Consider the following 227,381-nt stretch of genomic DNA (forward strand, 5'->3'; position numbering starts at 1 on the left):
TGCATTGCGGGACCGAAATGTGTTGGCGCGTTACAGGCGGTGTCTTGTTCTGTTTTTGAGCGTTGGGGCTGCAACGCAGCCCCAGAACCCTGCAACCACGGTTTATCTGACCTTCACCACCAGCTTCCCAACCGCCTTGCGCCCCGCCAATTGTTCGATCGCCAACCCGGCCTCGGCCAATGGATAGGTCTTCGACACCAACGGCTTCAACTTGCCCTCGGCAAACCACGCAAACAGTTGCTGGAAGTTCGCTGCGTTGTCCGCCGGCTGGCGCTGGGCGAACGAGCCCCAGAACACGCCGAGCACCGCCGCGCCCTTGAGCAGCACCAGATTGACCGGTAACTCAGGAATTCGCCCGCTGGCAAAGCCCACCACCAGCAACCGGCCGTTCCAGGCCAGGCCGCGCACGGCCTGGTCGAACAGGTCGCCGCCTACCGGGTCGTAGATCACGTCGACGCCCTTGCCGCCGGTCAGGCGTTTGATCTCGTCTTTCAGGCTGCTCTGGCTGTAATCGATCAGCTCGTCCGCGCCCGCCGCCTTGGCGATTTCCAGTTTCTCCGCGCTACTGGCCGCAGCGATCACCCGCGCGCCCATGGCCTTGCCGATTTCCACGGCCGCCAGGCCAACGCCGCCAGATGCACCCAGCACCAGCAAGGTTTCGCCGGCCTGCAATTGGCCGCGCTGGCGCAGCGCGTGCATCGAGGTGCCGTAGGTCATGCCGAAGGCCGAGGCAGTGGCGAAGTCCATGCCTTCCGGGATGGGCATCACGTTGTAGGCCGGCACCGCGACCTGTTCGGCGAAGCTGCCCCAGCCCGTCAGGGCCATGACCCGGTCGCCGACCTTGAACGCGCCGGCATTCTCGCCCGCCGCGGCAACCACCCCGGCGGCCTCGCCACCCGGCGAGAACGGCAGCGGCGGCTGGAACTGGTATTTGCCCTCGATGATCAGGGTGTCCGGGAAGTTGACGCTCGCGGCGTGTACGTCCAGGAGGATTTCATTCTTCTTCGGCGTCGGGCTGGCGACGTCTTCCAGCACCAGATCACGGGCCGGACCATGGGCTTTGCACAACACGGCTTTCATCAGGGCTATTCCTTTGCGGGTGGTGGCCGATAAGTGTAGGTATGCAAGGTGCCGGGTCAACGAGCATGGCCTGGCCTGAATAGGCTGGCATAAGCCCGGGCTTGGGTTTGGCCGGCGCGCTGGGTATGCTGGCGCCAACTGTTTGAGGAGCGAATTCGTGAAAGCGTGGATCTTGATGGTACTGGCGCTGACGCTGCCAGTGGCGGCCATGGCCGAAGAGAAGGAAGCAGCAGCGCCGAAGGTTGCCTATATCAGCCTGTCGCCGCCCCTGGTCGGCAACTACGCCCTCGATGGCGGCCCGCGTCTGCGGGTGTACAAGGCCGATGTTGCGCTGAAGGTCGAAGGCGATGCCGACGCAGCCGCGGTCAAGCACCACGAGCCGCTGATCCGTAACCAGTTGGTGGCGCTGTTCACCCAGCAGAGCCTGGACGGCATGAGCAACGTCGACGCCAAGGAAAAACTGCGTCAGGAAGCCCTCAAGCAGGTCCAGCAGGTGCTGTCCAACGAAGAGGGTCGGCCGGTCGTCGAAGACCTGCTGTTCAACAACCTGATCGTTCAGTAATCACGAGGCCAGGCTGCGGCGGAAACGTGCCAGGGCGATCGCGAAGAACGCCAGGCCGATCGCCGCCAGGGCCAGCAGGTCGGGCCACACCACCGTGATCCCGGCGTCGCGAAACAGAATCGCGGCGCCCAGGCTGACGAAGTGGGTGGACGGCGACAACTGCATCACCCACTGCAACCATTGCGGCATGCTGTCCAGCGGCGTGCTGCCGCCCGAGAGCAACAGCATCGGGATGATCACCGGGATCGCCAGCAAGCCGAACTGCGGCGTCGAGCGCGCCAGCGTAGCGAGAAAAATCCCCAGCGCCGTGCTGGCGAACAGGTACAGCGCCGTCACCCCCAGAAACAGCGGCAGCGAGCCGGCCAACGGCACGCCCAGCGCCCACTTCACCACCACCTCCAGCGACACCCAGGTGCACAGCACCACCACCAGCGCGTTGCTGCCGATCTTGGCGAGCATGATTTCCAGTGCGGTCAGCGGCAGCACCAGCAGGTGATCGAGGGTGCCATGCTCGCGCTCGCGCAGCAGGGCGGTGCCGGTGAGGATGATCGCGAGGATGGTGATGTTGTTGACGATCTGGATCACCGCCAGGAACCAGCCGCCTTCCAGGTTCGGGTTGAACAGCGCGCGGGGCTCCAGCAGCGCCGGGCTGCGACTGCTGCTGCCGGCGGGGCTGGCGTAATCCAGCAACTCGCGTTCGAAAATCCGCCCGATATAGCCGGCGCCCATGAACGCCTGGCTCATGGCCGTGGCATCGACGTTGATCTGCAGTTCCGGCGAGCGCCCGGCCAGCAGGTCGCGCTGGAAATTCACCGGAATATTGATGACGAAGGTGTACAGGCCGCTGTCCAGGCTGCGGTCGAGCTGGTCGTAGGCCAGCGGCACGGCGGGCTGGAACTCCGGGGGCTGCAGCGCTTCGGTCAGCTTGCGCGAGACCAGGCTCTGGTCCTCATCGACCACCGCGACGCTGGCGTTGTGCACGCCGATCACCGAGCCCGCCGCCGGCATGTAGATCGCCACGCTGAAGGCATAGAGCAGAAACAGCAGCAGAACGCTGTCGTGGCGCAGGCTGGTCAGCTCTTTCAGGCCGAGGCGCAGAATGTGGGCAAGACGCTGCATCAGGCCTCCTGTTTCTTCAGCATCATCAGGCTCAGCCCGGTGAACCCGACGAAGAAGCCGAGCAGCGCCAGGCACTGCGGCCACAGTTCGCGCAGGTCCAGGGCCTTGGTGAAGGTGCCGACGGCGATATCGAGGAAGTAGCCCGCCGGGAACAACTGGCCCATCAGCGCCGCGGAGCCATCGAGGGATGAGCGCGGCACGATCAGCCCGGAGAACTGGATGGTCGGCAGGCTGGTGAGGATCATGGTGCCGAGGATCGCGGCGATCTGGGTGCGGGTGAAGGCCGAGATCAGCAGGCCGAGGCTGGTGGTCGCCAGCAGGTACAGCACCCCGCCGCACGCCAGCGCCAGGGCGCTGCCCTTGAACGGCACGCCGAACAGCCAGCGGTTCATCGCCACCAGCAGCGCCAGGTTCACCAGGCTCACCGCCAGGTACGGCGCCTGTTTGCCGAGCAGGAACTCAAGGCGGGTCAGCGGCGTGGCGTAGAAGTTGGTGATCGAGCCCAGCTCCTTTTCGCGGACGATGCCGAGGGCGGTGAGCATGGCCGGGATGAACGCCAGGATCAGCGCCATGACGCCGGGCCCGATGGCGTTCACGCTGACCACATCCTGGTTGTAGCGAAAGCGCGTCTCCAGCTTCACCGCCGCCTGGCGCGGCTGCGCCGGGCTGCTCAGCGCCGCCAGTTGTTCGAGGTTGGCCTGGTGCACCGCTTCGACATAGTTGCGGCTGGTCTCGGCGCGGAACGGCATGCCGCCGTCGAGCCAGGCTGCGACCACCGGCTGGCGCCCGGCAAGCAGGTCGCGGCCGAAGCCGGGGGGAATCTCGAGGGCCAGCTTGATCTCCGAGCGCTGCAGGCGCTGGTGCAGTTGTCGCGGATCGCGGATTGGCGGCTGCTCGGCAAAGTAGCGCGAGCCACGGAAGGCTTCGAGGTAGGCCCGGCTTTGCGGGCTCTGGTCCTGGTCGTAGACGGCGAAGGCGAGGTTTTCGACATCCAGCGAAATGCCGAAGCCGAAGATCACCATCATGAACAGCGCACCCAGCAGGGCGAACGCCAGGCGCACCTTGTCGCGCAGCAGTTCCTTGCCCTCGCGGCTGGCCACGGCGACCAGCCGGGTCAGGCTGAAACCCCGGCGAGGTGGCGGACTGGCGGGTGCGGCCGGCGTGTCGAGATTGGCTGCTGGCGTCTCGGGCGCGCCGCCCTGGGCTTGTTCCAGGCACGTGACGAAGGCGTCTTCCAAGGTCGCGCCGCCGTACTGCACCTGCAAGGCGGCCGGGGTGTCGCAGGCCAGCACCGAGCCTGCGTGCATCAGCGAGATGCGGTCGCAGCGCAGCGCCTCGTTCATGAAGTGGGTCGAGAGAAAGATGGTCACGCCCTGTTCCCGCGACAGCTCGATCAGCAACCGCCAGAAGTCGTCGCGGGCGGCCGGGTCGACGCCGGAGGTGGGCTCGTCGAGGATCAGCACTTCCGGGCGGTGCAGCACCGCCACGGCCAGCGACAGGCGCTGGCGCAAGCCCAGCGGCAGGGCGCCGGACGGCTGGTCGGCGACCTCGCCGAGGTCGAAGCGCTGGATCAGTTCGGCGATGCGTGGTGTGCTGTCGGCGGGTTTCAGGTCGAACAGCCGCGCGTGCAGTTCCAGGTTCTGGCGCACGCTGAGTTCGCCGTACAGCGAGAAACTCTGCGACATGAAACCGACCCGCTTGCGCGTGGCCAGGTCCTTGGCGTCCACCGGCCGACCGAGCAGGGTGGCGCTGCCTTCGCTGGCCGGCATCAGGCCGGTGAGGACTTTCATGGTGGTGGTCTTGCCGCAGCCGTTGGAGCCGAGGAAGCCGAAAATCTCGCCGCGACCGATGGCGAAGCTGACCTTGTTCACGGCGGTGAAGTCGCCGAAGCGCAGGGTCAGTTCATGCGCTTCGATGGCGATGCTGGCGTCGCCGGCGTCCCGTGGCGGGATGTGCAGCGGCTCGGCGTTGTGGTGGCTGTCGCCCTGGAAGTAGGTGAAGGCTTCGTCCAGCTTGCCGCTGGGCGTGACGCTGGCCAGTTCATGGCTGGCGCCGGCGCCGATCAGCCGGCCGCGGTCGAGCATCAGGCAGTGTTCGAACTGTTCGGCCTCTTCCATGTAGGCCGTTGCTACCAGCAGCGTCAGTTGCGGACGTTGCTGACGCACATGCTCGACCAGCTCCCAGAAGCGCCGCCGCGACAGCGGGTCGACGCCGGTGGTGGGCTCATCGAGGATCAGCAGATCGGGTTCGTGGATCAGCGCGCAGCACAGGCCGAGTTTCTGTTTCATGCCGCCAGACAGCTTGCCCGCCGGGCGCTCGGCGAAGCGGGCGAGGTCGGTGGCCTCCAGCAGCGTGTGCATGCGGGCGTCGCACTCGGCGCGGGACAGGCCGAACAAGGTGGCGAAGAACCGGATGTTTTCGCTGATCGACAGGTCCGGGTACAGGTTGCCGCCCAGGCCCTGGGGCATGAAGGCGATGCGCGGGTACAGGCTGCTGCGGTGCGAGCGCTTGGCGATCGGGCCGCCGAGCACGTCCAGCTCACCCTGTTGCAGCCGTTTGACCCCGGCGATCAGCCCGAGCAGGCTGGATTTGCCGGCGCCGTCCGGGCCGATCAAGCCGCAGCGGGTGCCGGCGGGCAGGTCGAAGGTGATGTCATGCAGGGCTTCCAGCGCGCCATAGCGGTGACGGATGCCTCGGGCCTGCAGGGCCAGCCCGTTCATTGCAGGTTGGCCGGCCAGTCCACGGTGGCGGTGCGCACATAGCCGGCGCCGGGCATACCGGGCTTGGCCTGGGGCACGGCGTCGGGGGCGGTCAGGCGCAGCTTGACCCGGAATACCAGCTTCTGCCGCTCGTCGCGGGTTTCCACCTGCTTGGGCGTGAACTGGGCCTTGGCCGCGACGAAGCTGATTTTCGCCGGCAGCGCCTGGTCGGGCAGGGCGTCGAGGACGATCCGCGCCTCGTCGCCGATGGTCAGCCGGCCAGCGGTGGAGGCGGGCAGGTAGAGGTTCATGTATTGGTCGCTGGGGTCGATCAGCAGCAGCACTCGGCCACCGGCACCGAGCACTTCGCCCGGTTCGGCCAGGCGCAACTGAATCACGCCGTTGATTGGCGCGCGCAGGCTGCTGTCGTCGATTTCGCTGGTCAGTTGCGCGACCTGGGCTTCGGCGGCGCCAATCGCTGCCTTGATCGCCGCGAGCTGTGCCCGTGCGGCGACCACCGCCGAGTTGCTGGTGTCGAAGCGCGCCTGTTGCTGGTCGAGCAACTGCTGGCTGGCGTATTTGCGCTGGAACATCTCGCGGATGCGCTTCAGCTCCTGGCTGGCGAGCAGTTGTTCGCTCTGGCGCAACTGCACGTTGGCCTGGGCGGCGGCGTAGTTCTCCCGGGCGCGGGCCACTTCGGCCTCGGCCTGAGCGCGTTGGGCTTCGAGGGTGCGGGTATCGATGCGGGCGAGCAACTGCCCGCGGCTGACTTTGTCGCCTTCGTCCACCAGCACTTCGGCGAGGCGCCCGGGCACCTTGCTGGCGATCTGGACTTCGGTGGCTTCGAGCCGCCCGTTGCCCATGGCCAGGCCTTCGGGCAGGCGGTCATGCAAGGATTTCCAGTAGCCCAGGCCACCGGCCGCCAGCAGCAGCGCAATCAGCGCGCCGGCGAAAATCTTGGGGGTGTGTTGACTCATCGACATGGTCCTGCATCCTGCTACATACGCGTCAGATTGTGACGTCCCACCAGCCTTGGCGGTTTGATTCGCGTCAAATGAGCCCCGATCCTACGCCGATCAGCGAAGATTGAGTATTGCCGCCCACTGTTCGGCTGTGACCGGCATCACAGACAGGCGACTGCCTTTCTGCACCAGCGGCAGTTCGGCGAGGGCGGTTTGCAGCTTCAGGTAGCCCAGGCCCAGCACCTTCGGGAAGGTTTCCACATGGGCCACGTCCACCGCGCTCCACGGGTTCTTGTCGGCGTTGGCCTTGGGGTCGTGGTAATGGCTTTGCGGGTCGAGGGCGGTCGGGTCGGGATAGGCCGCGGTGCTGATTCGGGCAATACCGGCGATGCCCGGCTCGGGGCAACTGGAGTGGTAGAAGAAAAACTCGTCGCCCACCGCCATCGCGCGGATGAAATTGCGCGCCTGGTAATTGCGAACCCCGTCCCAGCGCGCCTCGCCGAGGCGGGCGAGGTCCTCGATCGAGAGTTCGTCGGGTTCGGATTTCATCAGCCAGTAGGCCATGGGCTCAGCTCCAGTCAGTCTCTGAAACAACCTGTTGCATCAAACCGACAGCCGGTTGGCGTCAAGGTTTGCTTGTGGACGAGTGTTGTCGGAAAATGCGCCAAATTTTAAGCTTGACGCTGCTGCACGGCCTATAAAAAGAACCGTCGCGGACATCGTGATCAGTTTGCCTTCGGGGGGCAATCGATGAATCGCAAAAAACCGGACCTGCTCTGGATTCTAGTTTTCGTGTTTGGTCTGGGCGTTGTCACGACCGGTTATGCGCAAAGTTTCTGGGAACGCAAAGTTGAAACCGCTTATCAGCAGATGCCGGTGAATCCCGCTCAGCGTTGATGCCGCGGCGCCGTTCAGTGCGCCAGATACCAGCGTTTATCCGATACAGTGCCTTGTAGCGGCACGTCCCAACTGGCTTGCGCCAGGCGTTCCACCTTCTGGCATTCATGGGCCAGCCCCAGCAGCAGGGGTTTTTTCCAGGCCTTGCGCCGGCCTTGATACGCCAGGCTGCGATCATAGAAACCGCCGCCCATTCCGAGGCGACCCCCCAGCTCATCGAAACCCACCAGCGGCAGCAGGATCAGGTCCAGCGCCCAGACCGGGCGTTGCCGCGCCAGGCGGATGCTCGGCTCGGGGATGCGAAAGCGGTTGGGCCGCAGTTTTTCGCCCTGTTCGAAGCGTTGGAACGCCATCTTGGTTTTCGGCCAGGCATGCAGCACCGGCAGGTAGGTGCGCTTGCCACGGCGTTGGGCCTCGCGCAGCAGCAGGCGCGGGTCGATTTCGCTGTCGTTGGGCAGGTACAGGGCGATGTGGCGGGCGCGACGGAACAGCGGATGCTGCGCCAGTTGCCGATACAGGCCACGGGCGGCCTGACGTTGCTCGGCAGGGCTGAGTGCACGGCGGGCATCGCGAAGCAGGCGGCGGAGTTGGGGGCGGGTAAGCGGCGCGGTGTCGGTCATGGCACGGGCGATCCCTGGGGGCGATCATCACGCGGTGATGTCGCAGGTGCAGGCGCGCAAGGAAGATAAAGGCGCATGCAGGTAGAAACAGGCTCCCCGACGAACCGCTGTCGGTGTAGCCCTTGAACCCGAAAGTTCAAGGTGGAGATTGCAGGGGGCGTTAAGGCTTTCCGTCAAGCGGACATGCACACCGGCCCCAACGTGCAACCCCCGTGGTTGTGCGTATCGGCTCAGGGACATGACCGACTGGCAAGCACTCCAGGGAGTGGGCGGGAGTATACAGAAACTCAGTTGGCTTTTGTATCCGCGTCGTCGATCAGGGCCTGGTCGACGCGGTCGAGCAGCTCGCGTACCTGCTCACGGGTGGCGCCGCCGCTCTGGGCTTCCGGGCGCTCTTGATTGTGCAAAAGGTCGTGGGTGATGTTCAGCGCGGCCATCACGGCGATGCGGTCGGCGCCGATCACTTTGCCGCTGCTGCGGATCTCGCGCATCTTGCCGTCGAGGTAGCGTGCGGCGCTGACCAGATTGCTGCGTTCTTCCTGCGGGCAGATGATCGAATACTCTTTGTCGAGGATCTGCACGGTGACGCTATTGGTAGAACTCATGAGTCTTGCTCCAGGGACTTGAGCCGCGAAATCATCGATTCGACCTTATGTCGCGCGATTTCGTTTTTTTCAATGAGGTGGGCGCGCTCCTCGCGCCAGGATTTCTCCTGCTCGGATAGGAGTGTGTTTTGCCGTTTTAGTTGCTCGACCCGCTCAATCAGCAGTTCGAGTCGGCTCTTCAGCGTTTGCAGCTCATTATCTTGCATTGCTCGCCACTCGATTCGGTCTGACTGTGACTGTCTGGCTACTGCGCCTCATGCGCCGGAATTGCCGCGTCGATGGTCTTGGCGCGCCTGCCGGTGCTAGGATACAAGGCCTTCATTCTAGTCATTGCGCCGTCTGGCGCCTAGTTGCCCATGCCCACTACCAATTCGCCGTACACCGCCTTCGCCAACCTGCTCAACAGCAACGGTCATCCTGTTTCCCCCGCCGAACTGCACGGCCTGTTGCTCGGTCGTAGCTGCGCCGGCGCAGGCTTCGATGTTGACGGCTGGCTGGCCGACGCTGCTCATCTGCTGGAGACCGAACCAGTAGACAACGTCCGCAACGCTTTGATCGGCCTCCAGGAAATGGTCAAGTCCGAACTGACCGGCGAAGACATCGCCATCGTCCTGCTGCTGCCGGGCGATGACCTGCCGCTCACCGAGCGCGCGGCTGCACTGGGCCAATGGTGCCAGGGCTTCCTCAGCGGCTTCGGCTTGAACTCCGGCGGCAAGGACCTCAGCGACGAGGTCAATGAAGTACTGCAGGACCTGAGCGCGATTTCGCAAGTTCAGGACGCACTGGAAGAATCCGAAGACGGCGAAAGCGACTATATGGAAGTGATGGAGTACCTGCGCGTCGCACCGCTGCTGCTCTTCACGGAATTGGCCAAGCCGGTCGCGCCTGCCGCCAAACCTTCCTTGCACTGAGGCCAAACAGGGGTTCCCCGTGGCAACAAACCATATCCCGAAAGCGGAATACGCCCGGCGCCGCAAGGCGCTGATGGCGCAGATGGAACCCAACAGCATCGCCATCCTGCCGGCTGCCGCGGTTGCCATTCGCAACCGTGACGTCGAGCACGTCTATCGCCAGGACAGCGACTTCCAGTACCTCAGCGGTTTTCCCGAGCCCGAGGCGGTGATCGCCCTGATCCCCGGCCGCGAGCACGGCGAGTACGTGCTGTTCTGCCGTGAGCGTAATCCCGAGCGCGAGCAGTGGGACGGCCTGCGCGCCGGCCAGGAAGGTGCGATCCGCGACTTTGCGGCCGACGACGCCTTCCCCATCGCTGATATCGACGACATTCTTCCCGGCTTGATCGAAGGGCGCGATCGCGTCTATTCGGCCATGGGCAGCAATGCCGAGTTCGACCGCCGCCTGATGGAGTGGATCAACGTGATCCGTTCCAAGGCGCGCCTGGGGGCTTCGCCGCCGAACGAATTCGTTGCCCTGGATCATCTGCTGCACGACATGCGCCTGTATAAATCGGCGGCGGAAGTGAAGGTCATGCGCGAAGCCGCGGCGATCTCCTCGCGGGCCCATGTGCGGGCCATGCAGGCCAGCCGTGCCGGCCTTCACGAGTACAGCCTGGAAGCCGAGCTGGACTACGAGTTCCGCAAGGGCGGGGCGAAGATGCCGGCCTATGGATCGATCGTCGCCGCCGGACGCAACAGTTGCATCCTGCATTACCAGCAGAACGACGCGCCGCTCAAGGATGGCGACCTGGTGCTGATCGACGCCGGTTGCGAGATCGACTGCTACGCCAGCGACATCACCCGCACCTTCCCGGTCAGCGGGCGTTTCTCGGCGGAACAGAAGGCGATCTACGAACTGGTGCTCAAGGCTCAGGAAGCGGCCTTCGCGGTCATCGCCCCCGGCAAGCACTGGAACCACGCCCACGAGGCGACGGTTCAAGTGATCACCGAAGGGCTGGTGGAACTGGGCCTGCTCAAGGGCGATGTGGCCGAACTGATCGAAACCGAGGCCTACCGGGCCTTCTACATGCACCGGGCCGGACACTGGCTGGGCATGGATGTACATGATGTCGGCGAGTACAAGGTCGGCGGTCAATGGCGCGTGCTCGAACCGGGCATGGCCCTGACGGTCGAACCGGGTATCTACATTGCCGCGGACAACCAGAGCGTCGCCAAGAAGTGGCGCGGTATTGGTGTACGGATCGAGGACGACGTAGTGGTAACCAAGCACGGCTGTGAAATCCTGACCTCCGGTGTGCCGAAAACGGTCGCGGAAATCGAAGCCCTGATGGCCGCCGCCAGAAGCCAGGCCGCATGAGCCGGGTCAATCTGGCGATCATCGGCGGCGGCCTGGTCGGTGCCAGCCTCGCGCTGGCCCTGCAGGCCGGCGCCAAGGCCCGAGGCTGGAAGATCCTGCTGATCGAACCGTTCGCCCCGGGCGACAGCTACCAACCCAGTTATGACGCGCGTTCTTCTGCGCTGTCGTTCGGCACCCGGCAGATCTACGAGCGCCTTGACCTGTGGCAAGTCATCAGCCGCCGCGCCGAGCCAATCCGGCAGATCCAGGTGTCCGACCGCGGGCGCTTCGGCGCCACCCGTCTCGACGCGCTGGAAGAAGGCGTTCCGGCGCTGGGCTACGTGGTGGAAAACGCCTGGCTCGGCCAATGCCTGTGGCAGGGCCTCGACCCCGAAGTGGTGAGCTGGCGCTGCCCGGCGGAAGTCACCGCGATGCAGCCATTGGGCGATGGCTATCGGTTGTCGCTCAATGACGACATCGTCCTGGAATGCGACCTGGCCGTGCTCGCCGATGGCGGGCGTTCAGGCCTGCGCGAACAACTGGGCATTCACGTCAGCCAGCGCCCGTACAACCAGAGCGCGCTGATCGCCAACATCACCCCGAGCGAAGCCCACTGCGGCCAGGCCTTCGAGCGCTTCACCGACGAAGGCCCGATGGCCCTGCTGCCGCTGCCGGAAAACCGCTGCGCGCTGGTCTGGACCCGCGCCGGGATGGACGCCAAGCGCCTGGCGGAGCTGGACGAACGGCGCTTCCTCGACGAACTGCAGAGCATCTTCGGTTACCGCCTCGGCGCTCTGCGCCAGGTTGGCGCGCGGCACCTTTATCCGTTGACGCTGGTGGAAGCGCAGGAGCAGGTGCGTCCGCATCTGGTGGTGCTCGGCAACGCCGCCCACAGCCTGCACCCGATCGCCGGGCAAGGTTTCAACCTGTCGCTGCGCGACGTGCAGTCGCTGGCCGATGGCCTGCTTGCCGGCCCCGAAAAACCCGGCGACCTCGGCACGCTGTTGGCCTACCGCGAGCGCCAGCGTCTGGACCAGGACCTGACCGTGGGCTTCTCCGACAAGATCACCCGCCTGTTTGGCACGGCCCAGCCGTTGATCGCCACCGGCCGCAACCTCGGCCTGCTTGGCCTCGATCTGCTGCCCCCGGCCAAGCGCTGGTTCGCCCGCCAGGCCATGGGCCTCGGCACTCGCCCTGACCTTCAAGGCAAGGCATGACCCCTTTTTTCTATTACCCGGAACAGGCTTGAAGCATGGACATGCGCGCGGATCTGTTGATTGTCGGTGCCGGTATGGTCGGCAGCGCTCTGGCCCTGGCCTTGCAGCACAGCGGCCTGGAAATCCTCTTGCTGGACGGCAGCTCCCTGTCCGTCCCGCGCTTCGATGATGCCGCGCCGTTCGAGCCCAGGGTCAGCGCCCTGTCGGCGGCCAGCCAGCGCATTCTCGATCGTCTCGGCGCCTGGCAGGGCATTTCCGAACGGCGTGCCAGCCCTTACTCGGACATGCAGGTCTGGGACGGCAGCGGCACCGGGCAGATCCACTTTTCCGCGGCCAGCGTTCACGCCGATGTGCTGGGCCATATCGTCGAGAACCGGGTGGTTCAGGACGGCCTGCTGGAACGCCTGCACGACAGCGAAATCGGCCTGCTGGCCAATGCCCGCCTGGAACGCATGCGCCGTTCCGGTGATGAGTGGCTGCTGACCCTCGCCGACGGCCGCAACCTGCGGGCACCGCTGGTGATCGCCGCCGACGGCGCCAACTCGGCGGTGCGCCGCCTGACCGGCTGCGAAACCCGCGAATGGGATTACCTGCACCACGCCATCGTCACCAGCGTGCGCTGCGCCGAGCCGCACCAGAACACGGCCTGGCAACGCTTCACCGATGAAGGTCCGCTGGCCTTCCTGCCGCTGCAGCGCGACGGCAAACAGGATTGGTGCTCGATCGTCTGGTCGACCACGCCCGAGCGGGCGGAAAAACTCATGGCGCTGCCGGACGACGCGTTCTGCGCCGAACTTGAGCGTGCGTTTGAAGGCCGCCTCGGCGCGGTACTGCAAGCCGACCCGCGCGTCTGCGTGCCGCTGCGCCAGCGTCATGCCAAGCGCTATGTCGCCGAGGGCCTCGCGCTGATCGGCGATGCTGCGCACACCATTCACCCGCTGGCCGGCCAGGGTGTGAACCTGGGCTTTCTCGATGCCGCGGTGCTGGCCGAAGAACTGCTGAAGGCCTACGAGCGCGGCGAGCGACTGGCCGACGTGAAGGTGCTGAGCCGCTTCGAGCGTCGGCGCATGCCGCACAACCTGGCGCTGATGGCCGCGATGGAGGGCTTCGAGCGCTTGTTCCAGGCCGACCCGCTGCCGCTGCGCTGGCTGCGTAACAGTGGCCTGAAATGGGTCGAACAGATGCCCGAGGCCAAGGCATTGTTCGTGCGTCAGGCACTGGGTTTGAGTGGCGATCTGCCGGAACTGGCGAAGGCCTGAAAGGCCCGCAACATCTGGTAACTCCTCGGTGAAGCGTTCGGTTTGTGATGCCAAATGACATTAACTACCATTTTCGCCTCATTTGAATTTCCGAGGAGCGCTACCGATGTCGCCACGCAAGCATTTACTGGCCGCCCTGACCCTCACGCTGTTCGGCGGGGCTGCCCAGGCGGCGGACGAGGTGGTGGTGTACTCCTCGCGCATCGATGAGCTGATCAAGCCGGTATTCGACGCCTACACCGCCAAGACCGGGGTGAAGATCAAGTTCATCACCGACAAGGAAGCCCCGCTGATGCAGCGGATCAAGGCCGAGGGCGAGAACGGCGTGGCCGACCTGCTGCTCACCGTCGACGCCGGCAACCTCTGGCAGGCCGAGCAGATGGGCATCCTCCAGCCGATCAAGTCCGCCGTGATCGACGCCAACATCCCTGCGCAATACCGCGCGTCTTCCCATGACTGGACCGGCCTCAGCCTGCGTGCGCGGACCATCGTCTACTCCACCGACCGGGTCAAACCCGAAGAGCTGAGCACCTACGAGGCGCTGGCCGACAAGCAATGGGAAGGCCGCCTGTGCCTGCGCACGGCGAAGAAGGTCTACAACCAGTCGCTGACCGCCACCATGATCGAAACCCATGGTGCCGAGAAAACCGAAGAGCTGGTCAAGGGCTGGGTCAACAACCTGTCCACCGACGTGTTCTCCGATGACAACGCCGTGATCCATGCGATCGCCGCCGGCCAGTGCGACGTGGGCATCGTCAACACTTACTACTACGGTCGCCTGCATCAGGAAAACCCGAAACTGCCGGTCAAGCTGTTCTGGCCCAACCAGGCTGATCGCGGCGTCCACGTGAACCTGTCGGGCATCGGCCTGACCAAACACGCACCGCACCCGGAAGCCGCCAAGGCGCTGGTCGAGTGGATGACCGGTGAGGAAGCACAGAAGATGTTCGCGGGCATCAACCAGGAATTCCCGGCCAACCCGAAAGTCGCGCCGTCCGATGAAGTCGCCGCCTGGGGCAGCTTCAAGGCCGACAGCCTGCCGGTGGAAGTCGCCGGCAAGCGCCAGGCCGAAGCGATTCGCTTGATGGATCGGGCTGGCTGGAACTGAGTTTCAAGCCTTATTCTTGCTGCGCCCTCAAGCCCGCCCTGGCATCGCGCCGGGCGGGCTTTTTCATTGACTGCCGCCCGTAGAGACTTTCTCCTTGCCGCACCCCGTCCAACGCCGCTGGTATCCCCTGGTCTACGCCATCGCCGCGCTGGTGATGCTGCCGCTCAGTGTCTTGTTGTTGTCCTGGCAAAGCGTGGACATGCAGATCTGGTCGCACCTGCTCGATACCCAGATGAGCCGCCTGTTGAGCAACACCCTGACGCTGGTGGTTGGCGTTGGTGTGGGCGTCACTCTGCTGGGCGTCAGCCTGGCGTGGCTCACCAGCCTCTGCGAGTTTCCCGGACGGCGCTGGCTGGACTGGGCGCTGATGCTGCCGTTCGCGATTCCCGCCTATGTGCTGGCTTTCGTTTTCGTTGGCTTGCTGGATTTCTCCGGGCCGGTGCAGACGCTGCTGCGCGAGTGGTTCGGGCCGATGCGTCTGCCGCGGGTGCGTTCCACCGGCGGGGTGATCATCGTTCTGGTGCTGGTGTTCTATCCCTACGTCTACCTGCTGGCGCGCACCGCCTTCCTCGCCCAGGGCAAGGGCCTGATGGAAGCGGCGCGGGTCCTCGGGTATTCCCCGCTAAAGGCGTTCTGGCGGGTCGCGTTGCCGATGGCGCGTCCGGCCATCGGTGCGGGCGTGGCACTGGCGCTGATGGAGACGCTGGCTGACTTCGGCGCCGTCTCGGTGTTCAACTTCGACACCTTCACCACGGCGATCTACAAGACCTGGTACGGCTTCTTCAGCCTGTCCAGCGCGGCGCAACTGGCTAGCCTGTTGCTGCTGGCGGTGATCCTGGTGCTCTATGGCGAACACCGCGCCCGTGGTGCGGTGCGCGGCAGCAACGAGCGCCCGCGCGGCAAGGCGCTGTATCACCTGCGTGGGGTCAAGGCGCTGTTAGCCAGTGGCTGGTGCCTGTTGGTGTTCGCCTGCGCCTTCGTCATTCCGGTGCTGCAATTGCTGGCCTGGTTCTGGCAGCGCGGGCGCTTCGACCTCGATGAGCGTTACACCGGACTGATCCTGCACACCCTGTACCTCGGCGCCATAGCCGCGCTGATCACCGTCAGCGCGGCGCTGCTACTGGCTTTCGCCCGCCGCCAGTCCTCGGCACGGGGGATTCGCGTCGGCGTCAGCCTGGCCAACCTCGGCTATGCGTTGCCCGGCTCGGTGCTGGCGGTGGCGATCATGCTGGCGTTCAGTTATCTCGATCGCGAACTGGTGATTCCGCTCTCCGGCTGGCTCGGCGGGGCGGGCAAGCCGTTGTTGCTGGGCAGCCTGTCGGCGTTGTTGCTGGCGTATCTGGTGCGCTTCATTGCCGTGGCCTACGGCCCGCTGGAAAACAGCCTCGGGCGTATCCGTCCATCGTTGCCGGAAGCGGCGCGCAGCCTTGGGGTCAGCGGCCCGGGATTGTTTTTCAAGGTGTATCTCCCGTTGCTGGTGCCAGGCGCGTTGAGCGCGGCGCTGCTGGTGTTCGTCGATGTGCTCAAGGAGATGCCGGCAACCCTGCTGATGCGCCCGTTCGGCTGGGACACGCTGGCGGTGCGGGTTTTCGAGATGACCAGCGAAGGCGAATGGGCGCGGGCGTCGCTACCGGCGCTGACACTGGTTCTGGTGGGGCTGCTGCCGGTCATCGGACTGATTCGGCGTTCCGCCCGCCACCCCGGTCAAAGTCGCTGAGGATGTAACCCGGCCGCCTTGCGGATACAATGCGCGGCATTCGCTGCGGCCGGCCACTGGCCGGGTAGCAGGAACGCTGCCGTCTGCCGCAGCTTCGCCACGCCCGGAAGGAGAAACCCATGGGACAGCGTACGCCTCTGTATGACCTGCACTTGGCGCTTGGCGCCAAGATGGTCGATTTTGGCGGTTGGGATATGCCCCTGCATTACGGTTCGCAGGTCGAGGAGCACCATCAAGTGCGTCGCGACTGCGGAGTTTTCGACGTTTCGCATATGACGGTAATCGACATCAGCGGTGTCGATGCCACCGAATGGCTGCGTCATCTGCTGACCAACGATGTCGCCCGCCTCGGCGAGATCGGCAAGGCCCTCTACAGCACCCTGCTCAACGACGAAGGCGGTGTGATCGACGACCTGATCGTCTATCGCCTGGCCGACGGCTATCGCCTGGTGGTCAACGCCGCGACCCGCGACAAGGACCTGGCCTGGCTCGAAGCGCACAAGAGCGGCTTCGAAGTGCAGTTCCGCGAGCGCCCTGAGCTGGCGATCCTCGCGATCCAGGGCCCGCAGGCGCGGGAGAAGGTTGCCGAACTGCTGAGCGCCGCGCGCGCCGAGCTGATCCGCAACCTCAAGCCTTTCGAAGGGCAATTCGAAGGTGACTGGTTCATCGCCCGCACCGGCTACACCGGTGAAGACGGTCTGGAAATCATCCTGCCGGCCTTGCAGGCGCCCGCGTTCTTCAACGATCTGGTCGGTGCCGGTATCGCCCCGAGCGGCCTCGGCGCCCGCGACACGCTGCGCCTGGAAGCCGGGATGAACCTGTACGGCAACGATATCGACGAGGCGCATTCACCGCTGACCTCCAACCTCGCCTGGAGCATCGCCTGGGATCCTGCGGGGCGTGATTTCATCGGCCGCCAGGCGCTGGAAGCCGAAAAGGCCCGTGGTATTTCGCAGAAACTCGTCGGCCTGGTGCTGGAAGAGCGGGGTGTATTGCGGGCCCATCAGGTAGTTCGTGTCGCTGAAATTGGCGAAGGTGAGATCACCAGTGGTAGTTTCTCTCCTACGCTGAGCAAGGCAATTGCTCTGGCGCGCCTTCCAATGGCAACCGCCGACCGTGCCGAAGTGGAAATCCGCGGCAAGTGGTACCCGGTGCGGGTGGTCAAGCCGACGTTCGTGCGTCATGGCAGGATCCTGATCTGAATTCATTCCGGCGGGCCGACCGCTGACCTGTTGAGGAAAAACAACTATGAGCAATGTTCCCGCCGACCTGCGTTTTGCCGAAAGCCATGAATGGGCGCGGCTGGAGGCCGATGGCACCGTGACCGTCGGTATCAGTGATCACGCCCAGGAAGCCCTGGGTGACGTGGTATTCGTCGAGCTGGCGGAAGTGGGCAAGGTGTTCGCCCAGGCCGAAGCGGCTGGTGTGGTCGAGTCGGTCAAGGCCGCCTCGGACATCTACGCCCCGGTTGGCGGCGAAGTCATCGCCGTGAACGAAGACCTGGCCGACAGCCCGGAGCAACTGAACGAAAACCCCTACGGCGCGTGGATCTTCAAGCTGAAGCCGTCCAACCCGGCGGAGCTGGACAAGCTGCTGGACGCGGCGGGCTACAAGGCTGCTATCGGCGAGTGATGTTTTTGGGGAGCTGATTGCGCCGAACCGTCGCGACGCGCTCCCCAAAATTCCCACGCAATCGGCAATCCCTTCCTAGACTCAATAGGCCCCGGCCTACCTCGGGGCTTGGTCTAGGAAGAGAGAGCCGCTATGTCCTTGTTGCCGTCCCTGAGCCAACTGCAAGACCCCAATGCTTTCCTGCGCCGCCACCTTGGCCCCGATGCCGCCGAGCAGCACGCCATGCTCGAAGTGCTCGGCGTTGCCAGCCGCAGTGAACTGATCGAACAGACGGTGCCGCCCGGCATCCGCTTCAATCGCCCCCTTGACTTGCCTCCGGCCCTGGATGAACAGGCTGCGCTGGCGCGTCTGCGTGGTTACGCCGAACAGAACCAGGTGTGGACCAGCCTGATCGGCATGGGCTACCACGGCACGCGCACGCCCACCGTCATTCTGCGCAACGTGCTGGAAAATCCCGGTTGGTACACCGCCTACACGCCCTATCAGCCGGAAATCGCCCAAGGTCGGCTGGAAGCCTTGCTGAATTTCCAGCAGATGGTCATCGACCTGACCGGCCTGGACCTGGCCAATGCCTCGTTGCTGGACGAAGCCACCGCAGCGGGCGAAGCCATGGCCCTGGCCAAGCGGGTGGCGAAATCGCGCAGCAACCTGTTCTTCGCCGACGAACACTGCCACCCGCAGACCCTCTCGGTGCTGCAGACCCGCGCCGAAGGCTTCGGTTTCGAACTGATCGTCGACTCGCTGGATAATCTGGGCAAGCACCAGGTGTTCGGCGCGCTGCTGCAGTACCCCAACACCCACGGCGGCGTGCACGACCTGCGCCCGGCCATCGAGCATTTGCACGGGCAGCAGGCGATCGCCTGTGTCGCCGCCGACCTGCTCAGCCTGTTGCTGCTGGCGCCGCCGGGCGAGCAGGGCGCTGATGTGGTGCTCGGCTCGACCCAGCGTTTTGGCGTGCCCATGGGCTATGGCGGGCCGCATGCGGCCTATTTCGCTTGCCGTGACGAATTCAAGCGGGCCATGCCCGGGCGCATCATCGGCGTGTCGAAAGACGCTCGCGGCAGCCTGGCGCTGCGCATGGCCCTGCAAACTCGCGAACAACACATCCGCCGCGAGAAGGCCAATTCGAACATCTGCACCGCGCAGGTCCTGCTGGCCAACATCGCTGGCTTCTACGCCGTCTATCACGGCCCCGACGGGCTGCGGCGCATCGCCCAGCGCGTGCACCGGCTGACCACCATTCTTGCCGCTGGCCTGGAGCGCAACGGCGTCAAACGACTGAACACGCACTTCTTCGACACCCTGACCCTGGACGTTGGCGGCAGCCAGACGGCGATCATCCAGAGCGCCGAGGCGGCGCGGATCAACCTGCGGATTCTCGGTCGTGGCCACCTCGGCGTGAGCCTCGACGAGACCTGCGACGAAACCACCGTGCTGCGCCTGTTCGACATCTTCCTCGGCGCCGACCACGGCCTGCAGGTTGATGCACTGGACGGCGAAGACCTGCCCGCCGGCATCCCCGCCGCGCTGCTGCGCCAGTCCGATTACCTGACGCACCCGGTGTTCAACCTGCACCACAGCGAAACCGAGATGCTGCGTTATCTCAAGCAGTTGGAAAACAAGGACTTGGCGCTGAACCAGTCGATGATCCCGCTGGGCTCCTGCACCATGAAGCTCAACGCCAGCAGCGAGATGATCCCCATCACCTGGCCGGGGTTTGCCGACCTGCACCCGTTCGTGCCGCTGATGCAGGCGGCGGGCTACAAGGCGATGATCGATGAACTGGAAAGCTGGTTATGTGCGATCACCGGTTTCGATGCGATCTGCATGCAGCCCAACTCCGGCGCCCAGGGCGAGTACGCCGGCCTGCTGGCGATCAGCAAGTACCACCGCAGTCGCCAGCAGGGCCAGCGCGATATCTGCCTGATCCCGGCCTCGGCCCACGGCACCAACCCGGCGTCGGCGCAGATGGCCGGCATGCAGGTGGTGATCGTCGCCTGCGACACGGCGGGCAACGTCGACCTGGAAGACCTCAAGGCCCGGGCGGCGGAGGCCGGGGAGCGGCTGTCCTGCCTGATGGCGACCTACCCCTCGACCCACGGCGTGTACGAGGAAGGTATCAGCGAGATCTGCGAAGTCATCCACAGCCACGGTGGTCAGGTCTACATGGACGGCGCCAACCTCAACGCCCAGGTCGGCCTGGCGCGGCCGGCGGATATCGGTGCCGATGTCTCGCACATGAACCTGCACAAGACCTTCTGCATTCCCCATGGCGGCGGCGGCCCGGGCATGGGCCCGATTGGCGTGCGGGCGCACCTTGCGCCCTTCGTTGCCAGTCACCCGGTGGTGCCGGTCCCTGGCCCCGATCCGCAGAACAGCGCGGTCAGCGCCGCGCCGTGGGGCAGCGCGAGCATCTTGCCGATCAGTTGGATGTACATCGCCATGATGGGCCCGCAGTTGGCCGACGCCAGCGAGGTGGCGATTCTCTCCGCCAACTACCTGGCCCAACGTCTCGGTGGCGCATTCCCGGTGCTCTATCGCGGGCGCAACGAGCGGGTGGCCCATGAATGCATCCTCGACCTGCGACCGTTGAAGGCCGAGACCGGGATCAGCGAGGAAGATGTCGCCAAACGCCTGATGGACTACGGTTTCCACGCGCCGACCATGTCCTTCCCGGTGCCGGGCACGTTGATGGTGGAGCCCACCGAGAGCGAGCCGAAGGCCGAGCTGGACCGTTTTGTCGAAGCGATGCTGAGCATCCGCGCGGAAATCGCCGAAGTGCAGAACGGCAACTGGCCCGCCGAGGACAATCCGCTCAAGCGCGCGCCGCATACCTTGGCGGATGTGCTGGCGCGGTGGGACCGGCCCTACAGCATCGAGCAGGGCGTGGCGCCCAGTGCCCACGCCCGGGCGCACAAGTATTGGCCCGCGGTGAACCGGGTCGACAATGTCTATGGCGACCGCAACCTGTTCTGTGCCTGTGTGCCGGTGGAGGATTACCGCTGAGGGAGGGCGGGCGACCCGCGTGGATCGCCCGCAAGTGTCACTCGGTGATTGCGCTGTTGCGCGCCAGGATGGCGTTGGCCAGTTCCATGTCGCTGGCGTTCAGGCTCGGGTTTTCCACGCGGGCCTGGCGCAGGGCGGCTTCGAGGAACGGACCGCGGATCGCGCCTTCGCTGGCGACGAAGCTGCCGGCATCATCCTGCGCGGCGGCGACCAGCTTGTGGTCGCGGGAGGTCAGGTAGGTCGAGGCGGTGGTCGCGCCCGAAGAAATCACGTTGCGCCAGAAGGGATCGGCCATGGCCGAGGCCGAGGCGAGGGACAGCAGGGTGAGGGTGGCGATGGCAAAGGGGCGACGCATGATTCCAGGGCTCCGGGGGATTTTGGGTAGGTCATCGCGACGGTTCGGCGCCCCGACAAGCTCGCTCCTACAGGGGTTTGATGTCGGTTTTGTAGGAGCGAGCTTGCTCGCGATGCTTTAGACGCCGAATTTGGACATCGGCCCCGCAACAAGTTCCCGATGGCACTACGCCGAAACCCGATCCACCTCCTCCGCCGTGGTTACCCCCGCCGCCACCTTGCGCAAGCCGTTCTCGCGCAGGTCGAACATGCCCTCGGCCCGTGCCCGCTGGCGCAAACTCGTCAGGTCGCAGTCCCCGTTGATTAGCGCCTTGAGCCCGTTACTCACCGTCAGCACTTCATACAGTCCCGTACGCCCCTGATAGCCGGTCTGCCGGCATTCCTTGCAGCCTACCGCGCTGGCCTCGCCCGGCGCCTTGCACGCGACACACAGCGTGCGCACCAGCCGCTGGGCGACCACGCCCACCAGGGTCGACTTGATCAAATAATGTGCAACGCCCAGCTCCAGTAACCGGCCAATCGCACCGCTGGCATCGTTGGTGTGCAGCGTGGACAACACCAGATGCCCGGTCAGCGCCGCCTGAATCGCCACTTGGGCGGTTTCCAGATCGCGGATCTCGCCCACCATGATGATGTCCGGATCCTGGCGTAGCAGCGCACGCACGCCGTTGGCAAAACCGAGGTCGATGCCGGGCTGCACCTGGGTCTGGTTGAAGGCCGGCTCGACCATTTCGATCGGGTCTTCCAGGGTGCAGACGTTGACCTGCGGCGTAGCCAGTTGCTTGAGGGCGCTGTAGAGCGTGCTGGTCTTGCCCGAGCCGGTGGGGCCGGTCACCAGGATGATGCCGTGGGGCTGGCCCAGCATGGCCTGCCAGCGGCTCAGTTCGTCGCCATCCAGGCCCAGGCCGTTGAAGTCCTGGCGCAGCAACTGTGGGTCGAAGATGCGCATCACCAGCTTTTCGCCGAAGGTGGTCGGCAGGGTCGACAGGCGCAGTTCCACCTCGTCGCCGGCCGGGGTGCGGGTCTTGATCCGGCCGTCCTGCGGCCGGCGTTTTTCCGCGACGTTCATGCGCCCGAGGCTTTTCAGGCGGCTGGTGATCGCCAGGGTCACCGCGGGCGGGAAGGAATAGGTGTCGTGCAGCACGCCGTCGATGCGCAGGCGCAGCCGGCCCTGTTCGCGGCGGGGTTCGAGGTGGATATCGCTGGCGCGTTGCTCGAAGGCGTAGTGCAGCAGCCAGTCGACGATGCTGACGATGTGCGCGTCATCGGCGTCGTGCTGGCCGTCGCCCAGTTCCAGCAACTGCTCCAGATCACCGCTGGCGGGGGCCGGCATGTCCAGGTGGCTGGCGCCGTTGACCGAGTGGGCGAGGCGAAAGAAGTCCTGGCTCAACTGGCGAATCCGTTCGGGGCTGGCGACAACCCGCAACACCCGGCGTTTGAGCACCTGGGCCAGGTCGGTCTCCCAACTGCGCACATACGGCTCGGCGCTGGCGACGGTGACGCTGTCGCGGTCCTGGGCGACGGCAAGAATGCCGTGCCGGCGGGCGAAGGCCGCGGACATCAGCCCGGTCATCCCGGCGAGGTCGATGCTCAGCGGATCGAGGCGCAGAAAGGGTTGCCCGGCCTGCTCGGCGAGCCATTGGCAGAGGCTGTCCAGGTCGAGTGTCTGGCCGGGACGTTGCAGATCATCCAGGCGCTGGCGGGCGATGCATTCGAGGGGATGGTCGGTGCGTGGGGCAACGCTGAAGTGCTGGCGGGCCTGTGGCGCGATACGCCGTTGGGCGATCAGTTCATCGAGCAGGCGGGAAAGGTCCAGCGTGCGGTCGGTGGCGGGGGCGGGCATGCGACGTCCTTGTGTGCGCTTCGAAGCAACCAAGGCTAGCCGTCGTGGCGCGCACCGTCGGGACGCAAGCGTTGCCGGGTTTATCCGTGCCAGCCGGCCCGCTGTGGAGTGGACGGCAGCAGCGCGGTGAGCACGGCCACTTCGCAGACACACACCAGATTGCGCATTTTTTGCGCAATCAACTGGGCGCGGTTCCAGTTCAGGCCGTCGATGGCGATGTCGATGTGCAGCAGGTCGGCTTCCTGGCGCATGTTTACTCCATGCGGCATCAAACATTGCAGGGCAAACAGGTTGAGCACTCGGCACAGGCTGTCCGACTCGGCTTCGGCTTGCAGCTGGTAGTGGTAGCGAACCTTGTTGTTCTCGTTGCAGGCAACAGCGGGTTCGAAAAGCTGCGGGGCGGCGAAGTGGTCAGGCCGTTCGAGTACGGTCATGGGTGTTCTCCAAAAACGATGGAGGAATTTTTACACGGCGTGTCGGAGATTATTTTCCTATCATTGGCCGATACGAGCTTTTTTCGAATTGTTCAATTCGTCCATGTGCACATGAGAGAAATAATCATGCAAGTCGAGCTGGATACTTACGACCGCCGCATCCTCGCCGTGCTGCAAGAGGACGCTTCGTTGTCCAGCGCGCAGGTTGCCGAGCGGGTCGGGCTTTCGCAGTCACCTTGCTGGCGACGCATTCAGCGCTTGAAGGAAGAGGGGGTGATTCGTGCCCAGGTGAGCCTGCTCGATCGCAAGAAGGTGGGCCTGAACACGCAGATTTTTGCCGAGGTGAAACTCAACGCGCACGGGCGCTCCAACTTCGCCGAATTCACCGAGGCGATCCGCGGGTTTCCGGAAGTGCTGGAGTGTTATGTGCTGATGGGGGCGGTGGATTTTCTGCTGCGGATCGTCACCTCGGACATCGAGGCCTACGAGCGCTTCTTCTTTGAAAAGCTGTCGCTGGTGCCGGGGATTCAGGAGGTCAATTCGACGGTGGCACTGTCGGAGATCAAATCCACCACCAGCCTGCCGCTCATGCGGTGAGCGTTGTCGCGGGCAGGTGTTGAAACCTGCCCGCGACCCTGGCTTATTTACGCGCCAGTTGTTTCCAGCCGCGGCACTGGGCAACGGCGAAGGCTTGCTGGACGCGGGCGTCGAGCACTTCGTCGCTGATCGGCAGGCAGGCCAGTTGTTGCAGCTTGCTCAGCTCGCCGTAGAGGCGGTCCAGTTCCGGCACTTCCAGCACGTCGCGGGCGTGGTGCAGCCAGGCCAGCAGGCGCTCGATGCGCGGCAGTTGCTCGGCGAGGTCTTCCGGTTGCTGCTGGTACAGCGGCAGTTGCAGGGCCTTGGCCTCGTCGCCGAATTCCACGGTCAGCCAGCTGGCAAGAGGTGCTGCGCCCTGGCGGTCGCCGCGCTTGTTGCGGTCGACGGTCCAGGCGCGGGCCAGCAGCCAGCGCGAGGTGTCCAGGGAGAACTGGCCCCAGCGGGTGTCGAGCAGTTCGTCGGCGAACTGCTCGGGCGCGGCGCGGCGGACGTCTTCGTCGTCATTGCCGGCCAGGACCACGGTGCGCCAGTCTTCCAGCAGGGCGTCGAGGCTGCCGCGCAGGGCGCGGGTGGTGGCGCGCGGTGCGGCCTGGCCGAGGCTGCTGGCGAGGCCGCGCAGTTCGGCGAGGCACTGCACCCAGTCCTGCAGCAGGCGCCAGTGGCCGTTGTAGCGGTATTGCTCGGCCAGGCGCTGGCTGCTGCCGAGCAACTGCCAGGCGATGGCGGCGAAGGCGTCGTCCAGCGTCATTTCCGGGGTCAGCTCGGCGGCGGGCAGGCTGAGCTGATAGCTGGCCGGATCAAGCAGACGGTAGCCGCGCTCGGCCTTGCTGATATCGCAAGGGAACAGCGGCAGCGTTGCCGCCAGTTCGGCAGCCAGCTCCAGCAGGGCTGCTGGCTCGCCTTCGCGCAGTTCCAGCTCCAGCTCGCAGATTTCTTCCTTCTGCTTGCCGACGATAACGGTGCCGAGGTCCAGGGCGGCTTCGATCACCACTTTGGACTTGCCGCGGCCCCAGGCGATGTCGGCGTATTCGCGGACGAAATCGGTGGTGAACAGCGGCTTGATGGTTTTCTTGTCCAGCTCCGCCAGTTCGGCGGGCCAGCACTGGTCGTCGAGCTTCTTCAGGTCCAGCTTGGCCTTGGGCAGCTCCCACTGGAATTCATTGCGCTCGGACAGGCCGGCAACGCTCTGGCCGCGGGTCTTCAGGGTCTGGATCACCACGTCGCCGTCGCGGCGCAGGCGCAGGGCGACTTTGGCTGCAGCAAGATCGCGCTCCGGGGTGTCGAAGTACTGGTTGAGCAGCTCACGCTGCTGCCAGCCGGACTTGTTGCGCTTCTTCAGCAATGGGTGCTCACGCAGCGCGGCGAGGGTCTCGCGGCTGATCCGCAGTTTGATTTCGGTTTCTTTGTTCATTGCTGGGTAACCAGAAGGGCGGGGACGTCTTGGCCGTGCAGTGTACAGGACTCGACCGCTCGCGGTTTATTCAAGGTGGCCGATGGCCCTATGATGGGCCTCGTTTCCAGGAGAACGCGCATGCCGCTGCCATCGCTCAAGGACCAGTTCGCCGCGTTGATCGCCGCGCCCTCGGTCAGTTGTACCCAACCGGATCTGGACCAGTCCAACCGCGGGGTGATCGATCTGCTTGCCGGCTGGCTCGGCGACCTGGGTTTCACCTGCGAGATCCAGCAGATCACGCCGGGCAAGTTCAACCTGCTCGCCAGTTACGGCAGCGGCCCCGGCGGGCTGGTGTTGGCCGGGCACAGCGACACGGTGCCCTACGATCCGCAATTGTGGAAAAGCGACCCGCTGACCCTGACGGAAGTCGGTGATCGCTGGGTCGGACTCGGCGTGTGCGACATGAAGGGCTTTTTCCCGTTGATCATCGAGGCGGTCCGGCCGCTGCTCGACCAACCGTTCCGGCAGCCGCTGCTGATCCTGGCGACCTGTGACGAAGAAAGCTCAATGTCCGGCGCCCGCGCCTTGGCCGAGGCCGGCCGGCCGCTTGGGCGCGCCGCAGTGATTGGCGAGCCGACCGGGCTGAAGCCGATCCGTCTGCACAAGGGTGTGATGATGGAGCGCATCGATATTCTCGGGCGCAGTGGCCATTCGTCGGATCCGTCTTTGGGCCACAGCGCCCTGGAAGCGATGCACCAGGTCATGGGCGCCCTGATGGAGCTGCGTCAGCAATGGCAGCGCGAGTACAACAACAGCCAGTTCAGCGTGCCCCAGCCGACCCTGAACTTCGGCTGCATCCACGGTGGCGACAACCCTAACCGGATCTGCGGCCAATGCGCCCTGGAGTTCGACCTGCGCCCGCTGCCGGGCATGGACCCGCAGGTGCTGCGCGCGGCGATTCGCGGCAAGCTGGCGCCGCTGGCCGAGCAGCATCAGGTGACGATCGACTATGCGCCGCTGTTCCCGGAGGTGCCGCCATTCGAACAGAGCGCCGATGCGGAACTGGTGCAACTGGCCGAACGTCTTACCGGTCATGTGGCCGAGGCAGTAGCCTTCGGCACCGAAGCGCCTTATCTTCAGCGCCTGGGCTGCGAGACTTTGGTCCTCGGCCCCGGTGATATCGCCTGCGCTCACCAGCCCGGCGAGTACCTTGAACTGTCACGCCTGGACCCTACAGTGCGTGTGTTGCGTGAGTTGATCCAACATTACTGCCTCAGCCCGGCCACCGGCCGCTGAGCCACCTTGCCTTGCAAAGGAGAACGCGTGTGACGCCTTGCCTGCTGCGACGATAACCCTTCGAGCGCTGTTGCTGTTCCGTTCTTGTCTTCATTTCTACAGGCTCAGGTTATGCCCGAATACGTCAATTGGCTGCGTCATGCTTCGCCTTACATCAATGCTCACCGGGACTGCACCTTCGTGGTCATGCTCCCGGGAGACGGGGTCGACCACCCCAACTTCGGCAATATCGTCCACGACCTGGTGCTGTTGCACAGCCTCGGGGTTCGTCTGGTGCTGGTGCACGGCTCCCGCCCGCAAATCGAAAGCCGCCTGAGCGCCCGCGGTCTCAGCGCCCACTACCACCATGGTTTGCGCATCACTGACGCGGCGACGCTAGAGTGCGTGATCGATGCGGTGGGCCAACTGCGCATCGCCATCGAAGCGCGGCTGTCCATGGACATGGCCGCCTCGCCAATGCAGGGCTCGCGGTTGCGGGTGGCCTCGGGCAACCTGGTGACCGCACGGCCGATTGGCGTGCTGGAAGGCGTGGATTATCACCACACCGGTGAGGTGCGTCGGGTCGACCGCAAGGGCATCAGTCGCCTGCTGGACGAGCGCTCCATCGTCCTGCTGTCGCCGCTGGGCTATTCGCCCACGGGCGAAATCTTCAACCTGGCGTGCGAAGACGTCGCGACCCGCGCCGCCATCGAGCTGGAGGCGGACAAGCTGCTGCTGTTCGGCGCCGAGCCGGGTCTGCTGGATGCTACGGGGCGTCTGGTCCGGGAAATCCGTCCGCAGCAGGTGGCGCCTCACCTGGAGCGTCTCGGTTCCGACTACCAGGCCGAGCTGCTGGACGCCGCCGCCGAAGCCTGCCGGGGCGGCGTGGCCCGCAGTCATATCGTCAGCTACGCCGAGAACGGCGCGCTGCTCAACGAGCTGTTCACCCGCGAAGGCGGCGGTACGCTGGTTGCGCAGGAGCAGTTCGAACTGGTGCGGGAGGCGGCGATCGAAGACGTCGGTGGTCTGCTGGAACTGATCAGCCCGCTGGAAGAGCAGGGGATTCTGGTGCGTCGTTCCCGTGAGGTACTGGAGCGCGAGATCGAGCAATTCAGCGTGGTAGAGCGTGAAAGCGTGATCATCGCCTGTGCGGCGCTGTATCCGATTGCCGATTCCGATGCGGGTGAGCTGGCGTGCCTGGCAGTGAACCCGGAGTATCGCCATGGCGGTCGCGGTGATGATCTGCTGGAGCGCATCGAGACGCGGGCGAGGGCGTTGGGGCTGAAAACGCTGTTCGTGCTGACGACCCGGACGGCGCACTGGTTCCGCGAGCGCGGATTTGTGCCGAGCGGGGTCGAGCGGCTGCCGGCGGCGCGGGCGTCGCTGTACAACTATCAGCGCAATTCGAAGATTTTCGAGAAAACTTTGTAGGTATTGCGCCCATAAAAAACGCCGCCTGATCAGGCGGCGTTTTCATTTACACGGTATGCAGGTACCAGTTGTACTCGAGGTCGGAGATGGAGTGTTCGAACTCCTCCAGCTCGCTTTCCTTGCACGCGACAAAGATGTCGATGTACTTCGGATCGATGTACTTGTTGAGGATCTCGCTGTCGTCCAGCTCGCGCAGGGCATCACGCAAGTTGTTCGGCAGGCTCTGCTCAACCTGTTCGTAGGCGTTGCCTTCGACCGGCTTGTTCGGCTCGACCTTGTTGGTCAGGCCGTGATGCACGCCCGCCAGCACGGCAGCCATCAACAGGTACGGGTTGGCGTCGGCACCGGCTACGCGGTGTTCAAGGCGCACAGCGTCCGGCGTGCCCGTCGGAACGCGCAGGGCCACGGTGCGGTTGTCCAGACCCCAGCTTGGTGCGTTCGGCACATAGAACTGGGCACCGAAGCGACGGTACGAGTTGACGTTCGGGCAGAGGAACGCCATTGACGCTGGCAGGGTCTCGAGCACACCGCCGATCGCGTGACGCAGCGCGGCGTTCTGCTCGGGATCCTCGCTGGTGAAGATGTTCTTGCCATCTTTGTCCAGCACCGAGATATGAACATGCAGACCGTTGCCCGCCTGGCCCGGGTAAGGCTTGGCCATGAAGGTGGTGTCCATCTCATGGTCGTAGGCGATGTTCTTGATCAGGCGTTTGAGCAGAACCGCGTAATCGCAGGCCTTCAGCGGGTCGGCGACGTGGTGCAGGTTCACTTCGAACTGCGCCGGGGCGCTTTCCTTGACGATGGCGTCAGCCGGAATGCCTTGTTCCTTCGCACCCTCGAGGATGTCCTGGAGGCAGTCGACGTATTCGTCGAGGTCGTCGATCAGATAAACCTGGGTCGATTGCGGACGTTTGCCGGAAATCGGCGAGCGTGGCGGCTGTGGACGGCCGTTCACGTTTTCCTGGTCGATCAGGTAGAACTCCAGCTCGAACGCGGCGCAGATGGTCAGGCCCATCTCGTCGAACCTGGCCACCACCTGACGCAGGACTTCCCGCGGGTCGGCAAAGAACGGCGCACCTTCGATTTCGTGCATGGTCATCAGCAGCTGCGCGGTAGGGCGCTTCTGCCAAGGTTCGTTGGAGAGTGTGTCGGGGATTGGATAGCAGATGCGGTCGGCGTCGCCGATGTCCAGGCCCAGGCCGGTGCTTTCGACCGTGGAACCGTTGATATCCAATGCGAAGAGGGAGGCCGGCAGGTTGATGCCTTTCTCGTAAACCTTGTGGAGGCTGGTGCGCTCAATGCGCTTGCCGCGCACCACACCATTCATATCTGCAATCAGAAGGTCAACGTAGAGAACCTCAGGATGTTCCTTAAGGAACGCGTTCGCTTCGTTAAGCTGAACGGCACGCGGGGGTACCGACATGATGCAACACCTTTGTTGTTAAAAATATCAATCAATGGGGGCTTGCAGGCCCAGTCAATCGGAAAGCCCGAATGAAGTCAAGCAAGCCCCATGATGCCCTAAAAGGGCGCCATAGCGGCATTTTTGCTGCAATTCAGGGCATCCACAAGCGCTGCTTTCGTCGTGAAAGGGGTGAAACGAGTAAGCCGTATTTTATTTTTTACGGGGTGGTTGTGTAAAAAAATGAACAAGGCTAAGCTCGGTCGCAACCCATAACATCAATAATACCGGGGGTTACATGTCACGCCTGTCGATCATTGGCGACACCGGCTGCCCTGTGCGGGCGGGTCTGGATGCCATTTCCGCGAGCAGCGAACGCTATCTTTCAGTAGCGTTGGCGCCGGCCAAAATAGTTGACGGCCAAGGCGACGTGTTCCCGATCGTTTCACCTACTCATACTGCCTTTCATCACTATAGCGGGCTCCTCTGCATCACGGGCAACGCCGGTGACGCATTCTCCTCGCGCGCCTTTTGCTTTGGGCCGTCGGGGCATCCAGAATGCTGGAGACGGCCTGACATAGGCGTCTTGACTACAGTCCAGGCATTTACCTGCTGAGGTATTTATGAGTAGCAGCAATCTCGACCAGCTCACCGATTGGCTGAAAGAGCACAAGATCACCGAAGTCGAATGTCTGATCAGCGACTTGACCGGTATCACCCGGGGCAAGATCTCGCCAACCAACAAGTTCATCGCCGAAAAGGGCATGCGTCTGCCCGAAAGCGTCCTGCTGCAGACCGTGACCGGCGACTACGTCGATGACGACATCTATTACGAGCTGCTCGACCCGGCCGACATCGACATGATCTGCCGCCCCGACGAGAACGCCGTGTTCCTCGTGCCGTGGGCCATCGAGCCGACTGCCCAGGTAATCCACGACACCTACGACAAGAAGGGCAACCCGGTCGAGCTGTCGCCGCGCAACGTGCTCAAGAAAGTGCTGAAACTCTATGCCGACAAGGGCTGGCAGCCGATCGTCGCGCCGGAAATGGAGTTCTACCTGACCAAGCGCTGCGAAGACCCGGACTTCCCGCTGCAGCCGCCAATCGGCCGCTCCGGCCGCCCGGAAACCGGTCGCCAGTCGTTCTCCATCGAAGCCGCCAACGAATTCGACCCGCTGTTCGAAGACGTCTATGACTGGTGCGAACTGCAGAACCTCGACCTGGACACGCTGATCCACGAAGACGGCACCGCGCAGATGGAAATCAACTTCCGTCACGGCAACGCCCTGTCCCTGGCCGACCAGATCCTGGTGTTCAAGCGGACCATGCGTGAGGCTGCGCTCAAGCACAATGTCGCCGCCACCTTCATGGCCAAGCCGATGACCGGCGAGCCTGGCAGTGCGATGCACCTGCACCAGAGCATCATTGACGTGAAGACCGGCAAGAACATCTTCTCCAATGAAGACGGCAGCATGAGCGAGCTGTTCCTGTACCACGTCGGTGGCCTGCAGAAGTTCATCCCCGAAGTGCTGCCGCTGTTCGCCCCCAACGTCAACTCGTTCCGCCGCTTCCTGCCCGACACCTCGGCGCCGGTGAACGTCGAGTGGGGCGAGGAAAACCGCACCGTCGGCCTGCGCGTCCCGGATGCCGGCCCGCAGAACCGCCGCGTCGAGAACCGCCTGCCTGGCGCCGACGCCAACCCTTACCTGGCCATCGCCGCGAGCCTGCTGTGCGGCTACATCGGCATGGTCGAAGGCATCAATGCCAGTGCCCCGGTCGTGGGCCGTGGTTACGAGCGGCGCAACCTGCGCCTGCCGCTGACCATCGAGGACGCCCTGGAGCGCATGGAAAACTGCCGTGCGCTGGAGAAGTACCTGGGCAAGAAATTCATTGCCGGCTACGTCGCCACCAAACGGGCCGAGCACGAGAACTTCAAGCGCGTGATCAGCTCCTGGGAACGTGAGTTCCTGCTGTTCGCGGTCTGATCAACCCCGGGGCCGCAGGAGCGCGGCCGCCAGAAAACGGAGAAGCACATGAGCGTCAAGAACCCGCAAACCCGCGAGTGGCAGGACCTGAGTCGTGATCATCACCTGGCGCCTTTCAGCGACTATAAACAGTTGCAGGAAAAGGGCCCGCGGATCATTACCAAGGCCCAGGGCGTGCACCTGTGGGACAGCGAGGGTAACAAGATCCTCGACGGCATGGCCGGCCTGTGGTGCGTGGCGGTCGGCTATGGCCGTGAAGAACTGGCCGATGCGGCGAGCAAGCAGATGCGCGAGCTGCCGTATTACAACCTGTTCTTCCAGACTGCTCACCCGCCGGCGCTCGAACTGGCCAAGACGATCTCCGACGTGGCCCCGGAAGGCATGAGCCACGTGTTCTTCACCGGCTCCGGCTCCGAAGGCAATGACACCGTGCTGCGCATGGTCCGTCATTACTGGGCGCTGAAGGGCAAGCCGCAGAAGAAAACCATCATCGGCCGCGTCAACGGCTACCACGGTTCCACCGTGGCCGGTGCCAGCTTGGGCGGCATGTCCGGCATGCACGAGCAGGGCGACCTGCCGATCCCGAACATCGTTCACATCCCGCAGCCATACTGGTTCGGCGAAGGTGGTGACAAGACCCCGGAAGAGTTCGGTATCTGGGCCGCCGAGCAACTGGAGAAGAAGATCCTCGAAGTCGGCGTCGACAACGTCGCCGCCTTTATTGCCGAGCCGATCCAGGGCGCGGGCGGGGTGATCATTCCACCGGAAAGCTACTGGCCGAAGATCAAGGAAATCCTCGCGCGCTACGACATCCTGTTCGTTGCCGACGAAGTGATCTGCGGTTTCGGCCGTACCGGCGAGTGGTTCGGCTCCGACTACTACGACCTCAAGCCTGACCTGATGACCATCGCCAAGGGCCTGACTTCCGGCTACATCCCAATGGGCGGCGTGATCGTCCGTGACGAAGTGGTCAAGGTGCTTAACGAAGGCGGCGACTTCAACCACGGCTTCACCTATTCCGGCCACCCGGTGGCAGCGGCGGTGGGCCTGGAAAACCTGCGGATTCTGCGCGACGAGAAGATTGTCGAGCGCGTTCACGAGGAAACGGCACCCTATTTGCAGAAACGTCTGCGCGAGCTGAACGACCACCCGCTGGTGGGCGAGGTCCGCGGTCTGGGCATGCTCGGCGCGATCGAACTGGTCAAGGACAAGGCCACGCGTACCCGTTACGAGGGCAAGGGCGTCGGCATGATCTGCCGCCAGTTCTGCTTCGACAACGGCCTGATCATGCGCGCCGTGGGCGACACCATGATCATCGCTCCGCCGCTGGTGATCAGCCGCGAAGAGATTGATGAACTGGTTGAAAAGGCTCGTAAATGCCTGGATCTGACCCTCGAAGCACTGGGCTGATCAACTGCTAGGCTGGCATGGTGGCTTTGCGGCATTGCCGAGGCGGCTCTTTCCTTGAAAGAGCGCCTTGGATCTTGCCAGACTAGTGCCTGTTTCAGCCGGGTGCCGACAGGGCCGGCCGCTGAACAGATGGCTTTATAAAAATTCTGGAGCAATAACGCATGAAGAAAATGGGCAAGACGCTGTTGGCCGTTTCCCTCGCGGGGATGATGGCTAGTGCTGTTCAGGCGGACAACAAGGTCCTCCACGTCTACAACTGGTCCGACTACATCGCCCCGGATACCGTCGCCAAGTTCGAGAAGCAGACGGGCATCAAGGTCGTCTACGACGTCTTCGACAGCAACGAGACCCTGGAAGCCAAGCTGCTGGCGGGCAAGTCCGGCTATGACGTAGTGGTTCCGTCCAACAACTTCCTGGCCAAGCAGATCAAGGCCGGCGTTTACCAGGAGCTGGACCGTTCCAAGCTGGCCAACTGGAAAAACCTCGACGAAGACCTGCTCAAGGCCGTCGGCGACGCCAGCGACAAAGGCAACAAATACGCCTTCCCGTACATGTGGGGCAGCATCGGCATCGGCTACAACCCAGAGAAGGTCAAGGCCGCGCTGGGCGTCGACAAGATCGACTCCTGGGACGTGGTGTTCAAGCCCGAGAACATCGCCAAGCTCAAGAGCTGCGGCGTGAGCTTCCTCGATGCACCGACCGAGATGATCCCGGCCGCGCTGCACTACCTGGGCAAGCCGACCGCGAGCAAGGACAAGGCTGACCTGAAGGCCGCCGAAGACCTGTTCATGAGCATCCGTCCTTCGGTCACCTACTTCCACTCCTCCAAGTACATCTCCGACCTCGCCAACGGCAACATCTGCGTCGCCGTCGGTTACTCGGGTGATCTGGAGCAGTCCAAGGCCCGCGCCCACGAAGCTGGCGACAAGGTCAAGCTGGACTACGTGATTCCGAAAGAAGGTGCCGGCACCTTCTACGACATGGTCGCCATTCCGAAGGATGCCGAGAACGTCGACGCCGCCTACCAGTGGATGAACTTCCTGCTGCAGCCGGAAATCATGGCCGAGATCACCAACTCCGTGCGCTTCCCGAACGGCAACAAGGCCGCCACTGCGCTGGTAGACAAAGACATCTCCGGCGATCCGAGCATCTACCCGTCGGATGAAGTGAAGAAACAACTCTATGCGATCAGCGACCAGGACCCGGCCACCCTGCGCCTGGTGACTCGTAGCTGGACCAAGATCAAGTCGGGCAAGTAACCCGGCCTGACTCCCCCAGGCGCGGTGAAAGCCGCGTCCTGTGGGGGCTGCAATGCAAAATTCTTTTGCTGGTCAGGTGTATCGAAGGTAAGTTGCGCGCCGGTTTGCATGGCCGGCAGGTATTTCTGCCGTATGCCACGGGCACTAATGTAGAGGACCTCCCACTTGTCTATTTCCGTATTTCGCAAGGCCGTCATGGCTGGAGCGGGTCTGACGCTGGCTTGCAGCGTCCAAGCGGCGCCCACGGTGCACATCTACAACTGGTCGGACTACATCGGCCAGACCACACTCGCGGACTTCGAAAAGTCGACCGGCATCAAGCCGCTGTATGACGTGTTCGATTCCAATGAAACCCTGGAAGGCAAGCTCCTGGCCGGTCGCACCGGCTATGACGTGGTCGTGCCGTCCAACCATTTCCTCGGCAAGCAGATCAAAGCCGGCGCGTTCCAGAAGCTCGACCGTGCGCAGTTGCCGAACTGGGAGAATCTCGACCCCGCCCTGCTCAAGCGCCTGGAGCGCAACGACCCGGGCAACCAGTACGCCGTGCCGTACCTGTGGGGCACCAACGGCATTGGCTACAACGTCGAGAAGGTCAAAGCGGTGCTCGGCACCGACAAGATCGACTCCTGGGCCATGCTGTTCGAGCCGGAGAACATCAAGAAGCTCTCCAGTTGCGGCGTCGCCTTCCTCGACTCGGCGGATGAAATGCTGCCGGCCGTACTGAATTACATGGGGCTCAACCCCAACAGCGAAAACCCCAAGGATTACGAGGCCGCCGAGAAGAAACTCCTCGCCGTGCGTCCTTACGTGACCTACTTCCATTCTTCCAAGTACATATCCGATCTCGCCAATGGCGATATCTGCGTCGCCGCGGGCTTCTCCGGCGACATCTTCCAGGCCAAGGCCCGTGCTGAAGAAGCCGGCAAGGGCGTGGAAGTGGCGTATGTGATCCCCAAGGAAGGCGGCAACCTCTGGTTCGACATGCTGGCCATCCCCAAGGATGCCGGCAACGTCAAAGAGGCCCACACCTTCATCAACTATCTGCTCAAGCCTGAGGTCATTGCCCAGGTCAGCGATTACGTTGGTTATGCCAACCCTAACCCCAAGGCTGGCGACCTGATGGACCAGGATGTTCGCAAGGACGCGGCGGTTTATCCGCCGCAGGAAGTGCTGGACAAGTTGTACGTCAACTCTGAGCTACCGCCCAAAGTGCAACGTTTGATGACCCGCATCTGGACCAAGGTCAAGTCGGGCAAATAAAAATCCGTACCCGTCACGGCAGGGGCGGGTACAGAACATTCTGTTGGGAGTTTCACACATGGCAGTTGCCTCCGGCGCCTACAAAAAAGCCCTCGAGGGCGATCAGCAACCTAAACAGGTGCTGGTCAAGATCGACCGGGTCACAAAGAAGTTCGACGAAACCATCGCGGTGGACGATGTCTCGCTCGAAATTAAAAAGGGTGAGATCTTCGCGTTGCTCGGCGGCTCCGGTTCGGGTAAATCCACCCTGCTGCGCATGCTGGCCGGTTTCGAGCGTCCGACCGAGGGGCGTATTTTCCTCGATGGCGTCGACATTACCGACATGCCGCCGTACGAGCGGCCCATCAACATGATGTTCCAGTCCTACGCGCTGTTCCCGCACATGACCGTGGCGCAGAACATCGCCTTCGGCCTGCAGCAGGACAAGATGCCCAAGGCCGAGATCGAAGCCCGCGTGGCCGAGATGCTCAAGCTGGTGCACATGACCCAGTACGCCAAGCGCAAGCCGCACCAGCTCTCCGGCGGCCAGCGTCAGCGCGTCGCCCTGGCCCGTTCGCTGGCCAAGAGCCCCAAGCTGCTGCTGCTCGATGAGCCGATGGGTGCACTGGACAAGAAACTGCGTTCGCAGATGCAGCTCGAACTGGTGGAAATCATCGAGCGGGTCGGCGTGACCTGCGTGATGGTGACCCACGACCAGGAAGAGGCCATGACCATGGCCCAGCGCATCGCCATCATGCACCTGGGCTGGATTGCCCAGATCGGCAGCCCGATCGACGTCTACGAGACCCCGACCAGCCGCCTGGTCTGCGAGTTCATCGGCAACGTCAACCTGTTCGACGGTGAAGTGGTCGACGACGCCGAAGGCCACGCGCGCATCGCCAGCCCCGAGCTCGAGCGCCACATCTACGTCGGCCATGGCATCACCACCTCGGTGGAAGACAAGCGCATCACCTACGCCCTGCGCCCGGAAAAACTCCTGGTAACGACCCAGCAGCCTACCTGCGAGTACAACTGGTCGCGCGGCAAGGTCCACGACATCGCCTACCTGGGCGGCCACTCGGTGTTCTACGTCGAGCTGCCGAGCGGCAAGATCGTCCAGTCCTTCGTCGCCAACGCTGAACGTCAGGGCTCGCGCCCAACCTGGGGCGATGAAGTGTACGTGTGGTGGGAAGACGACAGCGGCGTGGTACTGCGGTCATGAACATGCGCAAGCTCAAGCGAGCCCTCAATCGCATAACACCCGAGGGGCGCCACCTGGTCATCGGCGCCCCGTTCCTGTGGCTGTTCCTGTTCTTCATGCTGCCGTTCTTCATCGTTCTGAAGATCAGCTTCGCTGAAGCGGATGTGGCGATCCCGCCGTATACCGAGATCTACAGCTACGTCGAAGACAAGATCCAGGTGGTCCTCAACCTGGCCAACTATGGCCTGCTGACCCAGGACGAGCTGTACATCTCGGCCTACCTGGGCTCGTTGAAAATGGCCTTCTTCAGCACGCTGCTATGCCTGCTGATCGGCTACCCGATGGCCTACGCCATTGCCAATGCGCGCAAGGACATCCAGACCGTCCTGCTGCTGCTGATCATGATGCCGACCTGGACTGCGATCCTGATCCGCGTCTACGCCTGGATGGGCATCCTCAGCAACAACGGCCTGCTCAACGCCTTCCTGATGTGGCTGGGGTTGATCGACGAACCGCTGCAGATCCTCAATACCAACCTCGCGGTGTACATCGGCGTGGTCTATTCGTATCTGCCGTTCATGATCCTGCCGCTGTTCGCCAACCTGGTGAAACACGACCAGAGCCTGCTGGAAGCCGCGTCCGACCTGGGTTCGAGCACCTTCAACAGCTTCTGGAAGATCACCGTGCCGCTGTCGAAAAACGGCATCATCGCCGGCTGCATGCTGGTGTTCATTCCGGTGGTGGGCGAGTTCGTCATCCCCGAGCTGCTCGGCGGCCCGGAAACCCTGATGATCGGTAAGGTGCTCTGGCAAGAGTTCTTCAACAACCGCGACTGGCCGGTGGCGTCCGCCCTGGCGGTGGTCATGCTGGCGATCCTGATCGTGCCAATCCTCCTGTTCAACCGCAGTCAGGCCAAAGAGATGGAGGGCAGGGCATGAAGCGTTTCGGATTCTCCAAGCTGATGCTGGTGCTCGGCCTGCTGTTCATCTACCTGCCGATGCTGATCCTGGTGATCTACTCGTTCAACGCCTCCAAGCTGGTGACGGTCTGGGGCGGCTGGTCGGTGAAGTGGTACGTCGGCCTGCTCGACAACACCCAGCTCATGGGCTCGGTGATGCGCTCGCTGGAAATCGCCTGCTACACCGCGGTTGCCGCAGTGGCGCTCGGCACCCTGGCCGCCTTCGTGCTGACCCGCGTGACCCGCTTCAAGGGCCGCACGCTGTTCGGCGGCCTGGTCACCGCGCCGCTGGTCATGCCTGAAGTGATCACCGGTCTGTCGCTGTTGCTGCTGTTCGTGGCCATGGCACAGATGATTGGCTGGCCGCAGGAGCGTGGCATCGTCACCATCTGGATCGCCCACACCACCTTCTGTGCCGCGTATGTCGCGGTGGTGGTCTCGGCCCGCTTGCGCGAGCTGGACCTGTCCATCGAAGAAGCGGCCATGGACCTGGGTGCACGGCCGTGGAAGGTGTTCTTCCTGATCACCATCCCGATGATCGCGCCGTCGCTGGCGGCGGGCGGCATGATGTCCTTCGCCCTGTCGCTGGATGACCTGGTACTGGCGAGCTTCGTGTCCGGTCCTGGTTCCACCACCTTGCCGATGGAAGTGTTCTCGGCGGTGCGTCTGGGCGTGAAGCCCGAAATCAACGCCGTGGCCAGCCTGATCCTGCTGGTGGTGTCGTTTGCCACCTTCCTGATCTGGTACTTCAGCCGCCGTGCCGAAGAGCGCCGCAAGCGCGCGATTCAGCAGGCGATCGAAGAGAGCGCTGCGGATTCGTGGAAACAGCCGGATGTGCGTCGCCCGGCGGCGGCTCAGGCTTGATCTGCTGAACGTCATCGCGACGGTTCGGCGCCCCGACAAGCTCGCTCCTACAGGTAACGCAATCCTGTAGGAGCGAGCTCGCTCGCGATGCGGCCCCTCGATCTATCTCCCCGGCACCAACCGCAACGTCCCCTCCGTCTCCCCCGCCAGCCCCAACCAGGCCCGCTGGTATTTCCCCTCGATATACGCCTTCGCCTGATCCGCATAATGCCGGTCGAACAGCACCCCACTCTGCCCAACCGGATTGATGCTCAGCGCCGTCCCCGCATCGGCGAAATCGATCAGCCGCCGCGTCGACGGGCCATAAGTCACCGGCCATGGCGCCGGGCCGATCTTCGCCGACAGGTTGTTCGGCACCTCATGCGTCCCCGGCGCGGCGAACGGTCCGACGTTGAACAAACGGTCCAGCGGCTTCTGCATGCCCAGCGGATGGCCGTGGGTCAGGGTGTGCGCCTTGCCCCACTGCCAGCTCGCCGGGTCTGTGCCGAGGGTGTCGCGCAGGTGCGCCAGGGTCTTGTCCCAGGCGCGCTTGACCACCGCCGCACGACTACCGCGCTCGCTGCTGCCCTGGCTGTCCCACCACGGCGAATCGGCGTCGGCGGCGAGGCGCGGCAGGGCGGCATCGATCACCCGGGTCGACAGCAGCGTCTGGAACCAGCTATCGCCCAGCTCGTCGTGCATCGCCGCATACGCCAGCTCATAGAGAAACTGGTTGAACAGCGTGGCGTTGACCGAATCCAGCGGATAGTCGCCGCGCCAGCCGGCCAGTTGTTCCACCAGTTCGCGTCCTTGCTCGTCCTGCACCACCTGGCGCAACACCCCGAGCAGTGGCCCCAGGGTGCGCGGGCCGTAATCGGTGCTGGTCCCCAGTTGCAGCGCCTGACTGTTTTGCAGGTCCCATTTGATCTGCGTGTCGGCCAGTTGCCGGTCGAGCTGCTGACCACGATCCGCGAGGTTGTAGTAACCGGGAACGACCATGCCGCTGGGTGATAGCGGCTGGAAGTTGGCGGAGACGATATAACCGCTGGCCGGGTTCTCCGAATGCGGGTTGGCGCTGAACGGGTAGAAACCGGATTTGTCGGCCTGGGCGGTGCTGCCGTCGAGGATAAAGGCCGGGTTCACGCCGTCCGGGCGCACCGGCAGCGCTGCTGCGGCCCACCAGCCGATATCGCCCTTGGCATTGGCCCAGATGAAGTTCAGGCCCGGCGCCTGGACTTTCTGCACGGCGCTGCGCATGGCGTCCAGGGTGCTGGCGCGGTTGATCGCGTAGAAACCGTCGAGAATCGGGTTCTCGGTTTCCAGAAAGGCCCACCACATGGCGATCGGCGTCGGGCCCGCGTCCTGGCCGATCACTTTGTTGACGATTGGGCCGTGGGGCGAGCGCAGCAGGGTGATGGTCTTGTCCGCCTCGCCTTTGACCTTGATGGTCTGTTCGGTACGGGTCAGTGCCTGCCACTGGCCACCGACCATGACCTGATCAGGGTTGTCCGGGTTGACCCGCTCGGCGATCAGGTCGATGTCGTCGTTCTGGAACATGGTCAGGCTCCAGCCGAATTCGCGGTTGTGCCCGAGGGAAGCAAAGGGGTTGAGCGCCTGGTAGTAGCCGTACAGGTGAAAGCCCGGCGCCGACAGTTCGGCCTCGTACCACACCGCCGGGACCGAGAAGCGAATATGCGGGTCGCCCGCCAGCAACGGCTTGCCGCTCTGGGTGCGACGGCCGCTCACGGCCCAGGCATTGCTGCCCTCGAACTGCGGCAGGCCGGCTTCGCCAAGAGCTTGCTGGCTGACCAGCGCCAGTTGGCTCAGGCTGTTCCAGTCGGCATCGGCCAGTGCCGGCGCCTTTTGCAGTACGCCGTCCGGGTGCCAGTCGAGGTCGAAGACCTTCAGGTAGTCGGTGCCGAGGTGGTCGCGGATGAAGGTCAGCAACGGCTCGGTGCGAAACGCCGCGGCGAAGCTGTAGGCCATGAAACCGGCGATGCTCACTGTGTCCTGGGCCGTGAAGGGGCGCGGCGTGATGCCCAGCGCATCGAACTCCATGGGTTTTGGATGCGTGGCTTGCCACGCATTTACGCCGTCGAGGTAGGCCTGCAGCGCTTTCCAGGCTGGGGAATGCTTGTCCTGTCGATCCACGTAGACCTGCGCCTGCTCGGCAATGCGCAGGCTGCGGAACAGGGTGTCGGTGTCCACCAGCTTTGGCCCCAGCACCTCGGCCAGTTCGCCCCGAGCCAGGCGCCGGGTGATTTCCATCTGGAACAGCCGGTCCTGGGCATGGACATAGCCGAGGGCGCGGTACAGGTCGTTTTCGTTCTGGGCCTGGATATGCGGAACGCCGCGCTCGTCGTAGCGCACGCTCACTGGCGCCTGAAGATTCGCCAGGACCAATTCGCCGTTGCGCAGCGGCTGTTTGCCCTGCACATACCAATAGCCACCACTCGCGGCCACGGCGACGATGGCGACGGCGAGAAGGGAGAGACTGCGTTTCATCGAAGCTCCTTGCAACGGGTCCGGAGGATCTTTCTTCCAGTGAGTCGGTCATCTTTCGGACAGAGGATAGACTTTTGCAACCTAACCCATCAGCCAGGAGTTGCGGCAATGGATCTCAGCGAAAAACAGAAAATGCTCACAGGCCAGCTCTATCGGGCCTCCTGCCCGGAGTTACAGGCCGAGCAGATCGCCAACAAACACTGGATGCAGGGCTACAACAACTCCGCCGACCTGCTCAACGAACAGCGCCATGAACTGCTGGCCGCGCACTTCGCCAGGGTCGGCGCGGAAGCGGTGATCCGCCCACCGTTCTATTGCGACTACGGCTACAACATCGACCTGGGCGCGCGGGTCTTCATGAACTTCAACTGCGTAATTCTCGACGTTTGCCCGGTCAGCATCGGCGACGACTGCCAGATCGGCCCGGCGGTGCAGATCTACACCGCCGACCACCCCCGCGACCCGGAACTGCGCCGCAGCGGCCTGGAAAGCGGCAAGCCGGTGAAGATCGGCCGCAACGTATGGATCGGCGGCGGGGCAATCATCCTGCCGGGGGTGACCGTTGGTGATAACGCCGTCATTGGCGCCGGCAGCGTGGTGACCCGCGATGTGCCGGCGGGCGCGACGGTGGTGGGGAATCCGGCGCGGGTGCGCTAAACGGGAGACGCCGCTATCGCGGGGTGCGATAGCGGCGTTGGGTCAGGCGGGTTTGAAGCCGGGTTTGTTGTTGGCGGTGCGCCATTCCTTTATGCGTTTGACGACGCCTTCGGGGCTGTCGTCCTCGCCAGTAAGTGGGAAGCAGATGAGGTTGAAGCCGTTGGGGTGCTCTGAGATAGATACCAGATGGAGCAGAATTCTGTCTTTCCAGGCACCGTACGCTTCGCCTTGCAGAGGGGAATCATTCCGGAACAGTAAGCTCACGCAGGCCAGAAATTCGGATTCTGTGTAGTTTTCAATATTTGGCTTCAGGTCCATTAGTTTTTCCCCTTGTGAGCATCCTGATGTGCCCTTGGTGTCATGATGGCAAGGTTGTCCAAGTCATAAACTGCACCGCCTTTGGCAATCGGATGAATATGGTGCAGTTCGAACGTCAGGTGTTTTCCAACTTGGCCTGAACTTGCATAGGGTGCTTTACCTTTGCGCATGTTATCGAGGCTGATTTCAGGAAAGTTCTTGCTCAACTCTGGATCGGCAGCCGCTGCTTTCCAGATTGCCTCACGCATCTTCCCCCATCTGCTGAACTGCTTCCCCTGTAACTGAGCCGCAATCTGCGCCGGAATCGGTGCTCCCTCTGGACTGGTCATTGCATCTCGCCAGCCAGGAATCGTCCTCCCGTTTCCAGCGCCGACCCCCGCATAATCCCGCGGGTCCTTGAACATGAGATAAACAGGCTCAAGCCCCGAGTCCGCCGGGAAGGTGATGATGTAGTCGTCGAAATGGATGTCATCCCCTGCAGGAAAAGGCAGGAGCTGGGGCTGGTTCTTGAGCCCGATCTGGCCGGGATAGAGCGACGCCGGGCGTTGCCCCGCCGGCAGGCTGGTGGAGCTGTCCGTAGGAGGCGTTCCAGGTGTCCACAGAATCGTGATCGGACCGGGGCCGTCGGTAATGAAGGTGTAGGCACCCTTTTCGGCATCCCAGGTCGCGGCTCGCACCGGTACGTCGGCGGACGCCTGATCGTTGCCGGTGGGGATAATGCGGATTGTGGAGTCGTCACCGACCAGTCCGGAAATCAGCCGCATCGGTAGTGCAAAGTGCTCGCCGATGCTTTCCAGCAACTGCTGGGTATCGAAATCCAGCTTCATGCTGGTGAGCGGTACGCTGAGCCCGTGACGCCCGCCTTCCTCCAGCTTCATGGAGAACACCACCAGCGCCGCGAAATAGAGGCCCACGCGAGGCAATCCGCCGACACGGCTGCCGACAGAAAGCAGCGCCTTGCCCATCGCTGGACGTACCGACTCGAACACCGCCATTGAAGAGGCTTTCGGCGTCATGACCTGGGGCAGGCCCATGCTGGCGACGGTCAAGCTATAGGTGGCCGGGCGTTGGGGAGTCTCGATGCCGTCAAGCGCCGCCAGGCGCACCAGTTCGCTGCGGGCATCGGCGAGGGCGCGTTCTATTTGCTCCTCGTAGTTGGCCATTCGCTGCAGCTCTGCGGGCCAGCTTTCCTGATGCGCATCAAGGGTGTGCACCACCGTCTGCAGCAGGGCCTCCCGATCTACGCGGTTCTGTTCTGAGGCCGACTCCGTATTGCCCGATGTGAGGCGGTTGTGCAGGAAGCCGCGTTCTACATCGAGCTTTTGAGCCTGGATATTGGCCTCGGCGCGGGACGCGTACGCTGCGTTTCTGGCCATGAGCAGCGCGGTGATTTCTTCGGCGAGGTCTCTGGCATGAAGGGCGGCGGTTTCCTGGGTGACGTTGTCTTGCTGATGGCGCGAGAAGTGTTCAAGGCGCTCCTCCATCTCGCGCAGGTCGACATGGTGCTGAAACCTCGCCTCGTCCAGCCTGACTTGCGCCAGTTCGACCGCCTGCGCCTGTTCGGTGAGACGTTGGTCGGCGCTTTGGTGAAGACGGGTCTGCGCCTTGACCCGTTCCACCGCGAGCTTGTTGGCCCGGGCGGTCAGCACATCGATGGATCTGGTCAGCAGGCGTGCTTCAAACGCGGCTTTGTAGGAGACGAGCCAGGTTTGTTTCGGATCAGGGACGCCGCCTTCGCGCGTGGCAATGCGAAGAAAATCGACGGTGGTTTTGTTGACGGGATCTTCGCCGTAGAACGCCCGGGCGCTTTCCCAGATCGGGGGCAGTGCTGCGCGCTTTTCCTCCAGCAAGCTGTTGATGGCGGCGGTTTTATGGTCGTACGACTGAAACGGGCCACTGGTGCTCGGCGGTGCGGTGCGTGCCTTCAACTCCTCAGTCAGGCGGGTGTTTAGCTGCTTTTCATTGTCGGCGTGTTGTTGCTCGACGCTTCGTTTGTCGTCCTGGAACTCCTTGGCCAGTTCGATAACCAACTTGCCAGGTTCAAGGACGGTCGTGACGTAGTCGGCGGGGTTGAAGCGTTGGGGTGCGAAATGGCGGGGAAAAACGTGGTAGCGGGGGATGAGGTTGTGTTCCAGCCGCCACGGAATTCGGGTGCTGTGAACGGTTTGTGCGGGCAAAACGATAGTTTGTCTCGACATACAGGCGCTCCTTTGCGTGTATGTGCGAAACCTACGGAGCGTTGCCCTCCTGCAAGATGTAGATAGTTATCGACGTGATGCCGGGTATTTCAGCCCTGTTCACTCATTCCACGGGCAATAACACCCCACCGCCATGGTCTGGGTCACCTTCACCGGCCGGCCTTGGGTCAGCGCCTGCAGGATCGGTTCGATAAAGCTGTTGTTGGCATTGCAGGTCGCGCCTTCGCTGTAGGGGCCGAAGTAGGCGAGGTCGCCGTTCTGGTCCCAGATCGCTACGGCGGGACTGGCCGGCAGGTGGTCGGCGCCGGGCAGGCTGGCGATCGGCTGGAGGGCGGCAAGGGTGGTGGGCAACTGGCCGCGGCTGTCGGGCTTTTGCAGGACGTGGAAGGACACGCCCTGCGGCGCGTAGTGTTCGATCAGTTCGGCCAGGTGCTGCTGGTTGCCAACGTTGCACGGGCAGGCCGGGTCCCAGAAGTGCACCAGGCGGATCGGGCCGGGGCCGGCCAGTTCGGCGGGCAGGCGCAGGTGGTCGCCGGCGAACAGCGCGGTCTGGTTGTCGAAGGGGCGCAGATAGCGACTCTGGAAGCTGTCGTACGCCCACCACAGGCCGGCGGCGCAGAGCAGCAGGGTCAGGGCGGCGAGCAAATTTTTCCCAGACATCGAACACACCGGCAATCATGGAGGGCGGCTAGCTTGCCATGCCCCCGCCGACAGATGAATATCGCAGATCAATCCTTTGCACTCTCAACGGAAGCCGTCCATGTCCGCCTCGTTCCAAGCCGATTCCCTGCGTGCCAGCCTGCAACCGCTGGCGGCCCGTCAGCCGCTGTCGAGCGCGGGGCAGGCGTATCAGCGTTTCTACGGCCTGGACCTGCCCGGGCACGAGGGCGTGCAGAGCTGGCTGGGGCGCTTCGACTGCGCAGGGTTCGAGGTGGTGAGCCAGGTCTGGCTGCCCGTCGAGCCGGTGGCGACGCTGGTGTTGCTGCACGGTTTCTACGATCACATGGGGCTGTACCGGCATGTCATCGACTGGGCGCTGGAGCAGCGCTTCGCGGTGATTTCCTGCGACCTGCCGGGGCACGGGCTGTCCAGCGGAGAGCGGGCCAGCATCGATGATTTCGCGGTGTACCAGCAGGTGCTCGACCGGTTGTTCGAACAGGCCGGCGAGTTGAATCTGCCGCAGCCCTGGCACCTGTGCGGACAGAGCACGGGCGGTGCCATTGTCGTCGATCACCTGCTGCATCGCGGGGCGGACAGCCCGGCGCAGGGCCAGGTGATCCTGCTCGCGCCTTTGGTGCGGCCGCGTGCGTGGCTGTGGTCGAGGCTCAGCTACTGGATGCTGCGTCCTTTCGTGAACGGCATCGAACGGCGCTTCAGCGAAAACACCCATGACCCGACCTTCCTGCCGTTTCTCCAGGCCGACCCGCTGCAGCCGCGGCGACTGCCCACCGCCTGGGTTGGCGCGCTGCTGGCGTGGGTCAAGCGTATCGAAGCGGCGCCGGGCAGTTCGCGTCGGCTACTGATCGTGCAGGGCGAGGGCGATATGACGGTGGACTGGCGTTACAACCTGGAAGTGCTCAAGCGCAAGTTCGATGCGCCGCAGATCCTGTTGTTGCCGCAGGCGCGGCATCATCTGGCCAATGAGCTGCCGGAGATCCGGCAGCGCTATTTCGACTTCATCGGCCAGCGGCTGGGCTGATTACTTGAGGTCAGACGTGCTCTGGCCCACGGCCAGGCCGGCACGAATGGCGGACAGGGCGGCCTTGTAATAGGCCTGGCCCTCGTTGGACTCGGCGAAGGTGGCGAACTCTTCCAATTCGGCGTCGGACAGGTCGCGATAGACATACAGCAGGGTGTTGTTGAGGTCTTCGCCGATCTGTTCCATCAAGCGCTGGCGCTGGCCATCGAGCAGGCCCTGGGCCTGGCCGCCGCCAAACAGGCCGGGAATCATCTGGCTGAGGCTGTCGGCGGCGACGCCGGCGATCGCCAGGCTGACTTCGGCACCGGCCTCGCGGGCGGGCAGCGCCTGGGCCAGGTGGCCGATGATCAGCAGGCGAGTATCACTGGCCTCGACTTTCGGCAGGCCCTTGGCGTTCTTCGCCAACTGGTCGCGGCGGGTGGCCATCAGCTCGGCGGCCACGACCTTGCGGCCCAGCGGCGACTGGAAGAAGGTCAGCGCGGGTGCGGGATCTTTCAGATGGGCGCGCAGCTGGGCTTCGGCGCGACGATCGACGGCCTTGGCTTCGAAGCGCTGGTTGCTGTTGTCGACCAGCGCCTGGAATACCGCGGGCGGCAGGCTTTTCTGATAGCGCTGCTGGGCGGCGGCGATGGCATCGGAGAAGTGGGCGCGCTGTTCAGGCCAGCCGGCAACTTTGTAGAGCTGATCGAGGGTGTCTGCCCAGACAGGCGTGGTGCAGATCATCAACAGCAGAAAAAACAAACGGCGCATTCAGGACTCCTGTCGGCAGGCCGCTATTGTCCGTGGCCTTGCGGGGCTTTGTCGAGACGCCTGTGCAGCCATGCGACCAAGTGGCCCTGTCGAATTTTCCGGCAGCCCGATACTATGCGCGCCATGTACACATCCTCCGAACACCCGCAATTGCTCAGCATCGTCGATGACCTGGCCGGCCAGGGCTGGTCGCGGCAGGAGATTTTCCTGCCCGAGGCCCTGACCCGCGCATTGGCGGTCGAGTGCCGCCAGCGTGCGGCCGAAGGCGAGCTGGCGCCGGCGGGGGTGGGGCGCGGTCAGGGTCAGGACGTTCGCGAAGGCATTCGCGGCGACCATATCCTCTGGCTCGAGCCCGGGCAGTCTCAGGCGTGCGACCAGTATCTGGCACTGATGGACAGCCTGCGTGAAGCGCTCAACCGCGACTTCTACCTCGGTCTGGAAGACTTCGAGTGCCATTTCGCGATGTACCCGCCGGGCACCTTCTACCGCAAGCACCTCGACCGCTTCCGCGATGACGACCGCCGTACCGTCTCGGCGATCATCTACCTCAATGAACAGTGGTTGCCGGAAGACGGCGGCCAGTTGCGCATGTTCCTCAAGGACGGCTCGGAGCGGGACGCGTTGCCGGTGGGCGGCAGCCTGATCGTGTTCATGTCCGCCGATCTGCCCCATGAAGTGCTCCCGGCCAGCCGCGAGCGCCTGTCCGTCACTGGTTGGTTCCGCCGTCGTGGCAATGATCCGTTCTGAATTGCCGAAGGTGCTGGTGAGCGCCTGCCTGCTCGGCCAGCCGGTGCGCTACGACGGCCGCGCCAGTGGTCATCCCGATGTGTTGCAAGCCTGGCAGCGCGAAGGTCGCGTGGTGCCGCTGTGCCCGGAAGTGGCCGGCGGGTTGCCAACGCCGCGTCCGCCCGCGGAAATTCCCGGTGGGCAGGGCGGGGCGGTGCTGGACGGGGAGGCGCAGGTGGTGACCATTGTCGGCGAGGATGTCAGCGCGGCGTTTCTGGCGGGGGCGCGGCTGGCGCTGGAGCTGGTACGGCGTCACGGGATTCGGGTGGCGGTGCTCAAGTCCGGGAGCCCGTCGTGTGGTAACCGGCTGGTCTATGACGGGACGTTCAGCGGCAGCAAGATTAGTGGCGAAGGCGTGACCAGTGCCTTGCTGCGGCGTGAAGGGGTGCTGGTGTTCAGTGAGCTGGAGCTGGATGAGGCGGCCAGGGCGCTAGGCCGGTAGGCCTCATCGCTGGCAAGCCAGCGATGAGAGCTACTGCTTTGGCGCCTCGCTCGCATCCACACCGAACCACTTCTTCGACAGCTCGCTCAACCGCCCATCGGCCTTGATCCGTTGCAGGGCGTTGTCCACCGCGCTCTGGAACGCCGGGTTGCCTTTCTGGAACGGAATCGCCAGGTTCACCACCGGGCCAAGGGTGGCGCCTTCGGTCACCGGCAATTTGCTTTCGCGGATCGCATACGGCACCAGCAGGCGGTCGCTGACGACGGCGTCGATCTGGTCGTCGGCCACTTCCTTGATCGGCTGGATAGCGTCCTTGTAGCTGCGCAGATCAACGCCTTCGACGTCTCGCGCCTGCTCGGCGAAGCTGCTGCCCTGGACCACGCCGAGGCTGTGACCCTTGAAGGCCTCAAGGCTGCGCAGCGGGCGCTTTTCTTCCTGGCGCACGATCAATTGGGCGCGGGTGTAGCTGTAGGGCGTGCTGAAGTCCAGGCGCTCTTTCAATTCGGGGGTTGTAGCAATCTGATTCAAGGCGATGTCGTATTTGCCGCTTTCCACGCCGCTGAGCAGGTCGGCGGGTTCAACCACCACGAAGTCGGCATGGACATCCAGTTCCTTGGCCAGTGCCTCGCCAAGTTCCACTTCAAAACCGCTCAACTGGCCGGCGGTATCGCGGAAGTTGAAGGGTGGCGTATTGGCTTCGATGGCAATACGCAGTTCGTTGCGGTCGCTGATGTCATCCATCAATTCCGCATGTGCCCATGGGCTGAGCAGGCTGGCGGCAAATAGTGCCCCGGTAATGAAACGCATCTGAGCCCCTTTTTTATGATTGGCAATTCACACAGTGTTGCCGCGACGTTCTGGAATTGCCACGGTCAAGTTGCCGCTTGTGACCGCATCGAGTGCGGAATGTTTGATTGCACGGCAAATATTTCTGCCGTTTTTCGGCAACTTTCGCAACGCGCGGGCAAACAAAAGGGAGGCCACCAGGGCCTCCCTTTTTCACAGCATGAAGCGCTTAGAACAGCACGCGGGACCGGATGGTGCCCTTGACCTGTTGCAGCTTCTCTTGCGCCAGATCCGAGTACTCGGCGTCGACGTCGATAACCACGTAACCCACTTTCTCGTTGGTCTGCAGGAACTGACCGGAGATGTTGATGCCGTTTTCAGCAAAGACTTTGTTGATCTCGCTGAGCACGCCCGGGATGTTTTCGTGGATGTGCAGCAGGCGGTGCTTGCCAGGGTGAGCCGGCAGGGCAACTTCAGGGAAGTTGACCGACGAAACGGACGTACCGTTGTCGCTGTACTTGACCAGTTTCTCGGCAACTTCCAGGCCGATGTTGGCCTGGGCTTCGGCGGTGGAACCACCGATGTGCGGCGTCAGGATCACGTTGTCCAGGCCGCGCAGCGGGCTTTCGAACTCTTCGTCGTTGGAACGCGGCTCGACCGGGAACACGTCGATGGCGGCGCCGATCAGGTGCTTGTCCTTGATCGCTGCGGCCAGGTGATCCAGTTCGACCACGGTACCGCGGGCGGCGTTGATCAGGATCGAGCCCTTCTTCATCGCGCGGATTTCTTTCTCGCCGATCATCCACTGGGTGGACGGCAGCTCAGGCACGTGCAGCGAGACGATGTCGGCCAGGCCCAGCAGTTCGTTCAGGCTGGTGACCTGGGTCGCGTTGCCCAGCGGCAGCTTGGTCAGCGGGTCGAAGAAGAACACCTGCATGCCCAGGCTCTCGGCCAGGACCGACAGTTGAGTACCGATCGAGCCGTAGCCGACGATGCCCAGCTTCTTGCCGCGGATCTCGAAGGAGTTGGCCGCGCTCTTGATCCAGCCACCGCGGTGACAGGAAGCGTTCTTCTCGGGGATGCCGCGCAGCAGCAGGATGGCCTCGGCCAGCACCAGCTCGGCAACGGAGCGGGTGTTGGAGTACGGGGCGTTGAACACGGCGATCGCGCGATCGCGAGCGGCGCTCAGGTCAACCTGGTTGGTACCGATGCAGAAACAACCAACAGCAACCAGTTTCTTGGCGCAGTCGAAGATCTCTTCGGTCAGTTGAGTGCGGGAGCGGATGCCAATGAAGTGGGCATCGGCGATCTTTTCCTTCAGCTCGGCTTCCGGCAGGGAACCGGTGAGGTACTCGATATTCGTGTACCCGGCGGCCTTCAGGACGTCCACGGCGTTCTGGTGGACGCCTTCAAGAAGAAGGAACTTGATCTTGCTCTTATCGAGAGAAGTCTTGCTCATCTGCGTAAACCTGTGTCCCGGAGAAAAATGGCAGGGAAGTGAAGCTCTCGCGAATCGGCCATCAGCACGATTGGCGGGGGGCGTATGCTAGCATATCGACCCCTCGCTACGCCCATCCCTGCTGCGTGAAGTGTGCTCAGGGTGACTATGAATAGTTCGAGAGTTCTATCGATGACCGATCCTGTTCTGATTGACGAGCTGATGACCCTGGTCGAGCCCGGCAAGGTACTCACTGACGCCGCTTCCCTCGACGCCTATGGCAAGGACTGGACCAAGCACTTCCCGCCAGCACCTAGCGCCATTGTCTTCCCGAAAAACATCGAGCAGGTGCAGGCCATCGTCCGTTGGGCCAACACCCACAAGGTCGCGCTGGTGCCGTCGGGCGGGCGCACCGGGCTGTCTGCTGGCGCGGTAGCGGCCAACGGCGAGGTCGTGGTGTCGTTCGACTACATGAACCGCATCCTCGATTTCAACGAATTCGACCGCACGGTCGTCTGCCAGCCCGGCGTGATCACCGAGCAGTTGCAGAACTTCGCCGAGGACAAGGGCCTGTATTACCCGGTGGACTTCGCTTCCGCCGGCTCCAGTCAGATTGGCGGCAACATCGGCACCAATGCCGGCGGGATCAAGGTCATTCGCTACGGCATGACCCGCAACTGGGTCGCCGGCCTGAAAGTGGTCACCGGCAAGGGCGATCTGCTTGAACTGAACAAAGACCTGATCAAGAACGCCACCGGTTACGACCTGCGCCAGTTGTTCATCGGCGCCGAGGGCACCCTGGGCTTCGTGGTCGAGGCCACCATGCGCCTGGATCGCGCGCCGAAGAACCTTACGGCGATGGTGCTCGGCACACCGGACTTCGACTCGATCATGCCGGTCCTGCATGCCTTCCAGGGCAAGCTGGATCTGACGGCATTCGAGTTTTTCTCCGACAGGGGCCTGGCCAAGATCCTCGATCGTGGCGATGTGCCGGCGCCGTTCGAGACGCCGTGCCCGTTCTATGCCCTGCTGGAGTTCGAAGCCACCACCGAGGAGGTGGCCAACGACGCGCTGGTGCTGTTCGAGCATTGCGTCGAACAGGGTTGGGTGATCGACGGGGTCATGAGCCAGAGCGAGCAGCAGTTGCGCAACCTGTGGAAACTGCGCGAATACCTCTCCGAAACCATCTCGCACTGGACACCGTACAAAAACGACATCTCGGTAACGGTGTCGAAAGTGCCGGCATTCTTGCGGGATATCGACGTCATCGTCAGCGAAAGCTACCCGGACTTCATCGTCGTCTGGTACGGCCATATCGGCGATGGCAACCTGCACCTGAACATTCTCAAGCCGGATGACATGAGCAAGGACGAGTTCTTTGCCACCTGCGCCATCGTCAACAAGCAGGTGTTCGAAACCGTCGAGAAGTACAACGGTTCGATTTCCGCCGAGCACGGCGTGGGCATGACCAAGCGCGATTACCTCGGCTACAGCCGGTCGCCGGCCGAAATTGAATACATGAAGGCAGTCAAGGCGGTGTTCGATCCCAACGGAATCATGAATCCGGGCAAGATCTTCGCTGTCGAGTGATAACACGTCACAGATCCAACCAGCGCTCCAGGAGTCGGCAATGAGCTATCAGCACCAATACGTAGACGGAACCCGCATCCATTTCCCCTTGGGCAAAGTGGTATGCATCGGGCGCAATTACGCCGAACACGCCAAAGAGCTGGATAACCCGATCCCCACCGAGCCCCTGCTGTTCATCAAGCCGGGCAGTTGCGTGGTGTCGCTCGAGGGCGGCTTCAAGATCCCGGTCGAGCGCGGCTCGGTGCATTACGAAGCGGAAATCGCGGTGCTGTTGGGCAAGTCGCTGTCGCCCCAGCCTTCCGAAGAGGAAGTGCTGGACGCCATTTCCGGCTTCGCCCCGGCACTGGACCTGACCCTGCGTGACCTGCAGGCGCAGTTGAAAGAAAAAGGCCTGCCGTGGGAACGCGCCAAGTGCTTCGATGGCGCCTGCGTCCTGCCGCCGTTCGTCGCCGGCAGCAGTTTCGAAGACCTTGCGGACATCGGCATTCGCCTGACCATCAACGGTGAAGTCCGTCAGGATGGCAACAGCGCGCTGATGCTCAACCCCATCGTGCCGATGATCCAGCACATGGCCTCGCAATTCTCGTTGCAGGCTGGCGATGTGATCCTGACGGGTACGCCTGCGGGCGTCGGCCCGTTCAATCCGGGCGATGAGCTGGTGCTGGAGCTGCCAGGCGTCAGTCGTTTCGAAAGCCGCGTCCTGTAAGTGCGCAAGGGCAGCCGATGAGGCTGCCCTTTTGCTTTGTCAAACCACTTCGTCGGCTTTTGGCATTTTTTTCACAAAACATCCGGATAATTCCTTCGCGCTCCCACCGCTCCGTCTCTCAGGCTGGAAAACAACAGGAATTCTCCGATGGCCACCCCTCTTCCTACAGGCGGTTCTTTATCGTCCGTGCATAAGCGTCCGATCGCCCTGCGCCGTTCCACTTGGCTGCTATTCGCGGCCGTGATCGGTTATGGCGTGGCCATCGCCATGCATTGGGATGATCGGGGATTCCTCTGGGTTCAGGAGCGTTTCCAGACGCAGGTGGAGCAGAAAGCCAGCATCTGGCTGCCGGACTATCACGTCGATATCGATGCCAAGGTGTTGCCAGGCATGGAGAAGGACGAGGCCTCCGACCTTTCCTATGACCCGGTTCGCAAGACGCTGTTTTCGGTGACGGGCAAGAACCCGTTCCTGATTGAGTTGAACCTCGATGGCGACGTACTGCGCAAGATCCCGCTGGTCGGCTGGGCCAACCCTGAGGGCGTGGCGGTCATGGCGGACGGTCGTCTGGCCATTACCGACGAACGGCTGCACAACCTGACATTCGTGACCCTTGATGACGCGGCCCGCGAGTTGAATATCAAGGACTTCCCGCAATACGACCTTGGCACTTCGGAAAACCAGAACAAAGGTTTTGAGGGTATCGCCTGGGACCCGGCCCAGCAGCGTCTGGTGTTGGGCGAGGAGCGCCCGCCGCGTCTGTTCGTCTGGCGTACTGACGGTCGCTCGCCGCTGACCGGCACCAAGCAGGAACTGCCCAACGACGATCTCGACCTGCGCAACCTGTCGGCCGTGGGTATCGATCCGCGCACCGGCCATATGCTGCTCCTGTCGGCAGACTCCAACATGCTGCTGGAACTGAACGAGCAGGGTGAACAGGTCAGCTTCATGACGCTACTCGGCGGCTTCAATGGTCTGAAAAATCGTGTCCCGCGTGCCGAAGGCGTGGCGATGGATGAGCAGGGCACGCTGTATATGGTCAGCGAGCCGAATCTGTTCTATCGCTTCAAAAAGGACTGACCGGCGGATTTTTCCGATAGTGGCATTAAGCTTCGATTCAGCTGGCTATGGTTAGATTCTCGCCGTTCCGTTTCCCGCCGAGTCCTGTCGAATGCGCCGCTTTCTACGTCTGCCCCTGATTGCCCTTTCCGTTGGCCTGCTGGTCGCGTTGTTGTTGGGGGTGGCGGGCCAGCAATACCGCCTGTTCGAGCGCGGCTGGTTCAACCTCAAGACCTGGTGGCAGCCCGCCGAGCAGAGCATCGGCCTCGACCGTTACCAGGTGGTGATCGAAGCGCGGCCGATCGAAGGGCTGGATGAAGACATCTCCGCGCTGACCTTCGATCCGGACCGCAACAGCCTGTTCACCGTCACCAACAAGAATCCCGAACTCATCGAGTTGTCGCTGGAAGGCCGGATTCTGCGCCGGGTGCCGCTGACCGGCTTCGGCGACCCGGAGGCGGTGGAGTATGTCGGGCGCGACAGCTATGTGATCACCGACGAGCGCGAGCAGCGGCTGATCCGCGTGCGCCTGACCGCTGACACCCCGTTCCTCGACGCCAAGGACGCCGAGCAACTGACCCTGGGCATCGGCCTCAACGGCAACAAGGGCTTCGAGGGCCTGGCGTACGATCAGAAGGGCAAGCGCCTGTTCGTCGCCAAGGAACGCGACCCGATGCTGATCTACGAAGTCCACGGTTTCCCCCACGACAACCCCGAACAGCCCTACGCCGTGCATGTGGTGCAAGACCGCAAGCGTGATTCGAAGCTGTTCGTGCGGGATCTGTCGAGCTTGCAGTTCGATGAGCGCAGCGGTCATTTGCTGGCGCTGTCGGATGAGTCGCAACTGGTGCTGGAACTGGATGTGACGGGCAAGCCGCTGGCGAGTCTGTCGCTGCGCAAGGGCTTCCAGGGCCTGAGCCAGAGCGTGCCGCAGGCGGAGGGGATTGCGATGGACGACGCGGGGACGTTGTACCTGGTGAGCGAGCCGAACCTGTTCTATGTGTTCAGGAAGGCGGCGGATTGACCGGGGCCTGCACGGCAGGCCCCGATTTGCTCGTCAGGCCTTGAGGGACTTGACCCCTTCGGCAGTGCCCAGCAACAGCAGGTCCGCCGGACGCGCCGCGAACAGGCCGTTGGTGACCACGCCGACGATGGCGTTGATCTGCGCTTCCAGCTCCACCGGGTTGGTGATCTGCAGGTTGTGCACGTCGATGATGATGTTGCCGTTGTCGGTCACCACGCCGTCGCGGTACACCGGATCACCGCCCAGCTTCACCAACTGGCGCGCTACGTGGCTGCGGGCCATGGGGATGACTTCGACCGGCAGCGGGAAGTTGCCCAGCACCGGCACCAGCTTGCTGCCGTCGGCGATGCAGATGAAGGTCCGGGCGACCGCGGCGACGATCTTCTCGCGGGTCAGGGCAGCGCCGCCGCCCTTGATCAGGTTCAGGTGCTCGTCGCTCTCGTCGGCGCCGTCGACGTAGAACTCCAGTTCGCTCACGGTGTTCAGTTCGTAGACCGGGATACCGTGGCCCTTCAGGCGCGCGGCGGTGGCTTCGGAGCTGGCGACGGCGCCGTCGAAGGCGGTCTTGTGCTTGGCCAAGGCGTCGATGAAGCAGTTGGCGGTCGAACCGGTGCCGACGCCGACGATGCTCTTGTCATCGAGCTTGGGCAGAATGAAATCGACAGCGGCCTGGGCGACAGCCTGTTTGAGTTGGTCCTGGGTCATGCGGGCTCCGAAGCGGGGAGTATCGTGAGGGCGCGTAGTATAGCGGCTAAAACCCCGGACTTGCTGTGGTCGCCCGACAGGGCGCTGGGGTAGACTCCGATCCCCCGTCCAGCCGCCCGTGATGCTTTCCCGATGCTCGAACAGTACGTCAAGAAGATCCTCACCTCGCGCGTTTATGACGTCGCCGTGGAAACCCCTCTGCAAGCCGCCGGGCAGCTCAGCAAGCGCCTGGGCAACAACGTGCTACTCAAACGCGAAGACCTGCAGCCGGTGTTCTCCTTCAAGATTCGCGGCGCTTACAACAAGCTGGCGCAACTGACCCAGGAAGAGCGGGCACGCGGCGTGGTCACCGCCTCGGCCGGCAACCATGCCCAAGGCCTGGCGCTGGCGGCGCGGGAAATGGGGGTCAAGGCGACCATCGTGATGCCGCGCACCACCCCGGAAATCAAGGTCGAGGGCGTGCGTTCGCGTGGTGGCAAGGTCGTGCTGCACGGCGATTCCTTCCCCGAGGCGCTGGCCTACTCGCTGAAACTGGTCGAGGAAAAGGGCTTCGTTTATGTCCATCCCTATGACGACCCGCACACCATCGCAGGCCAAGGCACCGTGGCCATGGAGATCCTGCGCCAGCACCCGGGTCGCCTCGATGCGATCTTCGTGCCGGTGGGCGGCGGTGGCCTGATTGCCGGGATCGCTGCGTACGTCAAATACCTGCGCCCCGAAATCAAGATCATCGGCGTCGAGCCAGACGACTCCAATTGCCTGCAAGCCGCCATGGCCGCGGGCGAGCGCGTGGTGTTGCCTCAGGTCGGACTGTTCGCCGACGGCGTCGCGGTGGCGCAGATCGGTCAGCACACCTTCGACATCTGCAAGGACTACGTCGATGAAGTGATCACCGTCAGCACCGACGAAATCTGTGCGGCGATCAAGGACATCTACGACGACACCCGCTCGATCACCGAGCCTGCCGGAGCCCTGGGCGTTGCCGGGATCAAGAAATATGTGGAGCAGCGCGGCGTGTCGGGGCAGACCCTGGTCGCCATCGAGTCCGGCGCCAACGTCAACTTCGACCGCCTGCGCCACGTGGCCGAGCGCGCCGAATTGGGTGAAGGCCGTGAAGCCATTATCGCCGTGACCATCCCCGAGCAGCCGGGCAGCTTCAAAGCGTTCTGCGAGGCCATCGGCAAGCGTCAGATCACCGAATTCAACTACCGCTACCACACCGGCAGCGAAGCGCACATCTTCGTCGGCGTGCAGACCCACCCGGACACCGATCCGCGCAGCGCGCTGATCCAGCACCTGACCGAGCAGGGTTTCCCGGTACTGGACATGACCGACAACGAACTGGCCAAGCTGCACATCCGCCATATGGTCGGCGGCCATGCGGCCCGCGTCAGTGACGAGTTGGTGCTGCGTTTCGAGTTTCCCGAGCGGCCGGGCGCGCTGTTCAACTTCCTCAACAAGCTGGGCGGGCGCTGGAACATCTCCATGTTCCACTACCGCAACCACGGCGCGGCGGACGGCCGTGTGGTGGCTGGCCTGCAAGTGCCCGAGGACGAACGTCATCTGGTGCCCGCGGCGCTGGCGAAAATCGGCTATCCGTATTGGGACGAGACTGAAAACCCGGCCTACCGGCTGTTCCTCGGCTGAGCGGCTACGCTTTGAGCAATGCCTGAGGAGTTGAATCCATGGAACCGCTGATTGCCCTGAAAACCGCCCATGTCCTGGCCACCGTGCTGCTCTTGGGCAGCGCTGTGGGGCTGGCGTTGTGGACCTGGCGCAAGCGCCGCGCGGGAGATACGGCGGTTTATGGCCGGCTGTTGCGGCGGCCGTTGGGGTTTGTCTGGCTGTTGATGGGCATTTGCCTGGTGAGCATGCCGTTCACCGGCTGGTGGCTGGTGCACCTGGTGGGCTGGCCGCTGGGGCAGACCTGGGTGCTGGGCTCCAGCGTGCTCTATACCGTTGGCGCGCTGGCCTGGTTCTGGTTGCTGGCGCGGGTCAATCGCCTGCGCAGCGCGCCGGCCTTGGGTAAACCGGGGTTTACCCTGGCCCTGGCGCTGTTCAGCGGGGTGTGTTTCATCGCCATTGCCGGCCTGATGGGCGCCAAGCCGGTCTGATCGCGCTCAATCGCGCAGGCTGATCACCGGCCAGCCGCGTTTCTCGGCTTCGGCGCGCAGGTTCGGGTCGGGATCGACCGCCACTGGGTTATCCACCTGCTCCAGCAGCGGCAGGTCGTTCATCGAGTCGCTATAGAAGTAGCTGCCTTCCAGGTTCAGCCCATTCTCGTCCAGCCAGCGGCGCAGACGCGTCACCTTGCCTTCGCGGAAGCACGGCACGTCGGTGCTGCGGCCGGTGTAGCGGCCATCGACCAGCTCGCACTCGGTGGCCAGCAGGGTTTCCACCTCCAGGCGCTTGGCGATCGGCCCGGTAATGAAGCGGTTGGTGGCGGTGATGATGACCAGCTTGTCGCCCGCGTCGCGGTGCTTCTTCAGCAGGGCCAGGGCCTTGGGCAGGATGATCGGCTCAACGCAGTCACGCATGAATTCGCCGTGCCACTGGTCCAGCTGGGCCATTTCGGTGGTGGCCAGGATTTCCAGGCTGAAGTTCAGGTAGGCCTGCAGGTCGAGCTTGCCGGCCAGATAGTCCTGATAGAAGGCGTCGTTGCGGTTCTGGTACTCCACGGGGTCGAGAATGCCACGGGCGCAGAGGTAATCGCCCCATGCGTGGTCGCTGTCGCCGCCGAGGAGGGTGTTGTCCAGATCGAATAAAGCCAGGCGCATTGAAGAGTCACTCGCATAACATCTGAAAAGTCCCACAGAATACGGACTTTTCACAACGCTGCACATAAGGTATGGCCGGCGCGTTGCTGGCCTTGCAAGCTTTGTGGAACAATGCGGCGACATGCGTTTGCGAGGCTGCTGCCGTGATCGACCCCGATGGTTTTCGCCCCAATGTCGGGATCATTCTTACCAATGATCTTGGACAGGTGCTATGGGCTCGGCGAATCAACCAGGATGCCTGGCAGTTTCCCCAGGGGGGCATCAACCCCGATGAGACCCCGGAAGAAGCGTTGTACCGCGAGCTGAACGAAGAAGTAGGACTGGAGCGGCAAGACGTTGAAATTCTTGCCTGCACCCGTGGCTGGTTGCGTTATCGTTTACCCCAACGCCTGGTGCGGACCCACAGCCAGCCGCTGTGCATCGGCCAGAAACAGAAGTGGTTCCTGCTGCGACTGGTTTCCAACGAGCAGCGGGTGCGGATGGACTTGACCGGTAAACCGGAATTCGATGGCTGGCGCTGGGTCAGCTATTGGTATCCGCTGGGCCAGGTGGTGACATTCAAGCGCGAGGTGTACCGCCGCGCGCTCAAAGAGCTTGCCCCGCGCCTGCTGGCGCGCGACTGACGACGGAGTTCGACCCCGAGCCATGCTCAATACGCTGCGCAAGATCGTCCAGGAAGTTAACTCCGCCAAGGATCTCAAGACGGCGTTGGGGATCATTGTCTTGCGCGTCAAAGAGGCCATGGGCAGTCAGGTCTGCTCGGTCTATCTGCTCGACCCGGAAACCAACCGTTTTGTCCTGATGGCCACCGAGGGCCTGAACAAGCGCTCCATCGGCAAGGTCAGCATGGCGCCGAACGAGGGCCTGGTCGGCCTGGTCGGTACCCGGGAAGAACCGCTGAACCTGGAAAACGCCGCCGATCACCCTCGCTACCGCTACTTCGCCGAAACCGGTGAAGAGCGTTTCGCTTCCTTCCTGGGCGCGCCGATCATCCACCACCGTCGCGTGGTCGGGGTGTTGGTCATCCAGCAAAAGGAGCGTCGTCAGTTCGACGAGGGCGAAGAAGCCTTCCTGGTCACCATGAGCGCGCAACTGGCCGGGGTTATCGCCCATGCCGAGGCCACCGGCTCGATCCGCGGCCTGGGTCGCCAGGGCAAGGGCATCCAGGAAGCCAAGTTTGTCGGCGTGCCGGGCTCGCCGGGCGCGGCGGTCGGTACTGCCGTGGTCATGCTGCCGCCGGCTGACCTGGACGTGGTGCCGGACAAGACCGTCACCGATATCGATGCCGAACTGAAACTCTTCAACAACGCCCTCGAAGGCGTGCGCGGCGACATGCGCACCCTCTCGGCGAAACTGGCCACCCAGTTGCGTCCGGAAGAGCGGGCGTTGTTCGACGTCTACCTGATGATGCTCGACGACGCCGCGCTGGGCGGCGAAGTGGCGCAGGTCATCAAGACCGGCCAGTGGGCCCAGGGTGCTCTGCGCCAGGTGGTGGTCGAGCACGTCAACCGCTTCGAACTGATGGACGACGCCTACCTGCGTGAACGCGCGTCCGACGTGAAAGACCTCGGCCGGCGCCTGCTGGCCTACTTGCAGGAAGCCCGTCAGCTTTCGCTGGTCTACCCCGACAACTCCATCCTGGTCAGTGAAGAACTGACCCCGGCGATGCTCGGCGAAGTGCCGGAAGGCAAGCTGGTCGGGTTGGTGTCGGTGCTGGGTTCGGGCAACTCCCACGTGGCGATCCTCGCCCGGGCGATGGGCATTCCCACGGTGATGGGCCTGGTCGACCTGCCGTATTCCAAGGTCGACGGCATCCAGATGATCGTCGACGGCTACAAGGGCGACGTCTACACCAACCCCAGCGAAGTGCTGCGCAAGCACTACGCCGATGTGGTCGAGGAAGAGCGCCAGTTGGCCCAGGGCCTCGACGCCCTGCGTGAACTTCCTTGCGAAACCACCGACGGCCACCGCATGCCGTTGTGGGTCAACACCGGCCTGCTGGCCGATGTGGCGCGGGCGCAGCAGCGCGGCGCCGAGGGCGTCGGCCTGTACCGCACCGAAGTGCCGTTCATGATCAACCAGCGCTTCCCCAGCGAGAAGGAACAACTGGCGATCTACCGCGAGCAACTGGCGGCCTTCCATCCGCTGCCGGTGACCATGCGCAGCCTGGATATCGGCGGTGACAAGTCGCTGTCCTACTTCCCGATCAAGGAAGACAACCCGTTCCTCGGCTGGCGCGGCATCCGCGTCACGCTCGACCACCCGGAAATCTTCCTGGTCCAGACCCGCGCCATGCTCAAGGCCAGCGAAGGCCTGAACAACCTGCGCATCCTGCTGCCGATGATTTCCGGTATCCATGAGCTGGAGGAAGCGCTGCACCTGATCCACCGCGCCTGGGGCGAAGTGCGTGACGAAGGCACCGATGTGCCGATGCCACCGGTGGGCGTGATGGTGGAGATTCCTGCGGCGGTCTACCAGACCAAGGAACTGGCGCGCCAGGTGGACTTCCTGTCGGTCGGTTCCAACGACCTGACCCAGTACCTGCTGGCGGTGGACCGCAACAACCCGCGGGTCGCCGACCTTTACGATTACTTGCACCCGGCGGTGCTGCAAGCCCTGCAACACGTGGTCACCGCAGCCCATGCCGAAGGCAAGCCGGTGAGCATCTGTGGCGAGATGGCCGGTGATCCGGCGGCCGCGGTGTTGCTGATGGCGATGGGCTTCGACAGCCTGTCGATGAACGCTACCAACCTGCCGAAGGTGAAGTGGATGCTGCGCCAGATCAGCCTTGGCAAAGCCAAGGAAATGCTGGCCCAGGCCATGGATATCGACAACCCGCAGGTTATCCACAGCACCTTGCAACTGGCCCTGAAGAACCTTGGGCTGTCGCGGATGATCAATCCGGGGCCGACGCAGAATCTCTGAGCTACCCAGGGCCTGATCGCAGCGATCAGGCCCTGAGCTTCACAACACCAGTTCGACCTCTCCCAGACGCCCACCAAGCGGCCCGAAACTCCGCTCCACCAGCCTACGCCTCCCGTCCGCCTCGACGATCAGCACCGTACTCGCCCGTGTCCCATAGTTCTGGCTGGCAATGAACACGCTCGACAGCAAACGCTCGGTCGCCAATCCGACGCGGGTATTCGGCAGCTCGCTGTCGGCGGCCTGATTATTGTCCGCCAACAACTCGAACAGCCGCGCCGGGTCCGGATCGTCCAGCCGCTCGCGCAAGCCTTCGCGCGCCTTGATCAGCTTGGGCCAGGGCGTATCCAGCGCGGCATTCGACAAGCCATAGACGCCCGCCTCCAGTAACCGCGGTGTCGCGTCCCCACCGTGCAGATAACCCAATTGATGGCTGTTCCCGACCAGCAGATTGAAGCCGGAATAATGCAGCGCCTCGCCCGCAACCCGCTCCAGATAGGCCTCGACCGAAAGCTCCCCGCGCAGATAGCCCGCCACCAGTTCGCCCCGCGAGCGGGCGCCCGCTGGCTGGCCGGGGTCGCGGATATTGGTCAGCGCGGCGAAGCGTCCCTGCGGGCCCAAGCCCAGCCAGGTACCGCCGGCTTCGAGGTCTCGCCCGGCATGCACGCCGGGCGCCTCGTCCCATTGGCTCAAGGCCAGGGTCGGGCGGGCATAGAACTCGTCACGGTTGGCCGCGACGATCAGCGGCCGGGCATTTCCCGGCCGCCAGGCGAAAACGATCAGGCACATCGTGGTTCTCGTCGATCTTGTCGGTAGTGGCGCCACTGTACCTCAGGCGACGCTGACAAGGTCTTCATCTGCCATGAGTAGAGGCAAAGGCCCACCTTCCGTTACCATGCCGGACTGATTTTTCCGGGGGCGACAATGGAATTCGTGCTCTATCTGCTGCTGGGCGCCTGCGCGGGCGTGCTGGCCGGACTGTTCGGCGTCGGTGGCGGCATCATCATCGTGCCGGTGCTGGTGTTCAGTTTCACCCTGCAAGGCTTCGATGCGTCCGTGCTGACTCACCTGGCGGTGGGTACTTCGCTGGCGACCATCGTCTTCACCTCGATCAATGCCGTCCGCGAGCACCATCGCAAGGGCGCGGTGCAGTGGCCGATCTTCGCCTGGATGACTCTGGGGATCCTGATCGGTGCAGGAATCGGCGCCAAGACCGCCTCGCTGATCCAGGGCCCGCACCTGCAGAAGATCATAGGCACCTTCGCCCTGATCATCGCCGTGCAGATGGCCCTGGACTTCAAGCCCAAGGCCAGCCGCAGCGTTCCCGGCAAGGCCGGGCTGACCGTCGCTGGCAGCGTGGTCGGCTGGGCGTCGGCGATCTTTGGCATCGGCGGTGGTTCGCTGACCGTACCGTTCCTGACCTGGCGCAGCCTGCCGATGCAGCAGGCGGTGGCGACGTCCTCGGCGTGTGGCCTGCCGATCGCTCTGGTCAGCGCCCTGAGTTTCATGATCCTGGGCTGGCATGAAGAGCACTTGCCGCCCCACAGCCTTGGTTTCGTCTACCTGCCGGCCATGATCGGCATCGCCGTGACCAGCATGTTTTTCGCCCGCTTCGGCGCGCGCCTGGCGCACAAATTGTCGCCACGCCTGCTTAAACGCCTGTTCGCCGTGCTGCTGTTCTGCGTCGGCCTGAGCTTTTTGCTTTAACGAGAGGAGTCACCATGCTGCCTTACCCGCAGATCGATCCCGTGGCACTGGCCATCGGGCCACTGAAAATCCATTGGTATGGCCTGATGTACCTGGTCGGCATCGGCGGTGCCTGGTTTCTGGCTTCGCGCCGGCTCAACCGCTTCGACCCGACCTGGAGCCGCGAAAAGCTCTCGGACCTGATCTTCTGGCTGTCCATGGGGGTGATTGTCGGCGGGCGGCTCGGCTACGTGCTGTTCTACGACCTGAGCGCCTACCTCGCCAATCCGACGCTGATCTTCGAAGTGTGGAAGGGCGGCATGTCGTTCCACGGCGGTTTCATCGGGGTGATGCTGGCGGCATTGTGGTTCGGCAAGCGCAACAACAAGTCGTTCTTCGAACTGATGGACTTCGTCGCGCCGATGGTGCCGATCGGCCTGGGTGCCGGGCGTATCGGCAACTTCATCAATGCCGAGCTGTGGGGCAAGGCCACTGACGTGCCGTGGGCCATGGTATTCCCGCCGTTCAGCGATCCGGCGCAGTTGCCGCGTCATCCGTCGCAGCTTTACCAGTTCGCCCTAGAAGGCGTGGCACTGTTCCTGATTCTCTGGCTGTATTCGCGCAAGCCGCGGCCAACCATGGCGGTGTCGGGCATGTTCGCGCTGTTCTACGGCATCTTCCGTTTCATCGTCGAATTCGTCCGCGTGCCGGATGCCCAGCTTGGCTACATCGCCTGGGGCTGGCTGACCATGGGTCAGATTCTTTGCGTGCCGATGATCGCCGGCGGCCTCGGCCTGATCTGGTGGGCCTATAATCGCAAGCCGACGGTAAAACCCGCGGTCTGAAATTCCACGGCAGGGGCGATCCCCCTGCCGTCTTCGTTACAGGAACGCTATGAAACAGTATCTGGATCTGGTCCGCGACGTTATCGAGAACGGTACGTTGCAGGAAAACCGCACCGGCGTGCGCACCATCAGCCTGCCTGGCGCCATGCTGCGTTTCGATCTGCAGAAGGGCTTCCCGGCCATCACCACGCGCCGGCTGGCGTTCAAGTCGGCGATTGGCGAGATGGTCGGCTTCCTTCGCGGCGTGAAGAACGCCGCGCAGTTCCGCGAGTTGGGCTGCAAGGTCTGGGACCAGAACGCCAACGAAAACGCCCAGTGGCTGGCCAACCCGTTCCGCCAGGGGCATGACGACCTGGGCGAGATCTACGGCGTGCAATGGCGCCAGTGGCCGGCTTACAAACGCATCCCGCTGAGCAATCCGGCAGCGATCGAGCTGGCGCAGAGCCAGGGCTTCGCCCAGATTGCCGAGTCCGAGGAAGACGGTGAAGCCTTCGTCGTGCTGTACAAGGCCATCGACCAGATTCGCCAGTGCGTCGACACGATCATCAAGGACCCGGGCAGCCGGCGCATCCTGTTCCACGGCTGGAACTGCGCCCAGCTCGACGAAATGGCCCTGCCGCCGTGCCACCTGCTGTACCAGTTCCACCCGAATGTCGAGACCAAGGAAATCTCCCTGACCCTCTACATCCGTTCCAACGACCTGGGCCTGGGCACGCCGTTCAACCTCACCGAAGGCGCCGCGCTGCTATCGCTGGTGGGCCGCCTGACCGGTTACACGCCGCGCTGGTTCACCTATTTCATCGGTGACGCGCACGTCTACGAGAACCACCTGGACATGCTCAACGAGCAGATGCGCCGCGAGCCGCTGGCCGCGCCGAAGCTGGTGATCAGTGACCGCGTGCCGGAGTTCGCCAAGACCGGCGTCTACGAACCGGAGTGGCTGGAGAAGATCGAACCGAGCGATTTCAGCCTGGAAGGGTATGAGCACCATCCGCCGCTGACGGCGCCGATGGCGGTGTGATCTCTCCTGTGAGAGCTGGGTTGCCAGCTCTCACAGGGGCGCGGGTGGCCTTTAGTGTCCGTGGCTTCGCCCTACATGCGAATGCTCCGTCTCCGGCACCGAAACCGCCCCGGTCACCTCCAGTCTCTCCAGAATCGCGCAATGCGCTCCCTCGGTCTGGCAGCGCCGACGCAGTTCCACCAACTGTTCCTGCAACGCGACCAACCCATCGATACGCGCTTGCACGTGCTCGATATGTTCGTCGATCAGCGCATTGACGCTCTCGCACTGGTCTTGCGGGCTGTCCCTCAGCCGCAGCAGGCTGCGGATCTCTTCGAGGGTCATGTCCAGCGTCCGGCAGTTGCGGATGAAGGTCAGCCGCTCGACATGGGCTTGGGTGTAGACCCGGTAATTGCCCTCGCTGCGTGCCGGTTCCGACAGCAGGTTTTCTCGCTCGTAGTAACGGATGGTTTCCACCGCGCAGTCGGTGGCCTTGGCCAGTTCGCCGATCTTCATCTGCAAATACCTCGACAGGTTGCTTGACCCTATAGTGGCTACAGGGTGTTCACTTGGCAACAGCACATTTAGGGACGAGCCTTTATGAATCAGCCTGTCAGCTACGAGCCCCACAAAAAGCCTCACGATCACGACCACAGCCAGCACAATCACGATCATGCGCATGAAACCAAGCAAGGCTGCTGCGCGCCCAAGCCCGCCGCCCATGCCCACGGTTGCTGTTCCGGCGCTCAAGCCCCGGCGCTGGTGCAGTTGCGCGAAAGTGCCAGCGCTGACGCCCGGCTCAGCCGTTTCCGCATCGAGGCCATGGATTGCCCGACCGAGCAGACGCTGATCCAGAACAAGCTGGGCAAGCTCGACGGCGTTGAGCAGCTTGAATTCAACCTGATCAACCGCGTCCTCGGCGTGCGTCACACGTTTACCGACACCCAGGCCATCGAGCAGGCGATAGCCTCGCTCGGCATGCACGCCGAGCCAATGACCGCCGATACCAGCGAAGCCGCACCGGCCCCGGCGAAGAAGGCCTGGTGGCCGCTGGCGTTGTCCGGCGTTGCCGCGCTGGCAGCGGAAGTCGTGCACTTCACCAATGCCGCGCCGGAATGGGCGGTGGCTGCGCTGGCGCTGGCCGCCATCCTCGGCTGTGGCCTGGGCACCTACAAGAAGGGCTGGATCGCCCTGAAAAACCGCAACCTCAATATCAACGCACTGATGAGCATCGCCGTGACCGGCGCTGTGCTGATTGGCCAATGGCCGGAAGCGGCCATGGTGATGGTGCTGTTCACCCTCGCCGAAGTGATCGAAGCCCGTTCGCTGGACCGTGCGCGCAACGCCATTGGCGGCTTGATGCAACTGACCCCCGACGTGGCCACGGTGCAACAGGCCGATGGCCAGTGGCGGGAAGTCGAGGTGGCCCAGGTGGCCCTGGGCGCTCGGGTGCGTTTGCGGCCGGGCGAGCGGGTCGGGCTGGATGGCGAGGTATTGAGCGGACAGTCCACGATTGACCAGGCGCCCATCACCGGTGAAAGCCTGCCGGTGGAAAAAGGCCCGGGCGACAAGGTCTTTGCCGGCACTATCAACCAGTCCGGCGAGCTGGAATACCGCGTCACCGCCGCCGCCGGGCAATCGACCCTGGCCCGGATCATCCACGCGGTGGAAGAAGCCCAGGGCGCACGGGCGCCGACTCAACGCTTCGTCGATCAGTTCTCGCGCATCTACACCCCGGCGGTCTTCGCCTTCGCCCTGGCAGTGGCGGTGATTCCGCCGCTGTTCATGGCCGGTGCCTGGTTCGACTGGATCTACCGCGCCCTGGTGCTGCTGGTGGTGGCCTGCCCATGTGCACTGGTGATTTCCACGCCGGTCACCATCGTCAGCGGCCTTGCCGCGGCCGCGCGCAAAGGCATTCTGATCAAGGGCGGCGTGTACCTGGAGGGCGGGCGCAAGCTGGACTTCCTCGCCCTCGACAAGACCGGCACCCTGACCCACGGCAAGCCGGTGCAGACCGACATGCAGGTGCTCGACACCCTGTTCGAAGACCGTGCCCAGCGCATCGCCGCCAGCCTTGCCGCCCGTTCCGATCACCCGGTGTCCATGGCCATCGCCCGGCACGCCGAGGAAAACGCGCTGGTGCTGGAGTCTGTGGATAACTTCCAGGCCCTGATGGGGCGTGGCGTCAGCGGTGAGGTCGGTGGCGTGAGCTATCACCTGGGCAACCACCGGTTGGTTGAAGAACTGGGGCTGTGCTCGCCGCAACTGGAAGAAAAACTCGACGCCCTGGAGCGCCAGGGCAAGACAGTGGTGCTGCTGCTCGACAGCTCCGGCCCGCTGGCGCTGTTCGCCGTGGCTGACACGGTCAAGCAGAGCAGCCGCGAGGCCATTGCCGAACTGCATGAGTTGGGCATCCGCACCGTCATGCTGACTGGCGACAACCCGCACACTGCCGATGCGATTGCCGCCCAGGTCGGTATCGACGAAGCCCGCGGCAACCTGCTGCCGGCGGACAAGCTGGCAGCCATCGAAGAACTGTATGGCAAGGGGCACCGGGTCGGCATGGTCGGCGACGGTATCAACGACGCCCCGGCCCTGGCCCGCGCCGAAATCGGCTTCGCCATGGCCGCGGCCGGCACCGACACCGCGATCGAGACCGCCGACGTCGCGCTGATGGACGACGACTTGCGGAAAATCCCGGCCTTCGTCAGGCTCTCGCGGCAAAGCGCGGCGATCCTGGTGCAGAACATTGTTCTGGCCCTGGGGATCAAGGCGATCTTCCTGGCGATCACCTTTGCCGGCATGGCCACCATGTGGATGGCAGTGTTCGCGGACATGGGCGTCAGCCTGCTGGTGGTCTTCAACGGGCTCCGGCTGTTGAGAAAGTAAGAGGTTGTATGTTGAGTTCCGAGCTGAAGGCGTTCTTCATGGTGGCCCGCCTGGGCAGCATCACCCTTGCCGCGAAGAAGCTCGGGCTCAGCCAGCCCACCGTCACCACGCAGATCCGCAACCTGGAAAGCAGCTACGGCGTCGAGCTGTTCTATCGCGGTGGCCGGCGTCTGGCGTTGAGCGAAGATGGCGCGCGGTTGCTGCCGATGGTCAAGGCGCTGTTGCAGCAGGAAGCCGACATCGAGTTCTTCCTGCGCAACAGCGGGCAGGGGCAGGGCGCCTTGCGGGTGGCGGCGACGGCGCCGTATTACATCCTCGATCTGGTGAAAATCTTCCGCGAGCGCCTGCCGCAGGTGGAGGTGTCGGTGGAGATCGGCAACTCCCAGCAGGTGCTGGAACTGCTGGAGGATTACCGGGTGGACGTGGCGGCGTCCTCGCAACTGCTGGAGGACACCCGGCTGGTGCGGCGGATATTGGGCACCGATCCGCTGGTGGTGGCGGTGCACCGCAGCCATCCGTTGGCGTCGCGCGAATCGTTGCCGCTGGCGGCGCTGGCCGGGCATTGCCTGCTGATGCGCGAGCAGGGCTCGACGACCCGCAAACTGACCGAGCAGATGCTGGAAGAGGCCGGCGTCAAACCGGGCGCCTTGCTGGAGATTGGCAGCCGCGAGTCGATTCGCGAAGCGGTGCTACGGAATATCGGCATCAGCATCATTGCCCGGCATGAAGTGCCGCATAACCCGGAATTGCGGGTGATCTGCCTGGAAGGGGCGCCGGTGATGCATGAGTATCTGTATTGCTTGAAGGAGCGGCGTCAGGCGCGGTTGCCGGCGGCGTTTCTGGGATTGGCGCAGGAGATGTCGGCGCTGGAGTCCTGATTCTTCTTTGCCCTCATGACCACCAAACAAAATCTGCCAATACCACTATCACCAGCTTTTGCCCCAACGCCACAGAACCTTCTTAAACCCTCCCTAGCATGACCCTCATCTGTACGGTGAGGTCCTGTCATGAACAACACGCTCGCAAATCCCGGCGCCCAACTGCGCATTCGCGGTATCCACAAGCGCTTCGGCGCGTTCACGGCGTTGAACGATGTCTCCCTCGATGTCGCCGCCGGTGAACTGGTCTGCCTACTCGGCCCGTCCGGCTGCGGCAAGACCACGCTGCTGCGCTGCATCGCCGGGCTCGAACGTCAGGATCGCGGTGAGCTGAGCATCGGCGAGCGTGATATTTCTACCCTGCCGCCCCAGGCCCGTGACTACGGCATCCTGTTCCAGTCTTACGCGCTGTTCCCCAATCTCACCGTCGAAGCCAATATCGCCTACGGCCTGGCGGGAGCTGGCCGCAATGAAGTGCGCGAGCGCGTCGGCCAGATGCTTGAGTTGGTGGGCCTGATTGGCAGCGAGAAGAAATACCCCGGCCAACTCTCCGGCGGCCAGCAACAGCGCGTCGCGCTGGCCCGCGCCCTGGCGCCAGCACCGTCGCTGCTGTTGCTGGACGAGCCGATGTCGGCCCTCGACGCCCGGGTCCGCGAACACCTCTGCACCGAGCTGCGCCAACTGCAGCGACAGCTCGGCATCACCACCCTGATGGTGACCCACAACCAGGACGAGGCCATGCTGATGGCCGACCGCATTGCCGTGATGAACAACGGCCAGGTCGAGCAGTACGCCACCGCCCAGGAAATCTACGACAAGCCGGCTACGCCGTTCGTCGCCGAGTTCATCGGCCAGGGCAACTGGCTGCCGTTCCAGCGTTGCAGCGACAGCCACGCCCAGGTCGGCGGCCTCAACCTGCGCCTGGCCCCCGGCGCGCGGGCCAGCGGTAGCGGTCGGTTGTTCTGCCGCCCCGAGGCGATCAGCGTCAACCCGATCGTGCATGAAGAAAACCTGTTCCCGGCGCGCCTGCGCGAAATCACCTTCCTCGGCAATCGCTGCCGCATGAGTTTCGAGCTGCACCAGTTGCCCGGTCATGCCCTGCTCGCCGAAGTGGCGCCAGAAGCCATGCCGCAACTGGGTTCGCAAGATATCTGGGTGGCGCTTCCGCCGCGCAGCCTCCAGGTGTTTGCCTGAGATGGCCGCGCCAATCGCCCTGCCGATCGCTCATGCGAAAGCCAGGTTGCGCAGCGGTGTTGCGTTCGGTGATCGTCTGTTCGTGGTCGGCGGCAAATGGTTGCTGCTGATCTTCCTCGCCATTTCGGTGCTGATGCCGCTGCTGGCGATCTTCTGGCGCGGCTTCAGCGGCGACGCCGGACAAGGCGGCGGCCTGGTCGCGGCGCGCGCGCTGTTCGCCAGCGAGAACTTCCACTGGTTGCTCGGCAACAGCCTCAAGGTTTCCGTCAGCGTCGCGGCCATCGTCGTACCGCTGGCCTACCTGTTCGCCTACGCCCTGCAACGCACCCTGATTCCGGGCAAGGCCGTGTGGCGCGGGATTTCCCTGCTGCCGTTGCTGGCGCCGTCGATGTTGCCGGCCATTGCGCTGGTCTATCTGTTCGGTAACCAGGGCCTGCTGCGCGGGCTGCTCAGCGACAACATCTATGGCTTCTGGGGCATCGTGCTGGGCGAGGCGATCTACACCTTCCCGCATGCGCTGATGATCTTGCTGTCGGCCTTGTCGCTGGCCGATGCGCGCCTGTTCGACGCCGCGTCCAGCATGGGCGCCGGGCCGTGGCGGGCATTCCACAGCATCACCTGGCCGGCCACCCGCCAGGCCGTGTTCGCCGCGTTCTGCCTGGTGTTCACCCTGACCATCACCGACTTCGGCGTGCCCGTTGTGGTCGGCGGCGATTATCAGGTGCTGGCGCTGGAAGCCTATAAGGCGGTGGTCGGACAGCAGCAGTTCGGTCGCGGCGCACTGATCGGCATGGTGTTGTTGATCCCGGCGCTGCTCAGCTTCGGCGTCGATGCCTGGCTGCGCCGCCGTCAGGGCGAGGCCATGAGCGGCCGGGCGCAAGTGTTCGAACCGGCTGTGTCGCGGCGTCGCGATGCCTGTTTCCTCGCCATCGTATTGCTGGTCTGCGCCGTTCTGTTGCTGGTGGTGGGCATGGCGGTGTACTCGTCGCTGGTGAAGTTCTGGCCTTACAACCTGTCGCTGTCGCTCAAGCACTACCAGTTCGATGAAACCGCGGGCGGCGGCTGGCTGGCCTACCGCAACAGCCTGACCATGGCGGTTGGCACCGCGCTGATCGGCAGCGTGGCGATCTTCACCGGTGCCTACCTGATGGAGAAGACCCGCGGCCAGCGCGCCCTCAACCTGATCCTGCGCCTGCTCAGTTTTGTGCCGATGGCCGTGCCGGGGCTGGTGCTGGGCCTGGGTTACGTCTTCTTCTTCAACCTGCCGGGCAACCCGCTGCATGTGTTCTACGGAACCATGGCGCTGCTGGTGATGTGCACCGTCGCTCACTACCTGACTACCGCGCAGATGACCGCCACCACCGCCCTGCGCCAGCTCGACGGCGAGTTCGAAGCCGCTGCGCTGTCGCTGAAAGCGCCGCTGTACCGGCACTTCATGCGGGTCACCGTGCCGATTTGCCTGCCGGCGCTGCTGGACATCATTCGCTACCTGTTCGTCTCGGCGATGACCACGGTGTCGGCGGCGATCTTCCTCTACAGCCCGGACACCATCCTCGCCGCCGTCGCCGTGCTGAACATGGACGACGCCGGCAACGTCGGCGGCGCGGCCGCCATGTCGACCCTGATTTTGCTGACCAGCGCGGCCGTGTCGCTGCTGCTGGCCTGGGCCTCCCGCGGCCTGCTCAGCCGTTCCCAGGCCTGGCGCCAGCGCGCGCCGGGCCATTGATTGCGCCAACCCAACCTGACCAACGTCCCTTCAAAGGAACCGCATCATGTTCAAGCCACTCGCTCTTGCCGCTGCCGTCCTCTCCGCGTTCAGCCTGCAGGCCAGCGCCGCCCAGACCTCGCTGACGGTCTACACCGCGCTGGAAGCCGAACAGCTCAAGAGCTACAAGCAGGCGTTCGAAAAGGCCAACCCGGACATCGAGATCAAGTGGGTGCGTGACTCCACGGGGATCATCACCGCCAAGCTGCTGGCCGAGAAAGACCGCCCGCAGGCCGACGCCGTGTGGGGCCTGGCTGCATCGAGCCTGGCGATCCTCGATCAGCAGGGCATGCTGCAAAGCTATGCGCCCAAGGATCTGGGCAAGATTGGCGGCAACTACCGCGACCCCGCCAACCCGCCGGCCTGGGTCGGCATGGACGTGTGGGCCGCGACCATCTGCTTCAACACCGTCGAAGCCGAGAAGCAGGGCCTGAGCAAGCCGGTGAGCTGGCAGGACCTGACCAAGCCCGAGTACAAGGGCAAGATCGTCATGCCTAACCCGGCGTCGTCCGGCACCGGCTTCCTTGACGTCAGCGCCTGGCTGCAGACCTTCGGCGAGCCGCAGGGCTGGGCCTACATGGACGCCCTGCACCAGAACATCGGCCAGTACGTTCACTCCGGCTCCAAGCCGTGCAAGCTGGCGGCCGCGGGTGAGTTCCCGATCGGCATCTCCTTCGAATACCCGGCCGTGCAGCTCAAGCGCCAGGGCGCGCCGCTGGACATCGTGCTGCCGAAAGAGGGCCTGGGCTGGGAGATCGAGGCTACCGCGGTGATCAAGGGCACCCCGAACGAAGCGGCGGCCAAGCGCCTGGCCGACTTCTCCGCCAGCCCGGCGGCGATGGAGCTGTACAAGGAAAACTTCGCCGTGCTGGCCCAGCCGGGCATCGCCAAGCCGCAGACCGAACTGCCGGCGGACTACGAACAGCGCCTGATCAAGAACGACTTTGCCTGGGCTTCGAAGAACCGCGACCAGATTCTGAGCGAGTGGCGCAAGCGGTATGACGGCAAGTCGGAGAAGGTTGCCCAGCAGTAACGGCCTTATCGCCGCGGTTCGGCGCCCCGAACCGCGGCGATGCTTTTTGAACTGATCACACTGCAGGATCTGAAATGACCGATTTCCTGATTGTCGGCGCCGGCATCCTCGGCCTCTCCCACGCCTACGCCGCCGCCCGTCGCGGCCTGCGGGTGAAGGTCTTCGAGCGCAGCGCCACACCGCTCGGCGCCTCGGTGCGCAACTTCGGCCAAGCGCTGGTCAGCGGCCAGCCGCCGGGCCAGATGCTCGACCTCGCCCGCGCCAGCCGTCCACTCTGGGCCCACTGGGCCGAACACGCCGGCTTCGCCCTCAAGCGCAACGGCTCGTTGCTGCTGGCGCGCACCGCGCAAGAACGGGACGTGCTGGAAGCCTTCTGCGATAGCCGCGCCGTCGAATACGGCTACCCGGCCCGCCTGCTCGAAGGCGCTGAACTCAACGCCCTCTACGATGGCCGTTTCAGCCATCACCGCGCCGCTCTGCATGGTCTGGAAGACCAGCAACTCTATTCCCGCGAAGCCCTGCCGACCCTGGTGGCCTGGCTGCGCGAGCAGATGGGTGTCGAGTTCCACTTCTCCACCTTGGTCCGGGATATCGAGCCGGGGCGCCTGAGCACCACGGCCGGCACCTTCAGCGGTGGACAGATCGTGGTCTGCTCCGGTCACGACTACCAGACCCTGCTGGCCGAGCCGATGGCCGCGCTGCAACCGCAGGTCTGCCGCCTGCAAATGCTCCGCGCCCGTCCGCGCTTCCAGCTGGACTTGCAGCACTCGTTGCTCACCGGCCTGAGCTGCCTGCATTACGGCGCCTACGCCGACCTGCCGCAGGCCGCGGCCCTGCGCGAGCGGGTCGAGTCCCACAGCCCGCATCTGCTGGAACATGGCATCCACCTGCTGATCAGCCCCACGCCCCACGGCGAGTTGATCATCGGCGACTCTCACGCCTACGGCAGCGATGCTTCGCCGTTCAACGCCGAACAGGTCGACAACTGGATGATCGAGCTGGCCGAGCACACCCTCGGCGGGCGCATCGAGGTGGTCGAGCGCTGGCAGGGCGTTTACGGCTCGGGTGGTCCGGGGCCGTTCTCGTTGCTGCCGGTCGCGCCGGGAATCAGCGCCGCGCTGATGCACACCGGCGTCGGCATGAGCGTCGGCCCGGCGCTGGCCGAGCAGCACCTGGCGCGCTTGCTGGGCGAGGTTTCGTGAGGTCTGATTTTGCGTGTGGTTTTAGGGGCCTCATCGCTGGCAAGCCAGCGATAGGCTAGATCTCCAGCACCAGCGCTTCAATCTGCTCCAGCCGCTCCGCCTGACTCACCCTCGCTCCCGGGTTCAACGACGACCACTGCGGATGCGCCCGCGCCTTGCTCAGCGCCGCCGGCAGTTTGCCTTCGCGCCAGGCCTGGTCGGGCGGGGTGTCCAGCTTGATTCGGTTGATCGCCGCATGTCCGCGACTGTCCAGCGCCTGCAACAGTTGCTTCTGCCGCACGGCGAGCAGGCGCAACACCGCATCGTCCACGGTCAGTTCCTGTTGTCCCTTGAGTTTGCCCAGCAACCGCGAACCATAGCTGCGCGCCGTGCCCAGCGCGCCACCGGCGATGGCCCCGGCCAGCGCGGCGACGCCGAGGGTCAGGCCGCCGACCGCGAGGTCGATCCCGGCGCCGGCCGCGGCACCCGCCACAACACCGCCGCCCAGGCGAATGCCCAGTTGCTTGAGGGTTTCCGGATTGAACAGGTCATCGCCCCAGCGCCCGTCCAGCAGCGGCAGGTCGCTGGCGTTGGCGTCTTCGCGGCGGAAGGCATACAGCTTGAGCAGCGCTTCGACGCAGCGTTGCTCACGTTGGCGAATGGTTTCGCGCAGTTCGCGCACGGCGGCGGCCTCTTCGTCTGGCTTGGCCACCACGCTGCGTCGGCAGGCGGCGCAATCCACCAGCAGTTCGGCGATCAGGCGTTTGCCGCTGTGCCGGCGGAGCTGGCGTTGCACCTGCTGGTCGTCGATCAGCCGTTGCAGGGCCGGGCGGGCGTTTTCCAGCATCAGGGCGAGGCTTTCGTACAGCCGTCGTTCGCCGTCTTCCGGTGGTGCGACGCTGTCGAAGCGCACCAGTGCGTGCAGCCCCAACCGGGCCAGGGCCTCACGCCAGTCGGGTTCGCGGTGGTCGCTGCTGGCGACGAAATTGAGCACCGGCAGCAGCGGTTTGCCGCAACCGGCGAGCACTTCCAGTTCGTCGCGGTACTTGGCCAGCACCGGTTCGCGGGCGTCGATCACATACAGCCCGGCGTCGCTGGCCTGCAACTGGCGCAACACTTTGGCCTCCTGTTCGAAGCGCTGGCGCGCCTCGCTGCTCTGCAGGAAGCGTTCGAGCCGGGCCGGGCCGTCGAGGCGCTCACCGGGGCGTTCCAGCCGTTCCAGATAATCGAGCAGGGCGATGGCGTCTTCCAGGCCGGGCGTGTCGTACAGCTCCAGCAGCGGCTGGCCGTCCACCGACAGCCGCGCACCTTCGACATGTCGGGTGGTGCTGGGGCGATGGGACACTTCGCCGAAGCCGACATCGCGGGTCAGGGTCCGCAGCAGCGAGGTCTTGCCGACATTGGTGTGGCCGACCACGGCCAGCTTCAGCGCTTTAGTCATGACCGTGCTCCAGCCAGTTCAACGGTGCCGTGTCGGCGTGGGGCAAGGCCAGCTGGTCCAGGGCCTGATGCCAGTCGCCCAGACGCTCCGCGTCCAGCGCCTGGCCGGGTGGCGGCTGCATCAGCCAGATGCGCGTGGCCGCCGCGCTGCGCGCCAGCTCGGCGAGCAGTGCGAGGCTGCCGCGATCCGGCGAGCGCCGTGGGTCGCAGGCAATCGCCAGGCGCGCCGGAGGAAAGTGGCTGAGCTGTTCCAGCAGGCGCTTGCGCGATTCGCGGCTGTCCAGCACGCCGGCGTTGGTCACCGAGGCCGGCAATGCGGGCGGCCACGGGCGTTGATCGTCCAGTTCCAGGCCCACCAGCAGCGCACCGTCGTGCTGCACGTCGTCCTGGCCGCGTTCGATCTGCGGCAACTGATCGGGCGCGGCATCGTTCACGCCGAGGCGTTCGCTGCTGGGCATCAACGATTCGCGCAGGGCGCTGTAGCCGGGGAGCTTGAGGTCGAGGGCGAGCCGCGCGCGGCCCTGACGCCAGCGCCACAGACAGAACCCCGCCAGCAGCAGGCGCGGCAGGATGCCGTAGACCACCAGCACGCCGAGCAGCCAGCCGGCCCAGGCCTGGCGGCTCAGTTCCAGCGCCGGCTGGCTGTCGCCGCTGGCGCGGATCATCGCCGCGTCCGGGGTGCTGAATCCGAGCAGGGACGGCAGGGCGCCGAGGGTCTGGGTCAGGCTGACGAAGGTATCGGGCTGGAGCAGGGTGGTTTCCCAGACAAAGCCGTAGCGCCGGGTCGAGAGCAGCATCAACAGCAACACCAGCGCGGCGAGCAGGGCCAGCAGCCAGAGGCCGTGGACCAACGTGCCGAGCAGCCAGCGGGTGAGGCGCTGGCGTTGCAGCAGCACCAACAGGGCCGGGGCGAGGTGCGCGGCCTTGGCGTCGCGGGCGAGTTTTTCGCTGAGCCAGAGCCACAGCCGGCCGAGGCTCGCGCCCTGGTCGCCGGCCATGGAAAGGCCGGTGGCCCAGCCCAGCAGCAACAGGAGGTTGAGCCCGAGCAGGCTGCCCAGGGCCCAGAACACATTCACCGGACGCTGACCGTCGCCAAGGGCGGCAAAGGCCAGCCCGGCTCCGCTGACCAGTGCCAGCACCAGCAGCGCGAGCAAGGCCAGGCGGGCGCCGCGCTTGTAGTGTTCCAGCGCCTGGCGCAGGCCGTCGCGTTCGGCCAGGAACAGGGCGCGGTGTTCGATGCGCTGGGCGAGGTCGCCGCCCTGTTGGCGGGCGCGGCGATTGGCTTCCTGGTCTTCCAGGGGCCCCGTGTGTTCTTCGCGCAGGCGCACCGCTTCGGTCAGCCAGCGCTTGTCCAGGTCGGTCAGTCCAGTCACGTACAGCTTCCGTTGAGCGAGTCAGTCTGGAAGCATAACCCAGGCATCCGCCAACGGGCTTTGCTATCCTCGCCGCCATGAAAACATCACGCCCTCTCAGCCTGATCGCGGCCCTCGCCGAGAACCGCGTCATCGGCATCGACAATCGCATGCCCTGGCATTTGCCGGGGGACTTCAAGTACTTCAAGGCCACCACCCTGGGCAAGCCGATCATCATGGGTCGCAAGACCTGGGATTCGCTGGGCCGCCCGTTGCCGGGCCGGCTGAACCTGGTGGTCAGCCGCCAGACCGGCCTGCAACTGCAAGGCGCCGAGGTGTTCGCCTCGCTGGAAGACGCCATCGTCCGCGCCGACCAGTGGGCGGCGGAGCAGGGCGTGGATGAGCTGATGCTGATCGGTGGCGCGCAGCTTTACGGGCAGGCGCTGGAGACGGGACTGGCGGATCGCTTGTACCTGACCCGGGTGGAATTGAGCCCGGAAGGCGATGCCTGGTTTCCCGCGGTGGATGAGCGGGTCTGGACCAAGGTGTCCAGCGAGCAGGCGCCGGCGGAGGAAGGGAAGCCGGTGTATCACTTTGAGGTTTGGGAGCGGGGCTGAGGTTTTGGGACCGCTTTACGGTCCTTTCGCTGCGGTTCGGTGCGCCGAACCGCAGCGATCAGAGTCCTACGAGTGACTCAACTGCACCTGCTCATCCGCCGCCAGCAGCGCCTTGTCGGTCTGCCCCATGATCTGGCTGGTGATAGTCCCCGCCGTCATCGCGCCGCTGACATTCAGCGCCGTGCGGCCCATGTCGATCAGCGGTTCGACCGAGATCAGCAGCGCCACCAGCTCCACCGGCAAGCCCATTGCCGGCAGCACGATCAGCGCGGCGAAGGTCGCCCCGCCACCCACCCCGGCCACCCCGGCCGAACTCAAGGTCACCACTGCCACCAGCGTCGCGATCCAGAGCGGATTCAGCGGGTCGATGCCGACTGCCGGCGCAACCATCACCGCCAGCATCGCCGGATACAGCCCGGCGCAACCATTCTGGCCGATGGTGGCGCCGAACGACGCGGCGAAGCTGGCGATGGCCTGCGGCACGCCCAGGCGGCGGGTTTGCGCTTCGATGCTCAGCGGAATGCTGGCGGCGCTGGAGCGGCTGGTGAAGGCGAAGGTCAGCACCGGCCAGACCTTGCGCAGGAAGCGCAGCGGGTTGACCCCGGAAAGGCTCAGCAACACGCCATGCACCACGAACATCAGCGCTAGGCCGATGTAGGACACCACCACGAAACTGCCCAGCTTGAGAATGTCGTCCAGGTTCGAACTGGCGACCACTTTGGTCATCAGCGCCAGCACGCCATACGGGGTCAGTTTCATCACCAGGCGCACCAGGCGCATCACCCAGGCTTGCAGGGTTTCGATGGCGGCGAGGGCGCGGTTGCCTTTCTCCGGTTCGTCCTTGAGCAGTTGCAACGCGGCCACGCCGAGGAAGGCGGCGAAGATCACCACGCCGATGATCGAGGTCGGCCGGGCCCGGGCCAGGTCGCCCACCGGGTTGCTCGGGATGAACGAGAGCAGCAGTTGCGGGATGTTCAGGTCGGCGACCTTGCCCGCGTAATCGCTCTGGATCACTTGCAGGCGCGCGGTTTCCTGCGTGCCGGCCACCAGTCCTTCGGCGCTCAGGCCGAACAGGTTGGTCAGGACGATACCGATCAGCGCGGCGATCGCGGTGGTGAACAGCAGCGTGCCGATGGTCAGCACGCTGATCCGGCCCAGCGACGAGGCATTGTGCAGCCGCGCCACGGCGCCGAGGATCGAGACGAAGATCAGCGGCATGACGATCATTTGCAGCAACTGCACATAGCCGTTGCCGACCAGGTCGAGCCAGCCGATGGTGGCTTTGAGCACCGGGCTGCCGGCGCCGTAGATCGCATGCAGCGCGGCGCCGAACAACACGCCCAGCACCAGGCCGATCAGCACCTTCCTGGCCAGGCTCCAGTTGCGGTGACGGGTTTGAGCCAGGCCCAGCAGCAACGCCAGGAACACCAGCAGATTGAGAAACAGCGGCAGGTTCATTGAAGCTCCAGAAAAAACGACGCGCATCGCCACTGTGGGCGATAGCTGAAACGAAAATGCTAACAGTCTGAAAACAAAGGACTTTATATCGATATGGAATGACGAGTGTCGTTTCTGGAATAACAGAAGGTCGTTTTTGGACAAGTGGCTGCCGTTGAGGCCGTTGTCGACGTCGTTGTCAGAGTTGGGCGGTGACGGTGGACTGCTTAGGGTGGAGCGCACCCTTTTGCAGGAGACCCGCACATGACGTTCGCTCCGAAAATCCTCGCCGCCGGCCTGGCCCTGCTATTCGCCGGGCAGACGCTGGCGGTGGAGTTGAAACACTGGCCGGCCCCGGCCGCGAAGCAGCTCGACGCGATGATCGCCGCCAATGCCCACAAGGGTAACTACGCGGTGTTCGACATGGACAACACCAGCTACCGCTTCGACCTCGAAGAATCGCTGCTGCCGTTCATGGAAAACAAAGGCCTGCTGACCCGCGACAAGCTCGACCCCTCGCTCAAGCTGATCCCGTTCAAGGACACCGCCGAGCACAAGGAAAGCCTGTTCAGTTACTACTACCGCCTCTGCGAAATCGACGACATGGTCTGCTACCCGTGGGTCGCGCAGGTGTTTTCCGGCTTCACCCTCAAGGAACTCAAGGGCTACGTCGATGAGCTGATGGCGTCGGGCAAGCCGGTGCCGAGCACCTACTTCGACGGCGATCAGGTCAAGCCCATCGACGTGCAACCGCCCAAGGTGTTCACCGGGCAGACCGAGCTGTTCAACAAGCTGATGGAGAACGGCATCGAGGTCTACGTGATGACCGCGGCTTCCGAAGAGCTGGTGCGCATGATCGCTGCCGATCCGAAGTACGGCTACAACGTGAAGCCGCAGAACGTCATCGGCGTCAGCCTGTTGCTCAAGGACCGCACCAGTGGCGCGCTGACCACCGCGCGCAAGCAGATCAGCGCCGGCCAGTACGACCCCGCCGCCAACCTCGGCCTGGAACTGACCCCGTACCTGTGGACCCCGGCGACCTGGATGGCGGGCAAGCAGGCGGCGATCCTCACCTACATCGATGAGTGGAAGAAACCGGTGCTGGTGGGCGGCGACACCCCGAGCAGCGACGGCTACATGCTGTTCCACAGTGTCGATGTGGCCAAGGGCGGGGTTCATCTGTGGATCAACCGCAAGGCCAAGTACATGGACCAGATCAACGGGATGATGGCCAAGCACGCGGCGGCCCAGGCCAAGGAAGGGTTGCCGGTGACGGCGGACAAGAATTGGGTAGTGGTGACGCCCGAAGACATTCAATAGCTCGCACGGCCTCATCGCTGCGGCTCGGCGCCCTGAACCGCAGCGATGAGGCTCCTGAGCCCACGGCAGGATCCCCATAAAAAAACCGGCACCCAAGGGCGCCGGTTTTTTCATTCCGATCTACAACTCACAGCCCGTCGAGCAGGGCCTTGTTGCGCACCGCGCCTTTGTCGGCGCTGGTGGCCAGCAGGGCGTAGGCTTTCAGCGCGGTGGTCACCTTGCGCGGACGCTGTTCCACCGGCTTCCAGCCTTTCTGGTCCTGGACGATGCGGCGCGCCGCCAGTTCTTCGTCGCTGACCAACAGGTTGATCGAGCGGTTCGGAATGTCGATCAGCACCTTGTCGCCGTCCTGTACCAGGCCGATGGCGCCGCCCGCAGCCGCTTCCGGCGAGGCGTGGCCGATGGACAGGCCCGAGGTGCCGCCGGAGAAACGGCCGTCGGTCAGCAGGGCGCAGGCTTTGCCCAGGCCCTTGGACTTCAGGTACGACGTCGGGTACAGCATTTCCTGCATGCCCGGGCCGCCTTTCGGACCTTCGTAGCGAATGATGACGATGTCGCCTTCCTTCACTTCGTCGGCGAGGATGCCGCGTACCGCGCTGTCCTGGCTTTCGAAGATCTTCGCGTTGCCTTCGAACACATGGATCGACTCATCGACGCCCGCGGTCTTCACCACGCAGCCGTCCAGCGCGATGTTGCCGTACAGCACGGCCAGGCCGCCTTCTTGCGAGTAGGCGTGCTCGACGCTGCGGATGCAGCCGTGTTCACGGTCGTCGTCCAGGGTTTCCCAGCGGGTCGACTGGCTGAACGCGGTTTGCGTCGGGATGCCGGCCGGGCCTGCCTTGAAGAAGGTGTGCACGGCTTCGTCGTCAGTCTGGGTGATGTCCCACTTGGCGATGGCTTCTTCCATGCTCGGGCTGTGCACCGTCGGCAGGTCGGTGTGCAGCAGGCCGCCACGGGCCAGTGAGCCGAGGATGCTGAAGATGCCGCCGGCGCGGTGGACGTCCTCCATGTGGTACTTCTGGATGTTCGGCGCGACCTTGCACAGTTGCGGCACTTTGCGCGACAGGCGATCGATGTCGCGCAGGTCGAACGGGATCTCGGCTTCCTGGGCCGCGGCCAGCAGGTGCAGGATGGTGTTGGTCGAGCCGCCCATGGCGATGTCGAGCATCATGGCGTTCTCGAACGCCTTGAAGTTGGCGACGTTGCGCGGCAGCACGCTGTCGTCGTTGTCGCCGTAGTAGCGCTTGCACAGCTCGACGATGGTGCGGCCAGCCTTGAGGAACAGTTGCTCGCGGTCGCTATGGGTGGCGAGGGTCGAACCGTTGCCCGGCAGGGCCAGGCCCAGGGCTTCGGTCAGGCAGTTCATCGAGTTGGCGGTGAACATGCCGGAGCACGAACCGCAGGTCGGGCAGGCGCTGCGCTCGTACTCGGCGACTTTCTCGTCGCTGGCGGTGGAGTCGGCGGCGATGACCATGGCGTCGACCAGGTCCAGGCCGTGGCTGGCCAGCTTGGTCTTGCCGGCTTCCATCGGGCCGCCGGAAACGAAGATCACCGGGATGTTCAGGCGCAGGGCGGCCATCAGCATGCCGGGGGTGATCTTGTCGCAGTTGGAGATGCAGACGATGGCGTCGGCGCAGTGGGCGTTGACCATGTACTCGACGGAGTCGGCGATGATCTCGCGGCTCGGCAGCGAATAGAGCATGCCGTCGTGGCCCATGGCGATGCCGTCATCCACCGCGATGGTGTTGAATTCCTTCGCCACGCCGCCTGCGCGTTCCACTTCGCGGGCGACCAGTTGGCCCAGGTCCTTCAGGTGCACGTGGCCCGGGACGAACTGGGTGAACGAGTTGGCGATCGCGATGATCGGCTTCTTGAAGTCCTCGTCCTTCATACCGGTGGCGCGCCACAGCGCGCGGGCACCGGCCATGTTGCGGCCGTGGGTGGACGTTTTGGAACGGTAATCAGGCATGAAGCACTCCTGGCGGCTAATCAGGTATCAATGAGGGGAGTGAGCTTCTCTTGTCCTTGGTACCGCAAGGCAGGTGGCCGCTGGTACGGATGAAGCCGAAGACGCCGCGGGATCGCCGTGCGCTCGGCCAGAGCTCATAAACCCGCCGGGGGATGACTGGCGATGAATAGGGCCGATTCTACACCGCTGGCGGGCTTAGGGAATGGCGCAATAGACAGTTGGCGCGCGCGGCAAGGCGCTTTGTGGCGCAGACAAGCCCTTTTTTGGTCGGGGTCGCTTTCCGGGCGGCGGAGCGCTACCGTGATCGACTTCTCGCTTTGGACTTCCATGGAGGAGTTTATGGTCCACCCTGCCGATGTTCCCGCCAGCAGCGTCCTGCGGATGCTGTCCACCACGGCCTGGTTCTTCGACTGCTTCGCCCGCCGGGTGACGCCCGAACAGGGCCTGACCGCGCTGGATGCCTACCAGCGGATGAGCCGCGCGGTGCCGGATTGGGTCAACCAGGCGATCCGCCTGCGCGACATGATGGTCCGGCCCTTCGGCCTCAAGCCGGTCGCCGGCTTCAACTTGCGCGAGCAGAAGACCCCGCAGGTGGGCGACAACCTCGATTTCTTCCAGATCGCCGCCGTGACGGACAAGGAACTGGTGCTGTCGCTCAAGGACAGCCACCTGGATGTCCTGATTTCCGTGCACCTGGACCCGAACAACCAGCTCAGCCTGACCTCCATCGTCGAGCCGCACAATGCATTGGGGCGGTTCTACATGCGCCTGATCGCGCCGTTTCATCGGCGGGTGGTGAGGTCGATGTTGGGCAGGATCTAGTCAGCTAGCGCCCGGCAGCAGGCCATTAAAAGATAACTCTGGACACATCTTTTTCGGGGTGCTTTGATGGCTCAGCGCTTATGTTTGCTCCTTCGCTCATCAGGGAGAGATGGAGGTGCAAAGCAGACTGTTGATCAAGGAGCTTGAAGCTGCTGGTTGGTTTTTGAAGCGTGTCACGGGAAGCCATCACATTTTCAAGCACCCCCGCAATCCAAACTCAATCCCCGTGCCCCATCCCAAAAAGGACCTGCCGCTGGGCACGGTAAAAAGCATCAGGGAACGGGCTGGGCTGAAATAACCCGGGCTCGCCTTTTGCAACTTCGCAGGAGTCAAACATGCAATACCCGATCTGCATCGAATGGGGCGATGAAAAGACCGCCACGGGCATCCAGATTCCGGATATCCCTGGTGCGGTCACTGCAGGCGATACCTTCGAGGATGCCTATGCCGCCGCAGTCGAGGTTGCGCACATCATGCTGGAAGAGATTGTCGGGAGCGGTCAGTCCATTCCTATGCCCACCAGCGCGGCTACTCATCGCAGCAATCCCGATTTCGCGGGCATGGGGTGGGGAATGCTCGAAATCGACGTCACGCCATACTTGGGCAAGACCGAGAAAGTGAATGTCACCCTGCCAGGTTTTGTCATTCAGCGTATCGACCGCTATGTTCGCGACCACAACGTGAAAAGCCGCTCTTCCTTCCTCGCCGATGCCGCGCTGGAGAAACTGGGGCGATAAAAAATCCCGGCACCAGGCCGGGATTTTTCATTGCATCGACGCACTCAGCTATTAGGCAGCAGGCGGCAGGTGATGCTCTTGATGTAGCGGGTTTCCGGGATCGCCGGGTGCACCGGATGGTCCGGGCCCTGGCCGCCGCGCTCGAGGAACTGGATATTGCGGTCCAGGTGGCGGGCGCTGGTGAGCAGGATGTTCTGCAGGTCGTCTTCCGGCAGGTGCATCGAGCACGATGCGCTGACCAGGATGCCGTCCTTGCTGAGCAGGCGCATGGCCTGTTCGTTCAGGCGGCGGTAGGCGCCTTCGCCGTTTTTCAGGTCTTTCTTGCGTTTGATGAAGGCGGGCGGGTCGGCAACGATCACGTCGAAGCGCTCTTCCGACGCTTTCAGCTCGCGCAGCGCGGCGAACACGTCGCCTTCGATGCAGGTCATTTTCTCGGCGAAGCCGTTCAGCGCGGCATTGCGCTCCACGCCGTCGAGGGCGAAGCTCGAGGCGTCGACGCAGAACACTTCGCTGGCGCCGAAGGCCGCGGCCTGTACGCCCCAGCCGCCGATGTAGCTGAACAGGTCAAGGACGCGCTTGCCTTTGACGTACGGCGCCAGGCGCGCGCGGTTCATGCGGTGGTCGTAGAACCAGCCGGTCTTCTGGCCTTCCATCACCGGCGCTTCGAACATCACGCCGTTTTCTTCCAGCGCAACCCACTCCGGCACTTCGCCGTAGGCGGTCTCGACATAACGTTCCAGGCCTTCGGCATCGCGGGCGGAAGAGTCGTTCTTGAACAGCACGCCGCTCGGTTTGAGCACCTGGATCAGCGCGGCGAGGACGTCATCGCGGTGACGCTCCATGGCCGGCGAGGCCAGTTGCACCACGAGGATGTCGCCGAAACGGTCGACCACCAGGCCCGGCAGCAGGTCGGAATCGCCGTAGACCAGGCGGTAGAACGGTTTGTCGAACAGGCGCTCGCGCAGCGACAGGGCGACGTTCAGGCGGTGTACCAGCAGCGATTTGTCCAGCGCTAGCTTGACGTCGCGCGACAGCAGGCGGGCGCAGATCAGGTTGTTCGGGCTCAGGGCGACGATGCCCAGGCCCTTGCCGCCCGCGGTTTCCAGAACGGCCTGGTCGCCGGCCTTGAAGCCGTGCAGCGGGGTGGCGGCGACGTCGATTTCGTTGCTGTAGACCCACAGGTGGCCAGCGCGTAGGCGGCGGTCGGCGTTGGCTTTGAGGCGAAGGGTGGGCAGGGACATGACGTCGCTCCGGGAAAAAAGAGCGGGAGTATAGCCTGTCGACCAGGCGAGCACTGCGCCGGCGCGACAAATTGCAGGCCAGCGGACGGTATTTTGCGTGGCGCCCCACTGTACTGATCAGGTTAGAATTCGCCGTCAGCCGCGAGTGTGAATTTATGACCCCGGAACTAACCGCCGAACAGATCCAGCAAGCCTTGCAAGGCATCAGCGTCCCGCCCCAACCGCAGATCATGGTGGACCTGCAGATGGAGCAGTACATGCCCGATCCCGACCTCGAGGTGATCGCCAAGCTGATTTCCCAGGACCCTGGCCTGTCTGGCGCGCTGCTGAAGATCGTCAACTCACCGTATTACGGCCTGACCAACAAGATCGCCTCGATCCAGCGCGCGGTGAACCTGCTGGGCAGCCGTTCGATCATCAACCTCATCAACGCCCAGTCGATCAAGGGCGAGATGAGCGATGAAACCATCGTCACCCTCAACCGTTTCTGGGACACGGCCCAGGACGTGGCGATGACCAGCCTGACCCTGGCCAAGCGATTTGGCTCCCAGGCGGTGGACGAGGCTTACGCGTTGGGTCTGTTCCACGATTGCGGCGTGCCGCTGATGCTCAAGCGTTTCCCCGAATACATGCGTGTGCTGGAAGACGCCTACGCCAGCGCCGGTGACAACCAGCGGGTGGTGGACACCGAGAACCAGGTGTTCAACACCAACCATGCGGTGGTGGGCTACTACACGGCCAAGTCCTGGCGCCTGCCGGAGCATGTCAGCAACGCTATCGCCAACCACCACAACGCCCTGGCGGTGTTCAGCGACGACTCGCCGCGCAACGCGCCGCTGAAAAACCTGCTGGCGATCCTGAAGATGGCCGAGCACATCTGCGCATCGCACCGGGTGCTGGGCAACCAGAGCGTGGACCACGAGTGGAATACCGTCGGGCACCTGGTGCTGGACTATATCGGCCTGTCGGAATACGACTTCGAGAGCCTCAAGCAAACCATCCGCGAACTGGGCAGCCATTGATCCATGCCGGAACTACCTGAAGTCGAAACCACTCGCCGGGGCATCGCCCCTTACCTCGAAGGCCAGCGTGTCAGCCGGGTGATCGTGCGCGAGCGCCGTCTGCGCTGGCCAATCCCTGAAGACCTCGACGTACGCCTGTCCGGGCAGCGGTTCGTCTCGGTGGAGCGGCGTGCGAAATACCTGTTGTTGAATGCCGAGGTGGGGACGCTGATCAGCCACCTGGGCATGTCCGGCAACCTGCGGCTGGTGGAAATCGGCTTGCCGGCAGAAAAGCACGAGCATGTGGATATCGAGCTGGAGTCCGGCCTGGCGCTGCGCTACACCGATCCGCGGCGCTTCGGCGCGATGCTCTGGAGCCAGACGCCGTTGGAGCATGAACTGCTGATTCGGCTCGGGCCGGAGCCGCTGACTGATCTGTTTGATGGCGAACGGCTGTTCCAGCTGTCTCGCGGGCGGTCGATGGCGGTGAAGCCGTTCATCATGGATAACGCCGTGGTGGTCGGGGTTGGCAATATCTACGCGACCGAAGCGTTGTTCGCGGCGGGTATCGACCCGCGCCGCGAGGCGGGCGGGATTTCCCGGGCGCGTTACCTGCGGCTGGCGATCGAGATCAAGCGCATCCTCGCGGCGGCGATCGAGCGAGGCGGCACCACCTTGCGGGACTTTATCGGCGGGGATGGTCAGCCGGGGTACTTCCAGCAGGAGCTGTTCGTCTACGGGCGGCGCGAAGAGCCGTGCAAGGTGTGCGGCACGGTCTTGCGGGAAGTGAAACTGGGGCAGCGGGCGAGTGTGTTTTGTCCGCGGTGTCAGAAGTAGATCGTTGTTGAGTTTGCTGGCCTTATCGCTGGCTTGCCAGCGATGAGGCCATCAGGGCTTCACCACCTCTGAACTGCCCACCCCACGCGGATCACTCGCCGCCTCCAGCCGCCCGTCCCGCTTGTCCCAGAACAGCACCTGCTGATTGCCGTAGCTGCGCCCCAGATCCTTCAGCTCATAACCGCGCGCCCGCAGCGCCTCCTGCTCCGTCTCGCTGAACGCGCCCGGCTCATGCTCCACCACATCCGGCAAATACTGGTGGTGATAGCGCGGCACCGCTGGCCAGGTGCTCACTGGCCGACCGTCCAGATACTCCAGCATTGACAGCAGCACCATGCTCGGAATCCGGCTTCCACCCGGCGTGCCGAAGGCGGCGAACTCTCCAGGGCTTTCGATGAAGCTCGGGCTCATGCTCGACAGCGGTCGCTTGCCGGCCGCCACGGCGTTGGCCTGGCTGCCGCTCAGGCCGTAGCTGTTGCTGCCGTGCGGGTCGGCGGCGAAGTCGTCCATTTCATTGTTCAGCACCACGCCGGTACCGGGCGCGGTGAAGGCTGCGCCGAAAGGCAGGTTGACGGACAAGGTCGCCGCAACGGCATTGCCGTCGGCGTCGATCACGGCGAAGTGGGTGGTGTGGTCGCCTTCGCGCCAGGCGGGTGACGGCGGCAGGCGGCTGCTCGGTGTGGCGTCGTGCACGTCGATGCTGTCGGCCAGCTCAACCAGGTGCGAGCGCGACAGCAGGCGCGGCACGGGATTATCCACATGGTCCGGGTCACCAAGCAGGCCACGGTCACGGTAGGCCCGGCGCAAGACTTCCAGCACATAGTGGGCGCGCTGCACCTTGTCGGCGCTTTGCCATGGCAGGCGCTGGAGCATCGCCAGGCTCTGGGCGATAGCCACGCCGCCAGCGGACGGCGGCGGGGCGCTGATCAGTTCGCGCTGGTCGGCAAGGCGATAGCGCAGCGGCTCGCGCTCGGCGGTGCGGTAGTTGGCGAGGTCGTCCAGGCTCCAGATGCCGCCGGCGGCGTTGACTTCCCGCACCAGCGTTTGCGCCACCGGACCCCGGTAGAAACCGTCGCGGCCCTGATCTGCCAAGCGTTGCAGGGTTGCGGCCAGTTCCGGCTGGCGGATCGCTCGGCCGAGGGCCGGCACTTCATTGCGATCAAGAAACAGCCGTGCGCTTTCCGCGTCATCACGCAGGGCGCTGAGGCGCATCGTGGCGCGGTCGCGGTAGATGCGATCGACGGCAAAACCCTGGTTGGCGAGGCGAATCGCCGGCGCCAGGCTGCTGCGTAGAGGGAGTTTGCCGTAGCGCGCGGCGAGTTCGTCCAGCGCCGCGGGCAGGCCGGGAATGGCCGCCGCCAGCGGACCGTTGATCGACAGGCCGGGCTCGACCTTGCCGTCTTTCAGGTACATGTCCGCCGTGGCGTTGCCGGGCGCCTTTTCGCGGGCGTCGATAAAGCGGTAGCCGGTGGGCGTGCCGGGCTGGCGCAGCAGGAAGAAGCCGCCGCCGCCCAGGCCCGAGCCGTAGGGTTCGACTACCGCCAGCGCGGCGCTCACGGCAATCGCCGCGTCGAAGGCGTTGCCGCCCTGGCGGACGATTTCCCGCGCCGCGGCGGTGGCTTCAGGGTGAGGCGTGGCGATTGCCGCGCGCCCCGGTCCGTCGGCCAGGGCCGCAATGCTGCACAGCGCCAGGCTGGCGCCGAGGAACAACGATCGGAGAGGGGCGACGCCCCGCATCAGGCCTTGCCGGTAATACGGCGGTATTTGGTCATCAGCTCGTCTTCGGTTTCCGGGTGGGCTTCATCCAGCGGGATGCAGTCGACCGGGCAGACTTGCTGGCATTGCGGTTCGTCATAGTGGCCGACGCACTGGGTGCACAGGTTCGGGTCGATCACGTAGATCTCTTCGCCCTGGGAGATGGCGGCGTTCGGGCACTCGGGTTCGCAGACGTCGCAGTTGATGCAATCGTCGGTGATGATCAGGGACATGGGGACTCCGGCCAGGCTCTCGCGCACTGGCAATTGAAAACCAATGGGCGCAATTGTGCCGTATTAGCGCCCGCAGTGCACGCGGGCGCGGGTTTCAGGCCGGAGTTGAGATTACTTCTTGAATCGCTCGGTGAGTGCGTCGGCCACCACCGGGTGGACGAACTTGGTGATATCGCCGCCCAGGGCCGCGATCTCGCGCACCAGCGTCGAGGAGATGAACGAATAACGCTCCGATGGGGTGAGGAACAGGCTTTCGACGTCGGGCGCCAGTTGCCGGTTCATGTTGGCCAACTGGAACTCGTACTCGAAGTCCGACACCGCGCGCAGGCCGCGCAGGAAGACATTCGCGCCTTGCTCCTTGGCGAAGTGCGCCAGCAACGTGGAGAAGCCAAGGACTTCGACGTTGGGCAGGTGCCGGGTGACCTCACGCGCCAGTTCTACTCGTTGTTCCAGCGGGAACAGCGGGTTTTTCTTGGGGCTGGCGGCAACCGCGATGATCACATGATCGAACAGGCGCGAGGCGCGTTCGACCAGATCGCCATGGCCCTTGGTAATCGGGTCGAAAGTACCCGGGTACAACACTCGGTTCATCGCGTCGTCCTGGCAGGAGGGCGTTAGGGAGTCGGATGGTAGCGCAGCCGATACGGTCGGGCCAAGTCGCCATCACCGGCCCAACGGACTATAGACAGCGCGGCCCGCTGTTGTCATGCGGGCATTTTCAGGCGTTCGGCGAGTTGGTCGCTGAGTCGGGCGCTGATGGCGTAGACCGACAGTTGCGGGTTGGCGCCGATGCTGGTGGGGAACAGCGAGCCATCGTGGATCGACAGGTTTTCCAGTTGATGGTGCCGGCCGAGACTGTCGCAGACGCTCTGGCGCGGGTCTTCGCCCATGGCGCAGCCGCCCATCACATGGGCGCTGCCGAGGCGGGTGAGGAACCGCTCCAGCGACAAGTCGTCGATCATCGCGCGGGCCTCGGCCAGGCTTTTTGCGGGGCGGGCATGGCTGTGCAGCGGCAGGACGCTCTCGGCCCCGGCGGCGAACTGAATCTGCGCCATGCTGTGAAAAGCGCGGCGCACGCCGTCCCACGCATAGGCCGACACCGGGTAATCGAGCACCGGCGTGCCGTCGCCGCGCAATTGCACGCTGCCGCCGACGCTGTCCGGGTGGAAGCCGTCGCGCAGCAGGGCCAGCATCACGTGGGTGTGGGGCAGGTCGGCCATGCGCAGGGCGTTGTCCTCGCCAAAGCCGCCGAGCAGCGTGGCGGCCAGGGCCGGGTGCAGCGGCGGTACTTCCAGCTTGTAGCCCATGGCGCCGGTGACGCCGCCGCGCCACTGGAAGTGATCGCTGTAGATCGACTGCGGCGCGCCGTAGAACGGATTCACCGGTTCGGCGAAACGCGCCGCGCTGAAGTTGACCAGGTGCAGGAAGGTTCGCTTGCCGAGACGCTGATGCGGGTCCGGGGCGCCGGAGCGCAGCAGCAGAGCCGGGCTGTTGATGCCGCCGCCAGCCAGCAGGTAGTGCCGCGCTCGCACCCGGATGCGCCGGCCGGTGGGTGCGACGCAGCGCGGGTCCATGGCCACACAGTGCAATTCGCGGATGCGCTGGCCGTCGTGTTCGAAGCGCTCGGCGCGGGCGAGGTAGAGCAGTTCGCCGCCGTTTTCCAGCGTCGCCGGAATGCTGGTGACCAGCATCGATTGCTTGGCGTTGAGCGGGCAGCCCATGCCGCAATAGCCGAGGTTGCCGCAGCCGCGCACATTGCGCGGAATCACTTTCCAGTCCAGGCCGAGGGCCGCGCAGCCACGGCGCAGCACATCGTTGTTGGCGTTGGGCGGCACCTGCCAGGGGGCGATGTTCAGGCGCTGCTCCATGCGCTCGAACCAGGGCCCCAGGTCATCCACGCCGAGGCCGCTGACGCCGTGTTCACGGGCCCAGTGCTGCAGGGTCGGTTCCGGGGTGCGGAAGCTGGAGGTCCAGTTGATCAGCGTGGTGCCGCCCACGGCGCGGCCCTGAAGGATGGTGATGGCGCCGTCCTTGCTCATGCGGCCGATGCCTTCCTGATAGAGGCGGGCGTAGGCCTCGTGCTCGAGCATTTTGAAGTCGCTGCTGGTCTGCAGCGGGCCTTCCTCGATCAGCAGCACCCGGTAGCCGGCTTCGCTGAGGCGTTCGGCGCTGGTGGCGCCGCCCGCCCCGCTGCCGATGATGGCGATGTCGGTTTCCAGGGTCAGGTCCTGGCTCAGGGCGGAGCCGTCACGGGTTTTCCAGCCACGGGCGAGGCCGTCGCGGAACAGGTCGGGTACGGGCATGGGCGGGCTCTTGTCGGTCAGAATTTCGGCGGGCCGGGATAACCGCAGGTGCCCCAGGATTCGGGCAGGCTGTACCAGGCCATCAGCAGCAGTTGCAGCAGCGAGCAGTAACCCTGGCGCAGCAGGTTCAGCGCGCTGTCCTGCCAGCGCAGCAGAAAGGCGCGGATGTCTGCGGGGCTGGCCTGTTCCCAGGCGCCCCAGATGCCGGTGAGCGGACCGCGGGTCAGCGGCAGGGCGAGCACGTCGAGCAGTTGTCGGGTCAGCGCGAGCATTTCCGGCGAGAGGCTGGCGAGCGTGTCGTCGAGACGGGCGAGAACCGCTTCCGTGGCGCTGGCGGGCGCGGCGCCCGCGAGGATTACCGGGGTGATGGCGCGCAGCAGCGGCAGATCAGCCTTGCGCAGCACAGCGAAGCCGCTGGCGGGCGCTTCGGCGGAGCAGCCGAGCAAGCTGGCGCCGCCGAGAAAAAGCGTGGCGCCAAGACTGAACTTGAGCAGGCCGCGGCGGTTGAGCGCGGCGGCGTCGGGCAGGCATGTTGTCATTATTGTCGGGCCTGTGCAGCGATCAGCGGATGAAGAAACGGTACACCAGTTGTTGCAGGCGCTTGCCATAAGGCGGGTAGATCAGCCGCGCCAGGTTCAGGCGCTGCTTGGCCAGCACACCCTTGGCCTGACTGAAGGTCTGGAAGCCTTCGTAGCCGTGGTAATGGCCCATGCCGGAAGGGCCGACGCCGCCGAACGGCAGGTCATCCTGGGCGACATGCAGCAACGTGTCGTTGAGACAGGCGCCGCCGGAATGGGTGTTTTCCAGCACCAGGTTCTGTTCGCCGCGCTCGTAGCCGAAGTAGTAAAGCGCCAGGGGCCGCGGTCGCTGATTGATGTAGGCAATGGCTTCGTCGATATGCCGGTAAGGAACGATGGGCAGCAGCGGGCCGAAAATTTCGTCCTGCATCACCTGCATCTGCTCGTGGACGTCTTGCAGCAGATAGGGCGGCAGGCGGCGACCTTGCAGCGGTTCGTCCGGGTACAGATTGGTCACCGTGGCGCCTTGCAGGCGGGCGTCGGCGAGGTAGCTGTTGAGCCGGGCCAGGTGGCGCTCGCTGATGATCGCCGTGTAGTCCGGGTTGCCCTGCACCTGTGGGTAAAAGCGTTTTACCGCCTCGCGGTAGGCGTCGATAAAGCCGGCGATCCGCTCTTCCGGCACCAGCACGTAGTCCGGCGCGACGCAGGTCTGCCCGGCGTTGAGGGTCTTGCCGAAGGCGATGCGCTCGGCGGCGTCGGCCAGCGGTACGCGGGAGGAGACGATAGCTGGCGATTTGCCGCCCAGTTCCAGGGTCACCGGGGTGAGGTTGTCGGCGGCAGCGCGCATCACATGGCGACCGATGCTGGTGGCGCCGGTGAACAGCAGGTGGTCGAACGGCAGGCGGGAGAATGCCTCGCCCACGTCGGCCTCGCCCAGCACCACGCTGACCATGTCGGTGGGAAACACCGACTCCAGCAGGCTCTTGAGCACCAGCCCGGTGGCCGGCGTGGTTTCGCTGAGCTTGAGCATCACCCGGTTGCCCGCGGCCAGGGCGCCGGTGAGCGGGCCAATGGCAAGAAATAGCGGGTAGTTCCACGGCACGATCACCCCGACCACGCCCAGCGGTTGGTAGTGCACGCGCGCACTGGCCGGCTGGAAGGCCAGGCCGACGCTGCGGCGCCGGGACTTCATCCAGTGGCCGAGGTGTTTTTCCGCATGGGCCAGGCCCAGCACGCTGGGCATCAGTTCAGCCAGCCGGGTTTCGTCGGCGCTGCGCCCGTTGAAGTCCTGATCGATGGCGGTGACCAACTCGTCCTGTCGCTCGATCAGCGCCTGGCGCAGGGCCTTGAGCCATTGCCGGCGCTGGGCCAGGGGCGGCATGGGCAGGCGGTTGAAGGCGTCGCGCTGTTGTTCGAACAGGGCGTCGAGCCAGTCCAGTTGGGACATCGGGACCTCCATGACTAATTGTTTCGGCTAGAGCATATACTCTAGTTGGTCTTTTTGTGTGGCTCTGTCGGGCCTCATCGCAGCGCTGAATTCCCCTGCATTCAGCAGATGCACGCACCCCATTGAGGCCGTAAGATTAACCAAACATTTCAAGCTCACGCTTTTGGAGCTGGCGTCATGGCCCCGCGTATCAAGACCCGCGAGCGCATCGTGCAAAACAGCCTGGAGCTGTTCAACCAGCAGGGCGAGCGCAGCGTCAGTACCAACCACATCGCCGCGCATATGGAAATCTCGCCCGGCAACCTCTACTACCACTTCGCCAACAAGCAGGAAATCATTGCCGAGTTGTTCAGTCAGTATGAGGAACAGGTGGAAAGTTTCCTGCACCCGCCCAAAGGCCGTCTGGCCACGGTCGAGGACAAGCGCTTCTACTTGAAGGCGATCCTCGCCGCGATGTGGAACTACCGCTTCCTGCACCGCGACCTCGAACACCTGCTCGACAGCGACAAGGAACTGGCCGCCCGCTATCGGCGCTTTTCCCAGCGTTGCCTGTTGCAGGGCCAGGCCATTTACACCGGCTTTGTCGAGGCGGACATCCTGGAAATGAACACGGTGCAGATCGAGTCGCTGACCCTCAACGCCTGGATCATCCTCACGTCCTGGGTCCGCTTTCTCTGCACCACCCGGGAAAATGCCGCGCATTTGAGTGAAGAAGCCATCAAGCGCGGCGTTTATCAGGTGCTGGTGCTGGAGCTCGGTTTCGTCACCGCCACGGCGCGCCCGGCGGTGGACGCGCTGTGTGAAGAATTCTACGTACCGCTGCAGCAGGCGCTGGAGCAGTAACGCCCCGTTCAATCGATATGGAGACTGTCATGCCTCACGCGCAACTGATTGCACCCCGGCAACTGGCGGAACGCCTCGGCGAGCCGAAGCTGGTGATTCTCGATTGTCGTTTTGCCCTGGAAGATCCGGATTACGGCCAGCGCAGCTATGCCGAGGGGCATATTGCCGGCGCGCATTTCGCCGATCTGGAACGCGACCTGAGCGCGCCAGTGGTCAAGGGTGTGACCGGACGCCATCCGCTGCCGCAACCGGAGCGGTTGATCGAGCGCCTGCAGCAATGGGGCATCGATAACGACAGCGACGTGGTGCTCTATGACGACGGCCCCGGTGCATTCGCCGCGCGGGCCTGGTGGTTGCTCGCCTGGCTGGGCAAGCGCAGCGGTGTGTACTTGCTCGATGGCGGTCTCAAGGCCTGGCATGCGGCGGGCCTGCCGCTGAGCCTGGACCTGGCGGACAAGCGCGAAGGCACGTTCAGTGGTGAGCCGGATTCGGCGTTGCTGATCAGTGCCGAGCAATTGCGCGAGCGTCTGGGCGACCCGGCCCTGACCTTGCTCGATGCCCGCGCCCTGCCGCGTTTTCGCGGTGAAGTGGAGCCGATCGACCCGGTGGCCGGGCACATTCCCGGCGCGCAATGCGCGGCGTTCACCGACAACTTGGGTGCCGACGGCCACTTCCTGCCCGCCGACCAGCTAAAGGCCCGCTTCGCTAAACTGATCGGTGCGCGCAAGCCGGAGTCGCTGGTGGCCTACTGCGGTTCCGGGGTTACCGCCTGCCACAACCTGTTCGCCCTGAGCCTGGCCGGTTATCCGCTGGCGCCGCTGTACGCGGGCTCGTGGAGCGAGTGGATCAATAATCCGCAGCACCAAATCGCGACCGGCGATTAACGGCCCGCCTGCTGCGCCAGCCACTCGGGGATACGCCGTTCCAGGTAATACCCCGGCTGGCGCAGACTGCCCTCGATGAAGCCGACATGACCGCCATGAGCGTGTAGCTCAAGGCGGGTGCTGCTGGCCAACTCACAGGCTTCGGGAAGGCTGTGGCTGAAGACGAACGGGTCGTCGCGGGACTGGATGATCAGCGTTGGCGTGCGGTTCTCGCCCAGGTAGTAGCGGCTGGACGAGCGCTTGTAATAGTCGTGGGCATCATCGAAACCATTGAGCGGCGCGGTGATGCGTCCGTCGAAGTCCCAGAACGTGCGCAGGTTGGTCAGCGGCCCGAGCCGGGCCAGGGCCTCCAGCCCTTCGTGGTGGCCTTGGTGCTGGAAGTGCCGCTCCTTGTTCTTCACGTAGGTGACCATTTCGCGGATGAAATGCCGCTGGTAAACCCGCGAGAAGCCCAGGCTGATGCGGTCGGCGCACTGGTCCAGGCGAAACGGCACCGACACCGCCACGGCGGCCTGCAACTGGCTCGCCGAGCCGGTCTCGCCCAGGTATTTGAGCAGCACATTCCCGCCCAATGAATAACCCACCGCGTACAGCGGCGCCGACGGCCGCTGGGCACGCAGGTGGGCGATCACTTCGGCCAGGTCTCCGCTGGCACCGGAGTGGTAGCTGCGCGGCAGCAGGTTCGGCTCGCCCGAGCAACCGCGCCAGTTCACCGCCACGCTGGCCCAGCCGCGGGCGTTCAGCGCGTGTTGCAGGCCGAGCACGTAATGCGAGGAGGATGAGCCGGTCAGCCCGTGCAGCACCAGCACCAGGGGCGAGGTGTTGTCGCGGGGGCCGCTCCAGTCCAGGTCGAGGAAATCGCCGTCGGCCAGCCACACGCGTTCGCGCTGGTGATCCAGTGCTGTCGACTTGCGCCACAGCGGACCCCAGAGGGTTTGCAGGTGAGGGTTGCGAAGTCCTGTCGCGGGTCTGAAAGGCGGGGCGGGGGACATGGACATCAGGGTTTCACTCGGGAATACGCGACAGGCTTGATTACCAGTGTAAGTGCTGGCTCAGGCGCCTGCCGCGCGAGATGACGGACAGATGACGGTCAGCCGCGCTCCCACAGCGCGTAGTACACCTGACCGGCTTTTTTCTCGCGGTGCAGGCGCCAGTTGCCCGGCAGGTTCAGCGACGAAGGCGAGGTCTCGCTCTCGGTGTAGATCCAGGCGCGATCGGCCAGCCAGCCGCGCTCTTCGAGCAGGGCGCAGGTGCTCGGCAGCAGGTCCTGGTGGAACGGCGGGTCGAGGAACACCACGTCGAAGGCGAGCTTGGGCTCACCTTGCAGGTAACGCTGGGCATCGCTCTGGAATACCTGGCCGCGCGGGCAGCGCAGCAGTTCGAGGTTCTGCCGCAGGCTGGCGATGGCCGCGGAATTGCTGTCCAGGGCCACGGAATCGCCGGCCCCGCGGGACAGGGCTTCCAGGTACAAGGCGCCGCTGCCGGTGAAGGCATCCAGCACCTTGGCGCCTTCGATGTGCGCGGCAAGCCAGTTGAACACGGTTTCCCGCACCCGGTCCGGCGTCGGGCGCAGGCCGGGGGCACTGGGGAAGCTCAGGCGACGGCTGCGCCATTCGCCGGCGATGATGCGCAACTGGCCTGGGCCCGTTTGCGGCTTGGATGGACTGGCCATTAATGCTCCGGTACGCCGAGCGGCTGCTCGGCGGGTTTATCGAGGGGTGGTGGCAGCGGCTGCTGCGGCACCTTGGGGCCGGCGGTGACGATCACCAGTTTGTCGGCCGACAGGTGGCGGTTCAGCGCGTCGCGAACCTGTTCCACGGTCAGTTCCTGAGACTGGCGCATGTAGTCTTCAAGGTAGGTCAGCGGCAGATTATAGAAGCCGATGGCGCCCAGTTGGCCGACGATGCTCGCGTTGCTGGCATTGGACAGCGGGAAGCTGCCGGCCAGTTCACGCTTGGCGTCGTCCAGTTCCTGCTGGGTCGGGCCGGTCTTCAGGTAATCGCTGAGAAGGTCCTGCACCAGCTTGAGCGTGCCTTCGCTGAGTTCCGCGCGGGTCTGCAGGTTGATCATGAACGGCCCTTGCGCCTGCATCGGCACGAAGGTGGAGTAGACGCCGTAGGTCAGCCCGCGTTTCTCCCGCACTTCGCTCATCAGGCGGGTGCCGAACGAGCCACCGCCGAGGATCTGGTTGCCCAGCGAGAGGGCGGCGTAGTCCGGGTCGTTACGGTCGATGCCCAGTTGCGCCAGCAGCAGGTGCGTCTGCTTGGACGGGAAGTCGATGTGCGTCGCGCCGGCCTTGGGCTCGGCGGGCTGCTCGACCTTGGCCAGCGCCGGGCCTTTCGGCAGCGCGGCGGAGACTTGCGAGGCAATGGCCTCGGCGTCGGCGCGGCTGAGGTCGCCGACCAGGGCGATCACCGTGTTGCCAGCGGTGTAGGCCTTGGCGTGGAAGGCGCGCAGTTGTTCCAGGGTGATCGGCGGAATGGTCTTGGCGGTGCCGTCGCTCGGGTGGCCGTAGGGGTGCTGGCCGTACAGACGCGCGAACAGTTCCTGGCTGGCGAGCTTGCCGGGGTTCTGTTTCTGGTACTCGAAGCCGGCGAGGATCTGGTTCTTGATCCGGGCCAGGGCGTCTTTCGGGAAGGTCGGCTTGCCCACTACTTCGGCGAACAGCTTCAACGCCGGCTCGCGCTTGTCGGCAGCGCTCAGGCTGCGCAGCGAGGCTACCGCCATGTCGCGGTAGGCGCCGTTGCCGAAGTCGGCGCCCAGGCCTTCGAAGCCCTGGGCGATGGCGCTGACGTCCTTGCCGGCCACGCCTTCATTGAGCATGGCGTTGGTCAGCGAGGCGATGCCGGGGGTGGCGCCGTCATGGCTGCTGCCGGCGGCGAAGGTCAGGCGCAGGTCGAACATCGGCAGCTCGTGGGCTTCGACGAACAGCACCCGCGCGCCTTCGGCGGTGTTCCAGGTCTGGATGTTCAGGGCGCGGTGGCTCGGTGCCTTGCCATCCAGCTCGGCCAGCGACTGCAGGGTGTTGGTCGGCTTGGCGGCTGAGGCCGGGGTGCTGTCGGCGTAGGCGGGCGCGGCCAGGGCTACGGCCAGCGCGAGAATGCCGAGGCCCTTGAGGTTGAAGCGGGGCATGGTCTGCTGGCTCATTGGGCGCGCTCCTCGGGCAGTACATGGGCGATGCTCAGGCGCTCGCGGGTGAAGTAGGTGCGCGCGGCGTTCTGGATGTCCGCGGGGGTCACGCTCTTCAGTTCGTCCAGCTCGTTGTCGATCAGCTTCCAAGACAGGCCGACCGTCTCCAGTTGGCCGATGGTGGTGGCCTGGCTGCTGATGGAGTCGCGGTCGTAGACCAGGCCGGCGATCACCTGGGCGCGCACGCGCTCCAGCTCTTCGGCGCTTGGCGGGGTGGTCTTCAGTTCGTCGAGCAACTGCCAGATACCGGTTTCGACCTGGGCGAGGGTCTTTTTCTTCTGCGTGTTCGGGGTTGCCGAGAGCACGAACAGGCTGTCGCCGCGGGTGAACGGGTCATAGCGGGTCGAGGCGCCGGCCACCAGTTCCTGACCGCGCTCCAGACGGCTGGCCATGCGGGCGCTGTAGCCGCCGTCGAGCAGGGCCGAAATCAGCCGCAGGGCATGCACTTCACGAGGATTCTTCGCGGTGGCCAGGCCCGGCACGTTGAAGCCATAGATCAGGCTCGGCAGTTGCGTGCGCACGTGCACGGTCAATTGGCGCTGGCCGGGTTCAGCCAGTTCCAGCGGCAGCTTGGTCGGCGGCAGGGTACGTTTCGGGATGCCGGCGAACCAGCGGTCGGCCAGCTTGCGCACTTCATCGACGGTGATGTCACCGACCACCACCAGGGTGGCGTTGTTCGGTGCGTACCAGGACTCGTACCAATGACGCAGCTCTTCGACCTTCATGCGTTGCAGGTCGGCCATCCAGCCGATGGTCGGCGTGTGGTAGCCGCTGGCCGGGTAGGCCATCGCCTTGAACAGCTCGAATGCCTTGGAACCGGGGTTGTCGTCGGTGCGCAGGCGGCGCTCTTCCTTGATGACCTCGATTTCGCGGCTGAACTCGTCGGCCGGCAGGCGCAGGCTGGCCATGCGGTCGGCTTCCAGTTCCAGGGCGACGTTCAGGCGATCACGGGCCAGGACCTGGTAATAAGCGGTGTAGTCGTCGCTGGTGAAGGCGTTTTCCTCGGCGCCGAGGTCGCGCAGGATGCGCGAGCCCTCGCCGGGGCCAACCTTCTCGCTGCCTTTGAACATCATGTGCTCAAGAGCGTGGGACAGGCCGGTCTGGCCCGGGGTCTCGTAGCTGGAGCCGACCTTGTACCAGACCTGCGAAACCACCACCGGGGCGCGATGGTCTTCGCGTACGACGACTTTCAGGCCGTTGTCGAGGATGAATTCGTGGGTGGGTTGCGGTTCGGCGGCGAGGGCCGCCAGGGGCAGGCAAATCGTGCTGAGCAGCAGGCCAGCGGCACGGCGGGCTAGAGCATTCATTCGTAGTTCAACCTGTTGGGCTGCCCGCATGGCCTTAGCGTCGGCGGGCTAGGAGGTGCTAGGATACTGATCCGGTTGCCTGGCGACCATGCCTGTCGAGGATGTCGCCGCAAAGGCCCCTCGACAAAATAGACGACGCGCACGAACGAGCCGGATTTAAAAGAGTCTCTTCTGCGTTAAAAGAATTCTGACGCGCCAAGCAGGCGCATCGCCACCCTGAGATAGCCGTCTTCCATGTTTGGTTCCAACGACGACAAGAAAACGCCGGCTGCGTCCGGCGAAAAGAAAGGCCTGTTCGGCTGGCTGCGCAAGAAGCCCCAGCAACCTGTTGTCGAACAGCCTGAAAGCCCCGCCCCGATCGCTCCCGAGCCCGCTCCCGCCGTAGTGCCGGAGCCTCAGGTCAGCGCGGCGCCGGCCATCGCCCCTGAAGTGCTGGCTCCGGTTGCGCCTGAAGCGCCGCTCGCCGCGCCGTCCAGCCTGGTGCTGCCGGTGCCGGAAGAGCCGGTCGCGCTGGTGCCTGACCTTGAACCCCACCAGCCGCCAGTCATTCCCGAGCGGGCGGTTGAAGTCATTCATGTCGAGCCTGAGCCGCAACCCGCGCCAATCCCGCAACCCGAGCCCGTCGCGCCGGTCGTCGAGCCTGCTCCGGTGGTTGTCGCTGCGGCTCCTGCTCCGGTGGTCGAAGCGGTTGTCGAGCCTGCGCCAGCCCCCGCGCCTGTGGAAGAAGCCAAGACCGGCTTCTTCTCCCGCCTCAAGCAAGGCCTGTCGAAGACCAGCGCCAGTATCGGCGAGGGCATGGCCAGCCTGTTCCTCGGCAAGAAGGCCATCGATGACGACCTGCTTGATGAAATCGAAACCCGTCTGCTGACCGCCGACGTCGGTGTCGAGGCCACCTCTCTGATCGTGCAGAACCTGACCCAGAAAGTCGCCCGCAAGCAACTGGCGGACGCCGACGCACTGTACAAATCGCTGCAGGACGAACTGGCCGGGCTGCTCAAGCCGGTGGAGCAACCGCTGCGGATTCAGTCGCAGAACAAACCGTTCGTCATCCTGGTGGTTGGCGTCAACGGCGCCGGCAAGACCACCACCATCGGCAAGCTGGCCAAGAAGCTCCAGCTCGAAGGCAAGAAGGTCATGCTGGCTGCCGGCGACACCTTCCGTGCCGCGGCGGTGGAGCAGTTGCAGGTCTGGGGTGAGCGCAACAACATCCCGGTCATCGCCCAGCACACCGGCGCCGACTCGGCCTCGGTAATCTTCGATGCCGTGCAGGCCGCCAAGGCCCGTGGTGTCGATGTGCTGATCGCCGACACCGCCGGCCGCCTGCACACCAAAGACAACCTGATGGAAGAGCTGAAGAAGGTTCGCCGGGTGATTGGCAAGCTCGACGCCGATGCGCCACACGAGGTGCTGCTGGTACTCGACGCCGGTACTGGCCAGAACGCCATCAACCAGGCCAAGCACTTCAACCAGAGCGTCGAACTGACCGGCCTGGCCCTGACCAAGCTGGACGGCACCGCCAAGGGCGGGGTGATTTTCGCCCTGGCCAAGCAGTTCGGTCTGCCCATTCGCTATATTGGCGTAGGTGAAGGCATCGACGATCTGCGCGCGTTCGAAGCAGAATCCTTCGTTAAAGCACTGTTTGCCGAGCGGGAGCACCCATGATTCGATTCGAACAGGTCGCCAAGCGTTACCCGAATGGTCACGTTGGCCTGCATGAGTTGAGTTTTCGGGTACGGCGGGGCGAATTTCTGTTCGTGACCGGTCACTCCGGTGCCGGCAAGAGCACCCTGTTGCGCCTGCTGCTGGCCATGGAGCGTCCGACCAGCGGCAAGTTGCTGCTGGCCGGCCAGGATCTGGGCCAGATCACCAATGCGCAGATCCCGTTCCTGCGCCGCCAGATCGGCGTGGTGTTCCAGAATCACCAGTTGCTGTTCGACCGTACCGTCTTCAATAACGTTGCCCTGCCATTGCAGATCCTCGGCCTGTCCAAGGTCGAGATCGCCAAGCGGGTCGATTCGGCACTGGAGCGGGTGGCGCTTTCCGACAAGTCCGCGCTGTTCCCCGGCGACCTGTCCACCGGCCAGCAACAGCGGGTCGGCATCGCCCGCGCCATCGTTCACCGCCCGGCATTGCTGCTGGCGGACGAACCCACCGGTAACCTCGACCCGCGCCTTGCCGCGGAGATCATGGGTGTTTTCGAAGATATCAACCGCCTGGGCACCAGCGTGCTGATCGCCAGCCACGACCTGGCGCTGATCGCGCGTATGCGCCATCGCATGCTGACGCTGCAGCGCGGCCGCCTGATCGGCGATGGGGAGGCCGGGCAATGAGTGCGACACGCAGTCCAAAAGTATCCGAACGGGTAGCGCCGAAGCCGGCCGACGCGCAACCGGAGAAAAAGAAGAAGGGCCATGACGATGACGACGGCCCGGATTTCCGCACCCTGCTGCATGCCTGGCTGGAAAGCCACCGCGCCAGCCTGGTGGACAGCCTGCGTCGCTTGGGCAAGCAGCCGATCGGTAGCTTCTTCACCTGCCTGGTCATGGCGGTGGCACTCAGCCTGCCGATGGGCCTGTCGCTGATCCTGAGCAATATCGAACGGCTGGGCGGCTCCTGGCAGCGCGCCGCGCAGATTTCCCTGTACCTGAAGCTGGACGCCAGCGCCCGTGATGGCGAGGCCCTGCGCGAGCAGATCAAGACCCTGCCAGGCGTGGCCGATGCCGAGTACGTGAGCCGCGAACAGGCGCTCAATGAATTCCAGCAGCAGTCCGGTCTGGGCGAAGCGCTGCGTGAACTGCCTGACAACCCGTTGCCCGGTGTGGTGGTGGTGACCCCGGCGGAAGTCGATAAAGCCACCCTCGAAGCTTTGCGTCAGCGTTTGTCGGAGCTGCCGCGTGTTGAGCTGGCGCAGCTCGATCTGGTCTGGGTAGAGCGGCTGGCGGCGATCCTCAAGCTGGGTGATCGCTTCGTCTTTGGCCTCACCGTTCTGCTGGTGTCCGCGCTGTTGCTGGTGATCGGTAACACCATTCGCCTGCATATCGAGAACCGTCGCACGGAAATCGAAGTCATCAAGCTGGTCGGCGGAACCGACAGCTATGTGCGTCGCCCCTTTCTTTATATGGGTGCGTTGTACGGGCTGGGCGCGGGGATTCTGTCGTGGGGCGTGCTGGCATTCGGGCTGAACTGGCTGAATGACGCGGTGGTCGACCTGTCAGGGCTGTATGGCAGCGATTTCGCCCTGGCGGGCGTGCCGTCTGCCGATGGTCTGTCGCTCTTGCTTGGTGCGGTACTGTTAGGGTATATCGGTGCATGGATCGCGGTGGCCCGGCATCTGAGTGAGCTGGCACCACGATAGTGTCTTTTTGCTGGTATTGACTCTTTTGGTTTTCAGGGAACTTGTTTAGCGGTTTCCGGTCAATGTTGGCAGTGCCCATGGGCACGAGTTTAGTGAGTCGGAGGTTTTTTCGTATGACCACTTCGTTGCAACCTGCTTACGCCTTGGTTCCGGGTGCGAACCTGGAGGCCTACGTACATACGGTGAACAGCATTCCACTGCTGACCGCCGAGCAGGAGCGTGAACTGGCCGAGAGTCTCTACTATGAGCAGAATCTTGAGTCCGCTCGGCAAATGGTGCTCGCGCACCTGCGCTTCGTTGTACACATCGCCCGCAGCTATTCCGGCTACGGGCTGGCCCAGGCCGACCTGATCCAGGAAGGCAACGTCGGCCTGATGAAAGCAGTCAAACGCTTCAACCCGGAAATGGGCGTGCGTCTGGTGTCCTTCGCGGTGCACTGGATCAAGGCCGAGATCCATGAGTTCATCCTGCGCAACTGGCGGATCGTCAAGGTTGCGACCACCAAGGCGCAGCGCAAGCTGTTCTTCAACCTGCGCAGCCAGAAGAAACGTCTGGCCTGGCTGAACAACGACGAAGTGCATCGCGTCGCCGAAAGCCTGGGTGTGGAGCCGCGGGAAGTCCGCGAGATGGAAAGTCGCCTGACCGGCCAGGACATGGCCTTCGACCCGGCTGCCGAAGCCGATGACGACAGCGCCTTCCAGTCGCCAGCCAACTACCTGGAAGACCACCGCTACGATCCGGCTCGCCAACTGGAAGATGCCGACTGGAGCGACAGCTCCTCGAACAACCTGCACGAAGCATTGCAGGGCCTGGACGACCGTAGCCGCGACATCCTCTATCAGCGCTGGCTGGCCGAGGAAAAGGCCACGCTGCATGACCTGGCGGCCAAGTACAGTGTTTCGGCGGAGCGTATCCGCCAACTGGAAAAGAACGCGATGAACAAGGTGAAAGCCCTGATCGCAGCCTGATTTTCCAGGTGTCAGAAATAGAAAGCCCGACTCGAAAGGTCGGGCTTTTTTATTGGCTGTAGGGCCTAAATCATCGCCCCTGCAACTGCTCCAGATAACTGTCGCCACCCAACTGCCCCATTTGCTGCCGAATCCACCCGGCCCGCCGCGCTACATAGCTACTTGGCCGGCTGGCACTCCAGTTACGCGGGTTGGGCAGTACGGCGGCGAGCAGGCTGGCCTGCTGGCGCGACAACCGACTGGCGTCGACGCCGAAGTGATGGCGAGCCGCGGCCTGGGCGCCAAACACGCCGTCGTCCCATTCCGCACTGTTGAGGTAGACCTCGAGGATCCGCTCCTTCGACCAGAGCAATTCGATCAGCGCGGTAAACCAGGCTTCCAGCGCCTTGCGCAGCCAGCTTCGGCCGGACCAGAGAAACTGGTTCTTGGCCACCTGCTGGCTCAGGGTGCTGGCGCCGCGGAGCGTGCCGCCGCGTTCGTTGTGCGCCAGCGCGGCCTGGATGGCCGTGAAGTCGAAGCCCCAATGACTGGCGAATTTCTGGTCTTCGCCGGCGATGACCGCCACTTTCAGCTCATCGGAGATCCGTTCCCAAGGCTCCCAGTCGCGCTGCAAGTCGATGGGCTGGCCGTCGAACCAGGATTCGATCTTGCGCTCGACCATCAGCGCCGTACCCGGCGGCGGCACCCAGCGAAAGATCAGCACCAGCAATACGCTGCCTCCGGCGAACCAGAGCAGGGCACGAGCGAGTCGTCGAAATACGGATGACAGCATGGTGATGGCTTGGCCGCGGCGGATGAGCGGGTCATTATACAGGCCCTGTGCACCCCAAGGAGTTGTTCCATGCTTCGTAGCTTCCTGATGCTTGCGGCGTTCTTCGGCTTTACCGGCGTGGCCCTCGGCGCCTTCGCCGCCCACGGACTCAAGGGCCGGCTGACCCCTGAATACCTGGCGATCTTCCACACCGGCGTCACCTATCAACTGGTCCACGCGCTGGCGCTGATCGGCGTCGCGGTGCTCAGCGTGCACCTGCCGGGACGGCTGGTGAACTGGGCCGGCGGTCTGTTTGGCCTCGGCATCCTGCTGTTCTCTGGCAGTCTGTACCTGCTGACCCTGAGCGGTATCAGCAAGCTCGGCATCATCACGCCATTGGGCGGAACCGCCTTCCTCGCCGGCTGGTTGTGCCTGGGTCTGGCGGCCTGGCGGATGAACTGACTCGCGGGTCGAAAATCGTGACGAATGGTGTCGCCCGGCCTTGGGTTCGGGCGCGGATCGGCGCTAGAATGCGGGCCCCTAAAAATAATGGCGGCCGTGCGCATGCGCATTCAACTGAACGGTGAACCCTTCGAATTGCCCGACGGCGAAAGCGTCGCGGCCCTGCTGAGCCGGCTTGACCTGGTTGGGCGTCGGGTGGCGGTCGAACTGAACCTGGACATCGTGCCGCGCAGCCAGCACGACAGCACCGCGTTGAGCGAAGGCGACCAGGTGGAAGTTGTCCACGCCATCGGCGGCGGCTAGGCCCCCGCGCTTCACCTGCAAGTCCCTCAACCTTCAAGAGGATTACCGATGAGCAACGTTCGTAGCGACAAGCCCTTCACCCTGGCCGGTCGTACCTTCCAGTCGCGCCTGCTGGTTGGCACCGGCAAGTACCGTGACATGGAAGAAACCCGCCTGGCCATCGAGGCCTCGGGTGCCGAGATCGTCACCGTCGCCGTGCGCCGGACCAACATCGGCCAGAACCCGGGCGAGCCGAACCTGCTCGACGTACTGCCGCCAGACCGCTACACCATCCTGCCGAACACCGCCGGTTGCTACGACGCGGTCGAAGCCGTGCGCACCTGCCGCCTGGCGCGTGAACTGCTCGACGGCCACAACCTGGTCAAGCTGGAAGTCCTGGCCGACCAGAAAACCCTGTTCCCCAACGTGATCGAAACCCTCAAGGCCGCCGAAGTGCTGGTCAAGGACGGTTTCGACGTGATGGTCTACACCAGCGATGATCCGATCATCGCCCGCCAACTGGCCGAAGCCGGCTGCATCGCGGTCATGCCGCTGGCTGGTCTGATCGGTACTGGCCTGGGGATCTGCAACCCGTACAACCTGCAGATCATCCTCGAAGAAGCCAAGGTGCCCGTGCTGGTGGACGCCGGTGTCGGTACCGCTTCCGACGCCACCATCGCCATGGAACTGGGTTGCGAGGCGGTGCTGATGAACTCGGCGATTGCCCACGCGCAGCAGCCGATCATGATGGCCGAAGCCATGAAACACGCCATCGTCGCCGGCCGCCTTGCCTACCTGGCCGGCCGCATGCCGAAAAAACTCTATGCCAGCGCCTCGTCGCCGCTGGATGGCCTGATCAAGTAAGAGCCTCTGATGACTGAATCGCAAGAATCGCCGATCGCCGCCGAAGGCGAAGAGCGCCAACACCGCCGTATCAAGAGTTTCGTGATGCGCGCCGGTCGCATGACCGAAGGCCAGCAACGCGGCCTGGACCAAGGCGGCCCGCTGTTCATCCTGAAGCTGGCCGACAGCCCGGTCGATTACGACCAGGTGTTCGGCCGCTCGGCGCCACGCACCCTGGAGATCGGTTTCGGCATGGGGCACTCCTTGCTGGAGATGGCCGCCGCCGCGCCGGATCAGGACTTCATCGGTGTCGAAGTGCACCGTCCGGGTGTCGGCGCACTCCTCAACGGTGTGCTGACCCAGGGCCTGAAGAACCTGCGGGTGTATGACTGCGATGCCATCGAGGTGCTGAACACGTGCGTCGCTGACGGCAGCCTCGATCGCCTGATGCTGTTCTTCCCTGATCCGTGGCACAAAAGCCGTCACCACAAACGCCGCATCGTCCAGCCGGAGTTCGCCGAACTGGTGCGTCGCAAGTTGAAGGTGGGCGGTGTATTCCATATGGCGACCGACTGGGAACCGTATGCCGAATACATGCTGGAAGTGATGAATGTCGCGCCGGGTTATCGCAACCAGGCGGCGGATGGCACCTATGTGCCGCGTCCTGAAGAACGCCCGATCACCAAGTTCGAACGCCGTGGCGAGCGATTGGGGCACGGGGTTTGGGATTTGAAGTACGAGAAACTGGCTGACTGATGTAGCGGGACCGCTGTGCGGTCCTTCGCGAGCAAGCTCGCTCCTACTGGTCTCGAATACACCGGACCTTTAGGCGCGAGCTTGTCGAGGCGACGAGGCGTCGCGATTGCTTTATCCCCGCCGATCAGCCACCACGCCGATCAACACCAGCACCACCAGCAACACCGGCGCCAGCGCGTAGTTGTTGAACTGGCCCAGTCCCTTCACCACCCACGGGGTGGCATAGATCAGCGCAGCGCCGCTGCCGATCAGCACCAGCAGGGCCATGAACGGCACCCGCAAAGCCCCGGCCAGGCCGCCGAGGCGTCCTTCGACCCAGCTTTTGATATCGGTGCCGAACAGCACCAGCAGGCAGCCGACCAGCGCCAGCGAGATTTCCGACAGGTTGCTACGGCTCCAGCGGGAGATGGTTGAGAGCAGGTCGAGTACCAGGTCCATGCGCTTTCCTTAGGTCAAGAAGTACTGCAACAGGTCGTTGAGGAACAACTGGCCGCGTGCAGTGGCGACCAGTCGCGTCGGTTCGACTTGTAAAAGGCCTTTTTGTTCTGCTTCCCGGCGCGCCGCGGTGAGTTGTTCCAGTGGCAGCCCGGTTCGCTGGCTGAACAGCACAGCGTCGACGCCGTCGGTCAGGCGCAGGGCGTTCATCAGGAATTCGAAGGGCAGTTCATCCACCGGTAGCAGCTTTTCGCCGGCCTTGAAGGCCTTGGCCGGGTTCAGGTAGTCCTTGGGCAGACGGGTTTTCCAGGTGCGCAGAATGCGGCCGTCCGGGTGGCTGAGCTTGCCGTGCGCGCCCGCGCCGATGCCGATGAAGTCGCCGAAGCTCCAGTAGTTCAGGTTGTGCCGGGCCGCCCGTCCGGCCTGGGCGTAGGCGGAGACTTCGTACTGGTGGAAGCCGTTTTGCGCGAGCAGGGCCTGGCCGGCTTCCTGGATATCCCAGAGGATGTCGTCTTCCGGCAGCACCGGCGGCTGGTTCCAGAACACGGTGTTCGGCTCCAGGGTCAACTGGTACCAGGACAGGTGCGTCGGGCCGAGGTCGATGGCTTGTTGCAGGTCGGCCAGGGCGTCGTCCAGCGATTGGTCCGGCAGCCCGTGCATCAGGTCCAGGTTGAAGTTGTCGAACCCGGCATTGCGCGCCATGGCGGCGGCGCGGATCGCTTCGTCGCCGTTATGGATGCGGCCGAGCGCTTCGAGCTTGGCCTGCTGGAAGCTCTGGATGCCGATGGACAGCCGATTGATGCCCAACTGCCGGTAAGCCTTGAACTTCTCTTGTTCGAAGGTCCCCGGGTTGGCTTCGAGGGTGATCTCGATATCGCTGGCAAACGGAATGCGCTGCTCCACCCCGACCAGCAGGCGGCCCAGCGCCTTGGCGCTGAACAGGCTGGGCGTGCCGCCGCCAAAGAAGATCGAGCTGATCGGCCGGCCATATACGGCGTGCAATTCCTGGTCGAGGTCGGCCAGCAACGCGTCGACGTAGGCCTCTTCAGGCAGCTCGGGGGTGGCGGCGTGGGAGTTGAAGTCGCAATACGGGCATTTGCGCACGCACCACGGAATATGGATGTACAGCGCCAAAGGCGGCAGATGCGGCAAGGCCGCCCTTGGTGTTTGGGACGTGAAGCCAGCCTCGCCCAGATGCAGTGGCTGTGCCGGCGTTTTTTCGGTCATGCCAGGCCCAGACGTTGACGCAGCAGGCTCATGGCGCGGGCGCGGTGACTCAGTTGGTTCTTCTCGGCCGGCGCCAGTTCGGCGCTGGAGCATTCACGCTCCGGGACCCAGAACAGCGGGTCGTAGCCGAAGCCGTGTTCGCCGCTGGCGGCGGTCAGGATGCGGCCGTGCCACAGCCCTTCGCAGAGGATCGGCAGTGGATCATCGGCGTGGCGGACCAGCGCCAGGACGCAGACGAACTGCGCGCCACGTTCGGCTTCCGGGACATCTTTCAGAGCGTCCAGCAGCTTGGCGTTGTTCGCCGCATCGCCCTTGCCGTCGGCATAGCGCGCCGAATAGATGCCGGGTGCGCCGCCGAGGAAGTCCACCGCCAGCCCCGAATCGTCGGCCAGTGCCGGCAGGCCGGAGATGCGCGCGGCATTGCGGGCCTTGAGGATGGCGTTCTCGACGAACGACAGGCCGGTTTCTTCCGGCTCGACGCTGCTGAATTCACCGATGGAGCGCAGTTGCACGGTGTCACCGAGCATGGCCTGCAGTTCCTTGAGTTTGCCGGCGTTGTGGCTGGCCAATACGAGTTGCTTGATGTTCATCATTCGCCTGGGAAGACTTCCTGGTTGAAGCTGAAGGTGTTGTTGGCGTCGCCCGAGCCGACCGTGATCGAGAAGGTCAGGGTTTCCGGCTGGTCCACCGGGAACTGGGCCAGGTAATAGACGGCGCCCTGGTCGCTGACCTGTTTGAAGCTCAGGTTGTTCTTGCGGCTGGTCAGGTCACTGACGGTGCCGCTGACGTTCGCGGGGCCCGGCTTGCCGGCCTTGAGCACGGCAATATTGAGCACGCCCTGGTTCTTGCTGCGTACCAGCCCGCTGGCCTGCGCCGTTTGGGGCTGCAGGAATGTGGAGTTGAAGACGCTGTAATGCACGGTGACATCGCCGAAGACTTCCTTGCGCTCCGGTTTTGCGGCATCGGCAGCCAGCACTGGCAGGGCCAGGCACAGGCTGAACAGAAACATGGCTAGGCGACGCATGATCGTATCCTCTGATTGGGCGAATTAGACCGCGACCTTGTGCTCCTGCAGGCCGGGGCTGCTTACACGATAAATGCCGATTTCCCCTAAAAGATTAGGCCAAAGCCGGCCGCCCCATCCGTTGCGGTGACGATTGTCCACCGCCAGGCGGTTGAGGACCTGCGCACGGCGTTCGCTGCACAGCGCCTCGAAGTCTTCGAAGGTGCAGAAATGGATGTTCGGCGTGTTGTACCAGGTATACGGCATGAAGTCCGAGACCGGCATGCGACCCTTGGTCGCGAGGTACCAGCGGCAGCGCCAGTGGCCGAAGTTGGGGAAGGTGATGATGCACTGGCGGCCCACCCGCAGCATTTCGTCGAGGATCCGGTCCGGGTACTCCACGGCCTGCAGGGCCTGGGTCATGACCACCACGTCGAAGCTGTTGCTGGCGAAGTTGCCCAGGCCCTTGTCGAGGTCCTGTTCGATGACGTTGACGCCCTTGGCCACGCACTGGGCGATATTGTCGGCGTCGATTTCCAGGCCATAGCCCGCGACCTGCTTGGTGTCGCGCAGCGAAGCCAGCAGTTCACCGTTACCGCAACCGAGGTCGAGCACGCGGCTGCCGGCGGGGATCCAGTCCTGGATGATTTCCAAATCGGCTCTCATGGATTCCTCAGCAGACGATGCGGTTCATGTAGTTGGAGAAACCCTGGATGTAGCGCGGGGTCGGGATCAGGAAGGCGTCGTGGCCGTAAGGCGAGTCGATATCCAGGTAGCAGACGTTTTTCCGCGCGGCGATCAGGGCGTCGACGATTTCCCGCGAGCGGGCCGGGGAGAAGCGCCAGTCCGTGGTGAAGGACATCACGCAGTAGTCCGCCGTGACATGGGCCAGGGTCGCCGCGAGGTCGCCGCCGTGGCTGGCGGCCGGGTCGAAGTAGTCCAGCGCCTTGGTCATCAGCAGGTAGGTGTTGGCGTCGAAGCGGCCGGAGAATTCCTCGCCCTGGTAGCGCAGGTAGCTTTCGACCTGGAACTCGACACTGTGGAAGTCGTAGTTGAGCTTGTCGCTCTTCAGTTCGCGGCCGAATTTCTCGCCCATGGAGTCATCGGACAGGTAGGTGATGTGGCCCACCATGCGGGCCAGCATCAGACCGCGCTTGGGGATCACGCCCTGGTCCTGGAATGAACCGCCGTGGAATTCCGGGTCGGTGAGGATGGCCTGGCGTGCCACTTCGTTGAAGGCGATGTTCTGGGCCGAGAGCTTGGGTGCCGAGGCGATGTCCAGGCAGTGGCGCACGCGGTCCGGGTAGGTGATGGTCCATTGCAGTGCTTGCATGCCGCCGAGGCTGCCGCCCACCACCGCCGCCCACTGGTGGATGCCGAGCCGGTCGGCCAGGCGCGCCTGGCTGTGCACCCAGTCTTCCACCGTCAGCACCGGGAAGTCGGCGCCGTAGGGCTTGCCGGTCGCCGGATTGACGCTGCTCGGGCCGGTACTGCCGTTGCAGCCGCCGAGGTTGTTCAGGCTGACCACGAAGAAACGGTTGGTATCGATGGGCTTGCCGGGGCCGATGCAACTGTCCCACCAGCCGGGCTTGCGGTCGTCGGCGCTGTGGTAGCCGGCGGCGTGATGGTGACCGGACAACGCGTGGCAGATCAGCACGGCGTTGCTGGCACTGCTGTTGAGCGTGCCGTAGGTTTCGTAGACCAGCTCGTAGGAGGCCAGGGCGCGACCGCAGGCCAGGGCCAGGGGCTCGTCGAACTGCGCCAGTTGCGGTGTTACCAGACCGACCGAATCTTCGGGAAAGACAGTGGACATCGACCCTGCTCACATCTGAATGAGGCGTAAGTCTAAAGACCACCGGAGTGGGCGGCAAGCAATGTGCCGGGGGTTGCGGGAATCGATACCGGGCCCGGCGCCACGGGTGTTCGTGGCGCGGGCCTGGCGGGTGTCGCTGACGCTACGATCAGACCAGCCGACGCAACACTTCGGGCATGAGGGTCATGGCCGCGAGGTTGTTGATGACCAGCATGTCGAGCAGCTTGAGCGCCATGAACGCCAGGATCGGCGAGATGTCCAGGCCGCCCAGGTTCGGCAGGATGCGGCGGAACGGGGCGAGGAACGGGTCGCAGATCTGGTTGATCAGCTCGGCGCCCGGGTTGTGGCTGCCTGGCGCGACCCAGGAAAGGATCACGCTGATGATCAGGGCGTAGAAGAAGATGTTGAGGAACAGCGCGGTGACCCCGATCAGCGACCAGATCAGCAACTGCAAAGGGTTGCCGATGGTGCCGTAGAGCAGCATCAGGATCGCGCCCATCAGCGCCATCTGTACGATGATCGCCAGCACCAGCGAAGACATGTCCAGGCCGAACAGGCTCGGGATGATCCGGCGCATGGGTTTCAGCAGCGGCTGGGTGGCGCGCACGGCGAACTGGCTGAGCGGGTTGTAGAAGTTCGCGCGGACCAGTTGCAGGATGAAGCGCAGCATGATGATCAGCAGATAAAGACTGCCGATGGTCTGCAGGATGAAAATTGCAGCGGTACTCAGTCCGATCATTTCACGCTCCTTAGTTGCCCAGTTGTTCGGCCATTTCCGCCGAACGATGTGCCGCGGCGCCCAGCGCCTTCTCTACCAGTGCTTCGAAACCATCAGCCTGGAACGATTTGATTGCCGCTTCGGTGGTGCCGTTGGGCGAGGTGACCCGGCGGCGCAGCTCGGCGGCGTCGACATCGCTGGACACTGCCATGTGCGCGGCGCCCAAGGCGGTTTGCAGGGTCAGCCTGGAGGCGGTTTCTCGCGGCAGGCCGAGTTTTTCGCCGGCGGCGGTCATGGCCTCGATCAGCAGGAAGAAGTACGCCGGGCCGCTGCCGGACACGGCGGTGACCGCGTCCAGTTGTTGCTCGCTGTCCAGCCACAGGGCGATGCCCACCGCCGAAAGCAGTTGCTCGGCTTGCTCGCGTTGCTGTGCGCTGACTTCGGCGGTGGCGTACAGGCCGCTCACGCCCTGGCGCAGCAGTGCCGGGGTGTTGGGCATGCAGCGAACGATCGGCTGCGCACCGAGCCAGTTGTTCATGCTGGCGCAGGTGATGCCGGCGGCGATGGAGACCACCAGTTGCTCGGGTTTCAGGCTTGGCTTCAAGGCTTCGCAGACCGCTTTCATGGCCTGCGGCTTGACCGCCAGTACGACAACGTCGGCGCCTTCGACGGCGCTGGCGTTGTCTGCGAACAGTTCGATGCCGTGTTCGGCGTGGATTTTCGCCCGTTGCTCGGCGCCCGGGTCGCTGGCGCGGATCTGCGCGGCTTCCAGGCCCTGGGCGCGCAGGCCGCCGATCAGGCTGGCGGCCATGTTGCCTGCGCCGATAAAGGCAATACGAGTCTTGCTCATGTCAGGTCCTTGATAGAAGAAGGTGAAAGGTGCATGGATCAGGCCTGGCCATAGTCGCGGGCGCCGAACAGCGCGGTGCCGATGCGGACCCAGGTCGCGCCTTGGGCGATGGCGCTTTCCAGGTCATGGCTCATGCCCATGGACAGGGTGTCGAGGCCCAGTCCGAGGCTGTCTTGAAGGTCCCGCACGCGGGCGAAGGCGGCGTCTTGCGCGGCGCGGTCGTCGGTGGGTTCGGGAATGGCCATCAGGCCGCGCAGGCGCAGGTTCGGCAGCGCGGCGACGGCGGCGGCCAGGGCCGGCAGGTCTTCGGGCGTGCAGCCGGACTTGCTGTCCTCGCCGCTGACGTTGACCTGCAGGCACAGGTTCAGCGGCGCCAGGTTGGCCGGGCGTTGTTCCGAGAGGCGTTGTGCGATTTTCAGTCGATCCACCGAGTGTACCCAGTCGAAATGTTCGGCAATGGCGCGGGTCTTGTTCGACTGAATGGGGCCGATGAAGTGCCAGGTCAAGGGCAGGTCGGTCAATTCTTCCTGTTTGCCGAGTGCTTCCTGAAGGTAATTCTCGCCGACATCGCGCACGCCGGCGGCGAAGGCTTCACGCACGGCTTCGGCGGGTTTGGTCTTGCTCACGGCCAGCAACTGGATGCTCGCAGGGTCACGTCCGCAAGCCGCGGCGGCGCCCTGGATGCGCCCGGCAAGCGTGGAAAGGTTGTCTGCTATGGTGGACATGGATTCGATGCCAGCGGGTCATTGGGTCCGGGGCATTCTACCCGCTTGTCAGTCTTTGGGGAGTCTTATGGAAATGACCGGGCTGTTGGCCCTGGCGCTCAGGGAGAGCGCTTCCGATCTGCACCTGGCGGCTGGCCGGGTGCCGAATATTCGTGTGGATGGGCAGATGCGTCCATTGGATCTGCCGCCTCTGGAACCGGCGACGATGCGGGCGCTGCTTGCGCAGATCATGACTGAACGGCAGCAGCGCGAGTTCGAGGAGCGCCGCGACCTGGACTTCGCCGTGGCCTTGCCGGACACACCGCGTTGCCGGGTGAATGCCTTCGAACAATTGCATGGCGCCGGGGCGGTCTTGCGTTTGCTGCCGGAGCGGGTGCCGAGCCTGGAACAACTGGGGCTGGGAGAGGCGTTCAAGCGGTTGGTGGACGTCGACTCCGGGCTGGTGCTGGTCACCGGGCCCACCGGGTCGGGCAAGTCCACCACCCTGGCCGCGCTGGTGGAGCATCTGAATCGCCAGCGCGCCTTGCACATTCTCACGCTGGAAGACCCTGTCGAGTTCATCCATGAGCCGCTGCGCAGCCAGGTCAATCAGCGTGAAATCCACCGCCACAGCCTTGGTTTCGCCCAGGCCTTGCGAGCGGCGCTGCGTCAGGACCCGGACGTCATCATGCTCGGCGAACTGCGCGACCTGGAAACCATCCGCCTGGCCCTGACCGCTGCGGAAACCGGGCATCTGGTGCTGGCGACGCTGCACACGGCGTCGGCGGTGAAAAGCATCGACCGCATCGTCGATGTCTTCGCCGGCGAGGAAAAGGCGATGGTGCGCAGCTTGTTGGCCGAGTCGTTGCGGGCTGTGGTGTCGCAAGTGCTGGTGCCGCGAGCGGCAGGCGGGCGGGTCGCCGTGCAGGAGATCCTGGTGGCGACCCCCGCTGTGCGCAACCTGATTCGCGAAGGCAAACAGGCGCAGTTGTATTCAGCGATGCAGACCGGCGCGGGACAGGGGATGCAAACCCTGGACAGTTGTCTTCAGGGGTTGCTGGCGCGAGGAGACATCAGTGGGGAGTGTGCCCGGGCGAACATGCGTTCGCCCTCGGCCTTCTAGCGTTTGGCCAGGCGCAACTGTTCTTGCTGTTGCGGCAGTACGCGTTTGGCCACCACGTAGCGTTTGTCCCAGTACGGCTTGTTCAGCGTGTCGATGGTGACGCGCTTGCCGGTACGCGGGGCATGGATGAAGCGGTCGTTGCCGAGGTAGATGGCAACATGGTTCACCCGGCGGCTCTTGATGTTGAAGAACAGCAGGTCACCCGGCTTGAGGTCGCTGCGTGCGACTTTCACGCCGTGGTCGCCATTGGCCATGGCGTTGGAGGTGCGCGGCAGGTCTACTGCGTCGATATCGTTGAAGGCGTACTTGACCAGGCCACTGCAATCGAAGCCCTTGCCCGGGGTGCTGCCGCCCCAGCGATAAGGCGTACCCAACTGGTTGACGGCGCGGCTGAGCACGTCACTGCTCTGGCTCGGCGGCATCTGTGCCACCGTCTGCGAGGTGCCGTGGTTGCGGCGCGAGTGCTGGGGCTTGCTGGCTACGCTCTTGGTAGAGCGGGTGGCCGTGGAATGGGCGGTCGATCCGGAAAAGCCGGTGGGAAGACGTTGCTCACGGTTGGTGGCGTGGGCGGCCAGTGGCAATAATAGGCAAATAGTTAGCCATGTCTTGAAAAATGAACGCATTAGGCAGGGCTCTTGTTGGTGTAGGCGCGCAACTTTATAACAGCTTTTTGGTCATTTTCTGATCCACTGGTCGTCTCAAAAGTGTCATACGTCGGCTCGATCGGAAAAAGTCACATATTTACTTAGAAAATTTTTCTCTAACCGCGCGAGGCTATGAATGAACGGTTATCAACAGGAAGGGCGTCCTGACACCCACAGCAAGGTCATTGGTTACCTGTTGTGGATATTCGGTTTTCTGGGCGCGCACCGCTTTTATTACGGCAAGCCGGTCACCGGGACGATCTGGTTTTGCACCATCGGGCTGCTGGGTATCGGCTGGCTGATCGACCTGTTCCTGATCCCGGCCATGGACCGCGAAGCCGACCTGCGCTTTCACGCCGGTCCGTTGGACTACACCGTGGCGTGGCTGCTGCTGACCTTTCTCGGGGTGTTCGGCGTACACCGCATGTATCAGGGCAAATGGATCACGGGCGTGATCTACCTGTTCACTGGCGGGTTGTTCCTGTTCGGTGTGCTGTATGACTTCTGGACGCTGAATACGCAGGTTTCGATGAAGAACGCGCAACAGCGCTACTGAAAAAAAGGCCCTGATTCGCATCAGGGCCTTTTCATTTGGCGCGGGGGATTACTGGCGGGTCTGGCGCTGCTGCAACAGCAGGTTGTTGAAGCCGCTGCCGGCCAGTTGCTTCTGGGCCACGGTCAGTTGTTCGCGGTTGCTGAACGGGCCGACCAGCACCCGGTACCAGGTCTCTTCCTTGACCGTACCGGACTCCACCTGCACCGACTGGCCGAGCAGGATGATCTGCGCGCGCACCTTGTCGGCATCCGCCTGTTTGCGGAACGAGCCCGCCTGCAGATAGAACTGCGTGGTGGCGGCCGGCTTGATCACCGGCGGCGCCGGAGGCGGAACCTCGCCGTTGAGCGCGGCCTGGGCCCGGGCAGTGTCGATCTTCGCCGCTTCCGCTGGCGTGACCGGCGGCTGCGCCGGGACGGGCGGGGTTTTCTCAGGCACGGCTTCCGGCGGCACGATCACTTCCGACTCTGGCAGCAGGGTATAGAAGTCGTACTTCGGCTTCACCGGCTGCTGTGGACTTGGCGGTGTCTTGTTCGCCTCGGCGACCTTGTCGGCCTTCTGCTGCTCGGGCTTCTCCCGCTTGACCTCATCCCGACCCGGTTCGAGCTTCATCAGGAACACGATGAAGGCACCGACCGTCAGGCCGATCGCCATCCACAACCAGCCCGGAATCGGCTTTTTCGCTGGTGCCTGGTAGCGGCTGGCGCCGCGCTTCGGGGCGGGTTTCTTCTTGGCTGCCAACTTACATACGCTCCAGGGTTTCCAGGCCCAGCAGCTCCAGGCCCTGTTTCAGGGTGCGACCGGTCAGGGCCGCCAGGCGCAAGCGGCTCTGTTGTTGTTCCGGGGTTTCGGCGCCGAGGATCGGGCAGTTCTCGTAGAAGCTGGAGAACAGGCCGGCCACGTCGTACAGGTAGCTGCAGAGCACGTGCGGGGTGCCTTTCTCGGCGACGTTGTTGAGGATCTCGGCAAACTGCGCCAGGCGTGCGGCCAGGTCTTGTTCCTGCTGGGCTTGCAGAACGATCTGACCTTCAACTTCGCTGAAGTCCTTGCCGAGCTTGCGGAATACGCCGGCCACGCGGGTGTAGGCGTACAGCAGGTAAGGCGCGGTGTTGCCTTCGAAGTTCAGCATCAGGTCGAAGTTGAAGCTGTAGTCGCTGGTGCGGTGCTTGGACAGGTCGGCGTATTTGACGGCGCCGATACCGACCACCTTGGCAATGGCGCGAAGGTCGTCTTCCGGCAGTTCCGGGTTCTTTTCCTTCACCAGGGTGTAGGCGCGTTCCTTGGCTTCGGTCAGCAGGTCGATCAGCTTCACGGTGCCGCCGTCGCGGGTCTTGAATGGACGACCGTCCGCGCCGTTCATGGTGCCGAAGCCCATGTGCTCGGTCTGCATCGGGTGGCTGATGAAGCCGGCGCGGCGGGCCACTTCGAACACTTGCTGGAAGTGCAGGGCCTGGCGCTGGTCGACGAAGTACAGCGCGCGGTCGGCGTGTAGGACATTGCTGCGGTAGCGCACGGCCGCGAGGTCGGTGGTGGCGTAGAGATAGCCGCCGTCGGCTTTCTGCACGATCACGGGCAGCGGGTCGCCGTCGGCGGTCTTGAATTCTTCGAGGAACACGCACTGCGCGCCATTGCTTTCGACCAGCAGGCCCTTGGCCTTGAGGTCGCTGACCACGTTGGCGAGGTCGTCGTTATAGGCGCTTTCGCCCATCACGTCGGCCGGGGTCAGTTTGACGTTGAGCAGTTCGTAGGTCTTCTGGCAGTGCGACAGCGAGATGTCCTTGAAGCGGGTCCACAGCGTCAGGCAGTCGGCGTCGCCGGCCTGCAGCTTGACCACCAGACCACGGGCACGGTCGGCGAAGGCTTCGGATTCGTCGAAACGCTTCTTGGCGGCGCGGTAGAAGTTTTCCAGGTCCGACAGCTCGTCGCTGGTGATCGGGTTCTCTTCCAGGTAGGCCAGCAGCATGCCGAACTGGGTGCCCCAGTCGCCGACGTGGTTCTGCCGGATCACCTCGTCGCCGAGGAACTCCAGAACCCGGGCCACGGCGTCGCCGATGATGGTCGAGCGCAGGTGGCCTACGTGCATTTCCTTGGCCAGGTTCGGCGCGGACAGGTCGATGACCACTTTCTGCTGCGGGCCGGCCTTGTGTACGCCGAGCTTGGCGTCGGCCAGGGCGGCGTCCAGGCGCGAAGCCAGGGCCTGGGTGTTCTGGAAGAAATTGAGGAAGCCGGGGCCGGCGATCTCGACCTTGCTGATCTGCGGATCGGCAGGCAGCGCGGCGATGAGCTTCTCGGCCAGGTCGCGGGGCTTCATGCCGGCCGGCTTGGCCAGCATCATGGCGATGTTGCTGGCGAAATCGCCGTGGGTCTTGTCCCGGGCGTTCTCCACCTGGATCGCCGGCGTCAGCCCTTCAGGCAGCACACCGTCGAGGGTGAGTTGGGTCAGGGCTTGCTGGATGAGCTGGCGAATGGTGTCTTTCATGGGATTCTCTTTCGACCGCAAGCGCGGCGGCGCTTCGATGCGCAGGTGGAAAAACTGGGCATTATCCGTTGCTGGTGCAAGGTTGCCAACCTTTGGGCCGGCGCTAGTACAGATCTACCGGGTCCACATCCAGCGACCAGCGCACCTGGCGCCCGCTGGGTAACTGTTCCAACACTAGCAACCAGGCACTGATCAGTCGATGCAACGGCGCCCGCGCATTGGCCTGCAGCAGCAGTTGCGCGCGGTAGCGACCGGCGCGGCGTTCCATCGGCGCGGGGACCGGCCCCAGCAATTCGATCCCATGCAGACCTTGCTCGGCCAGCAATCGTTCGGCCGCGGAGCAGGCTTCGTCGAGAAAACCTTCGGCCTGGCCCGGCTTGTGCGCCTCCGCGCGCAGCAGGGCGAGGTGCGCGAACGGCGGCAGGCCGGCGGCGCGGCGCTCGCTCAGGGCCTGCTCGGCAAAGGCGAAGTAGCCCTGTTCGGTCAGTTGCACCAATAAAGGATGGTCGGCGAGGTGGGTCTGGATGATCACTTTGCCCGGCTCCTCGGCCCGCCCGGCGCGCCCGGCAACCTGCACGATCAACTGGGCCATGCGCTCGGCGGCGCGGAAGTCGCCGGAGAACAGCCCACCATCGGCATCGAGGATCGCCACCAGGGTGACCCGCGGGAAGTGGTGCCCTTTGGCCAGCATCTGCGTGCCGACCAGAATGCACGGCTGGCCGCGCTGGATGGTGTTGAACAACTGGTTCATCGCGTCCTTGCGCGAGGTGCTGTCGCGGTCCACCCGTAGAACCGGGAAATCGGGGAACAGAATGCTCAGCCGCTCCTCGGCGCGCTCGGTGCCGGCGCCCACCGGCCGCAGATCGACGTGGTTGCACTGCGGGCACTGGCGCGGAATGCGTTCTTCATGCCCGCAATGGTGGCAGCGCAGTTCTCCGGAGCGCTGGTGCACGGTCATGCGCGCATCGCAGCGCGGGCATTCGGACAGCCAGCCGCAGTCGTGGCAGAGCAGGGTCGGGGCAAAGCCGCGGCGATTGAGGAACACCAGGACTTGCTGGCCGGCGGCGAGGGTCTGGGCGATGGCCTGCTGCATCGGGCCGCTGATGCCGCTGTCCAGTGGTCGGCTTTTCACATCCAGGCGCAGGAACCGCGGGGCTTGCGCACCGCCGGCGCGGTGGTTCAGGCGCAGCAGGCCGTAGCGGCCGGAGTGAGCGTTGTGCAGGCTTTCCAGCGAGGGCGTCGCCGAGCCCAGCAGGATCGGGATGTTTTCCTGCCGCGCGCGCACCAGCGCCAGGTCGCGGGCGTGGTAGCGCAGGCCTTCTTGCTGTTTGTAGGAGCCGTCGTGCTCCTCGTCGATGATGATCAGCCCGGGATTCTTCATCGGCGTGAACAGTGCCGAGCGAGTGCCGATGATGATATCGGCCTCGCCGTCGCGGGCGGCGAGCCAGGCGTCCAGGCGCTCGCGGTCGTTGACCGCCGAGTGCAGCAGGGCGATGCGCGCATTGAAACGCTGCTCGAAGCGGGCCAGGGTCTGCGGCCCGAGGTTGATCTCGGGAATCAGGATCAGCGCCTGCTTGCCGGCTTCGAGGGTTTCGCGGATCAGTTGCAGGTAGACCTCGGTCTTGCCGCTGCCGGTCACCCCGGCCAGCAGGAAGGCGTGGAACGTATCGAAACCGGCGCGCACGGTGTGGAAGGCGGCGCGCTGTTCATCGTTGAGCGGCAGTTCCGGCTGCGCCAGCCAGTGTTCGTGGCGGGCCTGCGGGGCATGGCGGCGCACTTCGACCTCCACCATCTCCTTGGCCAGCAACAGGTCGAGGCTGTCCTTGCTCAGCCCCAACTTGCCCAGCAGGCCATGGGCAACGCCATGAGGGTGCTGGGCGAGGGTGGCGAGGGCTTCACGCTGGCGCGGCGCGCGGGCGATGCGCGGATCATCCTGGCGAGCGTTGAGTGCGACTTGCCAGAAGCGTTCCTGGCGCGCTTCGGCGGGTTCGCCCTGGCGCAACAGCACCGGCAGCGCCCAGCTCAGGGTATCGCCGAGGCTGTGCTGATAATACTGGGCGGTCCACAGGCAGAGTTTGAACAGCGCCGGCGGCAGCGGCGAGACCGGGTCGAGCAGGGCGATCGCCGGCTTGAGCTTGTCTGCGGGCACTTCGCTGTGTTCGGCGACCTCCACCAGCACGCCGATCATCTCCCGGCGCCCGAACGGCACGCGCACGCGCATGCCCGGTGTGAGCGTCTGGCGCGCCATGCTCGCCGTGGCCCTGTAGTCGAACAGCCGCCGTAGTGGCGAGGGCAGGGCAAGGCGAAGAATGACGTCGGACACGCGGAGGCTTCTCTGTAAGGGTAATTCCAGATGCCCGCGAGCCTAGCAGACGACAGTCGGTGCAAGCGACAACTTGCGCTGAGGCTTCGCTCTGGTATTATTCGCCGCCTAATTACGTGCGGTATTCAACAATGGTGTTGGGTGGCGGCACGCAGTCGAGGAAATGGCCATGAAAGCAGATATTCATCCAGTTTACGAAGCGGTTGCGGTCACCTGCAGCTGCGGCAACAAGTTCGAAACCCGTTCGACCTTCGGCAAACCACTGCCAATCGACGTGTGCAACGAGTGCCACCCGTTCTACACCGGTAAGCAGAAGACTCTGGATACCGGCGGCCGCGTACAGCGCTTCGCAGATCGTTTCGGTACGTTCGGCAAGAAGTAAGAATGCGCTTGGCTGGCCCTATAGGTCTGGCTTGGTTGCAAAAAAAGGCGCCCCTTGTGGGCGCTTTTTTTGTGGGCGCGATTTGGCAGTTGCCGGCTTTGGCGTTCTCTCTGGCGACCATTTCGAAGCGGTGCTGGATCGTTCCCGCAAAGGGGCGCTGAAACCGGGTCAGCAGCGTTGGTGGCTGCAATTGACCGACCCGAGCATGCTGGAAAGGGCCAGAAGATAAAAAATTGTGGACATTTTTTTGCTCGATTGTACACATCGAAAGCCGCGTACTACGCGGCTCTTGGCGGAAAGTCGTAGCTTAAAGGCCTTGACACAAGTGACCGGGCAGTCTTGTCGGCCCTTGGCTCTTTGCGTATCCTCGGCGGTCCGTCAGAACAGTAAACAAGCGGAATGCCCACCATGTCAGACCTGAAAACTGCCGCTCTTGAATATCATGCTCAGCCTCGTCCGGGGAAACTGAGCGTAGAGCTTACCAAACCAACCGCAACCGCTCGTGACCTGGCGCTGGCCTACAGCCCGGGCGTCGCGGAGCCGGTGCGTGAAATCGGTCGCGATCCCGAGCTGGCCTACAAGTACACCGGCAAGGGCAATCTGGTAGCAGTGATCTCCGACGGTACCGCCATTCTTGGCCTGGGTAACCTCGGCCCACTGGCTTCCAAGCCAGTGATGGAAGGCAAGGGTGTTCTGTTCAAGCGTTTCGCCGGTATCGACGTGTTCGACATCGAAGTCGACTCCGAAAGCCCGCAAGCCTTCATCGACACCGTCAAGCGCATCTCCATCACCTTCGGTGGCATCAACCTCGAAGACATCAAGGCACCTGAGTGCTTCGAGATCGAGCGCGCCCTGATCGAACAGTGCGACATCCCGGTTTTCCACGATGACCAGCACGGCACCGCCATCGTGACCGCCGCCGGCATGATCAACGCCCTGGAAATCGCTGGCAAAACCCTGGCCGACGCCAAGATCGTCTGCCTGGGCGCCGGTGCTGCGGCCATCTCCTGCATGAAACTGCTGGTGAGCATGGGCGCGAACATCGAGAACATCTTCATGGTTGACCGTACTGGCGTGATCCACGCTGGCCGCGACGACCTGAATCAGTACAAGGCCGTATTCGCCCACGCTACCGACAAGCGCAGCCTGGCCGATGCTCTGGACGGCGCCGACGTGTTCGTCGGTCTGTCCGGTCCGAACCTGCTGAGCGCTGAAGGCCTGAAGTCGATGGCGCCAAACCCTATCGTCTTCGCCTGCTCCAACCCGGATCCGGAAATCTCGCCAGAGCTGGCCCACGCCACTCGTAACGACGTGATCATGGCTACCGGTCGTTCCGACTACCCGAACCAGGTCAACAACGTTCTGGGCTTCCCGTTCATCTTCCGCGGTGCCCTGGACGTTCGCGCCAAGCGCATCAACGAAGAAATGAAGATCGCCGCCGCCAACGCTCTGAAAGACCTGGCCAAGCTGCCAGTTCCGAAAGAAGTCTGCGACGCGTACGGCGTTGCGGGTCTGGAATTCGGCCGTGAGTACATCATTCCGAAGCCGATGGACTCGCGTCTGCTGACCGTCGTTTCCGATGCCGTGGCCAAAGCCGCCATCGAGACTGGCGTAGCGACCCTGCCGTACCCGAAACACTACCCGCTGACCAGCGTGGATGAAGTGTTCAACGGTTGATCCGCTGACGTAACAAAAGAAAGCCCCGGCTCGTGAGAGTCGGGGCTTTTTTGTTGGGCAAACATGGTGGTTTGGCGCGGAACCTGTGGGACCAACCGTTAGCCGCGAAGGGCCGCTCCCGCAGAATCGTGAGCGGCCGGTTTCAGGATGCAGGGATCAGAACAGATCCATCGGCGCCGCTTCATCCGCTGGCAGCGGGCTGCCCGGTGCGCTGCCATTGCCCAGTTCGTTGACCGAAGGCGGAGTGTCCTCGGCCTTGAACAGTTCGAAGTAAGCGTTCGGCGTCCCCGGCGTTGCCGCGCGGCCACTGACCGGGTCGACCCGCAGGCTGAGGATGCCTTCCGGCTCTGGCAGCCGGTGCTCGGGCTTGCCCTTGAGCGCGGGGCCCATGAAGTTCATCCAGATCGGCAGCGACACTGTGCCGCCATACTCGCGCCGGCCCAGGGTTTCAGGCTGGTCGAAGCCGGTCCAGACCGTCGTCACGTAGTCGGCGTTGTACCCGGAGAACCAGGCGTCCTTGGACTCGTTGGTGGTCCCGGTCTTGCCCGCCAGGTCGTTACGGCCCAGTGCCATGGCGCGACGCCCGGTGCCGCGCTTGATGACGTCCTCCAGCATGCTGGTGAGGATGTAGCTGGTACGCCCGTCGATGATCCGCTCTGCGGTCAGCGGCGCCTGTGGTTGCGCGGAAGGCGCTGCCGCAGTGTCGGTACTGATCGGCTGCACCTGCGGCGCGGCGATGCCGGCCTGGTCTTCCTGCCCCGAGGGAACCCGGGCCGGATTGGCGGTGAACAGGGTTTCGCCGTTGCGGCTTTCGATGCGTTCGATCAGGTACGGGCTGATCTTGAAGCCGCCGTTGGCGAAAGCACTCCAGCCGGTGGCGATTTCCATCGGCGTCAGGGTCGCGGTGCCCAGTGCCAGGGACAGGTTGCGCGGCAGGTCCTGCTTGTTGAAGCCGAACTTGGCGATGTAGTCGATGGTCTTGTCGACGCCCATGCTTTGCAGCAGGCGGATCGACACCAGGTTGCGCGACTTGTACAGCGCCTCGCGCATGCGGATCGGGCCGAGGAAGGTGTTGGTGTCGTTCTTCGGACGCCAGACTTTGTCCAGGTACTCGTCGACGAACACGATCGGTGCGTCGTTCACCAGGCTGGCGGCGGTGTAGCCGTTATCCAGTGCCGCGCTATAGACGAATGGCTTGAAGCTGGAGCCCGGCTGGCGCTTGGCCTGCATGGCGCGGTTGTAGTTGCTCTGCTCGAACGAGAAGCCGCCGACCAGTGCGCGGATTGCTCCGTTGTTCGGGTCGAGGGTGACCAGCGCGCTCTGTGCGCCGGGCACCTGGCTGAAGGCCAGACTGCCGTCGTCCATCCGGCGGACCCGGATCAGGTCGCCGACCTGCGAAACATCGCTCGCCTGCTGCGGGCTGCGGCCCTGGCTATTGGTGTTGAGGAACGGGCGCGCCCATTTCATGGTGTCCCAGGCAACGGTGGCCTCGTCGCCGGACTTGGTCAGTACGCGCAGGCCAGTCTTGTCGACCTGGATCACGATGGCCGGCTCCAGGCCGCCCATGTTGCGCTGCTTGCCCAGTTCCTGCAGCCACGCGGCGCGGGTCTTGCCCGGCAGACGCGACTCGGGGCCGCGGTAGCCGTGGCGCTTGTCGTAGTCGGTGAGCCCGTCGAGTACGGCGTTGTTGGCGATGGCCTGCAGGTCGCTCGGCACTGTGGTGGTGACCCGGAAACCTTCGGTGTAGGCGTCGCTGCCGTAGCGGCCGACCATCTCGGCGCGGGCCATTTCGGCGATGTACGGTGCGTTCACTTCTGGCGTCGGCACGTGATAACTGGCGTTCAGCGGCTCGGCGAGGGCGGCCTGGTAGCTGGACTCGTCGATCTTGCCCAGCTTGTACATGCGTCCGAGGATCCAGTCGCGGCGCTCCTTGGCCCGGGCCGGGTTGGCCAGCGGGTTGAAGCGCGACGGCGCCTTGGGCAGGCCGGCGATCATTGCCATCTGCGCCAGGCTGATGTCGCGGATCGACTTGCCGTAATACACCTGCGCCGCGGCTTCGATGCCGTAGGCACGGTTGCCCAGGTAAATCTTGTTGACGTACAGCTCGAGGATTTCGTCCTTGGTCAGCTCCCGCTCGATCTGCAGGGCCAGGAGAATTTCGTTGGTCTTGCGCGAGAAACTGCGCTCGCTGGACAGGAAGAAGTTCTTCGCCACCTGCATGGTGATGGTGCTGCCGCCGGTCTGGATGTGCCCGGACTTGACCAACTGGGAGGCGGCACGCATCAGGCTGCTGGGGTCAACACCATAGTGATTGAGGAAATTGTCGTCCTCGGCTGACAGCAACGCCTGAATGAAGTGTGGGGGAATATCCGCGAAACGGATTGGAGAGCGGCGCATTTCGCCAAACTCGGCGATCAGCTTTCCGTCACTGCTGTACACCCTCAGGGGTATCTGCAACTGGATGCTTCGCAGCGCCTCGACCGAAGGGAGGCTGGGACTAAGATACAGAAACGCGCCACTCAGACCGAGTACGGCTGCGCAAATGACTGCGACGAAAGACCACCAGAAGAACTTCAGCAGGCGTATCAAGGCTTTGGGATGTCCAGTTGGAGTTTTGGGTTGAGCGCAGGGCCCGGCGGGCCAGAAAAACGCTGGGCATTATAAGCAATTTTCACTTCCCCGCGTGATTTGCACCGGGAGTCAGGAGGGTGCCAGTGGCGTCTTCCTGATCCTGGACGCTCTCGCTTTTTCGATGGAAATGAGGAAACAGGATGTTTGGACGCTCAGGCTGGGATGCCGGTTCACTGCTGGGGGTGGAAATCGCCTCTTGCGCTGTCAGGGTGCTGCAACTGGAACGCCGGGAGGAGGGGCTTCGCGTACGAGGCTGGGCGGTCGAGCCACTTTCGCGCGGTGCCGTGGTGGACGGCCGGGTGATTGATCATGAGGCGGTCGCCGTGGCCTTGATGCGCGCCTTTGCGCGCAGCGGCGCGAGTCGTCGCGAAGTTGCGCTGTCGGTGCCGGCCTCGGTGGTGATCCAGCATGCAGTGGCAATGCCGTCGGAGCTCGATGACGATGAAATCGACGAACGGCTGCGTGACGAGGCCGAGCAATTCATTCCCTTCGCGGTGGAAGAGGCCGCGCTCGATTACCAGGTATCTGCCGGTGCGCCGGGCTTCCTGAGCGTGGCCTTCACGGCTTGTCGCCAGGAGTGGCTGGACGGCATGGAAGCGGTCATGGACCTGGCCGGCTTGCGGGCGCGGATCGTCGACATCGACAGCCATGCCTGGCAGCGGGTGTTGAACCGCCAGCCGACGGGACTGGCGGCGGTGCTGCAACTGGAGGCGGATGGCTGGGTGTTCCAGGCATTCACCAAGGAAGGCACGCCGTCGTTCAGCGAGCGCCATGTGCCGCTTGAGCCGCAACTGGAGAGGTTGGTCGAGTTTGTCGACTTGTGCCTGCTGCGTGAGCCGGGTGCGATGCCGGACCAGCTCTGGCTCGCGGGTGCGCGTGCTGACTGGGATGGGCTGGCCGGGCAATTGCGGCAGCGCCTCGGTGTGGTGACGCAGCCGTTTGACCCACTGGCGACGTTGCTTGAGCCACAGCAGGGGGCCGCCGATCTGCGTCAGGCAGCGCCGATGCTGGGTGTGGCCTGCGGGCTGGCGCTGCGAGGATACGCCTGATGCACGCGGTCAATTTGTTGCCCTGGCGGGAATGGCGGCGTCAGCGGGCGATCCGCACCTTTCAATACGGGTTGCTGGCGGCGGCGCTGCTGGGCGGACTGCTGATGGTGGTCGTCTTCGGACTGCTCGATCAGCGACTGAGCGCGCAATTGAAGGAAAACAGCCGCCTGGATGAACGGACTGCCGCGCTTGATGGCCCCGTGGCTGAGGTCGAAGGCTTGGTAGTCCGGCGTGACGCCCTTGTTGAGCAGCGCAACGAACTACAGGCGTTGCGGCGCCAAGGCCAATCCGGGGCCGAACTGCTGAACCACCTGACGCGGATCGTGCCGGCACAGGTCCGGCTCGATGGGCTGCAACTGGCCGGTGATGAACTGAGGCTGTCCGGGCTGGCCCGCTCGGGCACTGACGTCGCGCACCTGCTGCGCAACCTGGGGCAATCACCTGGCTTGAGTGCTCCGGACCTCCAGGAGGTGAAGTCGTCCAGCCAGGGCGAGCGCTTTCAGATAGCGGTCAGCCTGCGCCCGGCCGCGGCTGTAGAACCGTCATGAGCGTGTCGCTGAGCACTGGGCCGGTATGGTCGAGGCTGGTGAAGTACTCCTGGCCAGTGAAGGCGCTGCTGATGGGCGGCTGCCTGTTGATCATTCCGCTGGCGGGCTTCGTCATTTATGGGCGTGGTCTGGTTGAGCGCATTGAGCAGGCCGAAGTTAGCCACAGTCAGTCGCAGTCCCACTGGGAAGGCCGATCCGCACTGGCGGCACGCCTGGAAACGCATCAGCAGCAGGTGCGGCAACTGGAGGCGGAACTGGCGGGTGATCGGCGCGAGTTGTTCGATGACGACGGCTTGGCGAGCCTGCTGCAAAACCTGGCGCGCCTGGGTGTGGGGCTGACGTTCGAGCAGGTGACGGTCGAGGACGCCAGGACACGGGAGCACCACGTCGAACTTCCTATCCAGGTGCAGGCCACGGGGGACTACTCGGCGTTACAGGGGTTTCTCTCGGGGCTTGCCGGGCTTGGTCGGCTGGTCGCGCTGCAGGAGTTGCATCTGGCGGCACCTGATGACCGTCCCTCCGGGCCGCTGCTTGTGCAACTGCGCCTTCAGGCTTACCGCGCTGCGCTGGTTGATACCTTGCCTGAGGTGTCGATGCTTCAGTCCGCGGAGCCTCGTGATCCATTCACGGCCGCTGAGCCGTTGGCGAGTGAGGCCGCGCCTTTGGCGGGGGTGACGATGGTCGGGCATCTGCGTGGCCAGCAAGGGCAGGTGGCGTTGGTCCGGGTCGGTGAGGTGCTTTATCCGCTGCGCGAGGGTGATCTGCTGGGGCCGGAACGGGTAGCGAGTATTGATGAGGGGCGGATCGAGTTGATCGCGCCGGAAGCGGCTGGGCCGATCCCGCGCGTACTGCGCCTGGGATCGGTGGCCGAGGGATGATTAGCGTGAAAGGAGACGGAATGAACAGGATGTTCAGGTCCTTGGGGTTATGCGTGCTGGTGCTGTTTTCGCCCCTTGTCGGCGCGGTATCTGCGCCTGGAGGTCACAGCGGCAAGCCGCTTTCGCTGAATTTCCAGGATGTCGAGGTGCGTGCGGTGTTGCAGGTGCTGGCTGACTTCATCGGGGTCAATCTGGTGGTCAGCGACGCGGTGCAAGGCTCTGTGACCCTGCGCTTGCAGGACGTGCCATGGGATCAGGCGCTCGATACGGTGCTGCGCAGCAAGGGGCTCGGCAAGCGCTTGGAGGGCAACGTGCTGATGGTGGCGCCGCTGGCGGAGTTGAACAATGCGGGGCTGCCATCATCCGGGTTGCGGGAGCAGGCCCTGCTGCAGGTCAATCACGCCCGGGCCACGGATATTGCCGCGTTGTTCCAGCCGCTGTTGCAGGACAGCCCGGACGAAGCGCCCTGGGGTGCAATCAGCGTCGATGAGCGCACCAATATGCTGATCACCAGTCAGAGTCCGGAGCGGCTGGAAATCCTGCGACAGTTGCTTGGGCAACTGGATGTTCCGGTCCGTCAGATCATGATCGAAGCCCGTATCGTCGAGGCGAATGTCGACTACGAGCGAGGGTTGGGCGTGCGCTGGGGCGGCTCGCTGGCGGGCGGCAGGTTGAAAGCCGTGGGAGCTGAGGCGCCAACCTTCGTCGATCTGGGGTTGGACAAGGCGACGTCAGGCATCGGCTTCGGCCTGGTGGGCGATGGCCGGCTGCTGGATCTGGAACTGAACGCCATGGAGAAGTCCGGAAACGGCGAAATCATCTCCCAGCCCAAGGTCATGACCGCCGACAAGGAAACCGCGCGGATTCTCAAGGGCAGCGAGGTGCCTTATCAGGAGTCGGGGGCCAATGGCGCTACATCGACCACCTTTCGCGAGGCGTCGCTGTCGCTGGAAGTCACGCCGCAGATCATGCCCGGCGGGCGGGTGAGCATGCAGGTCAAGGTCACCAAGGACGAGCCGGACTACCTCAATCTTCAGGGCACGGTACCGCCAATCCGCAAGAACGAGCTGAACGCGCGGGTGCAGATTGCTGATGGCCAGACCATCGTCATCGGTGGCGTGTACTCGACAACCAAAAGTAATGTGCAGGATAAGGTGCCATTTTTGGGCGATGTGCCGTATGTTGGGCGGCTGTTTCGTCGCTCCGCCATCATCGAGAAAAAATCCGAGCTGCTGGTCTTCCTGACTCCGCGTATCATGAATGACCAGGCGATTGCTGTGAGTCATTGATTCTGTGCGAAATTTGATACTTGTTGGGCCGATGGGTGCTGGCAAAAGCACCATCGGCCGCCTGCTGGCCAAAGAGCTACGCCTGCCATTCAAGGATTCCGATAAGGAAATTGAATTGCGCACGGGCGCCAATATCCCATGGATCTTCGACAAAGAAGGTGAGCCGGGTTTCCGTGACCGCGAGCAGGCCATGATCGCCGAGCTGTGCGCGGCCGACGGCGTCGTCCTGGCGACCGGTGGTGGCGCGGTAATGCGCGATGCCAACCGCAAGGCTTTGCACGATGGCGGCCGGGTGATCTACCTGCATGCTTCGGTGGAGCAACAGGTGGGACGTACCGCCCGCGATCGCAATCGCCCCTTGCTGCGTACCGCGAATCCCGAGGAAACCCTGCGAGCGTTGCTGACGATGCGCGACCCGCTGTATCGGGAGATCGCCGACCTGGTGGTCGAAACCGACGAGCGGCCACCACGCATGGTGGTGCTGGACATTCTCGAGCGCTTGCAGAAGTTGCCGCCCCGTTAGCGCATGACTATCCTCGGCGACCAGTCATGCCGTGACAGGGCAATCCGTTATCGCGCGGGCCGAATGTTCGAGCCCGCGCCTTTGTTCTTTGTGGGGACACATGCAGACACTTAAGGTCGAACTGGGCGAACGCAGCTACCCGATCTACATCGGTGGGGGCCTGCTGGATCAACCCGAACTGCTGGCACCGCATATCGCGGGTCGGCAGGTCGCCATCGTTTCCAACGAGACCGTCGCGCCGCTGTACCTCGAACGCCTGAGCCGTACCCTTGGCGCTTACTCGGTATTGCCGGTGGTGCTGCCGGACGGCGAGTCCTTCAAGAGCTGGGAAACCCTGCAACTGATTTTCGATGCCCTGCTCACCGCACGGCATGATCGTCGTACCACTGTGGTCGCCCTCGGTGGCGGCGTTATCGGTGACATGGCCGGCTTCGCCGCCGCCTGCTACCAGCGTGGCGTGGACTTCATCCAGGTACCGACCACGCTGCTGTCCCAGGTCGACTCGTCCGTGGGCGGCAAGACCGGCATCAACCACCCGCTGGGCAAGAACATGGTCGGCGCCTTCTATCAGCCCAACGCGGTGCTGATCGATACCGACAGCCTGCGCACCTTGCCGGCGCGCGAGTTGTCTGCGGGACTGGCCGAGGTGATCAAGTACGGGCTGATTTGCGACGAACCTTTCCTCGGCTGGCTCGAAGAGCATGTCGATGCCCTGCGCAATGTCGACGCCGTTGCCCTGACCGAAGCCATCCGCCGCTCCTGCGCCGCCAAGGCCGCCGTGGTCGGCGCCGATGAGCGTGAGACCGGAGTGCGCGCTACGCTGAACCTCGGCCACACCTTCGGTCACGCTATCGAGACGCACATGGGCTATGGTGTCTGGCTGCATGGCGAAGCAGTGGCAGCCGGTACTGTCATGGCCCTGGAGATGTCCATGCGCCTTGGCTGGATCAGCCAGCAGGAGCGCGACCGTGGCATTCGCCTGCTGCAGCGCGCCGGATTGCCGGTGGTACCGCCGGAGGAAATGACGCCGGCGCAGTTCATGCAACACATGTCGGTGGACAAAAAAGTGCTCGATGGCCGTCTGCGTCTGGTTTTGCTGCGTCACATGGGCGAGGCCGTGGTAACCGACGACTATCCGCAAGAGATTCTTCAGGCCACGCTGGCGGCGGATTACCGCGCAATCGTGGCCCAGCTTTGAGGTTGATGAGAGTCCGATGACCAGTTTGCATGCCGACGAGGCCTTTCTCGGCCACTATCAGTTGAATCACGACCCCTTCGCCGCTCGCGTCCCCGGGTTCAAATTCTTCCCTGCCCAGCGCAAGCCGGTCCTGGGGCAACTGCACCACCTCGCCCGTTACAGCCAGTTGCTGCTGGTGGTGACCGGCCCGCAAGGCGCCGGCAAGACCTTGCTGCGCCAGGCCCTGGTGGCCAGCACCAACAAGCAGTCGGTGCAGAGCGTGGTGGTATCCGCGCGCAGCGCCAGCGATGCGGCCGGCGTTCTCGCCCAGGTGGCGCAGTCGCTGGGCGTGGCCAAGGCCGAAGTGCCGCTGATTCTCGCCCAGGTGGTGCAACTGGGCCTGACCGGCCAGGAAGTCTATTTGCTGGTCGACGATGCGGAACAACTTGGCGAGTCGGCACTCCAAGCGTTGCTGGAACTGGCGGCGGGCACCGCGGAAGGTCGCCCCCACGTGTTCCTGTTCGGCGAGCCGTCACTGATCGCCGGCCTGGAAGCGCTGGAAATCGAGGAAGAGCGTTTTCATGTCATCGAGCTGCAACCCTACACCGAAGACGAGACCCGGGAGTACCTGGAGCAACGTCTGGAAGGTGCGGGGCGTGGCATCGAGGTGTTCACCAGTGAGCAGGTCGTCGATATTCACCACAACTCCGACGGCTGGCCTGGGGTCATCAACCAGGTCGCCCGCGATACCTTGATCGAAGCCATGATCGCCAGCCGCTCGACGGCGAAGCGACCATCTGTGGGGTTCTCTATGCCGAAGAAACATGTGCTGGCGCTGTCTGCCGTAGTAGTGATCGCTGTCGGCGCCGCCGTGCTGATGCCGAAGAAAGGCGACCAGCCGAAGACCGGCGCACCCGCCGAGCAGGCGCAACTGCCGCTGGGGCAGGGGCAGCCGAGCAATGCACAGTCGAACAATGGCGGCCCGGCGATCGAGTTCGCTGGTTCGTCGCAGCCAATGCCACTGCCGCTGGTAGGCCAGTCGCAACCGGTAATGCGCGGCCCGTTGGCTGAAGCGGCGGGCATGAGTGAGGGTGAAGAGTCCGGTCCTGCCGGCAACACCGCGCTGCAACCGCCGACAGTGACCACCATCGCCCCGCCTGCGGGCGCGGTAGCAGGCCCGGCGCCGACCCCGGCGCAGCCGATCCAGCCGTCTCAGACCATCGCCTCCGCACAGCCGGTTGCGCCTACTCACCAGCCTGTCGCTCCAGCAGCCGCCAAGCCGGTTGCACCTGCGCCCAAGCCCGTGACTGAAGTGGCGACTGCCAAGCCCGCCGTTCCTGCCGTCAAACCTGCGGAAAAACCTGCCGCCAAGCCGGCTGCGGCACCTGCCGGCACGGCCGGTGGTGGCTGGTATGCCTCGCAAGCACCGGGCAACTACGTTGTGCAGATCCTCGGCACCAGCTCCGAAGCCACCGCCCAGGCCTACGTGAAAGCCGAGGGTGGCGACTATCGCTACTTCAAGAAAAACCTTCAGGGCAAGCCGCTCTACGTCGTGACCTACGGCAACTTCTCCAGCCGCGATGCAGCCCTCAATGCAATCAAGGCCTTGCCAGCCAAGGTCCAGGCTGGTAAACCTTGGCCTCGCACTGTCGCCAGCGTCCAACAAGACCTGTCGACCCGCTGAAATAGCTCGGTGGCACTACCCCCGCCACCTGCTGAGCGACTCCTGAACCCAAGTCAAGCCTGCTGCGTCGAACGCGGCAGGCTTTTCTGTCCCAGACTGCCGGCCACAAGCTCGTGTTGCAGTCCAGGCTGAAACGCTTCAGACTCGAGCATCGCCGTTACCACGGCATTCGCTTAAAAACATTCAAAAATGCGACATGGATTTTCGCTGATTCGTCAGCAAATTTGTGGGCGTCCCTGTCGCTGTGCAACAATGGCACCCGTATTGCCCCCGCAAAGCTGGCGTTCGTTCGGCGTGGATGGTAAGTGGTTGTATTAAAAAGAGATTTGCCTTTGTGAGAGGCGAACCTGGTGAGAATGTGTCTATGAAAACAGGTCTGTACCATCCCGAAGAATTCAAGGACAACTGTGGTTTTGGCCTGATCGCCCATATGACGGGCGAACCCAGCCACCACCTTTTGCAAACGGCTATTGAAGCCCTGACCTGCATGACCCACCGCGGTGGGATCAACGCCGACGGCAAGACCGGCGACGGTTGCGGTCTGCTGATGCAGAAGCCCGATGCGTTCCTGCGCGCAGTTGCCAAGGAGCATTTCGGCAACGAACTGCCCAAGCAGTACGCCGTGGGCATGGTGTTCTTCAATCAGAACGACGCCAAAGCCGAAGCCGCGCGCGAAAACATGAACCGCGAGATCCTCGCTGCCGGCCTGCAACTGGTGGGCTGGCGCAAGGTCCCGATCGACACCAGCGTTCTCGGCCGCCTCGCCCTCGAGCGCTTGCCGCAGATCGAACAGGTGTTCGTCGGCGGTGAAGGCCTGAGCGATCAGGAATTCGCCATCAAGCTGTTCAGTGCCCGTCGCCGCTCTTCGGTCGCCAACGCCGAAGACACCGACCACTACATCTGCAGCTTTTCGCACAAGACCATCATTTATAAAGGCCTGATGATGCCGGCGGACCTCACCGCCTTCTATCCGGACCTCAGTGACGAGCGCCTGCAGACCGCGATCTGCGTGTTCCACCAGCGCTTCTCCACCAATACCCTGCCGAAGTGGCCGCTGGCGCAGCCCTTCCGCTTCCTCGCCCATAACGGCGAGATCAACACCATCACCGGTAACCGCAACTGGGCCCAGGCCCGTCGCACCAAGTTCGAGAACGAACTGATCCCGGATCTGGAAGAGCTGGGCCCGCTGGTCAACCGCGTTGGCTCCGACTCGTCCTCGATGGACAACATGCTCGAACTGATGGTCACCGGTGGTATCGACCTGTTCCGTGGCGTGCGGATGATCATTCCGCCAGCGTGGCAGAACGTCGAGACCATGGACGCCGACCTGCGCGCCTTCTACGAATACAACTCCATGCACATGGAGCCGTGGGACGGTCCTGCCGGCGTGGTGATGACCGAAGGTCGTCACGCGGTCTGCCTGCTCGACCGCAACGGCCTGCGGCCGGCGCGTTGGGTCACCACCAAGAACGGCTACATCACCCTGGCGTCGGAAATCGGCGTGTGGGACTACAAGCCTGAAGATGTCATCGCCAAGGGCCGTGTCGGCCCGGGCCAGATCTTTGCCGTGGACACCGAAACCGGCCAGATCCTCGACACCGACGCCATCGACAACCGCCTCAAGTCGCGCCATCCGTACAAGCGCTGGCTGCGCCAGAATGCCCTGCGCATTCAGGCCGACCTGAGCGACGACCAAGGCGCGGCGAGTTACGACACCGACCAGCTCAAGCAATACATGAAGATGTTCCAGGTCACCTTCGAAGAGCGTGACCAGGTGCTGCGTCCGCTCGGCGAGCAGGGCCAGGAAGCCGTGGGTTCCATGGGCGACGACACGCCGATGGCGATCCTGTCGCAGCGCGTGCGTTCGACCTACGACTACTTCCGCCAGCAGTTCGCGCAGGTGACCAACCCGCCGATCGACCCGCTGCGTGAAGCCATCGTCATGTCGCTGGAGATCTGCCTCGGTGCCGAGCGCAATATCTTCCAGGAATCGCCCGAGCATGCGTCGCGGGTGATCCTCAGCTCGCCGGTCATCTCGCCGGCCAAGTGGCGTTCGCTGATGAACCTCGACCGCCCTGGCTTCGAGCGTCATGTCATCGACCTCAACTATGAAGAAAGCCTGGGTCTGGAAGCTGCGGTGCGCAACATCGCCGACCAGGCCGAGGAAGCCGTGCGCGCTGGCAAGACCCAACTGGTGCTGACCGACCGTCATATCGCACCGGGCAAGCTGCCGGCTCACGCCTCGCTTGCTGTGGGCGCCGTGCACCACCGCCTGACCGAAAAAGGCCTGCGTTGCGACAGCAACATCCTGGTGGAAACCGCCACTGCCCGTGACCCGCATCACTTCGCCGTGCTGCTCGGCTTCGGCGCCTCGGCGGTCTACCCGTACCTGGCCTACGAAGTGCTGGCCGACCTGATCCGCACCGGCGAAGTGCTGGGCGATCTGGACGAAGTCTTCAAGTACTACCGCAAAGGCATCTCCAAGGGCCTGCTGAAGATCCTGTCGAAGATGGGTATCTCCACCGTCGGCTCGTACCGCGGAGCACAGCTGTTCGAAGCGGTTGGTCTGTCGGAAGAAGTGGTTGGCCTGAGCTTCTGTGGCGTTGCCAGCCGCCTGAAAGGTGCGCGTTTCGTCGACATCGAGAACGAGCAGAAACTGCTCGCCGCCGAAGCCTGGAGCCCGCGCAAGCCGATCCAGCAGGGCGGTCTGCTGAAGTTCGTCCACGGCGGCGAATACCACGCCTACAACCCGGACGTGGTCAACACCCTACAAGCCGCCGTGCAACAAGGCGACTACGAGAAGTTCAAGGAATACACCGCGCTGGTGGACAACCGTCCGGTGTCGATGATCCGCGACCTGCTCAAGGTGAAGACCGCCGACCAGGCGCTGGACCTGAGCGAAATCGAACCGCTGCAAGCGATCCTGCAACGCTTCGACTCCGCCGGCATCTCCCTGGGCGCGCTGTCGCCGGAAGCCCACGAAGCGCTGGCCGAGGCAATGAACCGCCTGGGCGCGCGTTCCAACTCCGGTGAGGGCGGCGAAGATCCGGCCCGCTACGGCACCATCCGCAGTTCGAAAATCAAACAGGTCGCCACCGGTCGTTTCGGTGTCACCCCCGAGTACCTGGTCAACGCCGAAGTGCTGCAGATCAAGGTTGCTCAAGGCGCCAAGCCGGGCGAGGGTGGTCAACTGCCAGGCGGCAAGGTCAACGGCCTGATCGCCAAGCTGCGCTACGCGGTTCCGGGCGTGACCCTGATTTCGCCTCCGCCGCACCATGACATCTACTCGATCGAAGACCTGTCGCAACTGATCTTCGACCTCAAGCAGGTCAACCCGCAGGCGCTGGTATCGGTCAAGCTGGTGGCGGAAGCCGGTGTCGGCACCATCGCCGCCGGTGTGGCCAAGGCTTACGCCGACCTCATCACCATCTCCGGTTATGACGGTGGTACCGGTGCGTCGCCGCTGACCTCGATCAAGTACGCTGGCGCCCCGTGGGAACTGGGCCTGGCCGAAACTCACCAGACCCTGCGCGGCAACGACTTGCGCGGCAAGGTCCGGGTACAGACCGATGGCGGCCTGAAAACCGGCCTCGACGTGATCAAGGCGGCCATCCTCGGCGCCGAGAGCTTCGGCTTCGGCACCGCGCCGATGATCGCCCTGGGCTGCAAATACCTGCGCATCTGCCACCTGAACAACTGCGCCACCGGCGTAGCGACCCAGAACGACAAGCTGCGCAAGGACCACTACATCGGTACCGTCGACATGGTGGTGAACTTCTTCACCTACATCGCCGAAGAAACCCGTGAGTGGCTGGCCCGCCTGGGCGTGCGCAGCCTCGGTGAGCTGATCGGCCGTACCGACCTGCTGGAAATGCTGCCGGGCGAAACCGAGAAGCAGAAACACCTCGACCTCAGCCCGCTGCTGGGCAGCCCGCACGTGTCGGCCGACAAGCCGCAGTTCTGCGGAGTTGACCGCAACCCGCCGTTCGACAAGGGCCTGTTGGCCGAGAAGATGGTGCAGATGGCCCTTCCGGCGATCCGCGACCTGAGCGGCGGCGAATTCGACCTGGATATCTGCAACTGCGACCGTTCCATCGGCGCGCGGATTTCCGGTGAGATCGCCCGTCTGCACGGCAACCAGGGCATGGCCAAGGCACCGATCACCTTCCGCTTCAAGGGCACTGCTGGTCAGAGCTTCGGCGTGTGGAACGCCGGTGGCTTGAACATGCACCTGGAAGGTGACGCCAACGACTACGTCGGCAAAGGCATGACCGGTGGCAAGCTGACCATCGTGCCGCCTGCCGGCAGCCCGTTTGCCACCCAGGACAGCGCCATTATCGGCAACACCTGCCTGTACGGCGCCACTGGCGGCAAGCTGTTCGCCGCCGGTACCGCGGGCGAGCGTTTCGCCGTGCGCAACTCCGGTGCCCACACCATCGTCGAAGGCACCGGCGATCACTGCTGCGAATACATGACCGGTGGTTTTGTCTGCGTCCTGGGCAAGACCGGCTACAACTTCGGCTCCGGCATGACGGGCGGTTTCGCCTACGTACTGGACATGGACAACAGCTTCGTCGACAAGCTGAACCATGAACTGGTGGAAATCCAGCGGATCACCGGCGAGGCGATGGAGGCTTACCGCAGCCATCTGCACCGCGTGCTGACCGAGTACGTCGAAGAAACCGGTAGCGAATGGGGCCGCGAGCTCTGGGAAAACCTGGACGACTACGTTCGTCGCTTCTGGCTGGTCAAGCCGAAGGCGGCAAACCTGAAGAACCTGCTCTCCAGCACCCGGGCCAACCCGCAATAAGCAGTTGCAAGCGGCGGTGCCCCGCGGGGCCCGCCGGCTAACGTGATCGTCTTGCAGCGTGCAGCTGCGGTAAAGAGGTTTTGAAAAATGGCTGAACGTCTGAGTAATGACTTCCAGTTCATCGAAGTCGGGCGCAAGGATCCAAAGAAGAAGCTGCTGCGCCAGCGCAAGAAAGAGTTCGTGGAAATCTACGAGCCTTTCAAACCCCAACAATCGGCCGAACAGGCCCACCGTTGCCTGGGTTGCGGTAACCCGTACTGCGAGTGGAAGTGCCCGGTGCACAACTTCATCCCCAACTGGTTGAAGCTGGTCTCCGAAGGCAACATCCTCGCGGCCGCGGAACTGTCGCACCAGACCAACACCCTGCCGGAAGTCTGCGGTCGCGTCTGCCCGCAGGACCGTCTCTGCGAAGGTGCATGCACCCTCAATGACGGCTTCGGTGCGGTCACCATCGGCTCGGTGGAGAAGTACATCACCGACACCGCCTTCGCCATGGGCTGGCGTCCGGACATGTCCAAGGTCAAGCCAACCGGCAAGCGCGTCGCCATTGTCGGCGCCGGCCCGGCCGGCCTGGGCTGCGCCGACATCCTGGTGCGCGGCGGTGTGACCCCGGTGGTGTTCGACAAGAACCCGGAAATCGGTGGCCTGCTGACCTTCGGCATCCCCGAGTTCAAGCTGGAAAAGACCGTGCTGAGCAATCGCCGCGAAGTCTTCTCCGGCATGGGTATCGAGTTCCGTCTGAACACCGAGGTGGGCAAGGACGTGACCATGGAACAACTGCTCGAAGAATTCGATGCGGTGTTCATGGGCATGGGCACCTACACCTACATGAAGGGCGGCTTCCCGGGTGAAGACCTGCCGGGTGTGCATGACGCGCTGGACTTCCTGATCGCCAACGTCAACCGCAACCTGGGCTTCGAAAAGTCGCCGGAAGATTTCGTCGACATGAAGGGCAAGAAGGTCGTGGTGCTGGGCGGTGGTGACACCGCGATGGACTGCAACCGCACCTCCATCCGCCAGGGCGCCAAGGCCGTGACCTGTGCGTATCGCCGCGACGAAGCGAACATGCCCGGCTCGCGCAAAGAGGTGAAGAACGCCAAGGAAGAAGGCGTGAAATTCCTCTACAACCGTCAGCCGATCGCCATCGTTGGCGAAGACAAGGTCGAAGGCGTGAAAGTGGTCGAGACCCGTCTCGGTGAACCGGACGCCCGCGGCCGCCGCAGCCCTGAGCCGATCCCGGGCTCCGAAGAGATCATCCCGGCCGACGCCGTGGTCATCGCTTTCGGTTTCCGTCCGAGCCCGGCGCCATGGTTCGAGCAGTTCGGTATCCAGACCGACAGCCAGGGCCGCGTGGTCGCTCCCGAGAAGGGCGCGTTCAAGCACCAGACCAGCAACCCGAAGATCTTCGCCGGTGGCGACATGGTCCGCGGTTCCGACCTGGTGGTGACGGCAATCTTCGAAGGCCGCAACGCCGCCGAAGGGATTCTCGACTACCTGGGCGTGTGATATACCACTGGGCGCAACAATAAAAACTATTGACCCAGGGCACTCTGATAGACAAAAGGCACGGTCTCCACCGTGCCTTTTCTTTGTCTGTCTGAGAAAATGCCCGCACTTTTTTTCCGGATGCCGACATGACTGCCTTGAAGAACGATCGTTTCCTGCGCGCCCTGCTCAAGCAACCCGTAGACGTCACCCCGGTGTGGATGATGCGCCAGGCCGGCCGCTACCTGCCGGAGTACCGCGCCAGCCGCGCCAAGGCCGGTGATTTCATGAGCCTGTGCATGAACCCGCAATTTGCCTGCGAAGTGACCCTGCAGCCGCTGGACCGCTACCCGCTGGACGCCGCGATCCTCTTCTCCGACATCCTCACCATCCCCGATGCCATGGGCCAGGGCCTGTACTTCGAGACCGGCGAAGGTCCGCGCTTCAAGAAAGTCGTCAGCACCCTGGCCGACATCGAGGCGCTGCCGATTCCTGATCCGCAGAAAGACCTGGGCTACGTGATGGACGCGGTCAGCACCATCCGCCGCGAACTGAACGGCCGCGTGCCGCTGATCGGTTTCTCCGGCAGCCCGTGGACCCTGGCGACCTACATGGTCGAAGGCGGATCGTCGAAAGACTTCCGCAAGACCAAGGCCATGCTCTACGACAACCCACAAGCTATGCACCTGCTGCTGGACAAGCTGGCACAGTCGGTCACCAGCTATCTCAACGGCCAGATTCTCGCCGGTGCGCAAGCGGTGCAGATCTTCGACACCTGGGGCGGCAACCTGTCGGCGGCTGCTTATCAGGAATTCTCCCTGGCCTACATGCGCAAGATCGTCAGCGGCCTGATCCGCGAGCACGAAGGGCGCAAAGTGCCGGTGATCCTCTTCACCAAGAACGGCGGCATGTGGCTGGAAAGCATCGCCGAGGCCGGCGCCGACGCGCTGGGCCTGGACTGGACCTGTGAAATCAGCGACGCCCGCCGTCGCGTCGGTGACAAGGTCGCGCTGCAGGGCAACATGGACCCGACCGTGCTCTACGCCAAGCCGGCAGCCATCCGTGCCGAAGTGGCGCGCATCCTCGCCAGCTACGGCCATGGTTCGGGCCACGTGTTCAACCTCGGCCACGGCATCACCCCGGAAGTCGATCCCGAGCATGCCGGCGCGTTCATCAACGCGGTGCATGAGCTGTCAGCTCAGTACCACCAGTAAAAGCGAAACGCCCGGCACAAGCCGGGCGTTTTTCTATGCGGATTAAGCTTCAATTCAGGCGTGCCCGGTAATCTGATCCCATCAAAACCTGCCAAGGATCAGAACCATGAAAACCCGTTACCTCGCCCTTATCCTCGCCCCTCTGTTCAGCACCGCAGCCCTGGCGGCTGGCGCCGGCTATACCGGCCCGGGTGCGCAATCCGTCACCACCGTGGCTGCGGCCAATGATGCCGCCGATGACACCCCGGTCGTGCTGACCGGTTATGTGATCAAGAAGGTCAACAACGACGACAAGTACGAGTTCAAGGACAACACCGGCAGCATCACCGTCGAAATCGACAACGAAGACTTGCCGCCAGTGGCGTTCAATGACAAGACCAAGGTCAAGCTGACCGGTGAGGTGGAGAAGCACCTGATGTCGCGGGAGATTGATGTGGATGTGGTTGAGATCGTGAACTGATCCTGCATTTTGGGGCCGCATAGCGGCCCCAGATTTTTACGCGGCCTTCGGCGGCAGCTTGCTCAGATACACCGCCACACCCAGCGCCACCACCAGCAAGCTACCGATAAACACTCCAATCCCATTCCACCCGGCGTAATGCCACGCCACCCCGCCCGCCGTCCCCGCCACGCTCGACCCCGCGTAATAACTGAACAGGTACAGCGACGAGGCCTGCCCCTTGGCCTTCAGCGCGCGCCGGCCAATCCAGCTACTGGCCACCGAGTGGGCGCCGAAGAAGCCGAAGGTGAACACCAGCATGCCGATGATCACCAGTGGCAGCGCGGTGAACAGGGTCATCAGCATGCCGCTGAACATCAGCACGATGGTGCCCCAGAACACCCGGCGCCGGCCCAGCTTGTCCGCCAGCGCACCAATCTGCGCCGAGCTGTAGATGCCCGACAGGTAAACGATCGACAGCAGCCCCACCAGCGCCTGGCTCATGTGATAAGGCTCGGCCAGCAGGCGATAGCCGATGTAGTTGAACAGGGTGACGAACGCACCCATCAGCAAGAAGGCTTCCAGGAACAGCCACGGCAGACCGGCATCGCGAAAGTGCAGGACGAAGCCGTCCAGCAGGCTGCGCGGGTTCATCGAGCGGGCGCGGAAGTTGCGCGACTCGGGCAGGACCTTCCAGAACACCGCCGCCGCGATCAGGGCCAGGCCACCGATCACCAGCATTGCCGTGTGCCAACTGACGAAGTCGATCAGCACGCCGGTAATCAGCCGGCCACTCATGCCGCCAATAGCGTTGCCGCCAATGTACAGGCCCATGGCCAGGCCGATGTGTTGCGGATGAATCTCTTCGCTCAGGTAGGTCATGGCCACCGCGGCCAGCCCGCTCAGCGACAGCCCCACCAATGCGCGCATCGCCAGCACGCCTTCCCAGGTCGGCATCAGCGCGCTGGCGAGTGTGCAAAGGGCGGCGCAAAACAGCGCGAAAACCATCACCGGCTTGCGCCCGATACGGTCGGAAATCGGCCCGGTAATCAGCAGGCCGAACGCCAGCAAGCCGGTGGACACCGACAGCACCAGGCTGCTCTGCGCGGCATTGATGGAAAATTCCTTCGACAGCAGCGGCATCATCGGCTGCACGCAGTAGAGCAGGGCGAAGGTGGCGAAGCCGCCGCAGAACAGCGCCAGTACGGTGCGCATAAAGGCCGGGGTGCCTTTTTCGATCCAGATGTCTTGCAGCGTGGTGGCCGCGTCGTTGAGCGGGGCGGGGGGAACTTCGTGGGCGTGTGGTGCGACAGCAGTTTTCACGGAAACCTCGGCGGGGTGCGGCCTCGGGGGCAACTGCAAAAAAGCATATAGCTGGCTAATGATCATTTCCAATATATTGTTCGACCTGTTTAAGAGGTTTTACGACCTATTGGAGTCCTTATGGAACTGCGCCACCTGCGTTACTTCATCGCCGTCGCCGAAGAGCTGCATTTTGGCCGGGCCGCGCAGGTGCTGGGGATATCCCAACCGCCGTTGAGCCAACAGATCCAGGCGCTGGAGCAGGAACTGGGCGCGCGCTTGTTCGAGCGCACTAACCGACGAGTGGAACTGAGCGAGGCTGGCCGGCTGTTTCTCGAAGAGGCGCGCCAGGTGCTGGCGCAGGTGGACAAGGCCGCCGACGTGGCGCGCCGCGCACAGTTGGGTGAGCTGGGTGAAATGAAGATCGGCTTCACCTCGTCGGCACCGTTCAATTCCAGCATTCCCAAGGCGATCTACAGTTTCCGCCAGCGTTTTCCGGCGGTGCATCTGAACCTCAAGGAGATGAGCAGCCGCGATGTCGCCGATGCGTTGCTGGATGAAAGCATCGAGGTGGGGCTGATGCGGCCTTTGCCGCTGCCGGACAGTCTGATCGCCACCGAACTGTTCCGCGAACCGCTGGTGGCGGTGCTCAACGCCGCCCATCCGCTGGCGCAGGGCAGCGAACAGGGTGTGTACCTGGCGGACCTGGCCCACGAACCTTTCGTATTTTTCCCCCGCAGTTACGGCAGCGGCCTGCATGCGCAGTTGCTCAGCCTGGCCCGGCAGGCCGGATTCAGCCCGCACTTTGCCCAGGAAGCCGGCGAGGTGATGACCATCATCGGGCTGGTGTCGGCGGGGTTGGGGGTGTCGGTGTTGCCGGCGTCGTTCCAGCGCATGCGGATCGACGGGGTGGTCTACCGCACGCTGCTGGATGCCGAGGCGGTGACCGCGGTGTGGCTGGTGCAGCGCCGGGAGCAGGCCTCGGCGATGGCCGGGGCCTTCGTCGAGCTGCTCACCCGCAAAGCGTGACCGTAATCAGTCGACGCGGGACAGGTCGCCTTTGATCGCGACACCGGCCATGACAGCACCCGCGTGGCATTCGTAGGTGGTGGCGTCTTTGCGCTCGTTCTTCTTGTAATAGCTGGCGATGTTGGTCACGGCGTTGGCGTTCACCTTCTTCGCGGCGTCCTGCATGGTCAGCAGCGCCGATTGCAGGGCCCACTCGCAGGCGGCTTCGTCAGTCTTGTTGAAGGCGTTGGTCTTCTTGTTGGTGACTGCGCTCGGGCTCACCACGGTGACCTTGCCGCGTGGCTGCACGCCGGCCAGGTAGAACTTCACCGAACCGTCCAGCTTCTTCTCGGCGGTCATCTGCTGGACGACTTTCTCGAAGGGCAGGAACAGCGCGGTATCACGCGCCTGGCTCAGGCCTGGCAGGGCGCAGAGCAGCAGGGCGGTGGTGGCGGTCCAGGTTTTCAGACGCATCTATGTCTCTCCTTGATTAGTGAGCGGTGCTCGATTGTTGTTCACTGACGGCGCGCTGAACCATGCGGTCGGTTTCGATGCGTTTCAGCGCGCGCAGGATGCTTTTGTCCAGATTCTTGACCCAGCGGTTGTAGTTGCGGTGGATCTTGCCGTCCCTGTAGTCCATCTCGCGGCTGTCGCGGTAGTCGATGCGATAGTTGCTGAGGCTGTAGGTGATATCGACGCGGGCGTAGTACATGTTGCGTACCAGGATATCGGCCTGGATCACCTCGTCGCCGATGTTGCGCACGGTCCAGCCGCGCTCGGCGGCGCCGGTCAGGATGGCTTTCTTGATCTCTTCATGGCTGTAGGTGTGGCCGACCACCAGCAGTTCTTTCGGGGTCAGCAGGGGTTTGCTCGTGCAGCCGGCGAGGCCGATCAGAACCAGGCCCATCAGGGCCGCGCGAATGAGTGAAGACATTCCTTTCTCTCCAGGTGTTGTCAGGTGTTCAGGACCAGCGACGGAAAATCAGCGAGGTATTGACCCCGCCAAAGGCGAAATTGTTGCTCATGACATAACCATGGCTCATCGCGCGGAACTCGCCACACAAGTAGTCCAGTTCGCCACAACGCGGATCGATGTTGTCCAGGTTCAGGGTGTGCACATAACGGTCGCTGTTCATCATTTCGATGCTGAACCACGCCTCCAGTGCGCCGCAAGCGCCCAGGGTGTGACCGAGGAAGCTTTTCTGTGAGCTGATCGGCATTCGTGGCCCGAACAGGTTGCTGGTGGCCAGGGTTTCGGCGATGTCGCCCTGTTCGGTGGCAGTGCCGTGGCCGTTGACGTAGCCGATCGCCTCGGGCGCCAGCGCGGCATCTTCCAGGGCCAGTTCCATTGCCCGGCGCATGGTCACCTGTTCCGGGCGGGTGGTGTGCTGGCCGTCGGCGTTGCTGCCGAAGCCGACGATCTCGGCGTAGATGTGCGCGCCGCGCGCGAGGGCGTGTTCCAGTTCTTCCAGCACCAGCATGCCAGCGCCTTCGCCGATCACCAGGCCGTCGCGGCCGCTGTCGTACGGGCTTGGCGTGGTCTGCGGGGCGTCGTTTTTCAGGCTGGTGGCGTAGAGCGCGTCGAAGACCATGGCCTCGGTCGGGCACAGTTCCTCGGCGCCGCCGGCGAGCATCATCGGCAGGCGGCCGAACTTGATCGCCTCGTAGGCGTAGCCGATGCCCTGGCTGCCGCTGGTGCAGGCGCTGGACGTCGGGATCAGGCGCCCGGTCAGGCCGAAGAAGATGCTGATATTGGCCGCCGTGGTGTGCGGCATCATGCGCACGTAGGAGTTGGCGTTGAGGCCCTCGGCCACCGAGTTGAGCAGCATGTTGCCGAACGCCTTGATGTCTTCGGTGCTGCCGGTGGACGAGCCGCAGGCCACGCCCATGCGCCCGTCGCGGATCGACGGGTCGTCGAGCAGGCCGGCATCCCGCAGCGCGTTCTGTGACGCCGCGACCGCCATCCGCGAGACGCGGCCCATGCTGCGCAACTGCTTGCGGGTCCAGTTGGCGGGGACAGCGAAATCATCCACCGGCCCGGCCAGGCGGGTGTTGAGCTCTTCGAAACGGTCCCACTCGTCCATGCGGCGGATGCCGCTGCGATTGGCGGCGAAGTTGGCGGCGATGGTCGGCCAGTCGCTGCCCAGTGAGGTGATACCGGCCATGCCGGTGACGACCACGCGTTTCATCAGCACAAGCCTCCGTTGACCGCCAGGACCTGGCGGGTGATGTAGGCGGCTTCCGCCGACATAAGGAAATTCACCGCGCCGGCGACTTCTTCCGGGGTGCCCATGCGCTGCGCCGGGATCATTTTCAGCAGTTCATCGACCGGCACGTGCTCGTCCAGCATCGCCGTGTCGATCAGCCCCGGCGCCACGCAGTTGACGGTGATGCGGCGTTTGCCCAGCTCGATGGCGAGGGCCTTGGCGGCGCCGATCACGCCGGCCTTGGAAGCGCTGTAGTTGACCTGGCCACGGTTGCCGATCAGCCCGGACACCGAGGTGATGCAGACGATGCGGCCCGGCGCGCGGCGGCGAATCATCGGCATCATCAGTGGGTGCAGGACGTTGTAGAAACCGTCGAGGTTGGTCCGCAGCACTTCGTCCCAGTCGTCCTCGGTCAGCGCCGGGAAGGCGCCGTCGCGGGTCAGTCCGGCATTGCACACCACGCCGTAGTAGGCGCCGTGGGTTTCCACGTCGTCGTTGAGAATGGCGGCGCAGGCGGCGCGGTCGGCGACGTCGAACTGCAGCACGCGGGCCTGCTGGCCAAGGGCGCGGACTTCCTCGGCGACGGCCTCGGCTTCGGCGCGGCCGCTGCGGCAGTGCAGAACCAGGTCGTGACCGGCGCGGGCCAGGCGCAGGGCGATGGCCCGGCCGATGCCACGGCTGGAGCCGGTGACCAGGATGGTGTCAGTCATTGCGGGGACTCCTCGGAGCCCGCCTCGGCCAGGTACGTGGCGGCCTGTGGCGGGCGGAAAACGTTCAGGCGGGCCGTGGCGTAAATGCCAGGGCCGTGCAGATGGCACTCGAACACGCCCATGCCGTTCTCGTCTTCCAGCGAGCGTTGGGCGTGGATGCGCAGGTGCGAATCGGCGGGGAAATGCTCGACGTCGCACTGGAACTTGCGGGTGCCGAGCAAAAAGCCCAGTTCCACCGGCTTGCCCTGCTGGCGCGCGCGGCAGCCGGCGTAGGCGGCCACGGTCTGGGCCATCAGTTCAATGCCGACCCAGGCCGGCAGGCTGCCGTCCGGGCGATTGAACAGGCCGCCGGGGCGGACGGTGACGTGGGCGTGGATCTGCTCCTCGTCGAACGACTCGATCCCGTCGATGAGGATCATGTCGCCGGCATGGGGCAGCAGTTCGGCCAGTGGCCAGGCAATCATGGGGTGTCTCCGAGAATCAGGCTGACGTTGTTGCCACCGAAGGCGAACGAGTTGCTCATCAGGTGCCGCGGCCCTTGTAGCGGCAGGCGCTGGTCGCCACCGAGCAGGTTCAGCGGCGCCAGTTGCGGGTCGCGCGCGCCGTCCCAGACGTGCGGCGGCAAGCGGCCTTCGCGGTTGTCGGCGGCCAGCGCCAGCCAGCAGAACGCCGCTTCCAGCGCGCCGGCGGCGCCGAGGGTGTGGCCGGTCATCGGCTTGCTCGACGAGCAGGGCAGGCGCTCGCCGAACAGGGCGTTGACCGCCAGGCTCTCCATGGCGTCGTTGTGCCGGGTGGCGGTGCCGTGCAGGTTCAGGTAATCGATCCGCGCGGGTTCCAGGCGGGCATTTTCCAGCGCCTTGCGCATTGCCTGCAAGGCGCCGGCGCCTTCGGGGTCGGGCGCGGAAATATGGTGGGCGTCGGAGCTGGCGCCGGCGCCGAGCAGGGCGACGGTGGTGCCCGTCGCATTGGCGTCGCGGGTCATCAGGAACACCGCCGCGCCCTCGCCGATATTGATGCCGTCACGGTTGACCGAGAACGGGTTGCAGCGTTGCGCGCTGACCGCCTCCAGGGCGCTGAAGCCGTTGAGGGTCAGCTTGCACAGGCTGTCGACGCCGCCGCAGATCACCGCGTCGCACAGGCCCAGGTCGAGCAGGCGGCGGGCGCTCATCAGGGCCCGGGCACCGGAGGTGCAGGCGGTGGAAATGACATAGGCCGGGCCGCTCAATTCCAGCCAGTTGGCGAGGAAGGCGGCCGGTGCGCCGAGTTGCTGCTGGGCGTAGTCGTAGCTCGGCGGAAAATGCTGCTCGCGCAGGTGCTGGGCGATGCCCTGGCTGGCTTCCTCGATGCCGGAGGTGCTGGTGCCGAGGACCACGCCGACCCGCAGCGGACCAAAGCGCTCGATCGCCTCGCGCAGCGGCGCTTCGATCTGCAGGCACGCGGCGTACAGCAGTTGGTTGTTGCGGCTTTGCTGGTGCGCCAGATGCGCCGGCAGCACGGGCAGTTCGCCGGGCACCGCCGCTACCGGGATGCGCCGTCCGGCCACCCAGCCATCGGCCTCGCGCATGCCGGAGCAGTCACCGGCGAACAGGCCGCGGGCAACTTCAGCCTGATCGCGGCCAAGGGCACAGACCAGGCCCAGGGCATTCAGATAAGCGGTCATGGCGTGTTCTCGCGGGGCAGGGGGCTGACTAGATAACGCAGGCCCTGCCCAAGGTTCAAGGTGAAGTCGTCGGCTTGTCGATAGTCGACCCGCCAGCGTTCGCCCAGCCAACGCTGCGTGTCTTGCTGGCGCGCAGCGGGATAGAGGCGTTGCAGTTGATCGGCCGGGGTCAGGGCGAACAATAGCGCGGCGAACAATTCACGGGCGGCTGGGTTGGGCGGCAGCAGGCCGTCGGCCTGCCACGTGCCCTGGTCCAGCAATTGCCGGGCCTGGGGAATGCCCAGCAAATCCATCAACGACCAGCGCAGGCGCTGGTCCTCGCGCTGGATCACCAGCAACCAGTCCTGGCGTTCCCCGGCCTGTTCGCGCTGCACATGCAACTGCATCGGCAGCGCCAGTGGCGGCAACGGTTCGGGCAGCGGCGCGGTGCTGGCGCAGGCGCCGAGAAACAGGCAGACGCTCAGGACGAGAAACGGCAACAGGCGTTTCATGAGGCCGGCGCTTCCGGGTTCAGCGGTTTGCGCGCCACCACGTTGACCAGGGTTTCCTCACGCTGGCCAACGGGCGGCGGCTTGCGCAGGCCGGTGCGCTCCAGCAGGCCGAAGTCGCTGGAGCGGCTCCACCACAGGTACGGGTAGGAGACGTTGCGCGGGGTGAACGCGAAGCCCTGGTCGCGGAGCATCTGCAGGTACTGTTCGGCGCTCTTTTGCACATGCATCGGATGGCGGAACAGCCAGCGGATCACCCAGGTGTCGATGTACGCCTCGGTGGACTCGGCGAACAGCAGGTAGCCACCGGGCTTGAGCACGCGCCAGAACTCGGCGAGGGCTTTTTCCTGTTCGACCAGGTGATGGAACGTCTGGTGGCAGAACAGGATATCGACACTGGCGTCGGCGAATTGCAACGCCGCGCAGTCACTGCCGCGCAGCTCCACGTCCAGGCCCAGGCGGCGGGCCTCGGCCTGGCTCAGTTCGAGGCTGTGCGGGTCGGCGTCGGTGCCTAGCAACTGGCCGGGCGCGAACACTTCGTTGAGGCGGCGGAACGACCGGCCCTGGCCGCAGCCGACGTCCAGCAGCACCGGCGCCTTGGGCGGCTCTTGATCGAACAGCGTGCGCAGGTCGTTGATTGCCACCCGCAGCACATGGTGCTGCCAGGTGTGGCTGCGCAGGAACCAGAAGCCGAAGCGGGTTTCCTCGACGTACTTGTCGCTGAAGAAGGGTTGCTCGCTCATGCCGCCGTCCTTGCGCAGACCTCGGCAAGCATGCGCAGGCGCCGCTTGGGTTCGCTGACGAAGGGGTTCTTCTGGTCCCAGGCGTAGCCGGCGAGGATCGAGCTGATCATGGCGCGGATCTCGTCGGAACTGCCCGGGTGGTAGATCACGTCCTGGAAGCCGCCGTTGTACCAGCCCTCGACATAGGCGCGGAAGGTGTCCACGCCGCGTTTCAGCGGGGTGGCGAACTCGCTTTCCCAGTCCACCGCCTCGCCCTGCAACTGACGGTGCAGCACGGCCGCGGCCATGCTCGCCGAACGCATGGCGATGGTCACCCCGGAGGAGAACACCGGGTCGAGGAATTCGGCGGCGTTGCCCAGCAGGGCGAAGCCTTTGCCGTGCAGCGTCTTGACGTTGGCCGAGTAGCCGCCGATGGTCCGCGCCGGGGTGTCCCAGACGGCATTGGCCAGCACTTTGGACAGGCTCGGGGTCTGCGCGACGAAGCCTTTCAGGCAGTCATCCAGGTCGCTCGGCGCATTGGCGAAATGCTCGGCGGCGGCGACCACGCCGAGGGAGCAGCGACCGTCGCTGAACGGGATGGTCCAGAACCAGATGTCGCGGTGCTCGGGGTGGGTGGTGATGAGGATCTTCTCGCGGTCGAAGCCTGGGTGGTCGATGCGGTCTTCGATATGGGTGAACACCGCCTGGCGCACCGGGAAGCTGGACGGCGCTTCGAGGTCCAGCAGGCGCGGCAGCACGCGGCCGTAGCCGCTGGCATCGAGGACGAACTGCGCCTCGACGCGGTACTCGCTGCCGTCCAGGCGACGGACGCTCAGGTGCGGCTGCTCGCGCTCGAAGTCCGCGGCGATGATTTCTTCTTCGTAGCGGATTTCCACGCCTTGCAGGGCGGCCTGGTCGGCCAGCAACTGGTCGAAGCGCGCGCGTTGCACCTGGAAGGTGGTCGGCTTGCCGCGAGAGAAGGTCTGGCCGAAATCGAAGGCGCTGTACTCGTCGCCCCAGGCGAAGGCCGCGCCATTCTTGCGCTGGAACCCGGCCGCTTCGAGGGCGTCGAGCATGCCGGCTTCCTCGACGAAATCGAGGCAGTGCGACAGCAGGCTTTCGCCGATGGAGAAACGCGGGAAACGCTGGCGCTCGATGATCAGCACGTCATGGCCCTGGCGCTTGAGCAGGGCGGCGGCGATCGCGCCGGACGGGCCGGCGCCGATGATCAGGACCTGGCGTTGTTGCAGTTCAGTGTTCGGCATAAGGCCTCCTTGCCGTCGGGATAGTCTTGAGAGGAATGCGGTGCAGCCCGGCGATGGCGGGCATGAGAGTGGCGACCAGGCTCATCAGCATCAGCGCGAAGTACAGCGCCGGGCTGATCAACTGCTGTTGCAGGAGCAGGTTGAGAAAGACGATTTCGCTGAGGCCGCGAATGTTCAGCAGCAGGGTTTCCCGCCACTTGCTCGCGCCTTCGAACGAAGGTCCCGCCCAGCCCAGGCCGAGCCAGTTGCCCAGCAGTTTGCTGACGATCGGCAGCAAGAGCAGGGCGGCCAGATGTACCGCATTGAAGCCTTGCAGGACGTGATGGATGTCAATCTGGATGATGCCGAAGGTGAGGATCAGCGGAATCGCCACGCCGTTTTGCAGGCGCTTGATCCACCGCGCCGGCAGCGGCATGCGCAACGGCAATTTGAGCCAGGCCAGGCAGCACAGGTAACCGATGCCGAAGATCAGCGCGTTGAGGCGGTAGTGCTCGGCGATGAACAGCAGGGCCAGGAACAGCAGCCCGTAGAACCCGGGCCGGCGCAGGCCGAGGGCGTACAGCGGCAGCGGCAGGCAGGCGCCGAGCAGCGGCAGGATCAGGCTCAGCGGTTGCAGGCTGCCCTTGCCGAGGCCGAACAGCAGCCAGCAGACCACGTCGATCATGATCGCCGCCTGCATCAGCCGGCGCGTGGCGGCGGGCGGGTAGTCGATATTGCTCAGGTACAGGTACAGCACCGGAATGGCGGTGATGGCGAAGACCAGGCCGAGGGCGAGCGAAGTCAGCCATGGCTGCTCGGGCAGCAGCCACGCCCCGCAGGCCAGGCCGCAGGCGAAAGGCACGAGGAAGCTGGGCAGGGCGATCTTCAGGCTCTGCCGGTCGAATTTCAGCTCCACCACATCCGAGAGAATGTGCCCCAGCAGCAGGGCGAAGCTCATGCCGTAGAGGGTTTTCAACCAGCCGGGCGCGACCAGTTCCGCGCCGCTGAGCTGCCAGTTCGGCTCGACCCAGAACAGCATCAGCAGCGGCAGGCCGAGGGTCGCCAGCAGCAACTGGCTGACGATGCTGATCAGGCCCAGGCGCCGGCCAACCTCGCTGGCGATCAGGAACAGCAACAGGGCCAGGGCCCAGAACAGCAGAATGGTCATGCCGACGTCTCCCTGTGGCGGCTGGCGGCCCAAGGGGCCAATACGAAGCTGAAGGCCAGGCCGAGGCTCACGGCCAGGCCGAAATTGCTCACCGCCGGCGTGCTCGACACCGCCAGCAGGCCGAACGACAGCCAGGTGGTGGTGGCCGCCAGCAGGGTGCCGAGCAGGCTGACGGCGCTGCCGCCGATGCGCTCGTGCATGAGGATCGAGTAATCGACGCTGATGGCGGTGACCAGCAACAGGCCGAACAGGCTGAACAGGGTCAGCGGCTGGCCCAGCCAGCCGAGGCTGGCCAGGCTGCACAGCGCCGCCAGCAGCGGCAGGGCGACGATGCGCAGGGCGCCGCCGAAGCCGAACGGCAGAATCAGCAGCAGGGCGATCAGCACGCAGGACAACAGCTTCAATTCGGCGGCGCTGATCTGGGTCGCGGCGAACAGGCGGTTGAGGTCGCCGAGGCGGTCCACCAGTTGCACGCCATCGAGGTCCACGACTTGCTCGCGCAGCAGGGCCGGATCGCTCAGGCCCTGCAGGCTGACGATGGCCGCCACGCCCTGGTCGTCGGCACCCAGCCAGAGCGGACGCCAGGCTTCGCCCAACGGACCGGCCAGGACCTGATCGATAGCCAGCGTCGGCAGGGCTTGCAGGTTTTTCAGTTCGTTTTCCAGCGTGGCGGGCGGTACGCCGACGTCCAGCAGCGGCTGCCAGTGTTCGGGCAGGCGGGCCAGCGCGTCGCGCACCTGTTGCTGATCGGCGGGGCTGGCGATGGCCTGGCTGAGCGCCATGTAACCCTTCAGCGTGCCGGCCTGGACTTGTTGGTCAAGGCGCGTGCCCAGTGCCTGCAAGCGCGACAGCAACTGGCTCTGGTCGGCGCCGCGCACCAGGTAGAACTGGCTAGTGGGCTGGTAGCCGGTGATGCGCGCGACGTCCTTGGCCTCTTCCAGCAGACGCGGCGAACTGCCGACCCACTGGCGGATGTCGTTGCGGGTGTCCAGGTGCCACAGGCCGCCGAGGCAGAACAGCAGCAACAGGCCGAGCAGGGCCGGGCTCGGCACCCGGCGCAGAAGTGCTTCGCGCAGGTTGACCAGGGCGGTGGCGAGGGTCAGCGGCCATTGCGCCGGTTGCAGCTCGACGCCTTTGAGCAGCGCCGGCAGCAGGCACACCGCGCTCAGGTAGGCGCCGATCAGGCCGGCGGCGGAAAAGGCGGCAATCTGGGTCAGCGCCGGGAACGGCGTGAATGCCAGCGCCAGGTAGCCGATGCAACTGGTGGCCAGGCTCAGGCTCATGCCCGGCAGGGTCAGGCGCACCGCGGGCCAACTGTGCCAGGGCCGCAGGCTCCAGCTTTTCGACAGGTAGTGCAGCGGATAATCCACCGCCACGCCGATCAGGCTGGAGCCGAGGACGAGGGTCATCACATGCATCTGGCCGAACAGGGCGACGCAGGCGGTGGCGCCGAACAGCATGCCCACCAGCACCGGGACGAAGGCCAGCAGCGCCCGTGGCCGACGGAACGCCAGCAGCAACAGCAGAATGATGCCCAGCGTGGCGCCGCCACCGACCCAGGTCATTTCGCGCTGCGCCTGCTGCTGGCCGTCGGCGGCGTAGAGCAGGCCGCTGGCGGCGATCAGCCGGGCGCCGTGCTGGTCGGCGAGGTGGCGACCGTCGGCGAGCAGCCCGGCCACCTGTAACGGCAGTTTCATGTCGAAGGCGTTGCCTTGGGTGCGGGCACGCAGCAGCACCCAGTGCTGACCGTCGGCCTCGGCGATCAGGCTGCCGCTGGCGGTATCGAGCTGAACCGCCGCCGGGCGCGGCTGGCTGTTCTGGATACGCCCGGTCAGGCCGAGCCAGTCGTCTTGGCTGGGCACCAGGCTGAAGCCGGAAAAGGGGTCGAACAGGCTTTGCACGCGCTGTTGGATAAAGGCCTGGGGCGCTTCCACCAGCGTGCGCCGGTCCGCCGCCGCGAGCATCGCCAGACGGCCTTGCAGCAATTGCGCACGCAGCGCGGCGAGGTCGGTCTGCAAGCTCCACTGGACCTTTTCGAACAAACCGCTGGCCTGCCATTGCTCGCCCAATTGCGCGGCGAGTGCGATGGCTTTATCGCGTTCGGGGTGACCGACCAGCACCAGCATTTCGCGGTTCAGCGGCTCCTGCATGCGCTGCTCGGCGCGTTTGACCAGCGGGTCTTCGGTGGCGCCGGGGACCAGGCTCATCAGGTCGGCGGACAGCGGCGCGCCGCGATGCCACTGCCAGCCCGCCAGCAACAGGACGGTGCAGAGGATCAGCAGAAACAGTCGCGGCAGCAGGCGCTCAGTCGACAAGGTCGTGGCGCTCCGCGTCGGTCAGGCTGGCGCTGGTGCTCGAGGGCATGCGCAGGACCGTGCTGTCGCCCTGAGTCTCCTGCAACTGGATGCGCTCGACATAGCGGCCGCCGTCGATGTCGATCTGGTTGAAGATCTGCTTGATCAGCAGCGACTTCGGCACCAGCCGCAGTTGCCAGTGCTGCGCGTCGCCTTGCAGGCTCAGCTCGAAATCCCGCTCCAGGCCGCTGCTGTCGCCTTGCAGCACGGCGAAGAACAGCTTGTTCTGCTCGGTGCCGGCGGTGCGCGTCGGCAGCATTTGCCAGCCGGACGCATCGCGGCGGGCGATGCCCTTGGCGTTGAGCCGGTAATCCTGTTGCAGCGGCGTTTGCAGCAGCCACAGCAGGCCGTGGTCGCGGGCCAGGACGAAGCGGCCCTTGCTCAGCAGCGGCTGGGGCAGGGCGCGCAGGTGTTTTTCCTGGATGAACTCGCCCTTGATCACTTCCGGCGCGCTCAATTGCGTGCGCAGGTCGTTCAGGTCGAACGCTTGGGCCAGCGCACTGGCGGTCAGCAGGCCGAGGCAGAGCAGGCTTCGTAGCAGCGGCTTCATGACAGCACCTTGTTCACGGCGTCGAGCATCACTTGGGGCGAGGCCAGTTGCATCTCGCGGCTTTCGATATGCACCGCGACCTGCACCGAGCTGGCGCGGGTCATGCGCTCGCCGGTGGCGGCGTCGCTGATCAGGTAGTTGATCTTCAGCCGGTTTTCCCACTCCACCAGGCTGGCGCGCACGTTCAGGCGCTGGCCGAACACCGCGCCGCGCACGTAGCGCAGTTGCAGGTCGATCACCGGCCAGGCGTAGCCCGAGGCGAGCATCTGCTGGTAGTTGTGGCCGAGGTGGTCGAGCAGGGCGCAGCGCGCCACTTCCAGGTATTTGACGTAATGCCCGTGCCAGACCACCAGCATGCTGTCGACGTCGAAGAACGGCACCAGCACTTCGGTGTCGACGTGCAGGACTCCCTGACTACGCATGCAGCCTCCAGTGTTGTGCGGCGATGCGTTGCAGGCACAGGCGCAGGTCACTTTCCAGCGCGCGGTCCTCGGTCACCGGGGCGAAGTCGCCGAGCAATTGGTCGTGCATTGCCGCCAGCGCGGGCGGCAGGTCGCGGGCCTCGGCTTCGCGACCGCGCAGCCAGACGCCCTGGTTGGCGGCCAGCAGGGTGGCGGCGGCGACCTGTTCGGTCAGTTCCAGCACCCGCAGCGCATCGCGGGCGGCGATGGTGCCCATGCTCACCTTGTCCTGGTTATGGCACTCGGTGGAGCGCGAGAACACGCTGGCCGGCATGGTGTTTTTCAGCGCCTCGGCGGTCCAGGCGCTGGCGCCGATCTGCACGGCCTTGAAGCCGTGGTTGAGCATGGCGCGCTCGGCGCTGGCGCCGGACAGGTTGCTCGGCAGGCCGTGGTTGTAGCGCACGTCCACCAGCAGGGCGAGTTGGCGGTCGAGCAGGTCGGCGACGTTGGCCACCAGGTTTTTCAGGCTGTCCATGGCGAAGGCGATGTGCCCGCCATAGAAGTGCCCGCCGTGCAGGACGCGCTCGGCTTCGGCGTCGATGATCGGGTTGTCGTTGGCGCTGTTCAGTTCGGTTTCGATGAAGCCGCGCAGCCAGCCCAGCGAGTCGGCCAGCACGCCCAGCACATGCGGCGCGCAGCGCAGCGAGTAGCGGTCTTGCAGGCGGTGCAGCGGCGCGGTCGGCGCGTCGATGGCGAGGTCCTGGCGAATCCAGGCGGCCACTTGCATCTGGCCCGGGTGCGGCTTGGCGGCGAACAGGCGCTCGTCGAAGTGCTCCGGGTTGCCTTGCAGGGCGACCACGTTGAGCGCGGTGATGCGGGTCGCCAGTTTGAGCAGGTAGTCGGCGCGGGCGAAGGCCTGGCAGGCCAGGCCGGTCATCACCGCGGTGCCGTTCATCAGCGCCAGGGCCTCTTTCGGGCGCAGTACCAGCGGCGCCCAGCCCAGCTCGCGGTGCACGTCCGCGGCCAGGCGGCGCTCGCCGCGGAACAGCACTTCGCGCTCGCCGGAGAGCGTCGCGGCGACATACGACAGCGGCGTCAGGTCGCCGCTGGCGCCCACCGAGCCTTCTTCCGGGATCAGCGGCAGGATGTCGTGGGCGAGAAACGCCTGCAGGCGTTCCAGCAGTTCGATGCGCACCCCGGACACGCCGTGGCACAGCGACTGCAAGCGGGCGGCGAGCACGGCGCGGGTCGCTGGGGCGTCCAGCAGGCGGCCCAGGCCGCAGCCGTGGAACGTGTAAAGGTGGCGTGGCAGCGCCTCGACGTGTTCCAACGGCACGGCCACCACGCAGGAGTCGCCGTAGCCGGTGGTCACGCCGTAGATCACGCCTTCCTTGTCCAGCAGGGTGTCGAGGAACTGTGCGCCACGGGCGATCCGCGCGCGGTAGTCGGCGTCGGCCTGCAGGCGCGATTCAGCCTGGCGCTGGCTCACGGCCTGGATGTCTTCGATTGAAAGCGGCGACTCGCCGAACGTTACAGGCTCATGCGGATACATCGTCATCGGTCTTCCAGAAAGGGTAGAAGTTGAACCATTGCCGAGGCGCTTGCAGGCAATAGTGGCCAAGGCGGTCGGCGTAGCGTCCGGCCCAGTCGGCGATCACTTGATCGCGCTGGCCACGGCGCCATTCGATGGCCGGGGCGAAGGGTTCGAGGATCACTTGGTAACGGCCATCGCGCTTCAGGCAGAAGAACAGGTTCGTCTGGCATTTGAGCAGGCCGGCCAGCAGCCATGGGCCTTGCGGGAAGGGCGCCGGATGGCCGAGGAAATCCACCGTGACGGTGCGCCCGCCATGCAATGGCACGCGGTCGCCGGCAATCGCCAGCCACTCGCCGCGCTCCAGGCGCTGGCTCAATTGCAGCATGATCGCCGGGTCCAGCTCGCTGACCTGGATCAGCCGCAGGTTGGTCGCCCCGGCTTCGCCCAGCAGGCGGTTGAAGCGCTCGGCGTGCTTGGTGTGGACCAGCACATTCATGGTCACCTGTTCGCCCAGTTCGGCGAGCGCCCGGCACACTTCGAGATTGCCCAGGTGCGCGCCCACCAGCATCTGCCCGCGCTCGGCGCGCAACTGGCTGCGCAGGTTACCGGGATCGACGATCTCGATCTGCTCCAGGCCGAGGCGGCCATTCCATACGTCCAGCTTGTCCAGCAGGGCATCGGCGAAGGCCATGAACTGGCCGAACACCCGGCGATGGCTGGGCCGCAGTTCTGGCTGGCCGCTCCACTGCGCCAGGCGCTGTTGGTATTGCCAGGCGCTGTGGCGGGCGCGGCGGCCGAACAGGAAGAAGTACAGGACGATGCCGTAAAGGATCGGGCTGAGCAGGCGCCGGCCCAGCAGCTTGACGCCGAAGGCGGTGAGCTTCATCAGCAGGAAGCTGCCGCGTTCTTCGTGGGCGGCCCAGTGTCGTTCGCTCATGCCCGCCACCGCCGCCAGAGAATGACCGGCGCGCGCAGGAGCATGCCGAAGAACAGCTTGGTGTGCATTTTCGAGATCAGCGCGTTGTCGTGGAACAGGCGGAAATGCGAGAGGCCGTCTTGCGGGTAATGGACCTTGGTCGGCAACCAGCGCATCGGCTGGTTGCGCCACACCAGGCGGACGAGGATTTCCGGGTCGAAGTCCATGCGCCGGCCAAGGCTGACCGCGTTGATCAGGGCCAGCACCGGCGGCAGCGGGTAGACGCGAAAGCCGCACATCGAATCGGGAATGCGCAGCGACAGGCTGTTGATCCACACCCACACGTGGGTCAGGTAGCGCGCGTACAAGCGGCCTTTCGGCACGCTGTCGTCGTACTGCGGATAGCCACAGATCAGCGCCTCGGGATGGGCGCGGGACTGTTCGAGAAAGTGGCTGACATCGGCCAGGTCGTGCTGGCCGTCGGCGTCCACCTGCAGGGCGTGACTGAAGCCCAGCCGCGCCGCTTCACGCAGGCCGGCCATGACCGCGCCGCCCTTGCCCTGATTGACGGTCAGGCTGACCAGAAATACTTGATCCTGCTCGGCGAGCTGTTGCAGCACGCGGGCGCAGGCCGGGCTGCTGGCGTCGTCCACCAGCACGCAGGGCAGGCCGGCGGCGCGCAAGTCGGCGACCACCGCCGGCACCGCGCCTTCGTGGTTGTAGACCGGGATCACCGCGCAGGGCTTATGCATCGCTGGCCTCCAGCAGGATCCGGCCGCTGGAGCACGGCGCGCCGGCGTTGCTGTAGGCGAAGTAGAGCTTGCCGCGTTCGGCGTCGAAACGCAGGGTCAGCAGCAGGCGGTCGCCGGGGCGCACCAGTTGCTGGAACTTCAGCACTTCCATTCCGGCGAAGTGCCGTGGCCGGTCCAGCAGCGCCTGGCCGAGGGCGATGGCCCAATCGACCTGGACCACGCCGGGCAGCACCGGGGTCTGCGGGAAATGACCGTTGAAGTACACCAGGTCGCCGGAGATCGCCAGGCGCAGGTGGGTTTCGTCGCCGTGCTGCTCTTGCGACAGCACGTCCGGCCCGTGTGGCCGCGGTGCCTGCAACAGTGCATCGACCGTGGCTTGGGGCAGCTTGCCCTGGGCGGTGTAGGGCAGTTGTCGCAGCAGCCGCCAGCGCCGCGGCAGGGCCAGGGCTTCGCAGTGCGGGACGAGGTGCGCACGCAGGGTTTCGGTGACGGCGCGCCGGCCCTGGTTGCGCAAGGCGTGCAGGCCGGCGGCGCTGAGTTGCACCAGCGCGCCGAGGAAGGCCCGGCGTTCCTGGATCATGCCCAGGCGGGTGTCTTCGACCCACGGGTGTTCCAGCAGCGCCTGTTCCAGGGTCGGCAGGGCGATGCGTTTTTCTTCCAGTTTGACGATGCGGTCCAGCCGGCCAAGCAGGCGGAAGTGCCCGCGTGCGTCGAACGACACGGCGTCGGCGCTCTGTTCGACATGACCGTCGGGCAGGTAGGGCGACGCGATGCGCAGCGCGCCTTCGTCGCTCTGGCTCAGGTGGATCCCGGCGAAGGGCTGCCACAGGCTGTCGTCCTGGCGCCAGGCGATACCGCCGGTTTCCGAGCTGCCGAGGATTTCCGTCGGCCGTTGCCCGAGGCGCTCCTGCAAGGCCTGCGCGGCGTTGGCGGTGAGTTCGCCACCGGAGGAAAACACCCGGCGCACCGGGCTCAGGGCCGGCCAGTCGAGGTTGTCGCCCATGCGTTTGAGCAGCGCCGGGCTGGCGACCCAGGCGAACGCCGGGTGCTCGCGGCTGGCGCGTTGCAGGTCTTCGGGGAACGGCAGTTGCCGGCGCACGAACGGGCGACCGGCGCACAGCGGCCAGAGCACGCGGAACAGCAATCCATAGATGTGCTGGGTGGCGACGCTGCCGATGATGCAGGCCGGGCCGAGGTCGGCGCCCCAGAGGTCTTCCAGCACCCGCACTTCGGCGGCCAGTTGGCGCAGTTGCTTGTCGATGCGCTTGGGTTCACCGCTGGAGCCGGAGGTGCACAGGCTGACATGGCAGTCGCGCAGGTCCAGTTCGGCCGGCGCCAGCGGGGTGTCGAACAGCGATTGCGGGCTGTGGTCCTGCTCGCTGATCCACAGGTCGACCTGTTCGGCCCAGCGTTGGCGGGTTTGCGCTTGCAAGTCCGCGGGCAGCAAGACCCGGACCCCGGCGCGCCAGGCGCCGAGCAAGGCCACGGCGAGTTGCGCGGCGTCTTCAAGGTGCACGGCGACCTGGCGAATGCCCCGGCGTTGCAGGCCCGCGGCCAGTTGCAGGGCGTGATCGGCCAGGTCGGCGTGATCCAGCGCCGGGGCGAAGGTGACCGGCCGCGCGGCGTCAGCCGGCAGCAGCAGTCGCTCAAGGTTGATCCATTTCATGAGCGTCCTCGCACACGTTGTCTTATCAGCCATTCAATGGCGAACAGCAGGCCCATCAAGCCGTAGGCGATCAGGCCGTTGTACAGGGTCCACCAGCTCAGCGGCGCCCACAGGGTCAGCGCCGCGGCGACCAGGCCATTGACCAGGAAGAAGCCGCTCCACACCCAGGTCACCCGGCGGGTGTAGCGGATGGCGATGTCCGGAAGCTGCGGGTCGGTCAGGCGCGCCAGGCGCTCGACGATCGGCGGCCCGAATTTCAGGCTCAGGCCGAACAGGACCAGCATGAACGCGCTGACCAGCACCGGATACCAGCGCAGCAGCGCCGGGTCGTCCAGCACCGCCAGCAGCACACAGAAACCGATCGCCACCAGGGCCATCCAGCGCCCGCCCTGGTTGTTCGGCTGGGTCAGCGCCCGCGCCAGCCACAGTCCGCCCAACAACAGGCCGAACTGCCACGGCGCGAAATGCTCCATGCCGAAATGCACCGCGAACGGATAAAGCAGACCGGCCAGGACCAGCCCGAGGCCGATCAGGCGCTTCATGCTTCCTGGGCGACCAGGCGGTACACGGCTTCGACCACGTCGTTGACGGTACGCACGGCCTTGAACTCTTCGGCGGCGATTTTCTTGCCGGTCTGGCGCTTGATGTGGTCGATCAGGTCGACGGCGTCGATGCTGTCGATTTCCAGGTCCTGGTACAGGTTGGCGTCCAGGGTGATGCGCGCGGCGTCCAGTTCGAACAGTTCGACCAGCGCGTCGCGCAGGATGTTGAAGATGTCTTCGCGAGTTTGCATGGTGCGGTCTCAGGCTGCCTGTTTGGCGGTGACGAAAGCCGCAAGGCTGGCCACGCTGGTGAAATGGTTGCGGGTGTCCTTGGCGTCGGCGTCGATCTTGATGCCATAGCGCTTCTGGATGGCCAGGCCCAGTTCGAGGGCGTCGACCGAGTCCAGGCCGAGGCCTTCGCCGAACAGCGTCTGGTCGTCGCCGATGTCTGCGGCGCTGATGTCTTCCAGGCCGAGGGCCTCGATGATCAACAGCTTGATGTCATTGTTCAGGTGGGTTGGATCGCTCATCTTCGGCGAGCTCCTTGATGAAGTACTGGTGCAGATGGTCGTTGAGTTTGCGCGAGGCCTGGGGTGCCGGGCCTTGGCTGGCGAAATCCTGGATGGCGATATCGGCGCCGACGCGCAGGCTGAAGTGCACCCGGCGCGGCGGTATCCGGTACCAGGGCTCGGCCTTGGTCAGGGTGCTGGGGCTGACCCGGATGGTGACCGGGGTAATGAATTGCGCACCGCGCAGGGCGATGGCCGCCGCGCCGCGGTGGAAGGCCGGGGCCTGGCCGGGCACGGTGCGGGTGCCTTCGGGGAAGATGATCAGGGTCTGGCCGCTTTGCAGGGCGCCGACCGCGGCGTCGAGCATGTCCATGCTGCCGTCGTTGCTGATGTACTGCGCCGAGGACACCGGGCCGCGGGTGCACGGGTTCTGGAACAGGCTCTGCTTGACCACGCAGTTGGCCTGGCGCACCAGGCCGATAAGGAACACCACGTCGATCAGCGACGGGTGGTTGGCGATGATCATCTGGCCGGGGCGGCCGAGCTTTTCCGCGCCGCTGACTTCATAGGTGAGCACGCCGCAGGCGGCCATGAACCGGATGAATCGCCAGAACAGCCAGCTTATGGTGTGGCGCGCGCGTTGCCGGTGGCGGACGCTGTCACCGGGCAGGCAGGCCAGCAGCGGAAACACCAGCAAGCGCAGGCACAGCCCGCCAACGCCGAACAGCAAGAAGCTGATGGCGGTGGCGACGAGGCGCCAGAGGTAGGCGTCCTTCGGACGGCTCAGGCCTTGCGTTGCCAGTTCCATGTGCGGCCCTTCAGCGAATGTTGGAAAGCGGACTGGTCATCGAGCCGGCTGCGCAGCCAGCTCAAGGCGTGAGGTTCGGCGACGCCGGCGCTGCCCGATGGCGGGGCCAGGGACAGGCTCCATTCGTCGCCCGGGGTCAGCAGCAGGCCGACGGCGTAGGCGAACGGCACATCGGTGATCCACGGGCGATAGGCTTCGGGCGGTGTTTCTTCGGCCACGATTAGCAGCACGGCGGGCGCGCCGTCGTGCAGCAGGCCGGCGGCTTCCAGCACGCCCTGCTCGAAACCGTCGTCGGCTGCGGCGATGGCGCTCATCTCGCTGCGTTCGCCGCGCAGGATCGACCACAGGCCGATCACCGCGTTGTGCACTGACAGGCTGAACTGGGTGGGCGACAGTGGTTCGCCGTTGGCGAGGTCGCTGAGGATGTCGAAGGTGCGGGGTGTCTCGCCATGGCGGGAGACGAAGACCAGCGGCAGCGCGTCCAGGCCCTCGGCCAGCGGCCAGCCCACGGCGAACGCCATGCGTGCCAGGCGGCTGAGGCGACGGCGCTGCATGGCCGGCAGGAACGACACGTCCGGCGCTTGTACACCGTCATCGGCGACGCTGGCGCCCTGGCTCCATTGCTGCCAGTCGCCCACCGTTTGAAGGCCCGGCGCCCAAGCGCGCCACTGGCTGATATTGAAATTGATCACGGTGTTGATTCTCGCCCTGAGGGACTTCCTTGCCGAGGGGGGACTCGGAGCAACAGCCAGCAGGGGCGACACTATCGCCGAGTGCCGCGCATTATCCGGGTGCAGTGGGCTCGTAGCAAACAAACTGTCAAATAAAATGGCTTGACTGGGACCGTCAGACCCCAGCTTGCCCGTGGTATTTCCGGGCGCGGAGCTTTCCCGACAGGCGGTGGTATCGGGTTGTCGGTCGGCTGCCCCGATTCTTGAGCGTCACAGCGCTGGTCAAGTCGGTGGCGGAATCACATACTCGGACATTCCCTGATACACGGAGGTCTTTCCATGCGGCGCGTGGTGTTCAATCAGAAAGGTGGCGTGGGCAAGTCCAGCATCGCCTGCAATCTCGCGGCGGTGAGTGCCAATGAAGGCTATCGGACCCTGCTGATCGACCTGGATGCCCAGGCCAACTCCACCCAGTACCTCACCGGCCTCACCGGCGAGGACATTCCCATGGGGATTGCCGACTTCTTCAAGCAGACCCTGTCTTCCGGGCCGTTTGCCAAGAAGAACAAGGTCGATATCTACGAAACGCCGTTCGACAACCTGCACGTGGTTACCGCTACCGCGGAGCTGGCCGACTTGCAGCCCAAGCTTGAGGCCAAGCACAAGATCAACAAGCTGCGTAAGTTGCTCGATGAGCTGGCCGAGGATTACGACCGGATCTACCTGGATACCCCGCCTGCGCTGAACTTTTATGCGGTGTCCGCGCTGATTGCTGCCGACCGCGTGTTGATTCCCTTCGACTGCGACAGCTTCTCGCGTCAGGCGCTGTATGGGCTGCTGGCGGAAATCGAAGAGCTGAAGGAAGACCACAACGAAGACCTGCAGGTCGAGGGGATCGTGGTCAACCAGTTCCAGCCCCGTGCGAGCCTGCCGCAGCAGATGCTTGATGAGCTGCTGGCCGAGGGCTTGCCGGTGTTGCCGGTGTACCTCAACAGCTCGGTGAAGATGCGTGAGTCACATGAGGCCAATCTGCCGCTGATTCACCTTGAGCCGCGGCATAAGCTGACTCAGCAGTTTGTTGAGTTGCATTCGTTGCTTGAAGAGAACGCTTGAGAGCTGTTTTGTCCTGAAGATCGATCGCGAGCGAGCTCGCTCCTACAGGATTCTGAGCTGGTGTGACCTGTAGGAGCGAGCTTGCTCGCGATTTGCGGATGGCGCAGGGGCGCAGGTTTGTAGGGGCGAGCTTGTCGGGGCGCCGAACCGTCGCGATGTGCGGTCGGCGCTAGCTCAGGAAGAACAACTGATCTCCAGATGCTTGCCCCACTCCGGCGGCCGCTCGGCATAGGCTTCCATCCCCGGTTGTTCCTCGAACGGCCGGGTCAGCACTTCATGCAGCCGCCGCACTTCCGAGAAATCCCCGCCCTGCGCCGCTTCGATGGCGCGCTGCGCCAGATAGTTGCGCAGGATGTACAGCGGGTTCAACCCATGCATCCGCTCGCGCCGCCCGCTGGCGTTATCGGGTTCCCGCGCCACGCGGGCCAGGTAATCCGCTGACCAGCCATCAAAGCCCGCCAAATCAATGAAATCATCCCGCACCACGTTCAGCGCCTGTTCCACCGGCTGGTCACCCAGCTTGCGGAAGAACAGCGTGTAATCCACCGCGCCGGGCTGCATCAGGCTCAGCAGGCGCTGGATCAGTACCTTGTCGTCATCTTCCGCGGTGGTCAGGCCGAGGCGGCGGCGCATCAGGTCGAGGTAGTGCGCCTCGTAAAGCGGCAGGAACAACCCAAGGCTTTCCTGCAACGCCTCAACGCTGATGAACGGCGTCAGCGCCTGGGCCAGCGCGCTGAGGTTCCAGTGGGCGACCGGCACCTGGTTGCTGTAGCTGTAGCGGCCCTGGTCGTCGGAGTGGTTGCAGATGAAGCCGGCGTCGAAATCATCGAGGAAAGCGAACGGACCGAAGTCGAAGGTGATGCCGAGGATCGACATGTTGTCGGTGTTCATCACGCCATGGCAGAAGCCGTAGGCCTGCCACTTGGCGGTCAGCTCCGCGTTGCGCTCGACGATGGTGCGGAACATGGCCAGGTACGGCTCGTCAGCGTCGCGGCATTCCGGGAAATGCAGGTTCAGCACGTGCTCGGCGAGGATGCGCTGCTGCTCCGGCTGGCGGGTGTAGTAGAAGTATTCGAAGTGGCCGAAGCGGATATGGCTCGGCGCCATGCGCAGCAGCATGGCCGCGCTTTCCTTGGTTTCGCGCCACACCGGGGTGCTCGAACCGATCACGCACAAGGCCCGGCTGCTGGGAATGCCCAGCGCGAACAGCGCTTCGGAGGCGAGGAACTCGCGGATGGAGGAGCGCAGCACCGCGCGGCCGTCGCCCATACGCGACCAGGGCGTCTGGCCGGCGCCTTTGAGGTGCAGGTCCCAGGTGTCGCCGGCGTCGTTGCGCACTTCACCGAGCAACAGCCCGCGCCCGTCACCCAGGCGCGGGTTATAGGAGCCGAACTGGTGGCCGGAATAAACCATCGCCCGCGGCTCGGCCTCGGACCACAGCTTGTGGCCGCTGAAGATTTCGGCGAAGACGGGGGAGTGGGCCTCGGTGGGCTCAAGGTCGAGCAGGGCCATGGCGGCCTCGCTGACGACCACCAATTGCGGGTCGTCCAGCGGCTCGGGCAGCACCGAGGTAGAGAACGCATCGCCCAGGCGGGCGAAGCGATTGTCGAAGGTCAGTTCGTCGAGGGCTTTCAACGGCCATCTCCTTGGGAAAACCTGAGCATTCTGCAAGGGTATGGCCGTTGGCGTCCAGTCAGGCGGGCTTGTTGTCCGCCGCGCCGTCGTGGTTTTCCGGTGGCGGCAGGATGGTTTTTTCCTTGGCTTCGGTCGGGACCAGCTTGTACTCCTGGCCCTGGGTGTTCTTCAGGTAGATCTCCATCTGGCGGAACGAGATGTTGATGTGCTGCCGCTTGAACTCCTTGTTGATGTAGCGGTTGATCTCGTCCAGCACAGGGTTGCGGTCGCCGAGGTCACGCACGTGCATGCGCAGTTCGTGGTCCAGGGTGCTTTCGCCGAAGTTGAGGAAGTAGACGATCGGCGCCGGCTCCTTGAGCACCCGCGGGTTTTCATTGGCCGCCTGCAACAGCAGGGTGCGCACCAGGTCCAGGTCCGAACCGTAGTCGACGCCGAGCTTGAGGGTTACCCGGGTGACCGTGTCGGTCAGCGACCAGTTGATCAACTGGCCGGTGATGAAGGTCTTGTTCGGGACGATGATGTCCTTGCGGTCGAAGTCGGTGATGGTGGTGGCGCGGATGCGGATCTTACTCACCGTGCCCGACAGGTTGCCGATGGTGATGGTGTCGCCGATCCGTACCGGGCGCTCGAACAGGATCATGATGCCGGAGATGAAGTTGGCGAAGATCTCCTGCATGCCGAAGCCCAGGCCCACCGACAGCGCGGCCACCAGCCATTGCAGTTTGTCCCAGCTCACGCCGAGGGCCGACAGGGTCGAGACGAAACCAACCCCGGCAATCACGTAGGAGAGCAGGGTGGTGGTGGCGTAGGCGCTGCCTTGCGCCAGGTTCAGGCGTGACAGCACCAGCACTTCCAGCAGCCCCGGCAGGTTGCCGGCCAGGGCGATGGTGATGCCGATGATCACCAGGGCGCCGATCAGGTCGCCGAGGCTGATCGGCACCATGCTCATGCTCGCGCCGGTGCCGCTGGTGTATTCGTACAGGGTGATGTTGTCGAGGTACGCGAACACGCTGATCAGGTCGGCCCAGACCCAGTACAGCGCGGCGAGGAAGCCACCGAGCAGGGCCAGGCGGATCAGGCGCAGCGACTGCTGGTTGACCTGTTCGATGTCCAGGGTCGGCTCTTCCACCACCACTTCGCCGTCCAGGCCTTCCTTGACCGCCTGGCGCTTGCTCAGCGCCCGTTGGTAGGCCAGGCGCCGCGCCGCCACGGCGAGACCGCGGACGAAGGCGGCTTCGATCACCAGCCAGAACATCAGCAGGTACAGGGTGTCGATCAGCCGGTCGGTGAGTTTCAGCGCGGTGTAGTAGTAGCCGAAGCACACGGCGACGAACAGCGCGATCGGCAGTGCGGTGAACGCCACGCCCACGGCCTTGCGGAACAGCGAGGTGTTGCGGTGGGTCGGGCTGCTCAGCAGCAGGCGGCTGAGCAGCCAGGCCATCAGTGCGTAGCAGGTCAGTACGACGCCGATGCCCAGCACGTCATCGGCCAGCGCCGACGGCTGGTGCTCGGCCACCGCCACCACGCCCACCAGGGCCAGGACCACGGTGCCGAGGCGGCGAATCCAGCTACGCAGGAACTCGACCTGCGGTTTTTCCCAGCGGAAATGCAGCTCGGCGACGCCGCCCGGGGCCAGCACCCGATAGGCGGTGTAGAACACCAGCCAGGCCTGGGCGATCTGCCAGAGCGCGGCGCCGAGGTTGGCGTTCTGGCCACGGGCGTCGATCTGCAGCGCGTAGCCGCACAGCGCCAGGAACAGGCTGACCGGCAGCGCCAGGAGGATGTTGATCAGGATGGCCTGGGGCGTATGCCACTGGCTGTCACGCTTGAAGTGGCCGACGTCGCCGTGGACCTTGCTCAGTTGCTGATACAGGTATTTGCGCCGCCAGAGCAGAGCGCCGATCAGCAGCAGCAACGGCAGGAACAGCAGCGGGCGTTGCAGCAGGCCGTCGGCCAGTTCGTTGATCCCGGCGCCCCACGGCAGGCTCACCACCTGTTTTTGCAGGCGCTCGGGGACGCTGCGCAGCCATTCCAGGTCCAGCGGCTTGTTGCTGGGAATCCAGAACATCTGTTCGTCGAGGGTGGCGCGCAGGTTCTGCGCGGTGCTCAGCAGTTGCTTCTGGTTCAGTTGCAGGGTGATGGATTCGTTGAGCAGCGCGCTCAGTTCGCGGTTCAGCCGTTCCAGCAGGTCGGAGCGGGTGATCGCGACTTCCAGCAGGGCCTTGCGCAGGTTCGGCGTGACCTGTTCGGCCGGCTGGTTTTCCAGCAGTTTGTCGACGTACTGGCTCGGCGTGCTGATCTGTTCGCGCTGCTGGTTGACCTCGAACTGGTAGAGGCGGATGTCGGCGATCTGGTCGGCCAGGTCGCGGTCGAGCTTGAGGTGCGGCAGCGCCTGCTTCTGTTTGTAGAGGATCTTCGACAGCAGCAGGCTGCCCTTGAGCACGCTGATCTGCTCGTCGAGGGCCTGGTCCGCCTGGGTCAGGCTGTCCAGTTGCTGCTTGGCCTGGAGGTTTTGCTGGGTCAGTTCGTTGAGGCGGTCGGTGCTGCGCAGCAGGTAGTCGGAGAGCTTGAGGTTGGCGGCGCTTTCGGTGGCCAGCAGCGTGCTGCCGCCGGCCTTCTGCGCCTCGATCGATTGTTCGGTGACGGTCTGCTGCGACTGGGCCAGGCGCTTCTCGTTGATCAGCGTCTGCAGGTCCTGGATTTCCTGCTCCATGCGCGCGGCGCGTTCGATCAGCAGGTCGTGCTGGCTGTTGCCGAGGTCTTGCAGCAGGCTGTTGCCGGCCAGTTCCTGGCGGCGCAGCAGGGTCAGGGCATTGAGCGAAGCCAGCTCGGCATTGAGCTGATTGCGCTGGTCGGCGGAGAGGGCTTTGCCGCCGTCCTTGCCGAGCTTGAGGCTGGTGTTGATCTGCTGGCTGCGGGTCTGGTTGTTGCTGATCTCGGCCTGGGCGCGCTCGGGGCGGGTCTGGGAATTGATGATCAGGCTGTTGGCTTCGGACAGCGCCTTTTGCAGTTCACCTTGCTCGGTGGTGCGCTCGGAGAGCACCTGTTCCAGCTGCGGCACGCTCATCGCGGCGTAGCGCTGGGCCACCGGGACCGACTTGCTGGCCAGCAGCCTGGCCAGTTCGCGCTGGTTCTCGGCGGTCTGCTTCGGTGCGTCGGCCAGTTGCTGCTTGAGCGCGGTCAGGCGCTTGTCGTAGTCGTCCTTGCTGGCCAGAAGCGACAGGGTCTGTTCGAGCACCTGTTGCAGCGCTTTCTGGTCGGCCTCCGGCAGTTTGCGCTCGGCGATCTTGTCGAGGCTGTGCTGGACGCTGGCGGTGGTGGGTGGCTCCGCCGCGAAGGCGAAGGAGAGAGACAGGCACAGCCCGAGCAGGGCCGCGCAGGAGAGTGTGCGCAGTGACATAGGCAGAAAATTCGTGCAACCAGGCTGGAAAGACTGAAGTTTAGAGGAACAACCCGGGGCCGGGTCGGCTACCTTCCGGGAATTTGATCCCCACTTTCTGGATCTTGTTCCCTTCCATCAGAGCAACGGTCCAGGTCGTGTTGTTCCACTCGATCTGGTCACCGACGATCGGCGCACCGCCGACCTTCTGCTGGATGAAGTGTGCCAGCGGCATTTGCGGGTCCTGGCCGTCGAGTTGCAGACCGTACAACGCGGCTACAGCCCCCAGTTCTGCGTCACCTTCGAGCACGAAGTCGCCGAAGAAGCGCAGGTCGAGGCCACGTTGCGGCGCCTGGCTGAACAGTTTTCCGAGGGCCGAAAGGTTGTGTTCGTGACCGATCACGCAGAGCAGGTCGCCGACTTCGAGCACCGTACTACCCGACGGATGGAGCAGTTGCTGGCCGCGAAACAGGGCGGCGATGCGGGTGCCTTCGGGCATTTTCAGCTCGCGCAGGGCAGCGCCGATGCACCATTTTTCCGCGCCGAGGCGGTAGACGAACAGCTCCCACTCGCTGGTGATGTGCACTTCCAGGGCCGAACGCGAGATTGGCGCCGGGTCCGGCGGTACGGTCACTTTCAGCAGGCGCGCGACCCACGGCAGGCTGGTGCCCTGCACCAGCAGCGAGACCAGCACGATGAAGAACGCCAGGTTGAAGTACAGCTGGGCCTGGGGCAGGCCGGCCATCAGCGGGAACACGGCGAGAATGATCGGCACCGCGCCGCGCAGGCCAACCCAGGAAATAAAGGCTTTTTCGCGGCCATGGAAGGCCTTGAACGGCAGCAGGCCGACCAGCACCGAGAGCGGCCGGGCGAACAGGATCATCCACAGCGCCAGGGCTAGCGCCGGCAGGGCGATGGGCAGCAGGTCGTGGGGCGTGACCAGCAGGCCGAGGACCAGGAACATGCCGATCTGCGACAGCCAGGCCATGCCGTCGAGCATGTGCAGGATGCCGTGGCGGCTGCGGATCGGGCGGTTGCCCAGCACCAGGCCGAACAGGTAGACGGCGAGGAAGCCGCTGCCGTGCAGGGCGTTGGTCATGGAGAAGATCACCAGGCCGCCGGCGATCACCAGAATCGGGTAGAGGCCACCGGCCAGGTTCATCCGGTTGACCAGTTGCAGCATCAGCCAGCCGCCGCCCAGGCCGAGCACGCCGCCGATGCCGAATTCGCGCACCAGGTGCAGCAACAGGCTCCAGTGCAGGCCGGTTTGGCCGCTGGCGATCATGTCGATGAGGGTGACGGTGAGGAACACTGCCATCGGGTCGTTGCTGCCGGACTCGATTTCCAGGGTGGCGGTGACCCGTTCGTTCAGGCCCTTGCCGCCCAGCAGCGAGAACACCGCCGCGGCGTCGGTGGAGCCGACGATGGCGCCGATCAGCAGGCCTTGCATGAGGTTCAGGTCGAACAGCCAGGCCGCGGCCATGCCGGTGAGGCCGGTGGTGATAAGCACGCCCTCCGTTGCCAGCGACAATGCCGGCCAGAGTGCCACGCGGAAACTTGCCACCCGGGTGCGCAGACCGCCGTCCAGCAGGATCACGGCCAGCGCCAGGTTGCCCACGAGGTAGGCGACGGGGTAGTTGTTGAAGATGATCCCGCCACCATCGACACCCGCGACCATGCCGACCGCGAGGATGATGACCAGGATAGGGATGCCCAGCCGTGACGACAGCGAGCTGACCAGAATACTTGCACCCACCAGCAAAGCGCCGATCAAGAACAGGCTGTTGATGGTGCTCGCATCCAAAGGCGTTACTCCGGGACATCGCGGGGAAGAGGACCTGACTGATAAGCAGGTCGCGTGCCAACCGATTCTAACCTGATGAATTGGCGGGCTGTAAAGCGTTTCCGCAGATGTAGAAAAGGCACCTGCGGGAGGTGCCTTTCATGTGTTGGCCTGATCGCGACGGTTAGGCGCCTAAAGCAGGCCCAAATACACTCAACCCTGTTTGAACTCGCGAGCCGGCTTGCCCTTCACCGGTGCGCCATTGGCCACATGGTACTTGGCGGTGCTGCGCGGCAATGGCTGGCGATTGCGGATCTTGTCGGCGATTTTCTCGGCGATCATGATCGTCGTGGCGTTGAGGTTGCCGGTGATGATGATCGGCATGATCGACGCATCGACCACTCGCAGTCCTTCCATCCCGTGCACTCGGCCCTGGCCGTCTACCACCGCCATCTCGTCGTCGCCCATCTTGCAGGAGCAGGACGGGTGGAACGCGGTCTCGGCGTGCTCGCGGATGAACTGGTCCAGTTGCTCATCGGTCTGCACGTGCTCGCCCGGGCTGATTTCGCGGCCACGGTAAGCGTCGAGCGCCGGCTGGGCCATGATTTCGCGGGTCAGGCGGATGCCGTCGCGGAATTCCTGCCAGTCCTGCTCGGTCGCCATGTAGTTGAACAGGATGCTCGGGTGCTGGCGCGGATCCTTCGACTTCAACTGGATACGGCCACGGCTCGGCGAACGCATCGAGCCCATGTGCGCCTGGAAGCCGTGTTCCTTCACGCCATTGGAGCCGTTGTAGTTAATCGCCACCGGCAGGAAGTGGTACTGGATGTTCGGCCATTCGAATTCCGGACGGGTACGAATGAAACCACCGGCCTCGAACTGGTTGCTGGCGCCGATACCGGTGCCTTTGAACAGCCACTCGGCACCGATGGCCGGCTGGTTCCACCACAACAGCGACGGGTACAGCGACACCGGCTGGGTGCAGGCGTATTGCAGGTACAGCTCCAGGTGGTCCTGAAGGTTTTCGCCGACGCCCGGCAGGTCATGGACCACCGGAATGTCGAAGCTTTCCAGCAGCGCGCGGGCGCCGACGCCGGAACGTTGCAGCAGTTGCGGCGAGGCGATGGCGCCGGAGCAGACGATGACTTCCTTGCGCGCACGGGCTTCCACGCGCTCTTCGCTGGCGCCGACCAGGTAGGTCACGCCAACGGCGCGCTTGCCTTCGAACAGCACGCGGTCGCTCAGGGCGTGGGTGACGATAGTCAGGGTCGAGCGCTTCTTGGCGGTGTCCAGGTAACCGCGGGCGGTGCTGGAGCGACGGCCGTTCTTGGTCACGCTGCGGTCCATCGGACCGAAGCCTTCCTGCTGGTAGCCGTTGAGGTCTTCGGTGCGCGGGTAACCGGCCTGCACGCCGGCTTCGACCATGGCGTGGAACAGCGGGTTGTTGCCGGCTTTCGGCGTGGCCACGCTGACCGGGCCGTCGCCGCCGTGGTAGTCGTTCGGGCCGATGTCGCGGGTTTCCGCTTTGCGGAAATACGGCAGGCAGTCCAGGTAGGTCCAGTCTTCAAGGCCGGGCAGCTTGGCCCAGCCGTCGAAGTCCAGGGCGTTGCCGCGGATGTAGCACATGCCGTTGATCAGCGACGAACCGCCCAGGCCCTTGCCGCGACCACATTCCATGCGGCGGCCGTCCATGTGCGGCTCGGGATCGGTCTCGTAGGCCCAGTTGTAGCGGCGGCCTTGCAGCGGGAAGGCCAGCGCGGCCGGCATCTGGGTGCGGAAGTCGGCGCGGTAGTCCGGGCCGCCGGCTTCCAGCAGCAGGACGGTGACGCCTTCGTCTTCGGTCAGGCGGGTCGCCAGGGTGTTACCGGCCGAGCCGGCACCGACGATGATGTAGTCGAAAATATGGGACATGTTCAGTTCCCTCATTGGGCAGGAGGCGGGGAGAGCGGGAGGCGCCCGGCCAGCAAGGACCGGGCGCGGCTACAAAAGGGCGCTTAGAACACCGAGGTGTAGGAACCCAGCTCGACCTGTACCGACTTGATGCGGGTGTACTGGGCCAGCGAGCTGACGCCGTTTTCGCGGCCGACGCCGGATTGCTTGTAGCCACCGACCGGCATTTCCGCCGGCGACTCGCCCCAGGCGTTGATCCAGCAGATGCCGGCTTCGAGCTTGTGGATGATGCGGTGGGCGCGGCTGATGTCGTTGGTGCAGACGCCAGCGGCCAGGCCGTATTCGGTGTCGTTGGCGCGACGGATCACTTCTTCTTCGGTTTCGTAGCTGAGGATGCTCATGACCGGGCCGAAGATCTCTTCCTTGACGATGGTCATGTCGTCACGGCAGTCGGTGAACACGGTCGGCGCGACGAAGGCGCCCTTGGCGAATTCGCCGTCGGTCAGACGCTCGCCGCCACACAGGACGCGGGCACCTTCTTCCTTGCCCTTGGCGATGTAGCCGAGGACGTTTTCCAGGTGCGCGAAGCTGACCAGCGGGCCGAAGTTGGTGTTCTCGTCTTCCGGGTTGCCGACGCGGATGCGGGCGACACGTTCAACGATTTTCGCTTCGAAAGCGGCCTTCAAGGATGCCGGAACGAACACGCGGGTGCCGTTGGTGCAGACCTGACCGGAGCTGTAGAAGTTGGCCATCATGGCGATGTCGGCCGCTTTGTCGAGGTCGGCGTCTTCGCAGATGATCAGCGGCGATTTGCCGCCCAGTTCCATGGTCACTTCCTTCAGCGAGGAGCTGGAGGCGCTGGCCATGACTTTCTTGCCGGTGACGGTGCCGCCGGTGAAGGAGACTTTCTCGATGCGCGGGTGCTCGGTCAGCCAGGTGCCGACTTCGCGGCCGCTGCCGGTGAGGACGTTGAACACGCCGTCCGGCAGGCCGGCTTCGGTGTAGATCTCGGCCAGTTTCAGGGTGGTCAGCGAGGTGACTTCACTCGGCTTGAAGATCATCGCGTTGCCGGCGGCCAGGGCCGGGGCGGATTTCCACAGGGCGATCTGGATCGGGTAGTTCCACGCGCCGATACCGACGGTGACGCCCAGCGGCTCGCGACGGGTGTAGACGAACGACGATTCGCGCAGCGGGATCTGCTCGCCTTCGATGGCCGGGACCAGGCCTGCGTAGTATTCCAGCACGTCGGCGCCGGTGACGATGTCGACGTAGCGGGTTTCCGAGTAGGACTTGCCGGTGTCCAGGGTTTCCAGGGCGGCCAGTTCGTCGTTGCGCTCGCGCAGGATGTCGACGGCGCGGCGCAGGATGCGCGAACGCTGCATGGCAGTCATCGCGGCCCAGACTTTCTGGCCACGTTCGGCGCTTTCCACCGCGCGCTCGACGTCAGCCTCGGTAGCACGTTGCACATGGGCGAGGACTTCGCCGTTGGCCGGGTTGATGGCTTCGAAGGTGGCATCGCTGCCAGCGTCGACATAACCACCATCAATGTAGAGTTTTTGCGTTTCGAAACGGGCCATAGTGTCCTCGCAAGTGCAATGTGTTTTGGCTATCCGGCGGCGACTCCCGATTTCTTTCGGGTCTTGCTGCGCGGGGTTTCAGAGGCCTGGTTCTGTACGTCCGGGCTCGTCTGTTTCGCCAGTTGTAGATCCATGTATTCGTAAGCGATTTGTTGCGCCTGGGTGGTGTCGAAGGCGTCTCCGGACAGCGCACCGCGCAGCCACAGACCGTCGATCAACGCTGCCAGGCCGCGGGCTGCGCTGCGTGCTTCGGGCAGCGGCAACACTCGGCGGAACTGGCTGCACAGGTTGGAATACAAGCGGTGATCGTTGATCCGCTGCAACCTGTGCAAGGACGGCTGGTGCATGCTGGTGGCCCAGAACGCCAACCAGGTTTTCATTGCCGGGCCATTGACCTGGCTGGCGTCGAAGTTGCCTTCGATGATCACCTGCAGGTGGGCACGCGGGCTGTCGTCCGTGAGTGCCTGGCGGCGGGCGGCGACGCCCTCGCTCAACACCGTCATCAAATATTGCATGGTCGCTGCGATCAGGCCGTTCTTGTCCTGAAAGTAGTGACTGATGATGCCATTCGACACACCGGCCAAACGGGCGATCAGCGCAATGCTGGCATCACCCATGCCGACCTGGTCGATAGCCGTGAGTGTGGCTTCGATCAACTGCTGGCGGCGAATGGGTTGCATACCGACCTTGGGCATCTGGCAAATCTCCTCAGGCCTGCGAGCAGACGACAAGCGGCTGACTCGGCGAAGGCCAGTCTATTTTGTTTTGATTGAACGTTCAATCAACAAAGAATAAGCTCTGCGACAATTTGTGCCATTGACAGGATTTTGAGCCCGTCAGAAGGCACGAATTGGCACCCCGGAAAGCCGTGGAGCCCCGTAAAACATGGTGTTTCACGCGCATAGACGCACCGTTGAACAGATTTGCCGACCGGCCAGTGGCCGCGCGGCGCAACCCTCGAGCCGGGGTTTTCAGCCTGTTTTTCAACGCATTCGATTTGGGACCACGGTTTTTCAAGGTGCTTTTATAACACCTGACGCAATAGGGCTATTGCACCAATTGCGCGGGTGAACGGGTCGTTTCACTTTTTCTCACGCACCGCCTGGAGCATCCGTGCAATGAGTTCTGCCTCCCTGATAAAGACCCCCGTCGAGAGGGTCCGGGTCAACAGCGTGGTGTTTTTCACCTCCACCCTGCTGATCCTGTTGTTGACTGCCTTGCTGATCGCAGTTCCGGAAACCGCAGGCCATGTGCTCGGTCAGGCTCAGGCCTGGCTGTCGCGCAGCTTCGGTTGGTATTACATGCTGGTGATCGGTGGCTACCTGGTGTTCGTCATCGCCATCGCCTTTTCGTCCTACGGCAAGCTCAAGCTTGGCGGCAAGGATGACAAGCCGGACTTCAGCTACGGCGCCTGGGCCGGCATGCTGTTTTCTTCCGGCATCGGCATCTCGCTGTTGTACTTCGGTGCTTCCGAGCCGCTGGATCACTACTACAATCCGCCCGAAGGTGCTTCGGCCAGCCTGCAGTCGGCCCGCGCCGGCCTGCAACTGACCTTCCTGCACTGGGGCCTGCACGGCTGGGCGATCTACGCGTTGGTCGGTCTGGCCGTGGCTTACTTCGCCTACCGTCACAACCAGCCGCTGGCCCTGCGCTCGGCGCTTTACCCGCTGGTCGGTGAACGTTGGGTCAAGGGTGCCGCCGGGCATACCGTGGACATCTTCGGCATGTTCGTGACCCTGCTGGGGCTGGTGACCAACCTGGGCATCGGTTCGATGCAGGTGTCGTCGGGTCTGGAATACCTGTTCGGCATGGAGCACAGCAACACCAACCTGCTGATCGTGATCCTGGTGATGAGCACGGTGGCGACCATCGCTGCGGTGTCGGGTGTGGAAAACGGCATCCGCCGCCTGTCCAACCTGAACATCATTCTGTTCAGCGGCCTGCTGCTGTTCGTCCTGCTCAACGGCCCGACCCTGCACCTGCTTAATAGCTTCGTGCAGAACATCGGTGACTACCTCAACGGCGCGATCCTCAAGACCTTCGACCTCTACGTCTATGAAGGCGATGCGGCCAAGTCCGAGCGCTGGCTGGGTCTGTGGACCGTGTTCTATTGGGCCTGGTGGATTTCCTGGGGTCCGTTCGTCGGCATGTTCATTGCCCGGATCTCCCGTGGTCGCACCGTGCGCGAACTGGTAGCCGGTGTGCTGCTGATCCCGTTGGGCTTCACCCTGGCGTGGCTGTCGATCTTCGGTAACACCGCCCTGGACCTGGTGATGAACCACGGCGCGGTGGAGCTGGGACGAACGGCGCTGGAGCAGCCGTCGATGTCGATCTACCAACTGCTGGAGCACTTCCCGGCAGCCAAGATCGTCGTGGGCGTCGCCGTGTTTGTCGGCTTCGTGCTGTTCCTGACCCCCGCCGACTCCGGCGCGGTGATGATGGCCAACCTGTCGTGCAAAGGCGGCAGCGTCGACGAAGACGCGCCGCACTGGCTGCGTATCCTCTGGTCCGCGATCATCACCATCGTCACCGTCGGCCTGCTCTTCGCCGGCAACTTCGAGGCGATGCAGACCATGGTGGTGCTGGCCGGCCTGCCGTTCTCGGTGGTGCTGGTGGTGTTCATGTTCGGCCTGTACAAGGCGATGAAACAGGACAGCCAGGTCGAGCAGGAACAGGCCGAACTGGCCGCGCGCGGTCGTCGTGGTTTCAGCGAGCGGCTGAGCCAGCTCGACCTGCAACCGACCCAGGCGATGGTCCAGCGCTTCATGGACAAGCAGGTCAGCCCGGCGCTGAAAGACGCTGCCGAGCAACTGCGCAGCATGGGTCTGACGGTGGAGACCCGCGTCGGTCAGTCGCGTTCGTCGCTGGGCCTGCGCGTGACCATGGAAGAGGGCAATCCCTTCGTCTACGAAGTGAGCCTGGACGGCTACCTGGCCGCGCCGAACGAAGCACCGGCGGAAGGCGAAAGCGAAGTGCGCCAGCGCTTCTACCGCGCCGAGGTCTACCTGCACAACGGCAGTCAGGAATATGACCTGATGGGCTTCACGCCTGACCAGATCACCCGTGACGTGCTGGATCAGTTCGACAGCCACCGCCAGTTGCTGGGGCGGGTGTATAGCTGATCGCCGATCGCTGAAATGAACAAAGGGCCTTGCCGGTGACGGTGAGGCCCTTTTTTTCATCTATGGCGGCGGAGCCTGTGGGACGCCGCTACCCCACCACCCGATTACGCCCGCCCTGCTTGGCCCGATAGAGGTTCTCGTCCGCTTGCTTGAGCACTTCGGCGGCGCTGTTCGCGTGCGGTCCGCGGCAGCCGACGCCGATGGACAGGGTAATGTGACCAACCCCGGTCACGGCGGTGGTCTCGATGCTGGCGCGGATCCGCTCGGCAATGGCGCAGGCCGCGCTGAGGTCGGTGTCTGGCAGCAGCAGGACGAACTCTTCGCCCCCCGCGCGGCACGCCAGGTCCCCGCTGCGGGAATGCCGGGCGATGATCGTGGCCACCTGCTTGAGCGCGACGTCGCCGGCATCGTGGCCGTAGGTGTCGTTGACCCGCTTGAAGAAGTCGATATCCAGCTCAAGCGCCGAATAGGGCTGTTGCGACTGGTCGAACAGGGCCAGCGTGGCATCCATCGCGCGGCGGTTGGCGAGGCCGGTCATCGGGTCGCTCTGGGCTTGCTCGCGCAGCCGGCCGATTTTCTGCTGGATCAGTTGCACGCTGGTGATCAGCGCCTGGCGAATGGCCGCCGGTTCCTTGTACCAGGCATCGATCTTGCGCAACTGCTCGGTGGTCTGTGGCTGGGACAGTTGTGTGGCGCTGACCGCCAGTTGCTGCAGTGGCCGGGTGATCAGCAGGGCGCCGCCCCAGAGCAGCGCCATTCCCACGAGGCTGGCCGGGAGCAGGTCGATGATCATGTTCTTCATCAGTTGACCCAGGGTGGCCAGCGCTTGCTCACTGGGTTGCTGGGCGACCACGGCCCAGTTGGCGCTGGCCACGGGCGCGTAGCCGGCGAGCATCGGGATGCCTTTGTAGTTTTTCATCTGCATGCTGCCGCTTTCGCCGCGTAGCGCGGCATCGACGGTCTTGCTGGCGCCCAGGATCTTGCCGATGCGCGGGTCGTCGGGGTGGTGCAGCAGGCGTCGGTTTTCGTCGACGACGAAGGCGAAGGTGCCGTCATGGTGGAAGTGGCTGGAGATCAGGCCGCTCAGCACGTTGCTGGTGTGAATGTAGACCGCGCCGCCAAGTACGCCGAGGAACTTGCCGCCGGGGTCGATCAGAGGCCTTGAGATGAACACCATCAGTTTGCCGCCGGCCGACTCGTAGGCGTGGCTGATCAACGGGCGACGTTCCTTGACCGCTTGCTGCATTTCTTCGGAGCGCAGCAGGCTGCCGATGATCTTTCGGTCTTCGGGGTAGACCTGCAGCACCCTGCCGGTGTCATCGGTGATGACCACGGCATCGAAGTCTTCATCCTGAGCCTGCAGCCGCAGGGTTTCGGCGCGCAGCAGCAGGGGGTTGTCGAAGTCGCGGACCAGCAGGTGGCCGCTGTAGTCCAGGTGCGACTGGGCTGATTTCAGAAAGCCGTCGATGCTGGAGGCTACCTTCGCCGCGTAGGCGCGGTTAGCTTCGAGGGTCGACTGGATCAGTGCGTCGCGCTGCACACCGTAGGCGACCACCAGGCTGTTGGCCAGGGTGGCCAGCGCCGAAAAAAGGGCGAGGAGCAGAATCAGGCTGCGCAGATCGAGGGAACGGAAGGTGGAGAGTCTCATTGCGTGCAGGACGTCCTGAAGAGTGGCACGCGATAAGAATAGGCGGGAATCTCCGCGGGGTGTTGTTTCAGGGCCTCATCGCTGCGGTTCGGTTCCCCGAAGCGCAGCGATGAGGCTCTGCGGATCAGCCGTGGTTTTTGCCCAGCAACGCGTGATACAGCTCGCTGTCGCCGAGAATCCCCACCACACGGTTGTCCTCTTGCAGCACCAGCTTGTTGCCGGTCTGGTAGCGGATCTGCAGCGCTTCGCGCATGCCGATGTTGACGTTGACCAGCGTCGGTTTGCGGCCGAGGCCTTCCACGGCTTCGCCCGGCGCCCAGTTCTGCAGGTCGAGGCCGTTCACGCCCTGGCGGGCACCCTTGATGGTGTTGCCTTCGGCCAGGTCGAGCCAGGAATCGCCGCTCGGGTCCAGGCACACCGAGCCATTGATGCGTTTGCACTGGTCCAGCGTGCGCATCAGGCTGCGACCGCAGAGGACGTTGAGCGGATTGGTATGAGCCACGAAGGTGCGCACGTAGTCGTCCGCCGGGTTGAGGACGATCTCTTCCGGCTTGCTGTACTGGATGATCTTGCCGTCTTTCATGATGGCGATACGGGTACCGAGCTTCAGCGCTTCGTCTAGGTCGTGGCTGACGAAAACGATGGTCTTGTTCAGCTTGTGTTGCAGTTCCAGCAACTCGTCCTGCAGGCCTTGGCGGATCAGCGGATCAAGGGCGGAGAACGGTTCGTCCATCAGCAGGATGTCGGCATCCATGGCCAGGGCGCGGGCGAGGCCGACGCGCTGCTGCATGCCGCCGGAGAGTTCGTCGGGCTTCTTGTTGCGCCACTGGGTCAGGCCCACCAGCTCCAGCTTCTCGTCCACCAGCTTGCGCCGCTCTTTCTCCGGGCGGCCCTGCATTTCGAGGCCGAAGCTGATGTTCTCGCGCACCGTCAGCCAAGGCATCAGGGCGAACTTCTGGAACACCATGGCGATGCGCTGGGTGCGCATCATCTTCAGTTCCGCCGGGGTGCAGTGGGCGATGTCGATGTGCGAGCCTTCATGCTCGACGTACAGCTTGCCGCGGCTGACGGTGTTGAGGCCGTTGATGCAGCGCAGCAGGCTGGACTTGCCCGAGCCGGACAGGCCCATCAGCACGCAGATTTCGCCTTTATTGATGTCCAGGTTGGCTTTTTCCACGCCCACCACCAGCCCGGTCTTCTTGAGGATTTGCTCCCGCGTAAGGCCTTGGTCTAGCAGGCTGAGTGCCTCACGCGGTCGATTGGAGAAGATGACGTCTACGTCTTCAAAGCGAATGATGCTCATGCCTCACCCCTTACCTGTACATCGGGTTGTTTGCAGATACGGTCGAGCATGATTGCCAGCAGGACGATCGCCAGGCCCGCTTCGAAGCCCAGGGCGATATCGGCAGTGTTCAGTGCGTTGACCACGGGTTTGCCCAGGCCATCGGCCCCCACCAGCGCGGCAATCACCACCATCGACAGCGACAGCATGATGCACTGGGTGATACCGGCCGCGATGCTTGGCATCGCATGGGGCAGTTCAATACGGGACAGCAGTTGTCGGCGCGAGCAGCCAAAGGCCTTGCCGGCGTCGAGCAGTTCCTGGGGTACGTCGCGGATACCCAGGTAGGTCAGGCGGATCGGCGCGGCGATGGCGAACACCACCGTCGAAATCAGCCCGGGAACCACACCCAGACCGAACAGGGTCAGGGTCGGAATCAGGTAAACGAAGGTGGGGACCGTCTGCATCAGGTCGAGGACCGGGCGCATGGCGGTGTAGAACATCGGCTTGTGCGCGGCGACGATACCCAGCGGCACGCCGATGGCCACGCAGACCAGGGTGGCGAACAGCACCTGGGCGAGGGTCTCCATGGTTTCCTGCCAGTAACCCAGGTTGAGGATCAGCAGGAACGACGCCACGCAAAAGGCGGTCAGCGCCCACTTTCGCTGGATCAGGTGTGCGCCCAGTGCGATCAGCCCGATGAGGACGAACGGGTTGAACCAGGTCAGTGCCCCGGTCACCCCGTGAATCATCCATTCCAGCGCCGCGGCGAAGGCATCGAAGTAATTGGCGCCGTGTTGGGTCAGCCATTCAACGAAGGCCGCGATGTGCTGGCCCAAGGGTATTTTTTGATCGATCAGCATGATAGCGAGCGTCCACCTGCAAGGATTCGAAAACTCCCCGCGGCGGTCAGTGCCGCCGCGGGGGCGTGCTTACTGCGTGAGTTTGGCCTTGGCCGCTTCCAGGCCGGGTTTGCCGTCTACGGTGGTTACGCCGGCCAGCCAGGTGTCGAGCACCTGCGGATTGTTTTTCAGCCAGGCCTTGGCGGCGGCGTCGGGTTTGGTCTTGTCGTCGAGGACGTTGCCCATCAGCGTGCTTTCCATGTCCAGGGTGAAGGACAGGTTTTTCAGCAGTTGACCGACGTTGGCGCATTCCTGGGTGTAACCCTTGCGGGTGTTGGTCAGCACGGTGGCCTTGCCGAAGTCAGGGCCGAAGAAGTCATCGCCGCCACTCAGGTACTGCATCTTGAAGCGCTTGTTCATCGGGTGCGGTTCCCAACCGAGGAACACCACATCGGTGCCGCGTCGTGCTGCGCGATCGACTTGCGACAGCATGCCGGCCTCGCTCGATTCGACCACCTTGAAACCGGCGTCTTTCAGGCCGAAGGCGTTCTTGTCGATCATGCTCTGGATGGTGCGGTTGCCGTCGTTGCCCGGCTCGATGCCGTAGATCTTGCCGTCCAGCTCCTTCTTGAACTTGGCGATATCGGCGAAGTCCTTCAGGCCTTTGTCATACAACGCCTGCGGGACCGCGAGGGTGTACTTGGCGTTTTCCAGGTTGGCGCGGACGGTTTCCACGGTGCCGGCATCGCGGTACTGCTTGATGTCGTTTTCCATGGTCGGCATCCAGTTGCCGAGGAACACGTCCATGTTCTTGCCGTCGGCCAGCGACTTGTAGGTCACCGGGACGGAGATCATGGTGGTGCGGGTCTTGTAGCCCAGCGCTTCGAGAACGGCGCTGGTCACAGCGGTGGTCACGGTGATGTCAGTCCAGCCGACATCGGAGAAGTTGACGGTGTGACACGCTTCAGGCTCGGCGGCCTGGGCCAGCGCCGGGAGGCTCAGTAGCGCGGCCAGTAACAGCGAAGGTGAACCTTTCATGAATGGACTCCTTAGTGTTTTTTTTCGGACGTCCCACGGGACCGCCGTGCTTTATGTCTGCATTCGGTCGGGCCTGGCTGCCGGGCGACAGCGGGACGAGTGCCGTGCAATCGAGTCGATACCGATCATCTACCAGCGAAAAACAAACGCCTACAGGGTGCGTCGTAACCAGTACAGGCAGGGTCGCATCCAGTGCCAATGAGGTCGCATATGGATTCATCGGCCCCGATAAACGCTCTTTCGCCCCATCTGCGCCGCAAAAAACGGCGCTTTCAGGCCGCTCGCAAGGGGCGGCGTTGCTGGACAAGAGTGAGTCGGTTGCAGACGTCAGGGGCAGTGCCAAAAGCCTGATGATGCGCGGAATCGGCGGATTGCCGCCCAGTCAGCGTAGCAGTTGTGGCCTCCGTGCCCGGGCTGCGTACGCCTGCCCAATCAGGAGGTTCGTGGCCATGGCCATCAGTGTGTTCGACCTGTTCAAGATCGGCGTCGGCCCGTCCAGTTCCCATACCGTCGGCCCCATGCGCGCTGCGGCTCTGTTCGTCCAGGGCCTGCGCGAGCGGGGTGAGCTGGAGCAGGTGCGCCGCGTCGAAGTGCGCCTCTACGGTTCGCTGTCGGCCACCGGTGTCGGCCACGGCAGCGACAACGCCGTGATCATGGGCCTGATGGGCGAATGGCCGGACGCGATCGACCCGTCGCAGATCGGCATCCGCATCGCCACCCTGCGCGAAACCGACACCCTGCTGCTCGACGGCCGCCTGCCCGTACCCTTTATCTGGCAGCGCGACATGCGCCTGCTGGACGAGAACCTGCCCTATCATCCCAACGCCATGACCCTGGTGGCCGAAGGCGCTGACGGCGAGCTGCACAGCGACACTTATTACTCGGTGGGTGGCGGCTTTGTGGTCGACGCGGCGCAGGCCGCCAGCGGTGTGCTGGACAGCGACAACACCGTGCTGCCCTACGATTTCAACAGCGCCGAAGAACTGCTCGAACGCTGCAAACAAAACGACATGCGCGTGTCGCAATTGATGCTGGAAAACGAGAAGGTCTGGCGCAGTGAAGCGGAGATTCGCGCCGGCCTGATGAAGCTCTGGCAGGCCATGCAGGATTGCGTGGAAAGCGGCCTGAAATACGAAGGCATCCTGCCCGGCGGCCTCAATGTGAAACGCCGCGCAGCCAAGTTGCACCGCAGCCTTCAGGAGCTGGGCAAGCCCAATGTGATCGGCTCGACCCTGAGCGCGATGGAGTGGGTCAACCTCTACGCCCTGGCGGTCAACGAAGAAAACGCTGCGGGCGGGCGCATGGTTACCGCGCCCACCAACGGCGCGGCCGGGATCATTCCTGCGGTGCTGCACTACTACATGCGCTTCAGCGATGAAGTCAGCGAAGCCTGTGTGGTGGACTTCTTCCTCGCTGCCGCGGCGGTGGGCATCCTGTGCAAGAAGAACGCGTCGATTTCCGGTGCCGAAGTCGGTTGCCAGGGCGAGGTCGGCTCGGCCTGCGCGATGGCTGCGGCGGGGCTTGCGGAAGTGCTCGGCGCGACTCCGGCGCAACTGGAAAACGCCGCCGAAATCGGCTTGGAACACAACCTGGGGCTGACCTGCGACCCGGTCGGCGGATTGGTCCAGGTGCCGTGCATCGAGCGCAACGCCATCGCTGCGGTCAAGGCGATCAACGCCGCGCAGATGGCTCTGCGAGGGGATGGTGAGCACTTCATTTCCCTCGACCGGGTGATCCGCACCATGCGCGATACCGGCGCCGACATGCACGACAAGTACAAGGAAACCTCCCGCGGCGGTCTGGCGGTCAGCGCCATCGAGTGCTGAGTGCGCTGCGCCGTTTTCGCTCACCTGCCTACGCCCGCGCCGCCTTTTGGCGCGTGGGCGAAAGGCCAGTTTTTCCTACGCTGAAAATCCCTCCGTACTACCTCAGGTGACACTCTTTCGTGTCGCTTCTGGGCAACTTTCCCGCCAGTGCTACCGAACTGCTCACCACGCCTGCCGATGAGCCCTGGACCGGCCCTTTCCGTTCACTGGAGCGGCTGGTCGAGGGCGCTTTTTAGACGTGTCGCGACGTCGTTTTCAGGATTTATTGAATAGCTGTTCAATTTCAGGCATGGCATTTGCGTTGAGATTGGCAAAGCCCCTGCATTCGAACCGGGGTAAATACAAAAAAGCCCGTGCCTGAGGCGCAACCTGCATTGTGTGAGGAGAGATCGCGATGACGTCGTACAACTCCGGGGCCCAACCCCAAACCCGCACGCCCCAATCCATCGGTTTCCTGCTGTTGGACAACTTCACGCTGATTTCCCTGGCATCCGCCGTTGAACCGCTGCGCATGGCCAACCAGTTGTCCGGCCGCGAGCTGTATCGCTGGCATACCCTGAGCGTGGATGGCGGCCAGGTCTGGGCCAGCGACGGTCTGCAGATCACCCCCGATGCAGCGATGCACAAGGCGCCGCCGATGGACACCGTGATCGTCTGCGGCGGCATCGGCATCCAGCGCACCGTGACCCGTGAACACGTCACCTGGCTACAGAGCCAGGCCCGCCAGTCGCGACGCCTCGGCGCGGTGTGCACCGGCAGTTGGGCGCTGGCCTGTGCCGGCCTGCTCGATGGTTTCGATTGCAGCGTGCACTGGGAATGTCTGGCGGCGATGCAGGAAGCCTTCCCGCGGGTGAGCATGAGCACCCGCCTGTTCACCCTCGACCGTAACCGCTTCACCAGCTCCGGTGGCACCGCGCCGCTGGACATGATGCTGCACCTGATCAGCCGCGATCACGGCCGCGAACTGTCGGCGGCGATTTCGGAAATGTTTGTCTACGAGCGCATCCGCAACGAACAGGATCACCAGCGTGTGCCGCTCAAGCACATGCTCGGCACCAACCAGCCGAAGCTGCAGGAAATCGTCGCGCTGATGGAAGCCAACCTTGAAGAGCCAATCGACCTGGACGAACTGGCGGTGTACGTCTCGGTATCGCGGCGCCAGCTCGAACGGCTGTTCCAGAAATACCTGCACTGCTCGCCGTCGCGCTACTACCTCAAGCTGCGCCTGATCCGCGCGCGGCAGTTGCTCAAGCAGACGCCGATGTCGATCATCGAAGTGGCGTCGGTGTGCGGGTTCGTCTCCACGCCGCACTTCTCCAAGTGCTACCGCGAGTACTTCGGCATTCCGCCGCGGGATGAGCGTGTGGGTTCCAATACGGCCCAGCAGGTGGCGATGATGCCGATCCCGCAGGCGCTGGTGCTCTCGCCGCTGGCGGGGCCGATGGCGGCGTTGAGCCAGGCGCGGAACGAGTCGACGTTTGCGAGTGTGAGGTTGTAAGAGCGAGCTTGCTCGCGATTCTCTTGGGGCCGCTGGCCCCATCGCGAGCAAGCTCGCTCCTACAGGTCTGGAGTGGCTTGTGGAGCGACTTCGATTACCGATGAGCCGCCTTGAACTCCGCCAGCGCCGGCAACAACTGCTTTTCAATCGCCTGACGTACCGCCGGCAAGATCGTCGCGCTGCCGGTGTACATCTGCTCGACCATTCCTTTCAGCGCCTTGGCCTGTGGCTCGCTCAGTCCGCGCACCGCGTGCTCGCACGCCTGTTCGGCGCTGACCCCGGAAGGTGTTTCGAAACCGAGGGCGCGCAGGTGCCCAACCAAGTCGTCCTGATCAATCAAATCCGCGTGCATCATGGCGTTAGTCCTTGTGGCAGGTGAGATCGTGGATCGATTCTGGAAGCGCTCGGCGAGCGCGGCAAGGGCAGATTGTCGCGATGGCCGCATTACCTATGAACAGGTCGTTTTCGGCAATATTGCGTGACGCGGGAGTGTGCACACTGAGGCCATGCACAGGTTGAGGGCGGTTTGGTCACCGGTCTTCTGGCAGCAGGTAATTTGCTCACTCTTCGCCCCGGACGCGTCACGGCTATCCGGGGCTGTTTTTTTGGGCGGTTGAAACCAGAGGAACTCAGCCCGGCAGCCCGATCACCCGCCCGACAAACTCCGCCGCCGGCAGATCCGCCTGCTCCGCGACGATCCCCCGCAACCGCTCCACCACCTCCTCGGCAAAGGGCGCCGATTTCGGCCCCGCCAGGTCCACATGCAGCAGCATCTGTTCATTGGCCGCCAGCGCCGGCTCGAAGCCTTCACGGTGCAGGCTGTGATAGAGGTGCAGGCGCTTGCGGTCGAAGCCGATCACTTGCGTGTTCACCCACACCGGCGTCCCCAGCTTCACCTCATGCAGGTAGTTCAGGTGGCATTCCAGGGTGAACAGCGAATGCCCCGTGGCATCGCGGTTGGCGCCGTCCAGGCCGATGCGCTCCATGAACGCATCGGTGGCGTAGCTGAAGATCAGCAGGTAGAAGGCATCGCGCAGATGCCCGTTGTAATCCACCCAGTCTTCCAGCACCGGGGTCTGGTAAGTCAGCAAGGCAGGCATCGCGTTTCTCCGGGTCAGTCGCTGAACGTCATGCCGTGGCGGGCCTTGGTGGTTTTTACCGCGTCCAGCACCGCCAGCAGGCAGTCATCACGATAGCGCTCCAGCGAGGCAATGCTGCGCTCGCCGCGCTGGTCGGTGGTGCCATCCACCACGGCGTCGATCAGTTCATCGGTCAGCGCCGGGGCGGGCAGGTAGGTCCACGGCAGTTGCAGCGCCGGGCCGAACTGCGCCATGAAGTGGCGCATGCCAGCATCGCCACCGGCCAGGGTGTAGGTCAGGAAGGTGCCCATGAACGACCAGCGCAGACCAGCGCCGAAGCGGATCGCGTCGTCGATCTCGCCGGTGGTGGCCACGCCATCGTTGACCAGGTGCAGCGCCTCGCGCCACAGCGCTTCGAGCAGGCGGTCGGCGATGAACCCGGGGACTTCCTTGCGCACGTGCAACGGTTGCATGCCGAGGGCGCTGTAGACCTGTTTTGCTGCTTCGATAGCCTCGGGCGCGGTGTTCCGGCCGCCGACGATTTCCACCAGCGGCAGCAGGTACACCGGGTTGAACGGATGGCCGACCACGCAGCGCTCGGGATGGATGGACGACTCATAGAACTCGCTGGGCAACAGCCCCGAGGTGCTGGAGGCGATCAGTGCATCGGGCTTGGCTGCGGCGCTGATCTGGCCGTGCAGGTCGAGCTTGAGTTCCAGCCGCTCTGGCGCGCTTTCCTGGATAAAATCGGCGTCGCGCACGCATTCCTCAATGGTCGCCACGAAACGCAGCCGCTCCTGCGAGGCGCCGGGCGCCAGGCCTTGTTTCTCCAGCGCAGGCCAGGCGTTGGCGATGCGTTTGCGCAGAGCCTGCTCGGCGCCGGGCGCCGGGTCCCAGGCCACTACGTCGAGGCCGTTGGCCAAGGCGCGGGCGACCCAGCCGCTGCCGATCACGCCGCTGCCCAGGGCCGCGAAAGTTTTGATATCAGTGATAAAGCGCATGTGTGGCTCCTGTGGATCAGCGACGGGTCAGGTTCATTTTGGCGCGGCCTTCGGCGGGGGTCAGAACCCGCGCGCCCAGGCGGTGAAGGATCTCGGCGGCGCGCTCCACCAGTTGGCCGTTGCTGGCCAGCACGCCTTTCTCCAGCCACAGGTTGTCTTCCAGGCCGACCCGCACGTTGCCGCCCAGCAGCACCGCCTGTGCGGCCATCGGCATCTGCATGCGACCGATGCCGAACCCGGCCCAGGTCGCGCCTGGCGGCAGGTTGTCGACCATGGCTTTCATGGTGGTGGTGTCCGCCGGCGCGCCCCACGGGATGCCCAGGCAAAGCTGGAACAGCGGGTCGTCCAGCAGGCCTTCCTTGATCATCTGCTTGGCGAACCACAGGTGGCCGGTGTCGAAGATTTCCAGCTCGGCTTTCACGCCCAGTTCGGTGATGCGCTTGGCGCCGGCGCGCAGTTGGCTCGGGGTGGAAACATAGATGCTGTTGCCGTCGCCGAAGTTGAGGGTGCCGCAGTCCAGGGTGCAGATTTCCGGCAGCAATGCTTCGACGTGGGCCAGACGCTCCAGTGGGCCGATGAGGTCGGTGCCGGGGCCGAATTCCATGGGCATTTCGCCGGGGCCGATCTCCAGGTCGCCGCCCATGCCGGCGGTGAGGTTGACGATGATGTCCACGTCCGACTCGCGGATGCGTTCCATCACTTCGCGGTAGAGCGCCACATCGCGGCTGAAGCGGCCGGTCTCGGGATCGCGGACGTGGCAGTGGACCACGGTGGCGCCGGCCTTGGCGGCTTCCACCGCGGCGGCGGCGATCTGCTTCGGCGTGACCGGGACCAGGTGGCTTTTGCTGGCGGTGTCGCCGGCGCCGGTGAGGGCGCAGGTGATGATGACGTCGTGGTTCATTGCGGGGTTCCTTGGGGCGTGTCTGTCTGGTTCGTGGCCTGGGTGGGCGACGAAAAATCATGGGTGTCGCGTAGCACTTCTTTAGGAGCGAGCTTGCTTGCGATGGCTGTGTCGCGGGCTGTGTGAGGGCCTCATCGCGAGCACGCTCGCTCCTGCAGGGAAGGACGGCGGGGTCTCAGTTGGCGGTGAGCTTGAGGTTCTCAGCGGCGGGTTGCCCGTCCAGCGTGGTCACCCCTTCAAGCCAGCGGGCCTTGTCCTCGGGATGGTCCTTGAGCCACTGCCGCGCCGACTCCAGCGCGTCCTTGTGGTCCAGCAGCGGTTGCATCATCCGGCTCTCGGCTTCGGCGCTGAAGGTCAGGTTGCTCAGCAGGCGGCTGACGTTCGGGCAGCGGCTGGCGTAGTCCGGCGCGGTGACGGTCCACACCGTGGCGCGGCCTTCATCCGGGCCCAGGGCGTCTTCGCTGCCGCTCAGGTAGGCCATGTCGACATTCACGTTCATCGGATGCGGCGCCCAGCCGAAGAACACCACGGCTTCCTTGCGCCGCACGGCGCGATCGACCGCCGCGAGCATGCCGGCCTCGCTGGACTCCACCAGCTGGAATTTGCCCAGGCCGAACTGGTTCTTGGCGATCATCGCCTTGATCTGGGTATTGGCCCCGGAACCCGGCTCGATGCCGTAGATCTTGCCGCCCAATTCCTTCTCGAACTTGTGGATGTCGGCAAAGGTTTTCAGGCCCTTGTCGGCCAGGTATTTCGGTACGGCAAGGGTGGCGCGGGCGTCGTTCAGACTGGGGGTGTCGAGCACCTTGACCTGGCCTGCGTCGACGAACGGGGTGATGGTCTGGGTCATGATCGGGTTCCAGTAGCCCAGGAACAGGTCCAGTCGCTGGTCACGGATACCGGCGAAGATGATCTGTTGCGAGGCACTGGTCTGTTTGGTCTGGTAGCCGAGGCCGTCCAGCAGCACCTGGGTCATGGCGCTGGTGGCCATCACGTCGGTCCAGTTGACGACGCCCAGGCGGACGTTCTTGCAGACGGCCGGCTCGGCGGCCAGTGCGTTGGTGCTGAGGATTGCGGTACCGACGAGCATCAGCAACGATCTGTACATGGTGGCTCCTCCAACGGCAGTTCTAATTGTTATAGGGATGCGGCTTCTGCGAGCCGTGGTGCTCAAATTACGCGGGCTTCAGCGTAGAAAATCGCACTGTGGCGACCGGCGCTTGCACAGCGGCGACCTGCGCGGTATTAACCGCACTTCCCTGGCTGTCGAGTCGCCACTATGTCCCAGGATTTCCACTTTCTGCTGTTGCCCGGATTCTCCGCGCTGGGTTTCATTTCGGCGCTGGAGCCGCTGCGGGTGGCCAACCGTTTCCGCGCCGGGCTGTATCGCTGGCGGGTGCTGAGCCTGGACGGCGGGGCGGTGCTGGCGAGCAACGGCATGTCGGTCAACGCCGACGGTCCGCTGGAGCCGCTGGGCAAAGGCGCGACGCTGCTGGTGGTGGCGGGTTTCGAGCCGCTGCAGAGCTACGGCCCGACGCTGGCGCACTGGTTGCGCAAGCTCGATCACGACGGCGTGGTGCTCGGGGGCATCGACACCGGCACGCTGGTGCTGGCCGAGGCCGGGCTGCTCGACGGCCACCGGGTGACCTTGCACTGGGAGGCGCTGGACGCGTTCAAGGAGCGGTATCCGCGTTTGGAGGCGACGCAGGAGCTGTTCGAAGTGGACCGTCGCCGCATCACCTCGGCGGGCGGCACCGCGTCCATTGACCTGATGCTCGACCTGATCGGCCAGGCCCATGGCCCCGAGTTGGCGATCCAGGTGTCGGAACAGTTCGTGCTCGGGCGCATCCGTCCGCGCCAGGACCACCAGCGCATGCAGATTGCCTCGCGCTACGGCATCAGCAACAGCAAGCTGGTGCAGGTGATCGGCGCGATGGAACGCAATACCGAGGTGCCGCTGAACACCCTCGACCTGGCCGGGTCGGTGCAGGTCAGCCGGCGCCAACTGGAGCGGCTGTTCCGCCTGTACCTGAACGACACGCCCAGCGGCTTTTACCTGCGCTTGCGCCTGGACAAGGCGCGGCAACTGCTGCGCCAGACCGAGATGAGCGTGCTGGAGGTGAGCATCGCCTGCGGCTTCGACTCACCGTCGTATTTCACCCGCAGTTATCGGGCGCGGTTTCAGCGGTGCCCGCGGGAGGACCGGCGGGCTGTCAGTGGTGGGTGATCTACAGCCCGTCCTGCAACAACTTCAGCGGCAAAGCAAAGCCCTTGAACAGCGGCTGGGTGAACGGGTTGTTGGCTTTCTCCGTACTGATGCGGTAACGCATGCTGCCGTCCGGCGCGGAGAAACTGAGGTCCACGCTGGTGCTGGTGGTGCCGTTCAGTCGCGCCTGGCTCAGCAGTCGATAAAGCGACCAGGGCCCGCGATAGACCAGGCCGCTGCTGCTGCCGCCAGCATTGACGAGGCTCATGCGGCTTTCGTTGTTGGGGGCCAGGGTGTTGGGCCAGATCAGCGCCGTGCTGGTCGTCGGGCCATGGTTGTAGGTGACCAGTTGTCCTTCGACGCTGAGCGAGCTGCTGCGTTTGTTGGGCGCCAGGCCCAAGGGCTCGATATAGAACTGCACGCCGAGTAACCCGCGACTGTTGAAGAAGGCATCGCGGATGCGATCGGCCGACTCCAGCCGGGTTTGCACGTCGGCCCGCACCAGGTAGCCGCCGAGGCGCTCGGAGTAGAGGGCCTCCAGGTTTTCTTCGAGAAACAGGTTGAGGTACTCCACGCGGAATTGCTGTAGCCGACCCTGTGGACCGAAGAACGCGGTGAAGTCTTCCAGCGAAACCTCCTCCCGGCTGGTGGGGTTGAATGGATAGCGATCAGCCAGCCGCTCGCGGTAGAAGCGATGGATGTCGTTATCCCAGCGCCGCTCCAGCTCGCGCAGCGCTTCCACCAGAATCACCCGCGAGGACTCATTGGCCAGCTTGGCCACCTGGCGGTTCATCGGCTCGGGCAGGCCAGCGGCAACTCGCTGCAGGTTGGCGATGGGGTCGGGGCCTTTCAGCGAGAAGCGCTCCACAACCATGGCGAGCGCAGCCTTACCGCGGTCGGGACTGTCGTGCACCAAGCGGACCTTTTCCTGCACGCTGCCAATTGCCAGCATCGTTTCCTCCAGGTAGGACGCTCGTTCTCCTCGGGCTTCAAGCAGTTGGGTCAATGGCGTGAAGGCGCGCACGATTTCCAGGGTCATTGGTGTCTGAGTGGCATCAGCACTGACCTCGGCCACCTGATCAGTCCGTGTCGCAGCCTTATCGATCAGATTCGCCGTGCCGCTGGCGGGAACGGGTCTGACGCCAAACTCACTGTTATCGCGCACTGTTTCGACCAGGCGGCGCAGCGGATCGGCCGGGCCTGTGATGCTGCCCAGGATGCTGACGGCGTCGGTGATGTCGTGGAAGTCGCGGACCTCTAGCTGGCTGAGGTTGCGCCGCCAGGTGTCGACGTAGGCGCGGCTGTAGATCGCGCGGATTCGCTCGGCCAGGATGGTTTTATCAGCCTGCGAATAATCAATTCCGCTGCGCTCGCCCAAGGCCCATTGGTCGACCATCGCCAGCTCGGTGAGGCCCTCGTTGTGTTGGGCGAAGTAGCTGCGATAGCCACTGGCGGTCAGCAGGGCATCGATGCGTCCGTCGGCAGAAAGAGACTCCCCTTCAGGCCCCTCCACCGTTTCCGGCTCGGTCTGGTAGACGATATCGAAGGCCGGGCCGATTTCATTGCGCAGATCCAAGGGCGAACGCAGGGACGCACCGGCCTCCTGGCGCATGGTCATGTACACCCGCTCTGGCAAGGGAATCTGCTGCAGGTGCCGCTGAACCACGGCAACCCGATCGTGATAGTTCGGGAGCTGTGTGTCGGCGTACTTCATGGCGTATTCCAGATGCCGCATCAATGCGCGCTGGGTGCCGTCGTTGCCCGGGAACGCTCGCTGCCAGTAGGCCGCCATCCATCCTTCCACCACCGGCGCGCGGCGATTGGGGCGGTCTTCGATCATTCGGTAAACACGCAGGGCCGCCAGTTGAGCGTCACCCTCGATGTCGGCACCGTCCAGTGCTTCCATGACGCCGCTGGCCAATGCCGGCAGAAAACGCTGAGAGAGTAACGCCAGGTAGGCTTCATCGACCTTGGGGCCTATCGCTCGGCCCTGATACAGGCCCATGTTTGCTACAAGTGGCCAGGCATCGCGGTAGTCGCCATAGACGGCGACCGCGTTGCTGATCTGGTCCAGTGGCTGCAACAGGTTGTGTCCGGTTGGGTCCAGCGTGCCGTCGATGGCGCTGGCGCTGAAGTCGCGGCTGCGCTCCATGACACTCGAGGCCTTGTCGCGGTTGACGGTGTAATAGTGGTGCCAGCCGCCGATGATCATCAGGCTGCCCAGCGAGGCAATGCCGAAATGCAGGGCGAGGGCGTGTTTCTTCTGTCTCAGGACACGAGGGTTGTCGCCGGCCAGGCCTGATTCGGGATAGATGACGCGCTGGAACAGTTGCAGGGCAAAATAGACCATTGCCCGCCCGCTGGGGTGCATCGTGTTGGCCGACTCGCGCAGGCCGTAAGTCTTGGCCGCCGATGTCACGAAGGCGTTATTGAGCACACCTTGCTGATACACCGAAGAGAAGAACACGCCGCGTGGCAAGGATGGCGTGGCGAAGCGATCACTGCCCATCACATCCGCAAGGAAGTCCAGCAGCACCGAGCGCAGACCGGACATTTGCCGCACCAGCGAGTACAGGGACTCGCGCTGCGACGTTTCGCCGACATCCGCCATGGCGTCGAAGACCTGCTCGTTCAGGCGGTCGAGGAAGCTGTCGTAGCGCACGCCCAGCTCCTCGAGCCACGCGTCGTAGTCTCGTACCGAATCCAGGGTGAAGGTGAAGCCGAAAATATCCTCGCGCGCCGACTTGGGCAGGCGGGCGAACAAGGGCTCGAAGCCTTCGAGCAGGTCGAACTTGCTGAGCACGACATACAGCGGCGGGCGCGTGCCCAGTTCGCGGCTGAGTTCGATCAGTCTTGCCCGCAGCAACATGGCCAGGGCTTTGCGGTCGCTGGGTTTCTGGTTCAGCAAGGTCACCAGGCTGACCATCAGGACGACGCCATTCAGCGGCCGGCGGCTGCGATTGCGCCCCAGCCAGCTGACGAAACTGTTCCAAAGGCGCGAATGGAGGTCTTCCGGCAACCCGGCGGTGGCGCGTCGCAGCGAAGTATCCCGGTCGACAGGGTCCGGGTCCGGTACGTCCTTTTCTTGCGGGTTTGCTGCAACCCGCGGCTGGCTGATGATCTCGCCAGGAGGGTCGATGAGCACCGCCTGGTCGCCGATGCACCAGTCAATCGGGTAGAGCCTGTCCGGGTCTTCCTGTGTGCGCCAACTTCCCGCTTTCATCTCTCCCGTCAGGGAGAAGCTCGGGTTGGAGCGGTTGACGAAGCTGGTCTTGCCCGAGTTTTCCTGCCCGAGAACCAGATACCAGGGCATCTGGTACAAGGCATTGCGGCCTTTGAGGTTGGATTGGAGCAGTGCAAGGCTGCGGTCGAGGTCGCGTTCCTGCGCTTCGATGTAGCGCAGGCAGCTATCGGTCTGCACTTCCTGATCATGTTTGCGTTCCGCCTCCAATAGCCGAGTGTGCCGACGCAGGTGAAGCGCCCAACCCAGCAACGGAATCACCAGCAACACGATCGTGGCCAGGAACCTCGCGGTCAGGTTGCCGAGGGGCTGCCGCTCGGCAACGGTCCACAGCGGGCCGAGCCACCAGATGGCAATCACGGCCATTGCCAGGGCCAGCAGCATGAGCGGCATGCCGGGCTTGACCCAGCGCAGAACGGGCCGGCCGTATTGTTGCAAGTTGGACCAGATGTTCCTCAAGGCAATGCTCCTGTTCAATTCTTGTGTTCTTCGCCAGCCGGCGCGTGCCGCACCAGCAACGCGTAGAGTTCCGGTTCCCACGCCCGGGTGGAGGCGCTGTTCATGACGCTGTGGGCTCGGGCATACAAACCTTCGGCGAGCCAGGCCAGCCCACGGGAGGCGAGCAGTTCGGCCGCGATGGCCATGACATGACAGCCATGTCTCACATCGGCCTTGTGCTGCTGGAGTGCTTCCAGGCGCCGCAGCATCGACTCCACGCCTGTGGAGTCGAGCAGCGCATTCAGTTCGTCTCGCAGTGCCGGGTATTCCAGGCCGGAGCCGGTTTCGCTGTTCTGCGCGGCACCGCTCAGCCAGGCTTGGGTGTCGTCATCGATGAAGGGGCGGCCATCGGCGAATTCCAGCGTGGTCAAGGCCGGCAGGCGGGTCACGAAGCGTTCGCTGGCCTGGCGTATGGCCTCGGCTACCCGTGGCATGTCCAGCTTGCGAGCGGTGCCGGCGGACAGGAAGCTGCCGCGGAGCCAGTACGGTGACGAGGCAACGCTGCGTTCGATCTGTTGCAAGAGGGTCGGGCCGACGCTGTTGGTTGTCAGGGCTTCGGCGTAGCTGTCGGCAACATCCCGTGGGACAGCCATCAATTCTGTGCGGTTGTCCTTGGTCGCCGAGGGCACCTGTGTCAGGTGTGACCACAGGGCGAACCGGCGCAGCAGATAGCCGGTCGGGTCATAGGCATCCTGCTGATTGATGATCTCGGCGGCCGAAAGCAGTGAACGGCGATTCTCCCGTCCATTGCCCGGATTGGACTGCAGGGGAACGAGGAGCGTATCGGCCAGCGCCTCGCTTCTGGAGGGCAGGTAGACGGGGTGTTCGGCCAGCTCCGGCGCGCGGGTGGCTTCGGTGTGCTGTCGCAGATTGCTTTCCAGTCTGCTTAGCTCCGGAACATCCAGCCCGGCCAGAGAGGCATTTGCCTGGAGGTTGTCGAGTGCCTGCTGGCCCGCCTTGAAGAAATCTTCGGCGTAGCCTTTGCGGTCCAGCCTGGGCAGGGCCTCGCTCAGTCGCTCCAGATATTGCTCAACCAGGCGACGCTTGCTTGAGTAACCTGCGGCGCCCGGCTTGGGGTGACCTGTTTCCCAATATTTCTCCACCATGCCGGCCAGTACGCCTGCGGCTTCGGCCCAGCCCCGCCAACTGTCCGTTCGCAGGTGTACCGTTATCAGGTGGCCGGCGATGCGAAAGTGTTTGCAGTGGTTGCTCAGGTACTGCCGGGCACTCTGGTCAACGAGGTTCCAATCGATGGTCCGTTCCTGCAGGCCGCCGAGCTTGATCATTTCATGATCGATGTCCTGGAACAGCGGGTTCTCTTCATCGAACGTACCCGCAGGCTGGCGCTCATCCAGCGGCGTCAGCAGCGCCTTGAGGTCGAGCGGGGGAGGCTGCCTCACCACTGACACGCCTCGCGTTGTCTCGACATCTGTTCGGCCAGCGCGCTGGCATCGAAACGCATGCCATCGAACGGACCGTGATTGCTCTCGACTTGCAGCAGTTGCGCTGGACGGGTCAGGTGCCGCAACTGCTCGATGGCCACCAGCCCACGGCCGGCGTCGCTAACCGTGCCGTCTTCCAGCACTTGCCAGGGACGGGTAGGCGTAATCGGTGTGCCATCCAGCAGAAGCCTGATGGTGATGTGGTTCACCGGCAGTGGGTCGGCGCTCAGCAACTGCAGCCGGGATATGTTCGACAGGCAACTGATCGCCAGATAGGTTTCGGCGGCAGTACCGCTCAGCGCGGGTGCGGAAATCACCACTTTGCTCTGCCCAGGCAGGGCATCCGCGCTACGGGTGATCCTCGAGACGGTCTCCTCCGGGCGCCTTCCTGCCTCATTGGCGTTGACCAGGCGCGTGATGTGTGGCGCCTGTACCACCGGCTCGGCAACGGACGCGGTTGCCGGAGGTTGCTGTGGCGGATAAGTGGGTGGCGTTTCGGCTACGGCATCGAAGCAGGCGAGGCGCTCGAGCGCGGAGGTAATTCGGGTGCAGTCAGGTCCTGCTGCCGTGGTGGGCTCACTGCTATCGCAGCCAGCCAGAATCACCGCCGCCAGCACTGTCAGTCTCATCAGCTTCATGTGAGGGAACCCTTCCGTTCGGAAGTCAGGCCGCCGGCCTGGAGCTGTTCAGGCAGAAGTGGCGTCAACGTTGCCGCGAACGCACCATCGGCCCAGCTCAGTTCCGCATGCTGGATTTTTTCCCCGCGAGACAGTCGTTGCAGTACGGCCAGTGACAAGGGGGGGAGCAACTCGCCATCGATGATCGCATCGAGCATGCGCGCTCCATTTCGATGCCGCGCACAACGTGTCCGCAGCTCATTGCGCGCGGCATCGGTGATTGCCAGCGTGGCTTCGTGGCGTTGCTGAAGCTGCTGTTCCAGTCGTTGCAGACGGCCGTCGATGATTTCGGCGAGTACGTCCTCGTTCAGGTAGCTATACGGAACGATCTGCATACGGGCCAGCAACGCCGGCTTGAAAAAGCCCATGAGCCGCTGGCGCAGCACATCGCCTTCCAGGTCTTGCAGTGACTCATCGTCCTGATCGAAGCCCAGGTTGGAGGTCAGGAAGAACAGCACGTTCTGACAGTCGATGCGCCGGCCCTCGCCATCGTTCAGCTCGCCCTTGTCGAAGGCCTGGTAGAACAGGTCGAGCACTTCCGGATGGGCTTTTTCCACCTCATCGAGCAGCACCACCGAATAGGGTTGCTTGCGAATGGCTTCGGTGAGAACGCCCCCCTCGCCATAGCCGACATAGCCAGGCGGAGCACCCAGCAGGCGAGATACGGTGAATTTCTCCTGGTACTCGGACATGTTGATGGTGGTCAGGAACTGTTCACCACCGAAGAGCACGTTCGCCACCGCCAGGGCGGTTTCCGTCTTGCCGACGCCACTGGGGCCCACCAGCAGGAAGGCGCCCATCGGCGTGCCTGGGCGGCGCAGGTCTGCCAGCGCGGTGAGCAGGCGTCGGTGCAGGATTCCAAGGGCAGCGTCCTGGCCTTTGATGCGGTTTTTCAGGTTCGACGGCAAGCTTTCCAGACGCGCCATCTGGTCGCTGCTGATCGTGGTGGCCGGAATGCCCGTCCAGTCGGCAATCACCTGGGCTATCTGTTCAGCACCGACATCGGCGTGCACCAAGGCGCCTGCACGCTGGAGCTTGCTCAACTGTGCGACCTTTTCGGCCAGCACCCCGGTAACAGCCTCGTCGTCGTTGCCAGCCCGAAGGGCAACGATTTCGTCCACCAGTGCTTTCTGTTGTTCCCATGCCTGGCGCAGTTGCCCGGTGTTATCCAGCATGTCCTCGCGGGCCGTGGCCAGCGCTTCCAGCCGGCCCGGGGTGATCGCTCGGCCAGCCTTGCCGTCGCGTATCAGTTGGGCGGATTCGGCGTCGATCTGTCGGAGTTCGTTCTCCAGTGCGTTGAGTCGCCTTGGCGGTTCGGCCAGCGCAGACGCGACGCGGGCACAGGCGGTGTCGAGCACGTCGATGGCCTTGTCCGGCAACTGCCGTCCAGAGAGGTAGCGGCTCGACAGGGCGGCGGCGGCTTGCAGCGCGTCATCGCCGATGAACACCTGATGCGATGCTTCGTAGACGGGGCGCAAGCCACGCAGGATGTGCACGGCCTGCTCAGGGGTGGGTGACTCCAGCTTGACCAACTGGAAGCGACGGGTCAGGGCGGGGTCCTTCTCGAAGTATTTCTTGTACTCCGACCAGGTCGTAGCGGCGATGGTACGCAGCTCGCCTCGTGCGAGCGCCGGCTTCAGCAGGTTTGCCGCGTCGCTGCCGCCGGCGAGGTTGCCGGCGCCGATCAGGGTGTGGGCCTCATCGATGAACAGGATGATCGGCCGGGCGGCGCCCTTGACCTCGTCGATGACCGCCTTCAGGCGTTTTTCGAACTCACCCTTCACGGCAGCGCCTGCCTGCAGGGCGCCCAGGTCCAGCCCCCACAGTTCGACCCTGCGCAGCGGCTCGGGCACGCGGCCCTGCACGATCCGCAAGGCGAGGCCTTCTACCACCGCGCTCTTGCCGACGCCCGCATCGCCCACCACGATGGGGTTGTTCTTGCGCCGGCGCGAAAGGATATCGATCATCAGATCCATCTCGGCATCGCGGCACAGCACCGGGTCCATGCGTCCTTCGCGCGCCTGGGCGGTGAAGTTGTGGCCGAACCTGGCCAGTGCACTGTCGTCGCCTGGCGTTGCTGCCGATGCCTGCGGTTGCGCCGCGGCCTGCAGCGTTTCCGCCGAGGCTGCCAACTGCGCCGCAAAGCGTTTGCGCAATGATTCGCGGTTGACCGCGTCGAGCAGGCGGATGGCCGCCAGAGGCAGGTAGCGTGCGGGACTGAGCAAGGCCGCCAGGAAGACCGCGCCGCTGCGTATGTGCGGTTGCCCCAGCTCTACCGAACTGAGCAGCCAGGCATCTTGTAAAACCTCGACAAGAAGAGGGGAGAAGGACGGGTACTGGCTGCGGCCTGAATCACGGTCTTCGAAGCCGCTGGACAGGGCATGCCGCACGGCATCGACATCAAGACCTGCGCCGGCGATCGTGACGCGGACGTCGCAGGCAGGCTGTCCGAGGAATGCCGTCAGCAAATGCATAACGGTCACTTCCGCGCCGCCCTGGTCGATGCACAGGTTTCCTGCTTCCTCCAGCGCCTGCCGGCAGCAGGGACTGAGACGTTCTAATAGCGCAGCCGGATCAACCGTGATCATTTGTGTAGTTCACCTTTAGATAAGCAGGAAGTACGTCCTTGTTGCGCGCCAGCCCATTCTGTGGGGCGTACCGGTTGTCCCGAGTGTCACTTGGTTTTTATTGAAAAAGTGCATCGAAACTAGAGGTGCGCAACGACCTGAAAAGAAAGCATTAAAGTTAATTACTTGTATATAGGAATATTCCGATAGGGCTTTGTAAGCTTTCTACTAGTTTGTTACTTAAAATTTGAAGGCATTTCCTCGTGATAATGAGGAAATTTCCTATTTTATTGCTGTTTGGCCTTGTTCTAGTCTTGGCGCTGTTTTGAATTGAGGCGAGTTCGTTGGCGTTGCTCCGGCAGTGGTGCGGAGCGAAATGGTCAATCTATTCATGAGCTAGATGATTTCTATGTGACTCGATGAGCTCATCGGAGCGCCGCGTTTCATCGCATGCATGTGCGGATATTTCGATGAGCGCCAACTAATAAGCGAACTTCCGGAGAAGTAGTTCATGGCAAATAAAAAAGGCTCGGTCGCCCCCAAGGAGCGAATCAATATCACCTATGTTCCCGCCACCAATGGTGAGCAGGAAGAAGTGGAACTCCCTTTGCGGTTGCTGGTGGCGGGGGACTTTATCGGGCGAGAGGAAGACAGTGCGCTCGAAGACCGAATCCCGGTTCGTATTGACAAGGACACGTTCAACAGTGTCATGGCTGAACAATGCATCGGCCTCAAGGAAAGTGTCTCCAGCACACTTTCAGACAGCGCGGATGACTCGCTGGATATCGATCTGACCTTCCATTCCATTGATGACTTCGGCCCTGACGCCGTCGCCCGCCAGATTCCTGAACTGAACAAGTTGCTCGAATTGCGCGAGGCGCTGGTCGCTCTCAAGGGGCCTCTTGGCAATGTCCCGGAATTTCGCAAGCAACTGCAGGCCATGTTGGGTGATGAAGCTGCGCGCGGCCAGCTTGCCAAGGAGCTGGAAGCAGTGCTCGGCGAAAGCGTGAGCTGATCCGGTTCTGTCCGGCCCGAATGGGCTGGCGAGCAATTCATCCATTCATTTTTCAAAGGATATGAGCATGACCGAAGCGCAATCCGCCCCTGTCGAGCAACAACGTTCCAATCATGAAGGTGGCCTGCTGGCCCAGATTCTTGCTCAGACGCGAATCGAGCCAAGCCAGGAGGGCTATGCCGTTGCCGAGCGCGGTGTAGCTGCTTTCATCGCTGAAATGCTCAAGTCGTCTGATCAGCAGCGACCAATCAACAAACAGTTGGTTGACCAGATGCTGGCGCAGATCGACGCCAGAATCGGCAAGCAAATGGACTTGGTCCTGCATCATCCGAGGTTCCAGGCGCTGGAGTCGAGCTGGCGTGGTCTCAAGTTCCTCATCGACCGTACGGACTTCCGCGAAAACACGATCATCGACCTGCTGCACGTGACCAAACCGGAGTTGCTGGAAGACTTCGAGAGCGCCAGCGATATCACCCGCAGTGGCCTTTATCGACACGTCTACACCTCTGGCTACGGCCAGTTTGGCGGTCTGCCGGTCGGGTGCATGGTCAGCAACTACACCTTCGGGCCGTCGGCTCCGGACATCAAGCTGCTCGGCTACGTCGCCTCTGTCGGCGCGATGGCCCATGCGCCATTCCTTGGTGCCGTCGGACCGGAAATGTTCAATCTGGAATCGTTCCAGGAACTGTCGAACCTCAAGGAAGTGAAGGACATCTTCGATGGGCCACGCTTCACCAAGTGGCGCGGCCTGCGCGATTCCGAGGATGCGCGTTATCTGGGGCTGACCATGCCGCGCTTCCTGCTGCGCCAGCCTTACGATCCACTCGAGAACCCGGCTCGCAGTTTTGACTATCGCGAGACCATCGACGGCGATCACCACAACTACCTCTGGGGTAACACCTCGTTTGCGCTGGCCGGTCGCATCGTCGACAGCTTTGCCAAATATCGTTGGTGCCCGAACATCATCGGTCCGCAGTCGGGCGGCACCGTAGATGACCTGCCGGTTCATCTCTACGAATCCCTCGGCCAGCTTCAGGCCAAGATCCCCACCGAAGTACTGGTCTCTGACCGGCGCGAGTTCGAGCTGTCCAGCGAAGGCTTCATTCCGCTGACCATGCGCAAAGACAGCGACAACGCGGCCTTCTTCTCGGCCAACTCGGTGCAGCGCCCCAAAGTGTTCGCGAAGACGCCCGAAGGCCAGGCGGCGCAGACGAACTACATGCTCGGCACGCAGTTGCCCTACATGATGATCATCAACCGGCTGGCCCACTACCTCAAGGTGCTCCAGCGCGAGCAGATCGGTAGCTGGAAAGAGCGTCCGGACCTGGAGCGGGAACTCAACAACTGGATTCGGCAATACGTCGCCGACCAGGAAAGCCCGTCTTCCGATGTGCGCAGCCGTCGACCTCTGCGCGCGGCGAAAATCGCGGTGCAGGACGTCGAGGGTAATCCGGGTTGGTATCAGGTATCGCTCTCGGTCCGTCCGCACTTCAAGTACATGGGCGCCAACTTCGAGCTCTCGCTTGTCGGTCGGCTCGACAAGGAATGACGGTGAATTTGACCGTATCGCCCTCGCCAGGTCTGGGAAGTCTGTTTCAGCGGCTCGACCCGGACCTGCCGCCTAGGCGCTTGCGCACCCGGCAGGCATTGGCGTCCGAGCGAATTCTGGCCATCAAGAACAACCTGGAACAGTTGCTCAACGCTCGTCAGGGTGGCTCGCAGAGCTGCCCTGGCTTGGGGTTGCCTGACATGAATGATGCCACTGCGGGCCAGTTGGAACTGAGAAACCAGATCTGCCAGAACATCCGGGAAATGATCACTCTCTATGAGCCTCGCGTCCGGGTGCTGGACGTTCGCATGCTTGCTGCGGCCGAGCAGCCGCTGGGCCTGTGCTTTCGCCTGCATTGTCAGATCCCGGTTGCGGAGGCATCCGAGCAGGTCGAGATAGACCTGCTGGTTCATCAGCGGCAACAACGGATTCAGGTGTTGTGAAGACAATGACCGGGGAGGCGGGATGCCACTGAAGAGCAAGTTTCGGGAGGAGCTGGATTACCTGCGTCGACTCGGTCGAGTGTTCTCGCGAAACAATCCGCAACTGGCCCGGTTTCTGGGAGACGAGGCCACCGACCCGGATGTCGAGCGGCTGCTGGAGGGCTTCGCTTTCCTGACAGCCAAGCTGCGGCTGAAAATCGACGATGACTTTCCCGAGCTGACGCATCCTCTGTTGCAACTGCTGTGGCCGAACTATCTGCGCTCGCTTCCCAGCACCACCATCATGCAGTTTCCGCCCGTGGACCGGTCCATCACCGTCCGCCAGCGCATCGCCAAGGGCGCGCGTATCCGCTCGCGCAGCGTCGACGGTGTGGAGTGTGAGTTCCGCACCTGCGCGAACGTCGATGTCTATCCGTTGCAGATCAGTGAAATCAGCGATGCGCATTCGCTGGAGAAATCGACGGTCCGCGTGGACCTCATCACCCTGAGTGGAAATCCGCCAAGTACCTACGACTGCGACCGCCTGGATTTCTACCTGAGCGGCAGCGACTACATCGCCATGACGTTGTACCTGTGGCTGTCCAGATACCTGGCCGATGTGCGTATGGAATGCGACGGGGTGGTCAGGCACATCCCTGCCAGCCAGATTGTTTTCCCAGGGTTCAGCCCGGACGAAGCCTTGCTGCCCTATCCGAAGAACGCCCTGGACGGATACCGCATCCTGCAGGAGTACTTCCTTTTTCCTCGCCGCTATTTTTTCTTCGGGCTCGCTGGGCTGCGCGCCCTTTGGCCCACCACCAGCACCGAACGTATCCGCCTGGAGTTCCGCTTTACCCGTCCCATGCCGGACGATGTGCGGGTGCAGACGGGGGACATGGCGCTGTACTGCGCGCCCGCGGTCAACCTCTTCGAGCATGACGCCGAACCGGTAAGGCTGACCGGAAAGACCCTCGACCATCGCGTGCGGCCAGCAGGCCAGCGACCTGATGCCTATGAGATATTCAGCATCGATCGCGTCGACGGCTGGAAGAGCGAAGCCTCCGGCCAGCCTGGCGCCTGGTTGAGAACCTACCAACCGTTCGAGTCCCTTCGCCATCAGATCGACTTCGAGCAGGGGCGGACCGTCCTTTACTACCGCACCCGGATCGAGCCTTCGCTGATGAGCGCCGGTGTCGAGTACCGGGTGTCGTTCGTGCGCAGCGACGAACAACGCTACATCGGGCGGGAAGAGACCGTTTCTTTCGCCCTGACCTGCAGCAATTGCGACCTGCCGCAGGCATTGGCGGTGGGCGACATCTGTATACGCACGCCGGGCATGCCCACCTTCGTAGCCTGCCGCAACCTGACCCCGCCAACCCCTTCGTACCGACCGGTGCTGGAAGGTGATTTGCTGTGGACCCTTATATCCAACCTGTCGCCGACCTACCTGTCACTACTGTCGGCCGAGCCCTTGAAGGCCGTTATCCGCGCCTATGATTTCGCCGCCCACCATGACGTCCAGCGCGCACGCTCCACACAGATGCGCCTGGGCGCTTTGCTGGAGGTGCAGACCGCTCCAATCGATCGCATGTTCAAGGCACTCCCCATCCGCGGATTGCGCACCGTGGTCAAGCTCGATCAGGACGGGTTCTCCTGCGAGGGCGATCTGTATCTCTTTGGCACGGTGCTGAGCCACTTCCTCTCCGTGTACGCCAGCATTTCCTCCTTCCATGTGCTGGAGGCCATCAACGTCAAGAATCAGGAGCACTACGCATGGTCGATGCGCAGCGGAACCCAGCCCCTGATTTGAATGACGTCTTGCTTGGCGAGGCCAGAAGTCATGACTTCTTCTGCCTGCTCGAGCGCCTGCATGGGTTGCATGGTGATGATCTGGAGTCTGCCGAGGCCTATGCGGCCGATCAGCAGCGCATTCGCCTGAGCAATTTTGCCGGCGTCGGATTCCCGGCCTCGGATGTCTTCCTGGCGCAGCGTCTGGAGGGGAATCTGCCGCATCAGTACCTTGTGCAGGCGACCTTCTTCGGTATGCACGGCCCCGATTCCCCGCTGCCGTCGTACTACCTCGAACGCCTGGCTTACGAGGCGGGGCAGGGTGAAGGTATCCGTCCTGCCTTCTTCGATTTTTTCAACCACCGTCTGCTGACCCTGCTTCACCAGGCCTGGCGTAAATACCGCCACTACATCCGCTTCCGTCCGGGCGCGAGTGACCGACTTTCACAGCGTCTCTTCGCCCTGGTGGGACTCAAGGATGATGCCATTCGCGGCGCCACGCCCATCGCCTGGAGTCGCCTGCTCAGCTTCGCCGGTGCCGTGGTTCACCGCAGCCGCTCGCCTGCCATGGTAACGGGGCTCATTGCTCACTGCTTCGACCTGCCGGACGTCAGCATCCGCGACTTCGAACTGCGCTATTCCGACATCGCCGTGGACGACCGCACACAGCTTGGGCTGCGCAACGGGCAATTGGACGAAAGCTTTCGCCTCGGCGATAGCGTCCGAACCCGTCACTGCAAATTCACCATCGTCATCCACACCCTGTCGGAGGCACGTTTTCGCGAGTTCCTGCCCAACGGCGAGAACTTCGAACGGTTACGCATGCTGGTCGCCTATCTGCTGCGCGACCAGACCCCTTGCGATCTTGAGCTGGGGCTGTGCGAGCACGAAATCCCCGCCTTCAACCTGGGGCACGACACCGGCTGCCAGCTTGGCTGGACCAGTTTTCTCGAGCAGCCGCACCTGCGCACGCCTCCCCCTGTTCGACTCACGGTACGCACATGACTGTAGATAACGCCGTTCGGCGCCTGTCCCTGGTGGTAGACAACCCCCAGGTGCTCCAGCAAGGCAGCAAGCCTGGCCATGTCTTCGTTGCCGAAGGCGGCACCATCGGATCGCAGAACGCCAACTGGACACTGCGCGATCGCGACGGTGGGGTCAGTCTCCTGCATTGCGAGATTCTCCTCGAGGATGGCTATTTCCTGGTTATCGATCGCTGCGGTGCCACCACCGTCAATGACCAGACACAACCGCTCGGTACCAACGCCTGCGCCAGATTGAGCAATGGCGACAGGCTGCACATCGGCCCGTACCGGATCTCCGTTGACCTGGGAGAGGACCTTCACCCTTCGGGCGATGCCGAGCTTCATTCCGGCGACCTTGGATATCTGCCCATGGACTTTCTGGAGGCCTTGCCCAGCGCTGAGCCGCATGAGGTCGATAGCGAATATCGACAGCAATCAGGTTGGGCCGAGTTCCAGGCGCTCGGAGCCCCCCAAGGGCCTCAAGGCCTGCTCGATCCTCTCGAGGCCCTCGACGTCGTCCACGACGGCTCAACTGCCAACCTCGATCCAAGTCACTACGGACAGACGCCGCTGGCCGCCCAGGCCGACGTCGCGAGCACCCGATCCGAAGCCATCTACGGCGCCCCCATGCATGCCCCAGGAGAACCCAACATGTCGGTACAGGACATTCAGCCCGCCGCCGCCCGAGAGTGGATTCAACGGCAGTTTTCCAGCAACGCAGAGCCTGTCAGCCTGGTCGAGCCCTTGGTGGAGGGTATTGGCGCGCCGGTCGGAGCGATCGATGAGACGGAGGCCTACGCGCTGCTAAACGAGTCGGGGCGTGCGCTCGGAGCGTTGATTCGCGGCCTGTGCGCCCTGAATGCTCCTCAGGCTGACGATCAGCAAAGAATCTCCCTGGCCGGGCGCACGCTGCAGCCCATCGAAGACAACCCTCTGCGTCTGGGACAAAACTACCCGGACACCGTGCGAGCGCTGTTTTCCACCGAACGCAGCGTTGTCCACCTGTCACCCGCGGCTGCGGTGGAGGAGTCACTGGAGCAGATTCGCCGACAGCAGGTTGCGACACACAAGGCCATCACCGCCGGGCTCGCCGCGCTCTTGCAGGCGTTCTCACCCGAACAGTTGGAGCAGAGATTCCAGCGCTATCGCCCTGCACGCAGCGGGCAGCCGCAGACTACCGACTGGGCGTGGCAAATGTACGGGCACTATTACGACGAACTGACCTCCGGCCGGCAGCAAGGCTTCGACAAGCTGTTCTGGGAAGTTTTCGAGCAGGCCTTCGATCAGGCGCTGCGCGCGGAGGCATGATGAGGCACGCCATTGCGCTCCTGCTGGCCTCGGCCGCGCTTGTCGGCTGCAGCACCGTGGGCAACGTGCTCACAAAAACGGGCCAGGTGCTGATGAGTCCGTCCATCCAGGTCGGTGCTGCGCAGGACCAACCTTCGCAGGTCGCTCTGAGCTTGTATGCCAGCCCGGACGTCAACCCCAACTCGCTTAGCTACCCGGCTGCCGCGCCTGTCGACGAAGCGGAACCAGCGCCATGGGACCAGGAAGAGCAGGGGCCTTTCGCGGTCAATTTTCGCAGTGCGAGCAAGGACGACCTGATCGAGCATCTGCGTGCACTGCTCGGTCATTTCGAGAGCGAGCGAACGAGCGCCTTCACCACCCTCGCTGTGCGTCAGCGCCTGGCCATTCCCGGCCTGGTCGTAGACGAGCACGCGCCACCCCTGACCCTTGGCAAATCACAGCCCGAAACCCTGTTCGCCGGCACCACGACCGCGCGATGGCCACTCCCCTCGAACTGGGTGCTGCGCCAAGCGCCGGTGCTGTCCAACCGTGAAGGTGGCGTCGGGGCTTCCGCCATGGGTAGCCCAGACCTGGGCCAGTACGGCCGTGAACCGGTCCTGGCTCAGGCGGCCGAAGTGCGTGCTCCACCAAACAACGCCACGCCCGTTGGCTTTCGCGTATTGCAGTTGAAGGACGACTCCATGCTCGAAAACGCCGACCCTGAATTGCTCCGCAACACGCCCGAAAAAGTATTGGGCAGCACCCTCCTGGCCTCGGACGACTACATCCTCACGCCTGGCCAGTTCAAGTTCATCGAGTTCGCCGACGTCGACGAAAAGGCTCGCTACATCGCGGTGGTGGCGGATTTCCACGACCCCAATGCGGAGCGTTGGCACGACGTTTTTCGCATCGAGCCTCGCGGTCGCAAATACCCGCTCATGGTGATGCTGCAAGGCAGCCGTGTTGCGCTCACCGATGAAAGCTACCGCTCCGCGCCAGCCCCTGGCGACGCCTCCTCTCCTGCGAGAACTTACCGATGACCACCCGCAATCCCGTCGTCTGGGGCGAAGGACTCTTCGTCAAACCCCAGCATTTCCAGCAGACCACTCGGTATCTGGAGCACTGCATCAATGCCCGCAGTGGTAGCCGGTACTGGTACGGCTTCACCGAACTGGAGCTGAACCAGGAGTTTCTCGCCTTCGGCAAGATCGCCATCATTCGCGCCCGGGGTGTCATGCCGGACGGTACGTTGTTCGACATCCCGCATGACCAGCCGCCGCCGGATCCGCTGACCATCCCCGACGCCAGCGCGGCCAACCAGACGGTCTATCTCACGCTGCCGTTGCGTTCGGACGGCACCGGCCAGGTGCGCTGGCCTGACAGCTATGGCAATACCCGCTATCTCCTGAACTCGGAAGATGTCCGTGACACTCACAGTCACCAGGGCAATCACGCCCCGCTGGACCTGGCCGTGCCCAACTTGCAGTTGGCACTGGAGCGCGATGATCGCAGTGCCTTCACCAGCCTGGCCCTGAGCCGTATTCTGGATCTGCGGCCCGACGGCAGTCTGCTGATGGACGCTGGGTTCTACATCACCGGTCTGCACCTCCATGCTATTCGTCCACTGGCGCATTTCATGGAGGAAATCTCTTCGCTGATGCACGAGCGGGCCAAGAGCATCGCTCAACGCATCGGTTCGCCCGGTCAGTCCGGGGTGGCGGATTTCACTGATTTCAGCCTCCTGCAGGCCCTTAATCGTTGGCAGCACCAATTCCGCCATCTGGCCCGGGATCCCGACGTGCGCCCCGTCGATGCCTATCTGGCCTGCGGGCAGGCCAGCGGTGAGCTAGCCACCTGCATCGACGGCTCGCGCCTTGCGCCCGAGTTCCCCGCCTATCAGCACGACAACCCGAAAAACACCTTCCTGATGCTGGAGCAAACCCTGCGCCGCCTGCTCGGAACCGTGCTGCAGCCGCGCGCCGTATCGCTTCCGTTGGTCAAGCAGGCGCACGGCATTCTCACCGCGCAGATCAACGATGGCAGCCTGATGGAAAGTGCCGATTTCATTCTCGCCGTGCATGCCCGAATGCCGCTGGAGAAGATGCGCCATTTGTTCCTGCAGCAGGCCAAGGTGGCCTCCCAGCAAACCCTGCTCGACCTCATCCGCCTGCAACTGCCAGGCATCCCGCTCAGTCCGTTGCCCGTGGCGCCCAGACACCTGCCGTTCCACGCCGGCTTCACCTACTTCCAGCTCGATCGCACCGCAGGCAACTGGCAGAAGATGATGCCCAAGGGCGCTGACAGCTTCGGTTTCCACATCAGCGGTGATTTCCCGGAACTGCAACTGCAGTTCTGGGCGATCCGGAGTCAATGACATGAGCACTTCAACCCAGACCGGCAACGACCTGCCCGAGGCTCCCGAGTTGTCAGCGCCTGGGCGGGCGCGGGACGACTTGCAGCGTTCTGCGGCAGCCGAGAGCATTCAGGACAAGAACAGGCTGCTCTTCGAATCCTCGAGCAATACCGACCAGGACACTGACCTGCAATTCCAGTTGCGCGGTCACAGCCTCAACCCGCTGATTGATGCGGCCCAGCCAATGCTCGGCCTGGTGATACGCCTGCGTCGGCTTGACCGCTGCGAGGACATACCTGCGCTCTATTCCACGGTTCGCGACCAGATTACTGCGCTCTCCGAGGAAGTCCGTCAGCGGGGTTACGACGGCGCCACGCAACTGGCCTACCGCTACGCACTCTGTGCCTTCATCGACGAAGCCGTGATGGCCACCGAGTGGGGGCGCTCCTCTCTATGGCGGGAGCGCTCGCTGCTCAGCTATCACCACAACGAAACCTGGGGCGGCGAGAAGTTCTTTACCGTCCTCGCGCGCATGCAGATAGACCCGGCTCGCTACCGTGACGTGCTGGAGTTCAAGTACCTCTGCCTGTGCCTGGGTTTCCAGGGCAAGTACGGCCAGCAGCACAACAACAAGGAGGTCCTCAACGGCGTCATTGGCAAGCTGCATCGAATCCTCCGCACACAGCGCGGTGACAGTCCCGAGCGCCTGACCGACCCGCCGGACAACGTGGCGTCCCGTCGCTATCGCCTGGCACGGCAATGGCCGGTGTGGGCGCCTTGGGCCATTGCCGGTGTGGTCCTGGCCGCGGCCTATCTCTACTTCTCAATCAGTCTGGGGAGCACCACCGAAGAGGTGCTCAAGTCCCTGGACTTCATCCTCAAGTCCTGACGTTCGAGCAGCTCAGCAATGCTCATGAGCGTGAAGTAACGCTTGCTTCACACCCCTTGCCATCACCGATGGCGCCATGGCCCACAAGGCCTTTACATCAACGAAACAAGGAGGCTATCCATGCCGACTCCTGCTTTTATCAGCATCCAGGGCAAAACCCAGGGCCACATTACCCAAGGCGCATTTACCGCCGACTCCGTGGGTAACGTCTATCAGGAAGGTCACGAGGACCAGATCCTGGTCCAGGAAATCGAGCACCTGATCAACACCCCGACCGATCCGCAAAGCGGTCAGCCTGCCGGTCAGCGCGTACACGGACCTTTCACGTTCACTGCGGCGCTGAACAAGGCGACACCGATGTTGTACCAGGCACTGGCCACCGGCGAGACACTGCCGGAGGTGGAAGTGAAGTGGTACCGCACCTCCACCGAGGGGCTCCAGGAGCACTTCTTCACTACCCGCCTTGAAGACGCCACCATCGTCAGCATCAACACCCGGTTGCCCCACGCCCAAGACACTCAAATGGCCGGGTACACCCAACTGGTCAAGGTCTCAATGGCCTACCGCAAGATCACCTGGACCCATGTCATCTCCGGTACCGAGTCCTCGGACGACTGGCGCAAACCTCAGGAAGCCTGATTAGCAGGTACACCTGGCGACCGGCGCGTTAGTGCGCCGGTCGTTTCCTCTCGCACAAGGAGTAGTGGCCCGACACAGGGCTGACGAGGACTTTCCATGCCCGCCCAATCCGACCTGCGCTTCACCTTTACTGCCGGCCCCGATGACTTCGAAGTCGTCGAATTCCACCTCACTGAAGGCCTCTCCGAGACCTTCCGCCTCGAAGTCGACCTGAGCTGCGCCAACCCCGCCGTCGACTTCGGCCAGGTCCTCGACCGTCCGGCGCTGCTCACCCTCTGGCAAGGCGGTCAGCCCGTGCGCTATGTGCACGGCTCGGTCAGCTCGTTCCAGCAAGGCGAGACCGGCTTTCGCCGCACCCGCTACCGCGCTGTCGTCGAACCGCGCCTGGCCCGCCTGCGACTGGTCTCGGACTGGCGCATTTTCCAGACCCTCACCGTGCCCGACATCGCCACCGCGATGCTCAAGAAACACGCCCTCACCCTGGACTACGAACAGCGCATCACCAATGCTCATGAAACCCGGGAATACTGCGTGCAGGCCGGCGATACCGACTACCACTTCGTCGAGCGCATCATGCGCGAGGAAGGCTTTTTCTACGGCTTTCTGCACCACGCCGAAGGCCACCGCCTGGTCCATTGCGACCGACTATGGATCTTCGGCAAGCAGCCCGGCCAGCCGGTCGAGTACAACCCCAAGCCCGGCGGCGACCGGCCGGGCCCGGCGCTGCACAACTTCACCTACACCGAAAACGTGCGCAGCGCCCGCCAGACCCAGCGCGACTACAGCTTCAAGAACCCGCTGTACAACCAGCAGACCCGGCGCGAAGCCACCGACCTGGCGCACCAGGCCAAGAGCTACGAACGCTACGACTATCCCGGCCGCTACAAGGGCGAAGTGGGCGAGGCCTTCACCCGTGATCGCCTGCGCGGACTGCGCGGCGAGGCCTGTCAGGTCATCACCGAGGGTGACGATGCGCGCCTGGTGCCGGGCATCTACTTCGACCTCGTTGGCCACCCGCGTGAAGACCTGAATCGCGGCTGGCGCCCAATACGTCTGGAGCACCACGGCAAGCAATACGTCAGCCAGGGCGAGGACAGCGCCGACGCCACCCAGGGCACCCACTACAACTGCGTCGCCATCCTGGTGCCGGACGATGCCGAATGGCGCGCCGAGGCATTGCCCAAACCGCGCATCGATGGGCCGCAGCCGGCGAAAGTGGTCGGTCCGCCGGGTGAAGAAATCTACTGCGACGAATTCGGCCGGGTGAAGGTGCAGTTCCCGTGGGACCGCGAGGGTAACGAGGACGAGCACAGCTCCTGCTGGATCCGCGTGTCGCAGAACATCGCCGGCGCACTTTGGGGCCATATGGCGATTCCGCGTATTGGTCAGGAAGTGATCGTCAGCAACTTCGACGGAGACCCGGACCAACCGGTTATCACCGGCCGGGGCTTCAATGCCCTGCAGCGTCCGCCCTACGAATTGCCGGCACACAAAACGCGCATGACCCTCAAGAGCCAGACCCACAAGGGCGACGGTTTCAACGAGCTGCGTTTCGAGGATGAAGCGGGGCAGGAAGAGGTGTTCATCCATGCCCAGAAGGACCAGAACAATGTGGTCAAGAATGACGAAACCACCTTTGTCGGGCATGACCGCAGTGAAGACATTCAAAACGATGAGCGTCTCAAGGTCGGACATGATCGCCATGACGCCATAGCCAATGATGACCGTGCAGACATCGGACGCGATCAACTCACCACCGTTGGCAACGACCAGACAGTGGTCATCAAGCGTACCCAGCAGATTTCGATAACCCAGGATCGAATCGAAGAAATCGGCAACAGCCGGGTCGACACGATTGCCGCCAACCACACCGCCAGCGTTGGTGGCCATGTCGAGTTGACGATTCAGGGATACCACCAATTGCAGGCTGCACAGGCCATCCGCAATCACACGAAAGAATACGAATGTTCCGCGGACACGATTCGCTGGAGCACGCCAGGCGGCGTGCTCACGCTTGATGCCGGTGGTCTCCGGTTCAATGGGGCAGCGGTCATTTACAAGGCCGACGCTATCGATCTGGTCAACTCCGGTGGGGGCTCTGCGAATGATCTGGTGGGACTCGCGAACACAGGCGAACCGATCTGCGTCGGTTGCTGGCTGAAGGCGGCCTCCGAGCATCAAGCATTGGTGAAGCTATGAACACAGTGGAAGACCAAATCCTGAACCAGCTCGATGCGCTTGGGCCGACAGCACATCTTCTGGCCGTATGCGACATCGCGGGACTCGATGGGGAATTGCGCGACGCCGTGCATGAGCGTTTTGCGGGAAACGCCTTGCCCTTGCTGCAAGAGCCGGCCTTGCACGCGTTACACCCTCACAGTCCACTGTTATTAAAGGCCGCATCCGCCGACAGCAAAGGACACACCGTGCTGGCCGGAGCCTTCACTGGCAGGCTGCGCAACGCACTGCACGGTTGGATAATCAGCACCGTTGCTCCCGAGCGTCTCGTCGAACACCTAGCACAAGCTCTCGTGGCCCGCGGCCCGGATGGCGCCGCCTATCTGTTGCGTTACTACGACCCTTGGGTGTTGGCAGTGCTCTATCAGCAAGCTCCGCCGCACTGGTGGCGCGAGCTCATCACGCCGATTGCCTCATGGTGGATTCCCAAGTCCGACACCAAAATTCAGCTCTGGGCCCGGATCTCCGGCTTGGGCGCGGCCCATGCCAAGCCGCTGTCGCCATTGATGATCGACCAGCCACTCTGGCAGGCCCTGACGGGTGATCCGCTGCCTCATCGCCTGTTGCGCACGGTGGAGACCCAGGCTCCGGATCTGCTCGACAGCCCCTGCCGGGGCGTGCGGTTGGCACGCGTCGAAGCGCTGGTGAACAGCGCACGCGAGGCCGGGTTGTCCACGCACGACGATCTTCACGACTACGTCTTCCTTTCCCTGACTAAAGGTGCGGCAAGCCTGGCGGCCGACCGCAATTGGCTGTTCGCCATGCGCGCGGTGGTTGCGGGTAAAGGTCGTCTTGGCGATCTGTACCTCGCTTCTTGCCACCCGCAGGCGTAGTCAAACAAACGAGAGCACTCCCCATGTCCAAGCCTTCCCGCTCCTTGAGCGACCTGCTCACCATCAGCCGCGAGGCCTCCAACCGAAACAGCAGCAATGAGCCTGACGGTCCTTGTGTCAGTTGCAAGCGCACCCTCACGATCTTGCCACTGCGCTACAGCGTGATGTCCGGCCTGGACCGGACCATCGTCGAAAAGCTGGCTCCGATGCTACCCCCTCACCTGGGCAAGCGCCTGGCGCCCTCGCTTGCTCACAGCCGCTACGCCATACGCAGCGTGCGCGAGGGCTACGTCTACGTGTTGGTCAAACGCACGGGCAAGGACTACGTGTGCGAAGCCACCTACCGGGCGCACGACAGCGGTTTGCTGGAGCCCGTGCTGCCCCTCTATCCAGGCACTCCGGTGGGTGGTGTCCTGGCGCTGGGAGGATGGACCCTGACCGTAGCGGATCCGGAAGATGTGGACGAAGCGCGGCTGTTGTTCACACCGGATCCACTCAGTGCCGACATGCTCGAGCGTCACCTGAGCAGCAACCGCTACCGTGACCGCCTGCAGAAGTTTGACCTGCGCACGCTCGCCAACAGTTGTGGAGTGTTCGACGACGTCATTACCCCGTCGCATGTCGACAGCCTCGTTGCGGAGTTCCTGGCCGTCGATGATGCCGCCGCGAGGGCCATGCTGGAGAAACAGGCATTTCCGCCCTTTCGCAGCGCACTTGCCCCTGGAGACGTACCCAGGGACATGGATTCCATCTACCGCAACGCGCTGGAGCGCTTGATGGACGGCGGCGGTGTCGCGGTTGTCCTTGATGACCCGATTGGCATCGTTCAGGAACTGAATGCCTGGCGCAATGACGCCATCGAGATGAATCTGCCCTGGCTCAAGACCGTCGATGCGCAAGGCATCAGCAATGAGCGCCGCTATGTGGTGGCCGAGGCGCTGGACGACGTGAAGATGGCCATGCAACTGGGGTATGTCGAGAAGGCCGTCGAGAAGGCTGCTCGCCAGGACCGGGACGCCAAGGGCCGCGCCATGATGCACCAGGCCCGTTTCGGGACCAATTATGCAACGCTGGAAAGACGCGAGCCGTATGACTCGGAGCGCGTAAGAAGCCAGGCCGAGTCCGAAAAAGAGTCGGCCTTCAAGCCGTACCAGGACAGGCTGGACTGGAAAGCCAAGGAGCGGATTCAGGCCGAGTTTGCCAGGGTCGATCGCAAGGCCCAGGAGGAAATGGACAGACGCGGGGACGACCATCTCGCCTGGCTGGACAGCGAGATGCTGGAACACGCGCTCGACGTCTACGATCGTCATCAACCGGTCTGGGGGCAGGCGTTCGCGAGCCAGATTGCCTTGTGCCTGCTCGGCATGAATGCAAGCAGCAAGGGCGCAGCGAAACTGGCGTCGTGGTGGTCGGACACCGACATCAGCAAACGCAATCTGGCCTGGCGTGCCTTGACGCGTAATAACATCGACATCGCAAGGGAAGCCCGGGCGGCATTTGCCACTGCAAAAGTCGCGGCCAACGACCTGACTGTCGATAACCTCGTCACCGAGCTGGGTGCTGCCAGTGCCTGGTTTCAGAGAGTCGTCGATCTTTTGATCAAGGTGGATGCAGCCGTTCAAATGGCGATCGTGGCTGGTGGCTCTCGCTGGTTCGATCCGCAGCGGCTCCCCCTGACGCTGTCGCTTTTCGCGTCCCTTCACGAATATATGCTGAAGCTACTACCGGTTAACGCGACGAACCGCCTGCTGTTGAGCCCGATGCTCGGTTTCGTGCATGCCATGCTGGGAGAGGTGACGACCCGTCTACGACTGAGCGAACTGGCGGCAGCCGGGCTGACGGCTAATCCCAACCGGGTTTCGGGTCAGGTGAATTCCCATATCGCCCGGGTTCGGGACTCCGTAATGCGGGAATTTCAGAACACTGGAAAGGGCATCTTTCACCAACTGCGTGGCGGCACACTGCTGGCGTTGCTCGAAGGCATCATTCTCGGCGTGAAGATCTCGAAAATGGACGAGGGTGAAAAGGAATACCTGGAGTTCAAGGCGGCACTCCTGATTACCACGGCTGCAACAGTCGAGCTGACGGCACTGGGGGTGCAAATGGTTGCGAACCGGTATGCGTCGACGGGGGTTTTGGGGCGTGGGAGTGCGGTCACGCTCGGGGGGTTGCGGTTGGTGGGGGGGAGTTTGGCGAGTGTTGGTGGGGCCATGCTTGCTTTTATTGATTTTGAAGATAGCAGTAAGGCATTTGAAAAAGATTACAACATTCTTAGTGGCGCTTACTTTGCCCGAGGCAGCGTATCGCTGGGGGTGTCCGTTCTTGCGGGGGCGGCATCCATTTCGTCTACGGGTCCGTTATTACGTTTTATCTTCGGACAAAATAGCAATTTGAAAATAATCTCAGCAATAGAAGGTCTGGCCGGCTCCAAGTACGCGCCAATAATACTTAGGCTGATTGGTATTGGCAGCATAGTTACTTTGGGGATAAGCGTGGCGATGATTTATCTATATCCTGATGACATGGAAGAGTGGTGCTGGCATAGCTGTCTCAAGAAATGGAAATCGGGTGTCTTATTGAAGCCATTCAAAGACCAGGAAACAGAGTTGCAAAAACTGTATGAAGCACTTGAGGCATTGACCTGAATGTACTGGATCGAATGGATGCTCTGGCATATCCAGACATCGCCTCATGAAAGTGAGCAATGGCAAGATAAACTTAGGAAGATTCAAGCCGCTGAGGGTATGGGAAAAGGAAGAGATAATTTCCTCGGGATTCCCTATCGGGCAAGCGAAACCCCATCTGGTGAAGGGTCGACTTATGAAATTAATGAAAGATATATTGAGCTTATTGCTGGGGAGTCACAAGAGCGCCGAGGGCTGATTACGTATATTTCTATTATTATTGGCGGTTTTTTATTTAAGCTTGTTAGTTTTGCGATTATTACAAACACTGTCTGGTTTACCGCCATTCATCCCTCGCTAAAAACCCCAGCAACTGCAGGAGGGTTTGCGCTCGGTATATTTATGCTTTTTCTGACAGGTAGTTTTTTTTACGTAACAGCCCGTTACGCACGTACTTTAATAACCCTCGAAAACTTCGTTCAACGCCGGATGCTGATCCGCTTCAATCGCGTAACGCGCCAAGTCTATCTGCACCGGCCTCGATTCGCTGGTGGCGTGACCGTTTTTGCCTGGGAGCAAGTATCTGCCGAGGCCGTGGTGGGTGAGGAGGAATCAGCCAACATAGGCAGAAAGCTCATCCTGTCGTGGGGCCCCAGCATGCCCGACCTGCCTCATCTGCATGTTGTTTTCGTCGGCAAACGCGCCGATGGCACCAGCGATATCGTCAACCTTTGGGAATTCATACGCCGCTATATGGAAGAGGGACCGCAGTCGGTGCCCGTACCGAAAAAATTGCTGAGCAAGGTGCCATGGCCGTGGCTGTCAGTAATGGCGTCCTTGAGCTTTTTCAGGCCGCTGTGGCGTGCCGGTATGCATTGGCAGGTTGCCTGCTGGGTGGCACTGACTTCTCCGGCTTTTGCGCTACATGCCGTAGGCCACTGGATATCGCTGCTGCTGTGCTGGGAGCCCCGCTGGCCGAGCATCATCCGAGAGGCCGGGCTGCCCGGAAAACCAGTTCCGCCATTATCTACCGCTGCTGACTGGCCACCGCTGCCCAAGGTGGAGCCCGCCGGGAAAAAACCACGACGTGCCCGCAGGCCCGCGAAAAGCGGTGCGCAATCGGGCGAACAAGCGTCGCAAGTGACAGGGCAGAGTATGTCTGAAGTTGCCTCCGATCTTGAGCCAGACGCTCGTCGACAAGAGCTGAAATGAGCGGAACCTTGAGCCTTCATACGGGGTTTGACGAGCTGGGAGTCGGATGGCTATTGAAACCATTCAAGGATCAGGACATGGAACTACAAAAACTCTATGAGGCTCTGGAGGAGGAGCTCTGAATGTATTGGATTGAATGGATGTTGTGGTACGTACAAACCTCTCGCCGCAACAGTGAAATGTGGCAGGAAGAAAAAGAAAAATACTTGGCTGAAAAACTAGCTGGAAAATACAAACACGAAGATGACTTGCCCGGAATTCGAGACCGGGTCAGTGAAGCTCCGTGTGCGGACGGCTCGATCTATGAGTTCAATGAAACCTACATTGAGATTATGGCAGGAGAATCACAGGAGCGGCGCGGCGTTATTACTTACCTAACAGTGTTCACTATTTATTTACTTTGCACTCTTTCTGGTGATGCGGCGTTAGACAATACGGTCTGGTTTACAGGCGTATATTACTGGGGAAAAGACGCTGCAACAGTAGGCGACTATGTGTTTGCGGCCTTCACCGGTGCTCTGACCGTCGGATGCTTTTACGTAGTAATCCGATATGCACGTATTTTCATAAATCTTGAAAACTTCGTTCAACGCCGAATGTTGATCCGTTTCAATCGGGTCACGCGTCAGGTCTATCTGCACCGGCCTCAATTCGCGGGGGGCATTACCGTTCTGGACTGGGAGAAGGTAATCGTTGACGCGGGAGTAGGCCACGAGGAAGGCGCTCACACAGGCACGAAACTCATTCTTTTATGGGAGCCTTCCACGCCCGACCACCCTTACCTCCATATGGTCTTCGTTGGCAAACGCGTCGATGGCACCAGCGATATGGTCAATCTCTGGGAATTCATTCGCCGTTATATGGAGGAAGGTCCGCAATCGGTACCCGCACCGAAGAAATTGCTCGGCAAGGTGCCATGGCCGTGGCTGTCGGTAATGGCGCCCCTGAGCTTTTTCAGGCCGCTGTGGCGTGCCGGTATGCGTTGGCAGGTCGCCTGCATTGTGGCGCTGACCTCTCCGGCTCTGGCATTGCATGCCGTGGGCCACTGGATATCGCTGCTGCTGTGCTGGGAGCCCCGCTGGCCGCGCATCATCCGAGAGGCCGGGCTGCCCGGAAAACCAGTTCCGCAACTATCTACCGCTGCTGACTGGCCACCGCTGCCCAAGGTGGAGCCCGCCGGGAAAAAACCACGACGTGCCCGCAGGCCCGCGAAAAGCGGTGCGCAATCTGGCGAACAAGCGTCGCAAGAGGCAGGGCAGAGCACGCCAGAGTCTATGTCCGGCCTTGAGCCAGATGTTCATCGCCAGGAGTTGAAATGAGCCGACCTTTCATTGTTCTCGGCGACACCAGTAGCCATGGTGGCACGGTACAGACTGCAACCACCGGTTTCACCGCCAATGGCATTGCCGTGGCAGGGCATGGCGACACACTTGAGTGCCCCCTGCACGGGAGGGTTGCCATCGAGGCGGCAGGACGCGGGATGCGAGCCAATGGCAAGACACCCGCGCGAGACAGTGACACTGCTTCTTGCGGGGCCAACCTGATCGCTTCTCAGAAAGGCATCAGGTGGCAGGGATGATGGCTCTGCTCAGCGTCGGCCAAACATCAGCGCACCCGCACTTTTCCACGCTTCATGCTGATACTTGTTCAGGGCCGCAGGCGGGGTCAGGTCATGCTTCTTGCCTTGCGCGGTGATGGTCTGCGGCGACACCAGGTGCACTTCGCAGCCGTCCAGCAACTGCAGCAGGCCTTCCATCTTGAAGGTCACCGGGCCGCCGGCGAAGTCGCCTTTCTTGCCACGCTTCTTGATCGCCACGTGGGTGATGCCGTGCTCGTTCACGAAGGCCTGGACGCGGGCGGCGAACGCTTTGACCTGGGCGGCGTCTTCGTCGTCGTCCAGGGCAATTTTCTTGGTCGCGACGGGCTGGTGCAGCGGCAGGCCGCCGTCGAGGCTGGCGACGGCCAGCAGGGCTTCGCTGCCCTTGAGTTCGATACCGCAGATTTTCATGTCGTGCTCAATCGGAAGTGGGCAGGCCGAGGGACTGCAGATACTCGGAACGGTCATCGTTGCGCTGGGCGATGCAGGTGTTTTGCGCCGCCTCGAAGGCCTTGCCGGCGGGGATGTCGTAGGTTTCGACACGGCAGTCGGCATCGCGCAGTTGCTTCCAGATTGCCTCGGCATCGTTCAGGCGCTTGCTCAGCTCGGCGATTTTCGTGGCCTTGCCCGCGTATTGCTCCTTGATGCGGTCCTGCAGGTCGGCGAAGGCCGCCTCGAGTTCACGTTCGGAACTGGTGCGGCTGAAATGCGCGCACTCGTAGTTCTGCTGATCGGTCTCGACGTTGTCGCATGGCGTGCTTTCTTCTTCGCTGGCGTGGGCGCCAACGGCAAGGGTGGCCAGCATCAGCCAGACCATCGATTTCATCTGCGGCATCCTCCCAAAGGAACATGGGCAGGGATTCTCGCTCAGCGCCACGGCAAAGAACAGCGCCTCTCCATGAAGGTTTGCAGTTGTTGATAATGATTGTCGGCTTTCATGGGTATCGCCGGCGATTATGCCGGCGACTGCTGCGATGTACGGCTGTTCAGCCGCGTGGGCATCCCTCGAGCAAACCGTTACAGGTGTGCACCGTCGATCAGAGCGCCAGCCGCGCAATGAACTGGCTGGCGTTGCCGCCGAGCTTGTCCAGCACGGCTTCGCGCACCTGGCGGTAGACCCCGGTATTGAGCACGGCCAGTTGCGCCGAGCGGTACACCTGGACTTCGTGCTGTCGGTAGGTGAAAAACAGGATTTTGTAGCGCAGCGCGTTGTGCACGAACTGCATGCAGTTCAGCAGCATCGACACGTTGCCCTCCGCCGTTTGCGAGCACGGCAGGATCTGGAACATGCCCAGCCAGCCGTGGTCGCTGTGGTGCTCGAACAGCGCCAGGGCCTGCGGCTGCTTTTTCAGCGCCGCGAAGGTCTTCTTCAGCACCGGCGCGAAGCCGGCGCCGCCCACCGCGGACTCGATGATGTCGAGGGCCACTTGATCCATGGTGAAGGCATCGTGCTTGGGCACATAGTGCTCGATCGAGCTGTTGGAGACGGTCCAGCCCAGTTTGCCCAGCCCTTCGGTATAGAAGCGGAACCACGCTTCGCGCTGCTGCGTCTTGTCGAATGCCGCGCTCGCGGCCAGTTGCATGAGCAGCGTGCTGTTGAGCACATCTTCGCGGTTCTGCGGGCTCAAGCCGGAGACAAAGGACACCACGCTGTGCCCGGCGATGTTGGCGCTGTCGGTATCGGAAATGGCGCTGGCAGGAACTGTCTCCGCTTGTCGCAGCAGTGCGTCGGTATCCGGCAGCGACAGCGAGGCGATGAAATCGAGCGTTTGGTCAGGTTGGGTCATCACGAACTCCATTGAAGTGGTCAGCGCCGCCGATACTGGCGGCAGCCCGACCCTTGCTGGCAGATGGACACCCTTCACGCCCGGCCTGCCTTTCCCGGCCGGCTCGCGACGCTTTGTCGCGCTTTGACGCTTTCGGCAATTCCCCTGTCGTTTTTGCACCGGGGCGACAATCCCCCGAGGCATATGCTGGCTCCAATAGCGCCGGCAGACGATTCGGCGCGGGAATACCAAAAAAGGGGACTGCCTGATGAGCCCGGCCGAATTACACGCAGACAGCATCGTTATCGACGGGCTGATCATCGCCAAATGGAACCGCGAACTGTTCGAGGACATGCGCAAAGGTGGCCTGACCGCGGCCAACTGCACCGTGTCGGTATGGGAAGGCTTCAAGGCCACGGTCGACCAGATCGCCGCCAGCCAGAAGCTGATCCGCGAGAACGGCGACCTGGTCATGCCGGTGCGCACCACCGCTGACATCCGCAAGGCCAAGGAACTGGGCAAGACCGGCATCCTCTTCGGCTTCCAGAACGCCCACGCATTCGAAGACCAGATCGCCTACGTCGACGTGTTCAAGCAGTTGGGCGTGGGCATCGTGCAGATGTGCTACAACACCCAGAATCTGGTCGGCACCGGCTGCTATGAGCGTGACGGCGGGCTGTCGGGCTTCGGTCGCGAGATCGTCGCCGAGATGAACCGCGTCGGCATCATGTGCGACCTGTCCCACGTCGGCTCCAAGACCAGCGAGGAAGTCATCCTCGAATCGAAAAAACCGGTCTGCTATTCCCACTGCCTGCCTTCGGGCCTCAAGGAACACCCGCGCAACAAGTCCGACGCAGAACTGAAGTTCATCGCCGACCACGGCGGCTTCGTCGGCGTGACCATGTTCGCGCCCTTCCTGGCCAAGGGCATCGACTCGACCATCGACGACTACGCCGAAGCCATCGAATACACCATGAACATCGTCGGTGAAGACGCCATCGGCATCGGCACCGACTTCACCCAGGGCCACGGCCAGGACTTCTTCGAGTACCTGACCCACGACAAGGGCTACGCCCGTCGCCTGACCAACTTCGGCAAGATCATCAACCCGCTGGGCATCCGCACCGTGGGCGAGTTCCCCAACCTCACCGAGACCCTGCTCAAGCGCGGCCATTCCGAGCGCGTGGTGCGCAAGATCATGGGCGAAAACTGGGTCAATGTCCTCAAGGACGTCTGGGGCGAGTGAATACCTCTGGAGTCTCGCGAGCACGCCGATAGCTGCGTCAGGTCCTCACGATAAGCTCGCCGTACCTCGGTACTGTCTCGCTTCTCGTTCCGGTCCTTCCTTGCTCTCGACGCGCTCGCAAGCCTCCAAAGGCATTCACAGCGGCTTTTTATCAAAAAGCAAAGCCAAAGCGGCTTTGCAGCTCGAATACCTAATTTTCTGGAGTTGAGTTTCCATGGCCAAGATCGCCCCGCAATTGCCAATCGAAGTCGACAGCGAGACCGGTGTCTGGACCAGCGACGCCCTGCCGATGCTCTACGTGCCACGGCATTTCTTCGTCAACAACCACATGGGCATCGAGGAAGTGCTGGGCGCTGATGCCTACGCCGAGATCCTCTACAAGGCCGGCTACAAGTCCGCCTGGCACTGGTGCGAGAAAGAAGCCGAATGCCACGGCCTGGAAGGCGTGGCGGTGTTCGAGCACTACATGAAGCGCCTGTCCCAGCGCGGCTGGGGCCTGTTCAAGATCCAGGACATCGACCTGGAAACAGGCACCGCCAGCGTCAAGCTCGAACACTCCGCGTTCGTCTACGTCTACGGCAAGGTCGGGCGCAAGGTCGACTACATGTTCACCGGCTGGTTCGCCGGGGCCATGGACCAGATCCTCGCCGCCCGCGGCAGTTCGATCCGCACCGTCGCCGAGCAGGTCTACGGCGGTTCTGAAGAAGGCCACGACGACGGCCTGTTCATCGTCAAGCCGTTGTAAGTCGGGGAGTCCGCGCCATGGCATTCGAAGCTATGTTCCAGCCGATCCAGATCGGCAAACTGACCATCCGCAACCGTGTGCTCAGCACCGCGCACGCCGAGGTGTATGCCACAGACGGCGGCATGACCACCGACCGCTATGTGAAGTACTACGAAGAGAAGGCCAAGGGCGGCATCGGCATGGCCATTTGCGGTGGGTCTTCAGTGGTCGCCATCGACAGCCCGCAGGAATGGTGGGCGTCGGTGAACCTGTCCACCGACCGCATCATCCCGCACTTCCAGAACCTCGCCGACGCCATGCACAAGCATGGCGCCAAGATCATGATCCAGATTACCCACATGGGCCGTCGCTCGCGGTGGGACGGCTTCAACTGGCCGACCCTGATGTCGCCGTCGGGCATCCGCGAACCGGTGCACCGCGCCACCTGCAAGACCATCGAGCCAGAGGAAATCTGGCGGGTGATCGGCAACTACGCGCAAGCGGCGCGCCGCGCGAAGGCCGGCGGCCTCGACGGCGTGGAGCTGTCGGCGGTGCACCAGCACATGATCGACCAGTTCTGGAGCCCGCGCGTCAACAAGCGCACCGACGAATGGGGCGGCAGCTTCGAAGGCCGGATGAAGTTCGGCCTGGAAGTGCTCAAGGCCGTTCGCGCCGAGGTTGGCCCGGATTTCTGCGTCGGCATGCGTATCTGCGGTGACGAATTCCACCCCGATGGCCTCAGCCACGAGGACATGAAGCAGATCGCCCAGTACTACGACGCCACCGGTATGGTGGACTTCTTCGGCGTGATCGGCTCGGGCTGCGACACCCACAACACCCTGGCCAACGTCATCCCGAACATGAGTTATCCACCGGAGCCGTTCCTGCACCTGGCGGCGGGCATCAAGGAGGTGGTGAAAGTCCCGGTGCTGCACGCGCAGAACATCAAGGACCCGAACCAGGCCACGCGCATCCTCGAAGGCGGTTACGTCGACATGGTCGGCATGACCCGCGCGCACATCGCCGACCCGCACCTGATCGCCAAGATCAAGATGGGCCAGATCGACCAGATCAAACAGTGCGTCGGTGCCAACTACTGCATCGACCGCCAGTACCAGGGCCTGGATGTGCTGTGCATCCAGAACGCCGCGACCTCCCGCGAATACATGGGCGTGCCGCACATCATCGAGAAATCCACCGGGGCGAAACGCAAGGTGGTGATCGTCGGTGCCGGCCCGGCGGGCATGGAAGCGGCGCGGGTTGCCGCCGAGCGTGGCCACGACGTGACCCTGTTCGAGAAAAAAGACCAGATCGGCGGGCAGATCACCACTGCCTCCAAGGCGCCGCAGCGTGACCAGATCGCCGGCATCACCCGCTGGTATCAACTGGAACTGGCGCGGCTGAAAGTCGACCTGCGCCTGGGCACCGCGGCGGATGCCGACACCATCATGGACCTGCGCCCGGACATCGTGGTGCTGGCGGTGGGCGGCCATCCTTTCGTCGAGCAGAACGAGCACTGGGGCGCCGCCGAAGGTCTGGTGGTCAGCAGTTGGGACGTGCTCGACGGCAAGGTCGCGCCGGGCAAGAACGTGCTGGTCTACGACACCATTTGCGAGTTCACCGGCATGTCGGTGGCCGACTTCCTCGCCGACAAAGGCAGCCAGGTCGAGATCGTCACCGACGACATCAAGCCGGGCGTGGCGATCGGCGGAACCTCGTTCCCCACCTACTACCGCAGCATGTACCCCAAGGAAGTGATCATGACCGGCGACCTGATGCTGGAAAAGGTCTACCGCGAGGGCGACAAGCTGGTGGCGGTCCTGGAGAACGAATACACCGGCGCCAAGGAAGAGCGGGTGGTCGACCAGGTGGTGATCGAGAACGGCGTGCGGCCTGACGAGGCGCTGTATTACGGGCTGAAAGAGGGTTCGCGGAACAAGGGCCAGATCGACGTCGAAGCCCTGTTCGCCATCCAGCCGCAGCCGATCCTCAGCCAGCCGGGCGAAGGCTATTTGCTGTACCGCATCGGCGACTGTGTGGCCCAGCGCAATACCCATGCGGCGATCTATGACGCCTTGCGGCTCTGCAAGGACTTCTGATCGGGCGCGGGAGCGGGCTGTTCGGGGGCCGCGTTGCGGCCCATCGCGAGCAAGCTCGCTCCTACAGATAATCGGTGCGCCGCAGTTCTTGCAGGAGCGAGCTTGCTCGCGATGAGGCCGGCCCCATGCAACCACTCCAGTGGGAGCTTCCCATGCTGAACGTTCTTCTTCCCATCCTGCTGTTCGCCGCGCTCGGCCTGGCCGTGCTCGGCGCCGTGCGGCGGGTGCGCATGTGGCGCCAGGGGCGACCGTCGCAGGTCAACCTGCTGGCCGGCCTGCTGGCCATGCCGCGGCGTTATCTGGTCGATCTCCACCATGTGGTGGAACGCGACAAGTACATGTCGAAAACCCACGTGGCTACCGCCGGCGGCTTTGTCCTGTCCGCCGTGCTGGCCATCGTCGTGCACGGTTTCGGCCTGCATAACCGCATCCTCGGCTACGCGCTGCTGGCCGCCACCGTGGTGATGTTCTGCGGTGCGCTGTTCGTCTTCAAACGCCGGCTCAACCCGCCCGCGCGTCTGTCGAAAGGCCCGTGGATGCGCCTGCCGAAAAGCCTGCTGGTGTTCTCCACCACCTTCTTCATCGCCACCCTGCCGGTGGCCGGCATCCTGCCGGAAGGCTTCGGCGGCTGGTTCGTCGTTGCCCTGCTCGGGCTGGGCGTGGTCTGGGGCGTGTCCGAGCTGTTCTTCGGCATGACCTGGGGCGGGCCGATGAAACACGCCTTCGCCGGCGCCCTGCACCTGGCCTGGCACCGCCGCGCCGAACGCTTCGGCGGCGGTCGCTCCACCGGCCTCAAGCCGTTGGACCTGGAAGACCGCAGCGCGCCGCTCGGCGTGGAAAAACCCAAGGACTTCACCTGGAACCAGTTGCTCGGCTTCGACGCTTGCGTGCAATGCGGCAAGTGCGAGGCCATGTGCCCGGCCTTCGCCGCCGGCCAGCCGCTGAACCCGAAAAAGCTCATCCAGGACATGGTCATCGGCCTGGCCGGTGGCACCGACGCGCAGTTCGCCGGCAGCCCTTATCCGGGCAAACCCATCGGCGAGCACGGCGGCAACCCGCACCAGCCGATCGTCAACGGCCTGGTGGACGCCGAGACGCTGTGGTCCTGCACCACCTGCCGCGCCTGCGTCGAGGAATGCCCGATGATGATCGAGCACGTCGATGCCATCGTCGACATGCGCCGCCACCTGACCCTGGAAAAAGGCGCCACGCCGAACAAGGGCGCCGAAGTGCTGGACAACCTGATCGCCACCGACAACCCCGGCGGCTTCAACCCCGGCGGGCGGATGAACTGGGCCGCCGACCTCAACCTCACGCTGCTGTCCGAGGTGAAGAGCACCGACGTGCTGTTCTGGGTCGGCGACGGCGCCTTCGACATGCGCAACCAGCGCACCCTGCGCGCGCTGGTCAAGGTGCTCAAGGCCGCCAACGTGGACTTCGCCGTGCTCGGCCTGGAAGAGCGCGACAGCGGTGACGTGGCCCGCCGCCTGGGCGACGAGGCGACCTTCCAGCAACTGGCCAGACGCAATATCCAGACGATGGGCAAGTACCGTTTCCAGCGCATCGTCACCTGCGACCCACATAGCTTCCATGTGCTGAAAAACGAATACGGCGCGTTCGGCGGCGACTATCAGGTGCAGCACCACAGCACCTACATCGCCGAACTGCTCGCCGCCGGCAAACTCAATCTCGATGCGCACAAGGGCGGCAGCGTGACGTATCACGACCCGTGCTACCTCGGCCGCTACAACGGCGAATACGAGGCGCCGCGCCAGGTGCTGCGCGCCCTCGGCATCGAGGTCAAGGAAATGGAACGTTCCGGCTTCCGCTCGCGCTGCTGCGGCGGCGGCGGCGGCGCGCCGATTACCGACATTCCCGGCAAACAGCGGATCCCCGACATGCGCATGGACGACATCCGCGAGACCGGCGCTGAAGTGGTGGCGGTGGGTTGTCCACAATGCACCGCGATGCTCGAAGGCGTGGTCGAGCCCCGTCCGCTGATCAAGGACCTGGCCGAACTGGTGGCCGACGCCCTGGTGGAAACCGAGGCGCCGAGCAAACCGGCGGTGAACAAACGTGAACCCGCGGAGGTGCACTGATGAGCGACATTATCCGCCGCGACCCCCGCGCCGAATGGATCGCCCGTAACCGCCTGCACCCGCTGCACGCGGCCATGCAGGTGCAACAGACCACCTGGATGGGGCCCAACGGCGTCATCCGCAAGAATCCCCATGCGCTGGGCTTTATCGGCCCCAACGGTCTCAAGCGGATCGACCGCAGCGGCGCCCAGCAGGGCGGCACCAGCGGCAAGCGCAGCGCCGCCGCCGCAGTGCAGTTGCCGCTGCACCAGGTGCCGGCGCCGGCGTTCTACATCGCCGTGGTCCCGGACATGGTTGGCGGTCGCCTGAGCAGCCACGACCGCGACTTGCTCGGCCTGGCCCACAGCCTCGCCGGCAGCGACGGCGCGGTGCTGGCGGTGGTGTTCGGCGAGCACAAGGAGAGCAACTTCACCGGCAACGGCGTCGATCGCCTGCTGGTCATCGACGGCGACGAATTCCAGGGTTATGCACCGGAGCAACGAATCCAGGGCCTGCGGGCTGTGGATAACCAGCTCGGCCCTCGGCATTGGCTGCTGCCGGACAGCCGCACCGGCGGCGGCGAACTGGGCCGGCGCTTTGCCGCGGCCCTGGGCGAACGCCCGGCCACGCGGGTCTGGCAGGTCAAGGACGGCGTGTGCAGCGGCCGCGCCGGTGCCGGCCAGCAGGACCTGGTGCGTACGCTGCCGCGGTTGATCCTGGCGTCGGCCGAATGCGCGGAGCCGGTCAGCGAAACCCGTCACGAAGCCCTGCCGGTGGAGTTGTCCACAGGCGTGGCGCGCAGCCTTTCTCGCATCGAAGACCTCGGCCCGGTAGCCGTGGACCCGGCGGCGATTGCCATGGCCGAAGCCGAATTCATCGTTTCGGGCGGCAATGGCGTCAAGGACTGGGCGCTGTTCCACCGTGCCACGGTCGCACTCGGCGCCACCGAAGGCGCCTCGCGGGTGGCGGTGGACGACGGCTTCATGCCGCGCAACCGCCAGGTCGGCGCCACCGGCACCTGGGTCACCGCGCGGGTTTATGTGGCGGTGGGCATTTCCGGGGCGATCCAGCACCTGCAAGGCATCGGCGCTTGCGACAAGGTGGTGGCCATCAACATGGACCCGGGCTGCGACATGATCAAACGTGCCGATCTATCAGTGATAGGCGACAGCGCGGCAATCCTCCAGGCGCTGATCGAGGCTGTGGAAAACTTCCGCAACGGCGCGCAACGCGACGCGGCATAAGGGCAGGGGACAGTTATGAACACGAAGGTCATCAGCCTGGTTTCGGTCGGCGCCCACCCCCTCTCGGGACGCAGCCGCCGCGCCGAACAGGACGCCCGCGCCGTGGAACTGGGTCTGCAACTGGCAGGCGAAGGGCTGCAGGTGCTGCACGCCGGCGACCCGCACGAAGACGCCTTGCGCGCCTATCTCGGCATGGGCCTGGCGCACCTGGATGTGCTCGAACAGCCCGCCGGCACCGATGTGCTCGGCGTGTTGGGCGATTACTTGCGCGATGCCGGTGCACAACTGGTGCTGACCGGCAGTCAGGCGGAAACCGGCGAAGGTTCGGGCATGCTCCCGTACCTGTTGGCTGAGCGCCTGGGCTGGCCGCTGGTGGTGGGCCTGGCCGAGGTGGAATCCATCGACAACGGCACCGCCCAGGTGCTGCAGGCGCTGCCGCGTGGTCAGCGGCGCCGGCTCAAAGTGCGCCTGCCGTTTCTCGCCTCTGTGGATAACGCCGCGCCGAAACCCCGGCAGACTGCATTCGGCCCGGCTCGGCGGGGTGTGTTGGCGGCGCGTGAAGTGGCGATTGTCGAGGACGAACTGCTCGCCAGTGCCGAACTGCAACCGGCCAAACCCCGGCCCAAGCGGCTCAAGGTGATCAAGGCGAAGAGCGGCGCCGACCGCATGAAAGCCGCGACGGCCAAGGCCAGCGGCGGTGGCGGGCAGGTGCTCAAGGATGTCAGCCCGCAGGCGGGGGCCGAGGCGATCATCAAGTTGTTGGTGGAGGAGGGCGTGCTGCGCTGACGGGTTGTGCACAGAGACTGTTGGCCTGGCTGTGGATAAAGTGTTTGCTATCGGCTGGAGGCCTTGCTGGGTGGGGCTTTCAGAGTTTTGATCGAATTTTGATCAATTTTCTGCTGCGGGCAGGCAGTGCGCGATCGCGAGCAAGCTCGCTCCTACAATGCCCTGTAGGAGCGAGCTTGCTCGCGATTCGGCCCCCCCCAAAAAATACGTGGGTGGTACGTCTCGGCCCTGTTGAATCCTCTCGCAGACAAAAACCAGCACTTGCCCACAATCCTTGTTAGCGCCTCTGTGGATAAACTGTTCCGTATCAAGATAAATTCTTTAAATACAATAACTTGTCGTTTTTGATCAAAAAACAACCAAACCCCGCCTTTCACTCTCCGAATCCCCGTTAAAGCCCCAAAAACCGCAGCGTTGGTGAGTTATCCACTCCTGCTCCTCAGGCGGGAAAAGTTCCACACAATCTCTGTTGGCCTGCTTGTGGATAAGGTGTTCGCCAACCGCTACACGCCTTGAATTCAAAGGCTTGTAGCGTTTTGATCAAAAAACGACCAAATCACGCCTGTGAACAAAATCCAGCACAAACGCAGTTTTCCACAGCGGTTGCCCACAATTGCTGTGGGTCGTCCTGTGGATAAAGTGTTTGCGAAGGGCGTTCTTCCTAATGAATACGGGTGTTTTTCGTGGGTGTTCAAAAAACAACCAGCGAATGCGGGGCTGCTACCTGATAGATCTGTCAGTAGCGGCGCAATCGTGGATGGGGTTAGCGTGGCGCCATAGGGTTCAACGGCGTCGGGGATCTTGTCATGGCTGTCCATAAAACCGCTCAAACGTGCTTGCTGGCAACCGATGCCAAACAAACACCCCTCGCCGAATTCGCTGGCGCGGCACTCCAGCGTGTGAGCTACAGCCCCTATGGCCATCAGAGCGCCAGCGCGCCGCTGGCAAGCCGTACCGGCTTCAATGGTCAGCTCAGGGAGCCGCAGGGCTGGT

Annotated in this window: 201 protein-coding genes, 1 other RNA gene and 3 pseudogenes (1 of these 205 running past the window's edge); 104 read left to right on the plus strand and 101 right to left on the minus strand. The window is 63.8% G+C overall.

Annotation, left to right across the window (positions count from 1 at the left end):
- Positions 1-102: 102 nt before the first annotated feature.
- Positions 103-1,080 (minus strand): NADPH:quinone oxidoreductase family protein, encoded by a 978-nt coding sequence (locus NTD82_RS11230; RefSeq protein WP_262128800.1) that lies wholly within the window; start codon positions 1,078-1,080, stop codon positions 103-105.
- Positions 1,081-1,237: 157 nt separating this feature from the next.
- Here NTD82_RS11230 and NTD82_RS11235 point away from each other — a divergent pair, with 157 nt between their 5' ends.
- On the plus strand, positions 1,238-1,642 hold the full coding sequence (locus tag NTD82_RS11235) for a flagellar basal body-associated protein FliL (protein ID WP_095156439.1): 405 nt from the start codon (positions 1,238-1,240) through the stop codon (positions 1,640-1,642).
- Here NTD82_RS11235 and NTD82_RS11240 read toward each other — a convergent pair whose 3' ends face one another.
- From NTD82_RS11240 to NTD82_RS11255, 4 genes are all read right to left on the minus strand, one after another.
- Positions 1,643-2,761, minus strand: a complete 1,119-nt coding sequence (locus NTD82_RS11240; RefSeq protein ID WP_262128801.1) for an ABC transporter permease — start codon at positions 2,759-2,761, stop codon at positions 1,643-1,645. It lies immediately after the preceding gene.
- Entirely contained in the window at positions 2,761-5,481 is a 2,721-nt protein-coding gene (gene rbbA, locus NTD82_RS11245) for a ribosome-associated ATPase/putative transporter RbbA (protein WP_262128802.1), read from the minus strand. Before rbbA ends, NTD82_RS11240 begins: the two co-directional genes overlap by 1 nt.
- On the minus strand, positions 5,478-6,443 hold the full coding sequence (locus NTD82_RS11250) for an HlyD family secretion protein (protein WP_371864290.1): 966 nt from the start codon (positions 6,441-6,443) through the stop codon (positions 5,478-5,480). Before NTD82_RS11250 ends, rbbA begins: the two co-directional genes overlap by 4 nt.
- Before the next feature lie 93 nt (positions 6,444-6,536).
- The gene (locus NTD82_RS11255) at positions 6,537-6,986 is read right to left on the minus strand and encodes an EVE domain-containing protein (protein WP_095156436.1); all 450 of its coding nucleotides are present in this window, start codon (positions 6,984-6,986) and stop codon (positions 6,537-6,539) included.
- Positions 6,987-7,172: 186 nt separating this feature from the next.
- Here NTD82_RS11255 and NTD82_RS11260 point away from each other — a divergent pair, with 186 nt between their 5' ends.
- Positions 7,173-7,319, plus strand: a complete 147-nt coding sequence (locus NTD82_RS11260; RefSeq protein ID WP_175652615.1) for a hypothetical protein — start codon at positions 7,173-7,175, stop codon at positions 7,317-7,319.
- Between the two features lie 14 nt (positions 7,320-7,333).
- On the opposite strand, the gene NTD82_RS11265 is transcribed toward NTD82_RS11260, so the two are convergent.
- From NTD82_RS11265 to NTD82_RS11280, 4 genes are all read right to left on the minus strand, one after another.
- Positions 7,334-7,939 carry a 5-formyltetrahydrofolate cyclo-ligase gene (locus tag NTD82_RS11265; RefSeq protein WP_262128803.1) on the minus strand — a complete coding sequence of 202 codons (606 nt, stop codon included), beginning with the start codon at positions 7,937-7,939 and terminating at the stop codon, positions 7,334-7,336.
- An 89-nt stretch (positions 7,940-8,028) separates the two neighbouring features.
- Positions 8,029-8,207, minus strand: a non-coding RNA gene (gene ssrS, locus NTD82_RS11270) — 6S RNA.
- A 19-nt stretch (positions 8,208-8,226) separates the two neighbouring features.
- Entirely contained in the window at positions 8,227-8,544 is a 318-nt protein-coding gene (locus NTD82_RS11275; protein WP_095156434.1) for a cell division protein ZapA, read from the minus strand.
- Positions 8,541-8,750: a TIGR02449 family protein gene (locus NTD82_RS11280; RefSeq protein ID WP_095156433.1), complete on the minus strand. Its 210-nt coding sequence runs from the start codon at positions 8,748-8,750 to the stop codon at positions 8,541-8,543. The genes NTD82_RS11275 and NTD82_RS11280 overlap by 4 nt, the downstream gene beginning before the upstream one ends.
- Before the next feature lie 150 nt (positions 8,751-8,900).
- Here NTD82_RS11280 and NTD82_RS11285 point away from each other — a divergent pair, with 150 nt between their 5' ends.
- The 9 genes from NTD82_RS11285 to gcvP all read left to right on the plus strand — a co-directional run bounded on the left by NTD82_RS11285 (position 8,901) and on the right by gcvP (position 20,733).
- Positions 8,901-9,455 (plus strand): YecA family protein, encoded by a 555-nt coding sequence (locus tag NTD82_RS11285; protein WP_095156432.1) that lies wholly within the window; start codon positions 8,901-8,903, stop codon positions 9,453-9,455.
- Between the two features lie 19 nt (positions 9,456-9,474).
- Positions 9,475-10,815 carry a Xaa-Pro aminopeptidase gene (gene pepP / locus NTD82_RS11290; RefSeq protein ID WP_262128804.1) on the plus strand — a complete coding sequence of 447 codons (1,341 nt, stop codon included), beginning with the start codon at positions 9,475-9,477 and terminating at the stop codon, positions 10,813-10,815.
- A complete protein-coding gene (ubiH, locus tag NTD82_RS11295; RefSeq protein ID WP_262128805.1) occupies positions 10,812-12,011 on the plus strand; it encodes a 2-octaprenyl-6-methoxyphenyl hydroxylase in 1,200 nt (399 codons plus the stop codon). Before pepP ends, ubiH begins: the two co-directional genes overlap by 4 nt.
- Before the next feature lie 41 nt (positions 12,012-12,052).
- The gene (locus tag NTD82_RS11300; protein WP_262128937.1) at positions 12,053-13,270 is read left to right on the plus strand and encodes a 2-octaprenyl-3-methyl-6-methoxy-1,4-benzoquinol hydroxylase; all 1,218 of its coding nucleotides are present in this window, start codon (positions 12,053-12,055) and stop codon (positions 13,268-13,270) included.
- A 106-nt stretch (positions 13,271-13,376) separates the two neighbouring features.
- A complete protein-coding gene (locus NTD82_RS11305; protein ID WP_095156428.1) occupies positions 13,377-14,378 on the plus strand; it encodes an extracellular solute-binding protein in 1,002 nt (333 codons plus the stop codon).
- A gap of 94 nt (positions 14,379-14,472) precedes the next feature.
- The gene (locus NTD82_RS11310) at positions 14,473-16,095 is read left to right on the plus strand and encodes an ABC transporter permease (protein WP_262128806.1); all 1,623 of its coding nucleotides are present in this window, start codon (positions 14,473-14,475) and stop codon (positions 16,093-16,095) included.
- Positions 16,096-16,214: 119 nt separating this feature from the next.
- Positions 16,215-17,297, plus strand: coding sequence for a glycine cleavage system aminomethyltransferase GcvT (gene gcvT, locus NTD82_RS11315; protein ID WP_262128807.1), 1,083 nt, complete (start codon positions 16,215-16,217; stop codon positions 17,295-17,297).
- Positions 17,298-17,343: 46 nt separating this feature from the next.
- Positions 17,344-17,727 (plus strand): glycine cleavage system protein GcvH, encoded by a 384-nt coding sequence (gcvH, locus tag NTD82_RS11320; RefSeq protein WP_262128808.1) that lies wholly within the window; start codon positions 17,344-17,346, stop codon positions 17,725-17,727.
- 132 nt (positions 17,728-17,859) lie between these two features.
- Entirely contained in the window at positions 17,860-20,733 is a 2,874-nt protein-coding gene (gcvP, locus tag NTD82_RS11325; protein WP_262128809.1) for an aminomethyl-transferring glycine dehydrogenase, read from the plus strand.
- A 37-nt stretch (positions 20,734-20,770) separates the two neighbouring features.
- Here gcvP and NTD82_RS11330 read toward each other — a convergent pair whose 3' ends face one another.
- From NTD82_RS11330 to NTD82_RS11340, 3 genes are all read right to left on the minus strand, one after another.
- Complete coding sequence (locus NTD82_RS11330) at positions 20,771-21,088, minus strand: DUF2388 domain-containing protein (RefSeq protein ID WP_175652625.1); 318 nt, start codon at positions 21,086-21,088, stop codon at positions 20,771-20,773.
- 165 nt (positions 21,089-21,253) lie between these two features.
- On the minus strand, positions 21,254-22,930 hold the full coding sequence (locus NTD82_RS11335; protein ID WP_262128810.1) for a GspE/PulE family protein: 1,677 nt from the start codon (positions 22,928-22,930) through the stop codon (positions 21,254-21,256).
- A gap of 80 nt (positions 22,931-23,010) precedes the next feature.
- A complete protein-coding gene (locus NTD82_RS11340) occupies positions 23,011-23,364 on the minus strand; it encodes a hypothetical protein (RefSeq protein WP_095156421.1) in 354 nt (117 codons plus the stop codon).
- Between the two features lie 126 nt (positions 23,365-23,490).
- On the opposite strand from NTD82_RS11340, the gene NTD82_RS11345 reads away from it, so the two are divergent.
- A complete protein-coding gene (locus tag NTD82_RS11345; RefSeq protein ID WP_262128938.1) occupies positions 23,491-23,961 on the plus strand; it encodes an Lrp/AsnC family transcriptional regulator in 471 nt (156 codons plus the stop codon).
- Positions 23,962-24,004: 43 nt separating this feature from the next.
- On the opposite strand, the gene NTD82_RS11350 is transcribed toward NTD82_RS11345, so the two are convergent.
- Positions 24,005-25,372 carry an inorganic triphosphatase gene (locus NTD82_RS11350; RefSeq protein ID WP_262128811.1) on the minus strand — a complete coding sequence of 456 codons (1,368 nt, stop codon included), beginning with the start codon at positions 25,370-25,372 and terminating at the stop codon, positions 24,005-24,007.
- 120 nt (positions 25,373-25,492) lie between these two features.
- Here NTD82_RS11350 and argE point away from each other — a divergent pair, with 120 nt between their 5' ends.
- Together argE and argA are read left to right on the plus strand one after the other, a co-directional pair.
- Positions 25,493-26,650: an acetylornithine deacetylase gene (gene argE, locus NTD82_RS11355; protein WP_143501996.1), complete on the plus strand. Its 1,158-nt coding sequence runs from the start codon at positions 25,493-25,495 to the stop codon at positions 26,648-26,650.
- Between the two features lie 111 nt (positions 26,651-26,761).
- Entirely contained in the window at positions 26,762-28,060 is a 1,299-nt protein-coding gene (argA, locus tag NTD82_RS11360; RefSeq protein ID WP_175652630.1) for an amino-acid N-acetyltransferase, read from the plus strand.
- 46 nt (positions 28,061-28,106) lie between these two features.
- Here argA and NTD82_RS11365 read toward each other — a convergent pair whose 3' ends face one another.
- Positions 28,107-29,483, minus strand: a complete 1,377-nt coding sequence (locus NTD82_RS11365; RefSeq protein ID WP_095156416.1) for a glutamine synthetase family protein — start codon at positions 29,481-29,483, stop codon at positions 28,107-28,109.
- Positions 29,484-30,085: 602 nt separating this feature from the next.
- Between NTD82_RS11365 and NTD82_RS11370 the strand changes: the two genes are divergently transcribed.
- From NTD82_RS11370 to NTD82_RS11400, 7 genes are all read left to right on the plus strand, one after another.
- On the plus strand, positions 30,086-31,447 hold the full coding sequence (locus NTD82_RS11370) for a glutamine synthetase family protein (protein WP_110970765.1): 1,362 nt from the start codon (positions 30,086-30,088) through the stop codon (positions 31,445-31,447).
- Positions 31,448-31,495: 48 nt separating this feature from the next.
- A complete protein-coding gene (locus NTD82_RS11375) occupies positions 31,496-32,857 on the plus strand; it encodes an aspartate aminotransferase family protein (RefSeq protein WP_262128812.1) in 1,362 nt (453 codons plus the stop codon).
- A gap of 161 nt (positions 32,858-33,018) precedes the next feature.
- On the plus strand, positions 33,019-34,116 hold the full coding sequence (locus NTD82_RS11380; protein ID WP_095156413.1) for a polyamine ABC transporter substrate-binding protein: 1,098 nt from the start codon (positions 33,019-33,021) through the stop codon (positions 34,114-34,116).
- A 165-nt stretch (positions 34,117-34,281) separates the two neighbouring features.
- A complete protein-coding gene (locus NTD82_RS11385) occupies positions 34,282-35,376 on the plus strand; it encodes a polyamine ABC transporter substrate-binding protein (protein WP_095156412.1) in 1,095 nt (364 codons plus the stop codon).
- A gap of 58 nt (positions 35,377-35,434) precedes the next feature.
- On the plus strand, positions 35,435-36,577 hold the full coding sequence (locus NTD82_RS11390) for an ABC transporter ATP-binding protein (protein ID WP_095156411.1): 1,143 nt from the start codon (positions 35,435-35,437) through the stop codon (positions 36,575-36,577).
- Positions 36,574-37,494 carry an ABC transporter permease subunit gene (locus NTD82_RS11395; RefSeq protein WP_095156410.1) on the plus strand — a complete coding sequence of 307 codons (921 nt, stop codon included), beginning with the start codon at positions 36,574-36,576 and terminating at the stop codon, positions 37,492-37,494. Before NTD82_RS11390 ends, NTD82_RS11395 begins: the two co-directional genes overlap by 4 nt.
- Positions 37,491-38,378 (plus strand): ABC transporter permease subunit, encoded by an 888-nt coding sequence (locus NTD82_RS11400; protein WP_095156409.1) that lies wholly within the window; start codon positions 37,491-37,493, stop codon positions 38,376-38,378. Before NTD82_RS11395 ends, NTD82_RS11400 begins: the two co-directional genes overlap by 4 nt.
- A 102-nt stretch (positions 38,379-38,480) precedes the next feature.
- On the opposite strand, the gene NTD82_RS11405 is transcribed toward NTD82_RS11400, so the two are convergent.
- A complete protein-coding gene (locus tag NTD82_RS11405; protein WP_262128814.1) occupies positions 38,481-40,862 on the minus strand; it encodes a penicillin acylase family protein in 2,382 nt (793 codons plus the stop codon).
- Positions 40,863-40,970: 108 nt separating this feature from the next.
- On the opposite strand from NTD82_RS11405, the gene NTD82_RS11410 reads away from it, so the two are divergent.
- Positions 40,971-41,519, plus strand: coding sequence for a sugar O-acetyltransferase (locus NTD82_RS11410; protein WP_262128815.1), 549 nt, complete (start codon positions 40,971-40,973; stop codon positions 41,517-41,519).
- 42 nt (positions 41,520-41,561) lie between these two features.
- Here NTD82_RS11410 and NTD82_RS11415 read toward each other — a convergent pair whose 3' ends face one another.
- The 3 genes from NTD82_RS11415 to NTD82_RS11425 form a co-directional block, all read right to left on the minus strand.
- Positions 41,562-41,837 (minus strand): bacteriocin immunity protein, encoded by a 276-nt coding sequence (locus NTD82_RS11415; RefSeq protein WP_262128816.1) that lies wholly within the window; start codon positions 41,835-41,837, stop codon positions 41,562-41,564.
- Positions 41,837-44,035, minus strand: a complete 2,199-nt coding sequence (locus tag NTD82_RS11420) for an S-type pyocin domain-containing protein (RefSeq protein WP_262128817.1) — start codon at positions 44,033-44,035, stop codon at positions 41,837-41,839. The genes NTD82_RS11415 and NTD82_RS11420 overlap by 1 nt, the downstream gene beginning before the upstream one ends.
- Before the next feature lie 99 nt (positions 44,036-44,134).
- Positions 44,135-44,695: a DUF6436 domain-containing protein gene (locus NTD82_RS11425; RefSeq protein ID WP_262128818.1), complete on the minus strand. Its 561-nt coding sequence runs from the start codon at positions 44,693-44,695 to the stop codon at positions 44,135-44,137.
- 100 nt (positions 44,696-44,795) lie between these two features.
- On the opposite strand from NTD82_RS11425, the gene NTD82_RS11430 reads away from it, so the two are divergent.
- Positions 44,796-45,734, plus strand: a complete 939-nt coding sequence (locus NTD82_RS11430) for an alpha/beta hydrolase (protein ID WP_262128819.1) — start codon at positions 44,796-44,798, stop codon at positions 45,732-45,734.
- On the opposite strand, the gene NTD82_RS11435 is transcribed toward NTD82_RS11430, so the two are convergent.
- Positions 45,735-46,484, minus strand: a complete 750-nt coding sequence (locus NTD82_RS11435) for a hypothetical protein (protein WP_262128820.1) — start codon at positions 46,482-46,484, stop codon at positions 45,735-45,737.
- 114 nt (positions 46,485-46,598) lie between these two features.
- On the opposite strand from NTD82_RS11435, the gene NTD82_RS11440 reads away from it, so the two are divergent.
- Both NTD82_RS11440 and NTD82_RS11445 read left to right on the plus strand, forming a co-directional pair.
- The gene (locus NTD82_RS11440) at positions 46,599-47,231 is read left to right on the plus strand and encodes a 2OG-Fe(II) oxygenase (RefSeq protein ID WP_262128821.1); all 633 of its coding nucleotides are present in this window, start codon (positions 46,599-46,601) and stop codon (positions 47,229-47,231) included.
- Positions 47,218-47,712, plus strand: coding sequence for a DUF523 domain-containing protein (locus NTD82_RS11445; RefSeq protein WP_262128822.1), 495 nt, complete (start codon positions 47,218-47,220; stop codon positions 47,710-47,712). The genes NTD82_RS11440 and NTD82_RS11445 overlap by 14 nt, the downstream gene beginning before the upstream one ends.
- A gap of 30 nt (positions 47,713-47,742) precedes the next feature.
- On the opposite strand, the gene NTD82_RS11450 is transcribed toward NTD82_RS11445, so the two are convergent.
- Together NTD82_RS11450 and serA are read right to left on the minus strand one after the other, a co-directional pair.
- Positions 47,743-48,519 carry a transporter substrate-binding domain-containing protein gene (locus NTD82_RS11450; RefSeq protein WP_095156399.1) on the minus strand — a complete coding sequence of 259 codons (777 nt, stop codon included), beginning with the start codon at positions 48,517-48,519 and terminating at the stop codon, positions 47,743-47,745.
- A gap of 208 nt (positions 48,520-48,727) precedes the next feature.
- Positions 48,728-49,957: a phosphoglycerate dehydrogenase gene (gene serA / locus NTD82_RS11455; protein ID WP_095156398.1), complete on the minus strand. Its 1,230-nt coding sequence runs from the start codon at positions 49,955-49,957 to the stop codon at positions 48,728-48,730.
- 171 nt (positions 49,958-50,128) lie between these two features.
- Between serA and NTD82_RS11460 the strand changes: the two genes are divergently transcribed.
- From NTD82_RS11460 to NTD82_RS11475, 4 genes are all read left to right on the plus strand, one after another.
- Entirely contained in the window at positions 50,129-51,526 is a 1,398-nt protein-coding gene (locus NTD82_RS11460; RefSeq protein ID WP_262128823.1) for an FAD-binding oxidoreductase, read from the plus strand.
- Between the two features lie 40 nt (positions 51,527-51,566).
- A complete protein-coding gene (locus tag NTD82_RS11465; RefSeq protein ID WP_262128824.1) occupies positions 51,567-52,232 on the plus strand; it encodes a fumarylacetoacetate hydrolase family protein in 666 nt (221 codons plus the stop codon).
- Positions 52,233-52,379: 147 nt separating this feature from the next.
- Positions 52,380-53,312, plus strand: a complete 933-nt coding sequence (locus NTD82_RS11470; RefSeq protein ID WP_262128825.1) for an SdiA-regulated domain-containing protein — start codon at positions 52,380-52,382, stop codon at positions 53,310-53,312.
- A 91-nt stretch (positions 53,313-53,403) separates the two neighbouring features.
- Positions 53,404-54,315 carry an SdiA-regulated domain-containing protein gene (locus NTD82_RS11475; protein WP_262128826.1) on the plus strand — a complete coding sequence of 304 codons (912 nt, stop codon included), beginning with the start codon at positions 53,404-53,406 and terminating at the stop codon, positions 54,313-54,315.
- A 33-nt stretch (positions 54,316-54,348) separates the two neighbouring features.
- Here NTD82_RS11475 and rpiA read toward each other — a convergent pair whose 3' ends face one another.
- Positions 54,349-55,020, minus strand: coding sequence for a ribose-5-phosphate isomerase RpiA (gene rpiA / locus NTD82_RS11480; RefSeq protein ID WP_095156393.1), 672 nt, complete (start codon positions 55,018-55,020; stop codon positions 54,349-54,351).
- 132 nt (positions 55,021-55,152) lie between these two features.
- On the opposite strand from rpiA, the gene ilvA reads away from it, so the two are divergent.
- The gene (gene ilvA / locus NTD82_RS11485) at positions 55,153-56,667 is read left to right on the plus strand and encodes a threonine ammonia-lyase, biosynthetic (protein ID WP_095156392.1); all 1,515 of its coding nucleotides are present in this window, start codon (positions 55,153-55,155) and stop codon (positions 56,665-56,667) included.
- 38 nt (positions 56,668-56,705) lie between these two features.
- Entirely contained in the window at positions 56,706-57,134 is a 429-nt protein-coding gene (locus tag NTD82_RS11490; protein ID WP_262128827.1) for a DUF2269 domain-containing protein, read from the plus strand.
- 6 nt (positions 57,135-57,140) lie between these two features.
- Here the strand turns inward: NTD82_RS11490 and NTD82_RS11495 are convergent, their stop codons facing one another.
- Positions 57,141-57,797, minus strand: a complete 657-nt coding sequence (locus NTD82_RS11495) for an HAD family hydrolase (RefSeq protein ID WP_095156390.1) — start codon at positions 57,795-57,797, stop codon at positions 57,141-57,143.
- Between the two features lie 143 nt (positions 57,798-57,940).
- On the opposite strand from NTD82_RS11495, the gene NTD82_RS11500 reads away from it, so the two are divergent.
- On the plus strand, positions 57,941-58,420 hold the full coding sequence (locus tag NTD82_RS11500) for an RNA pyrophosphohydrolase (RefSeq protein WP_095156495.1): 480 nt from the start codon (positions 57,941-57,943) through the stop codon (positions 58,418-58,420).
- 22 nt (positions 58,421-58,442) lie between these two features.
- Positions 58,443-60,722, plus strand: a complete 2,280-nt coding sequence (gene ptsP, locus NTD82_RS11505; protein WP_095156389.1) for a phosphoenolpyruvate--protein phosphotransferase — start codon at positions 58,443-58,445, stop codon at positions 60,720-60,722.
- 39 nt (positions 60,723-60,761) lie between these two features.
- Here ptsP and NTD82_RS11510 read toward each other — a convergent pair whose 3' ends face one another.
- Positions 60,762-61,508 (minus strand): NRDE family protein, encoded by a 747-nt coding sequence (locus NTD82_RS11510; protein ID WP_262128828.1) that lies wholly within the window; start codon positions 61,506-61,508, stop codon positions 60,762-60,764.
- A gap of 135 nt (positions 61,509-61,643) precedes the next feature.
- On the opposite strand from NTD82_RS11510, the gene NTD82_RS11515 reads away from it, so the two are divergent.
- From NTD82_RS11515 to NTD82_RS11525, 3 genes are read left to right on the plus strand one after another with little or no spacing between them, the layout of a single operon-like run.
- On the plus strand, positions 61,644-62,426 hold the full coding sequence (locus NTD82_RS11515) for a sulfite exporter TauE/SafE family protein (RefSeq protein WP_262128829.1): 783 nt from the start codon (positions 61,644-61,646) through the stop codon (positions 62,424-62,426).
- 14 nt (positions 62,427-62,440) lie between these two features.
- Positions 62,441-63,250 (plus strand): prolipoprotein diacylglyceryl transferase, encoded by an 810-nt coding sequence (lgt, locus tag NTD82_RS11520; protein WP_262128830.1) that lies wholly within the window; start codon positions 62,441-62,443, stop codon positions 63,248-63,250.
- 49 nt (positions 63,251-63,299) lie between these two features.
- Positions 63,300-64,271 carry a thymidylate synthase gene (locus tag NTD82_RS11525; protein WP_262128831.1) on the plus strand — a complete coding sequence of 324 codons (972 nt, stop codon included), beginning with the start codon at positions 63,300-63,302 and terminating at the stop codon, positions 64,269-64,271.
- A gap of 51 nt (positions 64,272-64,322) precedes the next feature.
- On the opposite strand, the gene cadR is transcribed toward NTD82_RS11525, so the two are convergent.
- The gene (gene cadR / locus NTD82_RS11530) at positions 64,323-64,766 is read right to left on the minus strand and encodes a Cd(II)/Pb(II)-responsive transcriptional regulator (protein ID WP_095156384.1); all 444 of its coding nucleotides are present in this window, start codon (positions 64,764-64,766) and stop codon (positions 64,323-64,325) included.
- Positions 64,767-64,850: 84 nt separating this feature from the next.
- On the opposite strand from cadR, the gene NTD82_RS11535 reads away from it, so the two are divergent.
- The 6 genes from NTD82_RS11535 to NTD82_RS11560 all read left to right on the plus strand — a co-directional run bounded on the left by NTD82_RS11535 (position 64,851) and on the right by NTD82_RS11560 (position 73,211).
- Positions 64,851-67,139: a heavy metal translocating P-type ATPase gene (locus NTD82_RS11535; protein ID WP_262128832.1), complete on the plus strand. Its 2,289-nt coding sequence runs from the start codon at positions 64,851-64,853 to the stop codon at positions 67,137-67,139.
- A gap of 8 nt (positions 67,140-67,147) precedes the next feature.
- On the plus strand, positions 67,148-68,017 hold the full coding sequence (locus tag NTD82_RS11540; protein WP_095156382.1) for a LysR family transcriptional regulator: 870 nt from the start codon (positions 67,148-67,150) through the stop codon (positions 68,015-68,017).
- Positions 68,018-68,146: 129 nt separating this feature from the next.
- The gene (locus NTD82_RS11545) at positions 68,147-69,211 is read left to right on the plus strand and encodes a putative 2-aminoethylphosphonate ABC transporter ATP-binding protein (protein ID WP_095156381.1); all 1,065 of its coding nucleotides are present in this window, start codon (positions 68,147-68,149) and stop codon (positions 69,209-69,211) included.
- Between the two features lies 1 nt (position 69,212).
- A complete protein-coding gene (locus NTD82_RS11550) occupies positions 69,213-70,937 on the plus strand; it encodes a putative 2-aminoethylphosphonate ABC transporter permease subunit (RefSeq protein ID WP_262128833.1) in 1,725 nt (574 codons plus the stop codon).
- Between the two features lie 46 nt (positions 70,938-70,983).
- A complete protein-coding gene (locus tag NTD82_RS11555; protein WP_262128834.1) occupies positions 70,984-72,009 on the plus strand; it encodes a putative 2-aminoethylphosphonate ABC transporter substrate-binding protein in 1,026 nt (341 codons plus the stop codon).
- A gap of 74 nt (positions 72,010-72,083) precedes the next feature.
- On the plus strand, positions 72,084-73,211 hold the full coding sequence (locus tag NTD82_RS11560) for a TIGR03364 family FAD-dependent oxidoreductase (protein WP_095156378.1): 1,128 nt from the start codon (positions 72,084-72,086) through the stop codon (positions 73,209-73,211).
- Between the two features lie 55 nt (positions 73,212-73,266).
- Here the strand turns inward: NTD82_RS11560 and NTD82_RS11565 are convergent, their stop codons facing one another.
- Together NTD82_RS11565 and NTD82_RS11570 are read right to left on the minus strand one after the other, a co-directional pair.
- Positions 73,267-74,631, minus strand: coding sequence for a GTPase/DUF3482 domain-containing protein (locus tag NTD82_RS11565; protein ID WP_262128835.1), 1,365 nt, complete (start codon positions 74,629-74,631; stop codon positions 73,267-73,269).
- Positions 74,624-76,003 carry a DUF2868 domain-containing protein gene (locus NTD82_RS11570; RefSeq protein WP_262128836.1) on the minus strand — a complete coding sequence of 460 codons (1,380 nt, stop codon included), beginning with the start codon at positions 76,001-76,003 and terminating at the stop codon, positions 74,624-74,626. The genes NTD82_RS11565 and NTD82_RS11570 overlap by 8 nt, the downstream gene beginning before the upstream one ends.
- A 77-nt stretch (positions 76,004-76,080) precedes the next feature.
- On the opposite strand from NTD82_RS11570, the gene NTD82_RS11575 reads away from it, so the two are divergent.
- Positions 76,081-76,599, plus strand: coding sequence for a dihydrofolate reductase (locus tag NTD82_RS11575; protein ID WP_262128837.1), 519 nt, complete (start codon positions 76,081-76,083; stop codon positions 76,597-76,599).
- A gap of 66 nt (positions 76,600-76,665) precedes the next feature.
- On the opposite strand, the gene NTD82_RS11580 is transcribed toward NTD82_RS11575, so the two are convergent.
- Positions 76,666-78,057: an L-cystine transporter gene (locus NTD82_RS11580; RefSeq protein ID WP_262128838.1), complete on the minus strand. Its 1,392-nt coding sequence runs from the start codon at positions 78,055-78,057 to the stop codon at positions 76,666-76,668.
- A 243-nt stretch (positions 78,058-78,300) separates the two neighbouring features.
- Between NTD82_RS11580 and NTD82_RS11585 the strand changes: the two genes are divergently transcribed.
- Positions 78,301-79,356: a haloacid dehalogenase-like hydrolase gene (locus NTD82_RS11585; RefSeq protein ID WP_262128839.1), complete on the plus strand. Its 1,056-nt coding sequence runs from the start codon at positions 78,301-78,303 to the stop codon at positions 79,354-79,356.
- A 127-nt stretch (positions 79,357-79,483) separates the two neighbouring features.
- On the opposite strand, the gene ilvD is transcribed toward NTD82_RS11585, so the two are convergent.
- Positions 79,484-81,325 (minus strand): dihydroxy-acid dehydratase, encoded by a 1,842-nt coding sequence (gene ilvD, locus NTD82_RS11590; RefSeq protein WP_262128840.1) that lies wholly within the window; start codon positions 81,323-81,325, stop codon positions 79,484-79,486.
- 339 nt (positions 81,326-81,664) lie between these two features.
- Here ilvD and NTD82_RS11595 point away from each other — a divergent pair, with 339 nt between their 5' ends.
- The 3 genes from NTD82_RS11595 to NTD82_RS11605 all read left to right on the plus strand — a co-directional run bounded on the left by NTD82_RS11595 (position 81,665) and on the right by NTD82_RS11605 (position 82,884).
- On the plus strand, positions 81,665-82,147 hold the full coding sequence (locus tag NTD82_RS11595) for a DUF2867 domain-containing protein (RefSeq protein WP_262128841.1): 483 nt from the start codon (positions 81,665-81,667) through the stop codon (positions 82,145-82,147).
- Positions 82,148-82,262: 115 nt separating this feature from the next.
- A complete protein-coding gene (locus tag NTD82_RS11600; RefSeq protein WP_095156494.1) occupies positions 82,263-82,445 on the plus strand; it encodes a type II toxin-antitoxin system HicA family toxin in 183 nt (60 codons plus the stop codon).
- Between the two features lie 37 nt (positions 82,446-82,482).
- Positions 82,483-82,884 carry a type II toxin-antitoxin system HicB family antitoxin gene (locus NTD82_RS11605; protein ID WP_095156366.1) on the plus strand — a complete coding sequence of 134 codons (402 nt, stop codon included), beginning with the start codon at positions 82,483-82,485 and terminating at the stop codon, positions 82,882-82,884.
- 44 nt (positions 82,885-82,928) lie between these two features.
- Here NTD82_RS11605 and NTD82_RS11610 read toward each other — a convergent pair whose 3' ends face one another.
- Positions 82,929-84,125 carry a class I SAM-dependent rRNA methyltransferase gene (locus NTD82_RS11610; protein WP_262128842.1) on the minus strand — a complete coding sequence of 399 codons (1,197 nt, stop codon included), beginning with the start codon at positions 84,123-84,125 and terminating at the stop codon, positions 82,929-82,931.
- 155 nt (positions 84,126-84,280) lie between these two features.
- Here NTD82_RS11610 and NTD82_RS11615 point away from each other — a divergent pair, with 155 nt between their 5' ends.
- Complete coding sequence (locus NTD82_RS11615) at positions 84,281-85,147, plus strand: HDOD domain-containing protein (protein WP_095156364.1); 867 nt, start codon at positions 84,281-84,283, stop codon at positions 85,145-85,147.
- A gap of 3 nt (positions 85,148-85,150) precedes the next feature.
- Entirely contained in the window at positions 85,151-85,963 is an 813-nt protein-coding gene (gene mutM, locus NTD82_RS11620) for a bifunctional DNA-formamidopyrimidine glycosylase/DNA-(apurinic or apyrimidinic site) lyase (RefSeq protein ID WP_095156363.1), read from the plus strand.
- Positions 85,964-86,014: 51 nt separating this feature from the next.
- On the opposite strand, the gene ggt is transcribed toward mutM, so the two are convergent.
- The 6 genes from ggt to NTD82_RS11650 all read right to left on the minus strand — a co-directional run bounded on the left by ggt (position 86,015) and on the right by NTD82_RS11650 (position 92,231).
- Positions 86,015-87,700 (minus strand): gamma-glutamyltransferase, encoded by a 1,686-nt coding sequence (gene ggt, locus NTD82_RS11625; protein WP_262128843.1) that lies wholly within the window; start codon positions 87,698-87,700, stop codon positions 86,015-86,017.
- A complete protein-coding gene (locus tag NTD82_RS11630) occupies positions 87,700-87,951 on the minus strand; it encodes a YfhL family 4Fe-4S dicluster ferredoxin (protein WP_095156361.1) in 252 nt (83 codons plus the stop codon). The genes ggt and NTD82_RS11630 overlap by 1 nt, the downstream gene beginning before the upstream one ends.
- Positions 87,952-88,062: 111 nt before the next feature.
- Positions 88,063-88,542: a pantetheine-phosphate adenylyltransferase gene (gene coaD / locus NTD82_RS11635; RefSeq protein WP_095156360.1), complete on the minus strand. Its 480-nt coding sequence runs from the start codon at positions 88,540-88,542 to the stop codon at positions 88,063-88,065.
- 113 nt (positions 88,543-88,655) lie between these two features.
- Positions 88,656-90,254, minus strand: a complete 1,599-nt coding sequence (locus NTD82_RS11640; RefSeq protein ID WP_262128844.1) for a GMC family oxidoreductase — start codon at positions 90,252-90,254, stop codon at positions 88,656-88,658.
- A gap of 17 nt (positions 90,255-90,271) precedes the next feature.
- Positions 90,272-90,793, minus strand: coding sequence for a twin-arginine translocation pathway signal protein (locus NTD82_RS11645; RefSeq protein WP_262128845.1), 522 nt, complete (start codon positions 90,791-90,793; stop codon positions 90,272-90,274).
- A gap of 22 nt (positions 90,794-90,815) precedes the next feature.
- On the minus strand, positions 90,816-92,231 hold the full coding sequence (locus NTD82_RS11650; protein WP_262128846.1) for a coniferyl aldehyde dehydrogenase: 1,416 nt from the start codon (positions 92,229-92,231) through the stop codon (positions 90,816-90,818).
- A gap of 165 nt (positions 92,232-92,396) precedes the next feature.
- Between NTD82_RS11650 and NTD82_RS11655 the strand changes: the two genes are divergently transcribed.
- Both NTD82_RS11655 and NTD82_RS11660 read left to right on the plus strand, forming a co-directional pair.
- On the plus strand, positions 92,397-93,062 hold the full coding sequence (locus NTD82_RS11655; protein ID WP_095156356.1) for a TetR/AcrR family transcriptional regulator: 666 nt from the start codon (positions 92,397-92,399) through the stop codon (positions 93,060-93,062).
- A 29-nt stretch (positions 93,063-93,091) separates the two neighbouring features.
- Positions 93,092-93,946: a sulfurtransferase gene (locus tag NTD82_RS11660; RefSeq protein WP_262128847.1), complete on the plus strand. Its 855-nt coding sequence runs from the start codon at positions 93,092-93,094 to the stop codon at positions 93,944-93,946.
- Here the strand turns inward: NTD82_RS11660 and NTD82_RS11665 are convergent.
- From NTD82_RS11665 to NTD82_RS11680, 4 genes are all read right to left on the minus strand, one after another.
- Positions 93,943-94,944, minus strand: a complete 1,002-nt coding sequence (locus NTD82_RS11665; RefSeq protein WP_262128848.1) for a hydrolase — start codon at positions 94,942-94,944, stop codon at positions 93,943-93,945. The two genes, NTD82_RS11660 and NTD82_RS11665, sit on opposite strands and share 4 nt — an antisense overlap.
- Positions 94,945-95,036: 92 nt before the next feature.
- The gene (gene rsmD, locus NTD82_RS11670) at positions 95,037-95,618 is read right to left on the minus strand and encodes a 16S rRNA (guanine(966)-N(2))-methyltransferase RsmD (RefSeq protein WP_110970319.1); all 582 of its coding nucleotides are present in this window, start codon (positions 95,616-95,618) and stop codon (positions 95,037-95,039) included.
- The gene (locus NTD82_RS11675; RefSeq protein ID WP_262128849.1) at positions 95,618-97,093 is read right to left on the minus strand and encodes a M16 family metallopeptidase; all 1,476 of its coding nucleotides are present in this window, start codon (positions 97,091-97,093) and stop codon (positions 95,618-95,620) included. The genes rsmD and NTD82_RS11675 overlap by 1 nt, the downstream gene beginning before the upstream one ends.
- Positions 97,090-98,442, minus strand: a complete 1,353-nt coding sequence (locus NTD82_RS11680; protein WP_262128850.1) for a M16 family metallopeptidase — start codon at positions 98,440-98,442, stop codon at positions 97,090-97,092. Before NTD82_RS11680 ends, NTD82_RS11675 begins: the two co-directional genes overlap by 4 nt.
- Positions 98,443-98,676: 234 nt before the next feature.
- Between NTD82_RS11680 and ftsY the strand changes: the two genes are divergently transcribed.
- The 4 genes from ftsY to rpoH all read left to right on the plus strand — a co-directional run bounded on the left by ftsY (position 98,677) and on the right by rpoH (position 102,765).
- The gene (gene ftsY / locus NTD82_RS11685; protein ID WP_262128851.1) at positions 98,677-100,104 is read left to right on the plus strand and encodes a signal recognition particle-docking protein FtsY; all 1,428 of its coding nucleotides are present in this window, start codon (positions 98,677-98,679) and stop codon (positions 100,102-100,104) included.
- Positions 100,101-100,772: a cell division ATP-binding protein FtsE gene (gene ftsE, locus NTD82_RS11690; RefSeq protein ID WP_095156349.1), complete on the plus strand. Its 672-nt coding sequence runs from the start codon at positions 100,101-100,103 to the stop codon at positions 100,770-100,772. The genes ftsY and ftsE overlap by 4 nt, the downstream gene beginning before the upstream one ends.
- On the plus strand, positions 100,769-101,797 hold the full coding sequence (ftsX, locus tag NTD82_RS11695) for a permease-like cell division protein FtsX (protein ID WP_262128852.1): 1,029 nt from the start codon (positions 100,769-100,771) through the stop codon (positions 101,795-101,797). The genes ftsE and ftsX overlap by 4 nt, the downstream gene beginning before the upstream one ends.
- Before the next feature lie 113 nt (positions 101,798-101,910).
- Positions 101,911-102,765, plus strand: a complete 855-nt coding sequence (gene rpoH / locus NTD82_RS11700) for an RNA polymerase sigma factor RpoH (RefSeq protein ID WP_095156347.1) — start codon at positions 101,911-101,913, stop codon at positions 102,763-102,765.
- Between the two features lie 70 nt (positions 102,766-102,835).
- On the opposite strand, the gene mtgA is transcribed toward rpoH, so the two are convergent.
- Entirely contained in the window at positions 102,836-103,537 is a 702-nt protein-coding gene (mtgA, locus tag NTD82_RS11705; RefSeq protein ID WP_262128853.1) for a monofunctional biosynthetic peptidoglycan transglycosylase, read from the minus strand.
- A 69-nt stretch (positions 103,538-103,606) separates the two neighbouring features.
- Between mtgA and NTD82_RS11710 the strand changes: the two genes are divergently transcribed.
- The 4 genes from NTD82_RS11710 (at position 103,607) to trmB (ending at position 105,859) form a co-directional block, all read left to right on the plus strand.
- Positions 103,607-103,978 (plus strand): DUF423 domain-containing protein, encoded by a 372-nt coding sequence (locus NTD82_RS11710; RefSeq protein WP_095156345.1) that lies wholly within the window; start codon positions 103,607-103,609, stop codon positions 103,976-103,978.
- A 102-nt stretch (positions 103,979-104,080) separates the two neighbouring features.
- Positions 104,081-104,281 carry a sulfur carrier protein ThiS gene (gene thiS / locus NTD82_RS11715; protein WP_095156493.1) on the plus strand — a complete coding sequence of 67 codons (201 nt, stop codon included), beginning with the start codon at positions 104,081-104,083 and terminating at the stop codon, positions 104,279-104,281.
- 48 nt (positions 104,282-104,329) lie between these two features.
- The gene (locus tag NTD82_RS11720; protein WP_065758185.1) at positions 104,330-105,124 is read left to right on the plus strand and encodes a thiazole synthase; all 795 of its coding nucleotides are present in this window, start codon (positions 104,330-104,332) and stop codon (positions 105,122-105,124) included.
- 9 nt (positions 105,125-105,133) lie between these two features.
- Positions 105,134-105,859 carry a tRNA (guanosine(46)-N7)-methyltransferase TrmB gene (gene trmB / locus NTD82_RS11725; protein ID WP_262128855.1) on the plus strand — a complete coding sequence of 242 codons (726 nt, stop codon included), beginning with the start codon at positions 105,134-105,136 and terminating at the stop codon, positions 105,857-105,859.
- A gap of 111 nt (positions 105,860-105,970) precedes the next feature.
- Here trmB and NTD82_RS11730 read toward each other — a convergent pair whose 3' ends face one another.
- From NTD82_RS11730 to NTD82_RS11770, 9 genes are all read right to left on the minus strand, one after another.
- On the minus strand, positions 105,971-106,297 hold the full coding sequence (locus NTD82_RS11730) for a DUF3392 family protein (protein ID WP_095156343.1): 327 nt from the start codon (positions 106,295-106,297) through the stop codon (positions 105,971-105,973).
- Positions 106,298-106,306: 9 nt separating this feature from the next.
- Positions 106,307-107,521, minus strand: coding sequence for a radical SAM family heme chaperone HemW (gene hemW, locus NTD82_RS11735; protein ID WP_262128856.1), 1,215 nt, complete (start codon positions 107,519-107,521; stop codon positions 106,307-106,309).
- Positions 107,518-108,114, minus strand: coding sequence for an RdgB/HAM1 family non-canonical purine NTP pyrophosphatase (gene rdgB, locus NTD82_RS11740; protein WP_095156341.1), 597 nt, complete (start codon positions 108,112-108,114; stop codon positions 107,518-107,520). The genes hemW and rdgB overlap by 4 nt, the downstream gene beginning before the upstream one ends.
- A complete protein-coding gene (locus tag NTD82_RS11745) occupies positions 108,111-108,545 on the minus strand; it encodes a DUF4426 domain-containing protein (RefSeq protein ID WP_262128857.1) in 435 nt (144 codons plus the stop codon). The genes rdgB and NTD82_RS11745 overlap by 4 nt, the downstream gene beginning before the upstream one ends.
- A gap of 24 nt (positions 108,546-108,569) precedes the next feature.
- Positions 108,570-109,190: a methionine biosynthesis protein MetW gene (gene metW, locus NTD82_RS11750; protein WP_095156339.1), complete on the minus strand. Its 621-nt coding sequence runs from the start codon at positions 109,188-109,190 to the stop codon at positions 108,570-108,572.
- Positions 109,191-109,197: 7 nt separating this feature from the next.
- Positions 109,198-110,337, minus strand: coding sequence for a homoserine O-acetyltransferase (locus tag NTD82_RS11755; RefSeq protein ID WP_262128858.1), 1,140 nt, complete (start codon positions 110,335-110,337; stop codon positions 109,198-109,200).
- Between the two features lie 148 nt (positions 110,338-110,485).
- Positions 110,486-111,076 (minus strand): YggT family protein, encoded by a 591-nt coding sequence (locus NTD82_RS11760; protein ID WP_095156337.1) that lies wholly within the window; start codon positions 111,074-111,076, stop codon positions 110,486-110,488.
- 10 nt (positions 111,077-111,086) lie between these two features.
- A complete protein-coding gene (gene proC, locus NTD82_RS11765; RefSeq protein WP_095156336.1) occupies positions 111,087-111,905 on the minus strand; it encodes a pyrroline-5-carboxylate reductase in 819 nt (272 codons plus the stop codon).
- Positions 111,906-111,943: 38 nt separating this feature from the next.
- Positions 111,944-112,630, minus strand: coding sequence for a YggS family pyridoxal phosphate-dependent enzyme (locus NTD82_RS11770; protein WP_262128859.1), 687 nt, complete (start codon positions 112,628-112,630; stop codon positions 111,944-111,946).
- A 67-nt stretch (positions 112,631-112,697) separates the two neighbouring features.
- Here NTD82_RS11770 and NTD82_RS11775 point away from each other — a divergent pair, with 67 nt between their 5' ends.
- Positions 112,698-113,732, plus strand: coding sequence for a type IV pilus twitching motility protein PilT (locus tag NTD82_RS11775; RefSeq protein ID WP_262128860.1), 1,035 nt, complete (start codon positions 112,698-112,700; stop codon positions 113,730-113,732).
- Here the strand turns inward: NTD82_RS11775 and NTD82_RS11780 are convergent.
- Both NTD82_RS11780 and NTD82_RS29290 read right to left on the minus strand, forming a co-directional pair.
- A pseudogene (locus tag NTD82_RS11780) lies at positions 113,729-114,163 on the minus strand (C40 family peptidase); the annotation flags it as partial. The gene NTD82_RS11775 and the pseudogene NTD82_RS11780 sit on opposite strands and share 4 nt — an antisense overlap.
- 95 nt (positions 114,164-114,258) lie before the next feature.
- Positions 114,259-114,355 (minus strand): annotated as a pseudogene (locus NTD82_RS29290) (peptidase P60); the annotation flags it as partial.
- A gap of 157 nt (positions 114,356-114,512) precedes the next feature.
- On the opposite strand from NTD82_RS29290, the gene NTD82_RS11785 reads away from it, so the two are divergent.
- Positions 114,513-114,932 (plus strand): NINE protein, encoded by a 420-nt coding sequence (locus NTD82_RS11785; protein WP_262128862.1) that lies wholly within the window; start codon positions 114,513-114,515, stop codon positions 114,930-114,932.
- A 48-nt stretch (positions 114,933-114,980) separates the two neighbouring features.
- On the opposite strand, the gene NTD82_RS11790 is transcribed toward NTD82_RS11785, so the two are convergent.
- The 3 genes from NTD82_RS11790 to NTD82_RS11800 form a co-directional block, all read right to left on the minus strand.
- A complete protein-coding gene (locus NTD82_RS11790; RefSeq protein ID WP_175652702.1) occupies positions 114,981-115,670 on the minus strand; it encodes an SPOR domain-containing protein in 690 nt (229 codons plus the stop codon).
- 1 nt (position 115,671) lies between these two features.
- Positions 115,672-117,408, minus strand: a complete 1,737-nt coding sequence (argS, locus tag NTD82_RS11795; protein ID WP_095156330.1) for an arginine--tRNA ligase — start codon at positions 117,406-117,408, stop codon at positions 115,672-115,674.
- Positions 117,409-117,511: 103 nt separating this feature from the next.
- On the minus strand, positions 117,512-119,731 hold the full coding sequence (locus tag NTD82_RS11800; RefSeq protein WP_262128863.1) for a primosomal protein N': 2,220 nt from the start codon (positions 119,729-119,731) through the stop codon (positions 117,512-117,514).
- Between the two features lie 169 nt (positions 119,732-119,900).
- On the opposite strand from NTD82_RS11800, the gene rpmE reads away from it, so the two are divergent.
- The 3 genes and pseudogenes from rpmE to NTD82_RS11815 all read left to right on the plus strand — a co-directional run bounded on the left by rpmE (position 119,901) and on the right by NTD82_RS11815 (position 121,790).
- On the plus strand, positions 119,901-120,113 hold the full coding sequence (gene rpmE, locus NTD82_RS11805; RefSeq protein ID WP_095156328.1) for a 50S ribosomal protein L31: 213 nt from the start codon (positions 119,901-119,903) through the stop codon (positions 120,111-120,113).
- 76 nt (positions 120,114-120,189) lie between these two features.
- Positions 120,190-120,342, plus strand: a pseudogene (locus NTD82_RS29295) (thermonuclease family protein); the annotation flags it as partial.
- Between the two features lie 179 nt (positions 120,343-120,521).
- The gene (locus tag NTD82_RS11815) at positions 120,522-121,790 is read left to right on the plus strand and encodes a malic enzyme-like NAD(P)-binding protein (RefSeq protein WP_095156327.1); all 1,269 of its coding nucleotides are present in this window, start codon (positions 120,522-120,524) and stop codon (positions 121,788-121,790) included.
- A gap of 156 nt (positions 121,791-121,946) precedes the next feature.
- Here NTD82_RS11815 and NTD82_RS11820 read toward each other — a convergent pair whose 3' ends face one another.
- A complete protein-coding gene (locus NTD82_RS11820; protein ID WP_410017045.1) occupies positions 121,947-124,376 on the minus strand; it encodes a penicillin-binding protein 1A in 2,430 nt (809 codons plus the stop codon).
- 185 nt (positions 124,377-124,561) lie between these two features.
- Between NTD82_RS11820 and pilM the strand changes: the two genes are divergently transcribed.
- The 11 genes from pilM to NTD82_RS11875 all read left to right on the plus strand — a co-directional run bounded on the left by pilM (position 124,562) and on the right by NTD82_RS11875 (position 139,538).
- Positions 124,562-125,470, plus strand: a complete 909-nt coding sequence (pilM, locus tag NTD82_RS11825; RefSeq protein ID WP_262128865.1) for a type IV pilus biogenesis protein PilM — start codon at positions 124,562-124,564, stop codon at positions 125,468-125,470.
- Positions 125,470-126,018, plus strand: coding sequence for a PilN domain-containing protein (locus NTD82_RS11830; protein WP_262128866.1), 549 nt, complete (start codon positions 125,470-125,472; stop codon positions 126,016-126,018). The genes pilM and NTD82_RS11830 overlap by 1 nt, the downstream gene beginning before the upstream one ends.
- Positions 126,015-126,896 carry a type 4a pilus biogenesis protein PilO gene (gene pilO / locus NTD82_RS11835; RefSeq protein ID WP_262128867.1) on the plus strand — a complete coding sequence of 294 codons (882 nt, stop codon included), beginning with the start codon at positions 126,015-126,017 and terminating at the stop codon, positions 126,894-126,896. Before NTD82_RS11830 ends, pilO begins: the two co-directional genes overlap by 4 nt.
- Positions 126,897-126,916: 20 nt before the next feature.
- A complete protein-coding gene (locus NTD82_RS11840) occupies positions 126,917-128,185 on the plus strand; it encodes a type IV pilus secretin PilQ (protein WP_410017042.1) in 1,269 nt (422 codons plus the stop codon).
- Between the two features lie 4 nt (positions 128,186-128,189).
- Positions 128,190-128,708, plus strand: coding sequence for a shikimate kinase AroK (gene aroK / locus NTD82_RS11845; RefSeq protein WP_095156321.1), 519 nt, complete (start codon positions 128,190-128,192; stop codon positions 128,706-128,708).
- 100 nt (positions 128,709-128,808) lie between these two features.
- Complete coding sequence (aroB, locus tag NTD82_RS11850; RefSeq protein WP_262128868.1) at positions 128,809-129,906, plus strand: 3-dehydroquinate synthase; 1,098 nt, start codon at positions 128,809-128,811, stop codon at positions 129,904-129,906.
- Positions 129,907-129,922: 16 nt separating this feature from the next.
- Entirely contained in the window at positions 129,923-131,569 is a 1,647-nt protein-coding gene (locus tag NTD82_RS11855) for an SPOR domain-containing protein (RefSeq protein ID WP_262128869.1), read from the plus strand.
- Between the two features lie 364 nt (positions 131,570-131,933).
- Positions 131,934-136,379 carry a glutamate synthase large subunit gene (gene gltB, locus NTD82_RS11860; RefSeq protein ID WP_175652712.1) on the plus strand — a complete coding sequence of 1,482 codons (4,446 nt, stop codon included), beginning with the start codon at positions 131,934-131,936 and terminating at the stop codon, positions 136,377-136,379.
- Positions 136,380-136,466: 87 nt separating this feature from the next.
- Entirely contained in the window at positions 136,467-137,885 is a 1,419-nt protein-coding gene (locus tag NTD82_RS11865) for an FAD-dependent oxidoreductase (protein WP_110970348.1), read from the plus strand.
- Positions 137,886-138,013: 128 nt separating this feature from the next.
- Positions 138,014-139,078: a uroporphyrinogen decarboxylase gene (gene hemE / locus NTD82_RS11870; RefSeq protein ID WP_262128870.1), complete on the plus strand. Its 1,065-nt coding sequence runs from the start codon at positions 138,014-138,016 to the stop codon at positions 139,076-139,078.
- Between the two features lie 106 nt (positions 139,079-139,184).
- Positions 139,185-139,538, plus strand: coding sequence for a NirD/YgiW/YdeI family stress tolerance protein (locus tag NTD82_RS11875; protein WP_095156314.1), 354 nt, complete (start codon positions 139,185-139,187; stop codon positions 139,536-139,538).
- Positions 139,539-139,574: 36 nt separating this feature from the next.
- Here NTD82_RS11875 and NTD82_RS11880 read toward each other — a convergent pair whose 3' ends face one another.
- Positions 139,575-140,732 (minus strand): MFS transporter, encoded by a 1,158-nt coding sequence (locus NTD82_RS11880; RefSeq protein ID WP_256680173.1) that lies wholly within the window; start codon positions 140,730-140,732, stop codon positions 139,575-139,577.
- A 228-nt stretch (positions 140,733-140,960) separates the two neighbouring features.
- Between NTD82_RS11880 and NTD82_RS11885 the strand changes: the two genes are divergently transcribed.
- Positions 140,961-141,848 carry a LysR family transcriptional regulator gene (locus tag NTD82_RS11885; protein ID WP_095156312.1) on the plus strand — a complete coding sequence of 296 codons (888 nt, stop codon included), beginning with the start codon at positions 140,961-140,963 and terminating at the stop codon, positions 141,846-141,848.
- A gap of 6 nt (positions 141,849-141,854) precedes the next feature.
- Here the strand turns inward: NTD82_RS11885 and NTD82_RS11890 are convergent, their stop codons facing one another.
- Genes NTD82_RS11890 through NTD82_RS11995 form a run of 22 tightly spaced genes read right to left on the minus strand, consistent with a single transcriptional unit; the run spans position 141,855 to position 160,750 of the window.
- Positions 141,855-142,301 carry an excinuclease gene (locus NTD82_RS11890; protein ID WP_262128871.1) on the minus strand — a complete coding sequence of 149 codons (447 nt, stop codon included), beginning with the start codon at positions 142,299-142,301 and terminating at the stop codon, positions 141,855-141,857.
- 16 nt (positions 142,302-142,317) lie between these two features.
- Positions 142,318-142,761: a hypothetical protein gene (locus NTD82_RS11895; protein ID WP_262128872.1), complete on the minus strand. Its 444-nt coding sequence runs from the start codon at positions 142,759-142,761 to the stop codon at positions 142,318-142,320.
- A gap of 28 nt (positions 142,762-142,789) precedes the next feature.
- The gene (locus NTD82_RS11900) at positions 142,790-144,016 is read right to left on the minus strand and encodes a beta-ketoacyl-ACP synthase (protein WP_262128873.1); all 1,227 of its coding nucleotides are present in this window, start codon (positions 144,014-144,016) and stop codon (positions 142,790-142,792) included.
- Positions 144,016-144,744, minus strand: coding sequence for a 3-oxoacyl-ACP reductase FabG (fabG, locus tag NTD82_RS11905; RefSeq protein WP_262128874.1), 729 nt, complete (start codon positions 144,742-144,744; stop codon positions 144,016-144,018). The genes NTD82_RS11900 and fabG overlap by 1 nt, the downstream gene beginning before the upstream one ends.
- Entirely contained in the window at positions 144,741-145,208 is a 468-nt protein-coding gene (locus NTD82_RS11910; RefSeq protein WP_095156307.1) for a hotdog family protein, read from the minus strand. The genes fabG and NTD82_RS11910 overlap by 4 nt, the downstream gene beginning before the upstream one ends.
- Positions 145,205-146,404 (minus strand): beta-ketoacyl-[acyl-carrier-protein] synthase family protein, encoded by a 1,200-nt coding sequence (locus NTD82_RS11915; RefSeq protein ID WP_262128875.1) that lies wholly within the window; start codon positions 146,402-146,404, stop codon positions 145,205-145,207. Before NTD82_RS11915 ends, NTD82_RS11910 begins: the two co-directional genes overlap by 4 nt.
- The gene (locus tag NTD82_RS11920; protein WP_262128876.1) at positions 146,401-146,895 is read right to left on the minus strand and encodes a hypothetical protein; all 495 of its coding nucleotides are present in this window, start codon (positions 146,893-146,895) and stop codon (positions 146,401-146,403) included. Before NTD82_RS11920 ends, NTD82_RS11915 begins: the two co-directional genes overlap by 4 nt.
- Positions 146,892-147,635 carry a class I SAM-dependent methyltransferase gene (locus tag NTD82_RS11925; RefSeq protein ID WP_262128878.1) on the minus strand — a complete coding sequence of 248 codons (744 nt, stop codon included), beginning with the start codon at positions 147,633-147,635 and terminating at the stop codon, positions 146,892-146,894. The genes NTD82_RS11920 and NTD82_RS11925 overlap by 4 nt, the downstream gene beginning before the upstream one ends.
- Complete coding sequence (locus NTD82_RS11930) at positions 147,632-148,879, minus strand: NAD(P)/FAD-dependent oxidoreductase (protein ID WP_095156304.1); 1,248 nt, start codon at positions 148,877-148,879, stop codon at positions 147,632-147,634. Before NTD82_RS11930 ends, NTD82_RS11925 begins: the two co-directional genes overlap by 4 nt.
- Positions 148,866-150,026 carry a sodium:proton antiporter gene (locus NTD82_RS11935; protein WP_262128879.1) on the minus strand — a complete coding sequence of 387 codons (1,161 nt, stop codon included), beginning with the start codon at positions 150,024-150,026 and terminating at the stop codon, positions 148,866-148,868. The genes NTD82_RS11930 and NTD82_RS11935 overlap by 14 nt, the downstream gene beginning before the upstream one ends.
- On the minus strand, positions 150,023-152,341 hold the full coding sequence (locus tag NTD82_RS11940; RefSeq protein WP_262128880.1) for an MMPL family transporter: 2,319 nt from the start codon (positions 152,339-152,341) through the stop codon (positions 150,023-150,025). The genes NTD82_RS11935 and NTD82_RS11940 overlap by 4 nt, the downstream gene beginning before the upstream one ends.
- Positions 152,331-152,930 carry an outer membrane lipoprotein carrier protein LolA gene (locus NTD82_RS11945; RefSeq protein ID WP_262128881.1) on the minus strand — a complete coding sequence of 200 codons (600 nt, stop codon included), beginning with the start codon at positions 152,928-152,930 and terminating at the stop codon, positions 152,331-152,333. Before NTD82_RS11945 ends, NTD82_RS11940 begins: the two co-directional genes overlap by 11 nt.
- Entirely contained in the window at positions 152,927-153,352 is a 426-nt protein-coding gene (locus NTD82_RS11950) for an acyl-CoA thioesterase (RefSeq protein ID WP_095156300.1), read from the minus strand. The genes NTD82_RS11945 and NTD82_RS11950 overlap by 4 nt, the downstream gene beginning before the upstream one ends.
- Complete coding sequence (gene hutH / locus NTD82_RS11955; RefSeq protein ID WP_410017043.1) at positions 153,345-154,889, minus strand: histidine ammonia-lyase; 1,545 nt, start codon at positions 154,887-154,889, stop codon at positions 153,345-153,347. The genes NTD82_RS11950 and hutH overlap by 8 nt, the downstream gene beginning before the upstream one ends.
- Positions 154,870-155,802: a glycosyl transferase gene (locus NTD82_RS11960; RefSeq protein WP_095156298.1), complete on the minus strand. Its 933-nt coding sequence runs from the start codon at positions 155,800-155,802 to the stop codon at positions 154,870-154,872. Before NTD82_RS11960 ends, hutH begins: the two co-directional genes overlap by 20 nt.
- On the minus strand, positions 155,799-156,533 hold the full coding sequence (locus NTD82_RS11965; RefSeq protein ID WP_262128882.1) for a glycosyltransferase family 2 protein: 735 nt from the start codon (positions 156,531-156,533) through the stop codon (positions 155,799-155,801). The genes NTD82_RS11960 and NTD82_RS11965 overlap by 4 nt, the downstream gene beginning before the upstream one ends.
- A complete protein-coding gene (locus NTD82_RS11970; protein WP_262128883.1) occupies positions 156,526-158,199 on the minus strand; it encodes an acyl-CoA synthetase family protein in 1,674 nt (557 codons plus the stop codon). Before NTD82_RS11970 ends, NTD82_RS11965 begins: the two co-directional genes overlap by 8 nt.
- Positions 158,196-158,741, minus strand: coding sequence for a hypothetical protein (locus NTD82_RS11975; RefSeq protein ID WP_262128884.1), 546 nt, complete (start codon positions 158,739-158,741; stop codon positions 158,196-158,198). The genes NTD82_RS11970 and NTD82_RS11975 overlap by 4 nt, the downstream gene beginning before the upstream one ends.
- On the minus strand, positions 158,738-158,992 hold the full coding sequence (locus NTD82_RS11980) for an acyl carrier protein (protein ID WP_095156294.1): 255 nt from the start codon (positions 158,990-158,992) through the stop codon (positions 158,738-158,740). Before NTD82_RS11980 ends, NTD82_RS11975 begins: the two co-directional genes overlap by 4 nt.
- A gap of 9 nt (positions 158,993-159,001) precedes the next feature.
- On the minus strand, positions 159,002-159,271 hold the full coding sequence (locus NTD82_RS11985) for a phosphopantetheine-binding protein (RefSeq protein ID WP_095156293.1): 270 nt from the start codon (positions 159,269-159,271) through the stop codon (positions 159,002-159,004).
- Complete coding sequence (locus tag NTD82_RS11990; RefSeq protein WP_262128885.1) at positions 159,243-160,058, minus strand: lysophospholipid acyltransferase family protein; 816 nt, start codon at positions 160,056-160,058, stop codon at positions 159,243-159,245. The genes NTD82_RS11985 and NTD82_RS11990 overlap by 29 nt, the downstream gene beginning before the upstream one ends.
- Positions 160,034-160,750, minus strand: coding sequence for a beta-ketoacyl synthase chain length factor (locus tag NTD82_RS11995; RefSeq protein ID WP_262128886.1), 717 nt, complete (start codon positions 160,748-160,750; stop codon positions 160,034-160,036). Before NTD82_RS11995 ends, NTD82_RS11990 begins: the two co-directional genes overlap by 25 nt.
- A 318-nt stretch (positions 160,751-161,068) precedes the next feature.
- On the opposite strand from NTD82_RS11995, the gene NTD82_RS12000 reads away from it, so the two are divergent.
- Positions 161,069-161,842 (plus strand): ParA family protein, encoded by a 774-nt coding sequence (locus NTD82_RS12000; protein WP_175652732.1) that lies wholly within the window; start codon positions 161,069-161,071, stop codon positions 161,840-161,842.
- Positions 161,843-162,016: 174 nt separating this feature from the next.
- On the opposite strand, the gene selO is transcribed toward NTD82_RS12000, so the two are convergent.
- The 6 genes from selO to betI all read right to left on the minus strand — a co-directional run bounded on the left by selO (position 162,017) and on the right by betI (position 172,801).
- Positions 162,017-163,477, minus strand: a complete 1,461-nt coding sequence (selO, locus tag NTD82_RS12005) for a protein adenylyltransferase SelO (RefSeq protein ID WP_262128887.1) — start codon at positions 163,475-163,477, stop codon at positions 162,017-162,019.
- Positions 163,478-163,535: 58 nt separating this feature from the next.
- Positions 163,536-166,877, minus strand: coding sequence for a mechanosensitive channel MscK (mscK, locus tag NTD82_RS12010; protein WP_262128888.1), 3,342 nt, complete (start codon positions 166,875-166,877; stop codon positions 163,536-163,538).
- Between the two features lie 40 nt (positions 166,878-166,917).
- Positions 166,918-168,660, minus strand: coding sequence for a potassium/proton antiporter (locus NTD82_RS12015; RefSeq protein ID WP_262128889.1), 1,743 nt, complete (start codon positions 168,658-168,660; stop codon positions 166,918-166,920).
- A 192-nt stretch (positions 168,661-168,852) separates the two neighbouring features.
- Positions 168,853-170,550 carry a choline dehydrogenase gene (gene betA, locus NTD82_RS12020; protein WP_262128890.1) on the minus strand — a complete coding sequence of 566 codons (1,698 nt, stop codon included), beginning with the start codon at positions 170,548-170,550 and terminating at the stop codon, positions 168,853-168,855.
- Positions 170,551-170,633: 83 nt separating this feature from the next.
- Positions 170,634-172,106 (minus strand): betaine-aldehyde dehydrogenase, encoded by a 1,473-nt coding sequence (gene betB, locus NTD82_RS12025; protein WP_262128891.1) that lies wholly within the window; start codon positions 172,104-172,106, stop codon positions 170,634-170,636.
- Positions 172,107-172,135: 29 nt separating this feature from the next.
- Positions 172,136-172,801: a transcriptional regulator BetI gene (gene betI, locus NTD82_RS12030; RefSeq protein WP_262128892.1), complete on the minus strand. Its 666-nt coding sequence runs from the start codon at positions 172,799-172,801 to the stop codon at positions 172,136-172,138.
- Positions 172,802-173,281: 480 nt separating this feature from the next.
- Here betI and NTD82_RS12035 point away from each other — a divergent pair, with 480 nt between their 5' ends.
- Entirely contained in the window at positions 173,282-175,228 is a 1,947-nt protein-coding gene (locus NTD82_RS12035) for a BCCT family transporter (protein WP_262128941.1), read from the plus strand.
- 88 nt (positions 175,229-175,316) lie between these two features.
- On the opposite strand, the gene NTD82_RS12040 is transcribed toward NTD82_RS12035, so the two are convergent.
- The 4 genes from NTD82_RS12040 to NTD82_RS12055 form a co-directional block, all read right to left on the minus strand.
- A complete protein-coding gene (locus NTD82_RS12040; RefSeq protein WP_262128893.1) occupies positions 175,317-176,876 on the minus strand; it encodes a sensor domain-containing diguanylate cyclase in 1,560 nt (519 codons plus the stop codon).
- 124 nt (positions 176,877-177,000) lie between these two features.
- The gene (gene choV / locus NTD82_RS12045; protein WP_110970383.1) at positions 177,001-178,179 is read right to left on the minus strand and encodes a choline ABC transporter ATP-binding protein; all 1,179 of its coding nucleotides are present in this window, start codon (positions 178,177-178,179) and stop codon (positions 177,001-177,003) included.
- The gene (gene choW, locus NTD82_RS12050) at positions 178,176-179,024 is read right to left on the minus strand and encodes a choline ABC transporter permease subunit (RefSeq protein ID WP_175652826.1); all 849 of its coding nucleotides are present in this window, start codon (positions 179,022-179,024) and stop codon (positions 178,176-178,178) included. The genes choV and choW overlap by 4 nt, the downstream gene beginning before the upstream one ends.
- A gap of 66 nt (positions 179,025-179,090) precedes the next feature.
- Positions 179,091-180,038, minus strand: coding sequence for a choline ABC transporter substrate-binding protein (locus tag NTD82_RS12055; protein ID WP_095156279.1), 948 nt, complete (start codon positions 180,036-180,038; stop codon positions 179,091-179,093).
- Between the two features lie 449 nt (positions 180,039-180,487).
- Here NTD82_RS12055 and NTD82_RS12060 point away from each other — a divergent pair, with 449 nt between their 5' ends.
- Entirely contained in the window at positions 180,488-181,864 is a 1,377-nt protein-coding gene (locus NTD82_RS12060; protein WP_110970385.1) for an L-serine ammonia-lyase, read from the plus strand.
- A gap of 394 nt (positions 181,865-182,258) precedes the next feature.
- Positions 182,259-183,362 carry a GlxA family transcriptional regulator gene (locus tag NTD82_RS12065; protein ID WP_095156277.1) on the plus strand — a complete coding sequence of 368 codons (1,104 nt, stop codon included), beginning with the start codon at positions 182,259-182,261 and terminating at the stop codon, positions 183,360-183,362.
- Positions 183,363-183,456: 94 nt separating this feature from the next.
- On the opposite strand, the gene NTD82_RS12070 is transcribed toward NTD82_RS12065, so the two are convergent.
- The 5 genes from NTD82_RS12070 to choX form a co-directional block, all read right to left on the minus strand.
- Entirely contained in the window at positions 183,457-183,717 is a 261-nt protein-coding gene (locus NTD82_RS12070) for a hypothetical protein (protein WP_095156276.1), read from the minus strand.
- Between the two features lie 274 nt (positions 183,718-183,991).
- The gene (locus NTD82_RS12075) at positions 183,992-184,462 is read right to left on the minus strand and encodes a thioesterase family protein (RefSeq protein ID WP_095156275.1); all 471 of its coding nucleotides are present in this window, start codon (positions 184,460-184,462) and stop codon (positions 183,992-183,994) included.
- Between the two features lie 14 nt (positions 184,463-184,476).
- Entirely contained in the window at positions 184,477-185,442 is a 966-nt protein-coding gene (locus NTD82_RS12080) for an L-carnitine dehydrogenase (RefSeq protein WP_262128894.1), read from the minus strand.
- A gap of 16 nt (positions 185,443-185,458) precedes the next feature.
- Positions 185,459-186,343 carry a 3-keto-5-aminohexanoate cleavage protein gene (locus tag NTD82_RS12085; protein ID WP_095156273.1) on the minus strand — a complete coding sequence of 295 codons (885 nt, stop codon included), beginning with the start codon at positions 186,341-186,343 and terminating at the stop codon, positions 185,459-185,461.
- A 175-nt stretch (positions 186,344-186,518) separates the two neighbouring features.
- Positions 186,519-187,451 carry a choline ABC transporter substrate-binding protein gene (choX, locus tag NTD82_RS12090; RefSeq protein ID WP_262128895.1) on the minus strand — a complete coding sequence of 311 codons (933 nt, stop codon included), beginning with the start codon at positions 187,449-187,451 and terminating at the stop codon, positions 186,519-186,521.
- 171 nt (positions 187,452-187,622) lie between these two features.
- Here choX and NTD82_RS12095 point away from each other — a divergent pair, with 171 nt between their 5' ends.
- Positions 187,623-188,570: a GlxA family transcriptional regulator gene (locus tag NTD82_RS12095; RefSeq protein WP_262128896.1), complete on the plus strand. Its 948-nt coding sequence runs from the start codon at positions 187,623-187,625 to the stop codon at positions 188,568-188,570.
- A gap of 1 nt (position 188,571) precedes the next feature.
- Here the strand turns inward: NTD82_RS12095 and tssM are convergent, their stop codons facing one another.
- Genes tssM through tssH form a run of 4 tightly spaced genes read right to left on the minus strand, consistent with a single transcriptional unit; the run spans position 188,572 to position 196,995 of the window.
- The gene (gene tssM / locus NTD82_RS12100) at positions 188,572-192,249 is read right to left on the minus strand and encodes a type VI secretion system membrane subunit TssM (protein ID WP_262128897.1); all 3,678 of its coding nucleotides are present in this window, start codon (positions 192,247-192,249) and stop codon (positions 188,572-188,574) included.
- Positions 192,250-192,263: 14 nt separating this feature from the next.
- The gene (gene tssA, locus NTD82_RS12105) at positions 192,264-193,688 is read right to left on the minus strand and encodes a type VI secretion system protein TssA (RefSeq protein ID WP_262128898.1); all 1,425 of its coding nucleotides are present in this window, start codon (positions 193,686-193,688) and stop codon (positions 192,264-192,266) included.
- Positions 193,685-194,368, minus strand: coding sequence for a type VI secretion system-associated protein VasI (gene vasI / locus NTD82_RS12110; RefSeq protein WP_262128899.1), 684 nt, complete (start codon positions 194,366-194,368; stop codon positions 193,685-193,687). Before vasI ends, tssA begins: the two co-directional genes overlap by 4 nt.
- Entirely contained in the window at positions 194,365-196,995 is a 2,631-nt protein-coding gene (gene tssH / locus NTD82_RS12115) for a type VI secretion system ATPase TssH (protein WP_262128900.1), read from the minus strand. Before tssH ends, vasI begins: the two co-directional genes overlap by 4 nt.
- A 490-nt stretch (positions 196,996-197,485) precedes the next feature.
- Between tssH and tssB the strand changes: the two genes are divergently transcribed.
- The 16 genes from tssB (at position 197,486) to NTD82_RS12195 (ending at position 216,427) form a co-directional block, all read left to right on the plus strand.
- The gene (tssB, locus tag NTD82_RS12120) at positions 197,486-197,989 is read left to right on the plus strand and encodes a type VI secretion system contractile sheath small subunit (protein WP_095156267.1); all 504 of its coding nucleotides are present in this window, start codon (positions 197,486-197,488) and stop codon (positions 197,987-197,989) included.
- A gap of 67 nt (positions 197,990-198,056) precedes the next feature.
- The gene (gene tssC / locus NTD82_RS12125; protein ID WP_262128902.1) at positions 198,057-199,538 is read left to right on the plus strand and encodes a type VI secretion system contractile sheath large subunit; all 1,482 of its coding nucleotides are present in this window, start codon (positions 198,057-198,059) and stop codon (positions 199,536-199,538) included.
- Complete coding sequence (tssE, locus tag NTD82_RS12130; RefSeq protein WP_410017044.1) at positions 199,535-199,981, plus strand: type VI secretion system baseplate subunit TssE; 447 nt, start codon at positions 199,535-199,537, stop codon at positions 199,979-199,981. Before tssC ends, tssE begins: the two co-directional genes overlap by 4 nt.
- A 22-nt stretch (positions 199,982-200,003) precedes the next feature.
- Positions 200,004-201,770: a type VI secretion system baseplate subunit TssF gene (gene tssF, locus NTD82_RS12135; RefSeq protein ID WP_262128904.1), complete on the plus strand. Its 1,767-nt coding sequence runs from the start codon at positions 200,004-200,006 to the stop codon at positions 201,768-201,770.
- A complete protein-coding gene (gene tssG, locus NTD82_RS12140; RefSeq protein ID WP_095156263.1) occupies positions 201,734-202,753 on the plus strand; it encodes a type VI secretion system baseplate subunit TssG in 1,020 nt (339 codons plus the stop codon). The genes tssF and tssG overlap by 37 nt, the downstream gene beginning before the upstream one ends.
- Positions 202,750-204,081 (plus strand): type VI secretion system-associated FHA domain protein TagH, encoded by a 1,332-nt coding sequence (gene tagH / locus NTD82_RS12145; RefSeq protein WP_095156262.1) that lies wholly within the window; start codon positions 202,750-202,752, stop codon positions 204,079-204,081. Before tssG ends, tagH begins: the two co-directional genes overlap by 4 nt.
- A complete protein-coding gene (gene tssJ, locus NTD82_RS12150) occupies positions 204,081-205,100 on the plus strand; it encodes a type VI secretion system lipoprotein TssJ (RefSeq protein WP_159985259.1) in 1,020 nt (339 codons plus the stop codon). The genes tagH and tssJ overlap by 1 nt, the downstream gene beginning before the upstream one ends.
- On the plus strand, positions 205,097-206,434 hold the full coding sequence (tssK, locus tag NTD82_RS12155) for a type VI secretion system baseplate subunit TssK (RefSeq protein ID WP_095156260.1): 1,338 nt from the start codon (positions 205,097-205,099) through the stop codon (positions 206,432-206,434). The genes tssJ and tssK overlap by 4 nt, the downstream gene beginning before the upstream one ends.
- A gap of 1 nt (position 206,435) precedes the next feature.
- Positions 206,436-207,302 carry a type IVB secretion system protein IcmH/DotU gene (icmH, locus tag NTD82_RS12160; RefSeq protein ID WP_262128906.1) on the plus strand — a complete coding sequence of 289 codons (867 nt, stop codon included), beginning with the start codon at positions 206,436-206,438 and terminating at the stop codon, positions 207,300-207,302.
- 120 nt (positions 207,303-207,422) lie between these two features.
- Positions 207,423-207,941, plus strand: a complete 519-nt coding sequence (locus tag NTD82_RS12165; RefSeq protein ID WP_095156258.1) for an Hcp family type VI secretion system effector — start codon at positions 207,423-207,425, stop codon at positions 207,939-207,941.
- Positions 207,942-208,037: 96 nt separating this feature from the next.
- Positions 208,038-210,140 (plus strand): type VI secretion system Vgr family protein, encoded by a 2,103-nt coding sequence (locus NTD82_RS12170; protein ID WP_262128907.1) that lies wholly within the window; start codon positions 208,038-208,040, stop codon positions 210,138-210,140.
- Positions 210,137-211,012 carry a DUF4123 domain-containing protein gene (locus NTD82_RS12175; RefSeq protein WP_262128908.1) on the plus strand — a complete coding sequence of 292 codons (876 nt, stop codon included), beginning with the start codon at positions 210,137-210,139 and terminating at the stop codon, positions 211,010-211,012. The genes NTD82_RS12170 and NTD82_RS12175 overlap by 4 nt, the downstream gene beginning before the upstream one ends.
- Positions 211,013-211,035: 23 nt before the next feature.
- On the plus strand, positions 211,036-213,657 hold the full coding sequence (locus NTD82_RS12180; protein WP_262128909.1) for a T6SS effector BTH_I2691 family protein: 2,622 nt from the start codon (positions 211,036-211,038) through the stop codon (positions 213,655-213,657).
- A complete protein-coding gene (locus NTD82_RS12185; protein ID WP_262128910.1) occupies positions 213,658-214,848 on the plus strand; it encodes a DUF6708 domain-containing protein in 1,191 nt (396 codons plus the stop codon).
- Between the two features lie 122 nt (positions 214,849-214,970).
- Positions 214,971-216,167 (plus strand): DUF6708 domain-containing protein, encoded by a 1,197-nt coding sequence (locus NTD82_RS12190; protein ID WP_262128911.1) that lies wholly within the window; start codon positions 214,971-214,973, stop codon positions 216,165-216,167.
- Positions 216,164-216,427, plus strand: a complete 264-nt coding sequence (locus NTD82_RS12195; RefSeq protein WP_262128912.1) for a PAAR domain-containing protein — start codon at positions 216,164-216,166, stop codon at positions 216,425-216,427. The genes NTD82_RS12190 and NTD82_RS12195 overlap by 4 nt, the downstream gene beginning before the upstream one ends.
- A 9-nt stretch (positions 216,428-216,436) precedes the next feature.
- On the opposite strand, the gene NTD82_RS12200 is transcribed toward NTD82_RS12195, so the two are convergent.
- The 3 genes from NTD82_RS12200 to NTD82_RS12210 all read right to left on the minus strand — a co-directional run bounded on the left by NTD82_RS12200 (position 216,437) and on the right by NTD82_RS12210 (position 218,232).
- A complete protein-coding gene (locus NTD82_RS12200; protein ID WP_095156251.1) occupies positions 216,437-216,856 on the minus strand; it encodes a DUF3010 family protein in 420 nt (139 codons plus the stop codon).
- A gap of 7 nt (positions 216,857-216,863) precedes the next feature.
- A complete protein-coding gene (locus NTD82_RS12205) occupies positions 216,864-217,271 on the minus strand; it encodes a lysozyme inhibitor LprI family protein (RefSeq protein WP_095156250.1) in 408 nt (135 codons plus the stop codon).
- A 211-nt stretch (positions 217,272-217,482) separates the two neighbouring features.
- Positions 217,483-218,232: a hypothetical protein gene (locus NTD82_RS12210; protein WP_262128913.1), complete on the minus strand. Its 750-nt coding sequence runs from the start codon at positions 218,230-218,232 to the stop codon at positions 217,483-217,485.
- Positions 218,233-218,479: 247 nt separating this feature from the next.
- Here NTD82_RS12210 and NTD82_RS12215 point away from each other — a divergent pair, with 247 nt between their 5' ends.
- The 7 genes from NTD82_RS12215 to NTD82_RS12245 all read left to right on the plus strand — a co-directional run.
- Entirely contained in the window at positions 218,480-219,457 is a 978-nt protein-coding gene (locus tag NTD82_RS12215) for a dipeptidase (protein WP_095156248.1), read from the plus strand.
- Between the two features lie 214 nt (positions 219,458-219,671).
- Positions 219,672-220,202, plus strand: coding sequence for a DUF5943 domain-containing protein (locus tag NTD82_RS12220; RefSeq protein WP_262128914.1), 531 nt, complete (start codon positions 219,672-219,674; stop codon positions 220,200-220,202).
- 17 nt (positions 220,203-220,219) lie between these two features.
- The gene (gene dgcA / locus NTD82_RS12225) at positions 220,220-222,280 is read left to right on the plus strand and encodes a dimethylglycine demethylation protein DgcA (RefSeq protein ID WP_262128915.1); all 2,061 of its coding nucleotides are present in this window, start codon (positions 220,220-220,222) and stop codon (positions 222,278-222,280) included.
- A gap of 152 nt (positions 222,281-222,432) precedes the next feature.
- Positions 222,433-224,379, plus strand: a complete 1,947-nt coding sequence (gene dgcB / locus NTD82_RS12230) for a dimethylglycine demethylation protein DgcB (RefSeq protein ID WP_262128916.1) — start codon at positions 222,433-222,435, stop codon at positions 224,377-224,379.
- Complete coding sequence (locus NTD82_RS12235) at positions 224,379-225,602, plus strand: electron transfer flavoprotein subunit alpha/FixB family protein (RefSeq protein ID WP_262128917.1); 1,224 nt, start codon at positions 224,379-224,381, stop codon at positions 225,600-225,602. The genes dgcB and NTD82_RS12235 overlap by 1 nt, the downstream gene beginning before the upstream one ends.
- A 15-nt stretch (positions 225,603-225,617) precedes the next feature.
- Positions 225,618-226,388 carry an electron transfer flavoprotein subunit beta gene (locus NTD82_RS12240; protein ID WP_175653392.1) on the plus strand — a complete coding sequence of 257 codons (771 nt, stop codon included), beginning with the start codon at positions 225,618-225,620 and terminating at the stop codon, positions 226,386-226,388.
- 806 nt (positions 226,389-227,194) lie between these two features.
- Positions 227,195-227,381, plus strand: the start of a protein-coding gene (locus NTD82_RS12245; RefSeq protein ID WP_262128918.1) for an RHS repeat-associated core domain-containing protein. Its footprint extends 737 nt past the window's final position; the window shows 187 of its 924 coding nt (coding positions 1-187); its start codon is at positions 227,195-227,197; its stop codon lies off the right edge, out of view.

It is taken from the genome of Pseudomonas sp. 5P_5.1_Bac1 (assembly GCF_025466015.1).
GTDB lineage: Bacteria > Pseudomonadota > Gammaproteobacteria > Pseudomonadales > Pseudomonadaceae > Aquipseudomonas.

Coding starts and splice junctions, on each gene's coding strand:
- argS (WP_095156330.1), bottom strand. CDS start 117,408: ATGAAAGACACCATTCGCCAGCTCATCCAGCAAGCCCTGACCCAACTC.
- NTD82_RS11615 (WP_095156364.1), top strand. CDS start 84,281: ATGACCCCGGAACTAACCGCCGAACAGATCCAGCAAGCCTTGCAAGGC.
- pilO (WP_262128867.1), top strand. CDS start 126,015: ATGAGCGTGTCGCTGAGCACTGGGCCGGTATGGTCGAGGCTGGTGAAG.
- NTD82_RS11330 (WP_175652625.1), bottom strand. CDS start 21,088: ATGCGTCGCCCCTTTGCCATCGCCACCCTCACCCTGCTGTCCCTCGCC.
- NTD82_RS11420 (WP_262128817.1), bottom strand. CDS start 44,035: ATGTCGAGACAAACTATCGTTTTGCCCGCACAAACCGTTCACAGCACC.
- NTD82_RS12185 (WP_262128910.1), top strand. CDS start 213,658: ATGTACTGGATCGAATGGATGCTCTGGCATATCCAGACATCGCCTCAT.
- NTD82_RS11375 (WP_262128812.1), top strand. CDS start 31,496: ATGAGCGTCAAGAACCCGCAAACCCGCGAGTGGCAGGACCTGAGTCGT.
- gcvH (WP_262128808.1), top strand. CDS start 17,344: ATGAGCAATGTTCCCGCCGACCTGCGTTTTGCCGAAAGCCATGAATGG.
- NTD82_RS11885 (WP_095156312.1), top strand. CDS start 140,961: ATGGAACTGCGCCACCTGCGTTACTTCATCGCCGTCGCCGAAGAGCTG.
- NTD82_RS11755 (WP_262128858.1), bottom strand. CDS start 110,337: ATGTCCACTGTCTTTCCCGAAGATTCGGTCGGTCTGGTAACACCGCAA.
- NTD82_RS11300 (WP_262128937.1), top strand. CDS start 12,053: ATGCGCGCGGATCTGTTGATTGTCGGTGCCGGTATGGTCGGCAGCGCT.
- NTD82_RS11930 (WP_095156304.1), bottom strand. CDS start 148,879: ATGCCGAACACTGAACTGCAACAACGCCAGGTCCTGATCATCGGCGCC.
- NTD82_RS12175 (WP_262128908.1), top strand. CDS start 210,137: ATGAACACAGTGGAAGACCAAATCCTGAACCAGCTCGATGCGCTTGGG.
- NTD82_RS12060 (WP_110970385.1), top strand. CDS start 180,488: ATGGCCATCAGTGTGTTCGACCTGTTCAAGATCGGCGTCGGCCCGTCC.
- NTD82_RS11410 (WP_262128815.1), top strand. CDS start 40,971: ATGGATCTCAGCGAAAAACAGAAAATGCTCACAGGCCAGCTCTATCGG.
- NTD82_RS11655 (WP_095156356.1), top strand. CDS start 92,397: ATGGCCCCGCGTATCAAGACCCGCGAGCGCATCGTGCAAAACAGCCTG.
- NTD82_RS11645 (WP_262128845.1), bottom strand. CDS start 90,793: ATGACAACATGCCTGCCCGACGCCGCCGCGCTCAACCGCCGCGGCCTG.
- NTD82_RS11400 (WP_095156409.1), top strand. CDS start 37,491: ATGAAGCGTTTCGGATTCTCCAAGCTGATGCTGGTGCTCGGCCTGCTG.
- NTD82_RS11745 (WP_262128857.1), bottom strand. CDS start 108,545: ATGCGTCGCCTAGCCATGTTTCTGTTCAGCCTGTGCCTGGCCCTGCCA.
- tssF (WP_262128904.1), top strand. CDS start 200,004: ATGCCACTGAAGAGCAAGTTTCGGGAGGAGCTGGATTACCTGCGTCGA.
- NTD82_RS12040 (WP_262128893.1), bottom strand. CDS start 176,876: ATGAGACTCTCCACCTTCCGTTCCCTCGATCTGCGCAGCCTGATTCTG.
- NTD82_RS11340 (WP_095156421.1), bottom strand. CDS start 23,364: ATGACCGTACTCGAACGGCCTGACCACTTCGCCGCCCCGCAGCTTTTC.
- ubiH (WP_262128805.1), top strand. CDS start 10,812: ATGAGCCGGGTCAATCTGGCGATCATCGGCGGCGGCCTGGTCGGTGCC.
- NTD82_RS11730 (WP_095156343.1), bottom strand. CDS start 106,297: ATGGACCTGGTACTCGACCTGCTCTCAACCATCTCCCGCTGGAGCCGT.
- NTD82_RS11230 (WP_262128800.1), bottom strand. CDS start 1,080: ATGAAAGCCGTGTTGTGCAAAGCCCATGGTCCGGCCCGTGATCTGGTG.
- NTD82_RS11565 (WP_262128835.1), bottom strand. CDS start 74,631: ATGACTAAAGCGCTGAAGCTGGCCGTGGTCGGCCACACCAATGTCGGC.
- NTD82_RS11775 (WP_262128860.1), top strand. CDS start 112,698: ATGGAAATGACCGGGCTGTTGGCCCTGGCGCTCAGGGAGAGCGCTTCC.
- proC (WP_095156336.1), bottom strand. CDS start 111,905: ATGAGCAAGACTCGTATTGCCTTTATCGGCGCAGGCAACATGGCCGCC.
- mscK (WP_262128888.1), bottom strand. CDS start 166,877: ATGTCACTGCGCACACTCTCCTGCGCGGCCCTGCTCGGGCTGTGCCTG.
- betI (WP_262128892.1), bottom strand. CDS start 172,801: ATGCCCAAGGTCGGTATGCAACCCATTCGCCGCCAGCAGTTGATCGAA.
- NTD82_RS11650 (WP_262128846.1), bottom strand. CDS start 92,231: ATGGAGGTCCCGATGTCCCAACTGGACTGGCTCGACGCCCTGTTCGAA.
- NTD82_RS11855 (WP_262128869.1), top strand. CDS start 129,923: ATGACCAGTTTGCATGCCGACGAGGCCTTTCTCGGCCACTATCAGTTG.
- lgt (WP_262128830.1), top strand. CDS start 62,441: ATGCTGCCTTACCCGCAGATCGATCCCGTGGCACTGGCCATCGGGCCA.
- NTD82_RS11925 (WP_262128878.1), bottom strand. CDS start 147,635: ATGAGCGAGCAACCCTTCTTCAGCGACAAGTACGTCGAGGAAACCCGC.
- NTD82_RS11560 (WP_095156378.1), top strand. CDS start 72,084: ATGACCGATTTCCTGATTGTCGGCGCCGGCATCCTCGGCCTCTCCCAC.
- NTD82_RS11445 (WP_262128822.1), top strand. CDS start 47,218: ATGATCCGTTCTGAATTGCCGAAGGTGCTGGTGAGCGCCTGCCTGCTC.
- gltB (WP_175652712.1), top strand. CDS start 131,934: ATGAAAACAGGTCTGTACCATCCCGAAGAATTCAAGGACAACTGTGGT.
- hemE (WP_262128870.1), top strand. CDS start 138,014: ATGACTGCCTTGAAGAACGATCGTTTCCTGCGCGCCCTGCTCAAGCAA.
- NTD82_RS11510 (WP_262128828.1), bottom strand. CDS start 61,508: ATGTGCCTGATCGTTTTCGCCTGGCGGCCGGGAAATGCCCGGCCGCTG.
- NTD82_RS11540 (WP_095156382.1), top strand. CDS start 67,148: ATGTTGAGTTCCGAGCTGAAGGCGTTCTTCATGGTGGCCCGCCTGGGC.
- NTD82_RS12070 (WP_095156276.1), bottom strand. CDS start 183,717: ATGATGCACGCGGATTTGATTGATCAGGACGACTTGGTTGGGCACCTG.
- dgcB (WP_262128916.1), top strand. CDS start 222,433: ATGCTGAACGTTCTTCTTCCCATCCTGCTGTTCGCCGCGCTCGGCCTG.
- coaD (WP_095156360.1), bottom strand. CDS start 88,542: ATGAACCGAGTGTTGTACCCGGGTACTTTCGACCCGATTACCAAGGGC.
- NTD82_RS11465 (WP_262128824.1), top strand. CDS start 51,567: ATGAGCTATCAGCACCAATACGTAGACGGAACCCGCATCCATTTCCCC.
- NTD82_RS11435 (WP_262128820.1), bottom strand. CDS start 46,484: ATGCGCCGTTTGTTTTTTCTGCTGTTGATGATCTGCACCACGCCTGTC.
- NTD82_RS11395 (WP_095156410.1), top strand. CDS start 36,574: ATGAACATGCGCAAGCTCAAGCGAGCCCTCAATCGCATAACACCCGAG.
- NTD82_RS11890 (WP_262128871.1), bottom strand. CDS start 142,301: ATGCGTCTGAAAACCTGGACCGCCACCACCGCCCTGCTGCTCTGCGCC.
- tssJ (WP_159985259.1), top strand. CDS start 204,081: ATGAGGCACGCCATTGCGCTCCTGCTGGCCTCGGCCGCGCTTGTCGGC.
- NTD82_RS11345 (WP_262128938.1), top strand. CDS start 23,491: ATGCAAGTCGAGCTGGATACTTACGACCGCCGCATCCTCGCCGTGCTG.
- NTD82_RS11935 (WP_262128879.1), bottom strand. CDS start 150,026: ATGACCATTCTGCTGTTCTGGGCCCTGGCCCTGTTGCTGTTCCTGATC.
- ggt (WP_262128843.1), bottom strand. CDS start 87,700: ATGCGGGGCGTCGCCCCTCTCCGATCGTTGTTCCTCGGCGCCAGCCTG.
- NTD82_RS11585 (WP_262128839.1), top strand. CDS start 78,301: ATGACGTTCGCTCCGAAAATCCTCGCCGCCGGCCTGGCCCTGCTATTC.
- NTD82_RS12085 (WP_095156273.1), bottom strand. CDS start 186,343: ATGAACCACGACGTCATCATCACCTGCGCCCTCACCGGCGCCGGCGAC.
- NTD82_RS11350 (WP_262128811.1), bottom strand. CDS start 25,372: ATGAACAAAGAAACCGAAATCAAACTGCGGATCAGCCGCGAGACCCTC.
- NTD82_RS11430 (WP_262128819.1), top strand. CDS start 44,796: ATGTCCGCCTCGTTCCAAGCCGATTCCCTGCGTGCCAGCCTGCAACCG.
- NTD82_RS11660 (WP_262128847.1), top strand. CDS start 93,092: ATGCCTCACGCGCAACTGATTGCACCCCGGCAACTGGCGGAACGCCTC.
- NTD82_RS12190 (WP_262128911.1), top strand. CDS start 214,971: ATGTATTGGATTGAATGGATGTTGTGGTACGTACAAACCTCTCGCCGC.
- NTD82_RS11305 (WP_095156428.1), top strand. CDS start 13,377: ATGTCGCCACGCAAGCATTTACTGGCCGCCCTGACCCTCACGCTGTTC.
- betA (WP_262128890.1), bottom strand. CDS start 170,550: ATGTCCCATATTTTCGACTACATCATCGTCGGTGCCGGCTCGGCCGGT.
- NTD82_RS11535 (WP_262128832.1), top strand. CDS start 64,851: ATGAATCAGCCTGTCAGCTACGAGCCCCACAAAAAGCCTCACGATCAC.
- NTD82_RS11555 (WP_262128834.1), top strand. CDS start 70,984: ATGTTCAAGCCACTCGCTCTTGCCGCTGCCGTCCTCTCCGCGTTCAGC.
- NTD82_RS11710 (WP_095156345.1), top strand. CDS start 103,607: ATGCTTCGTAGCTTCCTGATGCTTGCGGCGTTCTTCGGCTTTACCGGC.
- pilM (WP_262128865.1), top strand. CDS start 124,562: ATGTTTGGACGCTCAGGCTGGGATGCCGGTTCACTGCTGGGGGTGGAA.
- NTD82_RS11525 (WP_262128831.1), top strand. CDS start 63,300: ATGAAACAGTATCTGGATCTGGTCCGCGACGTTATCGAGAACGGTACG.
- icmH (WP_262128906.1), top strand. CDS start 206,436: ATGAGCACTTCAACCCAGACCGGCAACGACCTGCCCGAGGCTCCCGAG.
- NTD82_RS12200 (WP_095156251.1), bottom strand. CDS start 216,856: ATGAAAATCTGCGGTATCGAACTCAAGGGCAGCGAAGCCCTGCTGGCC.
- NTD82_RS11440 (WP_262128821.1), top strand. CDS start 46,599: ATGCGCGCCATGTACACATCCTCCGAACACCCGCAATTGCTCAGCATC.
- cadR (WP_095156384.1), bottom strand. CDS start 64,766: ATGAAGATCGGCGAACTGGCCAAGGCCACCGACTGCGCGGTGGAAACC.
- NTD82_RS11335 (WP_262128810.1), bottom strand. CDS start 22,930: ATGCCCGCCCCCGCCACCGACCGCACGCTGGACCTTTCCCGCCTGCTC.
- NTD82_RS11675 (WP_262128849.1), bottom strand. CDS start 97,093: ATGAGCCAGCAGACCATGCCCCGCTTCAACCTCAAGGGCCTCGGCATT.
- NTD82_RS12165 (WP_095156258.1), top strand. CDS start 207,423: ATGCCGACTCCTGCTTTTATCAGCATCCAGGGCAAAACCCAGGGCCAC.
- NTD82_RS11460 (WP_262128823.1), top strand. CDS start 50,129: ATGACCGATCCTGTTCTGATTGACGAGCTGATGACCCTGGTCGAGCCC.
- NTD82_RS11380 (WP_095156413.1), top strand. CDS start 33,019: ATGAAGAAAATGGGCAAGACGCTGTTGGCCGTTTCCCTCGCGGGGATG.
- mutM (WP_095156363.1), top strand. CDS start 85,151: ATGCCGGAACTACCTGAAGTCGAAACCACTCGCCGGGGCATCGCCCCT.
- NTD82_RS11260 (WP_175652615.1), top strand. CDS start 7,173: ATGAATCGCAAAAAACCGGACCTGCTCTGGATTCTAGTTTTCGTGTTT.
- gcvP (WP_262128809.1), top strand. CDS start 17,860: ATGTCCTTGTTGCCGTCCCTGAGCCAACTGCAAGACCCCAATGCTTTC.
- NTD82_RS11680 (WP_262128850.1), bottom strand. CDS start 98,442: ATGAATGCTCTAGCCCGCCGTGCCGCTGGCCTGCTGCTCAGCACGATT.
- NTD82_RS12080 (WP_262128894.1), bottom strand. CDS start 185,442: ATGCGCTTTATCACTGATATCAAAACTTTCGCGGCCCTGGGCAGCGGC.
- NTD82_RS11880 (WP_256680173.1), bottom strand. CDS start 140,732: ATGCGCACCGTACTGGCGCTGTTCTGCGGCGGCTTCGCCACCTTCGCC.
- thiS (WP_095156493.1), top strand. CDS start 104,081: ATGCGCATTCAACTGAACGGTGAACCCTTCGAATTGCCCGACGGCGAA.
- tagH (WP_095156262.1), top strand. CDS start 202,750: ATGACTGTAGATAACGCCGTTCGGCGCCTGTCCCTGGTGGTAGACAAC.
- choX (WP_262128895.1), bottom strand. CDS start 187,451: ATGTACAGATCGTTGCTGATGCTCGTCGGTACCGCAATCCTCAGCACC.
- NTD82_RS11920 (WP_262128876.1), bottom strand. CDS start 146,895: ATGAAACGCCTGTTGCCGTTTCTCGTCCTGAGCGTCTGCCTGTTTCTC.
- NTD82_RS11950 (WP_095156300.1), bottom strand. CDS start 153,352: ATGCGTAGTCAGGGAGTCCTGCACGTCGACACCGAAGTGCTGGTGCCG.
- NTD82_RS11370 (WP_110970765.1), top strand. CDS start 30,086: ATGAGTAGCAGCAATCTCGACCAGCTCACCGATTGGCTGAAAGAGCAC.
- NTD82_RS11900 (WP_262128873.1), bottom strand. CDS start 144,016: ATGAAACGCGTGGTCGTCACCGGCATGGCCGGTATCACCTCACTGGGC.
- dgcA (WP_262128915.1), top strand. CDS start 220,220: ATGGCATTCGAAGCTATGTTCCAGCCGATCCAGATCGGCAAACTGACC.
- NTD82_RS11390 (WP_095156411.1), top strand. CDS start 35,435: ATGGCAGTTGCCTCCGGCGCCTACAAAAAAGCCCTCGAGGGCGATCAG.
- NTD82_RS11770 (WP_262128859.1), bottom strand. CDS start 112,630: ATGTCCACCATAGCAGACAACCTTTCCACGCTTGCCGGGCGCATCCAG.
- ilvA (WP_095156392.1), top strand. CDS start 55,153: ATGCTCGAACAGTACGTCAAGAAGATCCTCACCTCGCGCGTTTATGAC.
- ilvD (WP_262128840.1), bottom strand. CDS start 81,325: ATGCCTGATTACCGTTCCAAAACGTCCACCCACGGCCGCAACATGGCC.
- tssH (WP_262128900.1), bottom strand. CDS start 196,995: ATGATCACGGTTGATCCGGCTGCGCTATTAGAACGTCTCAGTCCCTGC.
- hutH (WP_410017043.1), bottom strand. CDS start 154,889: ATGACGATGTATCCGCATGAGCCTGTAACGTTCGGCGAGTCGCCGCTT.
- NTD82_RS11595 (WP_262128841.1), top strand. CDS start 81,665: ATGGTCCACCCTGCCGATGTTCCCGCCAGCAGCGTCCTGCGGATGCTG.
- NTD82_RS11285 (WP_095156432.1), top strand. CDS start 8,901: ATGCCCACTACCAATTCGCCGTACACCGCCTTCGCCAACCTGCTCAAC.
- NTD82_RS12195 (WP_262128912.1), top strand. CDS start 216,164: ATGAGCCGACCTTTCATTGTTCTCGGCGACACCAGTAGCCATGGTGGC.
- rsmD (WP_110970319.1), bottom strand. CDS start 95,618: ATGGCCAGTCCATCCAAGCCGCAAACGGGCCCAGGCCAGTTGCGCATC.
- NTD82_RS11630 (WP_095156361.1), bottom strand. CDS start 87,951: ATGTCCCTGATCATCACCGACGATTGCATCAACTGCGACGTCTGCGAA.
- fabG (WP_262128874.1), bottom strand. CDS start 144,744: ATGACTGACACCATCCTGGTCACCGGCTCCAGCCGTGGCATCGGCCGG.
- serA (WP_095156398.1), bottom strand. CDS start 49,957: ATGAGCAAGACTTCTCTCGATAAGAGCAAGATCAAGTTCCTTCTTCTT.
- NTD82_RS11980 (WP_095156294.1), bottom strand. CDS start 158,992: ATGCAAACTCGCGAAGACATCTTCAACATCCTGCGCGACGCGCTGGTC.
- rpmE (WP_095156328.1), top strand. CDS start 119,901: ATGAAAGCAGATATTCATCCAGTTTACGAAGCGGTTGCGGTCACCTGC.
- NTD82_RS11575 (WP_262128837.1), top strand. CDS start 76,081: ATGAAAACATCACGCCCTCTCAGCCTGATCGCGGCCCTCGCCGAGAAC.
- NTD82_RS11665 (WP_262128848.1), bottom strand. CDS start 94,944: ATGTCCATGTCCCCCGCCCCGCCTTTCAGACCCGCGACAGGACTTCGC.
- NTD82_RS11970 (WP_262128883.1), bottom strand. CDS start 158,199: ATGAAATGGATCAACCTTGAGCGACTGCTGCTGCCGGCTGACGCCGCG.
- NTD82_RS11545 (WP_095156381.1), top strand. CDS start 68,147: ATGAACAACACGCTCGCAAATCCCGGCGCCCAACTGCGCATTCGCGGT.
- NTD82_RS12000 (WP_175652732.1), top strand. CDS start 161,069: ATGCGGCGCGTGGTGTTCAATCAGAAAGGTGGCGTGGGCAAGTCCAGC.
- rpoH (WP_095156347.1), top strand. CDS start 101,911: ATGACCACTTCGTTGCAACCTGCTTACGCCTTGGTTCCGGGTGCGAAC.
- NTD82_RS11720 (WP_065758185.1), top strand. CDS start 104,330: ATGAGCAACGTTCGTAGCGACAAGCCCTTCACCCTGGCCGGTCGTACC.
- tssC (WP_262128902.1), top strand. CDS start 198,057: ATGACCGAAGCGCAATCCGCCCCTGTCGAGCAACAACGTTCCAATCAT.
- NTD82_RS11605 (WP_095156366.1), top strand. CDS start 82,483: ATGCAATACCCGATCTGCATCGAATGGGGCGATGAAAAGACCGCCACG.
- NTD82_RS11580 (WP_262128838.1), bottom strand. CDS start 78,057: ATGAACCTGCCGCTGTTTCTCAATCTGCTGGTGTTCCTGGCGTTGCTG.
- NTD82_RS12210 (WP_262128913.1), bottom strand. CDS start 218,232: ATGACCCAACCTGACCAAACGCTCGATTTCATCGCCTCGCTGTCGCTG.
- NTD82_RS12235 (WP_262128917.1), top strand. CDS start 224,379: ATGAGCGACATTATCCGCCGCGACCCCCGCGCCGAATGGATCGCCCGT.
- trmB (WP_262128855.1), top strand. CDS start 105,134: ATGACTGAATCGCAAGAATCGCCGATCGCCGCCGAAGGCGAAGAGCGC.
- NTD82_RS11415 (WP_262128816.1), bottom strand. CDS start 41,837: ATGGACCTGAAGCCAAATATTGAAAACTACACAGAATCCGAATTTCTG.
- NTD82_RS11405 (WP_262128814.1), bottom strand. CDS start 40,862: ATGAAACGCAGTCTCTCCCTTCTCGCCGTCGCCATCGTCGCCGTGGCC.
- rpiA (WP_095156393.1), bottom strand. CDS start 55,020: ATGACCCAGGACCAACTCAAACAGGCTGTCGCCCAGGCCGCTGTCGAT.
- NTD82_RS11895 (WP_262128872.1), bottom strand. CDS start 142,761: ATGTCTTCACTCATTCGCGCGGCCCTGATGGGCCTGGTTCTGATCGGC.
- argA (WP_175652630.1), top strand. CDS start 26,762: ATGCCCGAATACGTCAATTGGCTGCGTCATGCTTCGCCTTACATCAAT.
- NTD82_RS11495 (WP_095156390.1), bottom strand. CDS start 57,797: ATGCGCCTGGCTTTATTCGATCTGGACAACACCCTCCTCGGCGGCGAC.
- rbbA (WP_262128802.1), bottom strand. CDS start 5,481: ATGAACGGGCTGGCCCTGCAGGCCCGAGGCATCCGTCACCGCTATGGC.
- vasI (WP_262128899.1), bottom strand. CDS start 194,368: ATGAAGCTGATGAGACTGACAGTGCTGGCGGCGGTGATTCTGGCTGGC.
- tssK (WP_095156260.1), top strand. CDS start 205,097: ATGACCACCCGCAATCCCGTCGTCTGGGGCGAAGGACTCTTCGTCAAA.
- hemW (WP_262128856.1), bottom strand. CDS start 107,521: ATGACCGAAAAAACGCCGGCACAGCCACTGCATCTGGGCGAGGCTGGC.
- NTD82_RS11865 (WP_110970348.1), top strand. CDS start 136,467: ATGGCTGAACGTCTGAGTAATGACTTCCAGTTCATCGAAGTCGGGCGC.
- NTD82_RS12065 (WP_095156277.1), top strand. CDS start 182,259: ATGACGTCGTACAACTCCGGGGCCCAACCCCAAACCCGCACGCCCCAA.
- NTD82_RS11875 (WP_095156314.1), top strand. CDS start 139,185: ATGAAAACCCGTTACCTCGCCCTTATCCTCGCCCCTCTGTTCAGCACC.
- NTD82_RS11425 (WP_262128818.1), bottom strand. CDS start 44,695: ATGTCTGGGAAAAATTTGCTCGCCGCCCTGACCCTGCTGCTCTGCGCC.
- NTD82_RS12170 (WP_262128907.1), top strand. CDS start 208,038: ATGCCCGCCCAATCCGACCTGCGCTTCACCTTTACTGCCGGCCCCGAT.
- mtgA (WP_262128853.1), bottom strand. CDS start 103,537: ATGCTGTCATCCGTATTTCGACGACTCGCTCGTGCCCTGCTCTGGTTC.
- NTD82_RS11265 (WP_262128803.1), bottom strand. CDS start 7,939: ATGACCGACACCGCGCCGCTTACCCGCCCCCAACTCCGCCGCCTGCTT.
- NTD82_RS11240 (WP_262128801.1), bottom strand. CDS start 2,761: ATGCAGCGTCTTGCCCACATTCTGCGCCTCGGCCTGAAAGAGCTGACC.
- aroB (WP_262128868.1), top strand. CDS start 128,809: ATGCAGACACTTAAGGTCGAACTGGGCGAACGCAGCTACCCGATCTAC.
- NTD82_RS12075 (WP_095156275.1), bottom strand. CDS start 184,462: ATGCCTGCCTTGCTGACTTACCAGACCCCGGTGCTGGAAGACTGGGTG.
- NTD82_RS11475 (WP_262128826.1), top strand. CDS start 53,404: ATGCGCCGCTTTCTACGTCTGCCCCTGATTGCCCTTTCCGTTGGCCTG.
- NTD82_RS11985 (WP_095156293.1), bottom strand. CDS start 159,271: ATGAGCGATCCAACCCACCTGAACAATGACATCAAGCTGTTGATCATC.
- NTD82_RS12220 (WP_262128914.1), top strand. CDS start 219,672: ATGGCCAAGATCGCCCCGCAATTGCCAATCGAAGTCGACAGCGAGACC.
- NTD82_RS11450 (WP_095156399.1), bottom strand. CDS start 48,519: ATGCGTTTCATTACCGGGGCACTATTTGCCGCCAGCCTGCTCAGCCCA.
- NTD82_RS12055 (WP_095156279.1), bottom strand. CDS start 180,038: ATGAAAGGTTCACCTTCGCTGTTACTGGCCGCGCTACTGAGCCTCCCG.
- argE (WP_143501996.1), top strand. CDS start 25,493: ATGCCGCTGCCATCGCTCAAGGACCAGTTCGCCGCGTTGATCGCCGCG.
- NTD82_RS12095 (WP_262128896.1), top strand. CDS start 187,623: ATGTCCCAGGATTTCCACTTTCTGCTGTTGCCCGGATTCTCCGCGCTG.
- metW (WP_095156339.1), bottom strand. CDS start 109,190: ATGAGAGCCGATTTGGAAATCATCCAGGACTGGATCCCCGCCGGCAGC.
- NTD82_RS11250 (WP_371864290.1), bottom strand. CDS start 6,443: ATGTCGATGAGTCAACACACCCCCAAGATTTTCGCCGGCGCGCTGATT.
- NTD82_RS11550 (WP_262128833.1), top strand. CDS start 69,213: ATGGCCGCGCCAATCGCCCTGCCGATCGCTCATGCGAAAGCCAGGTTG.
- NTD82_RS11255 (WP_095156436.1), bottom strand. CDS start 6,986: ATGGCCTACTGGCTGATGAAATCCGAACCCGACGAACTCTCGATCGAG.
- NTD82_RS12180 (WP_262128909.1), top strand. CDS start 211,036: ATGTCCAAGCCTTCCCGCTCCTTGAGCGACCTGCTCACCATCAGCCGC.
- NTD82_RS11915 (WP_262128875.1), bottom strand. CDS start 146,404: ATGACCGCTTATCTGAATGCCCTGGGCCTGGTCTGTGCCCTTGGCCGC.
- ftsX (WP_262128852.1), top strand. CDS start 100,769: ATGAGTGCGACACGCAGTCCAAAAGTATCCGAACGGGTAGCGCCGAAG.
- ptsP (WP_095156389.1), top strand. CDS start 58,443: ATGCTCAATACGCTGCGCAAGATCGTCCAGGAAGTTAACTCCGCCAAG.
- NTD82_RS11515 (WP_262128829.1), top strand. CDS start 61,644: ATGGAATTCGTGCTCTATCTGCTGCTGGGCGCCTGCGCGGGCGTGCTG.
- betB (WP_262128891.1), bottom strand. CDS start 172,106: ATGGCCCGTTTCGAAACGCAAAAACTCTACATTGATGGTGGTTATGTC.
- NTD82_RS11275 (WP_095156434.1), bottom strand. CDS start 8,544: ATGAGTTCTACCAATAGCGTCACCGTGCAGATCCTCGACAAAGAGTAT.
- NTD82_RS11785 (WP_262128862.1), top strand. CDS start 114,513: ATGAACGGTTATCAACAGGAAGGGCGTCCTGACACCCACAGCAAGGTC.
- NTD82_RS11830 (WP_262128866.1), top strand. CDS start 125,470: ATGCACGCGGTCAATTTGTTGCCCTGGCGGGAATGGCGGCGTCAGCGG.
- rdgB (WP_095156341.1), bottom strand. CDS start 108,114: ATGATGAACATCAAGCAACTCGTATTGGCCAGCCACAACGCCGGCAAA.
- tssE (WP_410017044.1), top strand. CDS start 199,535: ATGACGGTGAATTTGACCGTATCGCCCTCGCCAGGTCTGGGAAGTCTG.
- NTD82_RS11610 (WP_262128842.1), bottom strand. CDS start 84,125: ATGTCCCTGCCCACCCTTCGCCTCAAAGCCAACGCCGACCGCCGCCTA.
- ftsY (WP_262128851.1), top strand. CDS start 98,677: ATGTTTGGTTCCAACGACGACAAGAAAACGCCGGCTGCGTCCGGCGAA.
- choV (WP_110970383.1), bottom strand. CDS start 178,179: ATGAGCATCATTCGCTTTGAAGACGTAGACGTCATCTTCTCCAATCGA.
- NTD82_RS11990 (WP_262128885.1), bottom strand. CDS start 160,058: ATGGAACTGGCAACGCAAGGCCTGAGCCGTCCGAAGGACGCCTACCTC.
- NTD82_RS11945 (WP_262128881.1), bottom strand. CDS start 152,930: ATGAAGCCGCTGCTACGAAGCCTGCTCTGCCTCGGCCTGCTGACCGCC.
- NTD82_RS11365 (WP_095156416.1), bottom strand. CDS start 29,483: ATGTCGGTACCCCCGCGTGCCGTTCAGCTTAACGAAGCGAACGCGTTC.
- NTD82_RS12240 (WP_175653392.1), top strand. CDS start 225,618: ATGAACACGAAGGTCATCAGCCTGGTTTCGGTCGGCGCCCACCCCCTC.
- NTD82_RS11965 (WP_262128882.1), bottom strand. CDS start 156,533: ATGCATAAGCCCTGCGCGGTGATCCCGGTCTACAACCACGAAGGCGCG.
- NTD82_RS11760 (WP_095156337.1), bottom strand. CDS start 111,076: ATGATCGGACTGAGTACCGCTGCAATTTTCATCCTGCAGACCATCGGC.
- NTD82_RS11815 (WP_095156327.1), top strand. CDS start 120,522: ATGTCAGACCTGAAAACTGCCGCTCTTGAATATCATGCTCAGCCTCGT.
- NTD82_RS12205 (WP_095156250.1), bottom strand. CDS start 217,271: ATGAAATCGATGGTCTGGCTGATGCTGGCCACCCTTGCCGTTGGCGCC.
- NTD82_RS11840 (WP_410017042.1), top strand. CDS start 126,917: ATGAACAGGATGTTCAGGTCCTTGGGGTTATGCGTGCTGGTGCTGTTT.
- NTD82_RS11960 (WP_095156298.1), bottom strand. CDS start 155,802: ATGAGCGAACGACACTGGGCCGCCCACGAAGAACGCGGCAGCTTCCTG.
- NTD82_RS11640 (WP_262128844.1), bottom strand. CDS start 90,254: ATGCCCGTACCCGACCTGTTCCGCGACGGCCTCGCCCGTGGCTGGAAA.
- gcvT (WP_262128807.1), top strand. CDS start 16,215: ATGGGACAGCGTACGCCTCTGTATGACCTGCACTTGGCGCTTGGCGCC.
- NTD82_RS11280 (WP_095156433.1), bottom strand. CDS start 8,750: ATGCAAGATAATGAGCTGCAAACGCTGAAGAGCCGACTCGAACTGCTG.
- tssG (WP_095156263.1), top strand. CDS start 201,734: ATGGTCGATGCGCAGCGGAACCCAGCCCCTGATTTGAATGACGTCTTG.
- NTD82_RS11490 (WP_262128827.1), top strand. CDS start 56,706: ATGGAACCGCTGATTGCCCTGAAAACCGCCCATGTCCTGGCCACCGTG.
- NTD82_RS12215 (WP_095156248.1), top strand. CDS start 218,480: ATGAGCCCGGCCGAATTACACGCAGACAGCATCGTTATCGACGGGCTG.
- ftsE (WP_095156349.1), top strand. CDS start 100,101: ATGATTCGATTCGAACAGGTCGCCAAGCGTTACCCGAATGGTCACGTT.
- NTD82_RS11910 (WP_095156307.1), bottom strand. CDS start 145,208: ATGATTGCCTGGCCACTGGCCGAACTGCTGCCCCATGCCGGCGACATG.
- NTD82_RS11975 (WP_262128884.1), bottom strand. CDS start 158,741: ATGAAGCGCCTGATCGGCCTCGGGCTGGTCCTGGCCGGTCTGCTTTAT.
- tssB (WP_095156267.1), top strand. CDS start 197,486: ATGGCAAATAAAAAAGGCTCGGTCGCCCCCAAGGAGCGAATCAATATC.
- NTD82_RS11470 (WP_262128825.1), top strand. CDS start 52,380: ATGGCCACCCCTCTTCCTACAGGCGGTTCTTTATCGTCCGTGCATAAG.